Genomic DNA, 227,283 nt, shown 5'->3' with positions numbered 1-227,283 from the left:
GCGCGGTCACACTGCGTGTAAAGGTTTCAAAAGGCCCGGTGGACGCGATAGCTTGCCGCGCGGGGCCGGGAACCGGAACAATGCCGGCCGCATGACCGCCTCCGCCCCCGTCCTCGCCCTCGAACATGCCGGCCGCTCTCTCGCCGGGCGCCTGATCGTGGACGCGATCGACCTGACGATCGACAAGGGCGAGGTAGTCGGGCTGCTCGGCGTCAACGGTGCCGGCAAGTCCACGACCCTGCGCCTGATCGCCGGCGTGCTGAGCCCCGACCGCGGCCGCGTACGGATCAACGGCTGCGAGCTCGACGAGCATCCGACGCTGGCGCGCCGCGCGATCGGCTACCTGCCCGAGGATCCGCCGCTGTACGCGGAACTGAGCGTCGTCGAATACCTGCGCTTCTGCGGGCGCCTGCACGGGCTGTCCGGCGGCCGCCTGCGCGCCGCGATCGAGCGCGCGATAGAGCGCTGCGATCTCGGCGAGGTGCGCCGGCGCCTGACCGGCGCGCTGTCCAAGGGCTATCGCCAGCGCGTCGGGATCGCGCAGGCGATCGTGCACGAGCCGGATCTGATCGTGCTCGACGAACCTGCCTCGGGTCTCGACCCGGTCCAGGCGCTGAAGCTGCGCGAACTGGTCCGCAGTCTCGGCGAGCAGCATGCGGTCGTGCTGTCCACGCATCTGCTGTCGGACGTGGCCGCCTGCTGCGACCGGGTCGCGGTACTGCATCGCGGGCGGATCCGCCACCAGGGACGCATCGACGAGGCGGCGAGCGCCGGCCGGATCCGCGTGACGCTCGACCGCGCGGTGGCAGCGGCCGACTGGACCGGTCTGGCCGGCGTCGCCACCGCCGAACCGATCGATGCGCGGCGCTGGCGCCTGCAGCCGGCCGCCGCCGGCGGCGCCGCCGCGGTGGCCGTCGCGATCGTCGCGCGCGGCTGGGGCCTGACCGAACTGCGCGCCGACGACGTTCCGCTCGAAGAGACCTTCCTGCGCATCGCCAGCAGCGAAACCGCCGCGGAGGCCGAGCTGCCGTCCGAGAGCGCCGCCGCATGAGCGCCCTGCTGATCGCCGCCAACGACTGGCGCCGCCACGCCGTGCAGCCGTTCGCCTGGGCCCTGGCCGCGGTGGTGCTGGCGCTGATGGCCTGGCAGTTCCTGGTCGCGCTCGGGGCCTATCTGCAGCTCGCGCCCAAACTCGGCGCCCTGCCCAATGCGCCCGGCGTCACCGACCTGGTCGCGATTCCGCTGCTGCGCAGCTTCTCGAATCTGCTGCTGCTGGTCGTGCCGTTGCTGACGATGCGCGCATTCGCCGGCGAGCGGCAGCTGCGCACGCTGCCGCTGCTGCTGGCGGCCGGCGCCGGCGATACGCGCATCGTGCTCGGCAAGTTCTTCGGCGTCCTGCCGCTGGCGCTGCTGCTGGTCGCACTGGTCGCGGCGATGCCCCTTAGTCTCGCCTTCGGCACCTCGCTGGACCTCGGCAAGCTGGCCGCGGCGACCCTGGGCATGGCGGTATATGCAGCGGCCCTGGTCGCGATCGGCGTCGCCTGCTCGGCCTGGGTCGCCCAGCCGGCGCTCGCCGCCGGGCTCGCCGTCGCGATCGGCGGCGCGCTCAGCGTGCTCGATCTCGGCGCACGCTTCGAGGGTATCGGCAACAGCGCGATCAACTGGTTCGCATTGCCGACGCATCTGGAGCCGTTCCTGCGCGGCATCGTCGCCAGCGTCGACATCGGCTACTTCGTGCTGATCTGCGCGGTCGCGCTCGCGCTGGCGGTGCGTCGGCTGCACCATCTGCGGCAGGCACCGTGATGCGGTCGCGCCTGGGCGATCTGCTGTTCACCATCGCCGTCGGCATCGCGGCCGCGTGCCTGGCGTTCCTGAGCACGCGCTACGGCTTCGAGGCCGACTGGAGCAGCGGCCGCCGCGCCAGCCTCGGCGAAGCCTCGGTCGCGCTGCTCGGCACGCTCGATGCGCCGGTCGAAGTGGTGTCCTACGCACGTCCGCAGGGCGGGCTGCGGCCGATCATCGGCGAGTTCGTCGCGCGCTACCAGCGGCTCAAGCCCGATCTCAGCTTGCGCTTCGTCGATCCCGACGCCGATCCCGGCGCGATGCGCGCCGAGGGCATCCGGCTCGACGGCGAGATCGAGCTGCGCTATCGCGATCGCAGCGAACGCCTCAAGGTGCTCAGCGAGAGCGAGTTCTCCGGCGCGCTGCTGCGCCTGTCGCGCCAGGGCCAGCGCATCGTCGCGTTCCTCGAGGGCGCCGGCGAGCGCCAGGCGCTCGGCGAGGCCAACGCCGATCTGGGCCAGTTCGTGCGGGCGCTGCAGGAACAGGGCGTGCGTGCAGTCGGACTGCCGCTGGCCAGCAGCGGCCAGGTGCCGCGCAATACCGATCTTCTGGTCGTCGCCAATCCGCGCGTGGCCTTGCCCGAATCGGTGCTCGGCGAGCTGGTCGACTATGTCGAGCGCGGCGGCCACCTGCTGTGGCTGGCCGAGCCGGACGAGCGCGGCGGACTCGGCGCCCTGGCCGATGCGCTCTCGCTGCGGGTACTGCCGGGCACCGTCGTCGACGGGGGCGGCGCCGCATTCGGCCTGGACGACCCGACCTTCGTCGCGGTCAGCCAGTACCCGGACCATCCGGTCACGCAGGGCTTCGTGCTGACGACGCTGTTTCCGCAGGCGGCAGCACTGGCGCAGGTGACGCCGCCGCGCTGGGAGATCGCGCCGTTGCTGCGCAGCTCCGCCCAGTCGTGGAACGAGACCGGACACATCCCACGCGCCGGCGAAGCGTCGGGGACGGTGCGCCACGATGCCGACGCCGGCGAGATCGCCGGGCCGCTCGACCTCGGCCTCGCGCTGCGCCGGCGTTCGCCGGATCCGGAACGCGGCGAGCAGCGTGCGGCGGTGATCGGCGATGGCGACTTCCTGTCCAATACCTTCCTCGGCAATGCCGGCAATCGCGAATTCGGCGTGCGGCTGTTCAACTGGCTGCTCAACGACGACAGCCTGATCGAGGTACCCGATCGCGGCGCGCCCGATCGCGAGCTGGCGATGTCGCAGGCTGCGCTCAACGCGCTGGGCCTGATCTTTCTGGCCGGACTGCCGGCTGCGCTGGCCGCGGCCGGCGGCCTGATCGCCTGGCGGCGCCGGCGCCGCTGATGCGTCGGCGCACGCGCCAGCTGCTCGCCGCGGCCGCAGCCGCCGCCCTCCTGGCCGCGGCGGTCGGCCTGCAGATCCGCCACGAGCGCGCCGGACTGCCGCAGCCGCTGACGCGGATCGATACCGCCCGCGTCACCACGGTCGCCGTGCGCTGCCGCGGCTGCGTGACGCGGCGCTTCGAGAAAACCGGCGAAGGCTGGCAGATGCGCGAACCCTATGCGCTGCCGGCCGACGCTGCGGCCGTCGAGGGACTGCTGGCGATCGCCGGAATCCCCGTGCGCACCTGGTATGCCGACGATGCCCTCGACCCGTCGCGTCTGGGCCTGGAACCGCCGTTGATCGAGCTGCAGCTCGACAGCCATCTCATCCGGATCGGCACCACCGATGCGATCGACAGCGACCGCTATCTCGGCGTCGACGGCCGCATCGCACGCGCGCCCGACCGCTTCAGCCCGCGCCTGCTCACGGTGCCGGAGGCCGAGCTCGACCGCCATCTCGCGCCGCCGGGGACCGCGCTGAGCGGCGTCGACCTGATCGCCGGCACGCAGCGTCACGGTGGCGATGTCGATGCGTGGCGGCAGGCGCAGGCGCTGCGCATCGACGCGGCGCAGGCCGAGATCGACGCGTCGGCCGCGCCGCTGCGCGTGCAGCTGCACACCGCGGACGGCCAGACCATCGGCTACCGTCTGCTGCGCCGGGGCGAAACCTATCTCGCGGTGCGCGACGCCCCGGCGCTGATCTACGTCCTCGCTCCGGACACCATCGCCTCCGTGCTGCCCGACGGCGTGCCGACCACGCCGTGATACGTTTCGGCGGGCCGTTGGTCCTGGTGCTCGACCCGTCCGCCGCCCATACCGATGCCTGAACTGCCCGAAGTCGAGACCACGCGGCGAGGCCTCGCGCCACATCTGACCGGGCGGCGCGTCGTCGATCTGGACATCCGCCAGCCGCGGTTGCGCTGGCCGGTGCCGCCCGCGCTGCGCGCCGGCCTGGCCGGGCGCCGCATCGAGGCGGTGCGCCGGCGCGCCAAGTACCTGCTGGTCGACACCGAGACCGGCAGCGCGCTGCTGCACCTGGGCATGTCGGGCATGCTGCGCGTGCTGCCGGACGCGACGCCGCTCGGGCCCCACGACCACGTCGACTGGCGGCTCGATTCGGGCCAGGTCCTGCGCTACACCGATCCGCGCCGCTTCGGCAGCCAGCTCTGGCAGCCGCTCGGCGAGGTTCATCCGCTGCTGGCCGGACTGGGTCCCGAGCCGCTGTCGGACGCGTTCGACGGCGCCCTGCTGTGGCATCGCTCGCGTGGACGCCAGGCTGCCGTGAAGGTCTTCCTGATGGACCAGGCCGTGGTCGTCGGCGTCGGCAACATCTATGCCTCCGAGGCGCTGTTCGCCGCCGGCATCGATCCGCGCCAGCCGGCCGGCCGCGTCTCGCGCGCCCGCTACGACCTGCTCGCCGACGCGGTGCGCCGCATCCTGGATCATGCGATCACGCGCGGCGGCACCACGCTGCGCGACTTTCTCGCTCCGGACGGCGCGCCCGGATACTTCGAGCAGGAGCTCAACGTCTACGGCCGCGAGGGCGAGCTGTGCCGGAGCTGCGCGACGCCGATCAGGGCGGGACGGCTCGGACAGCGCAACACGTTCTACTGCCCGCTCTGCCAGCGGCGATGACGCCGCGCGGCAGTCAGCTATTGTTCAGCCAGAGACATGCGATCGTATGACCGAAGACACTAGCGAGTGCCGCGCGGATGAGGCGAGAATCCGCGCGCTCGTGCCAGCCGCAGCCATCGACGTCTGACCGGAAACGGGAAGGTTCGTCCAATTGGCGTTGCGCCCGCCCGCTGTTACTATACCGACCAGTTCATTTTTTATTGGTGCCACCGATGGCCAACCAACCCTGCCTCGCGCCCGGGATTTCTCCCGCCCTCATCACACGTCCGCTGCGTCGCGCGCTGATCGCGACCGCCCTGACTGCCGCGCTCCTCGGCGGCTGCGCGGTCGGTCCGCAGTTCCGCGCGCCGGCGGCGCCGGAAACCGGCGCCTATCTGCCCGATGCGCTGCCGGCGGCCACGGCCGAGGCCGCCGACACGCCGACCGGCGACGCCCAGCGCTTCCTGGAAGGCGCATCGGCGCCGCAGCGCTGGTGGACCCGCTTCGGCAGCGACGAGCTCGATCGCCGCGTCGAGCAGGCGCTCGCGCACAGTCCGACCGTCGCCTCGGCGCAGGCCGCCTTGCGGCAGGCCCAGGAGAACGTCGCCGCGGCGCGCGGATCGCTGTTCCCGGCGGTCGACGCGAGCGTCGGCGCCACGCGCAGCAACGGCCTGGCTGCGGGCACGCCGGGGGTGTCGCCGTTCACGGTCTACAACGCCGGCGTCGGCGTCTCCTACACGCTGGACCTGTTCGGCGGCGTGCGGCGCGGCGTGGAGGCCCAGTCGGCGATCGCCGACCTGCAGCGCTATCAGCTCGAAGGCACCTATCTCAGCCTCGCCGCGAACGTCGCCACGACCAGCATCCTGGAAGCCTCGCTGCGCGAGCAGATTCGCGCCACCGAGGAGATCCTCGACCTGTACCGCCAGCAGTACGAGCTGACGCGCGCGCAGAGCGACATCGGCGCCAAGTCGCAGGCCGACGTACTGGTCGCGCAGAGCCAGATGGCCACCGCCAGCGCGCAGCTGCCCGAACTGCGCAAGGCGCTGGCGCAGACGCAGACCCAGCTGGCCGTGTACCTCGGCCGGTTTCCGTCCGAATCGCAGCTGGCGGCGCTCGAGCTCGACGCGATCACGCTGCCGACCGATCTGCCAGTCAGCCTGCCCTCGACGCTGGTGCGCGAGCGGCCCGACATCCGCGCCGCCGAGGCGCAGCTGCACCAGGCGACCGCGCAGGTCGGCATCGCGACTGCCAACCTGTTCCCGACGATCACGCTGAGCGGTTCGTACGGCTCGCAGGCGGCCAGCGGCGGCGATCTGTTCGGCAGCGGCAGCGAAGCCTGGAGCCTGGGCCTCAATCTGCTGCAGCCGATCTTCCGCGGCGGCACGCTGCGCGCGCAGAAGCGCGCCGCCGAAGCCGGACTCGACCAGGCTGCGGCCGACTACCGCACCACCGTGCTGACCGCCTTCCAGAACGTCGCCGACGTGCTGCGCGCGCTCGAGCTCGACGCCGCCGGCCTGCGCGCGCAGGCCGAGGCCGAACAGGCCACGCGCAGCAGCCTGGATCTGGTGCGCATCCAGTACGACGACGGCGCGGCGAACTACCTGCAGGTGATCGACGCCACGCGCCTGTATCAGCAGGCGCGGATCGCGGTGATCCGGGCGCGCGCCGCGCGACTGACCAATACCGCCGCGCTCTACACCGCCCTCGGCGGCGGCTGGCGCGGCACCGACGCGTCCGCCTTCGCGGATGCGCAGACGATTTCGAACTGAGGAGAGACGCGCATGGCTACGCGCGAGCAACGCAAACCGAGCACCACCAAGCGCATGATCATCATGCTGCTGATCGTCGGCCTGCTGCTGGCCGTCCTGATCGGCTGGAACGTGGCCGGACAGGTCATGCAGGCCAAGTTCCGCGAGAACATGCCGGTGCCGCCGCAGACGGTCACGTCGACCAAGGTCGGCTACGACCAGTGGCAGCCGTCGCAGTCGACCGTCGGTTCGCTGCGCGCGGTGCGCGGCGCCGATCTGGCGTTCGACGTGTCGGGCGTCGTCACCAAGGTCAACCTCAAGTCCGGCGATGCCGTGCAGGAGGGCCAGGTTCTGGTGCAGCTGCGCGACGACGACGACGTGGCCGCGCTGCGCCAGGCCGAGGCCGCCGCCGCGCTCGCCAAGGTGACGTTCGACCGGGCCAAGCGCCAGCTCGACGTGAAGGCGGTCAGCCAGGCCGACTACGACAACGCCGCGGCCGACCTCAAGGCCAAGCAGGCCGCCGTCCAGCAGCAGCAGGCGCTGGTCGCCAAGAAGACGCTGCGCGCGCCGTTCGCGGGCCGCGCCGGCATCGTCACGCTGAGCCCGGGCGCCTACGTCAATTCCGGCACCGCCGTCGTGACCGTGCAGCAGACCGACCCGATGTTCGTCGACTTCTTCGTGCCGCAGCGCAACCTCGGCGAGGTCAAGACCGGCCAGCGCGTCGCGCTGACGCTGGACGCGTTTCCGGACCGCACGTTCGAAGCCGTGCTGACCGCAATCGATCCGAAGGTCGACGGCGACACGCGCAACGTCCGCATCGAGGCCTCGGCCGCGAACGCCGACGGCACCCTGGTGCCGGGCATGTTCGCCAACGTCAGCATCGACGTCGGCGAGCAGGCGCGGCAGCTGACGCTGCCGCAGACCGCGATCACGTTCAATCCGTACGGCGAGACCGTCTTCGTCGTCAAGCCGAGCGACAAGAAGGGCGAGGACGGCAAGCCGGCGCAGCCCGAGGCGCAGCAGGTGTTCGTCACGACCGGGTCGCGCCGCGGCGACCAGGTCGCGATCCTGTCCGGCCTCGAGGAAGGTACCGAGGTCGTCACCAGCGGGCAGCTCAAGCTCAAGAACGGCACGCCGCTGATCGTCGACAACAGCAAGTCGCCCAAGAACGACGCCGATCCCAAGCCCCAGGAACACTGACGCGCCCACTCCCGCGCGCGCACGGCGCCGCCTCTCGCGCTCGGCGACGAGAGGCCGGCCCGCCGTCCGCACCCTCCCGGAACGCACGCGCCGGGGCAGAAGGAACACGAGATGAAATTCACCGACATCTTCATCCACAAGCCGGTACTGGCGATCGTCGTCAGCCTGCTGATCCTCGTGCTCGGAATACGATCGGCCACGGACCTGACCGTGCGCCAGTACCCGAAGACCGAGAACGCCGTGGTCACCGTGACCACGACCTACTACGGCGCCGACTCGGACACCGTCGCCGGCTTCATCACGCAGCCGCTCGAGGCGGCGATCGCGCAGGCGCAGGGCATCGACTACCTGTCCTCGTCCAGCGTCACCGGCGCCTCGACGATCACCGCCACGCTGCAGCTCAACTACGACTCCAACCGCGCGCTGACCGAGATCCAGACCCAGATCAGCTCGGTCACCAACCAGCTGCCGCCACAGGCGCAGCAGCCGGTCATCACGGTGCAGGTCGGCGAGACGATCGCGTCGATGTACATGGGCTTCTACAGCGACACGCTGCCGGCCAACAACATCACCGACTACGTCGTGCGCGTCGTCAAGCCGAAGCTCGACTCGATCGACGGCGTGCAGACCGCCGAGCTGATCGGCGGCCGCCAGTTCGCGCTGCGCGCCTGGATCGACCCGGTGCGTCTGGCCGCGCACGGCGTCACCGCCTCGGACGTCTACGATGCGCTGGCGGCCAACAACTACCTGGCGGCGGTCGGTGCGACCAAGGGCCAGACCGTCACCGTGGCGCTGACCGCCGCGACCGACCTGCACACCGTACAGGAATTCCGGCGCCTCGTCGTCAAGCAGAAAGACGGCGCGCTGGTCCGCCTCGAGGACGTCGCCAACGTCGTGCTCGGCGCCGAGGAATACGACTCGGCGGTGGCCTTCGACGGCAAGCAGTCGGTGTTCCTCGGCATCAAGACCTCGCCCGATGCGAACGTGCTCGACGTGATCGAGCGCGTGCGTGACGCGTTTCCGGACATCCAGGCGCAGCTGCCGGCCGGCATCACCGGCCAGATCGCCTATGACGCGACCAACTTCATCAACACCTCGATCGAGGAGGTCGTCAAGACCCTGATCGAGGCGCTGGTCATCGTCACGCTGGTGATCTTCCTGTTCATGGGCAGCTTCCGCGCGGTCATCATCCCGATCATCGCGATGCCGCTGTCGCTGATCGGCGCGTTCTTCGTGATGCTGATACTCGGCTACACGATCAACCTGATCACCCTGCTCGCGCTGGTGCTGGCGATCGGCCTGGTCGTCGACGACGCGATCATCGTCGTCGAGAACATCGACCGCCACATCAAGGAAGAGGGCAAGACGCCGTTCCAGGCCGCGCTGGTCGCCGCACGCGAGCTGACCGGCCCGATCATCGCGATGACGATCGTACTGGTGGCGGTGTACGTGCCGATCGGCTTCCAGGGCGGCCTGACCGGCGCGCTGTTCACCGAGTTCGCGTTCACGCTCGCCGGCGCGGTCACCGTCTCGGCGGTCGTCGCGCTCGCGCTTTCGCCGATGCTGGGTTCTCGCTTCCTCAAGAGCGAGCACGGCGGCAACCGCTTCGTCAATTTCATCGACCGCCAGTTCGACCGTCTGCATCACGGCTATCAGCGGCGCCTGCACGGCACGCTCGACACCTGGACCGTGCCGGTGGTGATGGGCCTGCTGCTGCTCGGCGGCACGGCGTATCTGTTCACCAACTCCAAATCCGAGCTCGCGCCGGAGGAGGATCAGGGCATCGTGCTCGGCATGGGCATGGCCGCGCCGAACGCCTCGCCGACGCAGGTGCGCGAGTACCTGCAGCAGATGCACGAGATCACCAAGACCGTGCCGGAGGTGCAGCAGACGTTCCAGTTCACGGGCTTCTCCGGTCCCAACTCGGTCTTCACAGGCGCGCAGCTGGTGCCGTGGTCCGAGCGTACCCGCAATGCCAACGCGATCCAGCAGGATCTGCAGCAGAAGTGGGCCGGCATGGCCGGCACCAATACGGTCGCGTTCCAGTTCCCGTCGCTGCCGGGTGCGCAGGGCATGCCGGTCGAGGTCGTGATGTCGACCACCGAGCCGTTCGAGAACCTGTACGAGGTCGCGCAGACGGTGCTCGACCGCGTGCAGAAGAGCGGCATGTTCTGGTTCGCCGACATGAACCTCAAGATCGACAAGCCGCAGAGCACGGTCGAGATCGACCGCGACCTAGTCGCCTCGATGGGCATGACGCAGCAGGACGTGGGCAGTGCGCTCGGCGCGGCGCTGGGCGGCGGCTACGTCAACTACTTCTCGATCGCCGGCCGTTCCTACAAGGTGATCCCGCAGGTGCTGCAGGCCGATCGTCTCAATCCCGATCAGGTGCTCGACTACTACATCCGCACGCCGGCCGGCGCGGTGGTGCCGGCGTCCACGGTCGCGACGATCAAGAACGAAGTCGTGCCGCAGTCGCTGACGCGCTTCCAGCAGCTCAACTCGGTGACGATCCAGGGCGTACCGGCCGTCGCGCAGGGCGAGGCGATCACGTTCGTGCGCGACACGATCCGCGAGGTCGCGCCGGCCGGCTACAACGTCGACTACTCCGGACAGGCGCGCCAGTACGTCAACGAGACCGGCGGCTTCGCGCTGACGCTGCTGTTCGCGGTGATCATCGTGTATCTCGCGCTGGCGGCGCAGTTCAACAGCCTGCGCGATCCGATCGTGATCCTGATCTCGGTGCCGATGGCGCTGCTCGGCGCCCTGATCTTCATCAACCTGCTGCCGGGCTTCGTCGGCATGGGCGCGATCTCCTCGCGCTGGGCCACCTCGCTGAACATCTATACGCAGGTCGGCCTGGTCACGCTGATGGGCCTGATCTCCAAGCACGGCATCCTGATCGTCGAGTTCGCCAACGAGCTGCAGCGCGCCGGCAAGACCAAGCGCGAGGCGATCGAGCAGGCGTCGGCCACGCGTCTGCGCCCGATCCTGATGACGACGGCCGCGATGGTGCTCGGCGTGATTCCGCTGGTGATCGCCAGCGGCGCAGGCGCCGCGGGCCGCTTCAACATGGGCCTGGTCATCACGACCGGCCTGACGATCGGCACGCTGTTCACGCTGTTCGTCGTGCCGGCGTTCTACATGCTGCTCGCGCAGGACCATCACGGCGAGGCCGCCAAGCGCACGGAGGCCGGCGATCCGGCGCTGCCCGCACAGCCGGGCATGGCCTGATCCGACGGCGGCGCCGGCGAAGGCCGGCGCCGCTCCCGATCCGACATGAGCACGCCGCACGATTCCCCGCTCGGTCGCACGGTGACGTTCGGCGCCACCTATGACCCGTCGCTGCTGTTCCCGATTCCGCGCGGTCCCAAGCGTGCGGAGATCGGCATCGCCGGCGCGCTGCCGTTCGTCGGCGTCGACATCTGGAACGCCTACGAGCTGTCCTGGCTCGATCCGAACGGACGGCCGCGCGTGGCCGTCGCCACGTTCCGCGTTCCGGCCGACTCGCCGAACATCGTCGAATCCAAGTCGCTCAAGCTCTACCTCAACAGCTACAACCAGACGCGGCTGGCCGACGAGGCTGCGCTGCGCGGACGGCTCGCGGCCGACCTCGCCGGCGCGGCCGGTGCGGCGGTCGGCATCGAACTGCTGCCGCTGCCCGGCCCGGGCATCGGCAGCGCCGAGCTCGACGGCGAGTCCATCGACGAGGCGACGATCGAGATCGGCCGCTATGCGCCGCCCGAGCCCGACGCGCTGATCGCCTATCCGCGCGAGCCGCGCGTCGAGGAGACGCTGCTTTCGCGAGCGCTGCGCTCGAACTGCCCGGTGACCGGCCAGCCCGACTGGGCCGACGTGCAGATCGCCTATGCCGGCGCACCGATCGACCGCGCCGGCCTGCTGCGCTATCTGCTGTCGTACCGGCTGCACGACGACTTCCACGAGCAGTGCGTGGAGCGGATCTTCGTCGACATCGCGCGGCGCTGCGCGCCGGAGCGCCTGAGCGTCTACGCCCGCTATACGCGCCGCGGCGGCATCGACATCAACCCATGGCGCGCATCGGCCGGCTACGCGCCGCCGCCGAATCTGCGTACGGCACGCCAGTAGCGCCGGATCGCCAGCGGCGCGTGGCCCCCGGTCTGCCGCGAAGATCGCACGGTCGCCGAGAACTTCAGCCGCCGCCGCGCTGCCATGTCCGCTTCATCTTGACGCTGCACCGTATCGGGGGCGGCGCTCGGCGCCGCGCCCGTGTGAACGGTAACTGACGCGACGAGGCCATCGACACCATTTGTTGCCTGATGGGGAACCCGATTACCGTCCATTAATCCACCAGAGGTGTAACTTAACGGCCCTCGCAGCGGCGAGGAGGGAGCCACCGATGAGCAACGAACCGAAGAAACCGGATTTTTCCAACGTCAACAGCGCGGTCAACTCGACCGCAGCGGATGCGCCGGCCAAAGCCGACTTCAGCAACGTCCAGAGCGGCGTCACCTCGACTGCGCCGGACGCTCCGAGCGAAAAGCGCAGCTATACGGTCGTCAAGGGCGATACCTTGTCGAAGATCGCCAAGACGTTCTACGGCAACGCCAATCGATGGAAGGCGATCTTCGAGGCCAACCGCGATCAGCTTTCCAATCCCGATCTGATCAAACCCGGTCAGGTGCTGACCATTCCCGAAGACGCCGACAAGTCCTGACCATCCGCCCTAGGAGCTTTCCATGATCGTCAATCGCACAACCGCAACTCTCGTCCTGGCCCTCGGCGGCGCACTGGCGCTGACCGCCTGCGGCAAGAAGGAAGAACCCGCCACGGCACCCGCACCGGCTCCGGCACCCGCTCCCGCGCCGGCCCCGGTCACGCCGCCGCCGGCACCGGCCGGCCTGCTGCTGGTGTCGATCGATCTCGGCAGCGCCGTCGGCGCCGACATGAAGGTCACCGAGGCCAAGACGACGTTCGCGCCGACCGACACGATCCATGCCGCCGTCAGCACCTCCGGTTCGGCGCCGAGCGCGACGATCACCGCGAAGTGGACCTACCAGGACGGCCAGGTCGTCAACGAGGACAGCAAGACGATCGCGCCGACCGGCGCGGCCGTGACGACGTTCCAGATCAGCAAGCCGGACGGCTGGCCGGCCGGCAGCTACCAGGTCGCGGTCTCGATCGACGGCAAGCAGGCGGGCACGCAGTCGTTCCAGGTGCAGTAAAGCCGTTCCGCGCCGCGTCGATCCGCGCGGCCCGGTTCCGGGCATCGATCACGAAGGGCGCGGCCACGGTCGCGCCCTTCGTCATTTACTGACACTGACCGTTATTCACGGACCCTCACCGACATCTCGGTCGGCGAGGACGCGTTCGACGCTGCCCTGGGTCAGCGGGTGGTAGCCGGGCTTGGCCTTGGCATAGACCTGCCGCGCGAACGCCTTGCCGTCGTCCGTCTTGGCGAGCGCTTCGTACAGCGGCAGCACCAGCTTGCGCCGGCCGATCCGTTCGACGAAGGCGGCGATCGCCGGCCGGGCCTGGACGTAGCCGCTGCGGATCGTCAGCGCGTACCAGCGGAACGCGATCTCGGCATTGCCGGTGCCGGTCAGCTTCCAGGCCGTATCGAGCGCCTGCAGCGACTCGGGCGGCAGCGTGGCCGGCAGGCCGTTCAGGAAGTGCAGCCACTCGTACGTGACCCATTCTCCGGCGCCGAGTGCGTCGGCCTTGCGCTTGCCGGCCAGCCATTCGGTCCGCGCGGTATCCACCGCGTCGAAGCGCGGCGAGCGCGACACCGGCGCATCGGCCGGAATGCCCGGCTTGTGCAGCCAGGCGTCGATCTCGGCGCGGCTGACCTTGCCCGGATGCGGCTTGGCGAGGTGTTCCTCGTAGTAGGCCAGGAACTGGTCGGTATCGATGCTCTGGAACGCGAAATGGTCGAAGTATCCGCGCAGGAACGGATCGAACGCGTCGCGTCCGTAACGCAGTTCGAGGAAGCGCAGGAACCAGCGTCCCTTGTTGTACGGCACGCCGGACAGTCCCTCGTCGGGATCGACGCCCTTCAGGTCGGGCACGAGCAGCTGCTCGTTGTCGGACATCTCGGCCATTTCCTCGCGCACCTCGCCGTCGTCGACGACCAGCTGCATGACGGCCTCGTCCTTGCCGTAGACGGCCTCGACGATGCGGTTCTCCACGTATGTCGTGAAGCCCTCGTTGAGCCACATGTGCTGCCAGTTGGCGTTGGTGACGAGATTGCCCGACCACGAATGGGCCAGCTCATGCGCGATCAGGCCGACCAGGCTCTTGTCGCCGGCGATCACGGTTGGCGTCGCGAACGTGATGCGCGGATTCTCCATGCCGCCGAACGGGAAGCTCGCCGGCAGCACCAGGATGTCGTAGCGCTCCCAGCGATAGGGGCCGTAGAGCTTCTCGGCCGCCTCGATCATCGATTCGGTGTCCTCGAACTCCTTGGCCGCCCCCTCCACCACCGAGGCCTCGGCATACACGGCCGTTCGCCGGCCGGTTTGGCGCACCGCCAGATCGCCCACGGCGATCGTCAGCAGATACGAAGGAATCGGCTGCTTCATCGCGAAGCGGAACTGGCCGTTCAGCGGATGCGCGGCGTCGTTGTCGGCGCTCATCAGCACGCGATAGCCCTTGGGCGCAGCGATCTGCGCGGTGTAGGTGAAGCGCACCGACGGCGTGTCCTGCAGCGGCACCCAGCTGCGCGCGTGGATCGCCTGCGACTGCGAATACATGAACGAGCGCTTCTTGCCGGCAGTCTGCTCCGGCGTCATCCACTGCAGGCCCGAAGCGGTCGGCGCGGTGCGATAGTGGATGCGCACCGCCGGCGCCGCCTCGGGCAGATCGATGCGCAGCGCGGAGCCGAAGATCGGATCGCGCTTGTCGAGCCGGAACTGCGCGGCCTTCTCGTTGCCGGCCGCGTCGATCGCGACGACGCGCTGGATATCCAGATCGCGCGTATCGAGCACCAGTGCGTGCTGGCCCGGCTTCTTCCAGTCCAGATCCAGCCGCACGTTGCCGGCCAGCCGGCGATCGGAGAAGTCGACCTTGAGATCGAGCGCTGCCGCGCGCACGCGGACGGCTTCGGTGTTGGCATAGCTGTGCGGATCGCCGGCGAGCGCGCAGACCGGCGCCGCCAGCATCGAAACGAGGATGAAATCACGAATTGACATGGCACCCTGGCACATCACGTGCTTGGACAAGAAAGGACATGGTCATTGTCGCATTGCCACTCCTCTCGCGCCTGCGCCAGAAGTCGCGAGCGTGGAGGAATCGCCGGGAAGCGGCCGCGGCGCATCGCGGTCCGGATGAATGGATGGATAGAACGTCATGGTCAGACACCTGGACCGATTCGTAAGACTGCTGGACTGCGACACCGAGGAGAAGCTGCAGCGGCAGGTGAGCCGATGCGCACTCGCCATCGGATTCGAGTGCTGGACCTACATGGTCAGCCCGTCCAACTCGCCCGGCGCCCCCTACTTCCTGAGCGAGGAACCGCGCAGCGGCATCTCCGATCACCTGCTTTTGCTGTGCCGCAGCGACGATCCGGTCATGGCGCACTGCCGCGAACACGCCACGCCGCTGGTATGGACGTCCGAAGCGGACACGCACGATCCGCAGCAGCGGACCTGCCGGCTGTTCGCGGAGGCCGCGTCGTTCGGGCTGCAGGCCGCGATCGGCGTTCCGGTGCACGGCCTGGGCTGCCGTTGGGGCGTGATGATCCTCGCGACCTATCACCCGCTCAAGCGCTGCGACGTCGTCAACCGGCTGCCGCAGGGGCAGCTGCTGGCGACGTATCTGCACGAGGCCGGTCATCGCTGCGTGGCACGGATGACGCGCGCGGAGCAGGTCCATCTGACCGTGCGCGAGATCGAGTGCCTGCGCTGGACTTCGCTCGGCAAGACCGGCTGGGAGATCGGCCGCCTGCTCGGCATCGCCGAGCGCACCGTCGTGTTCCATCTCGAGAACGCCTCGCACAAGCTCGGCGTGTTCAGCCGGCATCATGCGGTGGCGCGCGCGACCGCGCTCGGCCTGCTGCCGGCGTCCGAACCGTTAACGGCGATCGAGCTTCCGGGGTACAATCGGCCGCTTGCGCCGGGTTAGCACAGCGGTAGTGCAGCGGTTTTGTAAACCGAAGGTCGGGGGTTCAAATCCCTCACCCGGCATGCCGCCGCGTGCGAGCGGTCCTGCCTGCCGTGACCTCCTCGTCGCTCGCCGAACGAGGGTCCGCAGGCGCGATCCAGAACGGATGCCCGGACACGATGCGCAAGCCTGCTTGCGCGGTTCGATCGAGTAGCGGGCAGGAGCCCGCCTCCCGACGCCCAGCCAGACCCGACGGATGGATGTTTCTCACCTGCTCGACGCGCTCAATCCGGCGCAGCGCGAAGCCGTCAGCACGCCGGCGCGCCATTGCCTGGTCCTGGCCGGCGCCGGATCGGGCAAGACGCGCGTACTGACCCATCGGATCGGCTGGCTGCTCGAGGTCGAGCGCGCGTCGCCGTGGTCGATCCTGGCGGTGACGTTCACGAACAAGGCGGCCGGCGAGATGCGCGCGCGCACCGAGGCACTGGTCGGCGCCGGCACACGCGGCCTGACGATCGGCACGTTCCACGGCATCGCGCATCGCCTGCTGCGCCGACACTGGCGCGAGGCCGGCCTGCCCGAGACGTTCCAGATCCTCGACAGCGACGATCAGCAGCGCCTGGTCAAGCGCACGATCCAGGGCCTGGGCCTCGACGAGGCGCGCTTTCCGCCGCGGCAGGCGGCCTGGTTCATCAACGGCGCCAAGGACGAGGGCCGCCGCCCCGACGCGATCCAGGCCGACGGCAATCCGCTCGCGCAGGCCCTGGTGTCGATCTACCGCGCCTACGAGGACGCATGCCGGCGCGGCGGCCTGGTCGACTTCGCCGAACTGCTGCTGCGCGCCCACGAACTGTGGCTCAACGACGAAGCCCTGCTCGCGCACTATCGCGAGCGCTGGCGCCATCTGCTGATCGACGAGTTCCAGGACACCAACACGCTGCAGTACGCGTGGATCCGCGTGCTCGCCGGCGACAGCGCCGAGGTGTTCGTCGTCGGCGACGACGACCAGGCGATCTACGGCTGGCGCGGCGCGCGCGTCGAGAACGTGCAGCACTTCCTGCGCGACTTCGCCGACGCCGCGACGATCCGGCTCGAGCAGAACTACCGTTCCACCTCGACGATACTCGGCGCCGCCAACGCGGTGATCGCCAACAACGCCGACCGCCTCGGCAAGCAGCTGTGGACCGCCGGCCCGGCCGGCGCCCCGATCGAGGTCTATGCCGCCTACAACGAGCAGGACGAGGCGCGCTACGTGGTCGACCGCATCCGCGAGCATCTGGACGGCGGCGGCGCGGCCTCGGACGTCGCGGTGCTGTACCGCTCCAACGCACAGTCGCGCAATTTCGAGGAACAGCTGATCCAGCACGCGATCGCGTATCGCGTCTACGGCGGACTGCGCTATTTCGAGCGCGCCGAGATCCGCGACGCGCTGGCGTATCTGCGCCTGCTCGCGAACCGACACGACGATGCCGCGTTCGAGCGCGTCGTCAACACGCCGCCGCGCGGCATCGGCGATCGCACGCTCGAGGTGCTGCGCCGCCGCGCACGCCACGACGATACCTCGCTGTGGGAGGCGGCGCTGAACGAACTGGCCGGCGGCGAGCTGGCCGGACGCGCCCGCAATGCGCTGCGTGCGTTCCTCGATCTGATCGAGGCGCTGGCACGGCAATGTCTGGCTCCGGGCGCGGACGCGCCGGCGGACCGTACCGACGGCAGCGCGGCCGACCGACGCCCGGCCGACGAGCCGCTGCCGCTGCACGAGCAGGTCGAGCACGTGCTCGCCCAGAGCGGACTGCGTGCGTTCTACGAGTCCGATTCGCGCGGCAGCGCCGAGTCGCGCGTCGAGAACCTCGACGAGCTGGTCAACGTGGCCGACCGTTTCGAACCGACGCCGGAAGATCTCGAGGCCGGCCTCTCTCGGCTCGGCGCGTTCCTGTCGCACGCGGCGCTCGAGGCCGGCGAGGGCCAGGGCGAGTCCTGGCAGGCTTGCGTACAGCTGATGACGCTGCACTCGGCCAAGGGCCTGGAGTTTCCGCTGGTCTTCCTGGTCGGCCTGGAGGATGGCCTGTTCCCGAGCCAGAAGTCGGTCGAGGAAGCCGGTCGCCTCGCCGAGGAGCGGCGGCTGGCCTATGTCGGCATCACGCGCGCTCGCGAGCGCCTCGTGCTGACCTACGCCGAGTCGCGCCGCCTGCACGGCATGGAGACCTATGCGCGCCCGTCGCGCTTCCTCGGCGAGATTCCGCGCGAGCTGCTGCACGAGGTGCGCCCGCGCGTGCAGGTCAGCCGGCCGATGTATGCCGGTCACCGGCCGGCCGTCGCGGCCGCCGAGTCCCAGACCGCCGGCCTTTCGCTCGGCCAGCGCGTCCGGCACGAGGCGTTCGGCGAAGGCGTCGTCGTCGACTTCGAAGGTTCCGGCCAGCATCTGCGCGTCCAGGTCAACTTCGAGACCAGCGGACAGAAGTGGCTGGTGCTCGCCTACGCGAAACTGGCGCCGGTCGCCTGAACCGCACTGGCGTGGCGGCGCGCAATGCTTACCATGCGCAGCTGGGCGCAGCCGTGCGCCATGCCAAGGAGACGACATGAACCATCGCACCGCCCCCATCCTCGCCGGCCTCGCGCTGGTGCTCGCCGGCAGCGCCGCCGCGCAGGCGCAGGCGCCGGGCGCCTACTTCGGCATCGGCGCCGGATCGAGCGAATACGCCGACGATCTGCGCGGACAGATCTTCGACGCCTACGCCGGCGACACGACCTACGCGGTCGAATCGGCCAAGCTCAGCGACAAGAGCGGCAGTGCGTTCAAGCTGACCGCCGGCTACCGTTTCACGCCGTGGTTCAGCGGCGAACTGGCCTATACGACGTTCGGCGACGCGCACAGCGACTTCGTGCTGAACTCGATCGTGCCGCTGACGACCGGCAGCGCGACGATCCGGGGCCAGTACAAGCTGCACGGCGTCAGCGCGGTCGCCGTCGGCGAGATTCCGCTCGGCACCGATTTCTCGGCGTCGCTGCGCGCGGGCCTGGTGTTCTCGCGTCTGGAGTATTCCGAGCGCGGCATCACCGCCACCGACACGCCGCACCGCTTCGAGGCCGACGACGAGGACAAGACGCGGCCGGTCGCGGGCCTCGGCCTCGCCTGGAACATCGATCCGCAGTGGAGCCTGCGCCTGGACTGGGATCGCTGGTTCCGGATCGGCAACCGCTTCGCGTTGACCGAGGGCGGCAACGGCCGCTTCGATCACGCCGACGCCTACACGCTGAACCTGATCTGGCGCATGCCGCGCTGACCGGCGGCGCGGACGCGGCGATGCCGGCCTTGCCGGGCATTGCCGCGATCCGCCGCGATCAGCGCGCGCGGTAGCGTTCGGCGATGCGCTCGATCAGCTGGCCGGCCAGCACGTCCTTGCCGGCGCGCGTCAGCTCTTCGCGGCCGCCGTTCTCCCACAGCAGCAGCAGCGCGTTCTCGGCGCACTCGAAGCCGACGTTGTCGGCGACGAGGTTGGCGGCGATCAGATCGAGCTTCTTGCGCTCGAGCTTGGCCCGCGCATAGGCCTCGACGTTGTCGGTCTCCGCGGCGAACCCGACCACGAACGGCCGGTCGGGCAGCGCCGCGACGTCGGCCAGGATGTCCGCGTTCTGCACCAGCGTCAGCGCGATCGCCTCGCCGGTCTTCTTGAGCTTGGACGGCGAGACGCGTTCGGGCCGATAGTCGGCGACGGCGGCAGTCGCGATGAAGATGTCGGCGCGCGGTGCCTCGGCCAGTACCGCCGCATGCATCTGCGCGGCGCTGCGCACGTCGATGCGGCGCACGCCGGCCGGCGTCGGCAGCGAGACCGGACCGGCGACGAGGGTGACCTCGGCGCCCTGCGCCGCGGCCGCAGCGGCGACGGCGAATCCCATCCGGCCCGAGCTGCGGTTGCCGATGAAGCGGACCGGATCGATCGGCTCGTGGGTCGGACCGGCGTCGACCAGCACGCGCCTGCCGCGCAGCAGATCGCCGCGCCGCGCGTCGGCGGCCAGCGCCGCGACGATGTCCTCCGGCTCGGACATGCGGCCCGCGCCGACGTCGCCGCAGGCCTGATCGCCGACGCCGGGCCCGATGATCCGCATGCCGCGGCCGCGCAGCAGCGCGACATTGGCCTGCGTGGCCGGCTGCGCCCACATCTGCTGGTTCATCGCCGGCGCGATCGCGACCGGTGCCGCGCTCGCCAGGCACAGCGTGGTCAGCAGATCGTCGGCGTGCCCATGCGCGAGCCGCGCGATCAGATCGGCCGACGCCGGCGCGATCACGATGCGGTCGGCCCAGCGCGCCAGCTCGATGTGGCCCATCGCGGCCTCGGCGGCCTCGTCCCAGAGGCCGGTGCGCACGGTGCGCCCGGACAGGGCCTGGAACGTGAGCGCGGTGACGAAACGGGCGGCATTCTCGGTCAGCACGACCTGCACCTCGGCACCGGCCTCGACGAGGCGCCGTAACAGATAGGCCGCCTTGTAGGCCGCGATGCCGCCGGACACGCCGAGCAGCACGCGCACGGACGCCAAGCTCGCAGTTGCCATGTACGAAAAATCCGACCGGATTGCCGGCGCCTAGCTTACTCAAAATCGGCCGCCGCGACGGCGGTCGGGTCCGGCAGCGCCCGCTACAGTGGCTGCAAACGGTCGGAAGGAGCAAGCGTGCGGATCATCGAACTGCCGGGCAAGGAGCGCCCCCGCGAGAAACTGCTCGCGCGCGGCGCACCGTTGCTGTCCGACGCCGAACTGCTGGCGGTCTTCCTCGGCTCCGGCCATTCGGGGCGCAATGCGGTGGAGGTCGCACGCATATGGCTGCGCGCAGCCGGCGGCGTATGCGACCTACTCGACGCGCCGCGATCGACGCGTCCGACCGGCGACGGCCCCTCGATCGGACTGGTGACCTGGTGCCGGCTGCAGGCCGGCCTCGAACTCGGCAAGCGCTATCTCGACGAGCGCATGCGCCGCTCGACGACGCTCGGCGACGCCGATGCCGCCGCGCACTACCTGCGCTCGCAGCTGTCGAGCTATCCGTTCGAGGTCTTCGCGTGCTTGTTCCTCGACAACCGGCATCGCGTGATCGGATTCGAGAAACTGTTCCAGGGCACGGTCGCGGCCGCCAACGTGCATCCGCGCGAGGTCGTGCGCCGCTGTCTGGCGCTCAACGCGGCCGCGGTGATCTTCGCGCACAACCATCCGTCCGGCGAATCGGAGCCGAGCGCCGCGGACCGCGCGATCACCTTGCGCCTGCGCGACGTGCTCGACCTGATCGACGTGCGCGTGCTCGACCACTTCGTGATCGGCCGCGGCGCGCCGGTCTCGCTGGCGCGGCGCGGCCTGATCTGAGACGCGCGTCGCCGCGCCCCCGCCTATACTGCGCGCTCCCGAGGCAGACATGGAGCGTGCGTGCTACCGGCGTTTCCGCGGTCCTTCCCACCCGATGACGTCGAAGCGCGGATCGCCAGCGTCGACGATGCGCGCCGCCTGTCGCGACCCGACGCCGCGCGACTGGAGCACCTGCTGGCGGAACGGCTCGGACCGCTGCTGCCGTTCGCCGGCCCGCAGGCCGACCGGCTGCCGCGCGTGGCCGACGCGATCGTGCTGGCACATGCCCGCACCAGCGTGCGCCACGGCCGGCTCGGCGAGGACTACCACGCCTATCACTGCGAGGACCACATCCTCGAGATCCTCGACGGCCGGATCGGGCGCCTGCTCGCCGATGGCGGACTGCACGCGCTCGGCTGGCGCGACTGGTGCGCACTGGCGCTGTTCGCCGCGATGCACGACCTGCGCCAGCGCGAGGCGCCGCAGCGCGACGAGCGAATCGGCGCCAACGAGCGCGCCAGCATCGAGGAGGCCTGGCGCATCCTCGACGTCTGCGGCTTCTCGCGGCCCGACGACCAGGATTTCTACGTCGACCTCGCGCTGATGATCGGCGGCAGCACGTTCGATGCACGGGGCTCCTCGGGCGGCCCCGTGCCCAATGCCGCCGAGATGCTGCAGACCGGTGGTGCGCTGGCGCCGAGCCTGCCAGCCTATCTGGACCTGCACGACCCGCACTGGCGCGAGCGCCCGCACTGGAGCCGAGCCGCGCAGCTGGCGCTGATCGCGGCCGACCTGGACACCGCCAACGTCGCCGAGCCGTTCATCTCGTTCCTCGCCAGCGGCGAACGGCTGTGCCGCGAGCGCGAAATGCTGTGCGGGCGGCGTCTCGATGCCGCCGACAGCGCGACGCCGGTGCTGCGCTTCCTGACCGACGCACAGGAGGCCTATTTCTTCGACCTGCACCGCTTCCACTCCCAGGCCGGACGCAACGCGTTCGCCGCCGGCAAACACGACAACGCCCCGCGCCTGAGGGCTCTGTGCGCCGGCGTACGGGCGCGCGTGGCGGCCGGCGCCGCCCCGGCGACCGGCGAGGCAGCCATCGCGCTGTACCGCTCGCTCGGTGCGGCGCTGGCCGCCCGGCCCGGCGGCTGACCGGGCCGTGTCCGGCCGCGCCCGCCGCACTTATTCACAAACCGCCCCCGCTCCGCGACTTTCGCGCGACTTCACATGCGGTTTCGCGAAGTCATCCGTATCCTTATGAAATAGATGAGTTTTATAGCTGACATCTCGATCAGCTCGCGGCCCGGCGGCCATCTTGTCCGCGAAATCGGCGCGATCGGCGACACTCACCCACAGACTTATCCACAGGATCGCGATCCGCGTCCCTGCCCTACAATAGGGCCGCTTCTTCGAACGGCTTCCATCGTGAAACAAGACCTGCGTGACTGGATCCTTCAGGCGCTGACCGCCCTGCAGGCCGGAGGCTCATTGCCTGCCGGCGACCTCCCCGATTTCGTCGTCGAGCGCACCAAGAGCCGCGATCACGGCGATTTCGCCACCAATGCCGCCCTGCTGCTGGCCAAGGCCGCCGGCAGCAAGCCGCGCGACCTGGCCGCCGCGCTCGTCGCCGCCCTGCCGGCGCGTGCCGGCATCGCGCGGGTCGACATCGCCGGCCCCGGCTTCATCAACATCGCGCTGGACGGCGCCGCGTACGCGCAGGAACTGCGCACGATCCTCGAGCGCGGCGACGCCTACGGCCGCAACGGCAGCGGCCGCGGACGCCCGGTCCAGATCGAGTTCGTATCGGCCAACCCGACCGGACCGCTGCACGTCGGTCATGGCCGCGGCGCGGCCGTCGGCGACAGCCTGGCGCGTGTGCTCGAAGCCAACGGCTGGGCGGTGACGCGCGAGTTCTACTACAACGATGCCGGCGCCCAGATCGCCAATCTGGCCCTGTCGGTGCAGGCACGCAGCCGCGGTCTGACGCCCGACCACGCCGATTGGCCGGCCGACGGCTACCGCGGCGACTACATCCTCGACGTCGCGCGCGACTACATGGCCGGCGCGACCGTCCACGCCGACGGCCAGGACGTCCGCGGCGCCGCCGACAGCGACGATCTCGACGCGATCCGGCGCTTCGCGGTGGCCTGGCTGCGGCGTGAGCAGGACCTGGACCTGCGTGCGTTCGGCGTGGTCTTCGACGTCTACTTCCTGGAGTCCTCGCTGTATGCCGACGGCAAGGTCGAGGCCACCGTGCGCGACCTGATCGCGGCCGGCCACACCTACGAGCAGGACGGCGCGCTCTGGCTGAAGACCACCGACTTCGGCGACGACAAGGATCGCGTCATGCGCAAGAGCGAGGGCGGCTACACCTATTTCGTGCCGGACGTGGCCTATCACGTCGACAAGTGGCGGCGCGGCTTCCAGCGCGTCGTCAACGAGCAGGGCGCGGACCATCACTCGACGATCACGCGCGTGCGTGCCGGCCTGCAGGCGCTCGACATCGGCATCCCGAAGGGCTGGCCCGAGTACGTGCTGCACCAGATGGTGACGGTCATGCGCGGCGGCGAGGAGGTCAAGCTGTCCAAGCGCGCCGGCAGCTACGTCACGGTGCGCGACCTGATCGACGAGGTCGGCCGCGATGCGACGCGCTACTTCCTGATCGCGCGCAAGACCGATTCGCAGCTGGTCTTCGACATCGACCTGGCGCGCGCGCAGACCAACGACAATCCGGTGTTCTACATCCAGTACGCGCACGCCCGCGTGTGCAGCGTGCGACGGCAGCTGGCCGAGCGCGGCCTGAGCTGGGACCGGCCCAACGGCCTGGCGCATCTGGACCGGCTCGCCGAGCCGCACGAACAGGCGCTGCTGCTGGAGCTGTCGCGTTTCCCCGAAGTCGTCGAGGCCGCGGCCGTGCATCTGGATCCGCAGCTCGTCGCGCAGTACCTGCGCGATCTCGCGGCCGCGTTCCACGCCTGGTACAACGCTCACCATTTCATCGTCGACGACGCCGACCTGCGCGATGCACGACTCAGCCTCGCCGAGGGCACGCGTCAGGTGCTCGCCAACGGGCTCGATCTGCTCGGCCTGTCGGCGCCGGAGGCGATGCTGCGCGATGATTCAGTCGGCCTGGCGGCCGCGGAGACCGTTTGATGGCGACTCGGCGCAAGGGAAAACAAGCCACGCGCGGCTCGTCGCGCTCGTCCTGGCCGGTCTGGGTCTGGGTCGGCCTGGGCATGCTGCTCGGCATCGGGCTGATGCTGGTCGTGCTCGGCAAGGACTGGGCCCCGCTGCTGCGCAAGCAGAGCCTGCCGCAGCCCAACCCCGAGGCGACCGCACCGCGCGCCGGCGACGCCGGCATCGCCGAGGACGGCAAGGGCAAGCCGCGCAAGACCTACGACTTCTACCAGGTGCTGCCGGAGAAGGAGGTCGTGATCCCCGACGCCGAGCTGACCGCGCGCGCGCGCGCCGAGCAGCAGGCCAAGGCCGCCCAGGCGCAGCAGCCGGCGACGCCGTCGGCCACACCGGCGGCACCGGGCACGCGCTACATGCTGCAGACCGGATCCTATCCCGACGCGCGCGCAGCCGACGAGGTCAAGGCCAAGCTGGCCCTGCTCGGCTTCGTCGCTCAGGTGCAGCCGGTCTCGATCAACGGCAAGACCTGGAACCGCGTCCGGCTCGGCCCGTATCCGAGCGCGAGCGAACTGGAGGACGCCAAGCGCGCCCTCGCCGACAACGGCATCAACGCGATCGCGCTGAAGGAAAACGCGCAGTAGGCGCCCCCGTGCTTGCGCGACGGCCGCCCCGCTCCCCGAGACGGGCGGCGGCGCTCGCCGGTGATCGGCGCACGACCATGCGCACGACTTCCTCGTCCTTCATCTCGGCGCGGAACGAGCAGCCGACGCCGCGATAGGTGCAGGGCGTGATCGTGCTGTGCTCGACTCGGCCTGGCCGAGCGCGATCGGCGATTTCAAGATCGCGTCCGAGCAGGACGCGCAGGACGCGCAAGCGCCGCAGGAGACGCATTCGGACGCCGGTCCACCTGGCGTCCACCTGGCACCGACGAGATGCCGACCGGCTTGGGTCGGGGTCGGTATCGAACCGGATCGGTATCGAGTGGCGTCACGCGCGGTGCGCGTGACGCCACCGATGATCCCGGTGGCGCCGGGACCGCTACGGCATCACTCGAAGTCGTCGGCGAAGATCACATCGGCATCGTGTTCGATGTCGATGCGCCAGACCGTGCCGTTGGAGCGGGTGATATAGACGTTGCCGGCCTCGTCCTCGCCGAAGCCGTAGACGTTGCCGCTGGCCGAGCTGGTCTGGCGGATGCCGTCGGCATCCCAGACCGGACCCGAGGCCGTCGCATACCACAGCGCGCTCGAGCACGAGTCGCCGTAGAAGTAGGTGCCGTGGAACGCGGTCGCCGGACCGCGGTAGACATAGCCGCCGCTGACCGCGCAGCCATTGGCATGGCTGTATTCGATGGCCGGCGCGATCGTGCCGGTCGTGGCCGGACAGGTCGTGCCGGAACCGGACGCGTCGAAGTAGTGCCGGCCCTCGCAGCGGCTCCAGCCGTGGTCGCCGCCGCCGACACCGGCCGGCTGCACGGTGATCTCCTCGTACTGGTTCTGGCCGACGTCGCCGATGACCAGGTCGCCGGTGCCGCGGTCGAAGCTCATGCGCCACGGATTGCGGAAGCCGTGCGCCCAGATCTCGTCGCAGGTATCGGTGGTCGAGGCGTGCGGATTGCTGGTCGGGATCGAATACTCGGCCGGTGCGATGCCGTTGGAGCCGCACATCTCCGCGTCGACCGCGCCGCCGCGGTTGTCGACGTCGATGCGCAGGATCTTGCCGAGCAGGTAGTACTGCGTACCGCCGCTGTCGCCGCAGGCGCTCGCCGAGGTCGCCGGCTTCTTCCACAGGCACTCGGCCAGGTGGTACGGATTGTTCTGCGCGCCGCTGTCGCCCGAGGAGATGTAGAGATAGCCGTCGGGGCCGAAGTGGATGTCGCCGCCGTTGTGGTTGCTCGCCAGATCCGGAATGCGCAGCACCAGGGTGCCGGTCGGGTTGGCCACGTCCGAATCGTGGGTCGGAACCGTGTAGCGCGCGACCACCTGATCGGGCGACGAGCCCAGGCGCGGATCGCCGGTCGGTCGCGTGTAGAACACGTAGAACTCGGTGTTGTGCGGCAGGTCGGGCTTGCCGAAGTTCGGATGGAAGGCCAGGCCGAGCAGGCCCGACTCGCCGGAGAAGTTGACCGGCACGGTCAGGAACGGCGTCGGCAGCATCGCGCCGTCCTTGAACACGCGGATCTCGCCGCCCTGCTTGACGATGAACAGGCGGCCGCTGCCGTCGTGAGGCGCGCGCAGCGCGACCGGAGCCGAGTAGGAGCCGGGGATCTGGGTCAGCGTGACGCCGGGGATGTCCTGGGCGGCTGCGCCCGTCACGGCACCGGCGCCGACCAGCAGCCCTGCGAGCAGTCGAATCATCTTGCGCATGAACGTACTCCGTCGATCAGAAAGGGGCCACCGTCGAGGCGGCGAGACATTCGGCGAGGCGCACGCGCCGGACCTCGACGTCGCGCCGGCTGGGGCGGCACCGCGCGTGGGTGCGATGTCCGCCGCGACGCGACCGTCCGGGCCGCGCGATGTCGCGAGGATGTTCGCATGTCCAGCCGCATGACCGCACCGAGCCGAAGACACAACGGTTTCTACCGCTTGCACCCGACCCTCGCCACCGCGCCTGCGCGCAAGTGTGACCCAGATCGCGCCGGCGGCACCGGCCGGGCGATCATACCGGCCTATTCGAAGCTGGAGCTGAAGATCGTGTCGTCGCCCTTCTCGTCGGAGCGGAAGCGGTAGATGCGGCCGTTCTGGTGGTCGACCAGATAGAGCTGGCCGTCCTCGGCCTCGCCGAACGCGGCGACGGTGCCGTAACCGGGCGCGATGCCGGACGGGAACGGCGCGTAGCTCCAGGCGCCGCCGCTGCCCTGGCTGCCGAGCAGGACCTCGCTCGAACACGAGTCGCCGAACACGTAGACGCCACGCAGGCCGACGATCGGACCGCGATAGCGGACGCCGCCGGTGATCGCGCAGCGCAGGTTCTGGCCGCCCGGATACTCGAAGACCGGCGGCGCCGTACCGGTCTGCGCCGGGCAGTTGTCATTGCCGGTCGGCGGGTAGTACTGGCTGGCCTGGCAGGTCGGATAGCCGAAGTTGCGGTTGCCGCCGGCGACGTAGCGGTCGATCTCCTCCCGGTTGACGCCGACGTCGCCGATCCACAGGTCGCCGGTCGTGCGATCGATGCTGAAGCGCCAAGGATTGCGCAGCCCGTGCAGCCAGATCTCGGCGCACTGGCCGCTGCCGGTGAACGGATTGCCGGCCGGGATCGAATACTCGGCCGGCTGGCCGGGCGTCGCCCCGCACATGGCCGCCGAGGCCGAGGCGGCCGGGGTGCGCACGTCGAGCCGCAGGAGCTTGCCGAGCAGGTTGTCGAGCGCCTGCGAATGGCCGTGCTCGTTCGGCTCGCCGCCGCCGGCGCCGGTGCTCCAGTACAGGTAGCCGTCGGCGCCGAAGTGGATGTCGCCGCCGTTGTGGTTGAAGCTGAGGTCCGGGATGCGCAGCACGCGCGCCTCGCTGCCGGAGAACACGTTGGCCGCCGGATTGCTCGCAACCAAGCGGCGCAGGATCAGGCCGCGCTGCTCGGCGGCCGGGCCGCCGTAGACGATGTACAGCGTGCCGTTGCTGGCGAACGCCGGATCGAACGCGATGCCGAGCAGGCCCTGTTCGACGTCGCCGGTGTTGACATCGCGCGTGTAGAACGGCGTCGGCAGCAGGCTGCCGCCGGCGGTCAGCACGCGGATGCGGCCCTCGCGTTCGAGGATGAACATCCGGCCGCTGCCGTCACGCGGACTGGCGATCGCAGTCGGATTGGTCAGGCCGGACGTGACGACCGGCTCGAGCGCCAGATCGGCCGGCACCTGGGCACGGGCGGCGCCCATCCCGATGATGCCGATACACGACGCCAGCGCCATGCGGACGAACGGATGCTCAAACACGGCGACGCTCCTTGGTCAAATTATGTGAATTCTGTCACACAATTTGATGGACCGGCGTCCCCCCGATCAGGCGCCGGATGGCCGCCGCTTGAGCCGGATCAGCGCCGAGATGTCCTCGTCGCCATGGCCCTGCGCCATCAGCACGGCGTAGTCGGCCAGCGCCTTCTCGATCACGCTGCGGTCGGTCCCGGCGCCGCGCGCGAGTTCGCGCACGATCTTGAGGTCCTTGTGCAGCAGGGCCAGCTTGAAGCCGACCGAGAACTCGTCGCGCAGCATCGTCGCGCCGCGCTTGTCGAGGAACCAGTTGCCGGCGGCACCGGCCGACAGCGTCGGAATCAGCGTCTGCGCATCGAGGCCGAGCGCGTCGGCCAGCGCAAGCCCCTCGCAGACCGCCGCCGCGATGCCGGCGACCAGCACCTGATTGACCGCCTTGGCGTTCTGCCCGGCGCCGACCGGGCCGAGGTGGCTGATCTTGGCCGCGTAGCACGCGAGCAGCGGGCGCACGCGCTCGACCGCCGCGGCCTCGCCGCCGACCATGATCGACAGCCGGCCGTGGATCGCGCCCTCGACGCCGCCGGACACCGGCGCGTCGACGAAATCGCCGCCGGCCGCACGCAGGCGCCGCTGCGCCTCCTGCGCGGTGACCGAGGACACCGTCGAATGGTCGACGACGACGAGGCCGGGCGCGGCATGTTGCGCGATCACGTCGACGTCGGCGAGCACGTCGGCATCGGCCGGCACGCACAGCGCGATCACGTCGCAGCGCGCGGCCAGCTCGGCGAGTCCGGCGACCGGTGCGATCGCCCAGCCGTGCGCCGCCGCCGCGGCCTTGTCGGCGCTGCGCGTCCATACCGCGCGCAGCAGACCGGCCTGCGCCAGATGACCGGCCATCGGCCGTCCCATCGCGCCGAGCCCGACGAAACCCGCGTTCAATTCGCTCATCGTGAGGTCTTCCGGTGGGCCGCGCACTCAGGCGTCTTCGGCCAGATAGGTGTAGCCGGTCAGACCGGCCTCCAGCGCCGCCTCGATCGCCTCGGCCGGCGCGCCCGCAAGTCCGGCCGCCGCGATCTTGTCGCGATAGGCCGCGCGCAGCTCGCCGAGGTCGTAGCCGACGTAGTCGAGCATCAGGTCGGTGGTGTCGCCGCGGCGCAGATGCGAGAACGCGTAACCGTCGGCGCTCAGCCGCACGTTGACCGCATCGGTATCGCCGAACAGGTTGTGGATGTCGCCGAGCGTTTCCTGATACGCGCCGACCATGAACAGGCCGAGCAGATACGGCTCGCCGTCCTCGATCGCGTGCAGCGGCAGGCTGACGTCGATGCCGTCGGCGTCGACGTAGCGGTCGATGCGGCCGTCCGAATCGCAGGTGAGATCGGCGATCACGCCGCGGCGCTCGGGACGCCGGTCCAGATGGGCGATCGGCACGATCGGGAACACCTGGTCGATCGCCCAGATGTCGGGCGCCGACTCGAACACCGAGAAATTGACGAAATACTTGTCGACCAGGGTCTCGTTGAGCTCGTCGAGCACCTGCCGGTGCGAGCGCTCGTCGGACTTGAGCTGCTCGCGCACCGCGTTGACGATCACGTAGTACAGATCGTCGAGCTGGGCGCGGTCGGCCAGCGACAGCTGGCCGAGCGCGTACAGCGACTGGCCCTCGGACAGATGGTACTGCGCCTCGTGGTAGAGCTCGGTCGCGGGCCGCCGGCCGATCTCGGCCTGCACCTCGCGCAGGCGGCGCAGCACGGCCGGCTCGTCGTCGCGCTCGGCCGGCACCGATCCGGCCGGCGCCTGCTCGACCTCGCTGACGTTGACGACCAGCACCGCATGGTGCGCGGTCAGCGCGCGTCCCGACTCGGTCAGCACGTGCGGTGGCGTCAGACCGTTGGCCGCGCAGGCCTCGGCGAGCGCGCCGACGACGCTCGAGGCGTACTGGTCCAGTCCGTAATTGATCGAGCAGTCCGACCGCGAGCGCGTGCCCTCGTAGTCGACGCCGAGTCCGCCGCCGACGTCCATGTAGCGGATCGGCAGGCCGAGCTGCGAGAGCTCGACGAAATAGCGCACCGCCTCGCGCATGCCGCGCGCGATGTCGCGCACGTTGGACATCTGCGAGCCCATGTGGAAGTGCAGCAGCTTGAGCGTGTCGGAGAGACCGGCGGTCTTGAGCTCGTCGATCAGCGTCAGCAGCTGGCGCGGCGTCAGGCCGAACTTGGCCTTGTCGCCGCCGGAGTTCTGCCACTTGCCGGCGCCCAGACTCTTCAGGCGCATGCGCACGCCGAGCAGCGGCTCGACGCCGAGCGCGGCGGCCTCCTCGATCACGTAGCGCAGCTCGGACGGCTTCTCGACGACGATGAAGATCTCCAGGCCGAGCCTGCGGCCGATCAGCGCGAGGCGGATGTATTCGCGGTCCTTGTAGCCGTTGCAGATGACGATGCTGCCGCGCCGCGCCAGCGCGAGCACCGCCATCAGCTCGGGCTTGGAACCGGCCTCCAGACCGAATCCCTCGCCGCCGTTGGCGGCGAGCTCGCCGGCGACGTTGCGCTGCTGGTTGACCTTGATCGGATAGATCGAGGTGTAGCCGCCCGGATAGTCCCATTCGTGCATCGCCCGGGCGAAGGCCGCCTGCAGCCGCGCGCGGCGGTCGTTCAGGATGTCGGCGAAGCGCACCAGCAACGGCAGACGGCTGCCGCGCGCGCGCGCCTCGCGCACCACCTCGGCCAGATCGAGCGTCGGGCCGCCCTCGCCGCGCGGGCGCACCAGCACCGTGCCGCGCGGCCCGACGTCGAAGTACCCTTCGCTCCAGTGCGGGACCGAATAGGTATGGCGGGCGTCTTCGATGCTGAAGGGCGTCGTCATGCTGAGTGTCCGATATCCGGGAGCGGCCGCGGCGGCCGGAGCCGCCTATTGTAAGGGCGCCGCTGCGGCCGCGCGTCCACTGGCAATCGCGAACCGCTACAATCGCGCGCCTTTTCCCCGCGATCTTCGTCCGTTTCCGGAAAACACATCATGTCCAGCACCGAATCGAACTGGTTCACCGAAGCCTACGAGCCGTCCGGCTCGTCGATCGGGTTCCGCGTGACCGAGCGTCTGCATGCCGAGAAGACGCCGTTCCAGACCATCGAGATCTACGACTCGACCGACTGGGGCAAGTTGATGGTCATCGACGGCTGCATGATGCTGACCGCGCGTGACAATTTCCTCTATCACGAGATGATCGCGCACCCGGCGCTGTTCACGCACGCACGGGCCAAGCGCGTGGTCATCATCGGCGGCGGCGACTGCGGCACGCTGCGCGAGGTGCTGCGCCACGAGGAGGTCGAGCACGCGGTGCAGGTGGAGATCGACGAGCGCGTCACGCGCCTGGCCGAGAAGTACTTCCCCGAGCTGTGCGAAGCCAACGGCGATCCGCGCGCCGAGCTGCGCTTCGACGACGGCATCCGCTACATGGCCGAGTGCGAGCCCGAGTCGGTCGACGTCGTCATCGTCGACTCGACCGATCCGGTCGGCCCGGCCGAGGGCCTGTTCAACGCCGCGTTCTACGCGAGCTGCTTCAAGGCGCTGCGCCCGGCCGGCCTGCTCGTGCAGCAGAGCGAATCGCCGCTGGCGCACCTGGAGCTGATCAAGTCGATGCGGATCGCGATGCGCAGCGCCGGGTTCCAGGCCGTCAAGACGCTGCCGTTCCCGCAGCCGTGCTATCCGACCGGCTGGTGGAGCTGCACGATGGCACGCAAGGGCGCGGACCTGTCGGGCTTCCGCGAACGCGGCGCAGCGACCAAGCAGTTCGCGACGCGCTACTACAACGCCGACATCCACAGGGCCGCCCTGGCCCTGCCGGAGTTCATGCGCGAGGCGCTCGGCGAGTAAGCCGCACGCTCGGAACGACAAAACGCCGCAGGCTTGCGCCTGCGGCGTTCTTGTTTCGGGCGAGCGGAGCGGCAGCGAACCGTCCGGCGCTCAGCGGCCACCCTTGCCGCGCGATGCCGGTGCCGATTCGATCCGTGCGGGCGGCGCCGAACGTACCGGCGGCGGGGCCGAGCGCATCGGCGGCGCGGACTGGAAGCGCGGCTGCGCGCGCGGCGCGGCCGTCGGCGCGATCGGCCGGGCCGACGGACCGATGCTGCGGTTGAGCCAGCCGTCGTCGGCCTGCACCGGTGCGCGGCGCACACCGCGCGCTGCCGGCGGCGCCGCGATCGTCGAGCGCTCGCGATATGCCGGCGCCATGCCGCTGCGGTTCAGTCCGCGCTCGGGCGGCACCGAGATCCAGCTCGATGCGCCCGGCGTACGGCCCTCGCCGTCGCGCGTGTAGCCGGCCATGCGCGCGCGTTCGCGCTCGACCATGTCCTCGTCGCGGCGCGGTCCGCGCGGTTCGGGCTTGTAGTAAACCCACGGATAGCCCCAGCCGTAACCCCAGCCGTAGCCATAGCCCGGATAGCCCCAGGCGCTGCCGGGGTAGCCCCAGCCGGCATAGCCGAGGCCCCAGCTGTACGGCGAGCACGCGCCGAGCACGTACGGATACGGGCAGTAGCCGTAGCTGCTCCAGCCGCCCCAGCCGTGCCCGTAGCCATAGGCGCCGAAGCCGCCGACGTAGGCGGGCGCGCTGCCGGCGTAATAGTCGCCCGAATCCGCGACCGTGCCTTCGGGTTCGTCGCCGTAGTAGTAGGTGTAGCTCGGGGTGGTCGCGCAGCCGGCCAGCAGGACGACGGCCAGGGCGAGAGCGAGTCGGATCATGATGCACCTCCGCGTATTGCCGTTCCGATCATAGTCGAAGGCCCGACAAGCCGCGCTGAAGCGCGCTAGGCCAGGCTGCGGTCGAGGATGTCGGACAGGTCCGCCGATACATGGGGGCGCGCGCGCAGCCGTTCAATCGCATGGCGCATCTGCGCGCGCCGTACCGGCTCGTAGCGGCGCCAGCCGCCGAGGCTGGTCGCCAGACGCGCCGCGACCTGCGGCGTCAATGCGTCGACGCGCGCGATCGATTCGGCGATCAGGTGATAGCCGGCGCCGTCGACGCGGTGGAAACCACGCGGATTGCGCAACGCGAACGTCAGCAGCAGGGCGTAGACCTTGTTCGGATTCTCCCAGCGGAACGCCGGATGCGCCGTCAGCGCGGCCACGCGCTCGACCGCGTCGTCGTGGGCGACCGTCGCCTGAAGGCTGAACCATTTGTCGATGACCAGCGGGCGGTCCGCATGGCGCTGCGCGAACGCGTCGAGCGCCTCGGGCGCATCGGGTGCCTGCGCCTGCAGCAGACATGCCAGCGCGGCCAGCCGGTCGGTCAGATTGGCGGCCTGCCGCCATTGCGTGCGCGCGAGCTCCAGATACCGCGGCGCCGCACGCGCGAGCAGCGTCAGACAGCGATTGCGCAGCCGGCGCCGCGCCTGGCTCGCCGGGTCGACCGCAGCGGCGGCGATCGTCTCCAGCGCGGCGTAGCGGGCCGCCAGCTGCGGCTCGAGCGCATCGGCCAGGCGCGCCTCCAGCTGCGAGCGCGCCGCGTGCACGGCCTCCGGATCGATCCGCTGCAGGCCTTCGGACAGCGTCGTCTCGTCGGGCAGGGTCAGCACCTCGGCGATCAGCGCCGGGTCGGCCGAAGCGTCGCCGAGGAGGCCGGCGAGCGCGTCGAGCCAGGCGTCGTGCACGGCGGACCGCGTGTCGCCTTGCAGTGCATCGGCGAACAGTCGCCGCACCAGGGTGTCGACCGCCAGCCAGCGGTTGAAGCCGTCGTCCTCGTGCCGCGCCAGCACGGCCAGATCCGACGGGTCGGCGGTCTGAGCGAGCCGGACCGGTGCCGAGTAGCCGCGCAGCAGCGAGACCACCGGCGCCGCGGCGCCGACCTCGAAGGTCCAGGTCGCCTCGGCGCGGTCGAGCACGATCACGCCGTCGCCGGACAGCGGCGAAGGGCCGCTCGCCTGAGCCGCCAGACGCCTGCCGCCGCGGTCGAACAGCGCCAGCGCGACCGGAATCGGCAGCGGCCGGCCCGGCCCCGCCTGCGGCAGGTGCTGGCGCAGCGTCAGCGCATAGCGCCCGCTCGCCGCGTCGTGGCGGCCCTCGGCGCTCAGCTCGGGCGTGCCGGCCTGTTCGTACCAGGCCAGCCACGGCGAAAGGTCGCGGCCATTGGCCTCGCCGAGCGCGGCGAGAAAATCCTCGATCGTCGCGGCCCGTCCGTCGTGCCGCTCGAAATACCGATCCAGGCCGCGCCGGAAGCCGTCGCGGCCGAGCGCGGTCGCCAGCATGCGCACAATCTCGGCGCCCTTCTCGTAGACCGTGGCCGTATAGAAATTGTCGATCGCGCTGTACTGCGCGGGCCGCACCGGATGCGACAAGGGACCTGCGTCCTCCGGGAACTGCGCGCGCCACAGCGTGCGTACGTCCTCGATGCGGCGCAGCGTGCGCGAGGCCACGTCGGACTCGAATTCCTGCTCGCGGTAGACCGTCAGCCCTTCCTTGAGGCTGAGCTGGAACCAGTCGCGGCAGGTCACGCGGTTGCCGCTCCAGTTGTGGAAGTACTCGTGGCCGACCACCGCCAGCACGTGCCTGAAGTCCTCGTCGGTGGCCTCGTCGACGTCGGCGAGCAGATACTTGGAATTGAAGATGTTCAGGCCCTTGTTCTCCATGGCCCCCATCGTGAAGTCGTGCGTGGCGACGACGTGGAATACGTCCAGGTCGTAGCAGCGTCCGAAACGCTGCTCGTCCCAGCGCATCGCGGTCTCGATGCAGTCCAGCGCCCAGCGGCACTGCGCGATCGCATCGGCCTGCGCGTGCACGACGATCCGCACCTGGCGTCCCTCGGCGGTCACGAACGGCTTCTCGATCCGCTCCAGCCGGCCGGCGACCAGCGCGAACAGGTAGCACGGCTTGGGATGCGGGTCGACGAAGCGCGCCCAGTGGCGGCCGCCGTCGTCCTCTCCGGCCGCGACCGCGTTGCCGTTGGCGAGCAGCACCGGATAGCGCGCGCGATCGGCGCGCAGCGTGACCGTGTAGCGGGCCAGGACGTCCGGGCGGTCCGGGAACCAGGTGATGCGCCGGAAACCCTCGGCCTCGCATTGCGTCAGCAGGAAGCCGTTCGCGGCACCGCCGCTGAGGTACAGGCCCTGCAGCGCCGTATTGGCGGCCGGGCGGATGCGTGCGCGCGTGCGGATCGACGCCACCGGCGGCAGATCGAACACGGTCAGGCTGCGCGCGTCGAGCCGATAGACATCCGCTTCCAGCGGCCGGTCGTCGACCTGCAGCGACAGCAGCTCGAGCTGCTCGCCGTCCAGATGCAGGGGCGCGGCTGCATCGCCGTCGCGCTCGACGCGCAGGCAGGCCTCTACGATCGTCTCGGCCGGATCCAGATCGAAGATCAGCTCGACGTCGGTGACGCGCCAGTCGGGCGGTCGATAGTCGCCGAGTCGGACCGGCGTGGCGGCAGTGGACATGGAAAGGACGGCGCGATCGGCGGCAGGTCGTGGCGGTGCGCGGCCGCGCGCGGCGGCGGCCGCGGCACGAGGTGCGCGGCGGTCACACTAGCACGCGAAAACCGCCGGCGTGTATCGTCGCCGGTCCGACTCCCGGCGCGATCATCATGAACGAGGCGATTCCCGACTTTGCCGCCGTCGAAGCCGCCGCGCGCCGCATCGCGCCGTTCGCGGCGTCGACGCCGATCCTGCGTTCGAGCAGCCTCGACGCGCTGGCCGGCGCCGCACTGGTCTTCAAGTGCGAGAACTTCCAGCGCGTCGGCGCCTTCAAGTTCCGCGGCGCCTGCAACGCGGTGTGGTCGCTCGAGGAGAACCGCGCGCAGCGCGGCGTGGTGACCCACTCCTCCGGCAATCACGGCGCCGCGCTGGCGCTGGCCGCGCGTACGCGCGGCATCCCCGCGCATGTCGTCGTGCCGGAGGGCGCGGTCGCGGCCAAGCTCGCCGGCATCCAGGCCTACGGCGCGATCCTGCATCGCTGCGCGCCGACGATGGCTGCGCGCGAGGCCACGGCTGCGGCGGTCGCCGCCGAGACCGGCGCGACCCTGGTGCATCCGTACACCGAGCCGCAGGTGATCGCCGGCCAGGGCACCGCCGCGCTCGAGCTGATCCGGGAGGCCGGCCCGTTCGACGCGGTCATCGCGCCGATCGGCGGCGGCGGCCTGATCGGCGGTACCGCCGTGGCGACCGCCGAGCTGCTGCCGTCGGCCCGGCTGTTCGCGGCCGAACCGGAGGGCGCCGACGACGCGCTGCGCTCGCTGCGCGCCGGCCATCGCGTGACCGACCTGACGCCGGATACGATCTGCGACGGCCTGCGCGGCCTGATCGGCGCGATCAACTTCGATCTGCTGCAGCGCTACGCGGTCCAGGTGCTGCCGGTTTCCGACGCCGAGGTGATCGCGGCGATGCGACTGATCTGGGAGCGGCTCAAGATCATCGTCGAGCCGTCCAGCGCGACGGTGCTGGCGGCGATCCTGCGCCACCGCCCGGCGTTCGCCGGACGCCGCATCGGCGTCGTGCTGAGCGGCGGCAACGTCGATCTGGACCATCTGCCATGGCTGGCATAGCGGTGCTTCGGACCGGCACCAGCCGGAGCCGCGCGATTGCCCGGACGATCGACGCTCGCGCCATGCGCTGGCCCAATTGTGCCGCCGAGCCGCAGCGCCGGCGCCTGCCGTCCCGGACCCGGAGAACCTGACGATGTGGACCGATGCCCTGCTCGCCTATGCCCATTACGCGAGCATCCTGATGCTCGCCGGCTATCTGCTCTGCGAATACCTGCTGCTGCGGCGCAAGGACATCGCGCCCGATCCGGCCTTCCTGGTCCGCATCGACATCGGTTACTGCATCGCCGCGGTGGCCGTGCTCGCCAGCGGCGCGGGACGGCTGTTGTTCGGTCTCAAGCCAGCCGCGTTCTATCTTGGCAACCCGGTGTTCCACGCCAAGATCGGGCTGTTCGTGCTGATCGGCCTGCTGTCGATCGTGCCGACCCGCACGTTCCTGCGCTGGCGGCGCCTGCGCCGCGCCGATCCGGCCTGGCCGCTGCCGGCGCCGGAGCAGCGCCGCGTCCGCCTGCTGGTGCTGCTCGAGCTGCACCTGATCGCGCTGCTGCCGCTGCTGGCCGCGCTGATGGCGCGCGGCATCGGCTATCGCGGCTGATCGCCGCCTCCGGCCGGATCGGCGCGACGGGACGCGCCCGCACGCCGGTTGATCACCAGCAGCGCGAGACAGATCAGCACGATGCCGGCGCTCTCGGCGGCATCCGGCCGCTCGCCGAGCAGCCACCACGCGAAACCGATGCCGAGCACCGGAATCACCAGACTGGTCATGCCGGCGACCTGGGTCGGCAGATGCTCGACGATATAGGACCACAGCAGCCAGGCCAGGCCCGAGGCGAGCACGGCGTTGTAGGTAAGGATCGCGACGAAGCGGCCGCTCCAGTCGAACGTGCGCTCGTCGGCCAGCAGCGCGATGAGGATCAGGCCGGCGCTGCCGAACGCCATCTGCCAGGCGGTCAGCGACAGCGCGCCGACGCCGCCGCGCGCGAACAGGCGCTTGGACAGCACGACGCCGATCGCCCAGAACAGGCCGCCGCCGACCGCGAGCCAGGCGCTGCGCACGCTGCCGACGCCGTGCCAGGGCTCGAGTACGAGGAGCAGACCCGCGGCCGCGACCGCGAGACCGGCCCAATGCCGCCCCGCCGGCCGGTCGGCGAGCAGCCACCAGGCCAGCAGCACCGCCCAGAACGGCATCGTGTACGCGAGCAGCGCGGTCTTGCCGGCGCCGCCGTCGACCAGCGCCCACTGCACCAGCGCCTGGAAGCCGGTGGTCTGGGCCACGCCGATCAGCGCGGTCTGCAGCAGCGGCGGCGGCCGCAGACTCTCGCCACGCGCGGCCAGCAGCGCGAACAGCACGCCGGTACCGAGCGTGTAGCGCAGCGCCGAGAACGAAAACGGTCCGGCGTGGACCATCGCCTGCTTCATGACGATCCAGTTGTAGCTCCAGATCAGCGCGAGCACGACGAGCGCGAACCAGGCGCGCGAAGCAGGACGGGACATGGCGATACGTCGCATGGCGTGCCGGGAGGGATCGCCTATGATACGCGCCGACCTACCGGAGGAAGACCCGTGTCCGCCACCACCGACCTGATCCGCGACTACTACGCCGCCTTCAACCGCGCCGACTGGGACGCGATGCTCGCCCATCTGACCGACGACGTCGCCCACGACATCAACCAGGGCGGCCGCGAGACCGGCAAGGACACGTTCCGCGCGTTTCTCGCGCGCATGAACCGCTGCTACCGCGAGCGCCTCGAGAACATCGTCGTATGCGCCAGCGAGGACGGCCGCAACGCCTCGGCCGAATACGTCGTGCACGGCCAGTATCTGGTCGCCGACGAGGGGCTGCCGCCGGCGCACGGCCAGACCTACGTGCTGCCCGGCGGCGCGTTCTTCGACATCCGCGACGGCCGGATCGCCCGCGTCACCAACTACTACAACCTGGAGGATTGGATCCGCCAGGTCAGCGCCTGAGCCGGCCGTGACATCCGCCGAACCGGTCCGCTGCGGCTGGGCGATGCACACCGACATCGAGCGCGACTACCACGACACCGAGTGGGGCGTTCCGCTGCACGATGACCGCACGCTGTTCGAGTTCCTGTGCCTGGAAGGCGCGCAGGCGGGCCTGTCGTGGCGCACGATCCTCGCCAAGCGCAGCCACTACCGTGCCGCGTTCGAGCAGTTCGACATCGCGCATTGCGCGAAGCTGACCGACGCGCGCCTGGAGCGGCTGCTGACCGATCCGGGCATCGTGCGCAACCGGCTCAAGGTGTATTCGGTGCGCGACAACGCGCGCGCCGCGCTCGCGGCGATCGACGAGTTCGGCAGTCTCGACGCGTTCCTGTGGTCGTTCGTCGACGGCGAGCCGGTCGTCAATGCGTGGAAGACGATGCGCGAGGCGCCGACGCACACGCCGGCCTCGGACCGGATGAGCAAGACGCTCAAGAAGCGCGGCTTCCGCTTCGTCGGCACGACGATCTGCTACGCGATGATGCAGGCCACCGGCATGGTCAACGACCATGTCACCGACTGCTTCCGCTACCGCCAGGTCGCGGCCGGCGCGTGATCGTCACCGAGCCGGCCGCGTTCCTCGCCGCGTTCGACGACGAACGCTTCCCGCCGCGCATGCCGGCGACCGCGCGCGCGGCGTTCCTCGTGGCGCCGGCCGACTTCTCGCTGGCGGCCGAATCCGCACGCGACAACCGCTACATGGACATGGCGGCAAGGCCCGATCCGCTGCGCGCGCTGGCCGAGCACGCGACGCTGGCGCGGCGCATCGGCGCGGACCTGCCGACCGTGTGCTTCCCGGGCGATCCGGACTGCCCGGACGGCCTGTTCCCGAACAACGTGTTCGCGACCGCGCCGGGCCGGCTGATCGTCGGCCGCATGCGCCATGCGGTGCGCCGGCGCGAGGCCGAGCGCGGCGACATCCGCGCATTCTTCGCCGACACGCTCGGCTATCGAACGATCGATCTCTCGCACGAGGCCTTCGTCGCCGAGTTGACCGGCTCGCTGGTGATCGACCGCGCGCGCGGCATCGGCTATTGCGGGCTGTCCGAACGCTGCGATGCCGACGGCGCGCGCGCGATGCACGAGGCGTTCGGCCTGCGCCTGACGTTCTGTTTCGCGCTCGCCGCCGGCGAGTACCACACCAATGTCGTGCTGGCGCTGCTGGGCGGCCGCACCGCGATGCTCGCGCCGGACGGCTTCGCCGACCCGGCCGTGCCGGCCGCGATCGCGCGCGCCTACGGCGACCGCGCGGTCTGGCTCACACCCGGACAGAAGCGCGCCTATGCCGGCAATGCGATCAGCCTCGGCGCGGAGCGGGTCTGGATCAGCGCACGCGGCGCCGACGCGCTGTCACCGGACCAGCACGCCGCGCTGCAGCGCTGGGGCTGGACGATCGGCAGCGTCGACCTGGAGACGATCGAAACCGCCGGCGGCAGCCTGCGCTGCTGCGTCGCGGAGATCTACTGACGCGGCGGCGCGAGCGCGGCGCCGCCGGCGCGGAACGGGGCCGGCCGGGTGCGGTGTGTTCAACGGCAGACCTGCAGCTGCGCCGTCGTGCGCACCGTCTGCGAGCCGACCGGAAACGCGCGGCTCGGCGCGGGACGCGCGCCGGGCAGCCGCCAGTCCTCCGCGCTGATCGTGTCGGCTTCGCCGTCGGCCGGATCCTCGCCGGCCGGCCGCGTCGTGAATCGAAACGGCACCGCGACCGTACCGGTGATCGGCCTGCCGTCGTAGCGCGGCAGCTCGAACGTCCAGCGCCGCAACGCCTCGCGCGCTGCCCGCGCAAGCGTCATGTTGACGCCGCCGTCGGCCAGATCGATGTCGGCGCAGCGGCCGTCCTCGCCGAGCGCGCAGCGAAACACGATGCGACCCTCGCGCACCGCCGCGAGCGCCCTGGCCGGATAGCCGGGCGCGACCATCGTGACCGGACGCGGCATCGGCTTGACCGCGGCGATCGTCGCGACCAGGCCGTCCGCGTCCGGACGCAACGCCACGTCCACGCGCGCCGGCGTATCGACCACCACGGCGCGTCCGTCGATCAGCAGCGGATCGAACGCGCGCATCGCCAGCTGCACCCGCAACCGGTCCATGAAGGCGGGCGTGTAGCACTGCGCATACGGATAGGTCACGCGCGTCGTGCGTCCTTCGGCGTCGATGCCGATCTGCACCCAGACCCGGATCGTCTCGACGCCCGGCATCTCCTGCGCGCCGGCCGCGAACGAGACCGCCAGCAATGCACCTCCGATCCAGCTCCGACGCATCGACCGCCCCCCTTGAACATGGACTGACGATGCCGTCCGTCGCCGGGACACCACTCGTCAGCGAAACAATCTAGAAGGCCGTCGGGTCACGCGCCGCACCCGATCGCTGTCGAACGATTCTCGACCCGGCGCCCAAGGCGGCGCGGGCCGGGAGGCCACCGGTCGTCACATCGTCACCGCTCTTGCTGCCGGCGCGATCCTTCCACGCGGCTCGGGCGCTGGCGGCGCCGCGATCATCGGCCGGCCATTACGGGGATCGCCCAACTGCGCAGCCGGCCCGATGCGCATAGGCACGGGCGGCTCGCGCGGCACGCTTGCGTCCCGGTCGCACCCGATCGACCTGCTCAGCGCGACGGCAGCACGATCCGCCGCGCCGGCCGCCCGACCTGATCGAGAAACGCCGTGAACACCGCATCGGCCGCCGCCTGCATCGTCTCGATACGGGCGACGGTCGCGCCACGGATCGCTTCGGCACCGTGGCCGAGGCCGGCCGCCTCCAGATCGTCGCGATAGGCCGGCAGGCCGAGCCAGCGCTCGATCAGCGCCGTGTCCATCTCGAGATGGAACTGGAATCCGTACGCCGCCGCGCCGTAGCGGAACGCCTGGTTCTCGCAGGTGGCTGTCCGCGCCAGGTGCTCGGCGCCGCTCGGCAGGTCGAACGTATAGCGATGCCACTGGAACACCGGCGCGATCTCGCCGAGCGAAGCGGTGACCGCGTCACGTCGCCCGGCCTCGGTCGTCTCCAGGTCGTACCAGCCGATTTCCGGCGGATCGTTGCGGCGCACCGCGGCGCCGAGTACATGCGCCAGCAGCTGCGCGCCGAGACAGATGCCGAGCACCGGCTTGCCCTGCGCCAGCGCGCGCTCGATCGCAGCCAGCTCGGTCCTCAGATGCGGCCGCCGCAGCTGGTCGGCCACGTTCATCGGCCCGCCGAGTACGATCAGGCCGCGATAGCGGTCGAGCGAGGGCTGCGCGTCAGGCTCGCGCTCGAAGTTGACGAACCTGATGCGATGGCCGCGGCGGCGGATCAGCCGGTCGAGCGTGCCGAGCGGCTCGGCGGCCACGTGCTGGAAGACCAGGACTCGCGACATGGATCCGGATGCTGCGATGCAGTAGAGCGCGACTCTAGCCAATCGCCTCAGACGGCGCACGCGATCGCGGCCGATGCTCGGTTTATGATCGACCGAACGTCCGGGGAGAACGTGCATGCGTCTGATCGAGCGGCTCACACGTCACAAGTCCGTCGAACAACTGCAGGCCGAGCTCGGCCAGCGCCGCGATCTGCGCCGCGTGCTCGGCGTCTGGCAGCTGACCGGCATCGGCCTCGGCGGCATCATCGGTGTGGGCATCTTCGTGCTGGCCGGTCAGCAGGCGGCCGTCAATGCCGGCCCGGCGGTGGCGATCGCATTCCTGATCGCCGGCATCGCCAGCGCCGCGGCGGCGCTGTGCTATGCCGAGTTCGCCGGCCTGATCCCGGTGACCGGCAGCGCCTACACCTACGGCTACGCGGTGCTCGGAGAAGGCGTGGCCTGGCTGATCGGCTGGGATCTGCTGCTCGAATACGCGCTGATCGTCGCCGCAGTCGCCAGCGGCTGGGCCGGCTATCTGCAGGCCCTGCTCGAGGCGGCCGGCATGCCGCTGCCGGTCTGGGCGCAGGGCGCGCTCGGCACCGGCGAGGGCCGCGTGTTCAACGTCGTCGCCGCGTTCGTGGCGCTGGCGGTAGCCGGCCTGCTGACGCTGCGCACCGAATGGGGTGCCCGGCTCAATACCGCGGTCGTCGCGATCAAGATCGTCGGCGTGGCCCTGGTCATCGGCGTCGGCGCGTTCTACATCGATCCGGCCAACTGGCAGCCGTTCGTGCCCGAGCGCGTCGTCGACGCCGGCGGCGTCGGCCATTACGGCTGGCACGGCGTGGTCGCGGCCGCGTCGGTCGTGTTCTTCGCGGTGTTCGGCTACGACACGCTGACCACCGCCGCCGAGGAAGCGAAGAATCCGCAGCGCGACCTGCCGCGCGCGATCCTGCTCTCGCTCGGCATCTCGATGGCGCTGTATCTGACGATCTCGCTGGTGCTGACCGGCGTGGCGCACTACTCCACGCTCGACAACGATGCGCCGGTCGCGCGCGCGTTCGGCGACCTCGGTCTGACCTGGGTCAGCGTGGCGATCTCGGTGACCGCGGTCACCGGCATCATCAGCGTCGTCTTCGCGTTCATGCTGGCAGCCGCGCGGATCTGGTTCTCGCTGGCGCGCGACGGTCTGCTGCCGGCCTGGTTCGCGAAGGTGCACCCGCGCTACGGCACGCCGTACCGGCCGACGCTGATGCTCGGCGTGCTGACCGCGCTCGCCGCCGGCCTGCTGCCGCTCGGCGAGCTGGCCAAGCTCGTCAACATCGGCGCGTTGAGCGCGTTCGTGGTGATCTGCGGCGCGATCCTGGTGCTGCGCTACCGGCAGCCGGAGCTGCCGCGCGCGTTCCGCACGCCGTGGGTGCCGTTCGTGCCGCTGATCGGCATCGCCTTCTCGCTGTGGCTGCTCTCGTTCCTGCCGTGGACGACCTGGGAGCGCTTCCTGATCTGGATGGGCGTGGGCCTGGTCGTCTACTTCGGCTACGGCATCCGTCACAGCCGCCTGGCGCGCGGGGACGAACGGCCGCCGCAGTCCTGATCGCGGCGGGCCCGGTCCGTCACCCGCACTGCGTCCGGCCTGCACGCGTCGCCGCGTGCGACGGCAAGCGCGGCCGGGCGACCGCGATCAGCGGCGCTGCCAGGTCCAGCTCATCGGGCGCGCGCCATCCGGTCCGGCGATCGTCGCGTGCAGACGGTCGCCGTCGCGCCGGTAGGTGATGACCGCGGGATAGTCGTGCTGCGGGTTCTCGAACGTGACGCTGTCGGCCGTAGCGGCCGTCAGCCGGAACGGCACCGGCGCCTGCCCGGCGGGCGCCGCCCAATACGTCACGACGCCGTCGGCACCGGTCTGGATGCGCAGGAACTCGAAACCGCGCGCGGCCGTGCCGGCACCGTTGCGATTGACGCCGAGCATCAGGCCGCCGCGCGGCGCAGTCCAGTGTTCCTCGGACCAGCGCCCGTCGGTCTCCGCGGCCCAGGTGCCGCCGAGCCAGGCCAGCCGGTCGATCGTGACGGCATCGCCGGCGTGCGCCGGCGGCGCGGCGGCGCCGATACAGGCCAGTGCAATCGCGATCAGGTGTTTCATGTGCGGCTCCGCCGGTCGAGGTGGGCGCAGGTTAGTCTTGACGGAGCCGGCTGGACTTGGACGAACGCGACACGCGGAGCCTACGCATGCACTACGCCGAAATCTCGCTGCCGGCACTCGACGGCCTGGTCAAGACGCTATGGACGCTGCGCTGCGACGGCACGCCTGACGCCATCGTCGAGCACGATGCGACGCCCGACGGCTGCCTCGAGGTGATCCGGCGCATCGCAGGACGTTCCGGCTGGGGCCGCGCGCAGCCGGCGGTATTCGTCGCCGGCCTGATCGATCGGCCGGCGCGCCTGCGGTTCAGCGGCGATGCCGCCTTCGTCGGCCTGCGCCTGTGGCCCTGGACCTGGCATGCATTCGGCGGCCGGCCGTGCAGCCGCTTCGTCAACGACTGGATCGCGCTCGAGGAGGCCGGCCTGCCGGCCGATCTGAGCGCGATGTTCGCGACGCTCGAGGCCGATCCGGACCCCGCGCTCCGCGAGCGTCTGGCCGCGCTGGACGACGGCACGCTCGCCGCAATGGGCCGCTCGATCCTCGGCGCGACCACGGTCTCGGCGCTGGCCGCCCACGGCGGCCTGACGATGCGCGGCCTGCAGCGCTGGTTCCGGCGCCACGTCGGCATCGCGCCGCGCACCTATCTGCGGCTGCTGCGCTTCCAGGACACGCTGGTCACGATCCAGACCGACCCCGCCATCCTGGCCGACCAGGCCGCGCTGCACGGCTATGCCGACCAGCCGCACATGGCGCGCGACTTCCGCGCGCTGGCCGGACGCGCCCCGCGCACCATGCGCAAGCGCGCGCGCGGGCCGTTCGTGTAGCAGGACGCTACGAACGGCTGCGTTGCTTCCAGGCGCGGCCGTATAGCGGCGACAGAACCACTGTTGCGATCACCCGGCAGCCCGCCGCTCACATCGCCCGATAGGCCAACCGAAGCGCCTCCCATTTCTCAGAGGGGCTGAGACAGCGCGCGCCCACACGCCACCTTGCAGATCGCATCCGGCGGCACCGCTCAGCTCGGACGTCCAGCCGTCATCGGTTCCCCACTTCGCCAAAGGGAGTACGCCATGCCGATCCTTCATCGCGCGATCCGTCTCACCGCCCTGACGACCCTGACCGTGCTCACCGGCTGTGCGGTCATGCAGCCCTACGTGAGCCACGAGGCGCTCGAGGCAGCCGAGCCGGTCTACACGGATAAAGTCCCGATCTGTCCGACCGAACAGTCGATGAAGACATCGATCGAACGCGCGCGGCGTTTGCAAGGCCTCTACGAGGAAGCTGCGCTGGACCACAACCGCTTCGCGGTCGGAACCGGTCTTGCGCTGATCCCGCTGTCAGCCGTCGTCGGCTACAAGGCCTACGTCAACAACAATCCGCACAACGTTGCGGCACTGGCGGCCGGTGGATTCGTCGGAGCGACCGGGGCGACCTACCTGTACGCACCTCGACAGAAGATCTACTTCAACGGCATCCAGGCGCTGGATTGCGCGATCGATACCATCGAACCACTGGCGTTGGCGAGCGAGACGCAGCGCGCGGAGGACAAAAAACGGCGTGACAGCCTCAGTCGGAACTGGGAAACCGTCGAACGGGCGCAGCAGGCACTGGCTGCCGTCGTCGAGAACGCGACTTGCGACAGCGGTACCGATCAGGCTGCCGCGATCACTGCCCGGCTCGACGACGTGCAGGCCCGGCAGGTCGATTCGGCTCGACGCGTCAACGAGATTCAGGATGCCCTGTACAGCCGGTCGTTTCTGCCCAAGACCGACGTGCTGGCCTGCAATCTCGATCGGGCAGTCCAGCGGATCCGCACCGAAGTCAATCTGCAGTTGTCTACCTCCACGCCCTCACCGGCCGACCTTGCTGCGCAACTCGGCAATCTGTCGCTGCCGACCGCCGGCGGCGGCAAGACCGAGAAAGCCAAGGCACCCTCCGCGCTGGCGATCCGGAAAGACGCAAATGCAAAGGCTCTGGCACGCGGCAAGACCTGCCCATCCGAGAGCTCGATCACGGACGCGCTCAGCCAACTGGAGCAGAACCTGCGGGCGCTTGACGACGCGTTGAGCGAAGCCCAGTCCTATCTGGACCGCACATCGCCGGTCGTCTACGACCCCGAGCTGCTCGCCGCCTGCTCGCTCGGCGCCACGCACCCGCCGGTGACGATCAGCACGGCGCCTGACGAGTCGCTGTCGATGAAGACAGGTCAGACCCTGCAGGTGACGATCGTCGGTGGCTATCGGCCATACGCGGCTCTCGTCCGCAATCCGCCGGCCGATGCCGCCGAGCTGGTCGTGAAGATCGCTCCGGACGGCCAGACCCTGACGATCAAGGCCGGCAGCAAGGCCGCCGGCACCTACACCCTCGTCGTCAACGACAAGAACGGAGCGGCCGCATCGGCCAAGCTCGTCGTCAGCTCCTGACCCCTCACCAACGGAGACGCCCCATGCCCGCCCACCCCGCGCCTGCCCGACTGATCGGCCCGCGCACAACCGGGCCTCGATTCAACAAGGCCACTGCCGATCCACTCGCCTCGTTCACCGCACCGCCCGCCCAGGGCACGCTCGCCTCGTCCAAGGACGTTCACGACATCGTGGCCGCGAGCCTGGCAGGGAAGTTCGCGAGCGATCCCGGCATTCGCTACGGCGATGAGCAGTTCTATCTTCCTTCTCTCCACGAGATCGCCTGGATACTCGGCGAGAGTCAGCTGGACCGGCGCACCTGGCTGCAAAACCGCTTCGACTGCGACGACTTCGCCTACGTGCTCAAGGGCGAGATGAGCAGTCACGCCTATGCGAACGCGGAGCTGACCTGTGGCTTGTGCGTCGGCATCGCCTGGGGCAATTTCGAGTGGCTCGAAGGCAATCACGCGGTCAACTGGTTCATCGACTCGACCGGCACGCTGGGCTTCATCGAGCCGCAGGACGACCGCGTCTTCCCCGCATCCAGCTGCACGGGCAATCTGTATCTGCTGCTGGCCTGACGCCTCCCGTCGGAGCATCGGGCAGCCGGCGCGATCGGTCTCGAGAAATGCCGGCCACGATGGGCCGGCTTTCGCTCGACGCGCGCGTGCAGCCGACGGGACGTCGACCGACAGCGGGCCGGCTCGTTCACACGTGAGGTCGAAGCCGGGTCATACGCACCGCCCTCTCTGACCGATTCGCTAACGTGACTGCTGCCGATGCACCAGAGATGCCCAGTAATACGGGTGACGGAATGCACGGCCGGCGCGCATCCGCAACTGCGCGGCACGCAGTGCGAAAGCCGGACCGGCTTCCCGATCGGCATTCAAGGCAGCGTAGAAGGCGGGCACCCACTGCGCCGAGGCGGCGTCGCTGATGGTCCAGCGAGCGGCGACGACATGGGCCACGCCGGCCGACACCAGAGCGGTTGCGAAATCGACGCCACCGTCCGGCAGGTCGTCGGCCTGCGCGAGCTGGCAGGCATTGAGGACGACCAGTCCGGCATGAAGCGGCGTGTCGGCCAGTGCGAGCCATCCGATGAAGCGCAGCGGCGCATCGGCTTGAACCGGCGCCAGCCACAGACCCGAATAGCCCGGCAAGCCCTCTCGATGGATCCCATGTGCGGCCACATGCACCCAGTTCGCATCAGCGGCCAACGCTTCGAGCAGCGTGGTTTCGTCCAGATCGGCTCCTGTCATCACGGTCACCGGCATGTCCGGCACGATGCCCGCGATCAGTCGCGGCTCCTGTTCGGCGCCGAACAACGGCGCCAGTTCCTCGTGACGAGCCTCGCTCAGTGATGCGACCAGCGCGGTCAGAGCCGGCGGCTCGCGCGCCCAGGCACGCGATACCGGGATACCGGATGTCGTGCTGACGGCCATACGCTCGATCAACGGACCGGCGTGGCCGGGCATACGCAGCAACGCCCAAGGAACCGATGCCAGCGCGTCGTCGGCCATGACCCACAGCTGCGTGGCGGAGGCGTCGACACCATCCGGAAACAGCCGCTCACCCAAATTTCGCGCTTCGGCTTCTATAGCAGCGACCGATCCCGTCGGCGACGACAGCGCCTCTCGCAGGGCCAGCGATGAGCGACGGATCGCCTCGGCGCTCTCGAGGCGATGCAGCGACGCCCCATCCGACGTGGCTTTCAGCGCGATCGCCCCGTGCTCTCCGAGCGCGAAGGCGATCCAGACCTGACCGGGCGCCAACGCGCGACCGACATCGACCCAGCGTTCGACCGGGGAGGCAGTCGGCGCCACGCTCAGACGCTCGGCGTAGAAGCGCATCAGCTCGCGCTGCACGCTCAAGTCGCGCTCGGCCGTCTCATCCTCCGGCGCCAGGAGCGCATCGGCCAGTGCGCGATCCACGCTGCCTCCCGCGACCGAGGCGGCGGCAGTGCCGTGGCCCAACAGCGCGGTGACCTGCGTCCGCGCCAGGACGCTCCAAGCAGCCTCGAAGCCCGGGCGCGCAGCCGGATCGGCCAGATACGCATCCACCCACGCTCGCCGCAGCAGCGCGAGCCTGCGCGCGAGCGCGTAGCGCAGACCCGGCGTTCCGGCGCGGCGCACCAAGGCGTGCAGGGCATCGATGGCGCGCTCCAGAAGACTCAAGGCTCCGGCAGCTGCACCCTCATCGATCATCAGGCGAGCGCGCAGCAGATCGCGGTCCAGCGCCGCTGCCAGCGGCAAGGACCGATCGGACAGCCTTCCCAGCTCGGCGCCGGCGGCGACTCGATCACCGCGCCGCAGGGCCGCTGCCGCGAGTGCGAGCCGCGCCTGGTCCGCGCGGCGAGCCGGCAGCGAGGCCAGCGCATCGGCCACCGCACGCTCGGCTTCCGGGGTCGCCTGCAATCTCAGTGCGGTGACGTCTGCCTCCACGATCTGCATCGGCATCTGTGCCTGGACATAGAGCGCGCGAGCACGCTGTGTCGCCCGCCATGCGGCCTCGGTGTCCCGCGCGGCGAGAATACGCGCCTGTACCAGAAGTGCGGCCGCCAGACGCGCAGGTGCCTGAGCGCCATTGAATCGCTGCACCGCCGCCTCGGCGAAGACGCGCGCCTCCGCGTCTGCGCCGAGGCCATGGTGCAATTCCGCAGCAAAGAGATACGCATTGCCTTGCCAGCGTAGATCACCGGCCGCTTCAAAAGCCGCGATTGCGCCGCCGATCGCGGCGATCGACTCGTCGATACGACCGGCTTCGAGCGCGAGTCGCGCCGACAACTGCAGCAACCTGCCGCGGACGATCGGCGTGATCGCACTCGGCGCGATCGCCAGCGCCTGTCGCGCCGCGGATTCTGCTTCGTCGACCCGACCGGCATCGGCCGCCAGCAGACCGAGGCTGTACCACGTGTTGGCGGCTTCTCCAGGTTCCCCCATCGCCATGAACGCGTCCGGCAGCGGTCCCAGACAGTCGGATGCGCGGCGCGGATCGCCCAGATAGCCGTGAATGAGACATGCCTGAGCCCGCGCTCGCGCGGCGAAGTACGGAAGGCCATCCCGCTCGCTCAGCTCACCTGCTCGCTCGGCCGCGACGAGCGCGGCTCGGTGGTCGGCCAGACGAAGGCGCTGTTCGGTCAGACCGAGCCAGCCGGCGCCCTCGCGCGATGCATCGCCGGCAGCACGCCAGCTGTCGATGGCGTCCGTATAGAGGCGTGCCGCTTCGGCGGGCGAGCCGGACCGCGACGCGAACGTCGCCAGTCCGTGCTGCAGCAAGGCGCGGCACAACGGCGTGCCGGCGAGCAGGTCGGGCGGCAGGGCGCCGCCCTTCGCGGCCAGCGCAGCGGCTGCGGCGCTGCACGCCGGCAGGCCGGCGTGTGCCGCATCGGGTGTGCAGTGCAGGGTCGCGCGCAGCGGCGCCTCCGTTCCCGGAGCACCGCTGCGCTTCACCTGGACGCTGCGCGCACCCGCCCACAGCCCGAGCCGCGGCGGACGTGTCGAGATCGCCTCGAAAGCCGCATCGGGCCCGGAGCGGATATCCAGATCGCGGCCGCGCTCCTCGATCACGAGCACGGCGCCGGCAGGCGCCTGGACATCGATGTCCAGAACGCCCTGCGCCGGAACGAAGCGGTCCCGCAGCACGCCGTCGCTGCCGCAGTCGAGCGGCCAGCGCTGGTGCAGATCCGCTGCGTCGACACGCACCGTCGTCACGGTTGCAACCGCGACCGCTGCCAGAATCCATCTCCGGCGGCTCACGCTATCCCTCGTAGGCGTCGCCCTCATCGTCCTGATCGTCGACCTCCGCGAGGAGCTTCCCCGAACTCAGGCATCCGGTACAACGCGGCATCTCGAGAGGATCGAGCACGGCACCACCGAGCTCGAGATTTCCATCGGGCGTGTCGTGAGGCGAATCGCCTTTGAACACCTCGACGTGCAGGCGCCTCTTGATTTCGTACTGAATGGTGCCGCTGCTTGATGCGACCGGCAGCAGGCCATCGCTACGGCGAAAAATATAGAACTCCACTCGATTGGAGCCTGGTTTATCGACACCATGAAGCCAAGCGTCGGGTACCTGGCCGTCACCGCCCAATTGGACCTTACACTGGTAGACAGGTACCTTGGCGTTGCACCGATAGAGTCTGAATTCCCCGTTGGCGATCTGGATTCGATCGCAGAGCCTGAGCACGGACGGGTTTCCCGAGGGCACGCTGAGATGCCACGTTCCATCAAGGCTCTTTTCGCAATCGGTCAGCGTGAGGCAGGCGTGCAAACGGCGGAGTACGAACCTGCGTGGCCTGCGAGCTGCATCCCGCGGCTCTCTCGATCCCTGTTCGACATGCCTGATCGCCCAGTCGCGTATCGGTCCCGTGATCAGGATGAACTGTGCCGTCTCGGTTTCCTGCGGCGCACCGGCAAGCCTCGACCAGTCGCGCGATGAATGTATCCCTATGACATCCAAAGTATCCGCCTTGAAAACCGGTGCGCCACTGTCGTCGTGACGGGGCATGTCTTCATCAGGGGCAACCCGTGGATCGGAGCGACACCGGCCGAATTGAGACTGAGCGGCATCCACACCCACCATCCGCGCAATAGTGGCTATCTCGTCGGCATTGTAGTTGCCCGTGCCGTCGATCCCATAACCTACGATGCGGAGTTCTTCGCCCGTCCTGTACCCGCCCCCGAGCTGCGCGTAGTTCGCCAACCCCAGATCCTCCTCCAGCTCAAGGAGGACGGGTTGATCACACTCGCCTCGCAGATGATCGACATTTCGCGGCCAGTGCGGCGGTTCTCCCACATGCGTGCGTGATGGAAACACGTAGGAAATGTCTTGCCAATGAATTGCCTTCACCGCGACATCATCGCGGCCGCACCAACTCTTGACCCGAACTCGCAAATGCGGGCCCCGAAAGAGATGGGATGCAGTCAGAATCCAGCGTGGAGCAATGGCTACTCCTGTCCCGAGAATCAGCGAGGTTCCGCCGGTAATCTTGACAGCCGGATACATCCCTTTCTCGTCCGATACACCATCTGCAACCACGCGTTTCGCATTCGTCGCACTTGGGACGTTCATATCATCTCCTAGAACACCAGTTCGAGCTCCGTTTCCTCGGTGTTTCCGAGCAGGCGAAGACCGAAGCGCAACTTCGACCTGCCCTGCCATTGAGCGGGCAGCAGATAAGTTGCGAAGCCCTCGGAGGAAACCGTCGGGATTCGCAACACGGTCGAATCTCCGCCGACCACGGCCTTCGCGGAAAGGATCTGCGCGCCGCTCGGAATGGCGATATCGACGATGATCCAGGGGGAGTCCGGATCGCCACGCTCGATCAGCGGTTCGCTGGCCTGCGCGCGCAGCGTGTCATAGACGATGCGGGTGGGATTTGAAGCCGGCACGCCGTGCGGCAGACGATCGAAACCGATCCAGGTCAAACCGACGCCGAGGACGAAGCTGGCGGCCAGCGCCAGCGCGCGTGCGAGGCTGCGTCGCGGCGATCGCGAAGGCGGAGCTCCCGGTTCAGCCGGCCTGTCCGGCGCCACCGACAGCGGCGCGGCGACATGGGCCGCATCGCGCAGCGCGTTGTCGACCTCCACCTGTTCGATCAAGTGAGCCTTGTCCAGCATGTACGCCTCGAACCAGTCGCGCTCGTCCGTGGACAATGCGCGATCGAGATAGCGGGCAAGCCATGCCTCCTCCAACCAGGACGACATGGCGGTCGTCGTCGGGGTTTCAGTCACAACGTCCTCCTGCCGACCGTTGCCGATGCCCCTTGCCAGTCAGGAGCGGCGAGTGCCTCATTTGTCTCGCCCCGCGAGCGAGACGATGCCGGCCTGCGCCAGCAAGGCCCGGAATCTGACCCGAGCCCGGTGTACCACGCGATGAAAATGATCATCGGCTATCCCCATCGAGAGGCAGATGTCTTCCTTGGAGTGCTCCTCCAGATAGAAGCGGCTCAGCAGTGCCCTGTCTCGCGCGACCGGCAGATCGGCGATGAGATTTCGCAACTGCGCAGCCATGCGCTGCGAGTCCAGGTCGGCGGGGGGATCGGAACGATCGGACAAACCGTCCGCCACGTCGATCGGCAGTGATTCGCCGCGTGCCCGCCGCTTGCGATACTCGGCGGTCGTCGCACGCACGATCATCGTCTGGAGGTAGGCAGGGAATGTCTGCGCATCCCGAATGCCGCCTTCCCGTACGCGGACCAGGACGGCGCTGAGCACGTCCTGAGCAATGTCGTCGACCACGACGTCCCCCGGACGGCAATGACGCACGACCAGTGCGCGCACACCACGCTGGAACCTAGCGAGCAACGCCGCTTCGGCCGCCCGGTCTCCTGCGGCGATCCGCTCGAGGACGCCCTGCAGGCTCTCAGTGGACGAATCATCCCTATTCTCGACGGTAGTCACCCAGCTCCCCCCAGGCAAGACTGACCCGGAGTCGATCCTACCGGTATTGCGGGACATATGAACACCGCCGCCCGGATGCCGCCGGCCCGGGCAGCGTAACGACGCCGCACCCGGGGGATTGACCGCAACGGATGCAGGCCGATACCATGACGCACTAACACGCTATTACATCAATGCAATGAAACGTCGCCCGATCACCCCCTCGCTCGACTCCGAGCACGCCGAACGCTCGCTCTGCGAGGCGCTGCTCGCGCTGCGCAGCGTCGAGGAGATGCGCGCCTTCCTGGACGATCTGTGCACGCCGGCCGAGCGCGAGGCGATGCGCGACCGCTGGTGCGTGGTCCCGCATCTGATCGCCGGCGAGCCGTATCGCGAAATCCACGAGAACACGGCGGTCAGCGTGACCACGATCGGCCGCGTCGCGCGCTGTCTCGATCAAGGCGCCGGCGGCTACCGGCTGGCGGCCAAGCGTCTGAAGCTGGACCGGCCGGCACCGCGCGCGGCCGAAGCGTCGGCGAGGAGTCCGGCATGATCGCGCCGCGTGACCGCCTGCGCGTGGCGGTGCAGAAATCCGGCCGCCTCGCCGAGGCTTCGTTGTCGCTGCTCGGGCGCGCCGGTCTGGCGTTTCGCGCCAGCCGCGACCGTCTGTTCCTCTACGGCGAGAACCTGCCGATCGACGTGCTGCTGGTCCGCGACGACGATATTCCCGGCCTGCTCGTCGAGGGCAGCTGCGAGCTCGGCATCGTCGGCCGCAACGTGCTCGAGGAGTATCGCCTCGGCGCGCCGGCCGGCGCCGCGCTGCCGGCCGAGCGCCAGGCTCTCGGCTTCGGCGGCTGCCGGCTGTCGCTGGCCGCACCCGACGGCGGCGCGATCGCCTCGATCGGCGATCTGGACGGCCTGCGCATCGCGACCTCGTATCCGGCCCTGGTCGGCGACTGGCTCGCGCGCAACGGCATCCGCGCCGACGTGGTCGTGCTGAACGGCTCGGTCGAGATCGCGCCGCGGCTCGGCAAGGCCGATGCGATCTGCGATCTGGTGTCCTCCGGCGCCACGCTGGCCGCCAACCAGCTGCACGAGATCGACACGATCCTGCGCAGCGAAGCCGTGCTCGCCGCCGGACCGCTGCCGCAGACCGGCCTGCGCGCCGAACAGATCGAGCGGCTGTGCGCACGCATCGAGGGCGCCCGCTCCAGCGACGGCGCGCGCCTGCTGATGATGCAGGCGCCGCGTACCGCGCTGGCGGCGATCACGCGCCTGCTGCCGATGCGCGAATCGCCGAGCGTGCTGAGCCTGGACGGACTGCCCGACGACATCGCCGTGCAGGCCCTGTGCAACGGCGCGCTGGACTGGCAGCACCTGGAAGACCTCAAGCGGCTCGGCGCGCGCGGTCTGATGGTGCTGAACGTGGAGCGGATGCTGGCATGAGAATCCTCGATTGGCGCGCGCTCGGACCGGCCGAGCGCGACGCGGCGCTGGCCCGTCCGCGCCAGGTGCGCGACCCGCAGCAGCTCGAGCGCGTGCGCGCGATCCTCGCCGAGGTGCGCGCGCACGGCGACGCTGCGCTGCGCACGCTCACGAAACGGCTGGATGGTTGCGACCTGGCCGACTTCGCGGTCGGCGAGGCCGAGTTCGCGGCGGCCGAGGCGGCCGTCGATGCCGGTCTGCGCGCCGCGATCGAGCGCGCGATCGAGCGTGTACGCACGTTCCACGCCGCCCAGCTGCCACGCGCATTGCGCGCCGACACTGCGCCGGGCGTGCGCTGCGAGCAGCTGATCCGTCCGATCGGCCGCGTCGGCCTGTACGTGCCGGCCGGCAGCGCGCCGCTGCCCTCGACGGTCTGGATGCTGGCGGTACCGGCGCATCTGGCCGGCTGCCCGCAGATCGTGCTGGCGACGCCGCCGCGCGCCGACGGCAGCGCCGATCCGGTGATCCTGACCGCGGCGCGCCTGTGTGGCGTCACGCAGGTGTTCAAGCTCGGCGGCGCGCAGGCGATCGCCGCGCTGGCCTACGGCACCGACAGCGTCCCGCGTTGCGACAAGCTGTTCGGTCCCGGCAACGCCTGGGTCACGCAGGCCAAGCTCGAGGTCGCCGCCGATCCCGAAGGTGCCGCGATCGACATGCCGGCCGGTCCGTCGGAAGTGCTGGTGATCGCCGACGACGGCGCCGATCCGGACTTCGTCGCCGCCGACCTGCTCGCGCAGGCCGAGCACGGGGCCGATTCGCAGGTGGTGCTGGTCAGCCCGAGCCCCGTCCTGCTGCGCGAGGTCGCCGCCGCGGTCGAGCGGCAGGCCGCGACACTGCCGCGCCGCGCGATCGCCGAGGCGGCCCTGGCGCATGCGCGGCTGATCCGGGTCGGCGACCTCGACGAGGCCATCGCCGTCTCCGAGCGCTACGCGCCCGAGCATCTGATCGTGCAGACGCGCGATCCGCGCGCGCTGCTGCCGCGGCTGTCGGCCGCCGGCAGCATCTTTCTCGGCGCCTGGTCGCCGGAAACGCTCGGCGACTACTGCGCCGGCCCCAATCACGTACTGCCGACGCTCGGCTTCGCGCGCGCGTTCAGCGGCGTCGGCGTCGACAGCTTCCTGCGCCGCGTCTACGTGCAGGAACTCAGTGCCGACGGACTCGCCGCGATCGGCGCCGACGCGGCCTTGCTGGCGCGCGCCGAACGGCTCGAGGCGCACGCCCGCGCGGTCGATCTGCGCCTGGCCGCGCTGCCGCAGCGCCAGGCGGTGACGGCATGAGCCCGCTCGCGCGCGCGCGGCCGGACCTGGCCGCCTTCGTACCGTACGCATCGGCGCGCCGCAGCGGTCTGGTCGGCGCGATCCGGCTCAATGCCAACGAATCGCCGTGGGCCGACGACGGCGATACGGCCGCGCTCAACCGCTATCCCGATCCGCAGCCGCTCGCACTGCGCAGCGACCTCGCGGCACTGTATGGCGTCGCCGAGGACCGGCTGTGGACCGGGCGCGGCAGCGACGAGGCGATCGACCTGCTGCTGCGCGGCTTCTGCCGTGCCGGCCGCGACAACGTGGTCGGCCTGGCGCCGAGTTTCGGCATGTACCGCATCGGCGCGCAGCTGCAGGGCGCCGAGTACCGCGCGCTGACGCTGAATCCAGACGACGGCTTCGCACTCGATCCGCAGCGGCTGCTGGCGCTGGTCGACGCCGATACCAAGCTGGTCGTGCTGTGCTCGCCGAACAACCCGACCGGCGAGCTGCACCACGACGTCATCGGCTTCCTCGCCGACGCGCTGGCCGACCGTGCGCTGCTGGTCGTCGACGAGGCCTACATCGAGTTCGCCGGCATCCCGAGCGCGACCGCCCTGCTCGACCGCCACGACAACCTGGTCGTGCTGCGCACGCTGTCCAAGGCGCATGCGCTGGCCGGCGCGCGTGTCGGCAGCCTGATCGCGCATCCGGACGTGGCGCGCTTCATCGGCCGCATCGCCGCGCCGTATCCGCTGCCGCTGCCGTGCGTGGCCGCGGCGATCGCCGCGCTCGAACCCGGCGCGCTCGAGCGCACGCGGGCGCGCATCGCGACCCTGGTCGGCGAACGCCGGCAGCTCGCCGACGCGCTCGCCGCACGGCCGGACGTTCGCACGGTCTGGCCGTCGGCGGCCAACTTCGTGCTGGCGCGCTTCGCCGACGGCGCCGCCGCGCTGCAGCGCGCTCTGGCCGCCGGCGTCGTGCTGCGCGACGTCTCGGCGCAACCGGGCCTCGCCGACTGCCTGCGCATCACCGTCGGCAGTCCCTACGAGAACGAGACCCTGCTGGAGGCACTGGCATGAGCGCGCCGAAGATCCTGTTCGTCGACCGCGACGGCACGCTGATCGTCGAGCCGCCGGACGAGCAGATCGACCGCTACGAGAAGTTCCGCCTGGTGCCGGGCACGATCTCGGCGCTGCGCCGCTGCGTCGAGGCCGGCTATCAGCTGGTCATGGTCAGCAACCAGGACGGCCTCGGCACGGCGAGCTTCCCGCATGCCGACTTCGCCGGGCCGCAGCTGCTGCTGCTCGACATCCTCGCCGGCGAAGGCATCACGTTCCGCGAGATCCTGATCGATCCGCATCGCCCCGAGGACGGCGCGCCGACACGCAAGCCCGGCATCGGCCTGGTCCGCCACTACCTCGGCGACGGCGCGCTCGACCGCGCGCGCAGCGCGGTGATCGGCGACCGCGAGACCGACCTGGAGTTCGCGCGCAACATCGGCATCCGCGGTCTGCGCCTGGGTGCCGACGGCGACTGGGCGGCGATCGCGCATGCGCTGCTCGACGCGCCGCGGCTCGGCCGCGTCGAGCGCACGACGCGCGAGACCCGGATCGTGGTCGAACTCGACCTGGACCACGCCGCGCGGCCCGAGATCGCCACCGGCCTCGGCTTCTTCGATCACATGATCGAGCAGCTCGGCGTGCACGGCGGTTTCGCGCTGCGCCTGAGCTGCCACGGCGACCTGCACATCGACGAGCACCACACCGTCGAGGACTGCGCGCTCGCGCTCGGCCAGGCGCTGCGCGCGGCGCTCGGCGATCGCCGCGGCATCGGCCGCTACGGTTTCACGCTGCCGATGGACGAGAGCCTCGCGGAGGTGTCGATCGACCTGTCGGGGCGTCCGTACTTCGTGTTCGACGGCGGCTTCCCGCGCGAGGCGGTCGGCGTCCTGCCGACCGAGCTGGTGCCGCACTTCTTCCGCAGCCTGTGCGATGCCCTCGGCGCGAACCTGCACCTGCGCGTGCGCGGCGAGAACACGCATCACATGATCGAAGCCTGCTTCAAGGCAGTCGGCCGCGCGCTGCGGCAGGCGATCGCGCGTGAAGCCGGCGGCGTGCCGAGCAGCAAGGGCGTGCTGGCGTGAACGTCCGTGCGGTCATCATTCCCGGCAGCGGCGCCAACTTCGGTTCGCTGCGCCAGGCCTGTGCGCGGATCGGCGTCGAGGCCGAGGTCAGCGACGATCCGTCCCGCGTCGGTGCGGCCAGCCACGTGATCCTGCCCGGTGTCGGCGCCGCCGGGCACGCGATGCGCGGACTGCGCGCGCGCGGCGTCGACCGCCTGATCCGCAGGCTCGGCCAGCCGCTGCTCGGCATCTGCCTCGGCATGCAGCTGCTGTTCGAGGGCTCCGACGAGGACGACGCCGAATGCCTCGGCGTGCTGCCGGGACGCGTGCGGCGCCTGCCAGCCGAACCGCGCTGGCCGCACATGGGCTGGAACCGCGCACGGGCCGTGCCGGGAGCGGCGCTGTTCGACGGCATCGCCGCCGACGCCTGGTTCTACTTCGTCCACGGCTATGCGGCGCCGGTCGACGCGACGCTGCAGGCGCGTACCGACTACGGCACGGCGTTCGCGTCGGCGGTGCGTGCCGGTCCCGTCCACGGCGTGCAGTTCCATCCGGAAAAATCCGCAGCGGCCGGCCGCCGCGTGCTGGCCAACTTCTTCTCGACGCCATGCTGATCGTGCCCGCCATCGACCTGCGCGACGGCCGCGTCGTGCGCCTGCGCCAGGGCGATTTCGAACGCAGCCGCCAGTTCGCGCACGATCCGGTCGAGCTCGCACGGCGCTACGTCGAGGCCGGCGCGCGCTGGCTGCATCTGGTCGACCTCGACGGCGCGCGCGCGCGCCATCCGGTGCAGACCGCGCTGCTCGCGCGCATCGCCGCACTCGGCACGCCGGTCCAGGCCGGCGGCGGCGTGCGCAGCCGCGCCGATGTCGAGTCGCTGCTCGCGGCCGGCGTCGCGCGCGTCGTCGTCGGCAGCGTCGCGATCCGCGAACCCGACACCTTCGCCGCCTGGCTCGACGCGTTCGGAACCGAGCGGCTGTGTCTGGCGCTCGATCTGCTGCGCGATGCGCAGGGGCGCTGGCTGCCGGCCGTCGACGCCTGGCAGTCCGCCGGCGACGCCGACGTCGCCGAGCTGCTGGACGCGCTGGCCGAGCGGGGCCTGCGCCACGTGCTGAGTACCGACATCGCGCACGACGGCATGGGCGAAGGGCCCAATCTGGTGCTGTACCGGATGCTGGCCGGCCGCTGGCCGGGCCTGGCCTGGATCGCATCGGGCGGCGTGCGGCACGGCGCCGACGTGGCCGCGCTGCGCACCACCGGCGTCGCCGCCTGCGTCGCCGGCACCGCCCTGCTCGACGGCAGCCTGCCGCTGGAGGAGATCGCCGCATGCTCGCGCACCGCTTGATTCCATGCCTCGACGTCGCCGACGGCGTCGTCGTCAAGGGCGTCCGCTTCCGCGACCATCGCGTGGTCGGCGACATCCTCGACCTGGCGCGCCGCTACGCCGAGGAAGGCGCCGACGAGCTGGTGTTCTACGACATCACCGCCAGCCCCGAGGGCCGGCGCGTCGATGCCGGCTGGATCGCGCGCGTCGCCGGCGAGCTCGACATCCCGTTCTGCGTCGCCGGCGGCATCCGCTCGGTCGCCGATGCCGAACAGGTGCTGGCGGCCGGCGCCGACAAGATCTCGGTCAACAGCCCGGCACTGGCCCGGCCCGACCTGATCGACCAGCTGGCCGCCCGCTTCGGCAGCCAGTGCGTGGTGATCGGCATCGACGTCGACGCGGCCGGCGAGGACCGCGGCAGCTGGCGCGTGGTCGCCGACAGCGGCCGTCCGGACCGCGCATCGGACAGCGGCCGCGACCTGCTCGGCTGGGTCCGCGAGATCGGCGAGCGCGGCGCCGGCGAGATCGTGCTCAATGCGATCCGCGCCGACGGCGTGCGCGGCGGCTATGCGCATGCGCAGCTGGCGGCCGTGCGCGCGGCGACGCGATTGCCGCTGGTCGCCTCCGGCGGCGCCGGCACGCCCGAACATTTCGCCGAGGTCTTCGAGCGCGGCGAGGCCGACGCGGCACTCGCCGCCAGCGTGTTCCACAGCGGCGAGATCCGCATCGGCGATCTGAAGCGCTATCTGGCCGCGCGCGGCATCGAGGTGCGGCTGTGAGCGGCGGGATCGTCGACCGGATCGACTGGAACAAGGGCGACGGCCTGGCGCCGCTGATCGTGCAGCACGCGCACGACGGCCGCGTGCTGATGCTCGGCTACACCGACCGCGAGGCGCTGGCCGCGACGCTCGCCAGCGGCCAGGTGCATTTCCATTCGCGCAGCCGCGGCCGGCTGTGGAAGAAGGGCGAGACCTCCGGGCACGTGCTGCAGCTGGTCTCGCTGGCGCTCGACTGCGATCGCGACACCCTGCTGTGCCAGGCAGTGCCGGCCGGCCCGACCTGCCATACCGGCGCGGCCAGCTGCTTCGACGGCGGCGGCGATGCGCATCCGTGGCTGAACCGGCTCGAGGCGCTGATCGACACGCGCCGCAGCGCCGATCCGCAGACCAGCTACGTCGCCGGCCTGTTCGCGCGCGGTCCCAAGCGGCAGGCGCAGAAGGTCGGAGAGGAAGGCGTCGAGACCGCGCTGGCCGCGGTCGGCGGCGATCGCGACGAACTGCGCGCCGAGGCAGCCGACCTGGTCTTCCATCTGCTGGTGCTGCTGCGCGGTCGCGATCTGACCCTGGCCGACGTGGTCGCCGAGCTCGCCGCGCGCCATCCTCCGCGCTGAGATGCCGCCGTCGTCACTGCTTGTGCACGACGGTGCCGGCACCACCCAGGTGACGCGAAGCCCGCTGATGCGGGTGCGGATCGCGCCGGTGCGGCGGCGGCCTGCCCACGCGGTCGCCGCAGCGCCGCAACGGCGGACCTCGCGCAAACCGGCCGGCTGCAGCGCTGGCGCGCGCGTCAGGACACGTCGGCGCGGGCGATTGTCAGGCGCGAGACGAACACGCCGAGACGGCGCATGTCCGGCCCGGCCCGCTTCGACAACGGCGACGCCGGCGCGTCGACGCGGAACGTCAGCTTGACGCGGCCGTCGCCGAGCACGGCGCGCGGCAGTCTGATCTGCTCTTCGACGTGATGGTGCCCGGGTCGCGTCTCCCAGCGCGCCAGCGGCGTGCCGTTGGCGAGCAGCTCGACGCTGACCTGCGGATGACGCCGCGCGACGAAGCTGTGCAAGGCGACCTCGACCATCAGATCGCCGTCCGCCGGCACGCAGACGATCAGCGATGCGTCTTCGTCGCGCGTCCAGATCCCGCCGGCCTCCGGCGCATGCCAGCCGCTGCCCAGCTTGGCCAGATCGGCGCCACCCTCGCGCAGGGCCAGCTGCAGCGGCAGCGACGCAGGCTGCGCACAGGCCTGGCGCGCGGCGCGCTCATCGATCTGGCGCTCGACGAAGTCCTCGCTGCGCTCGACGAAGAACGCGAACGCGGCCAGGTAGCCGCAGCCGATCGCGACCAGCAGCGCGAGCAGCAGCCAGCGCCGGTACGCCGGAACCGCGCTCAGATCGTGATCGAGTTGCCGAGTGTCCATGCGGTCATCAGGAATCCGTTGAGCAGGGCGAAGCACGCCAGCAGCACCGCGCCCGTCAGCGGCCTGCCGTCCAGATGGCGGGCCAGACCGATCGCGATCGGGAACAGCACGATGCAGTAGCGCAGCAGCGAGTTCGGAATCTGCCCGCTCCACAGCAGCAGCAGAATCGCCAGGCACAGGCCGAATTCCTCGTACATCCTGAGGCGCAGCAGCAGCAGCGAGGCGGCGAACGCGCCCAGGCTGCACAGCACCCAGAACGTGGCCAGCCCGCCGGTGCGCAGATGGTTCCACACGTTGATCCACGGCAGGTCCGATTGCCAGCCCCAGCCGTGCGCGACGCTCGAGGCCTGTGCGAACGCATCGCCGGTCAGCGCGAAGCAGTAGGCCCAGAAGCAGAACAGCCCGAGCGGCGCCAGCACGATCGGCACGAACAGCTGCGGGCGCCGCCACGGCGTCAGGAACGCCGCCACGCCGAAATGACGCACGATCCACAACAACATGAAGAACACGAAGAACACGCCGTTGGCGCGGACGCCCGACAGCACCGCGGCGAGCAGGCCGGCGATCAGGAACTGGCCGCGCCGCACGTGGTACATCGCGCCGGCCAGCAGCAGCAGGAACAGGCTCTCGGTATACGCCGCCGAGAACACGAAGCCCTGCGGCACGAAGCAGATCAGCGCGACCGCGAACAGGCCGGCCGGACGCGAGCAGCCGAGCAGCTGCGCGTAGCGGTAGACGTAGACCAGCGCGGCGACGAAGCACAGATTCGAGACCAGCAGCGCGGCCGGCAATACCTCGATGCCGAGCAGGGCCGACACCGCGCCGATCAGCAGCGGATAGACCGGGAAGAACGCCAGCGTGGTCTGCCCGGGCTGCTCGACCGGGCCGATCATCGAGTAGCCATGGCGCACGATCTCCAGGTACCAGCCGCAGTCCCAGCGGCACAGCAGCGAGCGGCCGGCCCCGATGTAGACCGCCGGATCGATCGCGACGACGGTCAGTCCGCCGATCGCCAGCAGCGCCAGTCTCGACACGGCATACAGCGCGAGGATGGCCGCGAGCGGACTGTCCGCGAGCCGCGCCAGCCCGGGCCCGATCGCCCGCACGATCGCGGACGCACCCGCGCCCGGTATCCGGACCGCGGGCGTGGCGAGGGTGCGGTCGGCGCGATCGGCCGTCATGAAGCGGTCTCGGTCACGCGCGCGGCGCGCTCCGCGCCGGACGGGGACGAAGCGCCGGCACCGCCCTCCTGGGTCCGGATCTCGCGGAACACGAACAGCGGCCGCCGCTTGAGCTCCATGAACATCCGGCCCAGGTACTCGCCGATGATGCCCAGGCACAGCAGCTGCACGCCCGAGAACAGCGCGACGATGATGATCAGACTGGTCCAGCCGCGCGCAGTATCGCCGAGCATCCACGACACCAGCGCGTAGAGCAGGATCGCCAGCGCTACGCCGAACGACAGGCCGGCGAACAGGATGCTGACGCGCAGCGGGCGCACCGAGAAGCCGGTGATCGCGTCGGCCGCGAGCTTGAGCATGCGCCGCAGCGGATACTTGGTCTCGCCGGCCGCGCGCGCATGGCGCACGTACGGCAGCGCCTCCTGGCGGAAGCCGAGCCAGGCGATCAGGCCGCGCACGAAGCGGTGCTGCTCGGGCATCGCCAGCAACGCGTCGAGCACACGGCGGTTGATCAGGCGGAAGTCGCCGACGTTCTCGGGAATCGGCAGATCGGTCAGGCGGTTGAGCGTGCGGTAGAACAGCCGCGCGCTCGACTTCTTGAACGCGGTCTCGCCCTCGCGCTCGGTGCGCAGGCCGTAGACCACGTCGGCCCCGGCGTCCATGCGCCGCATCATCACGTCGAGCAGTTCGGGCGGGTCCTGCAGATCGGCGTCGATCATCAGGATGCGCTCGCCGCGCGCGACCGACAGGCCGCCGCTCAGCGCGAGCTGGTGACCGAAGTTGCGCGACAGCGAGACCGCGACGACGTGGCCGTCGCGCGCGGCGAGCGCCTCGAGCTGCGGCCAGGTGGCGTCGCGCGAGCCGTCGTCGACGTAGACGATCTCGTAGTCTTCGCCGACCGCGGCGGCGCAGGCCGCGGTCAGCCGCTGATGGGTCTGGCCGAGTACCGCTTCCTCGTTGTAACAGGGCACCACGACGCTCAGGTGCGGCGTGCGGTGGCCCGCCGGTGTCGGAAACAGGGGCGCGCTGGAAGCCATCGATCGGGATCGCCTGGAGAGAATCCGCATTCTGCGCAAAGCCCTGTTGCTTTGCACACCGCACCGGGGCAGTCCATGCACGGTCCGCCCCGGCAAGCTGAACGACGGTCGGCCGGCCCGCGCCGTCGCGTGCCAAGGCCGGTGCGCCGCAGTAGCATGCACGGCGCCGCCGGATCGCCGGACCGACCGAATCCTCACTGCGTGAAACTGCCCTTCTCGCCGACGCGTCTGCGCAGCGTGCTCGGTGTCCTGGTGGTCGCGCTGGCGCTCTACGCGCTCGAGCACGAGTTCCGCGACACGCACTGGGATCAGCTGATGGCCGAGCTGCGCGCGGTGCCGCTGCGCGCATTGGCCGCCGGCCTGGGCCTGACGCTGGCCAGCTACGCCCTGCTGGTGCTGTTCGACCGGCAGGGCCTGGCCCTGGTCGACCGGCACGTCGCGCCGTCGCGCCTGGCGGCGACCTCGTTCGTCGCCAATGCGCTCGGCCACAGTCTCGGCCTCGCGCCGCTGACCGGCGGCACGGTGCGCCTCAAAGGCTACGGCGACGCAGGCGTCGGTCTGGCCGACGTCGGCCGGATCGCCGTGCACGTCAGTCTGGCCTTCCTGCTCGGCGCCTGGAGCCTCACCGGGCTGACGCTGGCCGCGGCACCGGCCCATCTGGCCGCGGTGCTGCCCGGCGACGCGACGTTCTGGCGCGGGCTCGGCATGGCGATTCTCGGCGCGCTGCTGGCCGGTCTGCTCGCGCTCGGCCGCCGGCCGCGCCTGCTGTCGGTCGGCCGCTTCTCGCTGCGGCTGCCCGCCCGGCACGTGGCCGCCCTGGCGCTGCTGATCAGTGCCGCCGAACTGTGCTGCGCGGCCGGCGCGCTGTACGTGATGCTGCCGGACGGCGCGCCGCCGTTCGTCGAGTTCGCCGGCAGCTACGTGATCGCGATTCTCGCCGGCGTAATCTCGACCGTGCCGGCCGGGCTCGGCGTGTTCGAGTGGACGTTGATCCGGACCCTGCCGCAGATCGACCGCAACGCCCTGCTCGCCTCGATCGTCGCCTACCGGCTGGTCTATTACGTCGTGCCGCTGCTGCTGGCGCTGACCGGCATGGTGGTCTGGAGCGTCGGCGGCACCGCGCGGCGCTTCTCGCGCCTGGCCGCGGCGGTGATCCCGGCGGTGGCGGCGGCGGCGGTATTCACGGCCGGCGCCTGGCTGCTGGTGGCCGGCGTACTGCCGGTGCCGGAGCAGACCGTGGTCTCGGCGCCGCTGCCGCTGCTGGAGATTTCGCATCTGCTCGGCAGCCTGCTCGGCGTGTTCCTGCTGGTGCTCGCGCTCGGCATCCAGCGCTGCAGCCACGGCGCCTGGCTGCTGACGCTCGGCGTGCTCGCGGCCGGCGTGCCGATCGCGCTGATCCGCGGCGATCCGCCGCTGCTGATCGCCGCGTTCGCCGTGCTGGCGGCCTTGCTGCTGGCCGGCCGCGGCCACTTCTCGCGCCCGGCGGCGGTGCTCGAGGCACGCTTCAGCCTGATCTGGTGGCGCAACGTGGCGCTGGTCGTGCTCGGCACCGGCTGGCTGATGCTGTTCGCGTATCGCAACGTGCCGTACCGCAACCGGCTGTGGTGGCAGTTCGAGCTCAGCGGCGACGCGCCGCGCGCGTTGCGCGCGCTGCTGGCCGTGGTGATCGTGCTGTCGCTGGTCGCGCTGTGGCAGCTGCTGCGCCCGGCGCCGCGCCGCGATCCGCTGCCGGACCGCGAGCGGCTCGACGCGCTCAAGCCGCTGATCGACGGCGCCACGCGCAGCCAGGCCAATCTCGCCTATCTCGGCGACAAGGCGCTGCTGACGACCGGGACCAGCGGCCTGCTGATGTTCCGCCAGGGCGGCCGTTCGCTGATCGCGATGGGCGACCCGCTCGGCTCGCCCGAGGAGCGCGCGCGGCTGCGCTGGACGTTCCGCGAGATGGCCGACCAGCGCGATCTGCGCTGCGTGTTCTATCAGGTCGAGCGCGAAGATCTGGAAGCCTATCTCGACCTCGGCCTGGCCCTGGTCAAGCTCGGCGAGGAGGCCGTGGTCGACCTGCCCACGTTCGGTCTGGAGGGCAGCGCGCGCGCCGAGCTGCGCCAGTCGCGCAACCGCGGCCAGCGCGAAGGACTGCGCGTCGTGCACCTCGCCGCCGACGAGATCCCTCCGTGGCTGCCGGCACTGCGGCGCATCTCCGATCAGTGGCTGGCGCTCAAGGCCGGCAGCGAGAAGGGCTTCTCGCTGGGCTTCTTCGACGAGGACTACCTGCGGCGCTTTCCGGCCGCGGTCGTGCTGACCGCCGACGGCACGCCGGTGGCGTTCGCGAACCTGTGGCCGGCGCCGGCCGGCGGCGAGCTGTCGATCGACCTGATGCGGCACGCCGCCGACGCGCCGCGCGGCGTCATGGACTTCCTGTTCGTCGAACTGATGCTGTGGGGCAAGGCGCAGGGCTATCGCAGTTTCAATCTCGGCATGGCGCCGCTGTCGGGCATGGCGCGCCATCGTCTGGCCGCGCGGTCGCAGCGCCTGCTCGGCTTCCTGGCCGGCCACGGTGAACGCTTCTACGGCTTCGAAGGCCTGCGCCGCTACAAGGACAAGTTCGGCCCTGCCTGGAAGCCGCGCTATCTGGCCGCGCCCGGCGGCGTGCACCTGGCCGGCGTCTTTCTCGATCTGACCCGCCTGATCAATCGCGGCCCGGCCGCGCTGCGCGGGCCGTCTCATTCCCCCCTCACGGCACGCTCCGGCTCATGACCCGACTGCGCACACTCGTCTTCCGGATCGCACTGGCGGTGCTGGCGATCGGCACTGCCGTGATGTGGCTGCGCCATGCCGACCCGCCACCTCCGGCACCGGCTGATGCGAAGCCGCCGGCCGCCGCCGGCCCGGTCCGCACCGACACCGGCTTCGCGTTCGGGCGCTTCGGCGCGCTGAGCGTGATCGAGCCGGCCGGCGTGCCCGGCGAGGTCGTGCTGTACGTGTCGGATCAGGCGGGATGGGACACGAGGATGGCCGCGCTCGCCGAGCCGCTGGCCGAGCGCGGCGCCCTGGTCGTCGGCATCGACTATGCGCGATTCGCCGCGACCGTCGAGCGCGACGGCGCGCCGTGCCTGTACCTGTCGTCGGATTTCGAGGATCTCGGGCGCGCCGTGCAGTCGCACTATCGCCTGGCGCGCTTCATGCCGCCGCTGCTCGCCGGCGTCGGCGCGGGCGCGACGATGGCCTATGCGATCCTGGTCCAGCAGCCGCCCGGCACCTTCGCCGGCGCGCTGAGCCTGGGCTTCTCGCCGACCGTCGCACTCGACAAGCCGTTGTGCGGCGCCTATGCGCTGCGCAGCCGGCCGGCCGCGACGCCGCATCGCGAAGCGCTCGAGCCGACCGCGGCGCCGGCGCCGTGGATCGTGCTGCAGTCCGCGGCCGCCAGCGACGCCGGTGACGCGGCTGCCTTCGTCGCGGCGGTGCCGGGCGCGCGCTACGTCGCCTCCAGCGGCGCCGCGGTGGATTACCGGTTGCAGCCGGCCTGGCGCGCGCAGTATCTCGCCGCGTTCGACGCGCTGGCCGACGCGGCACGACGCACCGACCGCTCCGCCGCGCCGGCCGATCTGGCCGACCTGCCGCTGGTCGAGGTGCCGGCCGGCGGCGGCACCGATGACCGCATGGCGGTGATCCTGACCGGCGACGGCGGCTGGGCCGGGCTCGATCGCGAGGTCGCCGACACGCTCGCCGGCCGCGGCATTCCGGTCGTCGGCCTGTCGACGCTGAAGTATTTCTGGTCGGCCAAGACGCCCGAGCGCACCGCGCAGGACCTGGACCGCATCCTGACCCATTATCTGCAGCGCTGGGGCAAGCGCAGCGCGATCGTCATCGGCTATTCGATGGGCGCCGACGTGCTGCCGTTCGCGCTGAACCGCCTGCCCGAGGCGACGCGGGCACGCATCGCCTACGGCGCCGCGCTGGCGCCGGGATTGAACGCGACGTTCGAATTCCACGTCAGCGACTGGATGAGCGACAGCGACGAGGGCCGGCCGGTCGCACCGGAAATCGACAGGCTGAGCGTGCCGCTGCTGTGCGTGGCCGGCGAAGGCGACGACGACAACGCCTGCACACGCCTCGACCGCCAGCGCTTCCGCGTCGTCACGCTGCCGGGCAACCATCATTTCGGCGGCGACTACGAGCGCCTGACCGCGACGATCCTCGAGGGCGCTGCCGCGCATTGATGCAGGAACGCGGGCGGCGTGACGCGCGACGCGCCGCCCGGCCGGTCTGGCTCAATTAACGCGGAAGCGCGCGTCGAAGCGCGCGCCGCCGAGCGCCGATTGCGACACGACCAGCTCGCCGCGATACGCTTTGACGATATCCTGCACGATCGACAGGCCGATGCCGTGGCCCTGCACGCGCTCGTCGCCGCGCACGCCGCGCTGCAGGATGTGCTCGATCTTGTCCTCGGGAATGCCCGGCCCGTCGTCCTCGACGAGGATCTGCAGGCCCGGCCGCGCCTTGTCGCGCGTGGCGATCTCGCGCACCGTCAGCACGACGCGATGCGCGGCCCACTTGAACGCGTTCTCGAGCAGATTGCCGAGGACTTCCATCAGGTCGCCGAGCTCGCCGTGGAAGCGCGCCTGGCTGTCGATGTCGAACTCGCACAGGATGTTCTTGGCGAGATAGATCTTCTCGAGACTGCGCACGACCTCTTCGGCGTACGGCTCGACCGGCAGCGGGGCGGCGAACGTCGAATGTCCCGAGGTCGCGGCGCGCGAGAGCTGGTAGGCGACGATCTCGTCCATGCGGCCGACCTGCTCGAGCACGGTCCAGCGCAGCTGCTCCGGATCGCTGTCGGACTCGAGCTGGTTGCGCACCACCGCCAGCGGCGTCTTGAGGCTGTGCGCGAGATCGGCCAGCGTATTGCGATAGCGCGTCAGGCGATGGCGCTCGCCGTCGATGAACGCATTGAGGCCGGTCGTGATGCCGGCGACCTCGACCGGATAGTTGCCGGTCAGGCGCTGCTGGCTGCCCTGCTCGACTCGGCGCAGATCGCGCGTGAGCGTCCGCAGCGGCGCCAGGCTCCAGTGCAGCACCGCCATCAGCAGCAGCAGCAGCAGCACGCCCAGGCCGCCGAGCCAGGCCAGCAGCGTGCGCCGGTAGATCTCGACCTGGCGGCGCAGACCGTTGACGTCCTCGGCGACGTGGAACGTCAGCTGCAGCTCGCCGCCGCCGGGCGTGTTCCAGGTGACGCCCTGCGACAGCAGGAACAGGTCGCCCTGATCGGTCCTGATCGGACCGCGAAAGCGCACCGCGCCCTGCGGCAGTTCCTCGCCGAACGGCAGGTCACGTCCCTGCGCCGACGGCGACCGCCAGACCTGATCCTTGGCGCCGCGGATCTTGGCGCCGACGATGCCGGCATAGAGGCCCGATCCGGCCGGACGGTCGAAACGCGGATCGGGCCCGTACTCCGGCGGCAGCAGCTCGCCGCCGCGCGTCGTGTCGGACCCGGCCAGATACGCGAAGACGTAGCTTTGCAGACGCTCGCGCATCGAGCCTTCCGCAGCATCGTAGAACGCCTGGTCGAGCGCGAAGAACGCCAGACCGAGGAAGGCCGTCAGCGCGATACCGGCCGCTGCCAGCGAGCGCGCCTGCAGCGACAGCGGCCGTGGCATCGATCAGTTGCCGGTTGCGGTTTCCGCTTCTTCCGGCGCGTCGGTGCGCTCGAGCGCAAACCGGTAGCCGCGACCGCGCACGGTCTCGATCGGCTTGATCGCGTTCTCCGGATCGAGCTTGCGGCGCAGGCGGCCGATGAACACCTCCAGCACGTTGGAGTCGCGGTCGAAATCCTGCTGGTAGATGTGCTCGGTGAGGTCGGCCTTGGAGACCAGCTCGCCAGCATGCAGCATCAGATACTCGAGCACCTTGTACTCGTAGCTGGTCAGATCGACCGACTGGCCGTTGACGTGCACGGTCTGTGCGGTGGTGTCGAGCACGATTGGACCGCATTCGAGCTGCGGACGCGACCAGCCGCTGGCGCGGCGGACCAGCGCGTTCATGCGCGCGAGCAGTTCTTCGACGTGGAACGGCTTGACGAGGTAGTCGTCGGCACCGTTCTTGAGGCCCTGCACCTTGTCCTGCCACGACGAGCGCGCGGTCAGGATCAGGATCGGGTAGCGCTGGCCGCCGTCACGCAGCTGCTTGACCAGGTCCATGCCCGACAGCTTGGGCAGGCCGAGGTCGATGATCGCCACGTCGAACGGAACCTCGCGGCCCAGGTAGAGACCCTCTTCGCCGTCACCCGCGGCGTCGACCGCGAAACCATCCCGCTTGAGCCGGGCCGCCAGGGTCTCGCGCAGCGGCGCTTCGTCTTCGACCAGCAGTACGCGCATGTCGGATCTCCTTAGTGTCTTATTGGTTGGCGCGGATCTGGAACACCTTCACTTGGCCGTCCCGAGTCAGCACCTTGATGTGGTAGATCTTGCGCTTGTTGCGTTCCATCGTCTGCACCGACAACACCTTGCCGTCGGTCTCGCGCTGCACCTGGTCGACCGCTTCCTGCACGCTGATTTCGCGTGCGGACGCACGATGCGCGATTGCGAGCGCAACCGGCAGGACCAGGGACAACCACCAGCGGGACAGAGGCATGGACTTCATCTTGAAGGCGCCCGCAATCAGGCGCAAGGCTGACCGCGGAGCGACAGTCTCGACAGCACGGATTGAATTGCCGCTGAACCCTGCCGCGATGTGGAAAAGCGCGATGACGGCGCATCTGCGGCGCCGGCGCAGCGATGCGGCGAAGGCGCGCGACGGTGCGAATCGAGCGCGCGGCATCGTCTCTGTGCGGCCGCCGCAAGCTTCGTGCCGCCGTACGCAACCCGCCGCAGCAGATCGGGCCGCGCTCAGCGCTGTCCGCCGAGCAGGCGCGCGCGCTCGGGCAGGTTCACCGGAATGCCGTGCCGATCGCAGCTGTCGAGCGCACACAGCGTGCGCAGGATCGGCGCGTTGGCCTGCGCCAGCAGATGGAACAGCACGTTCTGCTCGAGCGATCCGCGCACCGCTTCGGCACCGGGGCCGCTCGCGAAGACCGCCACGTCCTCTCCGCTGTGCGATTCGGACGCGAGCGGCAGCAGCGCTTCCTGCAGATAGTCCGGCGACCCGGTGTCGACGCTGCGAAGATCGGGGCGGCCGGCGGCCGGCTCGGCGCGGCCGGGTAGATGCGGAAAGCGCTTGCTGCCGGCGGCCTGGCTATCGCTGGCACCGGCGTAGCCGGGCCCGTTCGCGTAGCTCAGCGTCGTGTAAGGCTGACCGAGCAGATCGAGCGCGGGGCCCGTCTCGTCGTGATCCTCGTCGGCGACGCCGTGCACGAGGCCGAGGATCGGATTGCCGCGCACCGGATAGCCGGCGAAGCTCAGCGTGTGCGCGTGGTCGGCGGTGACCAGGATCAGCGTGTCGCGATCGTCGGTCATCTCGCGCGCGACGCGCACCGCGTCCGACAGCGCGATCGTCTCGTCGAGCGCGCGAAATGCATTGCCGGCGTGATGGGCGTGGTCGATGCGGCCCGACTCGACCATCAGGAAATAGCCGTCCGGCGCGCGCGCGAGCCGGTCGACGGCGAGCCGCGTCATCGTCGCCAGGCTCGGTTCGCCGCCGCTGTCGGCGTCGCGCTCGTGCTGGTACTGCATGTGGCCCGGCTCGAACAGGCCGAGCACCGGGCCGGTCCGCGCCCAGTCGAGCGCCGCCAGCTGCCGGGCGTTCCAGACGTAGGCGGCGCCGGGACGGCGCAACCATTCGGCGGTCAGATCGCGGCCGTCCTGGCGCAATCCGCTGCGCCCGGCGTATTCGGGATCCGGCCGGGACGCCGGCAGGAAGCGCGCGCGGCCGCCGCCGAGCACGACGTCGATCGGCGCGGCCGACTCGACCAGCTGGCGCGCCAGATCGAGGCAGCCCTGCACGCGCGCCGCCACCGGCAGCGCCGCGTCGTGCTCCCAGTGCCGGTCGGGCGAGTGGCCGTAGGTCGCGGCCGGCGTGGCATGCGTGATGCGCGCGGTGGTGACGATGCCGGTCGCCAGGCCGGCGGCCTGCGCGAGCTCGAGCAGCGTGACCGCCTCGTTGCCGCGCATCGCCGCGCAATCGCCGCGCGGCACGCGCTGGTCGACGCTGATGACGCCGGCGCGCGTCTTCACGCCGGTCATGATGGCCGACATCGTGCCGGCCGAATCGGGCGTCTGCTGATTGGTCTCGTAGGTGCGGCTGAGCGCGGTATGCGGAAACGTCTCGAAGCTCAGGCGATTCTCCTCGCCCGAGTCGCCGCGGCGCTGGCCTTCGAGGATGCGCGCGGCCGAGATCGTCGCCAGGCTCATACCGTCGCCGATGAACACGATCAGATTGCGCGCGCGTCCGGCCGTGCGGCCGCGCGCATCGGCCGCGGCCGCGGCACCGGCGCGGAACCACCATTGCGGCGTCTCGCCGCCGGGCCGGGCGATCGCCGGCACGTCGATCGCGGACGCATCGCTCGCGGTCGATGCGCGCGGCGCGGGACGCGTAGCCGTACAGCCGGCCAGGGCGGCGGCGATGACGGCGGCGGCCAGACTCAAACGCAGACGCTGATGCACCACCGATCCCCTGCCCTCTCATCGCGGCCGGCGATTATCGCCGAGCCGCCGTGACGCGCGACACCGCATCGCGCCTTGGCTTGCCGCGTCCGGCCCCGGCATCCGCGGCCGGTGCCGGACCGGTGCGATCGGGCATCGCCGATCGGGTTCACATCGGCTCGATTGGCAGCTGCCGCGCCTGCTTGACCGTGCGCAGCACGAAGCTGGAATTGATGTCGGCGACACCGGAGGCGTCGAGCAGCTTGTCGAGCAGGAAGCGCGAGAAATGCTCCAGGTCGGCGACGACGACATGCAGCAGATAGTCCATGTCGCCGGTCAGCGCGTGACAGGCGACGACCTCGTCCCAGCGCTGCACGCGCGCGACGAAGTGCTCGATCGCGCTCGGTCCATGCTGCTCCAGCTGCACGCGGACGAAGGCCTGCAGACCGAGGCCCACCGCCGTCGGGTCGATCCAGGCGCCATAGCCGGCGATCACACCGGCCGCCTCGAGCCGCTGGATCCGGCGCAGGCAGGCCGACGCGGACAGATTGACGCGCGCGGCGATGTCGCTGTTGGTGGCACGTCCCTCGCGCTGCAGCAGGGTCAGCAGGCGCAGGTCGGTGCGGTCGAGCTTGATCGCAGGTTCCGCCACAGGATTGCTCCGATTGCCGCATGCACGCAATCATCTTGCGCGAGAATCAGCTTTACTCGCAATATCGCAAGCTTATTGCGCGGCATCCACGATAGCATGGTGTGCCCCCCGTTCGACCGGAGCCCCCGATGAGCGAAGCGCCCCGCCGCGTCGAAAGCCTGCAGACCGACAAGGGCTACGTGCCGGTCTATACCACCGCGGTCGTCGAGCAGCGCTGGAGCGAGTACGCAGCGGCCGACCATCAGACCTGGGCGACGCTGTTCCGCCGCCAGCGCGCCTTGCTCAAGGGCCGCGCCTGCCGCGAGTTCATCGACAACCAGGAGCGTTTCCAGATGTCGCCGGAGGCGATTCCGCGCTTCGACGACCTCAACGAGGTGCTCGCGCGCGCGACCGGCTGGCAACTGGTCGGCGTCGAGGGCCTGCTGCCGGAACTGACCTTCTTCGATCATCTGGCCAACCGGCGCTTTCCGGTCACCTGGTGGATCCGCCGGCCCGACCAGATCGACTACATCGCCGAGCCGGACCTGTTCCACGACCTGTTCGGCCACGTGCCGCTGCTGCTCAATCCGGTGTTCGCCGACTACATGGAGGCCTACGGCAAGGGCGGCGTGAAGGCGCATGCGATCGGTGCCGAGGCGCTGGTCAACCTGACCCGGCTGTACTGGTACACGGTCGAGTTCGGCCTGATCCGCCAGGACGACGGCCTGCGCATCTACGGCGCCGGCATCGTCTCGTCGAAGGGCGAATCGATCCATTCGCTCGAATCGGCGGCGCCGAACCGGATCGGCTTCGATCTGGAGCGCATCATGCGCACGCGCTACCGCATCGACACCTACCAGAAGACCTACCACGTCATCGACAGCTTCGAGCAGCTGATGGACGCGACGCGGCCGGACTTCACGCCGATCTATGCGCGGCTGGCCGACCGGCCGTCGATCCCGGCCGGCGACGTGCTGCCGACCGATCACGTCCTGCAGCGCGGCAGCGGCGAGGGCTGGCTGCACGACGGCGACGTCTGAGGCTTGCGCCGCGCGCCGTCGCGGTGTCTGATCGGCCGAGCCGACGCGACGAGGCGAATCCGTGGACGCGACCCTGCTGGTCAACATCGACGTAGCGGACCTGGCTCGCGCCGAGGCGTTCTACACGACCGTCTTCGGCCTGCGGCCGGGGCGCCGCTTCGGCGGCGGCGGCGTGGAACTGCTCGGCGCCGGCGTGCCGCTCCATCTGCTCTATCAACCCCAGGACAGCATCGCCGCCGCCGACCATCGCCGCGACTACCGCCGGCACTGGACGCCGGTCCACCTGGACTGGGTCGTCGACGATCTGGAGGCCGCGCTCGCGCGCGCCGAGGCCGCCGGCGCGATCCGCGAGGGCGAGATCCGCTCGGCGGCCTGGGGCCGCATCGTGCGGCTGGCCGACCCGTTCGGTCACGGCATCTGCCTGATCGCGTTCAGCGCGCAGGGCTACGACGCGATCGCCGACCCGACCTGAGCGGCCGGCCGGAGGCGTTCCTCAGAGCTTGCCCTGGTACTGGTTCTTGAGCCGCACGTAGTGCTTGGCCGAGTAGTACAGGTGCTCGATCTCGCTGTCGCTGAGCTTGCGCACGAAGCGCGCCGGGTTGCCGTGCCACAGTTCGCCCTCGCCGACCACCTTGCCGGGCGTGACCACCGCACCGGCGCCGACCATGCTGTGCTTCTTGACCAGGACGCCGTCGAGGATCGTCGCGTTCATGCCGATCAGCACCGCGCTCTGGATCGTGCAGGCGTGCACCACGGCGCCATGTCCGATCGTCACGTCGGCGCCGATCGACAGCGGGAAGCCGCCGAGCGTGTACTGGCCGTCGTGGGTCACGTGCAGGACCGCGCAATCCTGGATGTTGCTGCGCGCGCCGATGCGGATCGCGTGCACGTCGCCGCGCGCCACCGCGCCCGGCCACAGGGAGGCGTCTTCCTCCATTTCGACGTTGCCGATGACGACGGCGGCCGGATCGACGTAAGCGCTGGCAGCCAGCCGCGGCGCCACGCCGAGGAACGGTCGGATGTTCATTCAAGAGTCCCTTGGGTCTGGAAAGTACGCTGAACGGAAAGCAGTCCGTGTGCCAGGCACACCGGCGCGAGTGTGCGGACCGGCACATTCGCGTGCAGGGACGTACCGCACAGCTTCGGGCCCCCGCGCCCCGGGCGGCCCGCGCGCACCGATCGTGCCGGTTCGGTGCCGAAAATTCACGTAAAGGCCGGCCCGATGCAACTGACGCCGCGGTGGACGTGTCGCAGACTCCGCGCCCCGGCGCTACCTGACGCCCCGCTGACTGACGGATCGAGCATGACGCTCGGCCGATGCGGAGCCCGGCCCGCCGCCCGGACAATCGTCGCCAACGCCACCTCGCTGCGTGAGGAGGCATCGATGTGCCTCCCCGCCACCGCCAGGAACACCAGGAACTCCCCCGCATGTCCCGCAGCAAGCTCATCATCACCGTCGTGGCGGTTCTCGTCGTCGCGGCCGTCGCCTGGCGCATCGTCGGCGCGCCGAAGAACCCGCGCGAAGGCCAGAACCGCGACGAAGGCCCGATCCCGGTCACGGCCGTCGCCGCCGTCGCCCAGGACGTGCCGCTGTTCCTGACCGCACTGGGCACCGTGCAGGCGCTCAACACGGTGACGATCAGCGCCCAGGTCAGCGGCCAGCTGACCGCGCTGCACTTCCGCGAGGGCCAGGCGGTCAAGAAGGGCGACCTGATCGCCGAGATCGATCCGCGCACGTACCAGGCCGCGCTCGACCAGGCCATCGGCCTCAAGAAGCAGCACGAGGCGCAGCTGGCCGCCTCGCGCAGCACGCTCAAGCGCTACGACGAGTTGATCGAACGGAAGTTCGTGTCGGCGCAGGATCTGGAGAACCAGCGCCAGACCGTGCGCCAGCAGGAAGCGCAGGTGGCCTCCGACGAGGCCGCGATCTCGAGCGCGCGCACCCAGCTCGGCTACACGCGCATCACCGCGCCGATCGACGGCCTGGCCGGCATTCGCCAGGTCGACGTCGGCAATCTGGTCCAGGCCAATGCGACCGCGCTCGTCGTGCTGACCCAGACCCAGCCGATCAACGTGATGTTCAATCTGCCGCAGCAGGACATGGCCAAGGTCCGCGAGGCCGACGCGACGCCGCTCAAGGTGCTCGCGCTGTCGCGGACCGACGCCACGCCGATCGCCGAAGGCGAGCTGGTGGTCATCGACAACACGATCGACACCTCCACGGCCACGTTCAGGCTCAAGTCCGAGTTCCCGAACACCGACGGCCGGCTCTGGCCGGGCGAGTTCGTCAATGTGCGCCTGCAGGTGCGGACCGTGAACGATGGCCTCGTCGTGCCGGCCACCGGCGTGCAGCAGGGACCGCAGGGCGAGTACGCGTGGATCGTGCAGGGCGACGACACCGTCAGGATGCAGCCGGTCAAGACTGCCGGCGTGGTCGACGGCGGCCTGGTGCTGATCGCCGAAGGGATCGCGCTCGGCGACCGCGTCGTGACCGAGGGCCAGTTCCGGCTCAAGGTCGGCAGCAAGGTCAAGCCGCTGGCGCCCGGCGAGGTGGCGGCACCGACGCCGCCGCCGGCCGACGCCGCCAAGACGGCGCGCCGCGGCGGCTGAGGCGCGCCGCCGCCGCCCTTCCTTCCCTCTCCCAGCCGCCGCCCGCGCGGGCGCGGCACCGCCAGGACACTGCACGCCGTGGGCTTCTCCACCCTGTTCATACGACGACCGGTCGCCACTTCGCTGTTGATGGCGGGCCTGCTGCTGCTCGGCTTCATCGGCTATCGCCAGCTGCCGGTCTCGGCCCTGCCCGACATCGACGCGCCGTCGATCCAGGTCACCACGCAGTATCCGGGCGCCAGCCCGACGACGATGGCGGCCCTGGTGACGACGCCACTGGAGCGGCAGTTCGGCCAGATCTCCGGCCTGTCGATGATGACCTCCGATTCCTCGGCAGGCCTGTCCACGATCCTGCTGACCTTCGACATGAGCCGCGACATCGACGCGGCCGCGCAGGACGTGCAGTCGGCGATCAACGCCGCGCGCGGCACCCTGCCCAACAACCTGCCGTATCCGCCGGTCTACAACAAGGTCAATCCGGCCGACGCGCCGATCCTGACCCTGGTCATGAGCTCCGACGCGCTGCCGCTGCGCGAGGTCAACAACTACGCCGACTCGATCCTCGCGCAGAAGCTGTCGCAGGTCGCCGGCGTGGGCCTGGTCAGCATCGCCGGCAACGTGCGGCCGGCCGTGCGCATCCAGGTCGACCCGGCCGCGCTGGCCAACCAGGGACTGACGATCGAGGACGTGCGCTCGGCGCTGACCCAGGCCAACGTCAACGGCCCGAAGGGCACGATCGACGGCGCCGCTCAATCGTTCACGATCGGCGCCAACGACCAGATCTCCGACGCCGACGAATACCGGCGCGTCATCATCAGCTACCGCGGCGAGGCGCCGGTGCGGCTCGGCGACGTCGCCAACGTCGTCGACGGCGTCGAGAACGACCAGCTCGCGGCCTGGGCCAACGGCAAGCCGGCCGTGCTGCTCGACATCCGCCGCCAGCCCGGCGCGAACATCGTGCAGACCGTCGACGCGATCAAGGCGATGCTGCCGGAGCTGCGCGCGGTGCTGCCGGCCAACGTGCAGCTGGACGTGTTCGCCGACCGCACGGTGACGATCCGCGCCTCGGTCGAGGACGTCGAGTTCACGCTGATGCTGACGATCTGCCTCGTCATCGCGGTCATCTTCGTGTTCCTGCGCCGACTGTGGGCGACCGTGATCCCCAGCGTCGCGGTGCCGCTGTCGATCATGGGCACGTTCGCGGTCATGGCGTTCGCGAGCTTCTCGCTCGACAACCTGTCGCTGATGGCGCTGACGGTCGCGACCGGCTTCGTCGTCGACGATGCGATCGTGATGATCGAGAACATCGTGCGCTACCTCGAAAAGGGCCGCGAGCCGAAGGAGGCCGCCGAGGAAGGCGCGCGCGAGATCGGCTTCACGGTGCTGTCGCTGACGGTCTCGCTGATCGCGGTGTTCCTGCCGCTGCTGCTGATGCCGGGCGTGACCGGACGCCTGTTCAAGGAGTTCGCGGTCGTGCTGTCGATCGCCGTGGCGCTGTCGATGCTGGTCTCGCTGACGCTGACGCCGATGATGTGCGCCTACCTGCTGCGCCGCGAGAACGCGCCGAAGGAAGAGGCCGAAGGCGATCACGCGCCGCGCGCCGGCCGCGCACGCAGCTGGTGGGACCGCCTCGTCAACGGCTACGCGCGCAGCCTGGACTGGGTGTTCGCGCATCAGCCGCTGACGATGCTGGTGCTGACCGCGACGGTCGCGCTGACCGTGCTGCTGTTCGTGATGATGCCCAAGGGTCTGCTGCCGGACCAGGACACCGGCATGATCACCGGCGTGGTGCAGGCCGACGACTCGATCGCGTTCCCGGCGATGCTCGACCGCACCCAGCGCGTCGCCGAGGCGCTGCGCGCCGACCCGGCCGTCAGCGGCGTGGCCGCGTTCATCGGTGCCGGCTCGATCAATCCCACGCTCAACCAGGGACAGCTCAGCATCGTGCTCAAGCCGCGTGCCGAGCGCGGCGGCCTGGCCGAGATCCTGCCGCGCCTGCAGGACGCGGTCGACGCGATCCCCGGCGTCGCGCTGTATCTCAAGCCGGTCCAGGACATCGCGCTCGACAACCGCATCGCGCCGACCGAGTACCAGTACGCGCTCACCGACGTCAACGCCGAGGAGCTGCACGCGTTCGCCGAGAAGATGACCACGGCACTGCAGGCGCGGCCCGAGCTCGCCGACGTCGGCAACAATCTCGCCGCGGCCGGTCTGCAGCTGCAGCTGACGATCGACCGCGACCAGACCAGCCGCCTCGGCGTGCCGATCCAGACCATCGACGACACGCTGTATTCGGCGTTCGGCCAGCGCCAGATCTCGACGATCTTCACGCAGCTCAACCAGTACCGCGTCGTGCTCGAGGTCGACCCGAAGTTCCGCACCAGTGCCGACCTGCTCAACCGCCTCGGCGTGCGCGGCAGCGGCAGCGGCGCACTGATCGGCTCCAACGCGACCACGCTCGGCCAGGTCACCTCGAGCAATTCGGCGACGCCGAGCGGCATCGGCGCGCAGGGCAACACCGGCATCGCGCTCGGCTCCGGCGGCACGATCCCGATGGCCTCGCTGGTCGACGCCCAGGTCATCAACGCGCCGCTGGTGATCAGCCACCAGAACCAGCTGCCGGCGGTGACGATCTCGTTCAACCTCGCACCCGGCCATTCGCTGTCGCAGGCGGTGCGCGCGATCGAGGAGGTGGAGGCGTCGATCCAGATGCCGCCGCAGGTGCGCGGCAACTTCATCGGCAAGGCCGCCGAGTTCTCCGCGTCGATGACCGACGAGGTGCTGCTGATCCTGGCCTCGCTGATCGTGATCTACATCGTGCTCGGCGTGCTCTACGAGAGCTACATCCACCCGATCACGATCATCTCGACGCTGCCGCCGGCCGGCGTCGGCGCGCTGCTGGCGCTGACGCTGTGCGGCTTCAGCCTGTCGATCGACGGCATCGTCGGCATCATCCTGCTGATCGGCATCGTCAAGAAGAACGCGATCATGATGATCGACTTCGCGATCGACGCGCAGCGCGCCGGCGCCGATGCGCATGCCGCGATCCGCCGCGCCGCGCTGCTGCGCTTCCGTCCGATCCTGATGACGACCGCCGCCGCGCTGTTCGGCGCGCTGCCGCTGGCGCTCGGCACCGGCATCGGCTCGGAACTGCGCCGGCCGCTCGGCGTGTCGATCGTCGGCGGCCTGCTGCTCTCGCAGCTGATCACGCTGTACACGACGCCGGTGCTGTACCTGTACATGGAACGGGTGTCGGACTGGCTCAAGGCGCGGCGCGAGCGGCGCGAGCTGGCGCGGGCGCGCCTCGTATGAGCGCTGGCGCGCTTTTTCCGGCGAATGGCGGGGGATCGTCTCCCAGGTGTGCGCGGCCCTGCGTGAGCCGGTTGCGATCGCACCTTGTCGCGCCCGCCTCTCGACGGGCCGCTCCGCTCGCCTCCGGGAGACGTGGCCCCCTCGATCCCAAGCCATCGACGGGGCCTGACTTCGTCGGTGGGCGGCATCCCTGCCTTTTTCCGCTCGCCTCCCGGCGAGCGGGTCACTTCTCTTTGCGTGCCCAAAGAGAAGTAACCAAGAGAAAGGGCACCCCGGTACCGCGGTCTCCGGGCATCCTGTCCTACGACTGCGCGAAGGTGCTCCGGGGGTCTGCTGACAGCGCATCCTGCGCTGACAGCAGACTGGGCCACGTCCTGTGGCCCACCCTTCGGGCCTTTCCTGCGCACCTTCGCCGCGGCACAGGGGCCCCGTGGGCGCGCATCCTGCGCGCTAGAGCGAGAAGCGAGAGCGAGGAGCGGAAAGCGGAAGCGAAAGTACGCGCAGCCTTACCCGCATGCGAAAGCTCGCGCACGAACGCGTGCGCAGACGCTCGCGAGCGAACCACGCCGCTTCGGCTCTGGCCTTTGCTTCGTCTTCTGCGCGCAGGAAGCGCGCTGACGGGTCCCGTGAGACGCGGTGGATCGGTGCCGGATCAGCCCGCAGGGGCGCGGGCAGGGAGGCCCGCGCGTTCGTCGTCAGCACAGGAGGTGCTGTCGACGAACCCCGGCGCCGGTCCACGCACCCGCAGGGCAGGATGCCCGGAGGGCGCGTCTCTGGGGTGGCCTTTCTTTTGGTTACTTTTCTTTGGCCACGCAAAGAAAAGTGACCCGCTCGCCTGGAGGCGAGCGGAACAAGGCAGGATGCCGCCCACCGACGAAGCGGCCCCCGCCTCGCCGGCAACACACCTCAGCTCCAACCGTCCGCGACATTCGCGCGACACCGCGCGAAACACCGGAACCCCCCCGTGAACATCGCCGCCCCCTTCATCAAACGCCCCATCGGCACGATCCTGCTCGCCCTCGGCGTCATGGTCGGCGGCCTGATCGCCTACTTCCAGCTCGGCGTCGCGGCGCTGCCGAACGTCGAGTTTCCGGTGATCTTCGTCGTCGCCAATCAGCCCGGCGCCGATGCCGAGAACATGGCCTCGACCGTCGCCGCGCCACTGGAACGCCATATGGGCCGGGTCTCCGGCGTCGACCAGATGAGCTCGACCAGCCGCCAGGGCTCGGCGGTGGTGATCCTGTTCTTCACGTTCGACAAGAACATCGACGCGGCCGCGCGCGACGTGCAGGCGGCGATCAACGCCTCGATGGCCGATCTGCCGTCCGGGTTGCGCACCGCGCCGGTCTACCGCAAGGCCAATCCGAACAACGATCCGGTGCTGCTGCTGGCGCTGACCTCCAAGACGCGCACGACGGCGGATCTGTACAACATGGCCGACTCGCTGCTGGCGCAGCGCGTGCGCCAGGTGCCCGGCGTCGCCGACGTCAACATCACCGGCGGCGCGACGCCGGCCGTGCGCGTGGACGTGGACCTGCGCAAGCTGACCTCGATGGGCCTGTCGGCCGACCAGGTCCGCAACGCGATCGCCGCGGCCAACGTGACCTCGCCGCAGGGCTTCCTCAGCGACGGCCGCACGATGATGACGATCGCCGCGAACGATGCGCTGACCACCGGCGCGCAGTTCGCCGACATCGTCGTGGCGGTGCGCAACGGCGTGCCGATCCGGCTGCGCGACATCGCCACCGTCGGCGACGGCCAGGAGAACAAGAATCAGGCGGCCTGGTTCAACGGCCAGCGCGCGATCCTGATGGTCGTCAGCAAGCAGGCCGACGCCAACGTCATCCAGACCGTCGACCACATCTACGACGAGCTGCCGCTGATGCGCAGCTGGCTGCCCGAGGGCGTGGAGCTGACGCCGTTCAACGACCGCACCGCGACGATCCGCGCATCGGTCATGGAGGTGCAGATCACGCTGCTGATCAGCCTGGCCCTGGTCATCATGACGATGCTGCTGTTCCTGCGCCGCGTCGCGCCGACCGTGATCGCCGGACTCTCGGTGCCGCTGTCGCTGGCCGGCGCGTTCATCGTGATGTACGCGCTCGGCTTCACGCTCGACAACCTCACGCTGATGGCGCTGGTGATCTCGATCGGCTTCGTCGTCGACGACGCGATCGTCGTGATCGAGAACATCGTGCGCCATCTGGACATGGGCAAGACGCGGCTCGAGGCCGCGCTCGACGGCGCCAAGGAGATCGGCTTCACGATCGTGTCGATCACCGCCTCGCTGATCGCGGTGTTCGTGCCGCTGCTGTTCATGGGCGGCTTCATCGGCATGTTCCTGCATTCCTTCGCGGTCACGATCACCGCGGCGATCGCGATGTCGGCCCTGGTCTCGCTGACGCTGACCGCCTCGCTGTGCGGTCGCTACCTGCAGCCGCACGGCGTCGAGAAGCCGTCCCGGCTCGGCCGCCGCATCGACGCGATGCACGCCGGCATGCTCGCCGGCTACCGGCGCGCGCTGGACTGGTCGCTGCGCCATCCGCGCCTGATGAGCCTGCAGCCGCTGCTGCTGGTGATCGTGACGATCTGGCTGTCGACGTTCCTGAAATTCGGCATGGTGCCGCAGCAGGACACCGGCATGATGAACGGCACCGCGGTCGCCAGCGCGTCGGTCTCCTACGAGGCGATGGTCGATCTGCAGCGCAAGGTGGCCGGCATCCTGATGGCCGATCCGGCGGTCGCCAGCGTCGGCTCGTCGGTCGGCGGCGGCGGCGGTCCCGGTGCGAGCGCCAATCGCGGCCAGTTCTTCATCAACTTGAAGCCGCTCGGCAAGGGCCGCGAGGAAACGACGTTCCAGGTCATGGACCGGCTGATCCGCAAGACCGAGAACCTGGCCGGCGTCGAGCTGCGCCTGCGCCCGGTGCAGGATCTGGGCGGCGGCGGCGGTCCGCGCGGCGGCGACTCGCAGTTCAGCTATTCGATCAAGGGCAGCAACTACGCCGAACTGCTCGAGTGGGGGCCGCGCCTGGCCGCCGAGATGAAGAAGCTGCCGCAGCTGACCAATGTCGGCACCTCGCTCGACGACGGCGGCATCGAGCAGAACCTGGTGATCGACCGCGACACCGCCTCGCGGCTCGGCGTGTCGATCGGCGCGATCTCCAGCGTGCTCTACAACGCGTTCGGCCAGCGCCAGATCTCGACGATCTACTCGGACCTCAACCAGTACCGCGTGGTGCTCAATGCGATCACCGGCGAATCGCCGGGCGTCGATACGCTCAAGCGCCTCTACGTGCGGTCGAACAGCGGCGCGATGATCCCGCTCGACGCGGTCACGCGGATCGAACCGAGCCGCGCGCCGCTGATGATCCAGCACGATTTCCAGTTCCCGGTGCTCGACCTGACGTTCAACATGGCCGAAGGCGTGACGATGGGCCAGGTGATCCCGCTGATCCAGCAGACCATGCGCAACCTGCGCATGCCCGGCAGCATCCAGGGCGAGTTCGGCGGCGAGCTGCGCCGCTTCCAGCAGCAACAGTCGAGCCAGGGCCTGCTGCTGATCGCGGCGGTGCTCGCGGTCTATCTGGTGCTCGGCATGCTCTACGAGAGCCTGATCCACCCGGTGACGATCCTCTCGACGCTGCCCTCGGCAGGCGTCGGCTGCCTGCTCGCGATGCTGGCGACCAATACCGAGCTGACGCTGATCTCGATCATCGCGATCGTGCTGCTGATCGGCATCGTCAAGAAGAACGCGATCATGATGATCGACTTCGCGCTGCACGCCGAGCGCGATCTCGGGCTGCCGCCGATCGAGGCGATCCGCGAGGCCTGCCTGGTCCGCTTCCGCCCGATCATGATGACCTCGATGGTGGCGATCCTCGGCGCCGTGCCGCTGGCGATCGGCTTCGGCGTCGGCTCGGAGCTGCGCCAGCCGCTCGGCATCGCGATGATCGGCGGCCTGCTGGTCTCGCAGACGCTGACGCTGCTGTCGACGCCGGCGATCTATCTGGTCTTCGCGCGGATGGCCGCGCGGCGCAAGCAGCGCCGCGCCGAGAAGCGCGCCCTGCGCGAAGCCCGGCGCGCGGCGCGCCGCGCGCGCGCCGACATGACGCCGACGTCGGGTACCTGACACTGCCGGGCAGTCCGTCACGGCGCCTGCGCGGTCCGGCGACGGGCCGTGCGGGCATCCGCCCGCGGGCGGTGTCATCGAATCTTCACGCGCCCGTTCGCACGTCGTTTAACCGCAACCGCGCACGATCCGCCGCGCCCAGCCGGGCGACCGAGAGCCGTACGTGATGATGCCCTGCCCTTCCCGCCTGTCGCCGCCGCCCGCTCCGCGCAGCGATCGCGCTCCGCAGCCAGTCCGGGCCCGCCGCCGATGACCGCCTTCCTGCCCGATCCGGCCGCGCTCGCGAGCGGTCCGACGACGCTGCCGATCAGTCTGGTCGTGCTGACCTACAACGAGGCGCACAACATCGCACGCTGCCTCGACAGCGTGCCGTTCGCGGCCGAGAAGCTGGTCGTGGACTGCGGCAGCACCGATGCGACCGTGGCGATCGCCGAAGAACACGGCGCCCGCGTGGTACATCAGCCATGGCTCGGCTTCGGTGCGCAACGCAACGCCGCCGCGGCGCTGGCGCGGCACGACTGGCTGCTGGTGCTCGACGCCGACGAGTTTCTGTCGCCCGAGCTGGTGGCCGAGTGCCGCGAACGCCTGCCGGCGTGGCTGGCCGGTCCGCTCGCCGCGGTCGGCCTGCGCCGGCACGGCCTGTTCATGGCCAAGCCGATGCGCCACTACCGGCCGCTGCGCGGCGAGCGCAAGCTGCGGCTCTACCATCGCGACCGCGCGCGCTGGACCGAGGCGCGCGTGCACGAATCGCTGCGCCCGCGCGGCCCGACCGCGATGCTCGACGCGCCGCTGCACCATCGCACCACGCCGAGCCTGCTACACAAGCAGATCAAGTCCACCCTCTACGCCGAACTGAAGGCCACCGATCGCCATGCCGCCGGCAAGCGGCCGTGGATCGCGCTCAGCCCGTTGATCTTCATCACGACCTTCCTCAAGGAATACCTGCTGCGGCGGGCCGTGCTGGACGGCGCGCGCGGCTACATCAGCGCGCATCTGAGCGCCCATGCCGCGGTCTACCGGCGCTTCCGGCTGTACGAGATGCAGCGCAACCCGGCCTCGATCGGGCAGGCCCGCGACTGGCTGATCGCGCACGATCTCGAACGGGACGCCTGACCGGCTGCGCGGCGCCGGCCGCGGGGTATCCTAGCGCGGCGTCCGCGGCCGATCCGCGCGCGGACCCGGAGTACGGATGGCCCACCCGGCGACACCCGCCGCCTATCGCTGCGGCGACTACATGATCGTTCCGGCCGAGCGCCGCCTGCTGCGCGATGGCCGGGCGTTGGAGCTCGAAGCGAAGGTCTTCGACCTGATCGTGCTGCTGATCGAGCATCGCGACCGCGCGCTCGACAAGCGCATGCTGGCCGAGGCGCTGTGGGGCCGGCGGCCGGTCACCGATACCGCGCTCAGCCAGCTCGTCTACAAGGCGCGGCGCGCGCTCGACGACGACGGCGAACGCCAGGCGATGATCCGTACCGTCTACGGACGCGGCCTGCAATGGGCGGCGCCGACCGAAGCGGTCGCGCCGGATCCGCCCGAGACCACGCCGGCGGCCGGTCCCGATCCGGCACCGGCGGCACGGCCGCAGCCGGCGCGCCGGCGCGCAGCGCTGGCCGCAGCCGTGCTCGCGCTGGCGGCGTCGGTGCTGGCCGCGGTGCTGCTGTGGCCGCGCGCGTCGCCGCCGCCCGCCGTGCCGCGCATCGCGTTCCTGCCGATCGAGAACGCGACCGGCGATTCCGGCCTGGACTGGGTCCGCAACGGCTTGCCGGGCCTGATCGGCAGCCTGGCCGCCGAGTCCGGCGCGATCGATGCCGGCGACGCCCTGCAGGGTGCGCGTGCCGGCAACTTCGCGCCGGTCGGCGGCGGATCCGCGCAGGATCGCCTGCGCGATGCGACCGGCGCGGATCTCGTCGTCGAGGGCCGGCTGCGCCGGATCGGCGACGGACTCTACGAGCTGACCCTGCGCATCGACGGCGGCGGCGCGCTCGCGCGCGACGGCCGCCTCGTCGTCAGCGCAGCGGATGTCGCCACGCTCGGCGTCAATGCCGCGCCGCGGATCCTGCGTCTGCTCGGTCTGCACGCACCACCGGCGCGGCCCGATGCCGGTGCGCACGGCGATGACTACTTCGCGCAGACCTTCGCGCGCGGCATGGATCTGGCGACACAAGGCGACTGGGCGCGCGCCAAGCCGTATTTCGCCTTGTGCGTGCAGAGTGCGCCGGACTTCCTGCCGGCGCGGCTGCGCCTCGGCGAGGCCGAGGCCAACACGCGCGATCTCGCCCGCAGCGACGTCACGCTGGCCGGGCTGGTCGACGCGGCCGCCGCGCGCGAACTGCCGAACCTGCAGGCGGCGGCCCTGCTCGCGCTGGCGGAGAACCAGTTCCGCCGCGGCGACCGCTCGGCGGCACTGACCCTGATCGAACGCGCCCGCGAGCCGGCCGAGCGCAGCGGCGACCCGGACTTGCGCGCGCGCGGCGATCTGATGGCCGCGCAGGCACTGGCGATCCTCGAGCGTCCGGCCGAGTCGGCGCAGCGCCTGTTCCGGGCACGCGAGCTGATCCAGGCGCACGGCCTGCGCCAGCGCCTGGCGATGCTGGCGCATACCGAGGGCCTGATCGCCGAGACGCGCCGCGACTACGCGGCACAGTACGCGGCGGCGCGCCGCGCGCTGGCGGCGGCCGAAGCGATCGGCGACGAGCGCACCGCGATCGGCCAGACCTATCTGCTCGGCCGCATGCTGAGCTGGCAGGAACGGCCGCTGGAGGCGCTGCCGCTGCTGGTGCGCGCCTGGCAGCGTGCGATCGACGCGCAGATGCTGTTCACGCAGGTGTCCAGCGGCGTCGAGCTGGCCTGGGTGCTGGTCGAGACCGGTCTCTACGCCGAGGCCTGCGCTTTGACCGGCACCCTGCTCGAGACCCTGCGCGACCAGTCCAACCGCTACTGGACGGCGATCGCGACCGCCGCCGATGCGCGCTGCCGGCGCACCGGCGGCGACGCCGCCGCAGGGCTGGCCGCCTATCGCGCGACCTGGCCGCTGGTCGACGTGCAGGAAGATCCGTCACTGGCGGCGCTGGTGCTGCAGTACGAGGCGCTGGCGGCGTTCGTCGCCGAGCCGGGCGCGCTGCCGCAGATCCACGCGCGGCTGAAGCAGATGGTCGCCGATGCGAAGTCGCCGGACACCTACCGGCATGCCGCGCGCCTGATCGAGGCGCTCGCGGCCGCGGCGGCCGGCGATCGCGAGGCCGCCGCCGCGGCGCTGCGCGCCGAACGCGACGATCCGGACCGCGACGACCCGCAGCGCAACGAACTCAGCCGCGTCGCGCTGCACATCGCCCTGGCGCACGACGACGCGGCGATCGCCGCACTGGCCTCGGACGGCGCCGATCCGCTGGCCAGCCACGATGCGGAAGTCCTGCGCCTGTACGCGCAATGGGCCGATGCGCACGGCGCCGCGGCGCTGGCCGCCCAGGCAAGGCAGCGGCGCGCCGATATCGAGCGCGGCGCGCGCGAAGCGCTTGCGGCGATCGAGTTTGCGCTGCCGGCCGGCACGACCGCCGCGACGCTGCGCTGACCGGCCGCGGACCCCGCGGCGGGCCGGTCCGCTCAGGGCGTCTCGAAATCGGCGTACAGGATGCGGTCCTCGAACAGCACCAGGCCGTCGTTGCCGGCGGCGACCACGGCACCGCCGCGCACCGACAGCGTCGCCAGCGGGCGCTCGGCGGGGTCGCAATAGCCGGTCTGCCAGGTGCGGGCCAGGTCGACCGACTCGTACAGGCAGCCGCCGTAGCTGGCCGCGTACCAGTGCGTGCCGCGGTGCCTGAGGTCGAGCAGCGGCGTATCACCCGGCGTATCGCCGATGCGGGTCCAGGTCTGGCCGCCGTCGAGCGTCTCGAACATGCCCTGGCTCTGCGTCGAGACGATGCCGTGGTCGGCGCTGAGGAAGTCGGTCGCGTTGATCTTGCCGTGCGTGAACGTCAGCAGGGTCCAGGTCGCGCCGGCATCGTCGCTGCGCAGGACCGAACCGAGCTCGCCGGAGCTGCGTATGATGCCGCCGGTCGCGTAGAGGATGTTCGCGTCCGGGGCGTGCAGCTCGTCGAAGTTGATGTTGAACTTGCCCGGGAACGCCAGCGTCCAGCTGTCGCCGCCGTCGGCGGTCACGTGGATCTGGCCGCCCTTGATCGCGACCCAGTGCTGCGCATCGGCGAAGTGCATGTCGAACACGCTGCCGCCGCCGGCCTCGCCGAGCGCGGGCAGCTCGACCCAGGTCGCGCCGCGATCGGTGCTGCGGTAGAGGCTCTGACGCGCCGCGTAGAACGTGTCGGCATCGGCCGCATGGCCGAACAGCAGACTCTGCCCCTGCTGCGGTACCACGTCGATCTCGGTCCAGGTCAGGCCGCCGTCGGAGGTGACCAGGCCGCAGTTGAACGCGCCGGCCGCGAAGCCGTGGCGGGCGTCGGAAAAGTCCACGTCGGTGACCGAGCACACGCCGGCGCCATCGGCCGGCAGCCAGCCGGCCGCGCCGGCCGTGAACGGCAGCGCCAGGAACAGTGCCAGGGTGAGCGGAGCAGCGGATGTCGCGAGCATGACGGATCGATCCTCTGGAAACGGAGCCGGCGCACGCGGGTCGCGCGGCCGGCCAGGCGGACATGGGAGTGAACATGCCGGCCGCGCCGAGTGGACGGGCCTGACCGCCGCATTCGATCACCGGCCGCGGCCCGCTGCCATCACGGAGTCATGACGAGGTGCTTATCGGCACGCAAATCAGACGTTTGGCGCGGCGGCGGCGCCTGCGCCGATGACCCGGGAACGGGCGGCGGCCGGTGCGCCGGACCGATGGACCGCCGGTGGCAGCGACCATCCGCCGGTCGCGGAGCGCAGCCGCATGACGGTGCCGGGCGGCGCTGGCGACATCGGGAACGGTCCGCACGCCGGCGCGGCGTCTCGGCGGCGGCGCGCGTCGCAGCGGACGCCCGCGAGGCTTGCGCGACTTCGCCGAAGCCGGGACCGGCGCGGCACCGCCATGAGATCCGGGGCGCCGGAGGTCGGGCATCGCGCGGGCGATGCGCGCCGGCCGGCCCCTTGACGGGCGGGCGGCTGCGGTCGCGGCGGGCGCGATCAGTCGCCGATTCGCGCCAGACCCTCGAGCAGCTCGGCCTTGCGGCCCGCGGCCGGCCAGCCGACGACCTTGTGGACGACGCGGCCGCCCTTGAAGAAGTAGAACGTCGGCGTGCCCCACTCGTCCATGCCGGGCCAGTTCCGCTGGACGTCGACGTAGGCCATCGGGTACGGCGCATGCGCGCTCTGCCAGGCGCGGACCTGCTCGACGTCGAGCGTCGCCGTCTGCGGCAGCAGCCACAGCGACCGCTGCGCGAAGCGCGGCCCGAGCTCGGGATCGGCGGCGATCTGCCGGGCCGCGTTCTGGCTGAAGCCGCACAGCGGATGCGAGACCACGACGATCCGCGGCTGCGTCAGGTCGGCCGGGCGGCGTGTCAGCGTGTCGGTGCCCTCTCCCGGCGCCCACAGCGCCGGGGCGCCGGACGGCACCGGCGTCTCGTGCAGCAGCGGCAGATGGCCGGCGTCCGCCGCGGCATCGGCGATGCGGCGCGCCGCATCGAAGCGCCGCACCATGACCCAGGCCTCGAACATCGAGCGGCGATGGCGCGGCTCGATGCGCGAGCGCGCCGCGAGCCGTTCGTAGGCCGCGCTCATCTGCTCGGCGTAGTACGGATCGAGCGTGTAGCCGACCGGAATCTCGGCCGCGCGGAAGCGCAGATCGAGCGAGGCGTCCGGCAGCGCATCCAGCTCCGCAGCGGTCAGCGTGCCGAACCGTTCGCGGTAGCTCGCCGCGATCATCGCGCCGCGCTCGGCCTCGGAGCGGTCGATCGCGCGGGTCTGCACGGCCACCAGCGCATCGTAGTCGGCCTGCAGGTCGCGTGGTGCGGGCGTCGACGCGAACGCGCCGCCGAGCGCGAGGAACGCGCCGCCGAATGCGAGCGCGAGAATCCAGCCATGGCGTGTGACGGTCATCGGCATCGTGTCGGGTCTCGGATCGTGCGGGTGCGCGCAGGCGGGTCGGGCCCCGGCCAGGCCGGGGCCCGTGCGCCGTCACTCGATGTAGGCGGCGCAGCCGGTCATGCAGATGAAGTTGCGGCTGAACTCGCAGGACGCCCGGCTCGCGCAGCGATAGTTGTAGTGGTCGGCGGCGACGTGCTCGCCGCCGTTCACGTACAGACCGAGCAGCTGCGCGTCACGGTCGGTGGTCTGGCGCAGGTGCAGGATCCGCAGCGTGTCCTGCACGCCGAACAGGCCGAGCAGCTCGAATGCCTGGCTCACGCTGAGCTCGGCCTCAACGTCGTCGTAGCGGTAGCCGGTCAGACCGCGCGCATTGAAGCTGAGGCTGGCGAGAAAGCGCTCGCGCGCATGCGGACTCAGCGCGTCCAGCGGCGATCCGCGGCCGAGCCGGTTCGCCAGATGCGCCTGCAGATCCGACGCGGACTTGATCGGCGCGAGGAACTGCTCGATGTCGCGGCGGCGCTGGACTTCGGTATCGAACGCCGGCTGCATGCTCGCGTCGATATAGGCCGGGGGCTGCTCGCGCGAATGCAGATCGGCCGCCTGGCAGGCGATCGGAAAGGCGACCAGGGCGGCGAGGATCAGATGGAATTTCATCGGTGCATATCTCCTTCGGTTGTCGGTTTCATTGCCGACCGGCCCATGCCTGCCCCAGGCAACCGGACGACGCCACACCACATCGATGAGGTATCGCGCTGGACTCAGTTCGGGTGCGCCCTCCCCCGGCCCGGCGGCCGCGATGCGGGATCGAAACGGGAGCGGCATGCGCGAGCCGGCGGCACGCGGCGCAGGCTCAAGCGCATACGGGAGCGACGCGAGCGGCACGGCCGCGGCGCGAACGGATCGCGCGGGTCGACGGTCAGGCGATGCGGCGGGCCGGCATCGGCCGCGATGCCGGCGATCAGCCGGCGCGGAGCGGCGCCTTGCCGCGTCCGTCCTCGAGCGCTGGATCGCGCTGCCGCATCAGCCCGCATGGTCTTCTCCCTGAAGTGCCGTGTCGTGATCGCAGGCTGGCACAACGGATCAGCGCATGCAAGTTTCACTTACATTTTGTATGAAATTATCACTAACATTCCGCACCGCAGCGGCGTGCGGGCCGCGCGCGACGCAGCCGCCCGCCGATCGGCGCAGAAACGGTCAGGCGGCGATCAGCGATTGATGCGCGGCGACGCCGGCCTGCATGCCGTCGGCGACCGCGAAGGCGATGCTGCCGGCCATGCGCGCCGCGTCGCCGCAGGCGTAGACGCCGGGCACCGTGGTCGCCTTCGTCTGGTCGGTGCGCAGATAGGCACCGAGCGGACCGGCCTCGGTCGCGCAGCCGAGCTGGTCGGCCAGCGTGCCGTTGACCACGGTGCGGCTCAGCGTGAACAGGCCGTCCAGGGCGATCCGCCTGCCGTCGGCCAGCACCACGGTGGCCGTGTCGACGATCCGCACGACGCCGGCGCCCTCGATCGTGACGCCGCGCGCGGTCAGCGCTGCGTGCTGCGCGGCATCGGGCGCGTAGCGGCCGTCGGTGAACAGCGTCACCTGTCCCCAGTCCGGCAGCAGCATCGCGTGATGCTGCGAGAGCTCGCTCGAGGCCAGCACGCCGATGCGGCCGTTGTCGAGTTCGTAGCCGTGGCAGTACGGGCAATGGAAGACGCTGCGGCCCCAGCGCTCGGCGAGCCCCTCAAGCGGCGGCAGCCGGTCCTCGACGCCGACCGCGAGCACGAGCCGGCGCGCCCGGATCGCGGCGCCGCCGGCCAGCTCGACGCGGAAGCCGTCGCCGTCCGGCCGGGCGGTGACGGCGGCGTCGGCATGCCAGCGCACGGTCGGGTAGGCCAGCAGATCGGCGCGGCCGGCCGCGGCGATGTCGCCGGGCGCGCGGCCGTCCTGACCGATGAAGCCGTGCGCATGCGCCGCGAAGCGGTTGCGCCGCAGGCCGGCGTCGACGACGGCGACGCGGCGGCGCGCACGCGCCAGCTGCAGCGCGGCCGACAGGCCGGCATAGCTGCCGCCGATCACGGCGACGTCGACGCGATCGGAGGTTTCAGTGTGCATGCAAGGCCGCGCCTCTCGGATGAGCGGCCAGGCGCCGCCCGAAATCGGCCGCCAGCGCGGCCAGCGTGACGCTGCCGAGGCGTCCGATCACGACCGCCTCGGCGGCCTGGAAGGCCTCCTCGAGCGCGGCGTTGACGGCCTGTTCGACCAGGCAGACCGGATCGGGCGTGCGATGCCCGATCGCCAGCAGCGGCGGCGCGCCGACCGCGGCATAGACGTCGCGCAGCGTGACCGCGGCCGGATCGCAGCGGACCACCCAGCCGCCGCCGTGTCCCTTGGCCGAGCCGACGTAGCCGAGCCGACGCAGGCCGGCCAGCGTGCGCCGCACGACGACCGGATGCGTGCCGAGATAGCCGGCGAGCGCTTCGGACGTCAGCGGGCGGTCGCTGTGGATCATGTGCAGCAGCACGTGCAGCACCGAGGAGAGGCGGCTGTCGCTTTTCATATAACTTCTTATGTTACATGAAAGCGCGCGCCGTGCAACCGCCACCGCTCACGGCACGGCCGGCACCGGGCGCGGGTCCGGACGCGAACGCGCCTTGAGACCGAACAGCGGCCGCAGCCAGCCGATCCGGCGGATCAGCTCGTAGCCGCCGAAACAGCCGGCCAGCGTCAGCACCACCAGCAGCGGCCCTTCGAGCAGCGGCGGCAGCGCCAGCGGCCGCAGTTGGTAGGCCAGGATCACGATCAGGGTCTGGTGCAGGATGTAGACCGGAAACACCGCCGGCACCAGGTAGCGCAGCAGCGGACCGTCGTGCGCGGCGAACCGCCGCGCGAAGCCGAGCACCGCGACGATCGCGCACCACTGCTGCACCGCCCAGATCGCGCGCTGCGCCTGGCGCAGCATGGCCGGCGGGTCGGTATCGGCATACGCGGCGAAGTACCAGGCGATGAAGGCCCAGGCGGCCAGAGCCAGCCCGAGCGCCGTCCAGCGCCGGCGCTCGATCGCATCCCAGACCGGACCGCTGCGCGCGATCAGGAAACCGGCGACGAACACGGCGAAGTACTGCACGTGGTTGTACCAGTCGTCGGTCAGCCCGTGCGTCGAGCCGAATCGTCCGATCAGGGCGATGCGGGCCGCGGCCAGGAACAGGATCGGCCAGACCAGCAGTCCCCAGCCTCCGAGCGCGCGCGCCAGTCCGCCGCGCAGGCGCTCGACCGCCCGTGGCGCCGCCACGGCCAGCACGCCCAGCACCATCGTGTAGACCCACAGATAGGCCACGAACCACAGGTGGTTCCAGGTCGGCAGGTGCAGGCAGCCGTCGTCGTCGCAGAAAGTGGAATCGGCTTTGAGATAGCGCAGCCAGAACGCCAAGTAGCCGTCGTGGTAGCCGCCCGGATAGCGCGAATCGAGCAGCTCGTAATAGGCCTGCGGCGGCACGATCACCAGCATGCCGAACGCCAGCGGCAGCAGCAGCCGCCACGAGCGCGGCCCGAAGAAGCGCAGACGCCCGCCGGCCGCCTGCGCGGCCTGTGCCTTGCCGAGCAGGAACGCGGTCGCCGCACCGGACACCAGGAACAGCAGCGACAGCCGCCACGGCCCGCTCAGCAGCATCAGCGGCTCCAGCGCCGGACCGGCCTGCGGACTCTTCACATGCCAGTCCCAGCTCACGTAGTACATGCCGACGTGGTACAGGACCAGCACGCCGAACGCGCATACGCGCACCCAGTCCAGATCGTAACGGCGCTCCATCGGTGCTCCTGGTCGTCAAGGGACCGGCACAGCCTGTCCCGTGGGATGCGTGCCGACCAGCCGAAAGTGACCGGCCGCGCGGCCGCTGGGACGAGACGCGGCCCCACGGGGACCGGTCGGGACGTCCGCCGCCGCCCTGCGCCTGCGCGATGCCGCATCACCGTCCGGGGCGGTCCGGCCGGGCACGACGCCGGCGTGGGCCCGGACGCGGGGTCGGCAAACCGGATCGCACGCCCTACCATGCGCGAGCCATGTCCACGCCCGCCGCCACGCCCGCTCCCGCGCCTTCCGCCTACGACCGCTACCGGCCGTGGCAGCGCCTCGTCGAGATCGGCTTCTGGGTCGTCACGATCCTCGCCAACGCGATCGGCAACAGCGTGACCGTGCTGATGGACGTGCGCCGCGTCGGGCTCGACGTCGCCGACTGGGAGCCGGCGGTCTGGGAGTTCTCCAGCGCGCTGCTGTGGCTGGCGATCGTGCCGTGCCTGGTCTGGTTCACGCGGCGCGTGCCGCTGCAGTGGGACGGCCTGCGCCGCTATCTGGGCCTGCACCTGGCCGCCAGCGTCGTGGTCTGCCTGGTCCATGTCGGCGGCATGGTGGGTCTGCGCGTGCTGGCCTACCGGATCATGGGCGATACCTACACCTTCGGCGACTGGGCGACCGAACTCGGCTACGAGTACATCAAGGACATCCGCAGCTACGCCGGCATGGTGCTGGCGATCGAGATCTACCGGCTGCTGCTGCGCCGGCTGCAGGGCGAGGTCAGCTTGCTGGCCGCGCCCGACGAAGGGCCGCCGCTGGAGCCGGTCGACCGACCCGAGCGCTTTCTGGTGCGCAAGCTCGGACGCGAGTTCCTGGTCGCCGCCGCCGACGTCGAGTGGCTGCAGGCCGCCGGCAACTACGTCAACCTGCACATGCGCGGCCACGACTATCCGCTGCGCAGCACGATCGCCGGCATCGAGACGCGCCTGGATCCGGCCCGCTTCGCGCGCGTGCACCGCAGCTACATCGTCAATCTCGACCGCATCGCCTCGATCGAGCCGCTCGACACCGGCGATGCGCGCCTGCATCTGGTCGACGGCACCGTGCTGCCATGCAGCCGCCGCCATCGCGCCGCGCTGAGGGAGCGCGTCTGAATCAGCTGCCGGGCCGCGCTTCGGGTTTCGGCTCGGTCACCTCCTCGCCCGGGCGTGCGCGGCCGGCCATCTCGGCACCCGCGTCGGGCGCGAGGCCGCGCATCATCCAGACCGAGCTGGCCGAGACCAGGCCGATCGCGACGAACGCCAGCGCATAGTTGTCGAGCGCACCGAGCGGCTGGCCGGTCAGCGCGCCGGCGGCGCTGAGCGCGTAGCCGCCGGCGGTCACACCGAGCGCCAGCGCCACCTGCTGCACCATCGCCGCCAGGCCGCTGGCCTGCCCCATCCGCGCCGGCTCGACCTCGGCATAGGTGATCGCGTTGAGGCTCGTGAACTGCAGCGAGCGGAAGCAGCCGCCGATCAGCAGCACGCCGATCATCAGCGCGATCGGCGTATCCGGGCCGAACAGGCCGTAGCTGCACAGCAGCAGCGAGGCCAGCACCGCATTGGCGACCAGCACCGGTCGGAAACCGAAGCGGCGCAGGATCCGCGTCGCGATCGTCTTCATGAACATCGCACCGGCCGCCGAGGTGAACGTGATCAGGCCCGACTGCAGCGGATCGAAGCCGAAGCCGAGCTGCAGCATCAGCGGCAGCAGGAACGGGATCGCGCCGATGCCGATCCGGAACAGCGCACCGCCGAGCACGGCGATGCGGAACGTCGGCAGCCCGAACAGCGTCAGGTCGATCAGCGGATGCGTGCGCCGCCGCGCATGCATCGCATACAGCACCAGGATCGCGACGCCCGCCGCCGCGACGGCGACCGACAGCGCGGGACTCACCAGATGCCGGCCGAGCGTCGCCAGGCCGAAGATCGTCGCCGCCAGGCCGGTGCCCGACAACGCGAAGCCGCGCCAGTCGAGCGGTCCGACCGTCTCGCGCAGCAGCGGCACGTGGCGCCAGGCCAGCACGATGCCGAGCAGGCCGATCGGCAGGTTGATCAGGAAGATGTAGCGCCAGTGGCTGTAGGTCGTGATCAGGCCGCCGAGCACCGGCCCCAGCATCGGCCCGAGCAGCGCCGGGATCGTCAGCCAGCTCAGCGCGCGCACCAGCTCGGCCTTGGGCACGCTGCGCAGCAGCACCAGGCGGCCGACCGGCACCATCATCGCGCCGCCGATGCCCTGCGCGAACCGCGCCGCGACCAGGCTCTCGAGCGACTGCGCAGCCGCGCAGCCGAGCGAGCCGAGCAGGAACACGCCGATCGCGGTCATGAAGGTCGGCCGCGCGCCGAAGCGGTCGGCGACCCAGCTGCTGATCGGAATGAACACCGCCAGTGCCAGCAGATAGCTGGTCAGCGCCAGCTTCAGCGCGACCGGCTCGACGCCCAGATCGGCCGCCATCGCCGGCAGCGAGGTCGCGATCGCGGTCGAGTCCATGTTCTCGATGAACAAGGCGGTGGCGACGATCAGCGGCAACAGGCGTTCGCGTTTCAAATGACGGCGGTCGCAGCGGTCCAGGCGCGCATTGTCGCCCACCCCGCCTCCCCGCGGATGAGCGCATCCGCACTGCCACGCCGCGGCGGGTGCGGGACGCTCCGTCCGGCAGCGTCGCCGCTCGAGAACGAGGAGCGGCGCTCAGGCGCCATGCCGTCTCTTCGCTCTTCGTGCGCCCCGCGATCGGGGCAGCGGCCGGCCGAGCGGAGGTATCGGACACGAGCGTCGCGCGTCCCTCCATCGGAAACGTGCCGGACCGGCTGGTCTACTGCTCGAACCCGTCGCGGAAGATCGTGTCGTACCACTCCACCGCACCCAGATCGCCCGGCGGTGACTCCGGATAGACATGCGCGCCACCGAAGCGCTCGCCGTGGAAGTCGCGTTCCACCGACACCGTGCAGCGGTCGATCAGGTCCGCGCCCGGCGCGAAGGTCGTGCCGTTCACCGCCAGCGCCCCGGGCGGCAGCACCTCGAACAACCCGGACGTCGGGTCCGGGATCACCGTGTGCGCGTCGAATCCGGCCGTGCTCTGGAAGAAGCCGCACCACCTGCGCGTGAACCGGCTCGGCGGCGCCGCGCCGGCCATGGCCACCGGTGCCGGTACGCCGACGGCGCCGAAGATGCTGGCCTGGGCGACGGCGGCCGCGTCGGCGACGTCCATCCGCACGAACTGGTCCAGCGGCGTGTCGGTCAGCGCCGTGGTATGCACGACCTCCAGCGTCCCGGCGCCGGCGACCGAGAACAGCGAGCGGCCGAGCGCGGGTTCGGCGCTGCTGGCGTCCACGCGGTTGCCGGTCAGCACGCTGCTTTCGATGCGCGAGCGCCGCTGTGCCGCGCGTATCAGCGACCGGCGGCTTTCGTTGCCGGTGACGAAGGCGCGGATCAGCTCCAGCGCGCCCTGGGAGGCGATCAGCTCGCCCTCGGCCACCGGTGCCGGATCGGCCGGATCGAAGCGGTTGCCCTGGAAGCTCACGCACGGCACCGGCGCGAAGAACTCGCAGCGCACGGCCGGGCCGGCCGGTTCCACGCGCACGGCCAGTTCCGGATTCATCAAGGCCAGCCCCAGCGTGCCGCGGCCGCGCTGTTCGGCGACGTGCAGGTTGCGCAGGCGGAACCGGCTCGGCCCGTTGGGCAGGCTCAGCGAGCCGAGCTGGAAGCTCGCGGCCAGGCACAGCCCCGGCGCCTGCCCTTCGTTGTGGGTCACCGCCAGCATGCCGTTCTGCCCTTCCGCGGCACCCAGGCTGCGCCAGCCGTCCGGCCCCATCGGCACGGCAGCGTCCAGGGTGGCATAGCCGGCGCCGCAGCCGCCCGCACCGGTGGATCGATTGCCGACGATCCAGGCGGCGGCCCCGGCACGCGGCCGCGGCTGGAAGCCGCCCCCGCCCTCGACGCTGCCGAAGCAGTAGAACCCGCCGCCGCGCGCCGCGCTGTTGAAGCCGATGGTGCCGTCGACCAGGACGATGCTGCCGTGGCGGATCCGGTCCGGCGAGGCGTTCGCCCAGGTGCCGCCGCAATAGATGCCGCCACCCTGGTCGGCCGCGGCGTTGTTCATGATCTGCGCCCCTTCGTCGACGTAGAGATCGGCCTTGGCGACCGGATCGGTGGTCCGGACCTCGCTGCCGATCAGCGCGACGCCGCCGCCGCGGCCGGCGCCGTTGTTGCGGATCGTGGCGCCCCGGCCCAGCAGCACCGAGGCACGCCCGCGGATCACCAGGCCGCCGCCGGCGTTGTAGAACTCGTCGGAACCGACGAACGCATCGCCGCCGGTGACGACGATGCGCCGCAGCTGCAGCGACCCGACGCGGCCGAACAGCCTCAGATCGAAGGCCGGCCGCGCGGCGCCGCCGGACGCGTCGAAGACGGCGCGCCCGGCGTCCGAAGACGGATCGCCGGTCGGCGCCGGATCGGTGCATTCGGCGTAACCGCCCTCGATGAAGACGGCGTCCTGCACGACGAAGGGCGCATAGACGAGGCCGTCGGGAATCGCATAGGTGCCGTTGCGGATGCGGATCTGGTGCGTGCCCGGCTGGGTGCTCAACGCATCCAGCGCGGCGGCCAGGGTCGCATGGTCGCAGCCGCCGCCGCTGCCGACGCGGACCGTGACGGCAGCGGCAGGGGCGACGCCGGCCAGAGACAGCAGGGCGGTCATCAGGATTCGGACGTTCATGGGCACTCTCCCGGGAAGGACGGTCCGCGCCGCCGGAGACGGCTGGAGCCAATGCCTGCTAAGCGCAGGATGGCGCCGCCGGGAGACAGCCGGGCGCAGAGACGGCCCGGCGGATTCGAACGAGGCCGCGCCCGGCAAGCCCGGGTCTCAAGCCGTGAGACGCCGCGCGGCGAGGATGCACCGGTCGCCCGCGTTGCCTCCCCTGGCCGGGCGGCGACACCACTCGCCCGCAGCCGCTCGTCGTGAGACGCCGGATCTGCGGGCTTTTTTTGCCGCGCTCCGGGCCTAGTCGGCGCGGGGTGCCTCCGGGACAGCCTCGGCATCGACATCGGGTGCGAGACGGTTGGCCGCGGTCTGTGCGGCACCGATCAGCCAGTCGTTGGCCTCGTTGGCCTCGATGAACGCGTGCAGCCCATAGCGGCGGTAGTAGCCCTCGCGCACGAACGGATCGGCTTCGACCAGGCGCTGCGCGGCGGCGGCATCGGTGGCCTCGAGCACCTGCAGCGCGCCGTCGTCGTCGGTGAACGGCCCGCACAGGATCAGATGGCCGAGCGCCGCCTGCGTACGCAGGTGACGCACGTGCGCGAGCAGCAGCGCATCGCTGAGCCGGCCGCGCTGCTTGTCGGAGAGGATCACCAGGAATCGCGCCATCGTGCCGGTCCGGCTGCCGGTCAGCGCGTCCAGACCCACTGCAGGCCGAGCATGACGCTGCGGCCGGCACCGGGCTCGTAGTAGCGGCCGTTGCCGTCGTTGACGATGACCGAGCCGACATAGTCGCGGTCGAACAGGTTGTCGACGCGCAGGAAGCTGCGCAGACGCCCGTTCGGCAGCTCGAAGCCGTAGCCGACGTCGGCCGCGTAGATCACCGACATCGGCGCCGATTCGCTGCCGACGTCGTTGACCGGAATCGAGCTGACGTAGTCGGCCTGCGCGCCGAAGCGCCAGCCGCGCTCGCCGCCCCAGGTCAGGCCGGCGTGCAGGTCGGTGCGCGGCACGCCGGGGATCCGCGTACCGGCGGCGACCGGCGTGGTCGGGTTCGTGCACGGCACGCCGGTGCAGGTCAGGAAGCCGCTGCGGAAGGTGGCTTCCAGCCAGGTCGCCGCCAGGCGCAGGCTGAGATCCTCGGCCAGACCGAGCGTGAGCCCGGCCTCGGCGCCCTGCCGCCGCGCGGCGCCGACGTTGCGATAGCTGGTGCGGCCGCCGGCATTGGTCGCCACCGCGATCTCGTCGTCGGTGTCGGCGCGGAACAGCGCGACGTCGAGCGCCGCAGCGCGGCCGAACCGCCACTTGGCGCCGAGCTCGCCGCTGCGCGTGCGCGCCGGCAGCAGGCCGAAGTTGAGGCCCGAGCCGCCGTCGTTGCGATAGCCGAGCTCGTTGAACGTCGGCGTCTCGAAGCCCTTGCCCCAGCTGGCGTAGACACTCGCGTCCGGCGAAGCCTCGAACAGCAGGCCGGCGACCGGCGAGGTGGCCGAGTAGTCGCGGTTGCCGCTGTCGTCCGGGTTGGCGCCGACGACGTAGCGGTCGGTCATGTCGAACTTGACCTTGCTGTGGCGCACCCCGGCCATCAGCGACCAGCGCTCGGCGAAGCGCCAGGTGGCCTGGGCGTACTGGTCGAAGTTGTCGACGGTGTTGATCTCGTTGCGGCGCAGCCGGCCGCGCACGCCGAGCGCCTCGCCGACGAAGTTCTCGTAGCCGCGCCGGTGCTGGTCCTGTTCGTCGTAGTTGAGGCCGACCGTCAGCTCGATCGGGTCGAGCGCATAGGTCCAGCGCGCGTCGGCGCCGGCGTAGTCGCCGTCGAGGTCGATCACGCCGCCGGCATGCAGCGGATTGGACTGGGTCGCGACCGGGATCGCCAGATACTGCTCGACCTCGCGGCGGCCGCCGTAGGCCATCAGGCGCAGCGTATGCGCGCCGCCGATCGCCTGTTCGAAGATCGCGCCGACCTGCTTCTGGTCGACGCTCTTGCGCGTATCGAACTGCTCGGCCACGGCGGCGACCTGGCGCGGGTCGGCCTCGTACTGGGCGCGCGTGAGGCCGAGCGGGTCGTCCGCATCGGGGATGTAGACGGTGTTGGCGACCACCGTCAGCGAGCTGCCGCTGCCGAAGTCCCAGCTCAGCTTGGCATTGCCCGATTCGCGACGGGCGGCGCTGTGGTCGCGATAGCCGTCGGTCTGGAAGTGGCTGAAGTCGAGGTTGTAGCCGAACGGGCCGGAACTCCCGCGCGCGTTGACGCTGGCACGGCCGACGCCGTAGCTGGCGCCGACCAGGCCGAGACGGATCTCGTCCGCGTCGCGGCCGTCGGCCGTGAAGAGCTGGATCACGCCGCCGGCGGAATTGCCGTACAGCGCCGAGAACGGGCCGCGCAGCACCTCGACGCGGTCGGCCGAGTCGAGATTGAAATGCGAGACCTGCCCCTGCCCGTCGGGCATCGATGCCGGGATGCCGTCGACGAACAGGCGCACGCCGCGCACGCCGAAGGTGGAACGCGCGCCGAAGCCGCGAATCGAGATCTGCTCGTCCTGGGCATAGTTCTGGCGGTTGCGCGCGAGCACGCCGGGCACGGCCTCGAGCACTTCGGAGACGTTGACGCCGAGCGCGGCGCGGTCGGCCGTGTCGACCGGTACCGCGTCGATCGCGGCCGGCACGTCCTCGGCCTGGCGTGCGGTGCGTGTGGCGGTCACGACGACGACCGGCAGCTTGTCGGCGTCCTCGGCCGGTGCGGCGGCGGTCTCGGCGAGAACGGGCGCGGCCAGCACCAGCGCGGAACCCAGGAAGCCGGTCAGGCCTGTACGCATCGCGGAACGCCCCTGAACATGTGGAAGGAGCGGTGTTGTGCCCAATCGCGCGCGGCGCCGCAAGGCGAATCGGCCCCGGGCGGCGCCGGGCGCCGGCATTTCATGAAAATCATGAGGTTTATGCTGCATCCGCAGCACCGGCCGCGCCGCCGGCGGCGCGCTGCGCGCCGGGCCGCGGGCGGCGGACGGGCACGGCCAAGCCGCGCCCGCCCGCGATCTCAGGGATCGGTCGGCAGGAAGTCGAGTGCGACCGAGTTCATGCAGTAGCGGTTGCCGGTCGGCGGCGGGCCGTCCGGAAACACGTGGCCGAGGTGGCCGTCGCAGCGCGCACAGCGCGTCTCGATACGGATCATGCCGTGGCTGGTGTCGCGCAGCTCACGGATGTGCGCCGGATCGTACGGCGTGAAGAAGCTCGGCCAGCCACTGCCCGATTCGAACTTGGCATCCGAGCGGAACAGCGGCAGCGCGCACAGCCGGCACACGTAGATGCCGTCCTCGTGATTGTCGAGCAGCGCGCCGCAGAACGGCCGCTCGGTGCCGTGGTCGAGCAGGATGCGCCGCTCCTCCGGATCCAGCCGCGCCGCCAGACGGTCGCGCTCGGCCGGATCGAGGCTGAGCTCGTAGCCGGAAGCGGACTTGCTCATCGCTCGCCCTCCTTCTTGAGACGATCGGCGAACTGCTTGCGGACCTTGATCACCTTCGGGATCGCCACGGCCGCGATGTACGGCTGCTCCGGATGCTGGGCCGCATAGTTCTGGTGGTACTGCTCGGCGCGGTGGAACGCATCCAGCGGCACCACCTCGGTGACGATCGGCGCCGCGAAGACGCCGGCGGCCTGCAACTGCGCGATGTAGGCCTCGGCGACCTCCTTCTGCGCGGCGTCGGCGTAGAACACCGCCGAGCGGTACTGGCGGCCGACGTCGTTGCCCTGGCGGTCCTTCTGGGTCGGATCGTGCGCGACCGAGAAGAACACCTTGAGCAGCTCGCCGTAGCTGATCTTCTCGGGATCGTAGTCGATCGAGACGACCTCGGCATGATTGGTGTCGCCGGCGCAGACGGTCTTGTAGTCGGCCGTCGCGGCGCTGTCGCCGCTGTAGCCGTTGACGACGTCGATCACGCCGTCGAGCTCGCGGAACACCGCCTCGACGCACCAGAAGCAGCCGGCCGCCAGGACCGCGTTCTGCGGACCGCTGACGCTGACCGGGTCGATGTCGCGTGCGGCATCGGGGAAGTCGCCACGCGCGACGGTGAGATTGCGTCCGGGAATGTCGCAGACCAAAGCCATGACACGCTCCAAGGAAAGCGCGCAGTGTAGACGGATCGCGCCGGCGGGGCCCGGCGCGTCCGCGCTCGCGCGGAGCCGAGGAAATGGGGGCGCGGCGCGGGCTTGCAACGGTTCGCAGACGTTGAGACGGCCGCGCGCATACTCACACCCATGCCGCGTCCACGCCCCGACGATCCCGCCGACCTGAGCCGACCTGAACGCATCAAGGGCCGCGGCGCCGCGTCCAATCCGGTCGGCCGCTTCGAGACCGTCACGCGCACCGTCGAGGACGACGGTTGGTACCGCGAGGAACAGGGCCGTCCGCGCCCGGCCACCGAAGTCCGCGAGATCCGCGCGCGCAGCATCGTCACGCACAACGAATCGCCGGACGTGCCGTTCACGCAGTCGATCAATCCGATCCTCGGCTGCGAGCACGGCTGCGTCTACTGCTATGCGCGGCCGTCGCACGCGTACCTCAATCTCTCGCCGGGCCTGGACTTCGAAACGCGGCTGTTCGCGAAGGTCAACGCCAGCGAGCGGCTGCGCGCGGAACTGGCCCGGCCCGGCTACGTCTGCTCGCCGATCAATCTGGGTTCCAACACCGACCCGTACCAGCCGGCCGAGCGGCGCTACCGCATCGCGCGCCAGGTGATCGAGGTGCTGGCCGAGTGCCGCCATCCGCTGACGATCATCACCAAGAACGCGCTGGTCGAACGCGACCTGGACCTGCTCGCGCCGATGGCGCGCGACCGGCTGGTGCAGGTGTTCGTGTCGGTGACCTCGCTCGACAACCACCTGTCCAGCGCGCTCGAGCCGCGCGCCAGCGCACCGCACCGGCGCATCGAGGCGATCGCCAACCTCAACGCGGCCGGCGTGCCGTGCGGCGTCATGGTCGCGCCGATCATTCCGGCCGTGACCGACATGTGGATCGAGCGGATTCTCGAGCAGGCCGTCGCCGCCGGCGCATGCAGCGCCGGCTATACCGTGCTGCGCCTGCCGTGGGAACTCAAGCAACTGTTTCGCGACTGGCTGGACCTCCACGCCCCCGAGCGCGCCGAACACGTCATGAGCCTGCTGCGGCAGATGCGCGGCGGCCGCGACAACGATCCGCGTTTCTCGCACCGCATGCGCGGCGAAGGCGTGTTCGCCGACTTGCTGCGCCAGCGCTTCGCGGTCGCCTGCCGCAAGGCCGGCCTCGACCGCGGCCGCGAGCGGCCGCTGGCGACCGACCTGTTCCGGCCGCCGCGGCCGGACTCGCCGCAGGGCAGCCTGTTCTGAGGAGACGCGCCTGATCGGACTTACCTGACGGCCAGCCCGATCGAGCCATCCGACCCGGCAGCCCTGACCGGGCGCACCGATCGAGCGCTCGCCGATCGAGTCGGCGCGAACCGGGCGCAGCCGATCGAGCACCTTGCATCCCGATCGCTGTCGATGTCGATCCGACGCGATTGCGCGCGCCGCGCCCGCGCGCCCGGCGCGGGATTCGGACGAATGGCCCCGGCAGACGCGGCACGCCGGCGCGAACGCCGCACGGATCCGGCGCGGCAGCGGCACGCCGCTGCGTGACACGGTGCCGCACCCTTTCCGCAGTTGACCTCGATCAACTCGCCTGCCGGGCCGCAACGGATGATGGCGGCACATCAATAAAACCCGGAGCCCCGTCATGAAGCACTCGTTGTCTCTCGCCGTCTTCGCGGCCCTCGCGCTCGGCGCGCCCGCCCTCAAGGCCGCCGATGCCGGCGACTGGCAGTTCAAGTTCGGCGCGCACGTCGTCGACCCCAAGTCGAACAACGGCACGCTGGCCGGCGGCACGTTGAAGGCCGACGTCGACAGCGACTGGAAGCCGACGTTCTCGCTGGAGTACTACTTCTCGCCGAATCTCGGCCTCGAGGTGCTGGCCGCGCTGCCGTTCAAGCACGACATCAGCCTCAACGGCACCAAGGCCGGCGAGACCAAGCACCTGCCGCCGACCGTGTCGCTGCAGTGGCATTTCCTGCCGGACGCCAAGGTCAGTCCGTTCGTCGGCCTCGGCCTCAACTACACGCGCTTCTTCTCGACCAAGGAAACCGGTCCACTGGCCGGCACCAACCTCGACCTCGACGATTCCTGGGGCCTGGCCGCCCACGTCGGCGTCGACTTCGCGCTGAAGGACCGCTGGTCGGTCACGCTCGATGCGCGCTGGATGGACATCGACACCGACGTCAAGGTCGACGGCGCCAAGGTCGGCACCGTCAACATCGATCCGATCGTCTACGGCGTCGCATTCGGCTATCGGTTCTGATCCGCGTCGCGCGGCGGCAGGACGCCGCCGGCACGAGCGGCGGTCCCGCCCGTATCGGGCCGCCGCACGAGCTCCCACGGGCTCGACGGCCGCGCAGCGCGCGCCGGCCGGGCGCGGCGGTTGCAGGACGCATGCCGTCACGCCGTTCAGGGGGAAGCTGCGGGCCGGCGCATCAGCGCCGGCTCGTCGCTTTTGTTTGCGAATGGCAGTCCGCACCACACGTAGAATCGGCTTCACCTCCCGCCGACCCGGAGCTGCCGATGAAACACCTGCCGCTACGCCCGATGCGAATCTTCGCGCTGCTCGCGCTGCTCGCGATCGGTGCTCCCGCCATCGCCGCCGACGCGCCGCAGGCCGCCGCCGGCATCAAGGAAACGCTCTCGCGCAGCGTCGAGGCCGCGATTGCCCAGCTCGGCAAGCCCGACGGCTTCCTCGCCGACAAGGCCGTGCGCATCGCCGTGCCCAAGCCGCTCGAACCGGTCGCCAAGACCGCACGCAGGCTCGGCCAGGGCCAGTACGTCGACCAGCTCGAGACCGCGATGAACCACGCCGCCGAGCAGGCCGTGCCGGCCGCTGCCGAGATCTTCGGCGAGGCGATCCGCGCGATGTCGGTGCAGGACGCGCTCGGCATCGTCGGCGGCTCCAAGGACGCCGCGACCGCCTACTTCCGCCGCAGCAGCGGCGAGGCACTGCGCGCGAAGATGCTGCCGCTGGTCGCGCAGGCGACCGATTCGGCCGGCGTCACCAAGGCCTACAAGCAGTTGACCGACAAGGGCGGCGGCAAGCTCGCCGCGCTCGGTGCCAGCAGGGAATCGCTCGACCTCGACCGCTACGTGACCGACAAGGCGCTCGACGGCCTGTTCCACACGATCGCCGAGCAGGAAGCGCAGATTCGCGACAACCCGGTCGCGACCGGCAGCGCATTGCTGCAGTCGCTGTTCGGTCCGCGCTGAGCGCGCACGCCGGACGCCGCCGGGACGTCCTCAGCGTCCGGACCGCATCGACGGCGGCGCCGCCTCGCTCGGCGGCGCCGCACCGTTCACCGCCGTCTCCCCGTCCGCTGCCGGCGGTGCCCAGGCGCGCAGTTCGCCGACCATGGCGATCACCGGCGCCGGCAGCGTGGCCGGCGGCGCACTCCCGCTCCAGGTGATCCGGTGCGTGCCGCCGCTGCCGGTCCGCGACAGCGTGCAGCTGATATTGCCGGGCTTGCGATGGCTCAGACGCTCGAAGTCGGCCGCGTCGAGCCATGCATGCCAGCGCCGCAGCGCCCCGGCATCGTCGCCGAGCGGCTGCTCGACGCGCGGCGCGCCGAGCGGCTGGCGGACCTGCCAGAGCCGTCCCGCGCCGTCGATACGGCGGCCGCCGGACGCGCCGCTGAAGCCGCCGCCACAGATCAGCTCGATGCTGCGTGCGACCCCGTCGGGCGGCGCGTTCGCCTGCGATTGCGCCCCGGCCGGCGACGCCGCGCAGACCGTCGCGGCCAGGACGAGCGCGATCGCCGCCGCGTGCCGTCTGGACATCATCGAATGCTCCGCGTCGGCACGACCCGTCTCGCTCGCCGGGTCAGCACGGACGAGCCGGTTCACGGCTGCCCGAACGGCTGCGGATCTAGGACGGTCCGCGCTCATTCGGCCAGCTCCGCCTCGACGCTCAGCCCCCAGGCCTCCAGCGCATCGAGCAGCGCCTGGCGATCGGCGTAAAGCGGATCGGCGCGCAGCGCCGCGATCGTGGCGCGATAGTCCTGCAGCGTCAGGCCGGTCAGCGGCGTCGGCCGCAGCAGCCGCTCGCGGCGGAACGCCTGCCAGCGCGCGGTCTCGTCGGCGTCGAGCGTTTCAGGCCAGTTGCGCGCGCGATAGCGAAACAGCAGCTCGGCATAGCGCGGATCGCGAAAGGCCGCCGCGTAGCGCGCGAGCTCGGCCGCCGGCGTGCGCCGCACCTCGCGCAGCAGGGCGCGGTCCGCGTCGGGCAGGAAGCCGCCGTAGAGCGCCAGCTCCGGATCCTGAGCGGTCTGCGCGTCGCGGGCCAGCGTGAACACCTGACGCACCTTGGCGGCCAGGCCGTCGGCGGCGCGCAACCGGTCCAGGTGGCGCTGCGCGCGGTCCAGATCCAGGCCGATACGCGCCAGGTCGATGCCGCGCGCGGTCGACAGCGGTGCCAGCGCCGGCGAGCGGTTGGCATGGATCGCCTTGAGGCCGATCCGCTCCACGCCCTCGGGCAGATCGGCGCGCGGCGTGAACACGCGATCGGCGATCGCCTCGGCGTCGAGCGCGATCAGGTCGGCGGGATCGGCGTCCAGATCGACGACCAGCACCGCATTGGGCAGATGCGGATGCATCGCCAGCGGCGCGATCGGCGCGAGGCAGCCGCGGCTGGCCGGATAGCGCGAGGACACGTGCAGCAGCGGCGCCATGGTGGCGACGTCGAGCAGCTCGAACACGCGCTGCTTGCGGCGCAGCGCGAACTGGTACTCGAACAGGCGCGGCTGCCGCAGGCGCACCAGCCGCGCCAGTCCGATCAGCGCCTCGACGTCCGACAGCGCCTCGTGCGCGCGGGTCTGCACGATGCGGTTGGCGGCCGCCAGGTCCTCGAGGCGGAAGCTCGCGCTGCCGTCCTCGCGCGTCGGCCAGACCAGGCCCTCGGGCCGCAGCGCATAGCAGATGCGCATCAGGTCGATCAGGTCCCAGCGCGAATTGCCGTCGCGCCACTCGCGCTCGTACGGATCGTAGAAGTTGCGGTACAGCAGCTGGCGCGTGAACTCGTCGTCGAAGCGGATCGAGTTGTAGCCGACCACGCAGCTGCCCGGCACGCTCATCGCCTCGTGCACCTGCGCGGCGAAATCGACCTCGGCCAGGCCTTCGTGCGCGAGGCGCTGCGGCGTCAGCGCGGTGATCATCACCGCCTGCGGGTGCGGCAGCACGTCGGGCGCCGGCCGGCACAGCAGATCGATCGGCTCGCCAATCGGCTCCAGGTCCGGCGTGGTGCGGATCGCCGCGAACTGGGCCGGCCGGTCGCGGCGCGGATCGGCGCCGGTCGTCTCGTAGTCGTGCCAGAGGAAGGTCGGACTCATCGGGGCGGCGATCCTTCGGTCGATGCGGTCGTCGGCGGCGCGGCTGCGGCTGCGGGTTCGGCTCTGGCTGCCGGTTCGGCCTCGCGCTCGGGCGGCGCGGGCGCCTCGGCGATCAGCGTACTGATCTGCGCGAGGTCGCGCAGCACGTCCAGATGCAGCGCGCTGCTCTGCAGCGTGTCGGCGCGCCCGCTGCGCAGCCGCTCGAAATGGCTGTCGGCCGCTTCGCTCTCGGCCCGCTCGAACGCGGCACGCTCGGCCTGCAGCGCGCCCGCGCCGCGCGCGTCCTCGGTCGTGAACAGCGCGGCGGCGACGCGCAGGGCCGGGATCAGCCGGTCGAACAGCGTCAGCAGTTCGCCGCGGCCCTCGGCCGAGAACGCCGTGCCTTCGCGCAGCCGTTTCGCGGCGTGTCCGCGCAGGCTGCGGTCGACCACGTCGCCGGCCTGCTCCAGGTGCGTGGCGAAGCGCAGGATCTCGTTGAGCCGGCGGTGGTCGGCGGCGCCGAGCTCGTCGGCATCCAGGCCGATCAGATAGGTCTTGATCGCGGCATTGAGACGGTCGAGGACGTCGTCCTGACGCTCGATCTCGCCCGCGTCGTGGCGGCCGTCGCGGGTCAGCACCGGACGGACCGCGATCAGCATGCGCTCGAGCACGTCGGCCATGCGCAGGGCCTCGCGCGCGGCATTGCCGAGCGCGACCACCGGCACCTGGCGCGCGGCCGGATCCAGATACAGCGGCCGTCCCGGATCGTCGGCGGCCGGCCGGTCCGGCAGCAGGCGCCGCAGCAGGCCGGCATAGGGGACGAGCATCGGCAGCAGCAGCGCCGCCAGCGCCAGATTGAACGCGGTGTGGAAATCGGCGACCGCGCGTGCCGGATCGGCTTGCCACGGCGCCACGCCATGCGCGAGCAGCGGCAGCGCCGGCAGCATCAGCAGCGCACCGGCCACGCGCGGCAGCAGATTGCCGACCGGCACGCGCCGGCCGGCCGGATCGGCACCGGCGGCGCCCTCGACGACCGGATTGATCGCGGTGCCGATGTTGGCGCCGAGCACGAACGCGAACGCCGCTTCCGGCGCGACCGCACCCTGGGCGGCCAGCGACATCACCAGCAGCACGACCGCGACGCTCGAATGCGCGGCCCAGGTCACCAGCGCGGCCAGCGCGACGTCGAGCAGCGGCCACGACGACAGCGTGCCGAGCGCGGCACGCAGCGCCGGTGCGTCCTCGTAGCGCGCCATCAGGCCGAGCAGCTGGTGCAGCGCCATCAGCATCAGACCCAGGCCGATGAACACGCGGCCCAGATCGTGCGCGCGCGAACCGGCGCCGCGCCGGAACAGCGTCACGCCGACCAGGATCGACGCCGGCGCCAGCGCCGCGACGTCGAACGAGAACACCTGCACGATCAGCGTGCTGCCGACGTTCGCGCCGAGCATGACCGCCAGCGCCGGCACCAGCGCGACGATGCCGCGATGGGCCAGGCCCGTCGTCATCAGGCCGGTAGCGGTACTGCTCTGCAGCAGCGCGGTCACGCAGGCGCCGGCCAGGAACGCGCGGTCGCGCCGCCGCAGCGCATCGCCGAGCAGCGCGCGCAGGCGCGGTCCGTAGGCGCGCTGCACGCCGGTCTGCACCATATGCGTGCCCCACAGCAGCAGGGCCACGGAGCCGGCGAAGTCGAGCAGGACGATCAGGAGCGACATGGGCCGGCAGTGTGCCGCAAGCGCACGCGGCGCGCCGCATGCGGCGGCAACGACCTAGCCCGATGCCGCCGCAACGGGCGCCGCCTCCTGCTGCAGCGTGCGGCGCAGCGCGTGGTAACGCACGCGCGCCGGCGCGCGGTCGACGAAGCGCTCGTTGAGCGACGGCGCGACCGCGTCGAGCAGCGGGCCTGCCTCGTCGGGCCGCTCCAGCTCGACCAGCAGGCCGGCCAGATCGACGCGAACCTCGATCACCTGCGGGCTGTCGTCGCCGAATTCGGCGCGCAGCATCGACTCGGCGCGGCGCAGGCCGGCCTCGGCCTCGGCGCGGCGGCCGAGCGCCTGCAGCGTCAGTGCGCGCGAGCGCGTCACGACGGCCGCGCGGTACTGCTGCTCCGGCGGCAGCAGCGCGACGGCCTTGTCGGCCTGCGCGAAGTAGTCCAGCGCCTCGGCGTAGCGGCCGCGCCGCCGCATCCATTCGCCGAGGTGGAACTGCTGGCGCATGCGCTCGGAGCGCAGCACGGAATCCTGATCGTCGCCGACGATCGCCGGCGCCAGCAGCGGCCAGGCCTCGTCGAGCCGGCCGGCCAGCAGCAGGCAGCGGCCGAGGTTCTGCCGGAACACCAGCAGGCGCGGCCCGACGATCGTGCCGTCGTTCCCGGCCAGCTCGAATACCTCGCGGAACATCGGCTCGGCCGCCGCGTAGTCGCCCATCGTCTCGAGCAGGCTGGCCAGGTTGTTCAGTGCGATCAGGTAGCCGGCGGCCTCCTTCTGGCCGCGCATCGCCGCGACGATCGCCTGGAATTCCGCGCTGGCCTCGCGCAGACGGCCCTGCCGGTACAGCGACCGGCCCAGCTCGTTGCGCACCGTCGTGATGCGCGCGCTTTCGGGCGGATAGCGGTCGGTACGCGCCGCCAGCATCTCGCGCAGCAGGGCCTCGTTGGCGGCGATGTCGCCCTGCTCGTAGACGATCTTGCTGAGATGGCCGAGCGCGCTGATCAGGACGTCGTCGTCGGGCTTCTTGAGGCGGCGCAGGATCGCCACCGAGCGCTCGGCGGCCGCGCGCGCCTCGTCGAGCCGGCCGCCGCCGGTCAGCGCGTCGGACAGCATCGAGGCGGCGACCGCCGCATCCTCGCTGTCCGCACCGCTCGCCAGCTCGGCCAGCGCCAGCGCACTGCGCCCGGCGGTCACGGCCTCCTCGTTGCGCCCGAGCTGGGTCAGGAAGAACGCGCGGGAGCCGAGCAGCTCGGCCATCAGCACCGGCTCGGTGCCGATCGTCTCGAGCAGGCGGCCGGCCTCCTCGACGCGCTCGGCGGCCAGGTCGAAGCGTTGCGCCAGGCCGTAGCTGCGCGCCAGTTCGTGCAGCAGCAGGGCCATGCGCCGGTCCTCCTGCGCGGTTTCGCGCTGCAGGGCGACCGCCGCCTCGAGCGTGCCGATCGCCTGATCGGTCAGGCCGAGGCGTTCGTAGATGTCGCCGAGCGCGCCGAGCAGGCGGATGCGCTGCTGCGGGCGGTCGGCCAGGCGCTTGTCGAGTTCGGTGCGGCCGCGGTCGACCAGCTCGCGCGGCGTGACCGGCCCGGCGCCGCCGTGCTCGGGCGCGGCTTCCTCGAACAGCGACACCAGATACTCGATGACCTGCTCGGCGGTCGCCGACTCGCTGCGCGCCTGCGCCTCGGCGCGCAGCGCGCGGTCGCGCTCGACCGCGAGGCGCCAGGTGAATACCGAGGCCAGCACCAGCGCGATCGCGGTCGCGCCGACCGCCCAGCGGTGGCGCCGCGCGAACTTGCCGAGCCGGTAGCGCAGGCTGTCCGGCGCGGCCTGGATCGGCTGGCCGCGCAGATAGCGCTCCAGGTCGTTGGCCAGCGCCTCGGCCGAGCCGTAGCGGCGATCGGGCTCCGGATGGGTGGCCTTGCCGACGATGATGTCCAGATCGCGATCGATGCGGGCCTGGCCGGCACCGACGCTCGGCGCCGGCAGGCTGCCGTCGGCCTGCGGCGACGGCGCTGCGTCGAGCAGCAGCTCGTACAACAGCGCGCCCAGACCGTAGACGTCGGTGGCCGTGCTGACCGGGCGCCCGGCGCGCTGCTCGGGGCTGGCGTAGGCCGGCGTGAACCACGGCACGCCGGTCTGCGTCTGCTGGCCGGAGTGCTGCGCGTCGAGCAGCTTGGCGATGCCGAAATCGAGCAGCACCGGCGTGCCGTCCTCGCGGACCAGCACGTTGGCCGGCTTGAGGTCGCGGTGGATCACCAGACGCTGATGCGCGTAGTGGACCGCGCGACACACCTGCTGGAACAGACGCAGGCGCTGCCGGCGCGGCAGGTTCGCGCTCTGGCAGTAGCGCGTGATGCTGGCGCCCTCGATGTATTCGATCACCAGATACGGCTGGCCGGCCTCGCTGGTGCCGCCGTCGAGCAGACGGGCGATGTGGGGGTGATTGAGGTCGGCCAGGATCTGCCGCTCGCGGCGCAGGCGCTGCCGCGCGTCGCTGGTGGCGATGCCGCGGATCAGCTTGATCGCGACCTGCCGGTCGAACTCGGCATCGACGCGCTCGGCCAGGAACACCGTGCCCATGCCGCCGCTGCCGATCTCGCGCAGCAGGCGGTACGGACCCAGCCGCGTGCCGCTGACCGGCTGCTCGCCGAGCTCGCCGGCCGCGTCGCGCAGGCGGTCGGTGATGCTCTCGTCGGCGCCGGCGTCGGCCGCGGCCAGCGCCAGCGCCTCGCGCCGCAGCGCCGGATCGGCCTCGTGAGCGGCGAGCCAGCCCTCGCGCTCGGCCGGATCGATCTCGATCAGTGCGTCGAACAGCGCCTGCAGGCGCTGCCAGCGCTCCTCGCCGCTCATGCCTGCATGCGCTCCTTGAGCCAGGCGCGCGCGAAGCGCAGGTCGCGGTCCACGGTCGGCACCGACAGGCCGGTGACCTCGGCGATCTCCTCGCGCTTGAGGCCGAGCAGATAGTGGAACTCGACGATCTCGTGCTTGCGCGCGTCGACCGCCTTGAGCGCCTGCAGCGCGTCGTCGAGCACCAGTGCGTCGCTGCGCTCGTCGGCAACGCCGTCGGCGGCCGACAGCGTCACGTGGATCTGCCGGCCGCCGCGCTTCTCGCTGCCGCGCGCGCGCGCGGTGTCGATCAGGATGTTGCGCAGCGCGGCGCTGACCACGCCGTAGAAATGACGGCGGTCGCGCCAGCTGACGTCGGCCTCGAGCAGGCGCATGAACATCTCGTGGGCCAGTTCGGTCGCCTGCAGCGTGACGCCGGCGTCGACCTGGCGCAGGTGCTTGCCGGCCATCGCGCGGACCTGCGCGTAGACCAGTTCGGTCAGGCGGTCGGCAGCGGCGGCGTCGCCGTCGCTCCACGCGTGCAGCAGCACGGTGACGTCGCGGCGCGTGGCGGGTGAGTCATCGGCGAGATCGGTCATGAGTACGAAGAGCTTCGGACACTGATAGGAAATTCCGCACGACTGCGTCCTGGTCGTCGAGCGCGACGTTAGGGACAGCGAGAAGTCCCGGATCGTCGCAGTCCGGACCGGAGGCCCCGAAACGCTCCGCCCTTGTACCGGACCGCCTTGGTCCGGACCAGTCCCGAATGGACCGGACTTCAAGTCCACAACGCTATTTGTAACGGAGTGTCCGCATGATACCTGCCCGATCCGTCCTGTTGACCGCCCTGCTGGCCGCCGCTCCCGCGGCGAGCGCCGCGACGTTCACGGTCTCGACCCTGGCCGACGGCGGCGCGGGCAGCCTGCGCGAGGCGGTCACGCAGGCCAACGCCAGCGCCGGCGAGCCGCATCTGATCCAGTTCCAGCCCGGGCTGACCGGCTCGATCGTGCTCGGCAGCGAGATCCGCATCGGCAGCAGCGTGCACGTGCAGGGCCCCGGCGCCGGCGTGCTCGCGATCGACGGCAACGGCGCCACGCGCCTGTTTCGCGTGCAGCGCTCCGGCGGCAATCCGCGCACCGTCACGCTCAGCGGACTGACCCTCACGCGCGGCCGCGCCGACGACGGCGGCGCGATCTGGGCCAACGACGACAATCTCAATCTGGTCGCGGTGACGCTGAACGCGAACGTCGCGACCAACCATGGCGGCGCGATCTGGATGACCGAAGCCGACCTCGGCCTCGACGGTGTCGTCGTCGCCGACAACCGCGCCTCGGAAGTGTCCGGCTACGGCGGCGGCATCTACTTCACCGCCGGCACCGCGACGATCGCGCGCAGCTTCATCGCCGGCAACCGCGCCGCGTTCGGCGGCGGCATGCGCCTGAGCTCGCCGCGCGTCCACGTGGTGATCACCGACACGCTGATCCAGGACAACTGGGCCGACCACACCGGCGGCGGCGCGGTGATCAACACCGTCACCGGCCTGCGCATCGCCAACAGCACGTTCCTCGGCAACTCGACCGGACAGCCGCACGGCGGCGGCCTGGAGCTGACCGTATCGAACAATCCCGGCGACCCGGGAGCGATCATCGAGAACACGACGTTTTCGGACAACCGCTCGCGCCACCAGTCCGGACGCGCCAGCGCGCTGTCGCTGACCGGCGGCAACACGGTGATCCGCAACAGCACGTTCGCCTACAACAAGAACGGCCCGACCTACCCCGATCCGGTCGGCGCCGGCGGCGCCTTGTGGGTGTCCAACACCGCCACGACGGTGACGATCGAGAGCACGCTGTTCAACCACAACACCAACGGCACCAGCACGACGCCGGCGACCGACCTGTCGCACGTCTCGACCTCGCCGCAGAACCCGAGCGTCGTGCACGTGCGCCACTCGCTGTTCCACACGCTGCCCGAGGCCGGCGCGATTAACGGCGAGTCGATCTCCAACCGGTTTGCGACCGACGCGCAGCTGCGACCGCTGGCGATGCACGGCGGCGGCCTCGGCTTCATCCCGGTGCACGCCCTGGCACGCACCAGTCCGGCGATCGACGCCGGCACCAACCCCGGCGGCCTGAGCACCGACCAGCGCGGTCCCGGCTTCGTCCGCGCCTGGAGCGATCCGAACCAGGCCAACACCGCTGCCGCCCGCCCCGACATCGGCGCCTACGAGTACGGCGCGGACCGGATCTTCCTCGGCGACTTCGAGTCGCGCTGAACCGCTTTCCCGGGTGCCCGCGCCACGGACGGCGCGGGTGCTCTTTCGCCACGGTTCCCCGAGCGGTCGGCGCCACGGAAGGCACCGGTCGCATTTTCTTTGCGCACCCCGCGGCTGCAGGCAGAATAGGGCTCCGTTCCGAAGGACGAAACGCGATGACGGTGACGCAGGCGCACGAGGACAATCTGGTCTGGATCGACCTGGAAATGACCGGGCTCGATACCGACCGCGACTCGATCCTCGAGATCGCTACGATCGTCACCGACAAGCACCTGAACGTGTTGGCCGAGGGGCCCGAATACGCGCTGCGCCACCCGGTCGAGCGCCTCGAGGCGATGGACGAGTGGAACCGCAACCAGCACGCCCGGTCCGGCCTGTGGCAGCGCGTCGTCGAGTCCGACATCGACATCGCGACCGCCGAGGCGCGCACGGTGGCGTTTCTCGCGCAGTGGGTGCCGGCCGGCAAGTCGCCGATGTGCGGCAATTCGATCTGCCAGGACCGCCGCTTCCTGCACCGGCTGATGCCGCGGCTCGAGCGCTACTTCCATTACCGCAACCTCGACGTCTCGACGATCAAGGAACTGGTGCGGCGCTGGTCGCCCGAGATCGGGCGCGGCTTCGTCAAGGAAGCCGCGCATACCGCGCTCAGCGACGTGCGCGACTCGATCGCCGAGCTGGCCTACTACCGGCTCCACATGGGTCCGCTGGCCGGGCGGGACTAGCGCATCCGCGGGCCGCGCGGCCGTCCGCCTGCTGCGGCGGCGGCAGCGACTGCGCGACCGGCTTCGGGCGACGAGACCGCGCGCACACGCATTGCGCGCGAGCTGCGTGCATCGCCTGCGCATGGCGGCCACCGCATCGGCCCGCCGCGAACGAACGCCCCCGCATCGTTCGTGACGGCCGCGCCCTGTCGCGACGCGCGAACGCCCTCAGCCGCTGGCCTCGGCCGCCTTGTCGCGCGCCTCGGCGATGAAGCGGCGCACCTCACGCTCGAGCACCGGCAGCGGCACCGAGCCGAGCGCGAGCACGGCGTCGTGGAACGCGCGGATGTCGAAGTGCTCGCCGAGCTCGCGCTCGGCCTCGGCGCGCAGGCCGACGATGCTGAGCTCGCCGAGCTTGTAGCTGAGCGCCTGCGCCGGCCAGGAGATGTAGCGGTCGACTTCGGTCGTAACCTCGTGCTCGCTGAGCGCGGTGCGGTCGCGCAGATAGGCCAGCGCCTGCTCGCGCGTCCAGCCCTTGTGGTGGATGCCGGTGTCGATGACCAGGCGTGCGGCGCGCCACATCGCATAGGTCAGCCGGCCGAACTCCTCGTAAGGCGTCTCGTAGATGCCCATTTCCTGGCCGAGCTTCTCGGTGTACAGCGCCCAGCCTTCGCCATAGGCCGAGATGTAGGTCTTGCGCCGGAACGCCGGCAGGCCGGTCTGCTCGCTGGCGAGCGCGCCCTGCAGCGAGTGGCCCGGCGCCGACTCGTGCAGCGTCAGCGCCGGCAGGTTGTACAGCGGCCGCGACGGCAGGTCGTAGGTGTTGACCCAGTACGTCGTCGCGCCGCCGCGGCCGGCGGTCCAGAACGGCGCGATGTCGGCCGGCACCGGCACGATCGTGAAGCGCCCGCGCGGCAGCAGGCCGAAGAAGCGCCCGAGCTGGCCGTCGACGCGCTTGGAGATCCATGCCGCGCGCATCAGCAGCTCCTCGGGCGTCTTGGCGTAGAACTGCGGATCGCTGCGCAGGAACGCGAGGAACTCGGCGAAGCTGCCTTCGAACTTCGCCTCGCGCATCGTCTCGCGCATCGCCTCCTCGATCTGCGCGACCTCGGCCAGGCCGATCGCGTGGATCGCATCGGGCTCCAGATCGAGCGTGGTGTACTCGCGGATCTGCTGGCGATACCAGGCCTTGCCGTCCGGCATCGCCTCGGCCGCGAGCGTCTTGCGCGCCTTCGGTACGTATTCGGACCGGAAGAACTTCAGCAGCTTCGCGAACGCCGGGATCACGCGCTTGCCGATCGTCTCGGCCGCCTCGCGCCTGAGCGCGGCCTGCTCGTCGGCCGCGATCGACGCCGGCAGCGTCTTGAACGGCGCGTAGAACGAGGCTTCGGCCGGATCGGCCAGATCGGCGACCGCCGCGATCGACACCTCGCGACCATCGAGCACCGCGCGCGGCACGCTGAAGCCGCGCCTGAGGCCGCGGCGCATGTTGGCGATCTGCTCGTCGAAATAGCGCGGCACGTCGTCGAGCTGCGCCAGATAGGCGCGATAGTCGGCCGCGCTGCGCATCGGTCGGCGCGTCATGAAGCCGAGGTCCGACCAGAACGAGGAATCGCTGTTGAACGGCATCTCGTAATCGCGGAAGCGCGCCGACGCGGCGAGATTCTCCACCTGCGGTCGGTAGACGGCGTAGTTGATGCGCTCCTCCTCCGACAGCGCATCGACGTCGAGCCCGTCGAGCTCGGCGAGCACGCCCTCCCAGACCTTGAGCCGCGCCTTGTGCGTGGCCGGATCGACCGACGGCAGCCGCCGCGACGGCGCAGCCTCGCCGTCCTCGTCGTCGCCGCCGGCGAACTCGGCATTGCGCCAGGTCCATTCGCGCGCGGTGATCGCACGGAACGCATCGTCGGTGTCGTTGGCGTCGGCCGGTGCGGCCAGACCGCCGCCCAAGATCAGAACCCAAACGAAGAGCGAGCGGCCAAAAGACGGACTGGGCATCGCGGACCCCTTGCAGATCAAAGCCGCGATGATCGCATCGATTCGTTTGGCATGATGCATCGCGCATCCGCGAACGCGTCGCCTCCCGAGGCGGGTGGGCTCTTGCCTCGCTAGACGCCCGCGAACGCCCCGTGGAACCCGAGCGGGAACGTATACGGCAGCCAGGCCTCGGCCAGCGGGCCGTCGTCGACGTGCTCGGCGTCGAGCACGGCCAGGCCCGAGCGGCCGCGGTCGGCGTCGAGCAGGGTACCGACCAGCCAGCCTTGGCCGGGCTTGCGGCTGCCCGGCCGCGGCACGAAGACGTGTTCCTCGGCGAGCACACGATCGCCGTAGCGGTGCAGCTGACGGCGGTCGCGCTCGGGATCGAAGCTCATGACCGCGTTGAAGTACGGCACGTCCGGGGTGACCGCGGTCGGCGCGTAGAGGCGCGCCGGCCGATCGCCGGGCGTGCGCGGATCGAACAGCGGAAACTCCATGACGTGGTCGGCATGCGTCTGCCAGCGCGCGCGGCCGCTGCGCAGGTCGAGCCGCAGCGTGCGCAGCTGGCCCGAGGTCGGTGCCGGTTCGCGCTCGCCGCGCATCGTCGCGGCCATCGGCGAGCTCGCACCGGCCGGGTCGGTATGGCGCACCGCGCGCACGTGGATTTCGCCGTCACGCTCGAACGCGTCGCCGAAGTGGTAGACCGCGGCGAAGTCGACGTCGAACCAGCGCGCGGTATCCGGCGCGGACTTCGGCACCACGGCGACGCGGCACGGCAGGTCCGGTGCGAAATGCATGCGCTCGAAGAACGCGCCCGCTTCGCTGAAGCGGAACGGCATCAGCATGAAGACCAGATGGCGGTCGGTCATCGCGAAGCTGTGCAGATAGCCGTGCTGCTCGGTCGCCAGCTGCGTGGCGCCGAGCAGGCGGCCGTCGGCGCCGAGATGCCAGACCAGCAGGCCGGCGCCGCCGAGCAGCGAGATCGAGCCGAAGTTCCACCAGCTGCCGTCGCGATCGCGCAGCGGATGCGCCGAGAACGGCGCCAGCGCCAGATCCTCGCGCCAGGTGGTAGGCCCGCGCGTGACCAGCGAATCGGGCTCCAGCTCGAACGCCGAGCCGCCTTCCCAGAGCGCGAACAGCCGCCCGCCGATCACCGCGACCGAGGTGTTGGCGACGTTGGCGTCGTCGTTGTTGCGGATCGCGCGCGCGTCGGGAACGGTCGTGCCGACGGCCGGATACAGAAAGCGTCCGGCGGCCTGTTCGCGCGTGTACTTGGGCGTGGCGACCATGCGCGCGCGGTGGCTGACGCCGCGCTCGCCGACGCGCCAGGCATGCACCATGCCGTCGCCGTCGAACCAGTGCGAATAGCGGAAGCCGTCGCGCTCGAAGCGCGCCGGCCCGTTGCGGTACAGCGTGCCGGCCAGGCCCTTCGGCCAGCGCCCGCGCAGCGTCGCCGCGGTCGGTCCGAGCGACTCGGCGTCCATGTTCTTCCAGCCGGCCATCCACGGATGGCGGCGCAGGCCCGTGGCGAAGCCAGTGGCGACGTCGTTGCCGGTCGCGGCGCGCAGCAGCGCCGGCGTGCAGGCCAGCGCGGCAGCGCCGGAGAGGAGATCGCGAAGGAATCGGCGGCGGTTCATGGCTGGTCTCGCAGATGCGGTCGGCGCGGATCAGCGCAGCTGGACGGCGACGGTCGTGCCGTAGGCGCCGAGCTCGAACCTGGCCTCGTCCCAGGTCGGCTTGCGCATCACGCGCGGGTTGTTGCTGAAGCCGTAGCCCTCGGTCGGCATGCCGACGAAGTTGGTGTCGAGCTTGCCGTTGCCGTTCTCGTCGTGCATGACCTGGACCGCGTAGGTGCCGGGCGGCAGGTCCTTGAAGCGGAACGTCGCGGTCGCGCCGGTCGGCGTCAGCGCTTCGCCGGCGACGGCCTTGGCCTTGCCGTCCCAGCCGTCGGCCGAGTCGACGACCGCGAGCTTGAGCTGTCCGGACTGCACACGGATGTCGGCGACCTCGACGGTCAGATCGGCAGCGGCGGCGGCGCCGGCGGCGGCGAACAGCACGGCGGCGAATGCGGTACGGGTGATCATGGCGGTGGCTCCGGGCGATGAGAGGGCGGTTTCGACGGAACCAGTCTGGTCGCGCGGCCGCGGTGCCGGCAGATGCCGGGCGTCACCTTCGCGACCTGCCGGAAGTCACTTTCGGTGGCGGACCGCTTGAGCGCACGGCGCCGAGCCGCGATGCTGGCGCCTCCCCGCCGCCGGTCACCCGATGCCTCTCGCCGCCTCCCGTCCCGTCCTGCGCCGCCTGCTCGAGCCGCTCTCGCTGGCCGGCCTGCTGACCTGGGCCGCGATCTTCCTCGGCATCGTCCGCCTGGCGCCGCCGGCGCTGATGCCGCTGATCGCCGGCCTGCTCGGCGGCTTCGGCCTGTGCCTGATCGCCGGCATGCTGATCGACGACGAGCGCGCGCCGCTGCGCTGGCGGCGCGTGCTGGTGGTCGTGCAGGTGCTGCTGGGTCTGGCCACCTGCTCGATCGCGCGCGAGGGCCTGGCGCCGGTGCTGCTGGTGATCGCGGTCGCGCAGCTGCCGCCGCTGCTGACGCGGCGCGGCCTCGTCGCCGCGATGGTCGCGATCAATCTCGCGCTGTATCTGATCATCAGCCGGATCTGGCACAGCTCCACGCCGGTGCTGCTGACGATGATCCATGCCGGCTTCCAGGTGTTCGCGGCGGCGATGACGATCTACGCCGAGCGCGCCGAGTCGGCGCGCGCCGAGCTGGCCCAGGTCAACGCGCACCTGCTGGCGACCCATTCGCTGCTCGAGGAGAGCGCGCGCGACCGCGAGCGGCTGCGCCTGGCGCGCGAGCTGCACGACGTCGCCGGCCATACGCTGACCGCGCTGAAGCTGCAGCTGGCGCTGCTCGCGCGCGAGCCGGGCGCCGCGCCGGCGGTGGCGACGGCGGCGGGCCTGGCCGACAGCCTGCTCGGCGACATCCGCGGCGTGGTCGGCCAGCTGCGCGAGGCCGACGGCCTGGACCTGCGTCAGGCGATCGCCCAGCTGGCCGCGCCGATTCCGCGGCCGGCCGTCCATCTGGACCTGGCCGAGGACGCGCGCGTCGACGACATCGCCCGGGCGCAGACGCTGCTGCGCGTCGCGCAGGAGGCGCTGACCAATGCGGCGCGCCATTCCGGCGCCGCCAATCTCTGGCTGCGGCTGACCCGCGAGGGCCGCGCGCTGGTGCTCCAGGTCCGCGACGACGGCCGCGGCGCGCGCGTGCTGACGATCGGCCACGGCCTGGCCGGCATGCGCGAGCGGTTGGCCGCGATCGGCGGCACGCTGATCATCGCCAGCGAGCGCGGCTTCACGATCACCGCGCGCGTGCCGCTCGGCTGACCACGATGTCGAACCCGCCTGCCACGCTGCGCATCGCCCTGGCCGACGACCAGGCCCTGGTCCGCGCCGGCCTCAAGTCACTGCTCGAGGGCGTCGGCGGCGTGACCGTCGTCGTCGAGGCCGCCGACGGCGCGGCCCTGCTCGACGCGCTGGCCGCGATGCCGGTCGACGTCGTGCTGTCGGACATCCGCATGCCGGGGCTCGGCGGTCCCGATGCCGTACGCGCGCTGCGCGCACGGGGCGACCGCACGCCGGTGATCCTGCTGACGACGTTCGACGACGGCGAGCTGCTGCTCGAGGCGGTCGAGGCCGGCGCGCAGGGTTTCCTGCTCAAGGACGCGGCACCGGAAGACCTGATCGAGGCGATCGGCATGGTCGCCCGCGGCGAGTCGCTGCTGCAGCCGGTCGCGACCGATCCTGTGCGCGCGCGCTACGCCTACCGCGAGCAGGCCGCGCCGAAGACGCATTTCACCGAACGGGAGGTGTCGATCCTGCGCCTGCTCGCCGGCGGCTACTCGAACAAGGAGATCGCGCGCTCGCTGTTCCTGGCCGAGGGCACGGTCAAGAACTACGTCTCGGACATCCTCGACAAACTCGGCACGCGCGACCGCACGCGCGCGGTGCTCAAGGCGATCACGCTGCGCGTGATCTGAGCGGCACCTCGCTCGTGGATCGCCGCCGCGTCGGCGCAGCGGCCACCGCGTCATGCGTCCTCGCACTGCACGAAGATCGAATTGCCGCTACCCGATGGCCATCGTGGAGCAGGTCGCGTACGACCGCCTCGCCGGGGGACATCGATCGCGTCCCGGCGGCGATTGGCCGCGTCGCGTACCGTGCACCGATGCGCGATGCCGCCGCCTCAGCCGCCGAAGCCGGCCGGGTCGGTGCCGGCGGCGCGCAGGTATGCGTCGATGCCGCGCTCGGGCGACTCGGCGAAGACCTCGCCGGTCGGCGCGAACGCGGCGATGCGGTCGGGGCGGAAATTGCGGAAGCTCTCGCGCAGCCGGCACCAGGTGCCGAGCGTCCAGACGCCGCCCCAGCAGGCCAGGCACAGCGGCTCGACCTCGCGCAGGCTGGGACGGCCGGACTCGTCGCGATAGTCCAGACGCAGCACCTGCTGCGCCGCGATCGCCTCGTGCAGGCGGTCGATCAGGCCGCTGCGCGCCTCGTTCCAGTCCATCGGCGCGTAGATGCGCGAGCGCTTGGCGCGCTCGCGCAGGTCCGGCGGCAGCACGGCCTCGATCTTCAGCAGCGCCGCCTGCGCGCCGGCGTTGAGGCGGCCGCCGGCGAACGCGCGCACGAAGCGCGTACCGACCACCAGGGCCTCGATCTCCTCGGCCGTGAACATCAGCGGCGGAATGTCGGCCCCCTTGCGCAGGACGTAGCCGATGCCGGCCTCGCCTTCGATCGGCACGCCCGAGGTCTGCAGATCCGCCACGTCGCGATAGACCGTGCGCAGCGAGACCTCGAGCGTCTCGGCCAGACGCCGTGCCGGCAGCGCGGTGCGGCGGCCGCGCAGGGCGTGGATGATGAGGAACAGGCGGTCGGCGCGGCGCATGCCGCGATGATCGCCGCCCGCCGCGCCGCGCGCCAGGCATCCGATCGCCGCCGCGACCGGGCCGCCCGGCCCGGCGCACCGGTCCACGGCCTGTGAATCGCGAACGGCGCGGCGCGCATCGGCGGCTACCGAGGCCGGCCGCCGGCCGCCGCGCGCACGATGCCGGCGTCGAGAGACCGCATCTAGCGCTCCACGGCCGCGACCGGCGCGGTCTCGGCGACCAGCCAGGACGGCGGATCGCCGTACTTGAACAGGCGATACCAGGCCTCGGTGTCGCGGCTGTCGTAGAGATCGAGCAGCCGGATCACTTCGCGCGCGAACTCCACGCCGCCGACCGCGCTCGCGGTGAGGATGCCGGCCTCGCCGACCGCCAGCGCGTCGGCATCGTAATGGGCCGTACCGGCATAGCCGGGCACGAAAGTCTCGATGTGGCCGGGGTGATTGGCGGTATGGCGGCGCCGCTCGAGCAGGCCGGCGCGCGCCAGCGCCAGTACGCCGCTGCACAGCGCGCCGATCGCCATGCCGTGCGCATGCCAGCGCGGCAGACGCTCGGTCACCGCGGCGTTCTCGCCGCGCTCCCAGGCGGCACCGCCCGGCAGGATCATCAGCGCGCCATGGCGGGTGTCGACCTCATCGAGCGTCAGATCGGGCACGACGCCGAGGCCGCCCATCGACTGCACCGGCGCCCGGCGCAGGCCCACGGTCCGCACCCGGTAGTCGCCGGGGCGGCGCACCTCGCACAGGGCCAGGGCGCTGCCCCAGTCGGCGAAGCCGTCGAAGACGAACAGATAGACGATGTTGCGCATGGGGGTTTTCCTCGATCCGGATGGAAGGTCATCGCCGTGTCGGGCGCCGGCACGTCCACGGCGGCAGGCCGTCGCAGGCGAACGATGGGAAACGACGATAAGGAAGGCCTGCTGACAACGCGGTGTCAGCAGGCAGACGGGGCCGGGGCACCGCCCCTGCAGACGGGCGGGGCGCGGTCTGACGGTCGGCCCGATGTTCGACAGCCTACGAGCACGACCGGTTGCCGCCAATGCCCGATCGCCTTGGCTTCTTGCCCAATCGAACGGCCGCTCGACGCAGGTTCAGCCGTCCGCGAGCAGAACGTCGACTTCGTTTCCGGCGAGGAGAGCGCAATGAGACAGCGACGTGTGTTTTCGGTGAACGATGTGGCGGCCGCCGAGACCGCCGTGGCAACGGCGCGGGCCTGCGGCGCCGCCGACGAAGACGTCTCGCTGATTGCCCGATCCGACATCGAGCTGCGTCAGATCCCCGACGACCGCATCAACGTCGAGAGCGATCTGATGCCGGCGGCGATGCGCGGCGCGGCCGGCGGCGGCGCGATGGGACTGCTGGCCGGCATTGCCGCGATCAGCGTGCCGCCGCTCGGCATCACGATCGCCGGCGTCGCCTTGCTGACGCTGGCCGGCGCGGCCGTCGGCACCTGGAGTTCGGCCCTGGTCGGCTCGACCGTGCCCAACCCGATCCGGCGCCACTTCGAGGCCGAGATCGAGAGCGGCCGCGTCCTGGTCGTGGTCGACGCCGAAGAGGAGGCGCTGCCGCGCATCGAGGCGATGCTGACCGCGGGCGGCGCCCGGCTGCTGCCGTTCGAGGCGACCTCGGTGCTGACCTGACGGCGCCAGTTCACGCTGGAGCCATCCGCGCCGCGCCACGCTGAGTATCGGTCCGTGCCGGAGATCGTCATGCCCGCATCCGCTGCTTCCGACAGCCCCGTGAAGTCCGCACCCGCCGCGCGCGGGCGTGCCGGCGATCGCGCCTCGATCGCGCGGCCGATCGGGGTGCGGCCATGAGACGGCTTGGCAAGGGCGCGATCGCGCTGATCGTCATCGTGCTGGTCCTGGTCGCCGCGCGCCTGGCGCTGCCGCCGGTGCTCAAGAACGTCATCAACGACCAGCTGGCGACGATGGGCGCCTATCACGGGCGCATCGCCGATCTGGACCTCAGCCTCTGGCGCGGCGCCTACCGCCTGGAGGGACTGCGCATCGAGAAGGACGGCGTGCCGGTGCCGCTGCTCGACGCGCCCGGCGTCGACGTGCTGGTCAGCTGGCGTGCGCTGCTGCACGGCGCGGTCGTCGCCGAAGTCGATTTCCAGCAGCCGACCGTGCATTTCGTCGACGGCAGCGACGAGGCCGACAGCCTGACCGGTGCCGGCGTCGACTGGCGCGAGCGTCTCGACGCCCTGGTGCCGATCAGCATCGACGAGATCCGCGTCCACGGCGGCACCGTGGTCTTCCACAACTTCGTCTCCGATCCGCCGGTCGATCTGCGCATGACCGATATGGAGGCGCGGATCGACAATCTGACCAACGTGCGCGACGAGGCCGGCGAGCGCGTCGCCGGGCTGACCGCGCGCGGCCGGATGTTCGGCGATGCGTCGATGGAGCTCGACGCGCACTTCGATCCGTTCGGCCGCATGGACGCGTTCGACCTGGCGCTGCGCGTGCTCGGCATCGACCTGACCCGGCTCAACGACCTGGCCCAGGCCTATGCGAATCTCGATCTCGAGTCGGGCAGCGGCGAGATCGTGCTCGAACTGGAGGCGGTCGACGGCCGTCTGGACGGCTATGCCAAGCCGCTGTTCCACGATCTGAAGATCTTCAGCTGGCGCGAGGACGTCGGCAAGGACGGCAAGAACCCGCTGCGCATCGCCTGGGAAGCGCTGGCGCAGGGCGTGGTCAGCGTCTTCAAGAACCACCCGGCCGACCAGTTCGCGACGCGCATTCCGATCAGCGGCTCGATCGACGACGCGCAGACCGGCACCTGGCAGGCCGTGCTCGGCGTGCTGCGCAACGCGTTCGTGCAGGCGTTCACGCCGTACTTCGAGGATATCCGTCCACGACCGCGCAGCGAGCGCTGACAGCAGCCCGGACGGCGCGGCGCTGCGAAGCGCGCCGGAGTCTGCCGGAGGGCGCAGCATCAAGCGATGCAGGTCTGACGCATCGCACGGCATGCGGTCGGCGGTCGGCGGTCGGCGGTCGAGCGTGCCTGCAGGACTCGGCCTCTTCGCCGTTGCGGTTCCCGGCCGATCGGAGCGTCGCTCGACGAGCATGCCGGTCGACCGGACCGGAACGATCGCGACACGGACGGACGGGCAGCCGGCCGTTCGCCGAGTCTCCGTCAGCCGACCAGCGTCTTGCGCACCACGTGCGAGATGCGCCGACCGTCCCACCAGTAGCCCAGGTGATGGGTCTGTCGGCACGGCCCGACCTGATCGGGCCAGAACACGCCGACGCATTCGCCGCCGGCGTGGCGCACGCTGTCGTAGACGACGCCGTTGGAACCTGCCTCGCGCAGCGCGCGGCCGAGTGCCTGACTGGCGCCGTAGTCAACCGGATCGTGCGCCTCGCGGTAGCCGCCGCGCAGATCGTGCAGCTCGGACCGGATGTCCATCGCATAGCAGCGCAGCGTCAGTTCGATCGGCGCTTCCTGCGTGCTCGCGAGGAAGCGTTCACGGTGGTAGCGCGTCTCCTCGATCGCGGTCTGGATCGTGCGCGCCGCGTAGAACACGCCGTAGCGACCGTCCGAGAACCGGCTGCCGGCCGGATCCAGATGCGTGAAGGCCGCCATCACCGGCGTCGTGCCGGGACCGGCGACGCGGCGCTGCGGCGGTATCAGCGCGAGCTGGCCGAGCGATTCGCGCAGGCGCGGATTGGTCAGGCCCTCGAGCGCGGCCAGCGCCTCGAAGTCGGCCGGGTCGGCGATGCGGTCCCACAGGCCGACCGGCGGAAACCGGCTCGACACGATCCGATGCGCCGGTGTCCAGACCACCTGTGCGAGCGGCACCTCGCCGCTCATCAGCCCCACCCGCCCCGCTGGCCGTCCAGATACTCGCGCACGACGTAGAGGTCGGCCACCTGGCCCGACAGCATCCGCGCCAATGCGCTGCCGCCGCCGAACGGTTCGGCGCTGTTGGGCTTGCGGATCCAGGCGTCGGCCCGGACCGGATCGGGAAACAGCAGTTGCAGCGCCTTATAGATGCCGAGCACGTAGCTGATGCGCTCGAACGTGTCGCGCGGCAGGCTGCCGTCGCGTTCTCGCTTCCATTTGAAGAACGTCGATTCGGGCGGGCTGCCGAGCAGGATGCGCTGCTCGGCGGCCTTGAGGCCCCAGGCCTCGGCGATGCGAAAGAACGCACGCAACGCGGCACCCGCCATGAGGCGGGTATCGGTTTCCGGCGCTGCCGGCTGGACGGATCGGATCGGCACCATGGCCACCTCTCGAATGGACTTCATTTATAGCATGAAATGATTTTCACTCCACACATGAAGTCAATCGCGGCGCACACAAGGCTCAAGTCATGGGCGGCGATGCGCTTGGCCGGGCCAGCTGGGCCGCCGCCTGCTCGGCAAGTCGCCGCGTCAGCGCGGCGGCCGGCAGTTCGACCGCCAGGGCGCGCGCCTGACCGGACCACAACGAGCCGAAATCACCGGTCGCATCCTGTGCCCGCAACGGCGCCAGTGCCGCGCCGGCCAGCGGAAACGGCGGTGCGGCCGGATCGACCGGGCCCTGCTCGCGCATCAGCCGGTTGACGATGCCGCGCGCCAGCCGGCCGCTGAACAGGTTGGTCAGCGCGGTATCGGCATCGCCGCCGCTACGCAGCGCGGCACGATGCGCGGCCGGAATCCTCGCCTCCGGACAGAACAGGTAGGCCGTGCCGATCTGCACCGCGCAGGCCCCAAGCGCGAACGCGGCCGCGATGCCGCGCCCGTCGGCGATGCCGCCGGCGGCGATCACCGGCACGTCGACGGCGTCGACCACCTGCGGCAGCAATGCGAACAGGCCGACCTGGGTGGCGACATCGTCGCTCAGAAACATGCCGCGATGGCCGCCGGCCTCGGCGCCTTGCGCGATGACCGCATCGACGCCGTGCGCGGCCAGCCAGCACGCCTCGCGCACCGTCGTCGCCGATCCGATCACGACTGCGCCGGTCGCCCTGACGCGCGCCAGCAGGTCGGCCGGCGGCAATCCGAAATGGAAACTGACGACCTGCGGCCGCACCGCCTCGACGAACGCGCAGGCGGCCGCGTCGAACGGCTGCCGTGTCGCGACCGGCATCGTCTGCGGCGCCGCGACCTGCCGCTCGGCGTAGTACGGCGCGAGGCGCGCCAGCCAGGCCTGCCAGCGCTGCGGATCGAGCGACGGCGGCGCATGGCAGAAAAAGTTGAGATTGAGCGGCGCGCGCGTACGCGCACGGAACGCCGCGACCTCGGCCGCGGCCTCGTCGCGCTCCAGCGCCGCGCACGGAATCGCACCGAGCCCGCCGCCCTCGGCGACGGCCGCGGCGAGCGCGGCGCCGCCGGCACCGGCCATCGGCGCCTGCAGGATCGGCCGTTCGATCCCGAACAGGTCCAGCGCGCGCGTATCGGGCCAGATCAGCTCATCGACCACATCGTCACCTCGTTCCGGCTGCACGGGCACGCAGGATAGAACCAGGACAGACGGCCGTGCGCCTCGAAGCGGAGTTGCTGCTGACGACATCCTCGCTCGATCGCCGCCGCCCGCCCCGGGCTGGCCTCGACGCCCCCGATCGGGGAACATCGCGCGATCCGTCCTTGGGGATGGACATCCAGGGGACGGCATTCGTGATCGGGGTAGGCTCGATGCATCAGGCGCGCGCGATGGCGCGTCGCGGCTTCCACATGGCGGGGCGGGCACTCTGGGCGCTCGCCGTCGCCTGGCTCGCGCAGCCGAACCCGGCTGCTGCGGCAGCGGAATACCGCGTCGGACCGGCTCCCGACTGGGCCACACGAGTCGAACGCGGCACGCCGAACGACTCGCTGCGCGCTCAGGTGAGCGGCGGCGTCTACTACCTGCTGAGCGACTCGCAGGAGAAGGCCGACCCGCGCGATCGCGTGCGCTTCCACCGCATCGCCAGCCAGGCCGTCACGTCCGAAGGCGTGCAGTCGATCGCCAACATCAGCATCGCATTCGATCCGTCGTACCAAACGCTAGAGCTGCACTGGATCGACGTGATCCGCGAGGGGGCGGCGATTCCCAAGCTCGGCCACGCCAACGTCCGCATGCTCCAGCGCGAGACCGAGCTGGAGCGGCGCATCTATGACGGCAGCAAGACCGCTTCCATCCTGCTGGAAGATGTGCGCGTCGGCGACGTCGTCGACTATGCCTACAGCGTTCGCGGCTGGAATCCGGTCTTCGGCGACCATTCGTTCGGTCGTCTGGGGCTGCGGTTCGATGTGCCGGTCGCACGCGTGCACGTCGGCATCGCCGTCCCGGAGGGCTCCGCGGTCGAACTGCAGCCGCGCGAGACCTCGCTGGAAGCGCGCATTCGCTCACGGCAGGGCCTACGCGTGCATGTCTGGCAGCACGACGACGTGCCGGCGCTGATCACCGAAGCGGACGAACCGGGCTGGTACGATCCGCGGCCGGCCGTCCAGTGGAGCGCGTTCCACGACTGGAACGCCGTGGCCCGATGGGCCTGGCCGCTGTATCGCACGCCCGGCTCGCCGAGTACGACGCTGCAACGGGAAGCGGACCGGATTGCGCAGGCCGAATCCAGCGAGGAAGGACGCCTGCTGGCTGCGCTGCGGTTCGTCCAGCGCGACATCCGCTATCTGGGTGTCATGATCGGCGCCGGCTCGCACGCGCCGAACGCGCCCGATACGGTACTGGAGCGCAGGTTCGGTGACTGCAAGGACAAGACGCTGCTGCTGTTGACGCTGCTCGATCGCCTCGGCATCGACGCGCGCGCCGCCTTCGTCAACACCGAACTGCGGCGCGGCGCCGCCGGCCGCCAGCCTTCGCCAGGCGTCTTCGACCATGTGCTGGTGCGGGCGCGCGTCGGCGACGCGCAGTACTGGCTGGATCCGACCCGCCAGCCGCAGATGGCCGATCTGGCCCATCTGACCCAGGCCGACTTCGGCCTCGCCCTGGTCGTCGATCCGCAGACGCAGGCGTTGACGCCGATGGCGCCGGACGATCGGCCGGCGCCGGCACGCGAAGTGCGACTGAGCTATGACGCCAAGGCCGGCCTGGATCAGCCGGTCGCGCTGACCGTCACCACGACGGCCTCGGGCGAGCGGGCCGACACCCTGCGCCAGGCGATCGCATCGTCCAACGGCGAAGCACTGCAGAAGTCCTATCTCAATTTCTATTCCGGCGCCTATCCGGACATCAGCGTGACCGCACCGATGCAGGTACAAGACGACGAGCGGACCAATCGCATCACGGTCACCGAGCACTATTCGATCGCCGACCTCGCCGAGTGGTCCGAAGAAGACCGACGATTCAAGGCGACCCTATCAGTGCCTGATACGCTCGAAGTCCTGCGTGTGCCGGCCGCCGCAGCCCGCACGGCGCCGATCGCCGTGGCTCATCCGAGCGATCTGACCGTGGTCACCGAGGTGAACCTGCCCGAGGAATGGACGATCAAGGCCGACCGAATCGTGGTCGAGGATCCGGCCTTCGTCTTCGAGCGCACGATCTCGCCCGGACCGAAGCGGTTTTCGATCACCGACCGCTACCGATCGCTCAAGGACGCAGTGCCTGCCGATGACGCGGTGCGCTACGCCGGCAATATCGCCAAGGCACGCGACAATACGTTCTATCAGCTCTACTGGAGCGATCCGGCACGCGTGGCTGCCGGCGGTCCGGCCGACCGCATCAACTGGCTGATTCTGATGGTCGGCGCGATGGCACTGGGATTGTGGATCTGGCTCGCGGTCCGTGCCTGGCACGGTGATCCCGCGCCGATCGGCCTACCCGCCTCGCCTTCGGCGCCGAGCGGCCTTCGCGGCTGGCTCGGGCTGGCGACGCTGGGCGTGACGGTGACGCCGTTCGTGATGATGTTCGGCCTCTATAACCTCTCATCTGCACTGACACCGGCCACGTGGTCCGTTCTGACGACCTATGGAGCCGACAACTACCATCCGCTGTGGGCACCGGCGCTATTGTTCGAGGTGATCGGCATCCTCGGCCTGATGGTGTTCTGGGGTCTGGTCTGCGTGCTCTTCTACCAGCGACGCACCAGCGCGCCGTATTGGTACATCCGCATGCTGATCGCCAGCGTCCTCTACACTGTGTTCGATTCCGGACTGATGGCCCTGTTGCCGACGGCCACATTCGAGACCAAGGACATCGCCGGTCTCGTCCGACAGGCCCTGACTGCGGCGATCTGGATCGCCTACTTCATGAAATCCGAGCGCGTTCGCGCCACCTTCGTGAAGCGGCTCGGTCCGGCGCCCGTACCGCTCGCCGCCGAACCCGCCGTCGGGTCGGCCTGAGCACCGGCCGTCTCGAGTCGCGAGGCGATGGCCCGAACCGCGCATCGCCGTCGATCGGAGCGCCGCGGCTGCCCGATGCGTCGCGCCCTGCTGTCCGGGCTGCTGATCGCGGCGAGGACGCGATCGGTGTCTATGCGATCCGGCTCGGTGACCGGCCGCTCGGGCACAAGCAGCGGGAAGGCGACGAACGCACGCCCGAAGGCGCCTACACGATCAGCGGCCGCAATCCGGACAGCCGCTTCCACCTGAGCCTGCGCGTCTCGTATCCCGATGCGCAGGACCGCCGCCGCGCACGCGAAGGCGGCCATCCGCCGGGCGGCGACATCATGATCCACGGCGGCAACGCGTGGTTCCGCCCGTTCGACTGGACCGACGGCTGCATCGCGGTCACCGACGAGGACATGGACGTCATCTATGCTCAGGTCGCCGACGGCACGCCGATCCTGATCGAGCCGTGAGGCCCGGCATGCGCCGATGCGGCGGCGCGGATCGGCGGCGGCGCGCGCGATGCGCGGACGCGCCGCGATCCGTTCGGCTCGAGCGGCTCAGCCGTCTTCGACCAGCACGCGCAGCCGGTCGAGCGCCGCGTCCCACTGCAGCGAGATCTGATCGAGGTGGCGGCGGATTTCCTCGATCCGGCGCGGTCGCAGCTGCCAGACGCGCTCGCGGCCGCTGCGCTCGCTGTGCACGAGGCCGGCGTCGGACAGTGCATAGAGATGCTTGGTGACGGCCTGGCGCGACATCCGGGCGCCCTCGGTCAGACGCACGATCGACAACGGCCCCTCGCTGCACAGGCGCGAGACCAGGGTCAGCCGCGCCGGGTCGCCGAGGGCGGCGAATACCGGCGCGGCCTCGATCAGCCGGGCCTGGGACGCGGAAGCCCTCATGCCGTCACGCGCTCTGCTCGGTCTGCTCGAGATACTTCTCGATCAGGCGCAGCTGTTCGCGCCAGCCTTCCTCGTTGGCGGCGAACGCCGCCGCACGACGCGCCAGCGGCACCTGGTCGAAGCCCGACTCGGTGATCGTCAGCCGCGTGCCCTCCGGCACTTCCTCCAGCGTGAAGACGATCAGCGTCGTCGGCTCCTTTGAATAGTCGGCGCCCGGCTCGACCGCGCACGGATGCCAGCGGAACGAGAAGTGGCGCGGCGGTTCGATGCGTTCGACGAAGAAGTCGAAGACCGTGCCCTCGTACGGCGCCTGCTTGCGGGCGAGTGCCTCGTCGACACGGGTCGGCACGAGACGCCCGCTGACGCGCTCGCCGGCGACGAACGGCCCGGCGATCTCGACGCCGAACCAGATGCCGAACCGGCGGGCGTCGCTGATGGCCTGCCAGACGCGCTCGCGCGGTGCCTTGAGCACGACCTGCTTTTCGATGCGATCGGTATTATCGGTCATATGCAACCTCCTGGTTGCGTGTACGCTACGCGCACCGGATGCGAAACGCAACCCATAGGTTGCTCTTTTCGCAACGCCAGCACATCGCTGGCCGGCCTCGTGCACGCTTCGCCCCCTGCGCAGCGCTCAGCGGCGCAGCCATTCGCCGTCGGCAGCGCGCCGGTATACGTAGGTTTCCGACGCGCGCGAACGCTTGCGCAGGAAGCCGGTCGGCGGGGCCATCGCCTTGATCGCCGCGCGGGAGACGCCGGCGGCCTCGACGGTGGCGCGCAAGGCCTGCCAGACCGCCTCGATCTCGGCCTCGAGCGCGGGCCGGTCGGCGAGTTCCAGCTCGGTCCGGTACTCGAGGATCAGCGTCCGCTCGCCAGCCTCCGGCTCGACCTCGACGAGATCGATCACGGCGATGCGGCGCCCGTCGGCCAGGGTCAGATCGGACTCGGCATGCAGGCCCGGCGCTGCGAGCGCCCAAGCGAACAACAGCATCGCGGCGAATCCGGGCGGGCGCGATGCCGCCCCCGATCGCACGGCGGCACCGCGACGCGAGTGCCGCGCCGGCAGCCGGTATCGGATCATTCCCATCGCGACCTCGCCTCCTCGCCGGCCAGTGCCTGCATGCTGTCACGGTAGCGTGCCATGAACTGTGCACGGTCGCCTTCGTAGCGCAGCGTCTCGCCGACGAACACGTCGACGAAGAACGGCACGATCAGCCACTCGCCCTTCGGCAGCGACTTGCCGAGCCCGTGCGTGAACACCGGCACGATCGGCACCTCGGGCCGGCGTTCGGCGATGCGCGCCAGGCCGGTCTTGTACTCGGCGACCTGCTCGGGCTCGCCGCGCGAGCCTTCCGGAAAGAACACCAGGATCTGCCCGCGATCGAGCGCGTCGACGACCGGCGCCAGCAGATCCTCGTCCGGATCGCGGCGCTGGCGATTCAGCGGCACGATGCCGACCACGTTCAGCGCGAACCAGGCCAGCAGGCGGTTGCGCAGGAAGTAGTCGGCCGCCGCGACCGGCCGCACGCGCGGCAGCAGGCGCAGCGGCAGCAGGCTGATCAGCGCCATCGCGTCGAGATGGCTGTTGTGGTTGGCGGCGAGGATCGCCGGGCCGCGACCGGGCAGGCGCTCGCGATGACGCACGTTGAGGCCGAGCACGAACAGCACGACGACGCGCACGATCACGCCGTAGAACAGCGCCCGCAGCACGAAGCCCATCAGTAGTAGAAATACTTCATGAAGTGGAAGAACAGCGGCGCCGTGAACAGCAGGCTGTCGATGCGATCGAGCAGTCCGCCATGACCGGGAATCAGCGTGCCGCTGTCCTTGACGCCGAGATCGCGTTTGAGCGCGGAGATCGTCACATCGCCGATGAAGCCGCCGAAGCCGATCATCAGACCCGCCGCAATGGCATGCGGCGGCGTCAGCGGCGTCAGCACCGGCGCCAGGAAGAACGCGATCGCCGTCGTCGTCAGCGCGCCGCCGAGCAGGCCCTCGACGGTCTTGTTCGGGCTGACGCTCGGAATCACTTTGTGCCGCCCGAGCAGACGCCCCCAGACGTACTGCAGCACGTCGTTGAACTGCGTCAGCAGCACGACGAACAGCAGCAGGCCGGCACCATGCGTCGGCGCGCCGGGCCGAACCGGCCCGGCATCGGGCAGCACCAGCAGATAGGCCAGATGACTGAGGCCGAACACCATCGTCATCAGGCCCCAGTGGATCGTGCCGGCCGCGCGCAGGAAGTCGCGCGTCTCGCCCGAGAGCACCATGCGCATCGCGATGAACAGGAACGCCCAGACCGGGATGAACACCAGGAACATGTGATACCAGGCCTGGTAGACCCACAGGTACTGCAGCGGAACGGCCAGGTACGCCCAGAACAGCACGCGCCGGTCGGCGCGGCGGGTCGGGATCAGCGACAGGTATTCCTTCAGCGCGAGGAACGACAGGATCGCGAAGAAGCCGATCGCCACGCCGCGGCGGAACGCGATCGCGATCGCGAACACCGCCACCATCACCCACCAGGCGTTGACGCGCGCGGCCAGCTCCGCGTGCCGGCCGGCGCCGGCGCCACGGCGCATCAGTGCGACGATCACGCTGGCGACCACCAGCACGGCGACGATCGCCGCGAACGTCCACGAGACTTCGCGCGGAATCCACGGGTCCAGCGGCATCGCGAGCCTCCCCTGGTGCACGCATCGGCCCGTCGGGCACGGCCGGCGGCCGCCATGCTATCCCGACGCCACGATGGCGCACAGCGGGCCCGCCGCCGCACGCGAGGAGGCATCGGGCGACCACGCCGCGCGACGGCCGAGGCCGGCGCACGCAGCGCCGGTCGTGGCACCGGGGCGGCGGGCAGGCCGCCGAAGGACTGCGTGCTAACCTGCCGCACCCCGACCGTGCCGCCGCCGTGAATCTCCTCGCGATCGAAACCGCCACCGAAGCCTGCTCGGCCGCCGTGCTGACCGATGCCGGCCTCGTCGAGCGCTGCGAGCTGGCGCCGCGCCGGCACGCCGAGCTGCTGCTGCCGATGTGCGAGGCGGTCCTGGCCGAGGCCGGCCTCTCGCGGCGCCAGCTCGACGCGATCGCGGTCGGGCGCGGTCCCGGCGCGTTCACCGGCGTTCGGCTGGCGATCGCGGCGGCGCAAGGCATCGCGCTCGCGCTCGACCGGCCGGTGATCACGATCTCTTCGCTGGCCGCGCTGGCGCTGCAGGCGCCGGACGTCGGCCAGGACGCGACGCTGGCGGTCATCGACGCGCGCATGGGCGAGGTCTATGCCGGCGCGTTCCGGCCGACCGCCGACGGCGGCCTCGAAGCGCTCGGTGACGAAAGCGTCGGCGCGGCGACCGCGCTGCGCCTGCCGGCGGCCGCGTGCTGGGCCGTGGTCGGCACCGGCTGGACGGCGTTTCCGGATGCGTTGCGCGCGCACCTGCCGGCCGATCCGCTGTACGCGGACGGCCAGCGCTATCCGCAGGCCGGCGCGGTCGCGCGTCTGGCCGCGCCGCTGGCGCGCGCCGGCCACGGCGTCGCCGCCGAACTCGCGCTGCCGGTCTATCTGCGCGACAAGGTCGCGCTGACGCTCGAGGAACAGCGGCGCGGCGGCTGAGCGCGCGACGCGAGAGGCCGCGCGTCATCGTGCCGCTGCCGCGGCGGCTCACCGTGTTCGCCTGTCGCCGATGCGCCGCGCTCGCACGCGACTTCGCCACGCCGCCCTGGCGACGAAACGGCCACCCGCTGGCGCGGATGGCCGTTTCGTCTCAGCGAACGTCCGCACAGTGCGGACGATCATGCTCAGAACCGTACGATGCCGGAGACGCCGAGCAGGTTCGAGTAGTTGTCGAAGACGCCGGTCAGGCGGTTGCCGGTCGCGTTGATCGTGTCGACGTGCGCATCGTTGACGAACAGATGCGTGTAGCCGGCGTTGATCTCCAGCGTCTCGCTCGGCTTGTAGCCGACGCCGACGCTGACCCAGCGCCGCGTCGCGTCCGGCACGCGCGGCGTGCGCGTATCGGCATGCGTCGGCGTGCCGTCGACCGCGAAACCGGCGCGCAGCGTCCAGACCTCGTTGAGCTTGTAGTCGCCGCCGATCGAGCCGAACCAGGTGTCGCGCCAGCCGAACGGCTCGGTCGCGGCGGGCTGCGCCGGATTGTCGAAGTCGATCGTCAGCGCCTGGAAGCTCGACCACTCGGTATAGGCGACGCTGGCGCCGAGGCTGAGCCGGTCGTTGACGGTGTGCCACCAGCTGAGCTCGGTGAACGCCGGCGTGTTCAGCGTGGCGTGGCCGCGCGTATTGGTGAACGCCGGGTCGAGCAGCGGCGCGACCGCGGCCGGCACCTGGAACGTCGCGTCGCCGGACAGCTCGTGCTTGATCTTGGAGTGGTAGTTGAGGCCGATGCGGTCGGCATCGGTCGGCTTCCAGAGCAGGCCGGCCTGCCAGCCGTAGGCCCAGTCGTGGCCGACCATGCGGATGCGGCCGTCGGCGCCCTGCGGCAGGATCGCGCCCTGGGTCGGTCCGGCCAGCACCGCGCCGAGGTCGATCGCATTGGACAGGTCGGCCTTGGCACGCTGCGCGATCGCGCTGAGGCCGATCGAGAACGCGTCGTTGAGGCGGAACGCGCCCGAGAACGTCAGCGCCGGCACCTGCAGGTCGGACTTGTAGGCCTGATAGCGGCCGACCCAGCCCGTGTTGTAGTCGGTGACGAAGCCGAACGGCACCGTCAGCGCCGCGCCGAGGCTGAGGCGGTCGTTGATCGGCGCGACGTAGTAGATCGCCGGCACCGGCTTGGTGCCGCCGCCGTCGCCGCCGTCGCCACCGCTGATCGGCCGGCCGAGCGCGTCGGTGCCGCTGCCGGAGAACTTGGCGCTGACCTGGATCGCGGTGACGTCGAACTGGAAGCCGCTGCCGGGCAGGTCGAGCATCGCCGCCGGATTGTTGACGACGACCGCGTAGTCGTCGGGGGCGGCGCCGGCGCCGGCGAACGCCCGGCCCATCGCCTTGACGCTGTTTTCCTTGAGCTGGAACGCGCTGGCATGCGCATGACCGGCGCCGAGACCGACCGCGAGCGCGAGCGGCAGCGCGGCCAGGGCCGGCAGGGTGAAGATGCGTGGGGATATTGTCATTGGTCGAACTCGATGCCTGAAAGTTGCCCTGGGTCTCCCGGGGCGTATCAGGCCCGTTCGCCCGGCAACTTTCAAGCGTTCGTTTGAATTTCGTTCAGCGCCAGCGAGCCCGCGTTCATCGGCGAGCTGCTGTCCGGTCAGGCGCTGCGCACCTCGGCCTGGGCGAGGCGCGCGACCGCCTCTGCGGCCAGCGCCGAGAGGCCGGCGCCGCCGGCCTGCCAGTGCGCGACGATCTGGCGCCGCATGCGCGGCTCCCAGAAGCGCTGGATATGGCCGAGCATGCCGTCGATGCCGGCTTCGCGGTCCGGGTCGGACACGAAGTAGGCGGCGATGTCGTTGGCCATCTGTACGAGTCTTTCGACGTCCATCGGTCAGGGCTCCGTAGCGAGGATGCGATGCGGATGAGTGTAGACGGCATGGCCGTCGCGCCGCGCGAAGCCGACCAGGGTCAGGCCGGCCGAATCGGCCAGATGGATCGCCAGCGCGGTCGGCGCCGAGATCGCGACCATCAGCGTGATGCCGACGGTGGCGGCCTTCTGCACCATCTCGTAGCTGGCGCGGCTGGTGACGACGAGAAAGCCCGTTGCGGTGTCGAGCTTCGCGCGCGCGATCGCGCCGATCAGCTTGTCGAGCGCGTTGTGGCGGCCGACGTCCTCGCGCACCAGCTGCAGCGCGCCGGCCGAATCGGCCCAGGCGGCGGCATGGGTGGCGCCGGTCAGCGCATTGACCGGCTGCGCGGCCGCCAGCGCGGCCAGGGCGCGCTGCACGGCCGCCGTGTCGACGGCTGGTCCGGCGCCGACCGGCGGCGGATGCCGCACGACGTCTTCCAGCGCCTGCGTGCCGCACAGGCCGCAGCTGCTGCGGCCGGTCAGGTTGCGCTGCCGGGCGGCCACCGCCTCGGCGCGCGCAGTCGGCACCGTCATCGCGACTTCGATGCCTTCGAGCCGCGGCTCGACCGCGACGTCCTGCAGCTCGGCCGGATCGGCGATCACCGCCTCGCTCAGCGAGAAGCCGAGCGCGAAATCCTCCAGATCGGCCGGCGTCGCCATCATCACGACGTGCGGCTGGCCGTTGTAGCGCAGCGCCACCGGAATCTCGGCCGCGATCCAGTCGTCCTCGCGCTGCGTCCGGCCGTCGCGCACGCGCACGATCGCGCGCCGCACCGCGCCGGCTTCGCCGGACGGAGCCGGCGCGGCACCGGGGGGCGCTGCATGGCGGGTGGGCGCGGACGGCATGGACGGAACGGCTTCTCGGCGGCGGCGGCGGGCACGCCGCGGCGCGCCCGCATCGACTCTACCGGATTCGCCCCGGCGTGCTAAGGCGGGCGCCGCGGCTGCGCGCGAATGTCGCGGCGGAGCGCTTCGATGATCCCTGGCCGCAGCGCACTGCGTATGTCCGGACATCGGGGGCGCCTGCCCTCCTCCAGGAGATCGACCCATGCACCGCTCCATCGCCATGCCCGCGCTCGCGCTGGCCCTCGCCGCCGGCGCCGTCCATGCCCAGGACGGCCTGCTCGATTCGAACTTCGGCATCTTCGGCACCGGCCGCAACGTCATCGCCCACGACCAGGGTGGCGGCAACGCCGACCAGTCGGCCGGTGCGCTGGTCGCGCCGGACGGATCGATCTATCTGGTCGGCACCGCGCAGACCGCCGGCGGCTCGCGCCAGGCGATCACGCGCCTGACCGCCGCGGGCATCCGCGACGAGTCGTTCGGCGTCGGCGGCACCGTCTACTCGTCCGCGGCGGACCTGACCGCGCGGCGCGCGCGCTTCGACGGCGCCGGCAACCTGCTGGTCGCGGGCTTCCGCACCGTGAGCGGCACCAATACCGATTTCCACCTGTGCCGCTACACGCCGCAGGGCCAGCCGCTGCCGTTCACCGCGATCGGCAGCGCCTGCGTGACGATCGCGTTCGATACGCAGAACGAGGAGCGTGCCGACGTCGTCAACGACCTGCTGGTCGAACCGGAAGGACGCATCCTGCTGGTCGGCACCACCCGCCTGCCCGGCGGCGTCGAGCTGGGCGCGATCGCGCGACTGCGCGGCGACGGCAGCTTCGACGCGACCTACGGCATCCAGGGCAAGCGCGCCTATCAGCTCGGGCCGACACCGGTCACCCGCTTCAATGCGATCGACCTGACCACGGACGGCAAGTACGTCGTGGTCGGCGAGTTCGGCTCGCCCGACGCGGAGAACGGCACCTCGGCGCTCATGGCGATCCTGTCGGTCAGCGGCAATCCCGACCCCGGCTTCCAGGCCGGCGCCGGTTTCGCGGGCCTGGCGATCGACGGCGGCGCGCCGTTCAACCGCGACGAGGCCGCCACCGGCGTGCGCGTCCTGCGCGACGGCACGATCCTGGTGATCGGCAATACGCAGATCGCCGATTCGAGCGTGCGCTACCGCCTGTTTGCGTACAAGATCGTGCCGGCGCCCCTGCTGACGCTCGATGCCGGCTTCGGCAGCAACGGCCGCGTGCTGATCGAGGACGGCCACTCGCTGGTGACCGACGACCTCCTCGTGCAGAGCGACGGACGGATCGCGCTGATCGGCACGCGCCGTGCCACGGAGGCCTTCGCGCTCGACATGGCGGTGCTGCGACTGAGACGCGACGGCTCACCGGATCCGGCATTCGGCAGCAACGGCCGCGTATACCTGGATTTCGTGCTGCCGGGCGAGTTCGACTACGGCACACGCATCGCCTCGCAGGCCGGCCGCCTGATCGTCGCCGGCCACTCGCTGCGTGCCTCGCCGCAGAACTACGACCTGACCGTCGCGCGGCTCGGCAACGACGGGATCTTCGCCGACGATCTGGAGTGAGCGGCCGGGCATGAACCCAGGCCGGATCACCGGCCGTGCGCCGCCGCGCATCCGGCGCGGCCGCGCACGGACAGCGCGGCGGCGAATCGCTACCATCGGGCGATGGTCGAGCCATCGCCCGCGATCACCTCCGCCCTGGCCCAGGCACACGACGCCGAAGGCCGCGACCGGCTGCTCGCCCTGGTCTACGAGGACATGCTGCGCATCGCACGCGCGCAGCTGCGGCGGCAGCGCTCGGGGCACACGCTCGACACCCGCGCCCTGGTCAACGAGGCCTATCTGAAACTGTTCGACGGCGGCGGCATGGACTATGCGAACCGCTCGCATTTCTTCGCGACCGCGGCGCGCGCGATGCGGCAGGTCGCGATCGACTACGCGCGGGCGCGCCTGGCCGACCGGCGCGGCGGCGGCGCCGAGCACGTCGACCTCGACGCGCTGGAGGGCCAGCCGTTGCCGGTCGACGCGCAGGCCGAGCAGCTGCTGGCGATCGACGCGGCCCTCGATGCGCTGGCCGCGCTCGACGAGCGGCTGGTCAAGGTCGTCGAGCTGCGCTTCTTCGCCGGCCTGGAGGTCAAGGACATCGCGGCCCTGCTCGAGGTCTCCGAACCGACGATCAAGCGCGACACGCGGGCGGCCAAGGCGTTCCTGCAACAGCGACTCGGCAGCGGCTGAGGCCGGCGGCCGCACGCCCGCGACCTGTACCAAGGGGAGAGACATCGTGGATGCGCAGAACTGGCGCCGCGTGCGCGCCCTCTTCGACGAACTGGCCGACACGCCGCCGGCGCAGTGGCACGACCGCCTGCACGCCCTGGCGCCCGGCGAGGACGCGCTGCACGCCGACGTGCTGGCGCTGCTCGCCGCCGACCGCGGCCGCCAGCTCGAAACCGATCTCGCGGCGCAGGCGCCGGACCTGCTCGACGATCTGGCCGGCCGCCCGGCGCAGGCCGATCTGACCGGGCGGCGCGTCGGTCCGTTCCGTCTGCTGCGCGAGATCGGCCGCGGCGGCATGGGCACGGTCTGGCTGGCCGAGCGCGCCGACGGCCAGTTCGCGCAGCAGGTCGCGATCAAGCTGATCCGCAGCGGCTGGGACGCCGCCGACGGCCACACTCGCTTCCGCGCCGAGCGGCAGATCCTGGCCGGCCTGACCCATCCGAACATCGCGCGGCTGATCGACGGCGGCGTCGACGGCGAGGACCGCCCGTGGCTGGCGCTCGAGTACGTCGACGGCGTCGACCTGCGCACATACTGCGACCGCGCCGGACTCGGCATCGCAGCGCGGTTGCGCCTGTTCCTGATCGTCTGTGCGGCGGTCGCGCATGCGCATGCGCGGCTGATCGTGCATCGCGACCTCAAGCCGTCGAACCTGCTGGTCACGCCGGCCGGCGAGGTCAAGCTGCTCGATTTCGGCATCGCCAAGCTGGTCGATGCCGGCGACGCCGGCGTCAGCGCCGCACGCGTGTTCACGCCCGAGTACGCCGCGCCCGAGCAGGTGCGCGGCGAGCCGGTGACCACCGCGGTCGATGTGCACGCGCTCGGCCTGCTGCTGTACGAGCTGCTGACCGGCCGGCGGCCGTACCGCCTCGAACGCAGCACGCCGGCTGCGTACGAGCGGGCGATCCTCGACCAGGAGCCGGCGCGGCCGAGCCAGGCCGTGCTGCAGGCCGACGGCGCATCCGAAGCGCCGGTGTCGCGGCGCCTGCATCGCGCGCTGCGCGGCGATCTCGACGCGATCGTGCTCAAGGCGCTGCGCAAGGATCCGGCGCACCGCTACGCATCGGTGGCCGAGTTCGCGGCCGATCTGGAGCGCTACCTGGCGGGACGGCCGGTCACCGCGCGACGCGGCGACTGGCGCTACCGCACCGGCCGCTTCCTGCGCCGGCATGCGCTGGCCGCCGGCCTCGCCGCCGCCGCCGTGCTCGCGCTGTCGGCCGGACTGGCCGTGGCACTCTGGCAGGCCGCCGAGGCGCGCGCGCAGCGCGATCTGGCGCGCAGCGAAAGCGGCAAGGCCGAACAGACGATCCAGTTCCTGCTCGACATCTTCCGCAGCGCCGATCCGGCATTGACGCGCGGCCGCAAGGTCACCGCCGAGGAGCTGCTGCAGCGCGGCGTCGAGCGCATCGACCGGCAACGCCTAGACGATGCGGCGATGCGCTACGGCCTGCTCGTCGCGATGGGCGAGGCGTATCTGGGCATCGGCGATCTCGGCCGCGCCTATCCGCTGTTCGAGCGCGCCCTGGCCGTGCAGCGCGAGGCCCTGCCCGCCGACACGCTCAAGCGCGTGCGCGCGCTGGTGCTGATGGGCCGCAGCCGCGGCGGCGGCGACGATCTGGCACTGGCCGGACGGCATCTGGACGAGGCCGCTGCCCTGCTGCCGGCCGAGGCGGCCGACGGCGAGCTGGCGGCCGACCTGCTGGTGTCGCGCGGCATCAACCGGCTCGCACTCGGCGATGCCGCCGGCGCGATCGACGACATGGCACGCGGCGTCGCGCTGTTCGGCGCCACGCGCGGACCCGGCGACAGCCAGACCGCGAGCGCGGCGATCACGCTGAGCTGGGCCTACGACGAGCAGGACCGCGTCGCCGACGCGCGCGCGGTGCTGACGCCGGTGGTCGCGGCGCTGCGCGCCGCACCCGAGGACAATCCGGCGCGGCTGGCCGATGCGCTGGACGCGCTGGCCAATACCTACACCGCCGCCAGCGAGGCCGGCGAGGCGGTCGCGCTGCGCCGCGAGGCGCTGGCGATCACGCGCCGGCTCTACGGCGACGCCCACGGCTACGTGCAGATCCGCCTCAACAACCTGGCCTTCAGCCTGCTGCGCGCGCACGACTATGCCGGCGCGAACGCGGCAATGAAGGAGTCGCTGGCCGGCGTGCAGGCCACCGAGCCGCCCGGCTCGCGCAAGCTCGGCGCGACGCTCAACAACCTGGCGACGACCGAATACGCGCTCGGTCACTGGGCCGAGGCCGAGCGGCTCTGGGACGCTGCGCTGGCGATCCGCCGCGCCGGCGGCGATCCGACCGACGTCGCGTTCAGCCTGACCGGCAGCGCCGGCGCGGCGCGCGAGCAGGGCCGGCTCGGCGATGCGAAAGCGCGCGTCGACGAGGCACTCGGCCTGCTGCGCGCGCATGCCTCGCCGAAACCCTCGCATCTGGCCAGGACGCTGACCGAACGCGCCGAGGTGGAATTCGCGCTCGGGCCGAGCGACTGCGCGCTCGCCGAGGAGGCCGTCGCCGTACTCGCGCGCGCCGAAACCGCGGCCGACGATCCGCAGCGCCTGCATGCCGAAGCGGTCGCGGCCGGCTGCCTGTGGCGGCGCGACGGCGGCGCCGCGGCACGCGACCGCGCGCAGGCGGCACAGGCGGCACTGCGGCGGACCTTTCCGGCCGACGCGGCGCGGCTGCGCCAGGCCGCGCGCTACGCAGTCACGGACACGCGCTGAGCGATCCGCCGCCGCGATGCGAAGCGCCGGCTTGGGCAGGCCGCATCGTCACGCTGCGAGCGAACGCCGGCCGGACCGGATCCGGCCGGTGACGCAGCGGCTCGGCGCCTCAGCGTGCCGGTGCGGCTTCCTTGCGCCGCTCGCGCAGCAGCGCCTGCTGCTGCTCGCTGAAGGCCCGGTAGCGCTGCTGCCACTCCGAGGGCTGGCTGACGCGCGTGACCTCGACCGCGGTGACCTTGTACTCGGGACAGTTGGTCGCCCAGTCCGAGTTCTCGGTCGTGATGACGTTGGCGCCCGAGAACGGGAAGTGGAACGTCGTGTAGACGACGCCCGGCTGCATGCGGTCGCTGATCGTCGCGCGCAGCACGGTCTCGCCGGCGCGGCTCTCGATGCCGACCCAGTCGCCCTCGGCGATGCCGCGCTGCTCGGCGTCGTGCGGATGCAGCTCGAGCCGGTCCTCGGCATGCCAGGTGTTGTTGGCGGTGCGGCGCGTCTGCGCGCCGACGTTGTACTGGCTGAGGATGCGGCCGGTGGTCAGGATCAGCGGGAACTTCGCGTTGACCTTCTCGGCGGTCGGCACGTATTCGGTCAGCATGAACTTGCCCTTGCCGCGCACGAACTGGTCGATGTGCATCGTCGGCGTGCCGTCCGGCGCGGTCTCGTTGCACGGCCACTGCACGCTGCCCTCGCGGTCGAGCTTGGCGTAGCTGACGCCGTGGAAGGTCGGCGTCAGCCGCGCGATCTCGTCCATGATCTCGGACGGGTGGCGGTAGTCCATCGGGTAGCCGAGCGCGTTGGCGAGCAGCTGGGTGATCTCCCAGTCGGCATAGCCGGCCTTGGGCCGCATGACGCGGCGCACGCGCGAGATGCGCCGCTCGGCATTGGTGAACGTGCCGTCCTTCTCGAGGAACGAGGAGCCGGGCAGGAAGACGTGCGCGAACTTGGCGGTCTCGTTGAGAAACAGATCCTGCACGACGATGCATTCCATCGCGGTCAGCGCGGCGGTGACGTGCTGCGTGTTCGGATCGCTCTGCGCGATATCCTCGCCTTCGATGTAGAGCCCCTTGAACTCGCCGTCGAGCGCGGCCTCGAACATGTTCGGGATGCGCAGGCCCGGCTCGTGGTGCAGCGTCACGCCCCAGGCCGATTCGAACAATGCGCGCGTCGAGCCGTCCGAGACGTGGCGATAGCCCGGCAGCTCGTGCGGGAACGAGCCCATGTCGCACGAACCCTGCACGTTGTTCTGGCCGCGCAGCGGATTGACGCCGACGCCGCGGCGGCCGACGTTGCCGGTCGCCATTGCGAGGTTCGCGATCGCCATGACCGAGGTCGAACCCTGCGAGTGCTCGGTGACGCCGAGGCCGTAGTAGATCGCCGCGTTGCCGCCGGTCGCGTAGAGACGCGCGGCACCGCGCACCAGGGCGGCCGGCACGCCGGTGTCGGCCTCGCTGACTTCGGGCGAGTGGCGCGGATCGGCGACGAACGCGCGCCATTTGTCGAACGCGTCGGTCTCGCAGCGCAGCGCGACGAAAGCTTCGTCGACCAGGCCTTCGGTGACGATCACGTGCGCCAGCGCGGTCAGCAGCGCGACGTTGGTGCCGGGCTTGAGCTTGAGATGGTAGTCGGCCTTGACGTGCGGCGTGCGCACCAGGTCGATGCGGCGCGGATCGACGACGATCAGCCGCGCGCCCTGGCGCAGCCGGCGCTTCATCTGCGAGCCGAACACCGGATGGCCGTCGGTCGGATTGGCGCCGACCACCATCACGACGTCGGCGTCCATGATCGAGTCGAAGTCCTGCGTGCCGGCCGACTCGCCGAGCGTCTGCTTGAGCCCGTAGCCGGTCGGCGAGTGGCACACCCGCGCGCAGGTGTCGACGTTGTTGTTGCCGAAGCCGGCGCGCACCAGCTTCTGCACCAGATAGGTCTCCTCGTTGGTGCAGCGCGAGGAGGTGATGCCGCCGACCGCGTCGCGACCGTGCGTCGCCTGGATGCGGCGGAACTCGCGCGCGGTATGCGCGATCGCCTCCTCCCAGGACACCACGCGCCACGGATCGGTGATCTTCTCGCGGATCATCGGCGTGGTGATGCGGTCAGGATGCGTGGCGTAGCCGAACGCGAAGCGGCCCTTGACGCAGGAATGGCCGTGATTGGCCTTGCCGTCGATGTCGGGGACCATGCGCACGACCTCCTCGCCCTTCATCTCGGCGCGGAACGAGCAGCCGACGCCGCAGTAGGCACAGGTCGTGACCGTGCTGTGCTCGGCCTGGCCGAGCGCGATCAGCGATTTCTCCGACAGGGTGGCGGTCGGGCAGGCCTGTACGCAGGCGCCGCAGGACACGCATTCGGACGCGAGGAACGGATCGTCCTGGCTGGCGCTGACCTTCGAATCGAAGCCGCGGCCCTGGATCGTCAGCGCGAACGTGCCCTGCTGCTCCTCGCAGGCGCGCACGCAGCGCGAGCAGACGATGCACTTGGACGGATCGAACGTAAAGTACGGATTGGTTTCGTCCTTGGCGACGTACAGCGGGTTGGCGACCAGCGCGGTCGCCGCGCCGTGACCGGCGACCGCGCCGTCCGCGGCCACGTACGGCTGCACGTGATTGGCGCCGTCGTAACCGTAGCGGACCTCGCGCAGGCCGACCACGCCGGCCATGTCCTGCAGCTCGCAGTGGCCGTTGGCCGGACAGGTCAGGCAGTCCAGCGGATGGTCGGAGATGTACAGCTCCATCACGCCGCGGCGGATCTCGCCGAGCTTCGGCGTCTGCGTCGCGACCTTCATGCCCTCGGCGACCGGTGTCGTGCACGAGGCCGGATAGCCGCGCATGCCCTCGATCTCGACCAGGCACAGCCGGCACGAGCCGAACGCATCGAGCGTGTCGGTCGCGCACAGCTTCGGGATCGCGATGCCGTTCTGCGCGGCGGCGCGCATCACCGAGGTACCCGGCGGCACGCTGACGGCGACGCCGTCGATCTCGAGCCGGACCGGCTTGAGGCTCGACAACAGCTGGATGGCGGGAGTGCCGTAATCGGCTTCGGCTATCGAACGCATGGCGTGAACCTCGCTGCTCCGCGCCCCGACCGGCCAGAACCGGCCGGGGCGCCGTTCAAGCGACCTGCGCGTGATCGCGCGGCCGGAAATCCTCGGGGAAATGGTTGAGCGCGCTGAGCACCGGATACGGCGTCAATCCGCCGAGCGCGCACAGAGAACCGTTGAGCATCGTGTCGCAGAGACTGCGCAGCAGCGCCGTGTTGCGCTCGACCTCGCGCGCGGCCTGGATCCTGGCGACCACCTCGACGCCGCGCGTCGAGCCGATCCGGCACGGCGTGCACTTGCCGCAGGATTCGATCGCGCAGAACGCCATCGCGAAGCGCGCCTGCTCGGCCATGTCGACCGTATCGTCGAAGACGACGATGCCGCCGTGGCCGAGCATCGCGCCGATCGCCGCGAACGCCTCGTAGTCGATCGCGGTGTCGAACTGCGACTCGGGCAGGTACGCGCCGAGCGGGCCACCGACCTGCACCGCGCGAATCGGCCGACCGCTGGCCGAGCCGCCGCCGTAGTCGTAGAGCAGCTCGCGCAGGGTCAGGCCGAACGCCTTCTCGATCAGGCCGCCGTAGCGGATATTGCCGCCGAGCTGCAGCGGCAGCGTGCCGCGCGAGCGGCCGACGCCATAGTCGCGGTACCACTCGGCGCCGTGCGCGAGGATGTCCGGCACCGAGGCCAGCGTGATCACGTTGTTGATGACGGTCGGCCGGCCGAACAGACCCTTGAGCGCCGGCAGCGGCGGCTTGAAGCGGACCTGACCGCGCTTGCCCTCGAGGCTCTCCAGCAGCGAGGTCTCCTCGCCGCAGACATAGGCACCGGCGCCCAGGCGCACCTCGAGCTCGAACCTGCGGCCGCTGCCGGCCACGTCGTCGCCGATCCAGCCGGTCGCGCGCGCGCGCTCGATCGCCTCGCGGAACAGCGCGAACGCGAACGGATACTCGCTGCGCAGATAGACGTAGCCCTGCGTCGCGCCGACCGCGAGGCCGGCGATCGCCATGCCCTCGATCAGACGGTACGGGTCGCCCTCGAAGATCATGCGGTCGGAGAACGTGCCCGAATCGCCCTCGTCGGCATTGCAGACGATGTACTTCTGCCCGTCTTCGGCGCCGAGCACGGTCTTCCATTTGATGCCGGCCGGGAACGCCGCGCCGCCGCGGCCGCGCAGGCCCGAGTCGAGCACCGTCTGCACGATCGCCGCGCCGTCCATCGCCAGTGCGCGCTCGAGACCGGTCCAGCCGCCGTGCGCGCGATAGTCCTCGAGGTCGAGCGGATCGATCGTGCCGATCCGCGAGAAGCACAGGCGCTCCTGATTGTGGAAATACGGCAGCTCGGCGACCGCGCCGACGCGCAGGCGATGCGCGCCGCCGGCGAGGAAGCCCGCCTCGAACAGCGCCGGCACGTCGGCGACGGCGACCGGTCCGTAACCGATCCGGCCGGCCGGGGTCTCGACCTCGACCAGCGGCTCGAGCCAGAACATCCCGCGCGAGCCATTGCGGACCACGGTCAGCGGCAGGCCGCGCCGCTCGGCCTCGGCGGCGATCGCGCGCGCCACCGCATCGGCGCCGACCGCACGCGCGCTGGTGTCGAGCGGTACGTAGACGCGGACCGGCGTCGGTGATGCGTTCATCGCGCCACCCCGCAATCGTCGAGCCACTGGTCGAGCGCCTCGGCGCCGAGCCGGCCGCGCACCTCGCCGTCGAGCATCGCCGAGGGCGCGCAGGCGCAGTTGCCGAGGCAGTAGACCGGCTCGAGCGTCACCGCACCGTCGGCCGTGGTCTCGTGGAAATCGACGTGCAGGCGCTCGCGCAGATGGCGTTCCAGCTCGCGCGCGCCCATCGCCTGGCAGGCCTCGGCGCGGCACAGCTGCAACACGTGCCGGCCCGGCGGCTGAGTCCGGAAATGGTGATAGAAGCTGATCACGCCGTGCACCTCGGCGCGGCTCAGATTGAGACCCTGCGCGATGACCGGCACCGCCGCGGCCGGCACGTGGCCGAGCGCGTCCTGGATCGCGTGCAGGATCGGCAGCAGCGCGCCGGGCAGGTCGCGCAGGCGCTCGACCGCGGCCAGCACCTCGGCCTGTGCGGCCGCGGGCAGCGGCGCGGCGGCCTCCGTATCGGCGACGGCCAGGCTCATGCGGCCCTCCGGCGAACGGCGGCGGGAACGCCGCGCTGCGCGGACGTCGCGCCGCGGCGGTGGACGATGCTGGCCATGGATCCTCCCAGCGGCTGGCGATGGCCCGAATATATGTTGTGAGCAGCTTATCGGGATGCCGCCAGAGTACCGTATCGGCGCCGCATTTCAATCGCAAGATCGTCTAGTATTAGGCTATTGATAGCCTATTTGGCCGAACTGCGGGATCCTCATGTTCGAGATCGACATCCGCCCGGACTGGTCGCTGCGCATTCGCGGCGGCCAGCCGCTGCCCGGCCATCTGATCGCCCTGCTCGGCGCGGTGCACGAGCACGGTTCGCTGGCCGCGGCGTGCCGCGCCTGCGGGCTGTCGTACCGCTACGCCTGGGGCCTGCTGCAGCAGGCCACGGCCCAGCTCGGCGCGCCGCTGCTGGTGCCCACGCGCGGCCGCGGCGCGCGCCTGACCGGCTTCGGCGAGCGTCTGGTCTGGGCCGACCGGCGCATCGCCGACCGGCTCTCGCCGATGCTCGAGAGCCTCGCCGCCGAGATCGGCATCGAACTGGAACGCACGCTGGCCGATCCGGCCGCGCCGCTGCGCATGCACGCCTCGCACGGATTCGGCGTCGAGGCGCTGCGCCGCTTCCTGGCCGAGGCCGGCACGCCGCTCGATCTCAAGTACCGCAGCCCCGACGACGCGCTGGCGGCGCTGCGCGCCGGCGCCTGCGATCTGGCCGGCCTGCACCTGCCGATCGGCCCGATGCAGCGCGAACTGCTCGACCACTACCGCGGCCGTCTCGATCCGCAGCGCGACCGCGTTGTCCATCTGGCGGTACGGCGCCAGGGCATCGTGCTCGCGCCCGGCAATCCCAAGCGTGTCGGCGGCCTGGCCGACCTGTTGCGCCAGGATCTGCGCTTCATCCACCGCCAGCCCGGTTCGGGCACGCGCCTGCTGCTCGAACGCCTGCTCGCACGCGAGGGCCTGGACATCGCGCGCATCCACGGCTGCGACGTCGAGGAACTGACGCATGCGGCGGTCGCCGCCTACGTCGCCAGCGGACTGGCCGACGCCGGCTTCGGCCTGGAACCGCCGGCGCGCCGCTACGGACTGGACTTCATCCCGATCCTGTCCGAGCACTACTTCTTTCTCTGCGACGGCGACCTGCTGTCGCGCGCGCCGCTGGCCGGCCTGGTCGAGGTCCTGCGCAGTGCCGCGTTCCGCGCCGAACTCGACCGCCTGCCCGGCTACGATGCGACCCGCTGCGGCCAGGTGCAGACGCTGGCCGAGGCATTCGTGGCCGACGCCGGCAGTGCCGGTACCTGACCCCTTGCGGCTGGCGGAGCGGGCAGGTGGCGGGTTTTTCCGGAAATCCGCCTATTGATGGGAAGGCCCGCCGCCGCGCGGGCCGCCGCCATCCACCAGAGGGGTTTGCATGAAGACGCGCGCCGTGACCTGTTCCGCCCTGCTGTCGGCCGCCCGGGCCGTCGTGACAATCGCCGCGGTGGTCTGTACGTCGCCGGCGTCGGCGCAATCGCCGGCACCGGCGGCCTGCACCGAGAACTTCGAGGACATTCCGGCGCTCTACGACGGCGGCGGCTGGACCCGCTTCAACACCAGCGAGGGCATTCCCAACGGTTTCGAACCGACCGTGCTGTGGGACGCGGTGACCGCCGAGGGAGGAGCGGCCGACTTCCTGACGTTCGGCGCGCATCGCGGCAGTCCGTACTCGCGCATCCTGGTCAACGCGATCGGCGTGGCCGGCGAGGAACACACCGCCAGTGCCTGGACGCTGACGCCGACGATCCAGTTCCGACCCGGCGCGCGGCTGTCGTTCTGGACGCGCTCGGTGTACACGCCGATGCCGCTCGGCGATCGTCTGTACGTGCGCGCCTGCAGCAGCGGTGCGTGCGACTCGGTCGGCAGCGGCCCGGACGATCTGGGCGACTTCACCGAAGAACTCCTGGCGATCAACCCGATGCTGTATCCGACCCAGGGCGGCGACGGAACGGAGCCGGCCTACGGATACCCGACCTTCTGGGCCCGCTACGAGGTCACGCTGCCGGCGGCCGGCGAGGGCCGCGTGGCGTTTCACTATCACGTCCCCAACGTCGGCTACTGGCCCGGCGTGAACAACGGCGTGCTGGTCTCGGTCGACTCGGTCGAGCTGGCCGGCGCCGGCAACTGCCCGTTCCCCGGCCCGGCGCTCGACGACGCGCTGTTCGCCGAGCCCTTCGACGCCGGCCCGGCTGCCGGCACTATCGCGATCACCCAGAACGCCGATCCCACCCTGGTCGAGCCGATTCAGGAGGACGCGGTATGCGGGGAGATGGCCGAGTCGAACTTCTACCTGCGCCGCTTCGAACTGGCCGGCGACCACGGATTGAGCGGCAGCGTCGACATCGACAGCGTCGACATCGGCATCGATCGCGCCGGTACCGTCGGCAGCCTGCCGGTCACGTTGTTCAGCATCGCGCACGGCGCGCCGCTGACCTATGCCGACATGACGCCGATCGGCAGCGGGCGGATGGCCGTGTCCGGCAACGAGCGGCAGTTCGTGCGCAACGTGCGTACGCCGGCCGTGATCGAAGACCCCGCCAGCCAGGATCTGGTCGTGCAGATCGAACTGCCCCGCGGCGTCTTCGAGTTCCTGATCGGCACCAATACCGCAGCGCAGTCGCGCCCCAGCTACGTCGCCAGCCAGTGCCCGGTGATGCCGTCCGAGCCGACCGACTGGTCGACCACCCGCTTTCACACCAGCAACGGCCTGGTCATGAGCGTGCACCTGAGCGAACGGGCACAGCGGCCCGCGGCCGGCGGCGCGGCGGGCCGATGAGCGCAATGCCCGGGCGTGACGAAGAAGACATCACGCGTCTGCTCCGGCAGGCGCGCGACGGCGAGCGCGACGCCTGGGCGCATCTGCTGCAGTGCACGTACGGGGACCTGAAGCGCCTGGCCCATCGCATGCTGGCACGCGACGCGACGGTGCCCACGCTCAATACCACCGGCCTGCTCAACGAGTGGTATCTGCGTTTCAGCGATGCCGGCGGCGTTCCAGAGAGCCGCCGGCATTTCTTCGCGCTCAGCGCCAAGATCATGCGGCAGGTCATCTGCAGCTACGCGCGCGAGCGTCTGACCGTCAAACGCGGCGGCCAGTGGCAGCGCGTGGACCTGCGCGAACTGGACACGCGTGCCGACGCCGAGAGCCTGGGCTTTATCGCGCTCGATCAGGCGCTGAACGCGCTGGCCGACGAGAACGAAGCGCTGGTGCGAGTGGTCGAGTGCCGCTTCTTCGCCGGCATGAGCGAGACCGAGACGGCCGACGCCGCCGGCGTCTCGGTACGCACGGTGCAGCGGCTGTGGTTCCAGGCGCGCGCGCAGCTGGCGAGCCTGCTGGAGTCGCGATGAGCGGCGACCCGTCCGACACGTTCCTGCGTTTCGAACCCGGCGCAGCGCTGCGCAGCAGCCTGGCCCAGCACCTGCTGCTGGAAGAGCGCCTGTCGCTGCTGCCGGGACAGCGCGTCGGCGCGTTTCGCGTGCTGCACGAAATCGGCCGTGGCGGACTCGGCGCGGTCTATCTGGCCGAGCGCAGCGACGTCGACTTCAGCCAGCGCGTCGCGCTCAAGGTGGTCGGCTCGCGCAGCGATCGCAACCGCGCCGAGATCCTGCTCGCGCGCGAGCGCAAGACCCTGGCGCGCCTGCAGCATCCGTACATCGCGCGCCTGGTGTCGGGCGGCCGCAGCGGCGAGCTGCTGTGGTTCGCGATGGAATACGTCGAGGGTGTCCGCATCGACGCGTACTGCGCGGCATGCGCCGCCGGCGGACGCGAGCGCGTCGAGCTGCTGCTGCAGGTCTGCGCCGCGGTCGGATACGCCCACGCGCAGCTGGTCGTGCACCGCGACCTCAAGCCGTCCAACGTGCTGGTGACCGAACGCGGCGAGGTCCGCCTGCTCGATTTCGGCATCGCCGGCCTGCTCGACGCCGAGCGCGACGACGATCCGGCCATGGCCGCGGCCACACCCGGCTACGCCAGTCCCGAACAGCGCGCCGGCCAGCCGGCCGGTATCGCCAGCGACATCCACCAGCTCGGCCAGCTGCTGGCGCGGCTGACCGCCGATGCGACGGTGCCGCGCCGCGAAGCCGATCTCGCGGCGATCATCGCAAAAGCCCTGGCGGCGCGTCCGGAAGACCGCTACGCCAGCGTCGACGCGCTGGCCGGCGACCTGCGCGCGCTGCTGGCGCTGCGGCCGGTCGGCGCACGCCGCGCCACTGCGGCGGCGCGGCTGCGCCTGCTGGCGCTGCGCCATCCCTGGTCGTCGCTGGCCTGCCTGCTGATGGCGGCCGCGCTGATCGCCAGCAACAGCTGGTATCTGAGCCGCGTCGAACAGGCACGCCGCGACGCCGAACGACAGGCACGCACCGCGCAGCAGATCGCCCGATTCATGGTCGAGGTGTTCGACGGCGCCACCCCGGACAGGCCGCGCACGGGCCCGCCGGACGTGGAGACCCTGATCGCCGCCGGTGCCGAGCGCGCGCTGCGCGACCTCGACGGCGCGCCGGAGCTGCAGGAACCGCTGCTGACCGCGCTGGGCGGGGTCTACCAGCTGACCCTGTCCAATCCGGGCAGGGCCGTCGCCTTGTACGAGCGCGCGGTCGCCGTCGCCGCCGAGCACGGATCGACCGTGCCGGAGAGCGAGCGCATCGGCCGCGCCCAGCTCTACGCCTCCGCACTGCGCGACCTGGGTCGCATCGCCGAGGGCCATGCGGTGATCGAGGCGGAGCTCGAGACCCTCGGCGCCGGCCTCGCGCACGCCCGGCTCCGCGCCGACCTGCTCGGCATCCAGGCCACGCTGGCATTCCACGACCGCCGGCTCGGACAGTCGATCGCGCTGTTCGACGAGGCGATCGCGCAGGCGCGGCGGCTTGGACCGGACGAGCCGACGATCCATTTCCTGCAGTTGAACCAGGTGCTGGCCCTGCGTCAGTCGGGCCGTACCGGCGATGCGCAGAAGACGCTGCGCATCGCGCTGGACGGCGCCCGGCGCATCTCGGGAGCCGATCACTCCAGCGCGATCCACGCCCAGTCCGTGCTGGCCGAGCTGCTGATCGACCTCGGCGACGCGCCGGGCCTGGACGAGGCCCAGTCGCTGCTGTCCGATGCACGCGAACGCGTGCTCCGCCGGCACGGTGCGCAGTCGCCGCGGCTGCTGTCGCTCGATGCCGCGCAGGCACGCCTGCAGGCGCGGCGCGGCGACGTGGCCGGCGCGCGCGCGGGCCTGCTCGAGGTGCTGTCCGCACTCGACGCACTGCCCGCCGGCACCCGGACCGAACGCGCCCAGGTGCTGCGCAGCCTGGGCGATCTGGACCTGGGCGGCGGCGACGCGGCGGCCGCCCTGGCGCATTACCGCGCGATGGAGGAGGCGCTGGCCGGCAACGGCGTCCTCGATTTCGGCGAGTACAGCGGGCGCACCGCCTGCGCGCTGCTGGCGCTGGAGCAGAACGGACCGGCATACGCGCTGCGCGACCATGCGCTCGCGCTGGCGGCGACCGCCGGTCCGGCCAGCGCGATCCACGATGATCTGCGCAACCTGCCGCGCCGCTGCACGCCCGCCGCGGTGCGTGCCGGGCTGGCGACGTTCGCGTTCTAGTGGCTGCCGCGGACTCTGACGCGCTCCCCGGTTCGCGCGAACACGGCGGCAGCGCACGCCTGCCCCGCGCAGCGGCCACGGCACGCCTTCGATCCCGCGCGATCGTCCCCGGCGATGCGCGGGAAGACGGCCGTTCGACCGCCGGTCCGCCGATGGCCGCCGGGCAACCGCCCGCGCGCTGTACTACGCTAGGAGCCGTCACGGTCGACCGGATCCTTGCGATGTCCGCCTCTGCCCCGCTCCAGATCGCCTGCCCGCACTGCCATGCGCTGAACCGCGTGCCGGCGGCGCGTCTCGGTGACGGACCGGTCTGCGGCCGCTGCCGCCGCGCCCTGTTCGCCGGCACGCCGTTCGCGCTGGACGCGGCCCATTTCGACGCACACGCCGCGCGCAGCGACCTGCCGCTGCTCGTCGATTTCTGGGCGCCGTGGTGCGGGCCGTGCCGGACGATGGCCCCGGCCTATGCACAGGCCGCCGCGATGCTCGAACCGCAGGTCCATCTGGCCAAGGTCGACACCGAGGCCGAGCCCGCGCTCGGCACGCGTTTCGGCATCCGCAGCATCCCGACGCTGGCGATCTTCCTGCACGGGCGCGAACTCGCGCGCCAGGCCGGGGCGATGCCGACCCAGGCGATCGTGGCCTGGGTGCGCCAGCAGCTGCCGCGCTGAGCAGGCGCTCCGATCGCACACGCTGCGGCAACGGCACCGATCGCCTCGCGCAGGCACCGCCAGCTCGCCGGGCGCCGCGCGCACGGCCGGCCCGTCGATCCGGGGCCGCGCCCGACTACCCCACGAGGGCCGCGTTCGCCTCCGCGTCGTCGCTGCCCGCTCGTCGAGCGCGCCGGCGTGCCCGCGACCGGGAGCGCCGATCCGCACGCCGCGAAGCCGATCGCGGCGGCTGAGCCCGATCGGGTCCGCGGCAGGGACTGCTGCACCGAAAACCGTCTGTGTCAGACTGCCGTGCCATCGGGCGGCGCAGGTCCAATCGCCGCCGAATCCTGGATCCGAGTCCACGAGGTAGTACGCAGATGATCGAACGAGTCGCAGCCGGCCGCCTGCAGGTCGCGCGGGAACTGCACGCCTTCATCGAGCGCGAGGCGCTGCCGGGCACCGGCATCGCGGCCGAGGCGTTCTGGGCCGGCGCCGACGCGCTGATCCACGAGCTCGCGCCGCTCAACCGCCGACTGCTGGCCGAACGCGACCGCCTGCAGGGCGAGCTCGACGCCTGGCACCGTGCGCATCCGGGGCCGGTCGCCGATGCGCCGGCCTATCGCGCGCACCTCGAGCGCATCGGCTATCTGCGGCCGGCGCCGTCGCCCGCGCCGATCACGACCGCCGACGTCGATCCGGAGATCGCCGTGCTGGCCGGGCCGCAGCTGGTCGTGCCGGCCAGCAATGCGCGTTACGCGCTGAATGCGGCCAACGCGCGCTGGGGATCGCTGTACGACGCGCTGTACGGCACCGATGCGCTCGGCAGCGCGCCGCCGGCCGGCACCGCCGGCTACGACGCCGAACGCGGCGCCGCGGTGATCGCCTATGCGCGGGCGTTCCTCGACGAGACCTTCCCGCTCGACTCGGGCTCGCACGCCGAGGCCACGGCCTACCGGGTCGAGGACGGCCGGCTGATCGTTGCGCGCGACGGCGCGACGGCCGGCCTGCGCGATCCGGCGCAGTTCGCCGGCCATCGCGGCGACGCGGCCGCGCCGGAGGCGATCGTGCTGCGCCATCACGGCCTGCACGTCGAGATCGCGATCGACCGCGACAGCGCGATCGGCCGCGACGACCGCGCCGGCGTCGCCGACGTCGTCGTCGAGGCCGCGCTGACCAGCATCGTCGACTGCGAGGACTCGGTCGCCGCGGTCGACGCGCCGGACAAGGTCGCCGTCTACCGCAACTGGCTCGGCCTGATGCGCGGGAATCTGAGCGAGACCGTGACCAAGGGCGGCCGCAGTTTCGAGCGGCGCCTGGCCGAGGATCGCCGCTACGTGGCGCCGGACGGACGGCCGCTGCTGCTGCGCGGGCGGGCGCTGCTGCTGGTCCGCAACGTCGGCCATCTGATGACGACGCCGGCGGTGCTCGACGGCGACGGCCGCGAGGTGCCCGAAGGCCTGCTCGACGCGCTGGTCACGAGCCTGGCCGCGCTGCACGACCGCACGCGCCGCGCCAACGCGCGCCACGGCAGCATCTACATCGTCAAGCCGAAGATGCACGGACCCGACGAGGTCGCGTTCGCCGACACGCTGTTCGCACGCGTGGAGGATCTGCTCGGCCTGCCGCGCGCAACGCTGAAGATGGGCATCATGGACGAGGAGCGGCGCACCTCGATCAACCTCGCCGCCTGCATCGCCGCAGCGTCGGCGCGCGTGGTCTTCATCAACACCGGCTTCCTCGACCGCACCGGCGACGAGATCCACAGCGCGATGGAAGCCGGCCCGGTCGTGCGCAAGGGCGAGATGAAGTCGGCCGCCTGGATCGGCGCCTACGAGCGCAACAACGTCGTGGTCGGCCTCGCCTGCGGCCTGCGCGGCCGCGCACAGATCGGCAAGGGCATGTGGGCGATGCCCGACCGCATGGCGGCGATGCTGGCCGAGAAGATCGCCCATCCGCGCACCGGCGCCAGCACCGCCTGGGTGCCGTCGCCGACCGCCGCGACGCTGCATGCGCTGCACTATCACCGCGTCGACGTGGCCGCGATCCAGGCCGAGGCCGAACGCGCGCTGCCCGGCGTCGACGCCGAGGCGCTGCTGGCCGGTCTGCTGACGATTCCGGTGGTTGCCGAGCCGCGCTGGTCGGCGGCCGAGATCGAGCAGGAACTCGACAACAACTGCCAGGGCATCCTCGGCTACGTCGTGCGCTGGATCGACCAGGGCGTGGGTTGCTCGAAGGTGCCGGACATCCACGACGTCGGCCTGATGGAGGATCGCGCGACGCTGCGCATCTCGAGCCAGCACATCGCCAACTGGCTGCGTCACGGCGTCGTCGACGCGAGCCAGGTCGAGGCGACGCTGCAGCGCATGGCCGGCATCGTCGATCGCCAGAATGCCGGCGATCCGGCGTATCGGCCGATGGCGAGCGACTTCGCCGCATCGGCGGCGTTCCAGGCCGCGCGCGCGCTGATCTTCGAAGGCTGCGCGCAGCCCAACGGCTATACCGAGCCGCTGCTGCACGCTTGGCGGCGGCGCGTCAAAGGCGAGCACTGAGGCCGATCGAACTCGACCAGGCCGGGGAGGTCCGCGCGGCACGGCCTCGCCCCGCGCTGCATGCAGCGTCGATGCGCAGCACCGCATCCGCGCCGCCCGCAGCGGGCCGAAGCGGAAAGTCGCAGCGGCCGGCACAGGGCCATGGCTCGACGGCGAACGCGGCAATCCGACGAGGCGCGTCACGCCGATGCGATCCGTCGGCCCGGATGCCGCGGTGCGGCCAGCTTCGGCGCCGGCCAGCAGGCGGCGGCCAGATGGAATCGCGCCGGCCCGGTAGCCGCGACGCCGGTGCCGGGCCAGCGGCCGACGCCGCGCTAGGCCGAATCGACTCGCGGCGAACGCCCGGCCCGGCCGCATACCGCCTCGGATTCCGGCACGCCGGCTGACGAGGGCGGCGTCAGCGCTCCGGCGATCGGCGCATCGATCCACGGCTGCACGGCCGCGCGCATCGCCCGGATCGCGTCCGGGGGCAGCTCGGCGCCGGTCGCGAACGCCGCGGTCGGCGGCGCGGCGCGGGTGCGGCGCAGATTGAGCGCATAGCCGCCCGAGACCGGCGCGCGCGGCGCCGCCGCGTCGAAGACGCGCGAACGCTTGGCCGGCAACGGATCGAGCCCGTCGCTGACGTTGTTGGCGAGCAGGGCCAGTCGCGGCTGCGCGGTGATCGCGGTCAACGAGGCGTAGCGCACGCCGTGGCGCGCGAGATCGCGCATCAGCTCGGCCGGCCAGCCGCGCAGGCGCGCGCGTTCGAGCGGCAGCGCGGCGCCGCCGGGATCGGCCCCGCGGTCGCAGGCGAGCCGGACGCCGGCTTCGAGACAGGCCTGCGCGAGCAGACGCGCGATCTCGGCGGCCTGGCGCCGGCCCGCCTCGGACCCGTAGCCGACGCCGAGCAGCGCCAGCGCGTCGGCCATGCCGGTCAGGCCGATGCGCAGACTGCGCGATCGCCCGCCGTCCGGCCTCGCCGCATCGGCCGCCGCGTCGAGTGCGGTCACCGCCAGACGCGCGGTCTGCGCCAGCGAGGCACGGTCGATCGCGGCATCGGCGCCGAACCGGCCGCGGACGAAGACCGGCACGTTGACCAGCGCGACCAGCCCGTCGTCGGGCCAGGACGCCTCGGGCGTGCCGGCGCTGGCCAGGATCCGCTCGTCGAGCAGCAGCCGCCACGACGCGCAGGCCTCGAGCAGCTCGGCCGGCGGCGGCGACGCCTGTGGCGAGGACGTCAGCGCCGTGACGACGCGCCGCCAGGTCGCCTCGACGTCGAGATCGCGCAGGCGGCCGCGCTCGCGCCAGCGGAACCAGCTGTCCCAGGCTTCGACCGAGGCGGGATCGATGAAAGGAGAAGTGCGATGCATAAGGCCCCGGACCTCGGGGCGCGCGGTTTCGAGAACAGCGAGTATCGGATCGCCGCGTACACCCGACTTGAGCGGGATCAAGTCCACGCGAGGCGCCATCGGTTACACGCCGGTTACACAGCGTTACCGATCGTTGCGGAGCAGTCGTCGCCGCGTGCGCGGCGCCGCCTAGTCTGGGCACCGTTCGCGCAGCAGCGCCCGCCCGGAACGATTCCGATGACCACCGCCACCGCCTCCCTCACGTCCGCCCCGCGCAGCGCCGGCCGTGCGCCCACGACCACCTTCGAGCGCCACGACGAGATCGGCCTGGCCGAGCTGCAGGCGCATGTGCCGGCGATCCGCCGCAAGATCAGCCAGGGCCAGTACCTGTATCGCGCCGGCCAGCCGTTCGCGGCGCTGTTCCTGGTCAACGTCGGCTGCTTCAAGACCTGCGAGCTGGCCGAGGACGGCCGCGAGCAGGTCACCGGCTTCCGGATGCGCGGCGACCTGATCGGCGTGGAGTCGATCGGTCTGAGCCATTTCGCCTGCGACGTGGTCGCGCTCGAGGACGGCGAGGTCTGGGAACTGCCGTACCCGCCGATGCTGACGGCCTGCCTGCGCATTCCGGCGCTGCAGGCGCGGCTGACCTCGGCGCTGGCCGAAGAGGTGCGCCGCGACCGGCTCTGGATGCTCGCGCTCGGCACGCTTGGCGCCGAACGCCGCGTCGCGGCGTTCCTGCTCGACCTGGCCGAGCGTCATGCGCGACTCGGCTTCAGCGGCCGGCACTTCATCCTGCGCATGAGCCGCGCCGACATGGCCAGCTACCTCGCGCTCAAGCACGAGACCGTCAGCCGCGCCCTGTCGCGCCTGGACGCGCTCGGCCACATCGAGGTGCAGCGCCGCGAGATCCGCATCCTCGACGCCGACGGCCTGCGTCACGGCGCCGGGGCCGTGCACTGAACCTTCAGGACGCGTCGAGCGCCTGGCGGATCGCCGCGGCGAACTCGTCGCGGCCATAGGGCTTGCGCAACAGCTTGAGGTCGCCGTCCTTGGCGTCGTCGAGCAGGGCCTGCTCGTAACCCGACACCAGCAGCACCGGCAGGCCCGGATAGAGCCGGCGCGCCTCGTGTGCGAGATCGACGCCGGTCATGCCGCTGCCGAGGATCACGTCCGAGAACAACAGATCGACCGGCTCGGCGCGCAGCCGCTCCAGCGCCTCCTCGGCACTGGCGGCGACGCGGCTGGCGTAGCCGAGCGAATGCAGGAACGCGATCGCGACCTCGCGCACGTCCGGCTCGTCCTCGACCACCAGCACGGTCTCGCCGCCGCGCGCGACGGCGGTCTGCACACGGGGCGGTGCGCTCTCGCGATTCTCCGCCGCGGCCGGCAGGTACAGCGCGACGCGCGTGCCATAGCCGAGCTGGCTGTCGACGGACATCGTGCCGCCGGACTGCTTGACGAAGCCGTAGACCATGCTGAGGCCCAGGCCGCTGCCCTTGCCGGCGGACTTGGTCGTGTAGAACGGCTCGAGCGCGCGCGCCAGCACGTCCGGCGCCATGCCGATGCCGGTGTCGGTCACGCTGATCTCGACGTAGCGGCCGGGTGCCAGTTCGGCCGCCGGCGCGTCGCCGCCCTCGTAGGCGCCGGCCGCGATCGTCAGCTCGCCGCCGCGCGGCATCGCATCGCGCGCATTGAGCGCGAGGTTGACCAGGGCCGCGTCGAGCTCGCCCGGATCGGCGAAGACCTCCGGCAGCGGCGAGGCGCATTCGATGCGGATCCGCACCGCCTCGCCGAGCGTGCGCGTCAGCAGCGCCGACAGGTCGGCGAGCCAGGCGCGCGGCGCGATCGGCCGCGGCGACAGGTGCTGGCGCCGCGCGAACGCCAGCAGCTTGCGCGTCAGCGCCGCGCCGTTGCCGACCGCGCGCAGCGCGCTCTGGATGATCGGTCCGCGCTCGAGGCCGAGCGTATCGTCCTCGAGCAGCTGCAGATTGCCCGAGATCACCGTCAGCAGATTGTTGAAGTCATGCGCGACGCCGCCGGTCAGCTGGCCGATCGCGTCGAGCCGCTGCGCATGCGCGAGCTGCTCCTCGCTGCGGTTGCGCTGCAGCGCCGCGCTCAGCAGATGGCCGATCGACTGCAGGAAGTTGAGCTTGTCGCGGTCGAACGCGCGCGCGTCGGCCGCGAACGCGAGCAAGGCGCCGGTCGGCTCGTAGCGGTCGAACAGCGGCAGCAGCGCCGCGTCGACGTAGCCGTGCGCGGCCGCCGCCGCGCGCAGGCCGCCCTCGTCCCTGACGTCGAACTCGGCCAGCGTCAGCGCGGCGCGATCGGGCGTCGCCAGCCGCGTGCTCCAGGCCATGATGCCGAGCAGGTCCGGCAGCCGGTCGAGCAGTGCCGGCGGCACCTGGGCATGCGCGCGCACGTGCAGGTCGTAGCGCTGGGTGCCGGCGATCAGCACGGCGACCGCGTCGACGCCGAGCGCCTCGGCGACGCGGTGCGGCAGGCGCCCGAGCAGGGTCTCGTAATCGTGCGATTCCAGCGCCAGCCGCCCGACCTCGCCGATCACCGCGTCGTAGCGCGCACGCGCCAGCGCCTGACGCGCGCGCTGCGTCTCGGAGATGTCGCGGATCGAGGCCGCGTACAGCGGCGTGGCGCCGCCGTGCACCGGGCTGAGGCCGATCTCGACCGGAAACTCGGTGCCGTCGCGGCGCATGCCGACCAGCTCGAAGCCGGCGCCCATCGGCCGCACGCGCGGATTGGACATGAAGCGGTCGCGGTGCGCGCTGTGGCCGCCGCGCAGGCGCTCGGGCAGCAGGCACTCCAGCCCGAGGCCGTACAGACCGCGCTCCGGATAGCCGAACAGGCGGTCGGCCTGCGTATTGGCGAGCACGATCGTGCCGTCGCGGTCGACCACGATCATCGCGTCGGGCGCCGTTTCGAACAGCGCGCGGAACAGGGCTTCGTGCTCGGCCGGCGCCGCGCTCATCCGCGTTGCGGCCGGGCCGTGAACAGATAGCCGGCGCCGCGCACCGACTTGATCAGCGCAGGCCGCGCCGGATCGGCCTCGAGCTTGCGGCGCAGGCGGCCGATCTGCACGTCGACCGCGCGATCGTACGGTCCGGCGTCGCGGCCGTGCAGGCGCGAGATCAGATGGTCGCGCGAGAGCACGGTATTGGGCCGGTCGAGGAACACCTGCAGCAGCGCGTACTCGCCGGCGGTCAGCGCCACCGGCTCGCCGCCGTCGGTGCGCAGCTCGCGCGCGGCCGGGTCGAGGCGGAAGCCCGCGAAGCACACCATGCCCTCGTCCGCCGCCGCCGGCGCCGCATCGGCGCTCGCGGCCGTGCCGGCACTGCGGCTGCGGCGCAGCACGCTGCGGATGCGCGCGAGCAGTTCGCGCAGATCGAACGGCTTGGTGACGTAGTCGTCGGCGCCGAGCTCGAGGCCGACCACGCGGTCGACCGACTCGCCGCGGCCGGTGACGATGATGACCGGGCCGCCCCAGTGCGTACGCAGATAGCGCGTCAGGTCCAGACCGTCCTCGCCGGGCAGGCCCAGATCGAGCAGCACCAGATCGACCGGCCCCTGCGCCAGCGCCGCACGCATCGACGCACCGTCGGCGACGCCGCTCACGCGGAAGCCCTGTGCGCCGAAATAGCGGCGGACCAGATCGAGGATGTCCACATCGTCGTCGACGACCAGCAGATGCTGTTCCCGGGTGGGCGACGGATCCATGATAGGCGGCGTGTCGTGGGCGCAGGCGATCGGCCGAATCCTATCATCGTTGCCGGATCGCCCGGCGACGGCGCTCGCACGCGGCGCGATGCGCGCGACGCGCCGATGCCGCGCCGCTCACCCGTTGCGCGGGCGGGTCCAGACGCCATCGCGTCAGGACCCGAGCAGACCGAGGCTGAAATCGACCTTCAGCAGGATCAGCAGGCCGAACAGCGCGAACAGCGCCGCAGCGGCGAAGCGCATCTTCGAGATCGGGAATCGCTGCGCGAGCTTCTCGCCGATCAGCACGGCCGGCACGTTGGCCGCCATCATGCCGAGCGTGGTGCCGACCGCGACCATCGCCAGACTGGCGTATTGGGCGCCGAGCGCGACCGTGGCGAGCTGGGTCTTGTCGCCCATCTCGGCCAGGAAGAACAGCACCAGCGTGGTCGCAAAGGCACCGTAGCGCGGCGGCCTGGCATCCTCGTCGAGCGTGTCGGGGATCAGCGCCCAGACCGCGAAGCCGAGAAACGCCAGACCGAGGATCCAGCGCATGAGGTCGGGACCGACGTGTCCGGCGACCCAGCCGCCGACCGCGGCCGCGAACAGATGATTGACGATCGTGGCGATGAAGATGCCGGCGATGATGCGCTCATGCTGTCCGCGGAACCGGGCGGCCAGGACGAACGACAGCAGCTGGGTCTTGTCGCCGATTTCGGCGATGGCGACCATGCCGAACGACGCGATGAGGGCTTCCACTCGAGATGATCCTGGGGCTGGCGATCGAACACCGATGACCCTGCCCTCCATCGCCGGCCCCGGCTGTGGAGTGCAAGGTCAAAGGTCTCGCCTGGCGGATGCTGCCGACGCCATGGTCGTGACGACCCAAGTGTGTTGACGTCGGCTCCTCCTGTGCGGAGGCGGCTACTCCCCAATGACGGCGCGGACTATACCGGCCGGCCGCGCCGCCGTCGATGCCCCAGGCGCCCGGAACACGGCCGTTGCGGGCCGGTCGTCGCGGACCGGGCGGCGGAAACACGGCACCTTTCGAAGCGACACGACGCCGGTCGCGGTGCGACGCCGCGCGCCTCGTACGCGCCCGTATTATCGCGCGATGGCCTATGCGGGACTGTTCATCGCCGCCTTCGTCGCGGCCACGCTGCTGCCGGCGCAGTCCGAGGCCGTGCTGGTCGGCCTGCTGCAGGCCGGTTACCGGCCGTGGCTGCTGGTGACGGTCGCCAGCATCGGCAACGTGCTCGGCTCGATCGTCAACTGGTATCTCGGGCGCGGCCTCGACCGCTACAGCGACCGGCCGTGGTTTCCGGTCAAGCCGCCGGCGCTGGCGCGCGCGACGCGCTGGTACCGCCGTTATGGCCGCTGGACGCTGCTGCTGAGCTGGCTGCCGATCGTCGGCGATCCGCTGACCCTGGTCGCCGGCGTGATGCGCGAACGCCTCGGCGTGTTCGTGACCCTGGTCGCGATCGCCAAGACCGGACGCTACGTCGCGCTGACGGCCGCGACGCTGGCGTATGCCTGATCGTGCACACTGCATGTCCGCCGGCAGGGCGCCTGCTGACGCGGCAGCACCGACCGTCGGGCGGACGCAGCGCGCATCGAGCCGCCGACACGACCGGACCACGGTCGCGACGCAGCGGCCCGATGCAGCGATGCCGCTACTCACCCCGAATCCGGAGCAGACCGCCGCGATGGCCCCGCGCAAACCGAAGCCTGCAACCGAAGCCGCGTCTTCCGTCGCGCAGTTCCTGGCCCGGTCCGATCATCCGCACCGCACCGGCATCGAGCGCCTGCGCGGCCTGATCCTCGGCCTGGACCCGCGCATCGGCGAGGAGATCAAGTGGAATGCGCCGAGCTTCAAACTCGACGACCACTTCGCGACGTTCAAGCTGCACCCGCCGCGGCAGATCCAACTGGTGCTGCACACCGGTGCCAAGGGCAGGCGCGATGCGCGCGCGTTCCGGATCGACGACCCGGCCGGCCTGCTGACCTGGCCCGCCACCGACCGCTGCGTGTTGACGCTGGCCTCGTCCGAGGCGCTGGCCGAGCACGAAGCGGCCGTGCTCGGCATCGTCCGGCAGTGGATCGCTCAGCTCTGAGTCTGGTGCCGGTGCGGCGGCCAGCGTCGCTCGTCGCCGTGTCCGCATGCCGGCGGCAGGACCACTGATCGAGCGCGGATCACGGCGACGCGTGCCGGCGGACCGGCTCGTTGCCGGCGGCCGCATCGCGGGTCCGTTGCCGGTTCGGTCGCGCCATTGGGGGACTCGCCGGGGAACTGCGTATTGGGAGGGAAGACCCCCTGCCCCGGAGCCGTTCATGAACCTCGTCGCGCTGCGCCGCCCCCTCGTTTCCGCCCTGTTCGTATCGGGCCTTTCGCTGCTGTCCGGCGCCGCCCATGCCGGCTTCCTCTACGGACGCATCACGCCCGCAGCCGGCATCGAGCCCAACGGCGAGTCCAAGAACGTCAGCCTGTCCTCGAACGGCCGCACGGTCGTGTTCTCGAGCGACGCCAGCAACTGGGGCGGCAATCCGTACAACGGCAACCGCGCCGTCGCGGTCGATCTGATGACCGGCGTCATCGACGTCGTTTCGAGCATGCCCGACGGCACGGTCTTCCGCGGCGAGGCGCCGGCCGTCTCCGGCGACGGCCGCTACGTGACGTTCCTGACCTACGGCATCGCCAACATCGGCCCGAGCTGGCAGGTCGCGCGCAAGGACCGCCTGACCGGCGGCCTCGAAGTGGCCAGCGCCAACGCCGCCGGCCAGCCGGCCGAGTCGGGCACCGGCGACGACACCGTGTCGATCTCCGCCGACGGCCGCTACGTGGCGATCGAGACGGCCGCCGCCAACTTCGGCGTGCCGGCTGCGAACGGTCAGGAGATCTTCGTCAAGGACATGATCACCGGCCAGATCGAGATGGCATCGGTCAAGGCCAACGGCAGCCCCTCCGGCGGGCGCTGCACGATCGGGCCGCACGCACTCTCCGACGACGGCCGCTACATCGCGATGCTGTGCCACGTCGAGATGCTGGCGGGTGCCGGCGACGTGCAGATCTACGTGCGCGACCTGCAGGCCAATACCACCGAGCTGATCAGCCGGGTCGGCGCCGACGGCCCCTCGTCGACCGCCTTTCCGGGCCGGCAGTCGATCTCGCCGAGCGGCCGCTTCGTGACGTTCCAGGCCCCCGGCTACGGCGGTCTGGGCTATGCCGACGGCGCCAACATCAACAGCAACAGCGGCATCTATCTGCGCGACCGCCAGACCCAAACGACGATCGCGATCCCGCGCCCGCCGCTGGTCGCCTCGAGCAACTACGACAGTTGCAACGTCTCGGCGATCTCCAGCGTCGGCTCGGTCATGATGGCCTGCCCGCTGCCCAATGGCGCGTTCTCCAACTCGCAGGTCTTCCTGTTCGTGCCCGGTGCCGGCGCACCGGAGCTGCTGAGCACCGGCGTCGGCAGCGCACCCGGCAACCGGCCGTCCGGCTACACGATGTCCGTCAACGGCTCGGGACTGTCGATGGTGTTCGAATCGACCGCCAGCGACATCGACCCCAACGACGGCAACGGCAAGAGCGACATCTTCATCCTCGCCCATCACTCGATCCTGATCGACGAGATCTTCGCGAGCGGGTTTGAGTGAGGCGCATCGCAAGCCCGCTGATGTCACCAGACCGCTTCGCTGAAGCGCTGGCCGAGCGGAACGGACTGCAGCGCTCCATCGCGTCAGCCGACCGCTGCGCGTATGGAGCGCGCGGTACCTTACGGGGTCGAAAGCCGGCGCACGACCGGCATCAGCCTGGCTTCCCCGTCGCCCGCTACCACTGGCCGAAACGGGCGTCGACTCGAAAGAAATGGCGCGCCCGGAGGGATTCGAACCCCCGACCAATGGCTTCGGAAGCCACTACTCTATCCGGCTGAGCTACGGGCGCGTTGTTGCGGGTGTCGGCGTGTCCGCGGAAGGGAACTGCCGCCGAGGAGCGGCCGGGAGGCCGCCGCGGGGTGGCGATCATAGCGTGTCGCGCGGCGTTGATCCATGCGCCTGCGACCTTGGCGCCCTTTCGTGGCCTGGGGCGGCTGGCTATACTTGCGCGTCTTTTTGGCCTGTTGGACGATCCGGGCGGGTCATCCCCGGCCGGAGCGTTCGTGCGGACCCTTTGCCGGCAGCCGCTTTAGCTACCCGCTACCGAGGTGGATTCGTGAGCAATCCCGTAAACAAGACCGACCTGGCCTTCCTCAAGCATTTCTCGATGCTGATCCTGTTCCTGGTCCTGGTCGCCATCGGCCTGTTCGCGCTGGCCATGCACATCTACGCGGGCAACCCGTCGCCCACCAACACCGATCAGACCAAGGTCGTCGACACGCGTCTGGCGCCGGTCGGCGGCGTCTACGCCGGCGATACCGGCCGCGCCGCGATGCTGGCCGCGCAGGAGGCCGCTGCCCAGGCGGCCGCCTCGCAGGTGGCCTACGGCGGCACCACCGACGGCAGCGTGATCTTCGGCAACCTCTGCCAGAGCTGCCACGGCACCGGCGCCGGCGGCGCCCCGAAGCTGACCGACAAGGCGCACTGGGGCCCGCGTCTGGCCGAGGGCGTCGATACGCTGGTCAAGCATGCGATCGAGGGCTACACCGGCAGCAGCGGCATGATGCCGCCGCGCGGCGGCAATCCGGCACTGACCGACGAACAGGTCCGCGCAACCGTCGAGTGGATGATCGAGCAGGTCAAGTAAACCGCCGGTTCCACCACTTCTTGCGATCGAAACGCCGCCGTCAGGCGGCGTTTTTCGTTGCGGCCCCGCATGAGCGCGGCCGCCCTGCGCTTGTGCAAGTCCGCTGTCGCGGCGCACCAGCCTGGTGCGCCCGGCGGCTCATCCTCGCCTGCAGCCGAGGATAAATATTTGATAAATAAGGCCTGATGCGCCGCAGCATGGATGGCATGTCGCTTGCTGAACCGGGAGGGCGTTGACCCCGATCCCACACCAGCAAGAGGCCCGTCATGAACAAGCGACTCTCGGCGTTGTGCGTGTCCGTTCCGATCGTGTGTTGTCTGGCCGTATCGGCCCATGCCCAGGACGAGGCGGCAGCGCCGTTCAGCGGCTCGTTCGCGCTGACCAGCGACTACATCTTCCGCGGTACGACGCAGACCAATCGCAAGCCGGCCCTGCAGGGCGGCGTCCAGTACGACCACGCCAGCGGCTTCTACGCCGGCGTCTGGGGCAGCAACGTCAGCTGGCTGTCCGACGCCTCCGACGAGGTGTCCAGCAGCGTCGAGCTCGACGCCTACGCGGGCTTCTCCAACAGCTTCGGCGACAGCGACTTCGGCTACGACGTCGGCGTGCTGCGCTACTTCTATCCGGGCCGCTACCCGACCGGCTTCGTCAGCCCGAACACGACCGAGGTCTACGCCGCGCTGAGCTGGACCGAGCTGACGCTCAAGTACTCCTACGCGCTGACCAATACGTTCGGCTGGGCCGATTCGAAGCACAGCGACTACGTCGAACTCAACTACAGCCTGCCGTTCGCCGAGGTCTGGACGCTGGACCTGCACGTGGGCCGGCAGACGATCGACGGCACCAGCGGCGCCGACTACACCGACTGGAAGGTCGGCATCGGTTACGACTTCGGCCAGGGCTATTCGCTGTCGGCCGCCTACGTCGACACCAACGCCGACGAGGACTACTACACCAACGCCTTCGGCAAGAACCTCGGCAAGTCCACCGGCGTCGTGACCTTGACCAAGTCGTTCTGAGGCGACGCCTCGCTCACGGAGAACCCCATGAAACTGATCACCGCCATCGTCCGACCGTTCAAGCTCGACGAGGTCCGCGAAGCGCTTTCGCAAGCGGGCGTGTCCGGCATCACCGTCACCGAGGTCAAGGGCTTCGGCCGCCAGAAGGGCCATACCGAGCTCTATCGCGGCGCCGAGTACGTCGTCGACTTCCTGCCCAAGATCAAGATCGAAACCGTCGTCACCGACGACCGCGTCGACGCCGTGCTCGAGGCGATCCAGACCGCCGCGGCCACCGGCAAGACCGGCGACGGCAAGATCTTCGTCGCCGCCATCGAACAGGTCATCCGCATCCGCACCGGCGAAGTCGGCGCGGACGCCCTTTGAACTCCCATCGCGAGGAAGCCATGAACAATCGACTCTCGACACGGTGGCAGCACCGTCCGCTGACCGGCCTGGCCCTGCTCTGGGGCGTGACGATGGCCGCCTTCCCGTCGCTCGCGTTCGCCCAGGAGGCCGCGCCGGTGGTCGTCGACAAGGGCGACGTCGCCTGGATGCTGACCTCGACCCTGCTGGTATTGCTGATGACGGTGCCGGGCCTGGCGCTGTTCTACGGCGGCATGGTGCGCGCCAAGAACGTGCTGTCGGTGCTGATGCAGGTGCTGACCGTGTTCTCGCTGCTGGTGATCCTGTGGGCGGTGTACGGCTACAGCCTGGCGTTCGCCGGCGGCGGCGCGTTCATCGGCTCGTTCGACAAGCTGTTCCTGTCCGGCGTCACGATCGACTCGCTGGCCGACACCTTCACCGACAACGTCAAGCTGCCCGAGTACGTGTTCATCGCGTTCCAGTCGACGTTCGCCGGCATCACCGGCGCACTGATCGTCGGCGCGTTCGCCGAGCGCATCAAGTTCTCGGCGGCGCTGCTGTTCTCGGTGCTGTGGTTCACGTTCGGCTACCTGCCGATGGCGCACATGGTCTGGGCGGCCGGCGGCTACCTGTTCGAGAAGGGCGCGCTGGACTTCGCCGGCGGCACCGTCGTGCACATCAATGCCGGCATCGCCGGTCTGGTCGGCGCGTACCTGGTCGGCAAGCGCACCGGCTTCGGCCGCGAGGCGATCAAGCCGCACAACGTGACCTTCACGATGGTCGGCGCCTCGCTGCTGTGGGTCGGCTGGTTCGGCTTCAACGCGGGCTCCAACCTCGAGGCGACCGCCGGCGCGGCGCTGGCCTTCATCAATACGCTGTTCGCGACGGCCGCGGCGGTGCTGGCCTGGTCGCTGGTCGAGGCGATCACCAAGGGCAAGCCCTCGGTGCTCGGCGGCGCCTCCGGCGCGGTCGCCGGCCTGGTCGGCATCACGCCGGCGGCCGGCCTGGTCGGGCCGTTCGGCGCGATCGTGATCGGCCTGGCCGCCGGCGTGATCTGCGTCTGGGGCGTGACCGGCCTCAAGCGCCTGCTCGGCGCCGACGACAGCCTGGACGTGTTCGGCGTGCACGGCATAGGCGGCATCGTCGGCGCGATCCTGACCGGCGTGTTCGCGGCGCCGTCGCTCGGCGGCACCGGCGCGGCCGATTACGCGATCGGCGCGCAGGTCGGCGTCCAGGCGCTCAGCGTCGGCATCACGATTGTCTGGATCGGCATCGTCTCGGCGGTCTCGTTCTTCGTCGCCAAGCTGGTGTTCGGCCTGCGCGTGACCGAGGAAGAGGAACGCGAGGGTCTGGACATCACCTACCACGGCGAATCCGCCTACGAGAGCTGAGACCCGGCGGCGGGTGCCCGATCGCGGGCACCCGCCGCGTTGCGCGATCAGGCGCGCCAGCGTTCGGGCCGGCGCGCGAACTCGACCAGATCCGGAAAGAACGCGGCGAAGGCCGCGTCGAGCTGCGGCTCGATCGGCGCGATCGCGTCGAGCCCTTCGGCCAGCGGATTGGACCGGCTCAGACGGCTGCCGACACCGGCCAGCACGCGGCCGATCATCGCGCGCTCGCGGTAGCGCAGCGGCAGATCGTTCGCGTGCAGATAGCGCGAGAACCGCCGCAGCCCGTCCGGCAGCACCGCGTCGTGACCGTGCAGCAGGCGCTGCACGCGCAAGCTGAAATCGGCCAGCGGCTCGCCGGACCACTGCGCGAAGTCGCGTGCGAGCAGATGGTCGAACCACACGTCGAGCACGATGCCGGCATAGCGCCGGAACGGTGGCGCGAACAGGCCGCGCGCAGCGGCCACCTGCGGATGCGCGTCGGTGTAGCGGTCGATCGCGCGGTGCTGCGCGATACCCTCGCGGCGCAGCGCCGGCAGGGCCGGGTCGACCGTGCCGCGCACGAAATCGCCCATCAGGCTGCCGAGCATCCGCTCCGGCTCGGCGCCGGCCAGCAGGGCGTGCGCGAGGTGATTCACCGGCCGGCCGCTCGGGTCGACACGGCACATGGCCGATCGGGGCATCGCATCCCTTATTATCGCTATCCGATGAATGCCTCGTCTCCTTCCCGCCCCACCGCCTTCCCCGCCGACGCGGCGGGCCTGCTGCTGCCGGGTCCCGCCGGCGCGATCGAGCTGGCCTGCGCAGTGCCGGAGCCGGGCACCGCGCGCGCCGGCACGGCGGTGATCTGCCACCCGCACCCGCTGCAGGGCGGCACGATGCACAACAAGGTCGTCACGATCATCGAGCGCGCGCTGCGCGAGCTCGGCCTGGCGACGGTGCGCTTCAACTTCCGCGGCGTCGGCGCGTCCGAAGGCCGCTACGACGAAGGCAACGGGGAGTCGGACGATCTGGCCGCGATCGTGGCCTGGGTGCGCGAGGTGCGGCCCGGCGACGCGGTCTGGCTGGCCGGCTTCTCGTTCGGCAGCTACGTTGCGCTGCGCAATGCGCAGCGTCTGGACGCGGCGGCCCTGGTCACGGTCGCGCCGCCGGTCGGACGCTGGGACTTCTCGCAGATCACGCTGCCGGACTGCCCATGGCTGGTCGTGCAGGGCGAGGAGGACGAGGTCGTCGATCCGGCGGCGGTGTTCGACTGGATCGAGACGCTGGCCGAGCCGCCGCAGCTCGTGCGCATGCCCGAGACCGGCCATTTCTTCCATCGCCGCCTGATGGACCTGCGCGGCCTGCTCAAGAACGCGCTGCAGCCGCACCTGCCGCCGGCGGCATGAGCGGCCGCTGCGTTTCGCCGAACGCGCCGCCGTGACCGAAGCCGCGCACGACCCGCCTCAGCCGCCGAGCGCGCGCTATCGCGCTGGTGCGGCGGCCGGATACTGGCAGTCCGATCCGGCCCAGGAAGCGGCCCTGCCGGCGCTGGACCGGATCTGGCACGCCGTGGTCGAGGCCGAGCGCCCGCTGCCGCTGTGGCAGCGCCTGACCGGGCGCCGCACACGCGAGGCGCCGCGCGGCCTGTATCTGTGGGGCCGGGTCGGCCGCGGCAAGACCTTCCTGACCGAGCTGTTCGTCGACAGCCTGCCGATCGCGGCCAAGCGGCGCGTGCATTTCCATCGCTTCATGCAAGAGGTCCATCACGACCTCAAGGCGCTGGCCGGTCGCGCCGACCCGCTGGTCGAAGTCGCGCGGCGCACCGCGGCGCAGGCGCGCCTGCTGTGCCTGGACGAGTTCCTGGTCAGCGACATCGGCGACGCGATGATCCTCGGCAACCTGCTCAAGGCCCTGTTCGCCGAGGGCGTGGTGCTGGTCACCACGTCGAACACGCCGCCGTCCGAGCTCTACCGCGACGGGCTGCAGCGCGACCGCTTCCTGCCGGCGATCGCGGCCATCCAGACGCATTGCGAGACGGTCGAACTGGCCTCGCCGCACGACTGGCGGCTGCGCGCGCTCAAGCAGGCGCCGGTCTACCACACGCCGCCCGGACCGGAGGCCGAGCGACGCATGCTGGCGACGTTCCGCCGCGTCGCGCACGGCGCCGAGCAGGTCGATTTCACGCTGACGCTGAACGAGCGGCCGGTGCCGGTGCGACGCGCCGCGGCCGGCGTGATCTGGTTCGATTTCGCCGCGCTGTGCGAGGGGCCGCGCGGCGTGGCCGACTACATCGAGCTGGCGCGCAGCTACCACACCCTGCTGGTGTCCAACGTCCCGCAGTTCACGCCTCAGACCGAGGACGCGGCCCTGCGCTTCGTCGAGCTGGTCGACGAGCTCTACGACCGCGGCGTCAAGCTGGTGCTGTCGGCGGCGACGCCGATCATCGATCTGTACGACGGCAACCGGCTGCGCGCGGCGTTCGCGCGGACCGAGTCGCGCCTGATCGAGATGCAGAGCGAGGACTACCTCGCGCGCGAACACCGCGGCTGAGCGCAAGCGCCGGCCGCGGGTTCCGGGCCGGATCGCGATACGACGATCGCGCCGCCCCACCCTTGCACGCACCGCGGGTGCAACGATGCATGAGGGAACCGGCGGATCTCGCGTCCGCCGGTTCCGCGACGCTCAGCGCCGGGCCGGCTCGAACAGGCCGCGGTAGACGATGCCGCCGATCGCACCGCCGATCAGCGGCGCGACCCAGAACGCCCAGAGCTGGGCCAGGTGCGCGCCGCCGGCGAATACCGCCACGCCGGTGCTGCGCGCCGGATTGACCGAGGTATTGGTCACCGGAATGCTGATCAGGTGGATCAGCGTCAGCGCCAGGCCGATCGCCAGCGGCGCGAAGCCGGCCGGCGCGCGGCCGTCGGTCGCACCCATGATGATCAGCACGAAGAACGCGGTCAGCACGATCTCGGCGACCAGCGCGGCCGTCAGCGAATAGCCGCCCGGCGACAGCGCGCCGTAGCCGTTCGACGCGAAGCCGGCCGAGACGTCGAAGCCGCTCTTGCCGCTGGCGATCAGATACAGCACGCCGCCGGCGGCGATCGCGCCGAGCACCTGGGCGATCACGTACGGAATGAAATCGCGCGCCGGAAAGCGGCCGCCGGCGAGCAGGCCGATCGAGACCGCCGGATTGAAATGCCCGCCGGAGATGTGGCCGACCGCATAGGCCATCGTCACCACGGTGAGGCCGAACGCGAGTGCGACACCGGCGAACCCGATGCCGAGCTGCGGAAATGCCGCGGCGAGCACTGCGCTGCCGCAGCCGCCGAATACCAACCAGAACGTGCCGAGAAACTCGGCCGCCGTACGCTTGCCCAAGGACATGGCTGACTCCCTCTCAAGTGAACCTGCGTTCCGCGACGTGCGGAGCGCCCCTCGTCCCGCATCGGCGGGCACGGCGGCATCCTACGCGTGTGCATCGGCGTCATTTGAAAACTTCGATGGCGGGCAAAAAAACGGCGCCCCTCGGGGCGCCGTCGAGCCGATCGTGATGGGGGAGGCCTACTTGACGCGGCTGATCGTGAACGCGCCGACGCTGACGCCGAGACCCACGCCCTCGCCGGTGCCGGCAAGCGCCAGCGAGACGGTGCCCTTGGTCAGCACCTGCGCGGAGCCGGACTTGACCGCGCCGGCCTGCGCTTCGCCCTCGGCGTAGGTGCCGAGCACGTCGTTGATCGTACGCACGTCCGAGAACGTGCCGCGGCCGTCGTCGATCCGATACTTGCCGACGGTCAGGCCGCCGCCCTTGGCTTCGATCTTGACCTGCATCGACTGGCCGTTCTCGCAGGTGACCGTGCCGGTCCCCTCCGCGTGCTTGACCACCGCGGCCCAGCCGCTCAGCGTGAAGCGCAGCTTGCAATCCAGATCGGCCGCGCGCGCCGGCGTCGCGCTCATCGCACCGATCATCAGCGCGGCCGCGGCCACGCCTGCCAACCCTGCACGTGTTGCCATGGTGTCGTCCTCCTCTGAAGGGCGTTCAGTTTTGGGCGACGAGCCTGAACGGGGCGAAACTTGTCGGCAGCGCGGTTCAGCCGGCCGATGGCATCGCCTGTTCGCGCTTCAAGCGGTCCAGGTCGGCGAGCACGTCCTTGACGTTCTGCTCCGGATCGACGTCGACGTAGCGCCGCGCCACGCGGCCCTGCGAATCGATCAGGAAGGTCTCGCGCCGCGCGTAGGACATGCCCATGCGCTCGGCGAGCACGCCGTAGCGGCGCGCCGTGGACTTGTCGATATCGGCCAGCAGCGGGAACGGCACCTGATGCTTCTCGGCGAACTCGGCATGCGAGGCGACGTCGTCGAGACTGACGCCGAGCACGTCGGCACCGGCCTTGCGCAGCTGCGCGATGTCGTCGCGGAACGCGCAGACCTGGGTCGTGCAGCCGGGCGTGAAGTCCTTCGGATAGAAGTACACCACGACCCAGTGGCCGCGGTACTGGTCGAGCGTGTGCCAGCGGCTCTTCTGGTCTTGCAGACGGAAATCGGGCGCGGCCTGGCCGGCTTGCGGGCCGGCGGTCGCCATCTCGGCCGCGCCGGCCTGCGGCGCGGTGACGCCGTACCCGACGAAGGCCAGCAGCGCGGCCGACAGGATCAGGGATCGCATTGGGGGTGACTCCTCGGGGCGAAGAAAACCCCGACAGCTTACTCCGCCGCCGTGCGCGCGGCGGGGTCGACGTAATCGAGCAGCACGCGCCAGCGCTCGCGCTTGACCGCGACCGGCATCGACGCATTGGCCGGGCTCGTCGACGGCAGCGCGAGCACGGTCAGGCTTTCCTCGAACCCGGCCGGCAGCGTCGGCCGGACCAGACGGCGAAACGCCTCCTGCGCCTTGCCGCCGTTGAGCGCGATCGTGCGCAGGCGCGGCTGGGTCCGCAGCAGGCCGGCGATGTCGTTGGGCACCTCGCTGGCGCGTACGATCGAGGCGTCGAGACTGCCGGGCCGCTCGCAGTCGCGCAGCACGTCCCAGATGCCGATGCCGAGCGCATGCAGACGGCCGATCCGTTCGGCATAGGGGAGGTCCGGTCCGGCGTCGAACATCTCGCCCATGAAGCGCCAGAACAGGTTGTGCGGATGCCCGTAGGACTGACGCAGCTCCAGCGAACGCACGCTCGGCACGCTGCCGAGCAGCAGCAGCCGGCAATCCGGACCGACCTGCGGCGGAAAGCTGCTGACGCGATGGTCCGCGGCCATCAGGCCTTCTTCGCGCGCGCGGCCGCGGCGCGGGCCGCTTCGTGCTCGGCCACGAAAGTCTCGACCGGCGTCGAGGCGATCAGCGCGGCGAGCGCTTCGAGCGGCAGATCCTGCAGTCGCTTGAAGCGCACGCAGGACTTGCCGAAGTCGAGCTTCTTGCCGGCCTCGCGGAACGCGTCGCGCAGGGTCTGCTCGCGTGCGGAACCCTCGCACAGACTCATCAGATACAGCGAGTAAGCGTTCTTCTGCGCGGCCAGGGCGGCGTAGCCGAGCGGCTGTCCGTTGGACGTGCCGGCGTAGCGTTCGAGCGGGACTTCATAGCAGATCATGCCCCAGTTCATCGTCTCGACGTAGCCCGGCGGCAGATGCCGCACGATCAGATCGCGCAGCGGCGCGATCACCGCCCGGCGCTCCTCGGGCAATTCGGCCAGATAGGCGCTCACGCTGACGGCGGTGCTCTTGACCATGATCGTGCTCCTGCGCGTTCGCGCTGGCTTCGTGGGTGCTCTACTTCTTCTTGGCCAGTTCCGGGAACTTGGCCGCGTCGTAGCCGCCGACCTCGAACTCGAAGCGGCGCTTGCCGCCGTCCTTGAGCGTGGCCTCCAGCGTGATCGTGCCGGTCTTGCTCATGCGCGCGATGAAGCCCTTCTCGTCCTTGATGAAGAGCGCCGGCTCGCCGGTCTCGGGCAGATAGGCCTCGATCGCGGCGGCCTGGCCGTCGAACGTCGCCGGCAGCTTGCAGACGTCGCGGCAGACGAAGCCCTTGCCGCTGCCGAACAGGTAGACGCTGAGGCCCCACTCGCTGTGCCGGCGCAGCACCAGCCGGATGCGCTCCTCGGCCGCGCCGCCGCTGCTGTAGATCGACGCGGTGTTCTGCGTGCCGCCCGATTCGGACGTGCCGGTCTGGTATGACCACAGCCGTTCCAGCCGCCGCCGCGTCGTCGTCGCCTCGGCCTTGGCCTGCACGTCGGCCAGCGTCTGCTTGACCTTGGCCGCCTCCGGGCTGTCCGGAAAGCGCTGCACGATGTCCTGGCCGATCGGCGCGGCCAGCTCGTAGCTCTGCGTCTTCAGGAGGTCCTCGTACATCGCGATCTCCTTGGCCAGCTGCGTATTGACGGCGGGTGCCGCCGGCGCGGCCGGTGCCGGCGTGCGGTCGGAGCCCGAACAGGCGGCGAGCAGGCCGGCCAGCAGCAGCGGCGCCCAGGTGGATGCGTGGCGGAACGGAACGATGGACATGCGCGAGACCCGGATCGATGGAAAGACGTCGGAGGCGACACTAGCAGGCTGCCGGTAAACGAGGGCCTGCCCGTGCCGAGTGGAGACTGCACGAGCCCGTGCCGCGCTCGGCAACGACGCGGCCCGGGCGGCACTGGCCGGACGCACGAACGGCGCTGCGGCCTGCCCGCCGCGGCCGCGTCCGGCCGCCGGCTATTCGATGACCTGGCGGCGCAAGGTCTGGCGCACGCTCGGGATCGCGCGCCGGTTGACGCCGAGCTCGGCGGCCAGATCGGCATAGCCGAGCAGCGCGGCGACCTCGCCGGGCGAGCGCCCCATGCGGTCGGGCAGATCAAGCGGCGCGCCGCGCGTCTTGAGCAGGCGCGCGCAGCCGAGCAGACCATGCATCGCGCAGGCATGCAGCGGACTGACGCCGCGCTGGTCCTGCCGATCCAGCGGCGCGCCGCGCTCGACCAGCAGGCCGGCGACCAGCGCCAGATGCCGTGCATCGCAGGGCGTGCCGGGGTCGGCACGCGCGCCGAGCAGCAGCAGCAGGGTGTCGTAGCCGGCCTCGTCGCGCTGTTCGAGCAGGGCGCGATGGCGCAGCAGCGTGTCGAACAAGGCATGCGCGGTCGCCGTGTCGCGGCTGCTGAACGCGAACTGCGCCGCCGCGTGCAGCGCGACGATGCCGGTATCGTCGGCGGCATTGGCGTCGGCGCCGGCCTGCAGCAACAGCTCGGCGATGCGCGGCAGACCGAGCGCCGCGGCGACCATCAGCGCGGTGCCGCCGCCGGGCAGCGGCAGATCCGCCGGCACGCCGCGCTCGAGCAGGGTCGCGACGACCGACTCGCGCCGCGCGCTGACCGCCGCCGACAGCGCGTGCGCGCCGGACTGCGTGAGGTGGTGCCGGTCGGCGCCGGCATCGAGCAGCAGCGCGACCAGACCGGCGTAGCCGGCGCCGCTGGCGCGCACCAGCGCGGTCGCGCCCTGCGCGTCGGTGCCGTCGAGCGCGACACCCATCGCCAGCATGCGCTCGACGGCGTCGAGGTCGCCGAGCGCGGCGGCGGCCGGCAGATCCTCGCCGCGCAGGCGGCGGCGCGGCAGATGCCAGCGCGTCCAGTTGAGCCAGTAGGCCAAGTCGCGCTCGGGCCGCGCCAGCGCGAGGCCGAGCGCGGTTTCGCCGTGCGCCGAGGCGATCTCCGGGTCGGCACCGGCAGCGACCAGGCTGCGCAGCAGCGGCACCGCGGCTGCGGCTTCGAGCTTCATCGCCGCATGCAGCGGCGTGCGGCCGACCACGTCGCGCGCGTTCGGGTCGGCGCCGCGCGCGAGCAGCGCATCGAGCAGGTTGGCGTCGCCGAGCGCAGCGGCCAGATGCAGCGCGGTGCGCTCGCCGGCGGCGCGTCCGGCGGCATCGGCACCGCGCTCGAGCAGGTCGCGCGCCAGACGGCGCAGCGGCAGGCCGGGCTTGTCGGCCGGGGTGACCGCCAGGACGCGCGCGAGCACGCCGGCTCCGCCGACGGCGACACCGCGCGCGACCAGTTCGGCGAGCGCTTCGTGGGCGTCGGGCAGCTCGGCGAGCAGCGCCTCGAACAGGCTGCGCCCGTCGGCCATCCGCGCATCGACGTCCAGAGCGCGATTGAGCAGCCAGTCGCGCGCCGCGCGATGCTCCGCGTCGCGCAGCGCCAGGAAGATGCTGGCCAGCACGTTCTGCGGCCAGTCGCGGACCATGCCGGCGAATTCCTGCACCACCGGCCAGTGGCCGAAGCGCAGCGCATCGAGCAGATGCTCGGCGCTGGCCGCCTCCATCGGCAGCGTGGTGCCGACCAGGCTGCTCGGCAGCGGATAGGCCGGATCGAGCAGCGCGACGATGTGCCAGCGCCCGGCGGCGACCGCGTAGTCGAGCGCGCGGCGGCCGTCGCCGGCACGGCGTTCGCGATCGGCGCCCTGCGCCAGCAGCGCGCGCACGCAGTCCTCGCTGGCATGGCGCGAGGCGCAGGCGACGATCAGCGCGGTGCGGCCGTTGACGTCGACGCGGTCCGGATCGACCTTGCGCCGGCCGAGCGCATGGACGACCTGCACTGCGCCGACTTGGGCGGCGGCCATCAGCGCGGTGGTGCCGTGCTGGTCGGCAAGATTCGGATCGGCGCCGGCCGCGAGCAGGGCCTCGACGATCGCGGCGTGCCCGGCCAGCGCCGCGGCGAGCAGCGCGGTGCGATCGAGCGTGCCGCGCACGTCGACCGCAGCCTTGCGCTTGAGCAGCAGGCGCACGCCGGCCGGATCGTCCTCGGCGACCGTGGCGGCCTGGATCAGGGCCGGCTGCGCGCCGGCGACGTCGCTGCGCGCGCCGCGGTCGAGCAGGAAGCCGGCGATCGTCCAGTTGGCGTTGGCGCAGGCGATGCCGAGCGTGGTCAGGCCTTCGTGATTGATCGCGTCGACGTCGGCGCCGGCATCGACCAGCAGCGCGGCGACCGCCGGCTCCACGCACAGGCCGGCATGATGCAAGGGGGTGTTGCCGGCCGCGTCGGCCAGCCGCGGATCGGCGCCGTTGGCGAGCAGCATCATCACCGCGTCGGGGCGGCCCTGGTAGCTGTCGCGCGTCGCGGCGATCAGCGGCGTCAGTCCGGCCTGGGCGCGGTTGACGTCGGCGCCGCGGCCGATCAGCGTGCGCAGCAGCCGCAGATCCGGCTGCGTCACGGCGACCATCAGCACGCTGCGCTGGTCGCGGTCGTGGCCTTCCGGCGCGGTATCCGGATGGGCGCCGTGCTCGATCGCGGCCAGCGCCAGATCGACCTGGCCGGCGCGCGCGGCATTGAGCGCGATCGCATTGAGCTCGGCGCGCGCCATGCCGGGCGGCAGCAGCGGCGAGGACGCCGCCTCCACGGCCGGTGCGGCCCGGTCCGGCTGGCTGCGCCGGCGGCCGCGCCGCGTCAGCAGCAGCCGGATGCAGCCGCCGGCGATGCCGAGACAGGCCAGCGGCACCACGACGAGCAGGTACAGCAGCGCCGCGACCAGGCGCGTCCCGTCGGCGATGCGGTCGCCGGCCGTCGGCATGACCAGCGCGCCGCCGACGATCAGCAGCACGCCGACCGCGGCCGGCAGGCCCTGGAACAGGTTGTTGCGGAAATCGCGGGTCAGATGCCAAGCGAACGCGACGCTGCGCTGCAGGGCCGCGAACAGCCAGGAACGCCCCTCGTCGCGCGTGTAGGCGTCGTCCCATTCGAACGGCAGCGCCAGCGCCGGCCACGAGCGCCAGAACACGTACAGCGCGGCCAGCAGCGCCAGCGAGGAACCGAGCGCGGTCGCCGCCGACGGGGCATGCAGCAGCCACCACGCCGGCACCGCCATGATCGCGGTCAGTACCGCGGCGAAGCCGATCAGCAGCACCAGCGCGACCAGACCCGAGCGGGCCAGATCGCGCCAGACGCCGCGCTCGCGGCCGAAGCCGATCGCGCGACAGACCAGGGTCATGACGACCGCGTCCAGGGCCAGCAGCACGACCAGCGTCGCGGGATGGCGGATCAGGCCGGACAGCAGGGTCAGTACGGAATCGGGCATGCCGGCCTCGTCGGCGGTCTGCCGGGCGCGCCGAGCGCGCCCGACGTCATGACGGACCCATCATGAAGGACTCGTCGGGCAGCGGCAACTGCAGATGGAAGCCCTGCTCGCGCAGGTTGCGCATGACCGCGTTGACGTCCTCGCGCGCCAGCTTGCGCTCCGGCGAGAGCTGCAGCGAGATCACGAACGCCAGCTCGCCGAGCTGCTCGGCCAGGGCGTCGGGCAGGACGTCGAAGCCCTCTTCCTCGCGCAGGAAGATATAGGTATCGGTCTTGCGCACGCTCTTGTAGACGAAACAATCCATCCGCTCCCCGCCTCGTGGTGGCTTGCGGCAAGCATAACGCGATCGTCCGCGGCTGCCAGCACGCGATGCCGGCGCCGGTCAGGCCGGCGGTCTTCGGCGCGCGTGCCGGGCAGCCCCGCGACCGCTGCATCGGCGCGCCGCCAGCGCCCGCCACGCGTCGTCGCGGCACCGTCGATCGCCCGGCTTCGACGCCCCCTGCCGGACGCGCATCGGGACTCGTGACGACCGGGAGGTGTGCGAGGGCCCATCCATGCTGCCCGGCCCGGCCGGCGACGCGCACGGCTCGCCTGCGCCGCCTCGCCGCGCGAGGCATCCGTGCGCCCCGGGGGCGACGCCGCATGCGACGGTCCGGTCGCGGCTGGCATGCGCGAGGACCGTCTGTGTATAACGGCCGCTCCGTATCGCCGCTTCGATGGCTCGGTCCGAATGAGCGAATCCCGCGCTGCACCCACTGCCTGGTACCGGCTGCGCCGCTGGCTGGCGTCGGCGCCGATCGGCGATCCGGTCGACCGCCGCAATGCGCCGATGCTGCAGATCGTGCTGATCGTGATCGGCTGCGTGCCGCCGCTGATGTGGCTGTACCGGATCACGGCCAGCGCGCTTCCGTGGCGGCCCGGCGAGACCGCCAGCATGCTGATGAGCCTGTCGCTGAGCACGATGGCCTGGATCGGGCTGGCGATGATCCGGCGCGGTCGGTTCCGCGCGGCCGCGAGTCTGGTGCTCGGCGTGGTCGCGCTGCTGATGGTGCTGTCGTACGCCACCAGCGGCCTGGGCGCACAGACCTACGAACAGCCGATCCAGGTCGTGTGGATCGCAATCGCCGGTCTGGTGCTCGGGCGCCGCGCGCTGTGGTGGATGTACGGCTGGATGATCGTCGCATTCGCGATCGGCTTCGCGGTGGACGTGCGTGCCGGCAAGATCACGGCCGCGTCGCTCGCTGACGAAGCGATCGGCGTGATGATCACCGCGACGCTGTTCCTGCTGATCGCGATCGTCATCGACCGCGCGGTGGCGGCGCTGCGCGAGAGCCTCGGCGAGGCGAACCGGCGCGGCAACGAGCTGGTGCGCATCAACCGGCGGCTCGAGGCCGAGATCGCCGAGCACGCGCGCGTGCGCGAACAGTTGTTCCATGCGCAGAAGGTGGAGGCGGTCGGGCGGCTCGCCAGCGGTATCGCCCACGATTTCAACAACCTGCTCGGGCTGATGCTCGGCTACGCGCAGCGCAGCCGCAACAGCCGCGAACCCGACGAGCTGCGCCGCAGCCTGGACGGCATGGAATCGGCGGCGCGGCGCGCCGCCTCGATCACCCAGAACCTGCTGAACTTCAGCCGCAGCGACGCGACCCGGATCGAGATCCTCGACGCCGGACCCGCCGTCCGCGAGATGGAGCCGATGCTGGTGCAGCTGCTCGATCCGTCGATCCGCATGCGCGTCACGGTGGCCGGCAGCGGCCCGTTGCCGGTGCGTTTCGATCCGGCGCAGTTCGCGCTGGTCGCGCTCAACATCGCCGCCAACGCCAACCATGCGATGCCGGACGGCGGCCGCTTCGAGATCGACGTGCGGCCGAACGGGCCGGACGTGGACATCGTGTTCACCGACAGCGGTCCGGGCATCGCCTCGGATCTGCACGAGCGGATCTTCGAGCCGTTCTTCACGACCAAGCCGAGCGGCCAGGGGACCGGGCTGGGCCTGGCCGTCGCGGCCAATCTGGTCCGCAACGCCGGCGGCACGCTCAGCGTCGAGAACGCGCCGGATGCCGGCGCTCGCTTTCGGATGCGCCTGCCCCGCGTGGACTCGGCCGCGGCGCGTGCGGCGAACCGGCCGGCGCCCGGCTAGGCGCGTGGCGGCGCGGACGATGCCGCGCGGTTGACCGCCAACACGTAGCCCTTGCCGCGCACCGCCCGCAGCGGCAGCGGATGGCGGCAGCCGCCGGCGACCTTGCGGCGCAAGCGATGGACGAGCATCTCGAGCCGGTGCGGATCGAAATCGTAGACGTCGGCGGTCAGGCCGGCGATCAGCGCATCGCGCATGACCGGCTGCCCGCGCGCGTCGAACAGCAGACGCAGGATGCTGCGCTCGGAGGCGGTCAGATCGATGCGGGCATCGTCCGGCGTCAGCAGGTTCCAGTCGCCGTCGCCGAGCCGCCACGAACCCTCGACGGCACGCTCGACCTTTTCGGATACGAGCCGGCGCGACAGGCTGTCCAGGGTCGCCATCAGCACGTCCAGATCGATCGGCTTGGTCAGGTACGCGTCGGCGCCGTCGCGAAGGCCGCGTACGAAATCGGGACTGGTGGCGCGTCCGGTCAGCATGACGATGCCGATCGACGACAGCGAGCGCAGATAGCGGGCCACGTCGAAACCGTCTTCGTCGGGCAGGCCGACGTCGAGCACCACGACGTCGAAGCTGCGGTGCAGCAGCGAGCGATACAGACCCGCCGCACTGCCGAACGCGGCGACGTCGAAGCCCGACTCGACCAGCGCCGGCATCAGGATCGCGTCACGCAGTTCGGCGTCGTCCTCGACCAGGGCCACTCGCAATGTCTTCGTATCCGCTCGAGCTTCGATACCGCCGCTGATCACCTCGCCCCCGTCGTCGATGTGCGGTGACCGACTCGACATACCTCGCCGCGAGGCGCGCCACGGCTGCTGCGCGCCCCGGACGCATCGCGTCGATCGCCGGGTCGGCTGCATTGTAGCCCTGTGGAAGACCGGAAATCAGCCCATTGTCTCGCCCGCGCGATCCGGCACCGCTCGTGCCCACCGGGGCCCGCCGCGCGACGCGCGCCGGCCGCTCATTCGAAACCCGAATCGAAGATGCGGTCGGCGGCGCTGCCGACGCCGTCGATGCCGCCGGTCAGATCCCAGACGTAGCGCAGGTTGCCATGGGTGAACGCGTACTCGTCGTCGACGAAAAGGTCGAAGCGGTCGCCGGCCATCGACAGCGTGCCGTCGTACGGCAGCCAGCCCATCGAGGGGATGTAGTTCGCGTCGAGCTCGAAACGGATCGCCGCTTCCAGCCGGATGTCGGTGACCACGCCGCCGCTGACGGTGACCGTGCCGACCGGCTGGCTGACCGTGGTCCGGTAGTCGGTGCCGAGCACGCCGTATTCGGCCGTCACGTGCGGCGACACGTCGAGCGTAACCGCCGTGATCGGGAACGTGCCGTCGCCCGAGCCGTCGTAGCTGATCGTGCCGATGTCGGCGAACGCGCGCTCGTGCGGGAACACGTCGGCCCCGTCGCCGGCTTCCTCGAACACGCTCGGCGCGAACGGATCGGCTTCGGCGCCGATGCGGAAGTAGCCGTCGAGCGCCGGATCGCCGCCGTAGCCCTTGTCGAGCTGCGCGAACGAATCGGTATAGAACTCGTACCAGCGGCTGGCGCCATCGGCCGTGAACGACAGCGGAAAATCCGCCGCCACGGCCGGAGCGGCGGCCAGGACGAGCGCGAAGGCGAGCGGGTGGCGGATGGTCATGTCGATCTCCTCGGACGGTCCGCCGCGCCGTGGCGACGGTGCGGCGGAAGGGACGAACGGCGGCCTCGGTCGGACGTTTCCGACCGAGGCCGCCGGCGCGCGGATCAGAAGCGGAACTTCGCGGTCAGCGACACGGTGCGACCGCGTCCGGTGTCGATCTCGCTGCCGCCGGCCGGCGTGCTCAGCACCGGCGTATAGGCCTCGTCGAGCAGGTTCGAGACGTTCGCGCGCAGCTCGGTACCGTTGCGGAACACGTAGTTCGCGAACAGGTCGACCAGGTGATACCCCGGATCCCAGGGATCGCCGTCGTAGGCATTGATGTCGCCGATGAAGCTGCGCGAGACCTTGTAGTAGCGCGTACCGAGCGTGAGCCTGCGCTCGAGCATGCGCGCGCCGATCGTCGCGCTGAGCACGTCGTCGGGCACGTAGCTCTGCGCGCCGAAACCGTTGACCTGCGAGGGCAGGTCCGAGTCGGTGTGGGTGTAGCTCAGGTTCGCGAACACGAACCCGGCGTCGTAGCCGCCCTCGAGCTCGACGCCCTTGACGGTGGAGGTGCCGGGATTGTTGCCGAAGTAGACGCCCTGCCCCATCACCGCGGTGATGTAGTCGTCGACGCGGTTGTGGAAGTAGCCGAGCTTGACGCGCAGGCTGTCGTCGGCGGTCAGCGCCGGACCGGCGACGAAGTTGGCGCCGGCTTCCCAGCCGCGCGAGGTCTCCGGCTTCAGGAACGGATTCGGAAAGAACGACTGCGGCGGGCCGCCGGAGGCCGGATGGCTGCCGCCGGTCATCGTCTCGGAGATCGTCGGCGGGCGGAAGGTCTTGCTCCAGCTGACATAGGGCTGCACCCAGTCGGCCGGGCTGAGCGCCAGCGTCAGCTTCGGATTGAAGCGGCCGTCGGAGCGGTCGACCGTGTACGGGCCTTCGGGCATGCCGAGCGGATTGCCGGCGGTGACCGAGCCGTGTCCCTTGACCGTGAAGCGGTCGTAGCGCAGGCCGACGATGAGGTCGGCGAGGCCGACGCTCCACCGCGTATCGGCGAAGACGCCGCCGATCGAGCTTTCGCCGCTGGGGTTGACGCCGCGATCGGGCACCGCGGCGCTGTTGACGACGTCGACGTCGTCGTGGAAGTACTCCACGCCGTAGGTCGTCGTCACGTTGGCGCCGAGGCGCGAGGTGTTGCTGAGGTCGAAGCCGGTGCCGACGTCCTCGATCACGCGCCCCATCGCGGTGCCGCCGGTCGGGATGCCGGGCGCATCGTCGTAGGTCATCGTGACGTCGCTGCGGTAGGCGTTGATGCGCAGGTTCACCCAGTCGGTGCCGGGCGTGTAGGCGTAGCCGGCCGTGTACTGGCGCGAGTCGATGTTCTGGTTGTACGAGTTGGCGAGGAAGTCGTTGTCGTAATAGACGCCGCCGAGGTTCAGCCGGTGCGTCTCGCTGGGGCGGTACTCGAACTTGACCAGGCCCGAGGTGAGATCCTGCGCGGTGCCGGGGACTTCCACGCCGTCGCCGTTGTCGTAGTCGTCCGGCGAGCGCCGGCTGACCGCCGCGGCCAGCGAGACCGCGCCCCAGCGCGCCGCACCGGCGGCGACCGGCGCGAAGCCCGAGCCGTTGTCGCCCCAGTTCAGTGCCGCGAAGCCGCCGGCGTCGCGCCCGCCGCTGAGGATGTCGTCCGCGCCGAGCGTGCGGAAGTTGACCGAGCCGGCCAGCGCGCCGGCGCCGCCGACGCCGGACACCGCGCCACGGCTGACGTCGATGCCGGCCAGCAGCGCGGGATCGACGTAGGTGAAGCCCTGTGCCTCGTGGCCGGTGAAGCGGAAGCTCTGACGAACGCCGTCGACCGTCATGTTGACGCGGCCGGAGCCTTCCAGACCGCGAATGTTGACGGCGACGCCCGGGTTCTGCGGGTTGTCGCGCGTGAACGTGCCGGCGGTCGAGCGCAGCACGTCGTCGAGGTTCTGTCCGCCGAACAGATCGATCGCATCGGCGCTGATCGTGCTTTCGGCGGCGGGCTCGGCATAGGGATCGGACGCATCGGCCTGCGTCACCAGCGGCGACAGATAGACCGTGCCGTCCTGCGCATCGGCGGGCGGCGGCGGCGGCAGCGGCTGCGCCTGGGCGCCGGCGGCGAGCGCCGCAGCGAGCGCGCCGCACAGTGCGAGGCGCGCCGGCAGGCGGCGCGGGAGCCGGTTGGCAATGAGGGGGGCGCTGGTCATATCATGGTCCCGTTTGATTGCATATACGAGTGAGAATGGTTCTCATTTTAGTTCAGGATCGTGTGCAGGGAAAGCGCCTCGCTGCGCGCGCGGCGCCGCACCCTCTGACCGCCGATGCCATGACCTGCCCCCGAGCGACCGCGTGCCCGTGCTGCGGTACCGATCCCGCGTTGGCCGCTCTTGCCGCGGCGAGGCCGTGCTGACGATGGCCGACCCGCTACTCGCCGCCACCGCCATCGACCCCCTGCCGCGCGATCTGTCGCCGTGGGGCATGTTCCTGGCCGCCGACGCGGTCGTGCAGGCGGTGATGATCGGCCTGGCGCTGGCCTCGCTGCTGACCTGGACGATCCTGATCGCCAAGGCCTGGGAGCTGCGCGACGTCGCGCGCCGTCAGCGCGCGCTCGGCGAACGCCTGGCCGCGGCCGCGTCGCTGGCCGCGATCGAGCGCGACGGCGCGCTGGCCGAAGGCATTGCCGGCCGCTTCGTCGAGGCCGCCGAGCGCGAACTCGCGCTGTCGCGCGACCTGCCGGCCGAGGGCGTCAAGGCGCGGATCGCCTCGCAGTTCGAACGGCTCGAAGCGGCACAGGCGCGTCTGCTCCGCCGCGGCACCGGCCTGCTCGCGACGATCGGCGCGACGGCCCCGTTCGTCGGCCTGTTCGGCACCGTCTGGGGCATCATGAACAGCTTCATCGGCATCGCCCGTTCGCACACCACCCAGCTCGCCGTGGTCGCGCCAGGGATCGCCGAGGCGCTGCTGGCGACCGCGCTCGGCCTGGTCGCCGCGATTCCGGCGGTGGTGATCTACAACCATTTCGCGCGCAGCGTCGCCGCGTTGCGGATGCAGACGGCGGACCTCTCGGCCGCGGTGCAGCGGATCGTCTCGCGCGATCTGGATCGGCGCGCCGCCGCGCACGGATCCGGCGCCGGCCGGATCGCCGCCGCCTGATCGCGAGGGGCCTCGATGGGCATGCGCACCGGTCGCGACGACGAGGACGATCTCGACGAGTCGCACGAAATCAACGTGACGCCGTTCATCGACGTCATGCTGGTGCTGCTGATCGTCTTCATGATCGCGGCGCCGCTGGCGACCGTCGATACCGACGTCGACCTGCCCGAGTCGAACGCCGCGGCACACCCGCGCGACGCGCAGGCGCTGTTTCTGAGCCTGGCGCCGGACCGCTCGCTGCAGCTGGACGAGACACCGGTCGCGCCGGAGCAGCTCGCCGCCGCGCTCGACGCGGCCAGCGGCGGCGATCGCGAACGGCGCGTGTTCCTGCGCGCCGATCGCGCGATCGACTACGGCAGCGTCATGGCCGTCATGAACCGCCTGCGCGACGCCGGCTATCGGCACGTCGCCCTGGTCGGCCTGGAGGCCGCACCCGCACCGTGAGCGCGGCGGCCCGGCCGACGAAGCGCTGGGGCGTGGCGCTGGCGGCGGCACTGGCCGCGCACGGCCTGATCGCGGCCTGGCTGTGGCCGCGCGCGGCGCGGCCCGACGCGGCCGCTGCGGCGCCGGCGGCGATCCTGGTCGAACTGCAGGCGGCGAGTCCGCCGCCATCGTCGGCGGCGGCCGCGACGCCGCCGCAGCCGCCGGCAGCAGCACTCACGAGTCCGCCCGAGCCCGCGCAGCCCCGCCGACCCGAGCCCGCGCCGCAACCGCTCCGGGCCGACGCGCCGCGCCCGCTCGAGCGTCCCCTGCCCCAGCGCGCCGCCGTCGAAACGGCGACACCGCCGCCCGCTCGCGAGGCGGCGCCGGCGGCCCCGACGCCCGAACACACCGATGCCGCCGCGACGTCGTCGCAAGCGGCATCGAGCCCAGAACCGGACTCGGAATCCGCGGCCGCCATAACCGCGACGGCGAACCCCGCAGCCACGCCGCAACGCGGCAGCACGCAGGGCCGGCCCGCAGCCGAGGTCGCCTGGCAGAGCCGCCTGCTCGGCCATCTCGAAGGTTTTCGCCGCTACCCGACGCGCGCATTGCGCCAGCGTCACGAGGGCGTGGCCTATCTGCGCTTCGGCGTCGATCGCCGCGGCGGCGTCCACGCGGTCCGGCTCGAGCGCAGCAGCGGCTCGGACCTGCTCGATGCCGAGGCGCTCGACGTCGTGCGCCGCGCCCAGCCGCTGCCGGCGCCGCCGCCCGAGATCGAGGGCGATCCGGTCGAGGTCGTGGTGCCGGTGCAGTTCCGGCTGCGCCGGCGCTGAGCGGGGGCGCCGTCCGGCCCGGCAATCCGATGCCGACGCGCGGTTGGCCCAACACTTTCATCTGGCGCGCGCCTGCCCGATCGCCGATCGAGGAGGACTCCCGATGCGCTCGGCTCGCACGATCACCCCACGGGATCTCTGCCGGCCACCACGTGCCGGGGTCCGCCCGCCAGCGCAGGCGCTGTGCAGATGTCGGCCGAGATGCGAAAGTGCCGCACCGCCGGCCCGTCGGCGACATCGGGGAGACTGCGTGATGCGACTTCGCCTTGTGATCGGCGCGCTTTCGTTGACGATGAGCGGCGTGCAGGCGGCGCCGCCGGACCGCAGCGCGGCCGAGGTGCAGCGCCTGCTGCCGCAGATCACGGCCTGGCGGCGCGACCTGCACCAGCATCCGGAACTGAGCAACCGCGAGGTCCGCACCGCGAAGATCGTCGCCGACGAACTGCGCAAGCTCGGCTACGAGGTGCGCACCGGCATCGCCCACACCGGCGTGACCGGCGTGCTGCGCTCGGGCCGGGCCGGTCCGAAGCTCGCGATCCGTGCCGACATGGACGCGCTGCCGGTCACCGAGGAGGTCGATCTGCCGTTCGCATCGCGCGCCCGCGGCGAGTATCTGGGCCGCGAGGTCGGCGTCATGCATGCCTGCGGCCACGACACGCACACCGCGATGACGCTCGGCGTCGCCGCTGCGCTGGCCGCGGCGCGCGCGGACTGGTCCGGCGAGGTCATGCTGATCTTCCAGCCGGCCGAGGAAGGCGCGCCGCCCGGCGAGGCCGGCGGCGCACCGCTGATGGTCGAGGAAGGCGTGTTCGCCGGCTTCCGTCCCGACGCGATCTTCGGCATGCACGTGGTCAGCACGCTCAACGCCGGCACGGTCGCGCTGCGCGAAGGCCCGATGATGGCCAGCTCCGATACGTTCCGCCTCACCGTGCACGGCCGCCAGAGCCACGGCGCGACGCCGTGGAAAGGCATCGACCCGATCGTGATCGGCGCGCAGATCGTCAGCGCCGCGCAGACGATCGTCAGCCGCCAGCTCGACATCAACGCCGAGCCGGCCGTCGTCACGTTCGGCATCTTCAACGGCGGCCAGCGCTTCAACATCGTGCCCGACCGCGCCGAGCTGCACGGCACGGTACGCGCGTTCGACGAGGCGATGCGCGAGCAGGCGCTGAGCAGCCTGCGCCGGCTGGCCGAGCACACCGCCGCGGCCAGCGGCGCGACGATCGAAGCCGAAATTCCAGTCGTACCCGGCAGCAACCCGGTCAACGTCAACGATCCGGCGCTGACGCGGCGCGTCCGCGCGAGCCTGGAGCGCGCGCTCGGCGCCGATCGCGTCCTGGAAGCCAAGCGCTGGACCGCCTCGGAGGATTTTCCGCATCTGGCGATCGCGGCCAAGGCGCCGAGCGTCTACTTCAACGTCGGCGCGACGCCGCCCGGCCAGGATCCGGCGACTGCGCCGAGCAACCACTCGCCGCGCTTCTTCGTCGACGAAGCCGCGCTCCAGACCGGGACACGCGCGATGCTGCAGGCGAGCCTGGACTATCTGAGCGCCGTACGACCATGAGTGCTCGCGCGCATGGCGTTTTCGGTCCGGTATGGGTCCGGGGAGGATCTTTCGACGTGTCGAGGGGGCGCGGACACTGACGCTCCCGATCCGCCAGGAGCCTGCCATGCACACCGCCGATACCGCTCTGATCGTCATCGACGTCCAGGAATCGTTCCGCCACCGTCCGTACTGGGACGAGGCGCCGATTCCGTATTTTCTGGACCGGCTGCAGGCGCTGATCGACGGCGCACGCGCGGCCGGCCTGCCGATCGCGCAGGTCTTCCACGTCGACGCCCAGGGACCGTTCGCGATGGAATCGGGCCACGTGCGTACGCTGGACGGACTGCGCATCGAGGCCGACGCGGTCTTCCACAAGTCGCGTCACAGCGCGCTGGTCGGCAGCGGTCTCGGCACCTGGCTGGTCGAGCGGCGCATCGGCCGGGTGATCGTCGCCGGCATCCGCACCGAACAGTGCTGCGAGACCACGGCCCGGCACGCCTCGGACCTCGGCTATGCGGTCGACTTCGTGACCGAGGCGACGCTGACGTTCGCGATGACCGACCGGCACGGCCGGCGCTGGGAAGCCGGCGAGATCGCCGCCCGGACGGAGCTGGTGCTGGCCGGCCGCTTCGCGCGGATCGTCGAGGTGTCCGAAGCGCTGACCGGATCGATCGCACGCGCCGCATGAGCGTCCGCACGATCCCGGTCCTGGTCGTGCTGCCGCCGCGCTGTCTGCTGCTCGACGTCGCCGGTCCGCTGGAGGTGCTGCGCCGGGCCCATCTCGAACAGCGCGAGCTGCGCTTCGACGTGCGCTACGTCGCGGCGACGCGCGCGCTGACCTGCTCGATCGGACTGCGCATGGACCGTCTCGGACCGTTGCCGCGCCGCGTGCCGGCCGACGCGATCGTCGTGATCGCCGGCAGTGTCGATGAGGTCGCGTTCGCCGGCGCGGATCGGCAGCCGAGCTGCGACGCGGCCGACGAACAGGCCATCGTGGACTGGCTGCGCCAGTCGGTCGGCCGTACGCGCACCCTGGTCTCGATCTGTTCCGGCGCGCTGCTCGCGGCCCGCGCCGGCCTGCTCGACGGGCGCCTCTGCACGACGCATTTCGACTGCTGCGCCGAACTGGCCGCGCTGGCGCCGGCCGCACGCGTCGTCGAGGATCGTCTCTACGTCGAGGACGAGGACTGCTGGACCAGCGCCGGCGTCACGGCCGGCATCGATCTGATGCTGCACCTGGTCGCGCACTGGACCGGCCCGGCCTGCGCGGCCGCGATCGCGCGCCAGCTGGTGGTCTATCTGCGTCGCGGCGGCGGCGATCCGCAGCTTTCGCCCTGGCTCGACGGGCGCAACCACCTCCATCCGGCAGTCCATCGCGCGCAGGATCTGATCGCCGCCGATCCGGCCGCCGCCTGGCCGCTCGCCCGAGTGGCTGCCGCGGTCGGCACCAGTCCGCGCCAACTGTCCAGACTGTTCAACCAGCATGCCGGCATGAGCCTGCCCGACTACGTCAACGGCCTGCGCATCGCCCTGGCCGCCGAGCTGCTCGGCCATACGCGTCTGGACATGGACCGCGTCGCCGAACGCTGCGGCTTCGGCTCGGCGCGCCAGTTGCGACGCGCCTGGCGCCGGCTGCACGCGACGCCGCCGCGGCAGGCCCGCTCCGGGCCGTGAGCGGCCCGCTTATACTGGCCCGATGCGCAGCAAGAACGAGATCGTCGACAACTGGCTTCCCCGCTACACCGGCACGCCGCTGGAGCGGTTCGGCGAGCAGGTCCTGCTGACCAATTTCGGCCACTACGTCGAGATCTTCGCGCAGTGGCACGACGTGCCGGTCGAGGGCCGCGACCGCCCGATGCCGAACGCGACGGCCGACGGCATCACGCTGATCAACTTCGGCATGGGCAGCCCGAACGCGGCGACCGTGATGGACCTGCTCAGCGCAATATCGCCGAAGGCCTGCCTGTTCCTCGGCAAATGCGGCGGCCTCAAGAAGAAGAACCAGCTCGGCGATCTGGTGCTGCCGATCGCCGCGATCCGCGGCGAGGGCACGTCCAACGACTACCTGCTGCCGGAGGTGCCGGCGCTGCCGGCGTTCCAGCTGCAGCGCGCGGTGTCGACGACGATCCGCGACCTCGGCCACGACTACTGGACCGGCACGGTCTACACGACCAACCGGCGCGTCTGGGAGCACGACGAGGACTTCAAGTCGTATCTGCGGCGCACGCGCTGCATGGCGATCGACATGGAGACCGCGACCATATTCGCGGCCGGTTTCGCGAACCACATCCCGTGCGGCGCGCTGCTGCTGGTCTCCGACCAGCCGATGATCCCCGAGGGCGTCAAGACCGAGCAGAGCGACCGCAGCATCACCTCGCGCTTCGTCGAGGCGCACATCCGCATCGGCATCGAGTCGCTCAAGCTGGTGCGGCGTCGCGGCCGCAGCGTCAAGCATCTGCGCTTCGAGGATCAGGACTGACCGGCGCGTCGCATCGAGTCCGGGCAGCGGCGCCGGCCCTGTGGAGAGCCGTCGCACAGATCGATCGCGTGATCCGTCGAGCCCTATGAAGCGGGCCGCCGTGCCGTTGACGACGACGCCACGCGGAATTCGTCGCCGCTGCGCCGGCTGACGTCCCGTCGCGCGACCGTTACAAACCGAAGAACGTCTTCGCGTTGCGCGTGGTGAGCTCGGCGACCGCCTCGGGCGATTCGCCGCGCGCTGCCGCGACCGCAGCGCAGACATGGCTCAGATACATCGGCTCGTTGCGCCGGTGCGAGGGTTTGGGGACCAGATCGCGCGGCAGCAGGTACGGTGCGTCGGTCTCGATCAGCAGGCGCTCGGCCGGTATCGAGGCGACCAGTTCGCGCAGGTGCGTGCCGCGCCGTTCGTCGCAGATCCAGCCGGTGATGCCGATGTAGCAGTCGCGGTCGAGATAATCGAAAAGTTCCGCGCGCTCGCCGGTGAAACAGTGCACGACGGCGCGGCCGATGCGGTCGCGCACGCGATCGAGCGAGGCGAGGAAATCGCCGTGCGCGTCGCGCTGATGCAGGAACAGCGGCTTGCCGCAGTCGACCGCGATCGCCAGCTGGCGATCGAAGGCGTCGATCTGCGCGGCCGCCGGCGAGTAGTTGCGGTGATAGTCCAGGCCAGTCTCGCCGACGGCCTTGACGCGGTCGTCGCCGAGCAGCTCGCGCAGCAGCGCGTCGGTCGCGTCGTCGTAGTCGATCGCGTGATGCGGATGGACGCCGGCCGTCGCATCGAGGAAGTCCGGATGCGCCCTGGCGAGCGCGTGCGCGGCGCGGCTGCCGGCGGCGCTCGCGCCGGTGACGACGATGCGCTCGACGCCGGCTGCTCGCGCGCGCGCGAGCACGGCGTCGAAATCCGGGCGGAACGATTCGTGCGTGAGATTGGCGCCGATGTCGATCAGGGTCATGGCAGCGGAAGCGGACGTGAGCGCGCGGGCCGACGCCGCGGACGCGATCCGGCCGCCGGGCCGCATGGGCGTTCGATGGGATACCTGCCCGTGCGATCGCCAAGGGTCGCCGCGACGGGGCGGCGAGGTTAGCATCGGCGCGTACGGGCGGCCAGCGCGACGGTGTCGATCCGAGCGCCGTCTGTTCGGTTCACTGCGCGTTCACGGCCCGGGGCTAGGGTCCGATCGCGCTTCGCCCCTGAAGGAGATGTCCATGTCCCGCTTGTTGCGTCTTTCCACCCTGCTCGCCGGCAGCCTCGCCGCGGTCGCCGCGTTCGCGGCCGATGCCCCGGATGCCGACGGCCGCGCCGCGCGCGTCACCGCCGAGCAGGCCGCGCGCGCCGACCTGCTGCGCCGTCCGACGGCGGCCACGACTCAGGACGAGTCGATCGCCAGCCAGTATTCGGGCCTGCCGCAGGCCAACCCGCTGCGCGTCTATCCGCCGAGCTGCCTGGCCGATCCGCTGGCCGACGAGCCGAGCGGCATCGTGTTCGACAAGCAGGTCACGCTGTATCAGGTCCGCGTCAACCAGAATCCGTCGACCGAGAACGTCTCGATCCGCATCTGGCGCGTGGCCTGCAGCAGCGACACCACGTTCAATTCGGCGACGCTGATGCGCGTCCAGCGGCTCGGCGGCAACGAAGGCCGGCGCGACGCCTATCCGCTGTTTCCGGCGATCCAGGTCGCGCAGAACAACAGCGTCAACAACGTCGGCTTCGACTCGCCGAAGAGCTTCGTGCGCGTCGCGACCGAGCCGAACACGATCATCGCCGACACGCTGGTCGACTCGCCGGTCATCAACAGCACGACCTACGTGCTCGAGAACTACCCGTACAGCGGTGCCGGCTACTTCGACTTCAACCTGCCGTTCTCGATCCGCTTCGACAACCTGATCAACGGCGGCGGCATCACGCGCTTCTTCGTCACCGACGTCAGCCTCTACAACCCGACCCAGCAGACCTACCCGGACGCGTTCCGCAGCCTGCCGATCACCGGCTACCAGACCGCGGCGTACTTCGATCCCGCGCACGGCGGCGAGGGCATGTACGTCGACATCTTCGAGGTGCCGGCGTCGGGCAGCACCCCGCGGCGCATGGTGCTGCAGTGGGCGTGGTTCACGTTCGATGACCTGGGCCTGCCGTACTGGATCAACGGCAACGTCGACTTCCAGCCCGGCGCGCGCGAGGTGACCTCGCCGGCGATCTGGGTCGAGGGTGGCCGCTTCGCCGGCGGCGCCGGCTTCGACGCGCAGACCAGGCCCTGGGGTTCGGTCACGTTCGAGTTCCCGAGCTGCGGCACGTTCGTGTTCCGCTACGCGTCCAATCCCGGCCTGCCGACGGGCGTGCCGGCCGGCAGCGGCGAGCGCGAGTGGATCCGCCTGGCCGACGTCAACGGCCTGACCTGCGAGTGAGCCCGACGGCGTCGACGGCCGGCCCGGCCGGTCGTCGACGCCGTTGCCAGAACCATCCGCACCGGTCGTCACGACCGCTTCCGCGCGGCGAGCGCCCCGCCCGTCTCGCCCGATCCGCGTGTTCTCCCCGCATCCCGCCCGGCATCGCGCCGATCCGGTGCGGCACCGCCACGCCAGGACGCCGAAGCCGGCATCGCGCGCGCAGCGCACGAGGGCCGGCCACGAAGACATCCGGCCCCCGCTCGGTCGCGCACGTGGCGCGAGCACGCGCCCGCAGAACCGAAGCGTAGCCTGCCGCCGTGCACGGCCGTGCTGTCTGCGGCGGCGCGACATCGGCAGCCGCGCTGGATTTGGCAATGCCGCCGCGCCGGCACATCGGGATCCCGTCGGGCCGGGCCTGCTCGAAACCGGGACAGTTGCATCAGAATGGGGAATCAGCACTAGAATGGTGCGATGCCGGCACAACACGCCAAATCGGTGCGTTCAATCCCCGAGGATCCCATCGGCATTCTCGATGCCGTCGTCACCGGCATGGCGCTCATCGACGACGGACTCGAGGTGCTCTGGCTGAACCCGGCCATGGCCGAACGCTTCGGCGCGCTGCTGCGCCGCCGCGCCGGAGCCGAGCGCGCGACGCTCGACCTCGACAACGACAGCCTGGCCGAGGCGGCGCAGCGCGCGCGGCTCGAAGGCCGTACCGTGCTGCTGCGCCAGGCCCGCCTCGGCGACGGCAGCGGCGGCGAGCTGACCGGCGATGCAGCGTTCACGCCGTTCGGCGATGCGCTGCTGTTCGAATGGCACGGGCTGCCGGCCGCGGCCGACGCGGCCGCGCCGGCGCTGTCGGCCTCGCTGCGCGGCTTCGCCCACGAGGTCAAGAATCCGCTGGCCGGCCTGCGCGGCGCGGCGCAGCTGCTCAAGCGCTATCTCGGCGATCCGGACCAGGCCGAGCTGGCCGAGCTGATCATCGACGAGGCCGACCGCCTGGCCGCGCTGGCCGACCGCCTGCTGCGCGCCGGCGGCAAGCCGCGGCTGGCGCGGATCAATCCGCACGAACTGCTCGAGCGCGTCGCCGCGCTGATCGGCGCCGAGACCGGCGCGCCGCAGATCCGGCGCGACTACGACCCGAGCGTGCCGCCGATCCACGGCGACCGCGACCGCCTGCACCAGCTGTTGCTGAACCTCGCGCGCAATGCGGTGGAAGCCGGCGCGACGCAGCTGACCCTGCGCTCGCGTGTCGAGCACGGCGTGCGCCTGGCCGAGCGGCGGCGCCGCCTGGCATTGCGCATCGATCTGATCGACGACGGCCGCGGCGTGCCGGCCGAGCTGGCCGACACGCTGTTCCAGCCGCTGGTGTCGGGGCGCCCGGACGGCACCGGCCTCGGCCTGGCGCTGGCGCAGGAGATCGCGCGCGAACACGGCGGCGACCTGCGCCATCTGGGCCGTCCCGGTGCGACCACCTTCACGCTGCTGCTGCCGGTGAACGACGATGACTGAGCCCGCCACGATCTGGATCGTCGACGACGACCGCGGCGTGCGCCGCGTGCTCGGCGCGGCGCTGCGCGACGCCGGCTTCGAGCTGCGCGAGTTCCTCGATGCCGAGAGCGCGATCGACGCGCTCGCCGAGCAGCGGCCGGCCGCGCTGTTCACCGACGTGCGCATGCCGGGCATCAGCGGGCTGGATCTGCTCGAGCGTCTGCAGCCGCTGCAGCCTTCGTTTCCGGTCATCGTGATGAGCGCGTTCACCGACGTGGCCTCGACCGCGGCGGCCTACCGCCACGGCGCGTTCGACTATCTGGCCAAGCCGTTCGATCTGGACGAAGCCGTCGCGGTCGCGCGGCGCGCGCTGGCGCAGTCGCCGGTGCTCGCCGTGCCGGCCGCCTCGCCCGCAGCGCAGCCGGAGGCCGAGCTGATCGGCCGCGGACCGGCGATGCGCGACCTGTTCCGGTCGATCGGCCGCGCCGCCGCGAGCGGCCTGACCGTGCTGATCACCGGCGAGACCGGCACCGGCAAGGAGCTGGTCGCGCGCGCCCTGCATCGCGAGAGCGCGCGCGCGCGGCAGCCGTTCGTCGCGCTCAACACGGCGGCGATTCCGGCCGAGCTGCTGGAGTCGGAACTGTTCGGCCACGAAGCCGGCGCGTTCACCGGCGCGCTGCGCCGTCATGCCGGCCGCTTCGAGCAGGCCTCGGGCGGCACGCTGTTCCTCGACGAGATCGGCGACATGCCGTCCGCGCTGCAGACGCGGCTGCTGCGCGTGCTGGCCGGCGGCGAGTTCTACCGCGTCGGCGGTCGCGAGCTGCTGCATGCCGATGTGCGCGTGATCGCCGCCACGCACCAGGATCTGGACGCCAAGGTGCTGCGCGGCGAGTTCCGCGCCGACCTGCTGCATCGCCTCGACGTGGTGCGGATCCGTCTGCCGCCACTGCGCGAGCGGCGCGAGGACGTCGCCGCGCTGGCCGAGCACTTCATCGCCGCGGTCGCCGCGGAAGCCGGCACCGAGCGCAAGCACTTCACGCCGGCGGCGCTCGCGCTGCTCGCCGAGCACGAATGGCCCGGCAACGTGCGTCAGCTCGAGAACCTGTGCCGCCGGCTCGGCGTGCTGGCCAGCGGCCGCGAGATCGACGCCGCCGACCTGCCGGCCGACTGGCGCCGCAATGCCGGCACCGACGGTGCAGTCTGGATCGAGCCGCTGCGCGACTGGGCACGGCGCATGCTCGAAACCGGCACCGAGGACCTGCATGCGCATGCACGTGCCGAGCTGGACCGGGTGCTGCTCGAGGTCGCACTGGCCGCGCACGGCGGCCATCGCAGCCAGGCCGCCGAAGCGCTCGGCATCGGCCGCAACACAGTGACCCGCAAGCTCGGCAGTTCGCGCCGCCGCAACCGGCGCAGCTGAGCGGCGCGCGCCCTCAGGCGGTGCGAAGCTCCAGACCGTGCGCGCCGAGGATCGCCGCGCACTGCGCGAGCCGGCGCGGATCGTGCACCGCCTCGGCCTCGACATGCCCTCCGCGCCAGTGCAGGCGGCCGCCGTCGGCAAGATCGACCGTCTGCTCGCGTTCCGGCGCCAGCAGCGCGGTCTCGACGATCTGCCAGAGCGCGCCGAGTCCGGCATGCTCGTACTGCGCGCAGGCCAGCGCGCACAGATCGAACGCGGTCAGATGCCGCACGTGGCGGATCGGGACGCCGAGCAGCTCGCGCAGCGTCAGCGCGAAATCGGCGCCGGCCATGCCGCGATCGAGCAGCTCGCGTTCGAGCAGCGCACCGGTGGCCGCGATGCGTTCGGCTTCGCCACGCAGCAGCCATGGCATCACCAGCATCGCGCTGCCGTACAGACGCCGGTCCGGATCGAGCGCGGCATCGGGGAAGCGTCCTTCGTGCGCGCCGATCGCGAGCACGCGCGCGGACCGCTCGCGCGAGCCGAAGCGCGCGTCGAGGCCGGCCAGCGCCGCGTGCAGCGGCCAACCGGGACGCAGCAGCTGGGCCTGATCGTAGAGCGCTCCGGCGCAGACCAGGTCGAGCTCGGCGACGGCCGGAAACAGGCGCAGCAGATCGGCGGCGAGCGCGTCGCCGTAGCGCTCGGCACGGGCGCGATCGAGCGTGGCCTGCGGCGGCGCGCCGGCCAGCTCGCATTCGATCGCGAGCGCGGCGGTGCAGTGCAACGGGGCGGTATCGGACATCGGAGTCGGGCGTGGGCCGAGGCGGCGGCAGCCGCCGGCGCGGGGCCGCGGAGTGTACCATCGGCGATCTGGCCGGCCGCCCGCGAGCGGCCGCCGGTGCGATCACATGGACCGATCGCGGCGCAGACCGGCGGCCTGACCGTCGATGATGCGAGGGGTGGCGCGGCGCGGCCGCGACCATGCGAGTCGAACCGGACGGGCGTCCGGTGGCGACGTCCGTTGGATCGCCGATAGCCACGTGAAGCTGTCAAACCGCGTTCGCCGCGCCGCCGCCGATCTGCTGTTCCTGTTCGTGCTGCCGGGCCTGGTCGCGCTGCTGCCGTGGCCGCTCGGCTTCGCGGTGCTCAGGCGCTGCGCGCGCATCGATCTGCTCTACCGCAGCGGCGTCGCGCCGGCCTGGTCGGTCGCAAGACGCTACCTGCCCGATGCCGACGAAACGGCCTGGAAGCGCCGGCACCGGCTGCTGCGGCTGGTCGAGCCGGTCGATTCGTATCTAACCCTGCTGCGCAGCCGGACCTGGTGGCGCCGCCGCATCGTCCGCGACGGAGAATGGCCCGCTCCGGGCACGCCGGCGCTGCTGCTGACGTTCCATTGGGGCGCCGGGCACTGGGTCTGGAGCCAGCTGCGGATGCACGGCATCGACGCGCACTTCCTGGCGCGGCGGCCGGCGCCGGGCGACCTCGGCGTCGGCCGGCTCTCGGTCCTGTACGGGCGGTTCCGCGGCTGGGCGCTGCGCCGGATCGGATCGGCCGGGCCGCTGTACCTCGGCGGCAGCGTGCCGCAGATCGAGGCGGCGTTCGCCGCCGGACGCAGCATCGTCGGCATGCTCGACCTGCCGCCGCGTGCGGACCGGTCCAGGTTCCGCGCGTCGGTGCTCGACCGTGCGGTGCAGCTGCCGTGCGGCCTGGCCGAGCTCGCCGTGCGCAGCGGCGTGCCGGTGGTGATCTTCAGCTGCGGGCTCGATCCGGACAGCGGCACGCGGACGCTGCGCATCGAGACGCTGCCGCGAGAGGCCGACGTCGGCCAGATCATGACCCGCTACGCCGCGCACCTGGATCGGTGCCTGCGCGAGCAGCCGGCCTACTGGCAGATGTGGAGCGCCGCTGACGCGATGTTCGAGTCCGCACCGCCGCAGGCGTGAGCGGCGAGGCCGTCGTCCGGCGCGGCTGATCCGGATGGCGACGACCGCCGTGGCCCGCCGGTGCCGATTCGATGCCGCGATCAGCGCTGCGCGCGCGCCCGGCCCGGATTCCAGCGCGACGGACTCGAACGGCCGTGGCGTCGCGCCTCGGATGCCGGGGGCGCTTCGATGCTCGGGCGCACCGGCGCCGCGCTCGATGCCGGCGATCGGGCCGGAGCGGGCCGCGGCCGCCTCAGTCGAAGTGGTAGCCCTTGTAGAGCGTGTTGTGCGGCGCCCGCAGCTCCTCCTCGGGACGCGCGCTGGTGTAGTAGTAGAGCGCGATCGAGCGCCGCTCGACGCCCGGCGGCGCCGACCACGGCGTGGGATGGCCGTGGAAGCTGTCCGAACGCGTCGTGAACAGCACGGCCCGGTTGAACAGCGGCTCGATCGTGTGCACACGCGCCTTGGCGGCGGTGTCCCACAGCTCGAGTTCGCCGCCGTAGCCGGGCTGCCAGTCGCGGCCGAGATAGATCAGCAGATTGAGTCGCCGATGCGCCTGCAGGCGCTCGTGCCAGTTGAAGTCGGCATGGACGCCGAGCAGGCCGCCGGCGCGCGTGAGGTGCAGGCCGCCACCGGCCAGATGCGGATCGGGCAGCAGGTGATCGATGCCGCTGAGCCGCTCGACGAAGCGGACGAACGGACCGGCGTTGAGCTGGTGGATCGCCGCGCGCAGCGGCTCGGGAAAGCGCGCCTCGTGCGAGGTGCCCATCTTCACTTCCAGACCGGCCGCCGCGTACTGATCCCAGCCGACGTCGTCGCTCGCCGCCGGAAACGCGTCGGCCAGCCGCTGCGCCGCCTCGGGCTTCAGGAACCGGTCGATCACGATGTGCGGATAGGGCTGGGCGGCGCGGAACCGCGGCCCGTCTTCCGACGCGATGCGATCGAGTCGGTTAAGATCGAAAACGTAGGGCATACACTGGAAGAAGGTGTTTCGGCGCATCATATCAACGCTTTGACCACCGCTTCTGACCTGGGTCAAACGGCGACGGGAATCATCGTGACTGCAAGCAATCGGGTGGGCGTCATCGGCGGGGTGCGGATCCCGTTCTGCCGCAACAACACGGCCTATGCCGACGTCGGCAATTTCGGCATGTCGGTCAAGACACTCGGCAGCCTGGTCGAACGCTACGGCCTGCACGGCCAGGAGCTCGGCGAGGTGGCGTTCGGCTCGGTCATCAAGCATGCCTCGGACTGGAATCTGGCGCGCGAGGCCGTGCTCTCGTCCGGGCTGGCGCCGACCACGCCGGGCATCACGACGGCCCGTGCCTGCGGCACCTCGCTCGACAACGCGATCCTGATCGCCAACAAGATCGCCACCGGCCAGATCGAGGCCGGCATCGCCGGCGGCAGCGACACCACCAGCGACGTGCCGATCGTCTACAGCCGCGCGCTGCAGCAGCGCCTGCTCGCGGTCAATCGCGCCAAGACGCTCAAGGACAAGCTCCGGACCGCGCTGTCGGGCTTCTCGTTCGGCGAGCTCAAGCCCTCGTTTCCGGGTGTCGCCGAGCCGCGCACCGGCAAGTCGATGGGCGAGCACTGCGAGATGATGGCGCGCGAATGGGGCATCGCGCGCGCCGACCAGGACCAGCTGGCGCTGGACAGTCACCGCAAGGCCGCCGCCGCCTACGAGCGCGGCTTCTTCGACGATCTGGTGGTGCCGTTCCGCGCGGTGCGCCGCGACAACATCCTGCGGCCCGATACCACGCTCGAGAAGCTCGCCGCACTCAAGCCCGCGTTCGACCGCAGCGCCGGCACGCTGACCGCCGGCAACTCGAGCGCGCTGTCCGACGGCGCCTCGGCGGTGCTGCTGGCCAGCGAGGACTGGGCGGCCCGGCGCGGCCTGCCGATCCAGGCCTACCTGACGCATGCGCAGGTGGCCGCGGTCGACTTCGTGCACGGCGAAGGCCTGCTGATGGCGCCGACGATCGCGGTGCCGCGCATGCTGGCGGCGGCCGGCCTGACGCTGCAGGACTTCGATTTCTACGAGATCCACGAGGCCTTCGCCGCGCAGGTGCTGTGCACGCTGCGCGCCTGGGAATCGGCCGACTACTGCAGAAACCGGCTCGGTCTGGACGCGCCGCTCGGCGCGATCGATCCTGCCCGGATCAACGTCAACGGCTCGAGTCTCGCGCTCGGCCATCCGTTCGCGGCGACCGGCGCGCGCATCGTCGCCTCGCTGGCCAAGCTGCTGCACGAGAAGGGCTCGGGCCGCGGCCTGATCTCGATCTGCACGGCCGGCGGCATGGGCGTGACCGCGATCCTGCAACGCGACTAGCCACACCCGGCGTCCGCTCGCGACGCACACGGAACACACGGCGGGCGCACGGCCCGCCTCTTGGGGAGAGGGGAGATGACAGAGAAATACGCATTGGTGCTGACCGGGGAGCTGTTCCCGGGCTACGAGCCGGCCACGGTCTGGCCGGCGCTGGCGGCCTACTTCCGCATGGAGCCGGACAAGCTGACCGGCCAGCTGCTGGCGCGGGCGCCGGTCACGATCAAGGAAAGCGAGGACCTGGCCAAGCTGCAGGGCCTGCAGAGCGGCATCAACGCGGCGGGGGCCGAAGCCGAGCTGCACGCGGCCGACGGCGGCGCGTACTTCGCGCTGATCGCCAACCAGCCGCGCGGACCGATGCCGCTGGCGTTCGTCGCCGACCGCGTCGAGCGCGGCCTGTGGCCGGCCGACGTCTCGATCGCTGCGGTCGGCTCGACCACCTGGAATGCCTACTCGGCGACGCGTCCGGCCGCGGCGGCGGCGGCAGCGGTCCCGCCGATGGCGCCGGCCGCGCCGCAGCCGGGGGCGGCCCCGGCGCCGGCCGCGTTCGCCGCGACACCCGATGCCGCGCCGGCCGCCGCCGGCCCGGTGCTGTCGGAGTCGGGCATGCTGCCGGCGGGCCTGACGATCCACGGCGGCTTCTGGCGGCGCACCGCGGCCTATCTGATGGACGGCTTCATCATCGGCGTCGTCAACTGGGTCATCACGATGATCCTCATGGTCGCGATGGTCGGTTCGCTGGCCGCCGGCAGCGTCAACGCCGCGTTCGGCACGGTCGCGCTGCAGGCGCTGGTCGGCATCGTGCTGTCCTGGCTGTACTTCGCGCTGCAGGAGAGTTCGGCGACCCAGGCCACGCTCGGCAAGCGCGCGATGGGCCTGAAGGTCACCGACGACTATGCGCGGCGGATCGGCTTCGGCCGCGCGACGGGCCGCTTCTTCGGCAAGATCCTGTCCAGCGTGATCTTCAACATCGGCTTCATGCTGGCCGGCTGGACCGGCCGCCGCCAGGCGCTGCACGACATGATCTGCGGCACCGTCGTGGTGTTCCGCGAGGTCGAACCGGGCCGGCCGCTGCCGGCCACGCGTCCGCCGATGCCGTGGTACGGCTGGGTCGTCAACATCCTGATGACCGCCCTGTTCGTCCTGGCCTTCTTCGCGGCCTGGGCCAGCTTCAGCGCGCTGGTCAATCTCTGAGGCCGGGCCGACCCCGCACCGCCGCGCGAGCGCGGCACCCGACGAAAAAAGGCCCGGCGATGCCGGGCCTTTCGTTTCGATCCGTGGCGATGGAGCGGTTCAGCCGACGCGGAACAGTACCGGCGACCAGCCGCCGACGTTCGCGTAGCCGTCGCGGCGGCGGCGGCGCATGCGGTCGATCAGCTCGACGCGGCGCGCCTCGGCCCAGTCCACGCGCTGCGTCTTGAGCGTGGCCGGATCGACGCCGAGGCGGTGCGCCTCGTGGTTGCGGAAATCGACGAAGTCGGCGTAGGCCTCGATCTCGTGCTTGAGCTCGCGCTGGCACAGCTCGATCATGATCGCGTCGTCGAGGAAGCCGAGCACCGGCACGCTGTCGTGGATCAGATCGTCGGCGTCGGCGAAATAGGCCAGGCAGGCCAGCACGCGCTGGCGGTCCTCGTCGGGCAGCGCGAAACCCTGGTCGCCGACCATGTCGATCAGGTTGCGCAGCGCGTCGAGCCGCTCGCGGATGAAGCCCGGAACGCCCTCGACCGTGGCGAGCGCGAGCAGCTTGGACGCGGCGGCGACGATGTCCTCGGTCGGACGGCCGCGCACGTTCTTCTCGGCACGCTGCATCGTTTCGGCGAAGCGCTGGACGTCGGCATCGCCGAGTTCGATCGTGATGGCCAGGGACATGGACGGGCATTCCTCGAAAAAGGCTCGACGAGACTAACCAGCCGCGCATTTTGCGTCAATCGGCGGCGGCGCCGGCCCTGCGCCGCTACAGGACGCCCTCGAGGGCGACGCCGAAGGCGGTGATGATGCGCGTGTAGATCGTCTTGAGCGGCAGGTCGACCTCCGGAAAATCCCCGACCGAGGTGTAGCAGTCGTAGAAGCCCGGATCGTTCGGCCACAGCGGCTCGCAGCCGGGATTGAGCTCGTAGCTGGTCGCGTAGCGGAACGGCCACAGATCGAACACCGGCAGCGCCGCGGAGATCGTGCTCATCGCGTTGTTGATCCGCGCCACCGGGCCGTCCAGCGGACGCCGCGCGATGGTCCAGCTGTTCTGCGGCTCGATGTCGCGCTCGATCTGCGCGGCGACCGCGTCGGCGACGGCGCGGTCGTGGATGATGAAGCCCGACTCGGTGTTGTAGTACTCCGAGCGCGGATCGAAATTGTGCGAGCCGATCATCGTCACGCGGCGGTCGATCACGATCGACTTGGCGTGCAGGCCCACGCGCAGGCCGTGCGCCTGCTTGAGCGGCGTCTGGCCCTGGCGGCTGACCCGGGCGGTCTGGCCGCCGCCGGACAGCTCGTGGTAGTGGGCGATCATCAGCGCGGCGTCGCCCGGAAACGGCTTGAACTCGAACACCCGCAGGCCGAGCCGCTTGAGGTATCTCTTCTTGTGCTTGTAGGAGATCGCGTAGACGTAGAACGCGTCGGTCGCGGCCAGCGAGTTGGTCGAGACCACCGCGCGCAGCGGCGGATCGCGCTCGCGCAGCTCGCGCAGCAGGTTCTGCGCGGCGCGGCTGAACACCAGATACGGCGTCTGCACCAGGACCTCGGCATGCGCGTTGCGCAGCAGCGCGGCGATGCGTCCGCTGAGCTGGGCGGCCTGCTCGGAATCGGCGTTCTTGCCGGGCGGATCGGAGAAGTACTCGGCGCGGCCCACGCGCAGCGCGCGCGCGGCGAACGCGGCGCGGACGTAGCCGGCGTCGCTGGCGCGATCGCGCATCGATCCGATCCGCGCCCAGCGGATCGACGCCGGCGGCGGCAGCGGCCCTTCGCCGCCGACGGCGACCAGCCGGCGGTTGACGTCGTTCAGGCGCGTCAGCGGCACCGACAGCGGATGCTGCCAGAACTGCTCGAACGAGCTCGTCATCTCCTGGCCGGCCTGCGGCCCGAGCACGAGCACGTCGCGATCGCGGTAGTCGAACGTCTGATCCCAGTCGAAGTAGCGGTCCTGGTAGTTGCGGCCGCCGGTGATGCCGATCTGGCCGTCGACCAGCAGCAGCTTGTTGTGCATGCGCTGGTTCAGCCGCGAGAAGCAGCACGCGACGCTCAGCGCCAGATCCAGCCCGCCGGCGCGCGCCTTGTGGAACGTGGTGTTGTAGAGGCGGAACTCGAAGTTGGCGTGCGCGGTCGCCAGCCGCGCGAACCAGTCCACGTCGCTGATCGAGAACAGCTGGTCGGCCAGTACGCGCACGCGCACGCCGCGGCGCGCCGCGGCGATCAGCTCCTCGAGCACGAGCCAGCCCGAATCGTCGTCGGCCCAGATGAAGGTCTGCACGTCGATCGTGCTGCGCGCCGCGCGGATCAGGTGGATGCGCAGCAGCAGCGCGTCCTCGCCGCGTTCGAGCAGGTTGACGTAGTGCACCGGCGCGCCCGGCCGGCTCGACGTGCGCGCCTCCTCGGCCAGCGCCTGGTACGGCGAGGCGATCGCGCAGCGGTCGGCACGGTCGCAGTCGAGCGCGCTGGGCCGGTCGAGCGCGACGCGCGCGTCGGCCTCGCGCGCGAGCTGGCGGTTCAGTGCGCAGCCCGATCCGGCCAGCATCAGCAGGGCCAGCGCCACGAGGTGCAGCAGGCGGCGCATGAAGGCCGCGCGTGCAGGCGGCACGCGGGCCGGGAGACGTCGGACGGCGGGACGCGTGACGGCGGGGCTCACGGCGGCGCGGTACTCATGAGGGCGCGAATCCCGCTTCGTTCGGCAGCGCGTAGATCGACAGCTCCAGGATCACCTTGTCCGACAGCGTGCCACGGCGCGTGCGCATGCCGAACATGCTGCGGCGGATCACGCCCTTGGCGCGGACCGGACAATCGCGCGCCGGATGCGCGCAGTCGGCCGGCAGCAATTCGAAAGTCGCATTGCGGGTGACGCCGCGCAGGGTCAGGCGGCCGTCCAGCGGCCCGCCGGTGCTCAGGCGCGCCAGCGGGAACACCTCGGAACGGAAACGGATTTCCGGATAGCGCTCGGCGTCGAAGAACTCCGCCGACCGCGCCCAGTCCTCGCGGCTGCCGCCGTCGATGCGCACCGAGTCGGCGGCGATTCGCGCGTCGACGACGGCTTCCTGCCGCGCGCGGTCGACCTCGACGACGCCGTCGACCCTGATGAAGCGGCCGACGACGTCGAACAGCAGCAGCACGCCGATGCCGAAACCGGCCTGGGACCGCGCCGGATCGAGCCGGACGCGTTCGACGCCGTGCACCGGCGCGGCAAGCGCCAGAGCGGCCAGGAACGCGGCGACGGCACGCACGAGGCCGGCGGATCTAGGGCCACCAGAAATACAGCACTTCGGCCGAGTCGGGTTCGAGGCGGCCCGCCTCGCGCAGGCGCAGCCAGACCACGGCGCCCGGCGGCAGGCCGCGCCCGGCATCGGAGGCGCCGTCGGCGAGCAGGGCGACCAGATCCTCCAGGCCCGGATTGTGGCCGACCAGCAGCACGCGCTCGGCGTCGGCGTGGTCGTCGAGCACGCGGATCAGCGTGACCGGGCTGGCCTCGTAGATCCGCGGCTCGACGCGCAGGTCCGAGTAGCCGGTGATCGCCAGGACCTGCTGCAGCGTTTCGCGCGTGCGCTCGGCCGGCGAGCACAGCACCCGGTCCGGCTCGGCGCGATGCGCCTTGAGCCAGGCACCGACGGCTTCGGCCTCGGCGATGCCGCGGGCGCTCAGCGAACGGGCCCGATCCTCCTGGCCGGGCGCCGCCGGATCGGCATGGGCATGGCGCAGCAGGATGACTTCGCGGATAGCCATGGGACCTCTCCCGTCGATGGTCAGCCGATCATGCCGGAAGCGGCGGCGCGGTCAAACACGCCGCATCATTTTTCGCCGCCGGTGCCGGCAGCGCGTCGCCCGGCCGCGGCGGCATGCCAGCGCGCCAGCGCGCCGCCGACCGGCACCGCGATCGCCGCCAGCGCCAGGCTGAACGCCAGATGCGCGTGCTTGCCGAGCTCGACGTAGCCGTCGCCGAGCAATGCGATGCCGGCGACGGCGGCCGAGCCGGCCGCGAACACCGCCGCGAACGCACGCGCGAGCGGCGGCGCGCGCAGCAGCCAGCTCCCGGCCAGCACCAGCCACGGCAGCCCGAACAGGCCGAGCAGCGCGAGCGGCCGCCGGTCCAGCCAGCGATCGAGCGTCACGTAGCCGTCCGGCAGGCGCTGCTGCTGGGCGCCTTCGACCAGGCCCAGGTAGTCCGGAATCCACGGCATGTACGGCGGCGCGCGCGCGGCGGCGCGCAGCCACGCCGCCGGCTCGGCCGCCAGCGCGGTCCAGGCGCGCAGCGCCGGCAGCTCGCGCAGGCCGGGGCACAGCGTCTCGACCGGCTCGGCGAGCACGTAGATGCTCTTGCCCGACAGTGCCGCGCAGCCCGCCGGCAGGCCGAGCGCAGCGACGGTGGCGGCCGGATCGGCCACGTTCGGCAGCAGCGCGGTCAGCACGAAGTTGACACGATTGGTCGATGCGATCGCCTCGGTCAGCGGCGTCGTGCGAGCGGCCTGCTGGAGCTGCAGGGCACCACCGGCCAGGCCGCCGAGCGCCAGTGCCAGCGCGGCCTGGCGCAGCCGCCGCTCGCCGGCGCTGGCCAGCGCGAGCGCCAGCAGGCACGGCAGCGCGAAGTGCTGGTACTTGCTGCCGCCGAGCAGAAAGCCGCCGATCGCAGCTACGACCCAGGCCGAGCGGCCGCCGGCGACCGCGGCGACCAGCGCGCCGGCCAGCGCGACGTAGAGACCGAACAGCGCCCCGGCTTCCGCATAGAAGGTGCTGAGGTAGAGCGTGTTGGCCGGGTCCGCGACGATCAGCGCCAGCACTGCCAGCTGCGTGATCGCCAGATCGTCGCGTCCGGCGCGCTGCAGCCGGCGCGTGACCCAGGCGGCGGCCAGCAGCCAGCCGGCCAGGCGCAGCAGACCCAGGGCGCGGATCGAATGCTCGGGCGCGTCGCCGAGCGATTCGGCAGCGCGCCAGGCGGCGGCGACCGCTGCGCCGGCCAGCCAGTCGGTCGTCCAGTAGCAGTTGCCCTCGGGAATCGGCTGGCGCGCGTAGACGCGCAGCGGCGCCTGCGGATTGCTGTGCCAGGCCGGCACGTCCGGCCGCAGCGGGCCGACGTCGTAGCAGCCGGTGTAGCGGATCTGGTCGTAGTTGTTGGCGAGCGCGAGCAGCGGATCGTGCAGCAGCAGACCGAGCACGCGGTACAGCGCGAGCGCCGCCAGCGCGAACAGGACGATGCGGACGGACGGTGGAGACGGCACGCGCGAGGGACCGGACACGAAAGTCGCGCAGTGTAGTGCACGCCCGGCGGACCGATGCGAGGCCTCAGTCGAAGCCGGATGCGAACAATCGGTCGAGGTAGGGGCGCAGCCAGGCCATCTGCGGCCGGTCGACGCTGAAGTTTCCGGTCGGCTCGAGCGTGAACATGTACTCGCCCCAGACCGGACCGGCCGCCCACCAGGTCCAGCCGAGCCAGACGTCGGCGTTCGCGTCGAGGTGGTCCAGCGCACTGCGGACCGCGCGCTGGCAGGTCTCGTTGTCGGCGCCGGCGAATTCGCCGAGCATGCCACGCCGGCCGTGCGCGCGCAGCCAGCCGGTGACCGCGGCGAGCTGTGCGGCGCCGGCGTCTTCGCGGCAGGTCGGCGAGGTCCCCGAGTAGTCGCCGTCGAAGTACTGGTGGAGCTCGAACGCGTAGTGGTCGAGCGGGTCGACGACGCCGAGCATGACCGTGCCGTTCGGTGTGCCGTACCAGTCCGACAGCCAGCTGTGGGCGCCGGTCCAGGCATTGCCCGGCACGAGAATCCACTGCGTCGCCCCGGCCGCGCGGATGCCGGCGATGCCGGCATTGGCCGCGTCGAGCCAGGCCTCGGTCGGCATCGAATGCGGCTCGTTCATCAGGCCGAAGATCACCTGCGGGCGGTTGCCGAACTGCGTCGCCAGGCGCCGCCAGAAGTCGGTGAACGCGTCGAGCGGCAGCGCCGCGCTGCCGATGACCTGGCCGTCGTAGCGGGCATAGTTGTGCGGATCGAGGATCACCTGGTGGCCGGCCGCGATCGCATCGTCGACGACCGCGGTCAGCGCGGCGAGCTGGGCCGTGTCGAGCGGACCGGACAGCGTCGGCTGCATGCGCTCCCAGCGAAACGGGATGCGCACCACGTTCATGCCGGCAGCACGGAAATAGTCGGCCTCGGCCGGCACCGGCCAGAACGACTGGCCGTCGAACTCGGCGCCGGCGAGGTTGACGCCCATCCATTGCACGGCGCGCGCCGGCGTCGACACCACGGCCAGCACCGCCAGCAGCACGATGAGCCGGCCGGCGAGGCGGCCCGGTCCCCGCAGGTTCATCGCCGCTCCCCTCATTCGGCCGCCGATCGCGGCAGCGCTACGCTAAGACACGGCTGCGACGGCTGCCGAGACGCCGGTCGAGACTCCGCAACGCGGACCGCCGGGCCTGAGACACCCGCGCGCGCGGCTCAGGCGGACGGCGCAGCCTCGGAGAGCAGATCGTTGATCTCCTCGATGATCCGGTCGAGCGTCTGCTCGCCGTAGCCGGCGTGCGTATAGGCGACACGGCCGTCGCGACCGACGATGACCAGGAACGGCAGGCCACGCAGCCCGTATCCGTCGCCGATCGCACCGGTCCGGTCGTGCGTGAAGGTCATCTGCGCGTCCTTGAGCTTGTGCAGCAGGCGGCGATACAGCGCCGGCTCCTCCTTGAAGTTGACCGCGACGACCTGGAGCTGCCCGCTGCCGGCAGCGTTCTGAATCCCTTCCAGGGCCGGCAGCTCCTTGAGGCAGTAGGTGCACCACGAGGCCCAGAAACTGATCACCACGACCTTGCCGCGGTGGTCGCTGACCCGCACCTGGGTGCCGTCGCGATCCTTGCCGAGCAGGTCGGGCGGCGGCTCGCCGACGACGACCCCGGCCTGGGCCGCGGCGGCGGCGGCGATCAGCAGCGCGGCGAGAAAACCCCTGAGTCCGCCGCTTTGCGGCCGGGGCATGGACGGTGCGGCCTGTCGCAGCATGTCGATGTCGATCCTTTCGGTCTCCGACGGAATGGCCACGCCGACGGCGTCCGCGCACAGGGCCTGCCCATCGGCAGGCTGCGCGAAGCCGGCTACTGGCGCTTGATCCAGCGCAGCAGCTTGCCCCAGTCGTCCTGGTGCGAGCGGACCTGCTCGGAGTGGTAGTCGAAGATGCTCTTGCCGAGACCGGCCAGCAGCACGTAGGCCTGGGTGTCGCGGATCTGCGCGACCAGCGGGAACGGCAGGCCCTTGATCTCCTCCAGTGCCTGCTGCGAAGCCGAGGTCCACGGCTTGAGCCGGTTGGCGACCAGACCGACCGGGAGCTTGCCGCGCTTGATGCGCGGCAGCGCGGCGAGGTCGGCGAGAAAGGCCGCGCTGGCCTCCAGGTCGATCGTCGAGGGCAGCACCGGCACCACGATCACGTCGACGTCGTCGATCCAGTCGGCGATCTCCGCGGCGCGCACGCCGGCCGGCGTATCGATCACGACGCGCTGCGCGTCTGCGGGAATGCGCTGCTGCCAGCCGCGCCGGGTGCCGTCGACCGGCAGCACGATGCCGCCGAGCAGGACGCGTTTCTCGCACCAGCGCTGGCTCGATCCCTGGCGGTCGGCGTCGACGATGACCGTGCGCTTGCCGTCGGCGGCGTAATAGGCCGCGAGATTGGTAGCCAGGGTCGTCTTGCCGCAGCCGCCTTTTGAACTGGCAACCAGAACTTTCAGCATCGAAGCCTCCCGTCGGTACGCAGCGCGTGCAAGCGTACTACAAGGCTCGCGGCGCCTCGCACGGCCCGAAGCGACGCTCGCCGAACGGGATCGTTTCTTTTTTTGCACGAAACAGTTGACAGCTCGCCACGAGTGCCGGTACGGTCGCTGCCCATGACGCATCGCAACACCGCCCGCCTCGTTCTCCCGATCGCCCGGCTCGCCCCGGTCGGCAGCCTCGCGGGCGCCGTCGTCGCGATTCTCGTGCTCGTACGCCTTATTACCGCCGGGGGTGCGGGTTAGGGGTACGCGTCCGACAGAACGCCAAGACACCTCGAACCCCGCCTCCGGCAACGGACGTGGGGTTTTTTATTGCCCGGATCCCGCCCATCGGAACAGCCATGACCGATCAAGACCCTTCCAGCGACGTAACCGCCACGCCCTCGGCCGGAGCCGAACGCGTGCGCATCTTCGATACCAGCCTGCGCGACGGCGAGCAGGCGCCCGGTTTCTCGATGGGGCGCGCGGCCAAGCTCCGGCTCGCCCGCGCGCTCGAGGAACTGGGCGTGGACGTGATCGAGGCCGGCTTTCCGAGCGCCTCGGACGGCGACTTCGAGGCGGTCCAGGCGATCGCGCGGGAGCTGCGCAAGCCGATCGTCTGCGGCCTGGCGCGCTGCGTCGCCGGCGACATCGAGGCCTGCGCGCGCGCGCTCGAGCCGGCCGCGCACCGGCGCATCCACCTGTTCCTCGCGACCAGTCCGCTGCACCGCCAGTTCAAGCTCGACATGAGCCGCGAGCAGGTGATCGAGGCGGCGGTCCGCGCGATCGAGACCGCGCGCCGCCACTTCGACGACGTCGAATTCTCGGCCGAGGACGCGATCCGCACCGAGCCGGACTACCTCGCCGAGGTGTTCTCGGCGGCGATCGCGGCCGGCGCCGGCACCGTCAACGTGCCCGACACGGTCGGCTACACGACGCCGACCGAGATGGCCGAGCGGATCGCCTATCTGCGCCGGCACGTGCGCGGCATCGACCGCGCGGTGATCTCGACGCACTGCCACGACGACCTCGGCCTCGCCGTCGCCAACAGCCTGGCCGCGGTCGCCGCCGGCGCGCGCCAGGTCGAGTGCACGATCGGCGGCATCGGCGAGCGTGCCGGCAACGCCTCGCTGGAAGAAGTCGTGATGGCGCTGGCGACGCGCGCCGAGCGCTTCGGCGTCGCCACCGGCCTGGACACGCGCAAGCTCTACCCGACCGCACGCCTGCTGAGCCAGCTGACCGGCCAGCCGATCGCGCGCAACAAGGCGGTGATCGGCGAGAACGCGTTCGCGCACGAGTCGGGCATCCACCAGCACGGCATGCTCAAGCATCGCGGCACCTACGAGATCATGAAGCCTGAGGACGTGGGCTTCAGCCGCTCGCAGCTCGTGCTCGGCAAGCACAGCGGCCGCCATGCGCTGCGCGAGCGCCTGGCCGGGCTCGGCTTCACGCCGGACGACGCCCAGCTCGATGCGATCTTCACGCGCTTCAAGACGCTGGCCGACCGCAAGCGCGAGGTCTTCGACAGCGATCTGGAGGCGCTCGCGGTCGGCCGCGATCCGGAGGCGGTCGGCCCCTGGCATCTGGAGCACCTGCACGCGTCGAGCCATCTCGGCGGCAACGGCTCGGCCTCGGTGCGCCTGGTCCACGAGGACGGGCGCCGCGCCAGCGAGGCGGCGATCGGCGACGGCCCGATCGATGCGGTGCTGCGCGCGATCGGCCGCGCGATCGGACGGGAGCTCGAACTGACCGATTTCCAGATCCGCGCGCTGACTCAAGGCGGCGACGCGCAGGGCCAGGCCACGCTCGGCGTGCGCCACCAGGACCGCGTGCTGCAGGGCCGCGGCGTATCGACCGACATCGTCGAGGCGGCCGCGCTGGCCGCGCTCGAGGTCGCCAACCGGATCGAGCGCGCGGCGCCGGCGGCGCCGCTGCGCACGCTCGCCCAGGCGATCTGACCCCCATGCACACGCGAGGACTGCAGCGATGAGCCCCCCTTCCCTGATCTGGCACAACGGACGCCTCAAACCCTGGCACGAGGCGACCGTGCACGTCGGCGCGCACGCGCTGCACTACGGCTCGTCGGTGTTCGAGGGCGAGCGCGTCTATGCCACGCCGCAGGGCCCGGCCTACTTCCGGCTGGCCGATCACACCCGGCGCCTGTTCGAGTCGGCGCGCATCTACGAGATCGACATCGGCTACAGCGAGGCGGCGATCAACGCCGCCTGCATCGAGCTGATCGCCGCCAACGCGATGCCGTCGGCCTACGTGCGGCCGATCGTGTTCCGCGGCGCCGGCGGCCTCGGCGTGCTGGCGCAGCCGGGCGCGCCGGTCGAGGTCGCGATCATCGCGCTGGACTGGGGCGCCTACCTCGGCGAGGCGATCGAGCACGGCGCCGACGTGTGCGTGTCCTCGTGGCAGCGGCCGGCGCCCAATACGTTCCCGAGCTGGGCCAAGGCCGGCGGCAATTACCTGTCGAGCCAGCTGATCGGCCTGGAGGCGCGCCGCGGCGGCTACGACGAGGGCATCGCGCTCGGCTGCAACGGCCTGCTCAGCGAGGGCGCCGGCGAGAACCTGTTCCTGGTCCGTCGCGGCGTGCTGTACACGCCGCCGAGCAGCGCCGGCATCCTCGCCGGCATCACGCGCGACACGGTGATGACGCTGGCGCGCGAGCTCGGCTACGCGGTCGAGGAGCGCGACCTGCCGCGCGAGGCGCTCTATACCAGCGACGAGATCTTCATGACCGGCACCGCCGCGGAGATCACGCCGGTGCGTTCGGTCGATCGCAAGGCGGTCGGCAGCGGCACGCCCGGCCCGGTCACGCGCGCGCTGCAGCAGGCGTTCTTCGGCCTGTTCGACGGCCGCACCGCCGATCGCTGGGGCTGGCTGACGCCGGTGCACGCGGCCACCGCCGATCGTGCGCCCGCCGCGCAGGAGACGATCGCGGCATGAGCGCACGCACGATCATCGACAAGATCTGGGACGCGCATCAGGTGCGCGCCGAGACCGACGCCACGCCGGGCATCCTCTACGTCGACCTGCATCTGATCCACGAGGTCACCACGCCGCAGGCGTTCGCCGAGCTGCGCGCGCGCGGCCTCGGCGTGCGCCGTCCGGAGCGCGTGCTGGCGACGCTGGATCATTCCACGCCGACGCTGCCGGCGGCCGCCGACGGCACGCGGCCGTATGCCACGCCCGAGGCCGCGCACCAGGTCGCCCAGCTCGAGGCCAACTGCGCCGAGTTCGGTATCGCGCTGAACGGCTGGGACAGCCCGCATCGCGGCATCGTCCACGTGATCGGACCGGAGCTCGGCGCGACCCGGCCCGGCATGACGATCGTCTGCGGCGACAGCCATACCGCCACCCATGGCGCGTTCGGCGCGCTCGCGTTCGGCATCGGCACCACCGAGGTCGGCCACGTGCTGGCCACGCAGTGCCTGCTGCAGCGCAAGCCCAAGACGTTCGCGATCCACCTCGAGGGCCGCCTGCGGCCCGGCGTCGGCGCCAAGGATCTGATCCTGCACGTGATCGGCGTGATCGGCGTCGGCGGCGGCACCGGCCACGTGATCGAGTACCGCGGCAGCGCGATCGAGGCGCTGTCGATGGAGCAGCGCATGACCGTCTGCAACATGTCGATCGAGGCCGGCGCGCGCGCAGGCCTGATCGCGCCGGACGACACCACGTTCGCGTATCTGCAGGGCCGCCCGCGCGCGCCGCGCGGCGCGGCCTGGACGCGCGCGGTCGCCGCCTGGCGCGAACTGGCCAGCGATCCGGGCGCACGCTACGACCGCGAGATCCGCATCGACGCCGCGGCGATCGGACCGACGATCAGCTACGGCACGCATCCGGGCATGGTCACGCCGATCGGCGCGCCGATTCCGGCCGCGCGCGATGCGCAGGAGGCCAAGGCGCTGGACTACATGCGCTTCGCCGGCGGCCGCGCGCTGACCGGCGAGCCGGTCGACGTGGTCTTCGTCGGCAGCTGCACCAACTCGCGGCTGACGGACCTGCGCGAGGCGGCCGCGGTGCTGCGCGGCCGCCGCGTCGCCGCCGGCGTGCGCATGCTGGTCGTGCCGGGCTCGGTCGCGATCAAACACGCCGCCGAGGCCGAAGGGCTCGACGCGGTGTTCCATGCGGCCGGCGCCGAATGGCGCGACGCCGGCTGCTCGATGTGCATCGGCATGAACGGCGACATCGCCCGGCCCGGCCAGCTGGTGGTCTCGACCAGCAACCGCAACTTCGAAGGCCGCCAGGGCCCCGGTGCGCGCACCGTGCTGGCCAGCCCGCGCGTCGCCGCCGCGGCCGCGGTCGCCGGCCGCATCGCCGATCCGGACAGCCTGCTGGAGGACGCCGCATGAAGCCGCTGACCCGGGTGCGCTCGCGCACCGCCGTGCTGCCGTTCGAGAACATCGACACCGACCGCATCATCCCGGCGCGCTTCCTGACCACGACTGAACGCGCCGGCCTCGGCCGCCATGCGTTCAACGACTGGCGCTATGCCGCCGACGGCGCGCCCGATCCGCGCTTTCCGCTCAATGCGCCGGAGGCCGCCGACTGCGCGATCCTGGTCGCCGGACGCAACTTCGGCTGCGGCTCCTCGCGCGAGCACGCGCCGTGGGCCCTGCTCGACTACGGCATCGGCGCGGTGATCTCCTCGGAGATCGCCGACATCTTCCGCAGCAATGCGCTCAAGAACGGCCTGCTCGCGATCGTGCTGCCGCCCGAGCAGCACGCCGAGCTGCTGGCGCGGCCGGGCCTCGACCTCGACATCGACGTCGCGGCCAGCACGATCGCCCTGCCCGACGGCCGCGTGTTCGCGTTCGCGCTCGACGGCTTCGCACGCCACTGCCTGATCAACGGCATCGACCAGCTCGGCTTCCTGCTCGACGCCGAGGCCGACATCGCCGCGTTCGAGCGGCGCGCCGATTCGCATCGTCCTTCCCTGGAGAATCCCGCATGAAGATCACGCTCGCCGTCCTGCCCGGCGACGGCATCGGCCCGGAAGTCACCGCCGCCGCGCTCGAGGTGCTGCGCGCGGTCGCCGGCGCCGCCGGCCACACGATCGAGGCCGCCGAGCATGCGATCGGCGGCGTCGCGATCGACACCAGCGGCGAGCCATTGCCGCAGGCGACGCTGGAGGCCTGCCTCGCCGCCGATGCCGTGCTGCTCGGCGCGGTCGGCGGTCCGAAGTGGTCCGACCCGAACGCGCGCGTCCGGCCCGAGCAGGGCCTGCTCGCGCTGCGCGCCGCGCTCGGCGTCTACGCGAACCTGCGGCCGCTGCGCGTGCATCCGCGCCTGGCCGCGCTGTCGCCGCTGAAGACCGAACGGCTGCACGGCGTCGATCTGCTGTTCGTGCGCGAGCTGACCGGCGGCGCGTACTTCGGCCGCAAGACGCGCGAGGGCGAGACCGCCATCGACGAGTGCCGCTACACCAGCGCCGAGATCGAACGCGTGGTCCACCGCGCCTGCGCGCTCGCGCGCTCGCGGCGCGGCCGGCTGACCTCGGTCGACAAGGCCAACGTGCTGGAGACCTCGCGGCTGTGGCGCTCGACCGCCGAGCGCGTCGCCGCCGGGTATCCGGACGTCGCGCTCGAGCATCAGCTGGTCGATTCGATGGCGATGCTGCTGCTGACGCGCCCGGCCAGCTACGACGTCATCGTCACCGAGAACCTGTTCGGCGACATCCTGACCGACGAGGCGGCGGCCCTGGCCGGCTCGCTCGGCGTCTCGCCGTCGGCCTCGCTCGGCGACGGCCGGCGCGGCCTGTACGAGCCGATCCACGGCTCGGCGCCCGACATCGCCGGGCGCGGCATCGCCAATCCGATCGGCGCGATCCTGAGCGCCGCGCTGCTGCTGCGTCATTCCGCCGGTCTCGACGCCGAGGCGGCCGCGATCGAGGCCGCCGTCGACGCGGTGCTCGACACCGACGAACTGACCGCCGATCTCGGCGGCACCGCGACGACCGCCGAGGTCACCGCGGCGGTGATCGCGCGGCTGGCCGGCCACCGCAGGGCCGCGGCATGAGCGGCGCCGACGAGACGCGCGCCAAGCCGCCGCTGTCGGCCGTGGTGCTGCGCAGCGACGCGATCAAGTCCGGCCCGGACCGTGCGCCGGCGCGCGCGATGCTGTACGCGACCGGCCTGGACCGCGCGGCGATCGCCAGGCCGCTGGTCGCGGTCGTGCACACCTGGTCGAACATCTCGCCGTGCAATCTCAATCTGCGCGAGCTGGCCGCCGACGTCGCCGACGGCATCCGCGCCGCCGGCGGCACGCCGGTCGAGTTCAACACGATCGCGGTCACCGACGGCATCGCGATGGGCACGCCGGGCATGCGCGCCTCGCTGATCAGCCGCGAGCTGATCGCCGACTCGATCGAGCTGGCGGTCGACGGCCACTGCCTCGACGCGATGGTCGTGCTGTGCGGCTGCGACAAGACGATCCCGGCCGCGGCGATGGCGCTGGCGCGCCTGGACATCCCCGGTGTCGCGCTGTACGGCGGCAGCATCGCGCACGGTACGCTCGACGGCACGCCGATCACGCTGCAGCAGGTGTTCGAGGCGGTCGGCGCGCACGGCGCCGGGCGCATCGACGACGGCCGCCTGTGCGCGGTCGAGCAGCGCGCCTGTCCGGGCGCCGGCGCCTGCGGCGGCCAGTTCACGGCCAATACGATGGCGATGGTGCTGACCGCGCTCGGCCTGACCCCGCTCGGCCTCAACGACATCGCCGCGACCGACCCGGCGAAGCGCGATGCGGCGCGCCGCTGCGGCGAGCTGGTGCTGGACTGCCTGCGCAGCGACCGCCGTCCGCGCCAGCTGCTGTCGCCGGCCGCGTTCCGCAATGCGATGCGCATCGTCGCGGCGACCGCCGGTTCGACCAATGCCGTGCTGCATCTGCTGGCGATCGCGCACGAGGCCGGCGTGACGCTGACGATCGAGGACTTCGAGGACGCCGCGGCGCGCACGCCGGTGATCGCCGATCTGATGCCGGGCGGTCGCTACACCGCGATCGAGATGACCGCTGCCGGCGGCATGGCCGCGGTCGCGCGCGAGCTGCGCGCAGCCGGTCTGATCGAGGACGCGCCGACCGTCAGCGGGCGCAGCCTGTTCGAGGAGATCGACGCGGCAGCGCCGACCCCGGCCGGCCAGCCGGTGGTCCATCCGGTCGCGCGCGCGCTCAAGCCGCGCGGCGGCTATTCGATCCTCTACGGCAACCTGTCGCCGGAGGGCTGCATCCTCAAGCTGGCCGGGCTCGACTCCGGTCATTTCGAAGGCACTGCGCGCGTCTTCGAGAGCGAGGAGGACTGCTTCGCCGCCGTGCAGGCCGGCCGCATCGTGCCCGGCGACGTTGTCGTGATCCGCAACGAAGGCCCGGCCGGCGGGCCGGGCATGCGCGAGATGCTCGCGGTCACTGCGGCCCTGGTCGGCCGCGGCCTCGGCCACCAGGTCGCGCTGATGACCGACGGCCGCTTCAGCGGCGCCAGCTACGGCTTCGTCGTCGGCCACGTCGCGCCGGAGGCTGCGCGCGGCGGACCGATCGCCCTGCTCCGCGACGGCGACCGCATCGTGATCGATGCGGCGCGCCGCGTGATCGAGACCGACGCCGATCTCGAAGCGCGCCGCCGCGACTGGACGCCGCCGGCGCCGAAGGTCACGCGCGGCGCGCTCGCCAAATACGCGCGTCTGGTCGGCTCGGCCGCGCTCGGCGCGGTCACCAGTGCCTGACGCATCGATTCTTTCTTCCTCACCCGCACCGCCACGCCCTTCACCCCCGGAGAACTCCATGAGCAGCGAGACGATCACCGCCACCACCGACGCCCTGCAGCAGGCCCGCATCGCCGTGCTCGGCTACGGCAGCCAGGGCCGCGCGCATGCCCTCAACCTGCGCGACTCGGGCCTCGACGTCGTGATCGGCCTGCGTCCGGGCGGTCCGACCTCGGCCAAGGCCGCCGCCGACGGCTTCGCCGTGCTGACGCCGGCCGAAGCCGTGCAGGGCGCCGACCTGATCGCGGTGCTGACGCCGGACATGGTCCAGGCCACGCTGTACCGCGACGTCATCGCGCCGAACGTCAAGCCCGGTGCCGCGCTGCTGTTCGCGCACGGCTTCAACGTGCACTTCAAGACGATCGAGCCGCGCTACGACATCGACGTCGTGCTGGTCGCACCGAAGGGCCCGGGCGCGCTGGTGCGCCGCGAGTACGAGATCGGCCGCGGCGTGCCGTGCCTGTTCGCGGTCCATCAGGACGCCAGCGGCCAGGCCCGCGACAAGGCGCTGGCGTATGCGGCCGGCCTCGGCGGCGCGCGCGCGCTGCTGATCGAGACCGACTTCAAGGAAGAGACCGAGACCGACCTGTTCGGCGAGCAGGCCGTGCTCTGCGGCGGCGCCAGCGAGCTGGTCATCAACGGCTTCGAGACCCTGGTCGAGGCCGGCTACAAGCCGGAGATCGCGTATTACGAGGTCATGCACGAGCTCAAGCTGATCGTCGACCTGCTCTACGAGGGCGGTCTGGCCAAGATGCTGAGCTTCATCTCCGAGACCGCGCAGTACGGCGACTACACGCGCGGCCCGCGCGTCGTCGACGCCGGCACCAAGGACCGCATGCGCGAGGTGCTCAAGGACATCCAGGAAGGCCGCTTCGCGCGCGAATGGACCGCCGAGCACGCCGCCGGCCTGCCCAACTACACCGCCTACAAGCAGAAGGACCTGGACCATCCGATCGAGCAGGTCGGCAGCCGCCTGCGCGCGCGCATGCCGTGGCTGAGCGGCAGTGCCTGACCGAACGCGCGGCCGCGCGCCGCGCCGACGCCACCCGAGGACGATGACGATGAATGCAGTGCTCGAAGACCCGCCCGAGACCACCGGGCACCCGCTGGCCGGATCCGCGATGAGCGGTGCCGACGTCGTCGTGCAGGTGCTCGCCGACGAAGGCGTGGAGGTCGTGTTCGGCTATTCCGGCGGCGCGATCCTGCCGGTCTACGATGCGGTATTCCGCTACAACCGCGAGCACGCCACCGCCGACGGCGCCGAGCCGCTGCCGCTGATCGTGCCGGCCAACGAACAGGGGGCCGGCTTCATGGCGCAGGGCTACGCGCGCGCGTCGGGCCGCGTCGGCGTCGCCCTGGTGACCTCCGGCCCGGGCGCGACCAATACGGTCACGCCGGTCCGCGATGCGATGGCCGACTCGATTCCGATCGTCGTGCTGTGCGGCCAGGTGCCGACCGGCGCGATCGGCACCGATGCGTTCCAGGAGGCGCCGATCAGCAACATCATGGCCGCCTGCGCCAAGCACGTGTTCCTGGTCACCGACGCCGAGCGGCTCGAGGCGACGCTGCGCACCGCGTTCGAGATCGCGCGGACCGGCCGGCCCGGACCGGTCGTCGTCGACATCCCCAAGGACATCCAGAACGCCGAGCTGAGGTTTCGCGGCAGCGGCACGCTGCCGCTGCCGGGCTATCGCGCGCGGCTGCGCGCGATCGACACCGCCACGCTCGACGCGGCACGCTGCGCGGCGTTCTTCGACGCGCTCGGCCGCGCGCGGCGGCCGCTGATCTACGCCGGCGGCGGCGTGATCGCAGCCGACGCGACCGGCGCGCTGCGCGACTTCGCGCGCGCGTTCGCGATGCCGGTGACCACGACGCTGATGGGCCTGGGCGCGGTCGACACCACCGAGGCGCTGTCGCTGCAGATGCTCGGTATGCACGGCACCGCGTTCGCCAACTACGCGGTCGAGGACTGCGACTTCCTGATCGCGGTCGGCGCGCGCTTCGACGACCGCGTCGCCGGCGTGCCGCAGGCGTTCGCCGGCGGCGCGCGCTACATCGCGCATTTCGACGTGGATCCGGCCGAGATCGACAAGGTCAAGCGCGCCGACTGGCATCACCTGGGCAACCTCGCGCGCGCGCTCGACACCTTGCGCATCTACGGCCTGCAGCATGGCTTCCGGCCGCGCGAGCAGGATCTGTACGCACCCTGGCACGCGCATCTGGCCGCGCTCAAGCGCACCCACGCGATGAACTACGACCGTGCCAGCGCGCTGATCCAGCCCTATGCGGTGATCGAGGCGATCAACGCGATCACGCGCGGCCGCGCGATCATCAGCACCGGCGTCGGCCAGCACCAGATGTGGGCCGCGCAGTACTTCGACTTCCGCGAGCCGCGGCTGTGGCTGACCTCCGGATCGATGGGCACGATGGGCTTCGGCCTGCCGGCGGCGATCGGCGCGCAGTTCGCGCGGCGCGACCTGCCGGTCATCGACATCGACGGCGACGCCAGCATCCGCATGAACCTCGGCGAGCTGGAGACCGTGACCACCTATGGGCTGCCGATCAAGGTCGTGGTGCTCAACAACGCCGGCGACGGCATGGTCCGGCAGTGGCAGAAGCTGTTCTTCAAGGGCCGCTACTCGGCGACCGACAAGAGCCTGCACAAGAAGGACTTCGTGCGCGCCGCGCAGGCCGACGGCTTCGAATGGGCGCGCCGGCTGGCCGATCCGGCCGAGCTGCCGGCGGTGATCGCCGAGTTCGTCGCGTTCGACGGCCCGGCGTTTCTCGAGGTCGTGATCGATCCGGACGCCGGCGTCTATCCGATGGTCGGGCCCGGCATGACCTATGCGCAGATGATCACCGGCGACTTCATCGTCTCGCGCCAGGCGCAGCCGGCCGCGCTCGAGGCCGGCCCGTCGGAGATGTTCTGATGCGAAGGATCATCGCCATCCTGCTGCAGAACGAAGCCGGCGCGCTGGTACGCGTCGCCGGCCTGTTCTCGGCACGCGGCTACAACATCGATTCGCTGACGGTGGCCGCGACGCACGACCCGGCGATCTCGCGGCTGACCCTGGTCACCAGCGGCGACGACGCGGTGATCGACCAGATCGTCAAGCAGTCGCGCAAGCTGATCGACGTGCTCGAGATCGCCGACCTCAGCCGCAGCGATCATCTCGAATCGGAGCTGCTGATCGTCAAGATCGGCCTGACCGGCCTGGCCGCCGCGGAGTTCGATGCCTGCATGCAGCGCCATCCGGCCGCGCGCGTGGTCGACCAGGGCGCAGGCAGCCGCGTCGTGCAGTTCAGCGGCACCGGCCGCGACGTCAACGCGTTCTTCGCGGAACTCTCGAACCTCGCGCCGGTGCTCGAACTGGCGCGCAGCGGCACGGCCGCGGTCGGCTGCGGCGATGCCGTCCTGACGCCGCGGGCCTGACCGGCGCCCGCGGACGGCCGCCCGAATGTGACGTCGTCGCGGTTGCGGACGACACGCGGCCGCGCGCGGTTGCCGCCGTCACCGGCCGCTCGCATAATCGATCGCGCCTCGGCGTCCGGCCGGGCGCACGGATGCATCGTCGCACGGCGCCGGGATCGCCAGCGTCCACATCGATGCCGCGCCAGGCGGCCGCAGGGGAGAAACGAAGATGGCCGATTCGACCGCGGATCCGGGTGCGCTCGACGATGCCGACCTCGGCGTGGTCGACGCGTTGCGCGAGCTCAAGCACGACGTGGACCTGCTGCGCGGGCGGCTGAATGCCCTGGACGGCATGCGGGCCAATCTCAGCGACGCGGTCTACCGCCGCGTGCACGAGGACTACGCCCGGCGCCTCGCCGAACTGGAAACGCGCAGCGCGCCGCTGCGCGCACAGGCGCGCCTGGCCTATGCCGGGCTGCGTGACCGCATCGAGGCGATCCGGCACGCCTACGAATCGATCCAGCTCGACCGCCAGGAGGTCGAGCTGCGCCATCAGCTCGGCGAGTATGACGCGGCCACCCGCGCCGAACGCCTCGGCACGATCGACGGCGCCCTGCGCGAACGCAGCATCGCCCAGGACCGGGCCGAAGCGCTGCGCACGCGCTTCTTCGAGGTCTTCGAAAGCGAGGCGGACCTCGAAGCCGAAGTGCCGGCGTCCGGCCCGCCCGCCGCGGCCAACGACGCGGTGCGCGAGCCCCAGGCGCGGTCGGCGCCGGCACGCATCGAGGAGCCGGCGCTCGACGACGAACTGGCCGCGCTCGCACTCGATGCCTCGATGCTCGCGCAGATTCCCGAGCCGGCTGCCGCGAGCGCAGCGGCCGAACCCGCACCGGTGCCGCGCGAGGACAGCGCCCCGGCCCGTATCGATGCGGCCGTGACGCAGATCCTGCAGGTGCTCGACATGCCGGAGCTGCCGGACATCCCGCCGGCTCCGCCGGCGCCGGCCGCCCGGCCGGCCGCCGCGGGGCCGCGCAGCACCGAGCCGCGATCGGGTGCCGCTCCGGCACCGGCCGCCGCGGTCGCGACGCCCCCGCCGCCGGCCGCACCGGCCCAGACCGTCGTGCCGCCAGGGCCGGCTGCCGTGTCGGGTTCGACGATGTTCCTGCGCACCGCGCGGCTGGTGCCGCAGAACGTCGAGGCCGGCCGCGCGGCGATCCCGCTGCCGCCCAAGCCGGTCACGCTCGGCGGCGATCCGGGCAGCGACATCCGCGTCGGCGGGCCCGGCGTCGAGGCGCAGCACGCGCGCATCGAGGCCAACAGTCAGGGCTACGTGCTGACCGACCTCGACAGCCGGCACGGTACGCGCGTCAACGCCGAGCCGATCCGCGAGCGTCTGCTGCGCCACGAGGACGTGATCCAGATCGGCGCGGCGCGCTACGTGTTCCGCGAAGGCTGAGCGATCCGGAGGCTGGCGCGTTCCCGGGCGTTGCGATCCGGCCGCGACAGCCGGCGAGGGCGCGCGGGATCGAGGGCTGCGCGAGGGCGCTTCAGCGCGTCGGCGATTGGCCGCCGTCAGCCGCGCGGTCGAGCTCGGCGGCGTGGCGGTCGGCCTGCGCCTGTAGCGCCTTGGCCTTCTCCAGCGCTGCCTGCTGCGCGTCGAGCAGCGCCGGCTGGAGCGCCTCCACCGGCGGCGGTGACGGCGACGGCGAGCACGCCGCGAGCGGCAGGGCGAGTGCGGCGGCGGACGAGAGCAGGCGCAGGCGATTCATCGGTGCTCCGCGGCGGCGGGATCGGCTACAGTCTGCGCGTGGACGCGAGGGCCGACAAGCGGGTGGAGCGGTGATCGATCCGGCGCGCTGGCGGCTGGACGGACGGGTCGCGCTGGTCACCGGCGCCAGCCGCGGCATCGGCCTGGCCTGCGTGCGCGAGCTGGCCGGCCTCGGCGCCGACGTGCTGCTGGTTGCGCGCGACGAGCCGTATCTGGAGACGATCGCCGGCGAGCTCGCCGAGGAATTTCCGGCATGCCGTCTGCTCGCGTTCGCGGCCGACATCGCCGATGCCGAGCAGCGCCTGGAAGTGTTCGACTGGATCGCCGACCTCGACCTGCCGCTGTCGCTGCTCGTCAACAACGCCGGCGCCAATACCAGCCGCGCGGCACTCGACTACACGCTCGAGGACGTGCGCGAGCTGGTCGAGATCAATCTGCTCGGCGCGTTCGAGATGTGCCGCCTGGCCCATCCGCATCTGGCCGAGCACGGCGGCGCCGCGATCGTCAACGTCGGCTCGGTGTCCGGCCTGACCGCGGTGCGCACCGGCGCGCCGTACGGCATGACCAAGGCCGCGCTGCATCAGCTGACGCGCAATCTCGCCTGCGAATGGGCCGAGGACGGCATCCGCGTCAACGCGGTCGCACCCTGGTACATCCGGACGCGCCGCACCGAGGAACCGCTGGCCGATCCGGACTATCTGGAAGAGGTGCTCGAGCGCACGCCGATGCGCCGCATCGGCGAGGTCGAGGAAGTCGCCGCCGCGGTCGCGTTCCTGTGCCTGCCGGCGGCCAGCTACATCACCGGCGAGTGCATCGCGGTCGACGGCGGCTTCCTGCGCTACGGCTTCTGAGCGGGCGGCGGCGATGCGAGCCGGCGCTCGGCCGCGGCCCGGGCGGCACCAGGCGGCAGCATGGAGCGGAGGGCCGCCGTATCACAGCCGAAAACGGCGAGTCCGACGCGCCCAAGCCTGCTACGGTGTCGCTCATGGACCGACCCGCCACCCCGCCGATGCCGAATGCCGCCGCCTGCGAGCGGGCGCGGCTGACGCGCGACCGGCGCTTCGACGGCCTGTTCTTCACGGCCGTGACCTCGACCGGCATCTACTGCCGGCCGGTCTGCCCGGCACCGGCACCGCGCCGCGACAATGTGCGCTATTACCCGAGCGCGGCCGCGGCCGCCGCCGCCGGTTTCCGGCCGTGCCTGCGCTGCCGGCCCGAAGCGGCGCCCGGCTCGCCGCTGCACCGCGCCCGCAGCGAGCTGGTCGCCGGCGCGCTGCGGCTGATCGAGCAGGGCGCGCTGGATGCCGGTTCGCTGCCGCAGCTGGCGCGCCGTGTCGGCGTCGGCGAGCGCCATCTGCGCCGCGTATTCGCCGAGGAGATCGGCGCCAGCCCGCTCGACGTCGCGGCGACGCGGCGCCTGCTGTTCGCCAAGCAGCTGGTCGGTGAAACCGCCTTGCCGATGACCGAGGTCGCGCAGGCGGCCGGCTACGCGAGCCTGCGCCGCTTCAATGCCGCGTTCAGCGCGGCCTACGGCAAGGCGCCGCGCGAGATCCGGCGCAGCCGCGATGCGCTCGCGAACGGCGGCAGCGGCGAATGGACGCTGCGCCTGCCGTACCGCGCGCCGTACGATTTCGCCCAGCTCGCCGCGTTCTATGCGCGGCGCGCTATTCCCGGCGTCGAGGCGGTCGATGCGACCGCATACCGGCGCAGCTTCGTCGCCGACGGCGTGCCCGGCTGGTTCGCGGTCGAGCCGCTGCCGGGCGAGCAGGCGCTCGCCTTGCGCGTGCATCATCCGCGCAGCGGCGTGCTCGGCCCGCTCGCCGCCCGCGTCAAGCGCATGTTCGACGTCGACGCCGATCCACGCGCGATCGCCATGGTGTTCCGGCGCAGTCCCGTGCTGGCGCCACTGATCCGGCGCTGGCCGGGCCAGCGCCTGCCGGGCGCCTGGGACGGCTTCGAGCTGGCGGTGCGCGCCGTGCTCGGCCAGCAGGTCAGCGTGGCCGCCGCGCGCACGCTGGCGGCGCGGGTCGCCGCGCAGTACGGCACGCCCTATGCGGACGGCGCCGCGGCCGGCGTCGGTGTGCTGTTCCCGACGCCGGAGCGCCTCGCCGATGCGCCGCTCGAGACACTCGGCATCACGCGTGCCCGCGCACAGACGATCCGCACGCTGGCGGCCGCCGTGCACGATGGCCGCATCGCCTTCCGCCCGGAGCAGCCGCTGGCCGAGTTCGAACGCGACTGGGTCGCCCTGCCCGGCATCGGCGCCTGGACCGCCCATTACGTCGCGATGCGTGCGCTCGCGCAGCCCGATGCGTTTCCGGCGGCGGATCTGATCCTGCGCCGTGCGGCCGGCCAGGGCCGGACGCTGACGACGCGCGAACTCGAAGCGCTCGGCGAGAGCTGGCGCCCGTGGCGCGCCTATGCGGTGATGCTGCTGTGGCGCGCCAGTTGAACGGTGGCGCCGGCGACCGGCGCGATCGGACAGCGCCGGCACGAGGTGCGGCGACCGCGCCGCGGCTCGCGACACGGCGCGGCGACCGGACGGAAACGATCGGCGCATCCGGCTTGTGCGGCACACGGCCGGACGGCGAGATGCGGCGCCCTGTCGACGCAAGTCTTCAAGCCACGACAGGACGGACGCCGTCCTGTCCCGGCGACTGACCAGGAACCTGCGATGGACTACGAACTGCTCCAAACCCCGATCGGTACCCTGCTGCTGGCCGGCGACGAGGCCGGCCTGCACTACGTCGAATTTCCGGGCGAATCGCAGGGGCGGCGCATCGAGCCGCACTGGCGACGCGACCGGCGCCGCCTCGGCGAGGCGATCGCCCAGCTCGAGGCCTACTTCGGCGGCGAGCTGACCGCGTTCGATCTGCCGCTGGCCGCGCACGGCACGGCATTCCGGCGCGGCGTCTGGAACGCGCTGACCCGCATTCCGTACGGCACCACGATCAGCTACGGCGAGCTGGCGCGGCGCATCGGCCAGCCGTCGGCGAGCCGCGCAGTCGGCGCCGCCAATGGCGCCAACCCGATTCCGATCATCGTGCCGTGTCACCGCGTGATCGGCAGCAGCGGCGCGCTGACCGGCTTCGCCGGGGGCCTGCCGATCAAGCAATGGCTGCTCGCGCACGAGCGCCGCCACGCACCGGCTTCGACCTTCGCACTGCAATGAACCGGTGACGCCGCAGGATCAGCAGCCGCGCATGCGCCACGCCCGCTGTTGCCGCTCCAGGTCGGCCCGGGTGTCGCTGAAGGCACGGTCCAGCTTGCCGCGCACCTCGTCGATCTGCTCGCGCATGTAAGCGCACGCCTCCTGCGGCGTGGCGCGATGGCATGCGTCCTCCACCTGCACATGGGCCGCGGCGAACGGCGCCTCGCCCGCCGGCAGGGCCGGAATCGCATGCAGGCCGGGGGCCGACACGCCGATACCGTCACGGCCGCCGTAACGGTGCGCCAGACCGCCTCCCGAATCGCCGAGCACGCCGTAGGGCACTGCGTAGCGATCGCCGATACCGGTGTCGCTGAGATAGCGGCTGCCGTCGTAGCGCACGCACAGGAACACATCCGGACCGAGCACGCTCGGCGCGACCGGCGCCGCCCCCATGGCCGGTTGCGCCGGCGGCGGCACAGCGACGGCAGCGGGAGCACTCTCGGGCGGTGGCGGCGGATCATCAGGCAGTTGCAGACGCTGCTGGTGCGCATGCGCCGCGCAGGGGCGATCCTGGAAGCTGATCGAACCATCCGCCGCGGTGCACTTGTACGCCTGGGCGGCCGAGGCGCTCGGCGGCATCGCGAGCAGTCCGCCGGCGACCAGTGCGAACAGGATCGTCAGGCCGTCGGCAAACTCGCGGCCGGCGCGCACGGAGGCCGATCGCCGGTGCAGCAACGACACTGCCGGCCGATCTGCTCCCTCGAGGCGGTGCTGCTGCCGCGCCTCCGCGAATCGAGCGGCTGCGGACCGGATCCGAACCGGCCGGCGCCTGCTCGACGAGCTTCCAGGACATCGATGGCGGCGCATGCGTCCAGTCTACGCCGCCGATCGCCGCCCCGAATCACCAGGGCAGGGTCTGGCCCAGATGCGTGAAGCTGCCGGTCGGGCCATCGGCGCCGATCAGCGCGAGTTCGACGCTCGACTTGGCGCCGTCGGCGATTTCGAGCTCGCCCTCGCCGGCATTCATGTCGGTCTTCACATAGCCCGGATGGATCGCGTTGACCTTGATCGGCGTGTCGCGCAGCTCGTAGGCCAGCTGCACGGTCCACGCGTTCAGCGCAGACTTGGAGACGTTGTAGGCCGGCACCTTGAACGCGTAGATGCCCGAGGTCGGATCGCTGTGCAGCGTCAGCGAGCCGAGAATGCTCGACACGTTGACGATGCGCGCC

At 71.2% G+C, this 227,283-nt stretch carries 195 protein-coding genes, 2 tRNA genes, 1 pseudogene and 1 riboswitch; of the genes and pseudogenes, 106 read left to right on the top strand and 92 right to left on the bottom strand.

The window, feature by feature from the left end; translation table 11 throughout:
- Positions 1-91: 91 nt before the first annotated feature.
- The 11 genes from VMR06_RS05130 to VMR06_RS05080 all read left to right on the top strand — a co-directional run bounded on the left by VMR06_RS05130 (position 92) and on the right by VMR06_RS05080 (position 12,956).
- Entirely contained in the window at positions 92-1,051 is a 960-nt protein-coding gene (locus VMR06_RS05130; RefSeq protein WP_325373701.1) for an ABC transporter ATP-binding protein, read from the top strand.
- Positions 1,048-1,803 carry an ABC transporter permease gene (locus tag VMR06_RS05125; protein WP_325373699.1) on the top strand — a complete coding sequence of 252 codons (756 nt, stop codon included), beginning with the start codon at positions 1,048-1,050 and terminating at the stop codon, positions 1,801-1,803. The genes VMR06_RS05130 and VMR06_RS05125 overlap by 4 nt, the downstream gene beginning before the upstream one ends.
- Complete coding sequence (locus VMR06_RS05120) at positions 1,803-3,152, top strand: GldG family protein (protein ID WP_325373698.1); 1,350 nt, start codon at positions 1,803-1,805, stop codon at positions 3,150-3,152. The genes VMR06_RS05125 and VMR06_RS05120 overlap by 1 nt, the downstream gene beginning before the upstream one ends.
- On the top strand, positions 3,152-3,955 hold the full coding sequence (locus VMR06_RS05115) for a hypothetical protein (protein ID WP_325373696.1): 804 nt from the start codon (positions 3,152-3,154) through the stop codon (positions 3,953-3,955). The genes VMR06_RS05120 and VMR06_RS05115 overlap by 1 nt, the downstream gene beginning before the upstream one ends.
- A 54-nt stretch (positions 3,956-4,009) precedes the next feature.
- Positions 4,010-4,825: a bifunctional DNA-formamidopyrimidine glycosylase/DNA-(apurinic or apyrimidinic site) lyase gene (gene mutM / locus VMR06_RS05110; protein ID WP_325373694.1), complete on the top strand. Its 816-nt coding sequence runs from the start codon at positions 4,010-4,012 to the stop codon at positions 4,823-4,825.
- A 212-nt stretch (positions 4,826-5,037) separates the two neighbouring features.
- Positions 5,038-6,573, top strand: a complete 1,536-nt coding sequence (locus tag VMR06_RS05105; RefSeq protein WP_325373693.1) for an efflux transporter outer membrane subunit — start codon at positions 5,038-5,040, stop codon at positions 6,571-6,573.
- 12 nt (positions 6,574-6,585) lie between these two features.
- Positions 6,586-7,752, top strand: coding sequence for an efflux RND transporter periplasmic adaptor subunit (locus VMR06_RS05100; protein ID WP_325373692.1), 1,167 nt, complete (start codon positions 6,586-6,588; stop codon positions 7,750-7,752).
- 111 nt (positions 7,753-7,863) lie between these two features.
- A complete protein-coding gene (locus VMR06_RS05095) occupies positions 7,864-10,986 on the top strand; it encodes an efflux RND transporter permease subunit (protein ID WP_325373690.1) in 3,123 nt (1,040 codons plus the stop codon).
- A 45-nt stretch (positions 10,987-11,031) separates the two neighbouring features.
- Positions 11,032-11,859: an NADPH-dependent 7-cyano-7-deazaguanine reductase QueF gene (queF, locus tag VMR06_RS05090; RefSeq protein WP_325373688.1), complete on the top strand. Its 828-nt coding sequence runs from the start codon at positions 11,032-11,034 to the stop codon at positions 11,857-11,859.
- A 271-nt stretch (positions 11,860-12,130) separates the two neighbouring features.
- The gene (locus tag VMR06_RS05085) at positions 12,131-12,448 is read left to right on the top strand and encodes a LysM peptidoglycan-binding domain-containing protein (RefSeq protein WP_325373686.1); all 318 of its coding nucleotides are present in this window, start codon (positions 12,131-12,133) and stop codon (positions 12,446-12,448) included.
- A 22-nt stretch (positions 12,449-12,470) separates the two neighbouring features.
- Complete coding sequence (locus VMR06_RS05080) at positions 12,471-12,956, top strand: hypothetical protein (protein ID WP_325373684.1); 486 nt, start codon at positions 12,471-12,473, stop codon at positions 12,954-12,956.
- A gap of 105 nt (positions 12,957-13,061) precedes the next feature.
- Here the strand turns inward: VMR06_RS05080 and VMR06_RS05075 are convergent, their stop codons facing one another.
- Entirely contained in the window at positions 13,062-14,921 is a 1,860-nt protein-coding gene (locus tag VMR06_RS05075; RefSeq protein ID WP_325373682.1) for a M1 family metallopeptidase, read from the bottom strand.
- A gap of 157 nt (positions 14,922-15,078) precedes the next feature.
- Here VMR06_RS05075 and VMR06_RS05070 point away from each other — a divergent pair, with 157 nt between their 5' ends.
- The 4 genes from VMR06_RS05070 to VMR06_RS05055 all read left to right on the top strand — a co-directional run bounded on the left by VMR06_RS05070 (position 15,079) and on the right by VMR06_RS05055 (position 19,115).
- Positions 15,079-15,852: a helix-turn-helix transcriptional regulator gene (locus tag VMR06_RS05070; protein ID WP_325373680.1), complete on the top strand. Its 774-nt coding sequence runs from the start codon at positions 15,079-15,081 to the stop codon at positions 15,850-15,852.
- Positions 15,843-15,914, top strand: a tRNA-Thr gene (locus VMR06_RS05065). Before VMR06_RS05070 ends, VMR06_RS05065 begins: the two co-directional genes overlap by 10 nt.
- A gap of 173 nt (positions 15,915-16,087) precedes the next feature.
- On the top strand, positions 16,088-18,334 hold the full coding sequence (locus VMR06_RS05060; RefSeq protein ID WP_325373678.1) for a UvrD-helicase domain-containing protein: 2,247 nt from the start codon (positions 16,088-16,090) through the stop codon (positions 18,332-18,334).
- Positions 18,335-18,410: 76 nt separating this feature from the next.
- Positions 18,411-19,115, top strand: a complete 705-nt coding sequence (locus tag VMR06_RS05055; RefSeq protein ID WP_325373676.1) for an outer membrane beta-barrel protein — start codon at positions 18,411-18,413, stop codon at positions 19,113-19,115.
- 58 nt (positions 19,116-19,173) lie between these two features.
- Here the strand turns inward: VMR06_RS05055 and coaBC are convergent, their stop codons facing one another.
- Positions 19,174-20,382: a bifunctional phosphopantothenoylcysteine decarboxylase/phosphopantothenate--cysteine ligase CoaBC gene (gene coaBC, locus VMR06_RS05050; protein ID WP_325373674.1), complete on the bottom strand. Its 1,209-nt coding sequence runs from the start codon at positions 20,380-20,382 to the stop codon at positions 19,174-19,176.
- 117 nt (positions 20,383-20,499) lie between these two features.
- Here coaBC and radC point away from each other — a divergent pair, with 117 nt between their 5' ends.
- The 4 genes from radC (at position 20,500) to VMR06_RS05030 (ending at position 24,935) form a co-directional block, all read left to right on the top strand.
- The gene (radC, locus tag VMR06_RS05045) at positions 20,500-21,180 is read left to right on the top strand and encodes a RadC family protein (protein WP_325373672.1); all 681 of its coding nucleotides are present in this window, start codon (positions 20,500-20,502) and stop codon (positions 21,178-21,180) included.
- 60 nt (positions 21,181-21,240) lie between these two features.
- Entirely contained in the window at positions 21,241-22,311 is a 1,071-nt protein-coding gene (locus VMR06_RS05040; protein WP_325373671.1) for a hypothetical protein, read from the top strand.
- Between the two features lie 273 nt (positions 22,312-22,584).
- Positions 22,585-24,312, top strand: coding sequence for an arginine--tRNA ligase (gene argS, locus VMR06_RS05035; protein ID WP_325373669.1), 1,728 nt, complete (start codon positions 22,585-22,587; stop codon positions 24,310-24,312).
- Entirely contained in the window at positions 24,312-24,935 is a 624-nt protein-coding gene (locus VMR06_RS05030) for an SPOR domain-containing protein (protein WP_325373667.1), read from the top strand. The genes argS and VMR06_RS05030 overlap by 1 nt, the downstream gene beginning before the upstream one ends.
- 405 nt (positions 24,936-25,340) lie before the next feature.
- Here the strand turns inward: VMR06_RS05030 and VMR06_RS05025 are convergent, their stop codons facing one another.
- The 4 genes from VMR06_RS05025 to speA all read right to left on the bottom strand — a co-directional run bounded on the left by VMR06_RS05025 (position 25,341) and on the right by speA (position 31,075).
- On the bottom strand, positions 25,341-26,660 hold the full coding sequence (locus VMR06_RS05025; RefSeq protein WP_325373665.1) for a PQQ-dependent sugar dehydrogenase: 1,320 nt from the start codon (positions 26,658-26,660) through the stop codon (positions 25,341-25,343).
- 302 nt (positions 26,661-26,962) lie between these two features.
- Entirely contained in the window at positions 26,963-28,219 is a 1,257-nt protein-coding gene (locus VMR06_RS05020; protein ID WP_325373663.1) for a PQQ-dependent sugar dehydrogenase, read from the bottom strand.
- Positions 28,220-28,285: 66 nt separating this feature from the next.
- The gene (locus VMR06_RS05015) at positions 28,286-29,161 is read right to left on the bottom strand and encodes an NAD(P)-dependent oxidoreductase (RefSeq protein WP_325373661.1); all 876 of its coding nucleotides are present in this window, start codon (positions 29,159-29,161) and stop codon (positions 28,286-28,288) included.
- Positions 29,162-29,188: 27 nt separating this feature from the next.
- On the bottom strand, positions 29,189-31,075 hold the full coding sequence (speA, locus tag VMR06_RS05010; RefSeq protein ID WP_325373659.1) for a biosynthetic arginine decarboxylase: 1,887 nt from the start codon (positions 31,073-31,075) through the stop codon (positions 29,189-29,191).
- A 150-nt stretch (positions 31,076-31,225) separates the two neighbouring features.
- Here speA and speE point away from each other — a divergent pair, with 150 nt between their 5' ends.
- Positions 31,226-32,083: a polyamine aminopropyltransferase gene (speE, locus tag VMR06_RS05005; protein ID WP_325373657.1), complete on the top strand. Its 858-nt coding sequence runs from the start codon at positions 31,226-31,228 to the stop codon at positions 32,081-32,083.
- A 90-nt stretch (positions 32,084-32,173) separates the two neighbouring features.
- Here speE and VMR06_RS05000 read toward each other — a convergent pair whose 3' ends face one another.
- Together VMR06_RS05000 and pepN are read right to left on the bottom strand one after the other, a co-directional pair.
- Positions 32,174-32,947 (bottom strand): hypothetical protein, encoded by a 774-nt coding sequence (locus VMR06_RS05000; protein ID WP_325373654.1) that lies wholly within the window; start codon positions 32,945-32,947, stop codon positions 32,174-32,176.
- A 65-nt stretch (positions 32,948-33,012) separates the two neighbouring features.
- Positions 33,013-35,634, bottom strand: a complete 2,622-nt coding sequence (pepN, locus tag VMR06_RS04995; protein WP_325373652.1) for an aminopeptidase N — start codon at positions 35,632-35,634, stop codon at positions 33,013-33,015.
- Between the two features lie 146 nt (positions 35,635-35,780).
- Here pepN and VMR06_RS04990 point away from each other — a divergent pair, with 146 nt between their 5' ends.
- On the top strand, positions 35,781-36,737 hold the full coding sequence (locus tag VMR06_RS04990; RefSeq protein WP_325373650.1) for a pyridoxal-phosphate dependent enzyme: 957 nt from the start codon (positions 35,781-35,783) through the stop codon (positions 36,735-36,737).
- A 133-nt stretch (positions 36,738-36,870) separates the two neighbouring features.
- A complete protein-coding gene (locus VMR06_RS04985; RefSeq protein WP_325373648.1) occupies positions 36,871-37,329 on the top strand; it encodes a DUF2214 family protein in 459 nt (152 codons plus the stop codon).
- Here the strand turns inward: VMR06_RS04985 and VMR06_RS04980 are convergent.
- Complete coding sequence (locus tag VMR06_RS04980; RefSeq protein WP_325373646.1) at positions 37,317-38,228, bottom strand: DMT family transporter; 912 nt, start codon at positions 38,226-38,228, stop codon at positions 37,317-37,319. The genes VMR06_RS04985 and VMR06_RS04980 overlap by 13 nt on opposite strands.
- A 69-nt stretch (positions 38,229-38,297) precedes the next feature.
- On the opposite strand from VMR06_RS04980, the gene VMR06_RS04975 reads away from it, so the two are divergent.
- From VMR06_RS04975 to VMR06_RS04965, 3 genes are read left to right on the top strand one after another with little or no spacing between them, the layout of a single operon-like run.
- A complete protein-coding gene (locus VMR06_RS04975) occupies positions 38,298-38,702 on the top strand; it encodes a nuclear transport factor 2 family protein (protein ID WP_325373643.1) in 405 nt (134 codons plus the stop codon).
- A gap of 7 nt (positions 38,703-38,709) precedes the next feature.
- Entirely contained in the window at positions 38,710-39,294 is a 585-nt protein-coding gene (locus VMR06_RS04970; RefSeq protein ID WP_325373641.1) for a DNA-3-methyladenine glycosylase I, read from the top strand.
- Entirely contained in the window at positions 39,291-40,205 is a 915-nt protein-coding gene (locus VMR06_RS04965; protein ID WP_325373639.1) for an arginine deiminase-related protein, read from the top strand. Before VMR06_RS04970 ends, VMR06_RS04965 begins: the two co-directional genes overlap by 4 nt.
- 59 nt (positions 40,206-40,264) lie before the next feature.
- Here the strand turns inward: VMR06_RS04965 and VMR06_RS04960 are convergent, their stop codons facing one another.
- Together VMR06_RS04960 and VMR06_RS04955 are read right to left on the bottom strand one after the other, a co-directional pair.
- Positions 40,265-40,999 (bottom strand): TonB family protein, encoded by a 735-nt coding sequence (locus tag VMR06_RS04960; protein WP_325373636.1) that lies wholly within the window; start codon positions 40,997-40,999, stop codon positions 40,265-40,267.
- Positions 41,000-41,343: 344 nt separating this feature from the next.
- Complete coding sequence (locus VMR06_RS04955; RefSeq protein WP_325373634.1) at positions 41,344-42,090, bottom strand: type 1 glutamine amidotransferase; 747 nt, start codon at positions 42,088-42,090, stop codon at positions 41,344-41,346.
- 115 nt (positions 42,091-42,205) lie between these two features.
- Between VMR06_RS04955 and VMR06_RS04950 the strand changes: the two genes are divergently transcribed.
- Positions 42,206-43,660 (top strand): amino acid permease, encoded by a 1,455-nt coding sequence (locus tag VMR06_RS04950; RefSeq protein WP_325373631.1) that lies wholly within the window; start codon positions 42,206-42,208, stop codon positions 43,658-43,660.
- An 87-nt stretch (positions 43,661-43,747) separates the two neighbouring features.
- Here VMR06_RS04950 and VMR06_RS04945 read toward each other — a convergent pair whose 3' ends face one another.
- The gene (locus tag VMR06_RS04945) at positions 43,748-44,206 is read right to left on the bottom strand and encodes a DUF6265 family protein (RefSeq protein WP_325373629.1); all 459 of its coding nucleotides are present in this window, start codon (positions 44,204-44,206) and stop codon (positions 43,748-43,750) included.
- A gap of 86 nt (positions 44,207-44,292) precedes the next feature.
- On the opposite strand from VMR06_RS04945, the gene VMR06_RS04940 reads away from it, so the two are divergent.
- The 3 genes from VMR06_RS04940 to VMR06_RS04930 all read left to right on the top strand — a co-directional run bounded on the left by VMR06_RS04940 (position 44,293) and on the right by VMR06_RS04930 (position 47,189).
- Complete coding sequence (locus VMR06_RS04940; RefSeq protein WP_325373627.1) at positions 44,293-45,030, top strand: helix-turn-helix domain-containing protein; 738 nt, start codon at positions 44,293-44,295, stop codon at positions 45,028-45,030.
- A gap of 246 nt (positions 45,031-45,276) precedes the next feature.
- Complete coding sequence (locus tag VMR06_RS04935; RefSeq protein WP_325373625.1) at positions 45,277-46,629, top strand: hypothetical protein; 1,353 nt, start codon at positions 45,277-45,279, stop codon at positions 46,627-46,629.
- 23 nt (positions 46,630-46,652) lie between these two features.
- Positions 46,653-47,189, top strand: coding sequence for a lectin MOA-related protein (locus tag VMR06_RS04930; RefSeq protein WP_325373623.1), 537 nt, complete (start codon positions 46,653-46,655; stop codon positions 47,187-47,189).
- Positions 47,190-47,369: 180 nt separating this feature from the next.
- On the opposite strand, the gene VMR06_RS04925 is transcribed toward VMR06_RS04930, so the two are convergent.
- From VMR06_RS04925 to VMR06_RS04910, 4 genes are read right to left on the bottom strand one after another with little or no spacing between them, the layout of a single operon-like run.
- Entirely contained in the window at positions 47,370-50,318 is a 2,949-nt protein-coding gene (locus tag VMR06_RS04925; protein ID WP_325373621.1) for a CHAT domain-containing protein, read from the bottom strand.
- 46 nt (positions 50,319-50,364) lie between these two features.
- The gene (locus VMR06_RS04920) at positions 50,365-51,678 is read right to left on the bottom strand and encodes a hypothetical protein (protein WP_325373619.1); all 1,314 of its coding nucleotides are present in this window, start codon (positions 51,676-51,678) and stop codon (positions 50,365-50,367) included.
- A gap of 8 nt (positions 51,679-51,686) precedes the next feature.
- Entirely contained in the window at positions 51,687-52,340 is a 654-nt protein-coding gene (locus tag VMR06_RS04915; protein WP_325373617.1) for a hypothetical protein, read from the bottom strand.
- Positions 52,341-52,397: 57 nt separating this feature from the next.
- Positions 52,398-53,009, bottom strand: a complete 612-nt coding sequence (locus tag VMR06_RS04910; RefSeq protein ID WP_325373615.1) for a sigma-70 family RNA polymerase sigma factor — start codon at positions 53,007-53,009, stop codon at positions 52,398-52,400.
- Positions 53,010-53,187: 178 nt separating this feature from the next.
- Here VMR06_RS04910 and VMR06_RS04905 point away from each other — a divergent pair, with 178 nt between their 5' ends.
- The 9 genes from VMR06_RS04905 to hisIE are packed head-to-tail and all read left to right on the top strand — an operon-like array spanning position 53,188 to position 60,553.
- Complete coding sequence (locus VMR06_RS04905) at positions 53,188-53,541, top strand: YerC/YecD family TrpR-related protein (protein ID WP_325373613.1); 354 nt, start codon at positions 53,188-53,190, stop codon at positions 53,539-53,541.
- The gene (gene hisG / locus VMR06_RS04900; protein ID WP_325373611.1) at positions 53,538-54,434 is read left to right on the top strand and encodes an ATP phosphoribosyltransferase; all 897 of its coding nucleotides are present in this window, start codon (positions 53,538-53,540) and stop codon (positions 54,432-54,434) included. The genes VMR06_RS04905 and hisG overlap by 4 nt, the downstream gene beginning before the upstream one ends.
- Complete coding sequence (hisD, locus tag VMR06_RS04895) at positions 54,431-55,750, top strand: histidinol dehydrogenase (RefSeq protein ID WP_325373609.1); 1,320 nt, start codon at positions 54,431-54,433, stop codon at positions 55,748-55,750. Before hisG ends, hisD begins: the two co-directional genes overlap by 4 nt.
- Positions 55,747-56,796 carry a histidinol-phosphate transaminase gene (gene hisC / locus VMR06_RS04890; protein WP_325373607.1) on the top strand — a complete coding sequence of 350 codons (1,050 nt, stop codon included), beginning with the start codon at positions 55,747-55,749 and terminating at the stop codon, positions 56,794-56,796. The genes hisD and hisC overlap by 4 nt, the downstream gene beginning before the upstream one ends.
- Positions 56,793-57,860: a bifunctional histidinol-phosphatase/imidazoleglycerol-phosphate dehydratase HisB gene (gene hisB, locus VMR06_RS04885; protein ID WP_325373605.1), complete on the top strand. Its 1,068-nt coding sequence runs from the start codon at positions 56,793-56,795 to the stop codon at positions 57,858-57,860. Before hisC ends, hisB begins: the two co-directional genes overlap by 4 nt.
- Positions 57,857-58,453 (top strand): imidazole glycerol phosphate synthase subunit HisH, encoded by a 597-nt coding sequence (gene hisH / locus VMR06_RS04880; RefSeq protein ID WP_325373603.1) that lies wholly within the window; start codon positions 57,857-57,859, stop codon positions 58,451-58,453. The genes hisB and hisH overlap by 4 nt, the downstream gene beginning before the upstream one ends.
- Positions 58,447-59,184, top strand: a complete 738-nt coding sequence (locus VMR06_RS04875) for a HisA/HisF-related TIM barrel protein (RefSeq protein ID WP_325373601.1) — start codon at positions 58,447-58,449, stop codon at positions 59,182-59,184. The genes hisH and VMR06_RS04875 overlap by 7 nt, the downstream gene beginning before the upstream one ends.
- Positions 59,166-59,942: an imidazole glycerol phosphate synthase subunit HisF gene (gene hisF, locus VMR06_RS04870; protein WP_325373599.1), complete on the top strand. Its 777-nt coding sequence runs from the start codon at positions 59,166-59,168 to the stop codon at positions 59,940-59,942. The genes VMR06_RS04875 and hisF overlap by 19 nt, the downstream gene beginning before the upstream one ends.
- Positions 59,939-60,553: a bifunctional phosphoribosyl-AMP cyclohydrolase/phosphoribosyl-ATP diphosphatase HisIE gene (gene hisIE / locus VMR06_RS04865; protein WP_325373597.1), complete on the top strand. Its 615-nt coding sequence runs from the start codon at positions 59,939-59,941 to the stop codon at positions 60,551-60,553. The genes hisF and hisIE overlap by 4 nt, the downstream gene beginning before the upstream one ends.
- A 176-nt stretch (positions 60,554-60,729) precedes the next feature.
- On the opposite strand, the gene VMR06_RS04860 is transcribed toward hisIE, so the two are convergent.
- The 3 genes from VMR06_RS04860 to VMR06_RS04850 are packed head-to-tail and all read right to left on the bottom strand — an operon-like array spanning position 60,730 to position 63,574.
- The gene (locus VMR06_RS04860; RefSeq protein WP_325373595.1) at positions 60,730-61,356 is read right to left on the bottom strand and encodes a hypothetical protein; all 627 of its coding nucleotides are present in this window, start codon (positions 61,354-61,356) and stop codon (positions 60,730-60,732) included.
- A complete protein-coding gene (locus tag VMR06_RS04855) occupies positions 61,326-62,537 on the bottom strand; it encodes a mannosyltransferase family protein (RefSeq protein WP_325373593.1) in 1,212 nt (403 codons plus the stop codon). Before VMR06_RS04855 ends, VMR06_RS04860 begins: the two co-directional genes overlap by 31 nt.
- On the bottom strand, positions 62,534-63,574 hold the full coding sequence (locus VMR06_RS04850; RefSeq protein ID WP_325373591.1) for a glycosyltransferase family 2 protein: 1,041 nt from the start codon (positions 63,572-63,574) through the stop codon (positions 62,534-62,536). Before VMR06_RS04850 ends, VMR06_RS04855 begins: the two co-directional genes overlap by 4 nt.
- A 201-nt stretch (positions 63,575-63,775) precedes the next feature.
- On the opposite strand from VMR06_RS04850, the gene mprF reads away from it, so the two are divergent.
- Together mprF and VMR06_RS04840 are read left to right on the top strand one after the other, a co-directional pair.
- A complete protein-coding gene (gene mprF / locus VMR06_RS04845) occupies positions 63,776-66,328 on the top strand; it encodes a bifunctional lysylphosphatidylglycerol flippase/synthetase MprF (protein WP_325373589.1) in 2,553 nt (850 codons plus the stop codon).
- A complete protein-coding gene (locus VMR06_RS04840) occupies positions 66,325-67,791 on the top strand; it encodes a virulence factor family protein (protein WP_325373587.1) in 1,467 nt (488 codons plus the stop codon). Before mprF ends, VMR06_RS04840 begins: the two co-directional genes overlap by 4 nt.
- A 51-nt stretch (positions 67,792-67,842) precedes the next feature.
- Here the strand turns inward: VMR06_RS04840 and VMR06_RS04835 are convergent, their stop codons facing one another.
- The 5 genes from VMR06_RS04835 to VMR06_RS04815 all read right to left on the bottom strand — a co-directional run bounded on the left by VMR06_RS04835 (position 67,843) and on the right by VMR06_RS04815 (position 72,799).
- On the bottom strand, positions 67,843-69,228 hold the full coding sequence (locus VMR06_RS04835) for an ATP-binding protein (protein WP_325373585.1): 1,386 nt from the start codon (positions 69,226-69,228) through the stop codon (positions 67,843-67,845).
- A gap of 3 nt (positions 69,229-69,231) precedes the next feature.
- Positions 69,232-69,945 carry a response regulator transcription factor gene (locus VMR06_RS04830; protein WP_325373583.1) on the bottom strand — a complete coding sequence of 238 codons (714 nt, stop codon included), beginning with the start codon at positions 69,943-69,945 and terminating at the stop codon, positions 69,232-69,234.
- 19 nt (positions 69,946-69,964) lie between these two features.
- Entirely contained in the window at positions 69,965-70,387 is a 423-nt protein-coding gene (locus VMR06_RS04825; RefSeq protein ID WP_325373581.1) for a hypothetical protein, read from the bottom strand.
- A 68-nt stretch (positions 70,388-70,455) separates the two neighbouring features.
- The gene (locus VMR06_RS04820) at positions 70,456-72,168 is read right to left on the bottom strand and encodes an alkaline phosphatase (protein ID WP_325373580.1); all 1,713 of its coding nucleotides are present in this window, start codon (positions 72,166-72,168) and stop codon (positions 70,456-70,458) included.
- 148 nt (positions 72,169-72,316) lie between these two features.
- Positions 72,317-72,799, bottom strand: a complete 483-nt coding sequence (locus VMR06_RS04815; protein WP_325373578.1) for an Lrp/AsnC family transcriptional regulator — start codon at positions 72,797-72,799, stop codon at positions 72,317-72,319.
- A gap of 128 nt (positions 72,800-72,927) precedes the next feature.
- On the opposite strand from VMR06_RS04815, the gene phhA reads away from it, so the two are divergent.
- Together phhA and VMR06_RS04805 are read left to right on the top strand one after the other, a co-directional pair.
- Entirely contained in the window at positions 72,928-73,818 is an 891-nt protein-coding gene (gene phhA, locus VMR06_RS04810; RefSeq protein ID WP_325373575.1) for a phenylalanine 4-monooxygenase, read from the top strand.
- A gap of 61 nt (positions 73,819-73,879) precedes the next feature.
- Complete coding sequence (locus VMR06_RS04805) at positions 73,880-74,290, top strand: VOC family protein (protein WP_325373573.1); 411 nt, start codon at positions 73,880-73,882, stop codon at positions 74,288-74,290.
- A gap of 21 nt (positions 74,291-74,311) precedes the next feature.
- Here VMR06_RS04805 and VMR06_RS04800 read toward each other — a convergent pair whose 3' ends face one another.
- On the bottom strand, positions 74,312-74,845 hold the full coding sequence (locus tag VMR06_RS04800) for a gamma carbonic anhydrase family protein (protein WP_325373571.1): 534 nt from the start codon (positions 74,843-74,845) through the stop codon (positions 74,312-74,314).
- Between the two features lie 401 nt (positions 74,846-75,246).
- Here VMR06_RS04800 and VMR06_RS04795 point away from each other — a divergent pair, with 401 nt between their 5' ends.
- The 5 genes from VMR06_RS04795 (at position 75,247) to VMR06_RS04775 (ending at position 87,437) form a co-directional block, all read left to right on the top strand.
- Positions 75,247-76,428, top strand: coding sequence for an efflux RND transporter periplasmic adaptor subunit (locus tag VMR06_RS04795; protein ID WP_325373569.1), 1,182 nt, complete (start codon positions 75,247-75,249; stop codon positions 76,426-76,428).
- A 78-nt stretch (positions 76,429-76,506) separates the two neighbouring features.
- Positions 76,507-79,740, top strand: a complete 3,234-nt coding sequence (locus VMR06_RS04790) for an efflux RND transporter permease subunit (protein WP_325373567.1) — start codon at positions 76,507-76,509, stop codon at positions 79,738-79,740.
- Positions 79,741-80,704: 964 nt separating this feature from the next.
- Entirely contained in the window at positions 80,705-83,869 is a 3,165-nt protein-coding gene (locus VMR06_RS04785) for an efflux RND transporter permease subunit (protein ID WP_325373565.1), read from the top strand.
- Positions 83,870-84,118: 249 nt separating this feature from the next.
- Complete coding sequence (locus VMR06_RS04780) at positions 84,119-84,982, top strand: glycosyltransferase family 2 protein (RefSeq protein ID WP_325373563.1); 864 nt, start codon at positions 84,119-84,121, stop codon at positions 84,980-84,982.
- Positions 84,983-85,058: 76 nt separating this feature from the next.
- Positions 85,059-87,437, top strand: a complete 2,379-nt coding sequence (locus VMR06_RS04775) for a winged helix-turn-helix domain-containing protein (protein ID WP_325373561.1) — start codon at positions 85,059-85,061, stop codon at positions 87,435-87,437.
- Positions 87,438-87,469: 32 nt separating this feature from the next.
- Here the strand turns inward: VMR06_RS04775 and VMR06_RS04770 are convergent, their stop codons facing one another.
- The 6 genes from VMR06_RS04770 to VMR06_RS04745 form a co-directional block, all read right to left on the bottom strand.
- Positions 87,470-88,450: a hypothetical protein gene (locus VMR06_RS04770; protein WP_325373559.1), complete on the bottom strand. Its 981-nt coding sequence runs from the start codon at positions 88,448-88,450 to the stop codon at positions 87,470-87,472.
- 531 nt (positions 88,451-88,981) lie between these two features.
- A complete protein-coding gene (locus tag VMR06_RS04765; RefSeq protein ID WP_325373557.1) occupies positions 88,982-89,893 on the bottom strand; it encodes a hypothetical protein in 912 nt (303 codons plus the stop codon).
- Positions 89,894-89,971: 78 nt separating this feature from the next.
- Entirely contained in the window at positions 89,972-90,535 is a 564-nt protein-coding gene (locus tag VMR06_RS04760; protein ID WP_325373555.1) for a hypothetical protein, read from the bottom strand.
- Between the two features lie 540 nt (positions 90,536-91,075).
- Positions 91,076-91,978, bottom strand: a complete 903-nt coding sequence (locus VMR06_RS04755) for an NAD(P)/FAD-dependent oxidoreductase (RefSeq protein ID WP_325373553.1) — start codon at positions 91,976-91,978, stop codon at positions 91,076-91,078.
- Positions 91,968-92,423, bottom strand: coding sequence for an Rrf2 family transcriptional regulator (locus tag VMR06_RS04750; protein ID WP_325373551.1), 456 nt, complete (start codon positions 92,421-92,423; stop codon positions 91,968-91,970). The genes VMR06_RS04755 and VMR06_RS04750 overlap by 11 nt, the downstream gene beginning before the upstream one ends.
- Positions 92,424-92,471: 48 nt before the next feature.
- Positions 92,472-93,671, bottom strand: a complete 1,200-nt coding sequence (locus tag VMR06_RS04745; RefSeq protein WP_325373549.1) for an acyltransferase family protein — start codon at positions 93,669-93,671, stop codon at positions 92,472-92,474.
- A gap of 251 nt (positions 93,672-93,922) precedes the next feature.
- Here VMR06_RS04745 and VMR06_RS04740 point away from each other — a divergent pair, with 251 nt between their 5' ends.
- A complete protein-coding gene (locus VMR06_RS04740; RefSeq protein ID WP_325373547.1) occupies positions 93,923-94,807 on the top strand; it encodes a LytTR family DNA-binding domain-containing protein in 885 nt (294 codons plus the stop codon).
- A 1-nt stretch (position 94,808) separates the two neighbouring features.
- Here the strand turns inward: VMR06_RS04740 and VMR06_RS04735 are convergent, their stop codons facing one another.
- The 6 genes and pseudogenes from VMR06_RS04735 to msrA all read right to left on the bottom strand — a co-directional run bounded on the left by VMR06_RS04735 (position 94,809) and on the right by msrA (position 102,486).
- Positions 94,809-96,239, bottom strand: a complete 1,431-nt coding sequence (locus VMR06_RS04735) for an MFS transporter (protein WP_325373545.1) — start codon at positions 96,237-96,239, stop codon at positions 94,809-94,811.
- Between the two features lie 265 nt (positions 96,240-96,504).
- Positions 96,505-98,406, bottom strand: coding sequence for a hypothetical protein (locus VMR06_RS04730; RefSeq protein ID WP_325373543.1), 1,902 nt, complete (start codon positions 98,404-98,406; stop codon positions 96,505-96,507).
- 285 nt (positions 98,407-98,691) lie between these two features.
- Positions 98,692-99,057, bottom strand: a complete 366-nt coding sequence (locus VMR06_RS04725) for a YciI family protein (protein ID WP_325373541.1) — start codon at positions 99,055-99,057, stop codon at positions 98,692-98,694.
- Between the two features lie 20 nt (positions 99,058-99,077).
- Positions 99,078-101,201, bottom strand: a complete 2,124-nt coding sequence (locus tag VMR06_RS04720; RefSeq protein ID WP_325373539.1) for a TonB-dependent receptor — start codon at positions 101,199-101,201, stop codon at positions 99,078-99,080.
- A 236-nt stretch (positions 101,202-101,437) separates the two neighbouring features.
- A pseudogene (gene msrB, locus VMR06_RS04715) lies at positions 101,438-101,845 on the bottom strand (peptide-methionine (R)-S-oxide reductase MsrB); the annotation flags it as partial.
- On the bottom strand, positions 101,842-102,486 hold the full coding sequence (msrA, locus tag VMR06_RS04710) for a peptide-methionine (S)-S-oxide reductase MsrA (RefSeq protein ID WP_325373535.1): 645 nt from the start codon (positions 102,484-102,486) through the stop codon (positions 101,842-101,844). The gene msrA and the pseudogene msrB, both read right to left, overlap by 4 nt.
- Positions 102,487-102,636: 150 nt before the next feature.
- Between msrA and VMR06_RS04705 the strand changes: the two genes are divergently transcribed.
- The 3 genes from VMR06_RS04705 (at position 102,637) to VMR06_RS04695 (ending at position 105,699) form a co-directional block, all read left to right on the top strand.
- A complete protein-coding gene (locus VMR06_RS04705) occupies positions 102,637-103,743 on the top strand; it encodes a PA0069 family radical SAM protein (protein ID WP_325373533.1) in 1,107 nt (368 codons plus the stop codon).
- A gap of 385 nt (positions 103,744-104,128) precedes the next feature.
- The gene (locus VMR06_RS04700) at positions 104,129-104,746 is read left to right on the top strand and encodes an OmpW/AlkL family protein (protein ID WP_325373531.1); all 618 of its coding nucleotides are present in this window, start codon (positions 104,129-104,131) and stop codon (positions 104,744-104,746) included.
- A 260-nt stretch (positions 104,747-105,006) separates the two neighbouring features.
- Positions 105,007-105,699, top strand: a complete 693-nt coding sequence (locus VMR06_RS04695) for a DUF4197 domain-containing protein (RefSeq protein WP_325373529.1) — start codon at positions 105,007-105,009, stop codon at positions 105,697-105,699.
- Between the two features lie 30 nt (positions 105,700-105,729).
- Here the strand turns inward: VMR06_RS04695 and VMR06_RS04690 are convergent, their stop codons facing one another.
- From VMR06_RS04690 to VMR06_RS04670, 5 genes are all read right to left on the bottom strand, one after another.
- On the bottom strand, positions 105,730-106,266 hold the full coding sequence (locus tag VMR06_RS04690) for a hypothetical protein (RefSeq protein ID WP_325373527.1): 537 nt from the start codon (positions 106,264-106,266) through the stop codon (positions 105,730-105,732).
- 104 nt (positions 106,267-106,370) lie between these two features.
- On the bottom strand, positions 106,371-107,813 hold the full coding sequence (gene sbcB, locus VMR06_RS04685; protein ID WP_325373525.1) for an exodeoxyribonuclease I: 1,443 nt from the start codon (positions 107,811-107,813) through the stop codon (positions 106,371-106,373).
- Positions 107,810-109,507: a Na/Pi cotransporter family protein gene (locus tag VMR06_RS04680; protein WP_325373523.1), complete on the bottom strand. Its 1,698-nt coding sequence runs from the start codon at positions 109,505-109,507 to the stop codon at positions 107,810-107,812. Before VMR06_RS04680 ends, sbcB begins: the two co-directional genes overlap by 4 nt.
- 54 nt (positions 109,508-109,561) lie before the next feature.
- Positions 109,562-112,345 carry a serine/threonine-protein kinase gene (locus VMR06_RS04675; RefSeq protein WP_325373521.1) on the bottom strand — a complete coding sequence of 928 codons (2,784 nt, stop codon included), beginning with the start codon at positions 112,343-112,345 and terminating at the stop codon, positions 109,562-109,564.
- Positions 112,342-112,920, bottom strand: coding sequence for an ECF-type sigma factor (locus VMR06_RS04670; protein ID WP_325373519.1), 579 nt, complete (start codon positions 112,918-112,920; stop codon positions 112,342-112,344). The genes VMR06_RS04675 and VMR06_RS04670 overlap by 4 nt, the downstream gene beginning before the upstream one ends.
- A gap of 215 nt (positions 112,921-113,135) precedes the next feature.
- Between VMR06_RS04670 and VMR06_RS04665 the strand changes: the two genes are divergently transcribed.
- Entirely contained in the window at positions 113,136-114,596 is a 1,461-nt protein-coding gene (locus tag VMR06_RS04665; RefSeq protein WP_325373517.1) for a choice-of-anchor Q domain-containing protein, read from the top strand.
- A 155-nt stretch (positions 114,597-114,751) separates the two neighbouring features.
- Positions 114,752-115,318: an oligoribonuclease gene (gene orn, locus VMR06_RS04660; RefSeq protein ID WP_325373515.1), complete on the top strand. Its 567-nt coding sequence runs from the start codon at positions 114,752-114,754 to the stop codon at positions 115,316-115,318.
- 207 nt (positions 115,319-115,525) lie between these two features.
- Here the strand turns inward: orn and VMR06_RS04655 are convergent, their stop codons facing one another.
- The 3 genes from VMR06_RS04655 to VMR06_RS04645 all read right to left on the bottom strand — a co-directional run bounded on the left by VMR06_RS04655 (position 115,526) and on the right by VMR06_RS04645 (position 119,358).
- On the bottom strand, positions 115,526-117,295 hold the full coding sequence (locus VMR06_RS04655; protein WP_325373513.1) for a DUF885 domain-containing protein: 1,770 nt from the start codon (positions 117,293-117,295) through the stop codon (positions 115,526-115,528).
- A 110-nt stretch (positions 117,296-117,405) separates the two neighbouring features.
- Positions 117,406-118,911: a carotenoid oxygenase family protein gene (locus VMR06_RS04650; RefSeq protein WP_325373511.1), complete on the bottom strand. Its 1,506-nt coding sequence runs from the start codon at positions 118,909-118,911 to the stop codon at positions 117,406-117,408.
- Between the two features lie 30 nt (positions 118,912-118,941).
- Positions 118,942-119,358 (bottom strand): DUF2141 domain-containing protein, encoded by a 417-nt coding sequence (locus VMR06_RS04645; protein ID WP_325373510.1) that lies wholly within the window; start codon positions 119,356-119,358, stop codon positions 118,942-118,944.
- Between the two features lie 181 nt (positions 119,359-119,539).
- On the opposite strand from VMR06_RS04645, the gene VMR06_RS04640 reads away from it, so the two are divergent.
- Entirely contained in the window at positions 119,540-120,661 is a 1,122-nt protein-coding gene (locus tag VMR06_RS04640) for a sensor histidine kinase (protein ID WP_325373507.1), read from the top strand.
- Between the two features lie 5 nt (positions 120,662-120,666).
- Positions 120,667-121,314, top strand: a complete 648-nt coding sequence (locus VMR06_RS04635) for a response regulator transcription factor (protein WP_325373505.1) — start codon at positions 120,667-120,669, stop codon at positions 121,312-121,314.
- Between the two features lie 206 nt (positions 121,315-121,520).
- Here VMR06_RS04635 and VMR06_RS04630 read toward each other — a convergent pair whose 3' ends face one another.
- Both VMR06_RS04630 and VMR06_RS04625 read right to left on the bottom strand, forming a co-directional pair.
- Positions 121,521-122,219 (bottom strand): YafY family protein, encoded by a 699-nt coding sequence (locus tag VMR06_RS04630; protein WP_325373503.1) that lies wholly within the window; start codon positions 122,217-122,219, stop codon positions 121,521-121,523.
- Positions 122,220-122,401: 182 nt separating this feature from the next.
- Positions 122,402-123,025 carry a DJ-1/PfpI family protein gene (locus VMR06_RS04625; RefSeq protein ID WP_325373501.1) on the bottom strand — a complete coding sequence of 208 codons (624 nt, stop codon included), beginning with the start codon at positions 123,023-123,025 and terminating at the stop codon, positions 122,402-122,404.
- A gap of 333 nt (positions 123,026-123,358) precedes the next feature.
- On the opposite strand from VMR06_RS04625, the gene VMR06_RS04620 reads away from it, so the two are divergent.
- Positions 123,359-123,856: a hypothetical protein gene (locus VMR06_RS04620; RefSeq protein WP_325373499.1), complete on the top strand. Its 498-nt coding sequence runs from the start codon at positions 123,359-123,361 to the stop codon at positions 123,854-123,856.
- 173 nt (positions 123,857-124,029) lie between these two features.
- Complete coding sequence (locus tag VMR06_RS04615; protein WP_325373497.1) at positions 124,030-125,100, top strand: DUF748 domain-containing protein; 1,071 nt, start codon at positions 124,030-124,032, stop codon at positions 125,098-125,100.
- A 260-nt stretch (positions 125,101-125,360) separates the two neighbouring features.
- Here VMR06_RS04615 and VMR06_RS04610 read toward each other — a convergent pair whose 3' ends face one another.
- The 3 genes from VMR06_RS04610 to VMR06_RS04600 all read right to left on the bottom strand — a co-directional run bounded on the left by VMR06_RS04610 (position 125,361) and on the right by VMR06_RS04600 (position 127,631).
- Positions 125,361-126,038 carry an RES family NAD+ phosphorylase gene (locus tag VMR06_RS04610; protein ID WP_325373495.1) on the bottom strand — a complete coding sequence of 226 codons (678 nt, stop codon included), beginning with the start codon at positions 126,036-126,038 and terminating at the stop codon, positions 125,361-125,363.
- A complete protein-coding gene (locus tag VMR06_RS04605) occupies positions 126,038-126,451 on the bottom strand; it encodes an MbcA/ParS/Xre antitoxin family protein (protein ID WP_325373493.1) in 414 nt (137 codons plus the stop codon). The genes VMR06_RS04610 and VMR06_RS04605 overlap by 1 nt, the downstream gene beginning before the upstream one ends.
- A gap of 82 nt (positions 126,452-126,533) precedes the next feature.
- Positions 126,534-127,631 carry a nitronate monooxygenase family protein gene (locus VMR06_RS04600; protein WP_325373491.1) on the bottom strand — a complete coding sequence of 366 codons (1,098 nt, stop codon included), beginning with the start codon at positions 127,629-127,631 and terminating at the stop codon, positions 126,534-126,536.
- Between the two features lie 194 nt (positions 127,632-127,825).
- Here VMR06_RS04600 and VMR06_RS04595 point away from each other — a divergent pair, with 194 nt between their 5' ends.
- A complete protein-coding gene (locus VMR06_RS04595) occupies positions 127,826-130,483 on the top strand; it encodes a DUF3857 domain-containing protein (RefSeq protein ID WP_325373489.1) in 2,658 nt (885 codons plus the stop codon).
- Positions 130,375-130,941, top strand: coding sequence for a L,D-transpeptidase family protein (locus VMR06_RS04590; protein ID WP_325373948.1), 567 nt, complete (start codon positions 130,375-130,377; stop codon positions 130,939-130,941). The genes VMR06_RS04595 and VMR06_RS04590 overlap by 109 nt, the downstream gene beginning before the upstream one ends.
- Before the next feature lie 87 nt (positions 130,942-131,028).
- Here the strand turns inward: VMR06_RS04590 and VMR06_RS04585 are convergent, their stop codons facing one another.
- The 5 genes from VMR06_RS04585 to VMR06_RS04565 form a co-directional block, all read right to left on the bottom strand.
- Positions 131,029-131,370, bottom strand: coding sequence for a metalloregulator ArsR/SmtB family transcription factor (locus VMR06_RS04585; RefSeq protein ID WP_325373487.1), 342 nt, complete (start codon positions 131,368-131,370; stop codon positions 131,029-131,031).
- 4 nt (positions 131,371-131,374) lie between these two features.
- Complete coding sequence (locus VMR06_RS04580; RefSeq protein WP_325373485.1) at positions 131,375-131,878, bottom strand: SRPBCC family protein; 504 nt, start codon at positions 131,876-131,878, stop codon at positions 131,375-131,377.
- A 126-nt stretch (positions 131,879-132,004) separates the two neighbouring features.
- Complete coding sequence (locus VMR06_RS04575; RefSeq protein WP_325373483.1) at positions 132,005-132,361, bottom strand: hypothetical protein; 357 nt, start codon at positions 132,359-132,361, stop codon at positions 132,005-132,007.
- Between the two features lie 86 nt (positions 132,362-132,447).
- A complete protein-coding gene (locus tag VMR06_RS04570) occupies positions 132,448-133,089 on the bottom strand; it encodes a lysophospholipid acyltransferase family protein (protein ID WP_325373481.1) in 642 nt (213 codons plus the stop codon).
- A complete protein-coding gene (locus VMR06_RS04565) occupies positions 133,089-134,045 on the bottom strand; it encodes a phosphatidate cytidylyltransferase (RefSeq protein ID WP_325373479.1) in 957 nt (318 codons plus the stop codon). The genes VMR06_RS04570 and VMR06_RS04565 overlap by 1 nt, the downstream gene beginning before the upstream one ends.
- Positions 134,046-134,281: 236 nt before the next feature.
- Here VMR06_RS04565 and tsaB point away from each other — a divergent pair, with 236 nt between their 5' ends.
- Positions 134,282-134,977: a tRNA (adenosine(37)-N6)-threonylcarbamoyltransferase complex dimerization subunit type 1 TsaB gene (gene tsaB / locus VMR06_RS04560; RefSeq protein ID WP_325373477.1), complete on the top strand. Its 696-nt coding sequence runs from the start codon at positions 134,282-134,284 to the stop codon at positions 134,975-134,977.
- 185 nt (positions 134,978-135,162) lie between these two features.
- Here the strand turns inward: tsaB and VMR06_RS04555 are convergent, their stop codons facing one another.
- The 3 genes from VMR06_RS04555 to fdhD all read right to left on the bottom strand — a co-directional run bounded on the left by VMR06_RS04555 (position 135,163) and on the right by fdhD (position 137,726).
- Positions 135,163-136,491 carry an OmpP1/FadL family transporter gene (locus VMR06_RS04555; protein ID WP_325373476.1) on the bottom strand — a complete coding sequence of 443 codons (1,329 nt, stop codon included), beginning with the start codon at positions 136,489-136,491 and terminating at the stop codon, positions 135,163-135,165.
- A gap of 137 nt (positions 136,492-136,628) precedes the next feature.
- Positions 136,629-136,859 carry a formate dehydrogenase subunit delta gene (locus tag VMR06_RS04550; protein ID WP_325373474.1) on the bottom strand — a complete coding sequence of 77 codons (231 nt, stop codon included), beginning with the start codon at positions 136,857-136,859 and terminating at the stop codon, positions 136,629-136,631.
- A 3-nt stretch (positions 136,860-136,862) separates the two neighbouring features.
- Complete coding sequence (gene fdhD / locus VMR06_RS04545; RefSeq protein WP_325373472.1) at positions 136,863-137,726, bottom strand: formate dehydrogenase accessory sulfurtransferase FdhD; 864 nt, start codon at positions 137,724-137,726, stop codon at positions 136,863-136,865.
- Positions 137,727-137,928: 202 nt separating this feature from the next.
- Between fdhD and VMR06_RS04540 the strand changes: the two genes are divergently transcribed.
- The 3 genes from VMR06_RS04540 (at position 137,929) to VMR06_RS04530 (ending at position 142,747) form a co-directional block, all read left to right on the top strand.
- Positions 137,929-139,308, top strand: coding sequence for a hypothetical protein (locus VMR06_RS04540; protein WP_325373470.1), 1,380 nt, complete (start codon positions 137,929-137,931; stop codon positions 139,306-139,308).
- A gap of 102 nt (positions 139,309-139,410) precedes the next feature.
- Positions 139,411-139,980 carry an ECF-type sigma factor gene (locus tag VMR06_RS04535; RefSeq protein ID WP_325373468.1) on the top strand — a complete coding sequence of 190 codons (570 nt, stop codon included), beginning with the start codon at positions 139,411-139,413 and terminating at the stop codon, positions 139,978-139,980.
- A 46-nt stretch (positions 139,981-140,026) separates the two neighbouring features.
- The gene (locus VMR06_RS04530) at positions 140,027-142,747 is read left to right on the top strand and encodes a serine/threonine-protein kinase (protein WP_325373466.1); all 2,721 of its coding nucleotides are present in this window, start codon (positions 140,027-140,029) and stop codon (positions 142,745-142,747) included.
- A 109-nt stretch (positions 142,748-142,856) separates the two neighbouring features.
- Here VMR06_RS04530 and fdhF read toward each other — a convergent pair whose 3' ends face one another.
- From fdhF to VMR06_RS04515, 3 genes are read right to left on the bottom strand one after another with little or no spacing between them, the layout of a single operon-like run.
- A complete protein-coding gene (gene fdhF, locus VMR06_RS04525; RefSeq protein WP_325373464.1) occupies positions 142,857-145,796 on the bottom strand; it encodes a formate dehydrogenase subunit alpha in 2,940 nt (979 codons plus the stop codon).
- A 55-nt stretch (positions 145,797-145,851) separates the two neighbouring features.
- Positions 145,852-147,420 carry an NADH-quinone oxidoreductase subunit NuoF gene (locus VMR06_RS04520; protein WP_325373462.1) on the bottom strand — a complete coding sequence of 523 codons (1,569 nt, stop codon included), beginning with the start codon at positions 147,418-147,420 and terminating at the stop codon, positions 145,852-145,854.
- Positions 147,417-147,926: a formate dehydrogenase subunit gamma gene (locus VMR06_RS04515; protein WP_325373460.1), complete on the bottom strand. Its 510-nt coding sequence runs from the start codon at positions 147,924-147,926 to the stop codon at positions 147,417-147,419. The genes VMR06_RS04520 and VMR06_RS04515 overlap by 4 nt, the downstream gene beginning before the upstream one ends.
- Before the next feature lie 229 nt (positions 147,927-148,155).
- Between VMR06_RS04515 and VMR06_RS04510 the strand changes: the two genes are divergently transcribed.
- From VMR06_RS04510 to VMR06_RS04485, 6 genes are all read left to right on the top strand, one after another.
- On the top strand, positions 148,156-149,244 hold the full coding sequence (locus tag VMR06_RS04510; protein WP_325373458.1) for a substrate-binding domain-containing protein: 1,089 nt from the start codon (positions 148,156-148,158) through the stop codon (positions 149,242-149,244).
- Positions 149,245-149,353: 109 nt separating this feature from the next.
- Positions 149,354-150,754 (top strand): choice-of-anchor J domain-containing protein, encoded by a 1,401-nt coding sequence (locus VMR06_RS04505; RefSeq protein ID WP_325373456.1) that lies wholly within the window; start codon positions 149,354-149,356, stop codon positions 150,752-150,754.
- A complete protein-coding gene (locus tag VMR06_RS04500; protein WP_325373454.1) occupies positions 150,751-151,326 on the top strand; it encodes an ECF-type sigma factor in 576 nt (191 codons plus the stop codon). Before VMR06_RS04505 ends, VMR06_RS04500 begins: the two co-directional genes overlap by 4 nt.
- Positions 151,323-153,566, top strand: a complete 2,244-nt coding sequence (locus tag VMR06_RS04495; protein ID WP_325373452.1) for a serine/threonine-protein kinase — start codon at positions 151,323-151,325, stop codon at positions 153,564-153,566. Before VMR06_RS04500 ends, VMR06_RS04495 begins: the two co-directional genes overlap by 4 nt.
- A 221-nt stretch (positions 153,567-153,787) precedes the next feature.
- Positions 153,788-154,234, top strand: a complete 447-nt coding sequence (trxC, locus tag VMR06_RS04490; protein WP_325373450.1) for a thioredoxin TrxC — start codon at positions 153,788-153,790, stop codon at positions 154,232-154,234.
- 359 nt (positions 154,235-154,593) lie between these two features.
- The gene (locus tag VMR06_RS04485; RefSeq protein WP_325373448.1) at positions 154,594-156,765 is read left to right on the top strand and encodes a malate synthase G; all 2,172 of its coding nucleotides are present in this window, start codon (positions 154,594-154,596) and stop codon (positions 156,763-156,765) included.
- Positions 156,766-157,079: 314 nt separating this feature from the next.
- On the opposite strand, the gene VMR06_RS04480 is transcribed toward VMR06_RS04485, so the two are convergent.
- Entirely contained in the window at positions 157,080-158,114 is a 1,035-nt protein-coding gene (locus VMR06_RS04480; protein ID WP_325373446.1) for a hypothetical protein, read from the bottom strand.
- A gap of 216 nt (positions 158,115-158,330) precedes the next feature.
- Here VMR06_RS04480 and VMR06_RS04475 point away from each other — a divergent pair, with 216 nt between their 5' ends.
- A complete protein-coding gene (locus VMR06_RS04475; RefSeq protein ID WP_325373444.1) occupies positions 158,331-159,053 on the top strand; it encodes a Crp/Fnr family transcriptional regulator in 723 nt (240 codons plus the stop codon).
- A 4-nt stretch (positions 159,054-159,057) separates the two neighbouring features.
- On the opposite strand, the gene VMR06_RS04470 is transcribed toward VMR06_RS04475, so the two are convergent.
- From VMR06_RS04470 to VMR06_RS04460, 3 genes are all read right to left on the bottom strand, one after another.
- Positions 159,058-161,076, bottom strand: a complete 2,019-nt coding sequence (locus VMR06_RS04470) for a PAS domain S-box protein (protein ID WP_325373442.1) — start codon at positions 161,074-161,076, stop codon at positions 159,058-159,060.
- Positions 161,073-161,822, bottom strand: coding sequence for a response regulator transcription factor (locus VMR06_RS04465; RefSeq protein WP_325373439.1), 750 nt, complete (start codon positions 161,820-161,822; stop codon positions 161,073-161,075). Before VMR06_RS04465 ends, VMR06_RS04470 begins: the two co-directional genes overlap by 4 nt.
- 153 nt (positions 161,823-161,975) lie before the next feature.
- Complete coding sequence (locus tag VMR06_RS04460; protein WP_325373436.1) at positions 161,976-162,560, bottom strand: TMEM165/GDT1 family protein; 585 nt, start codon at positions 162,558-162,560, stop codon at positions 161,976-161,978.
- A gap of 4 nt (positions 162,561-162,564) precedes the next feature.
- A riboswitch (yybP-ykoY riboswitch) is annotated at positions 162,565-162,746 on the bottom strand.
- Positions 162,747-162,915: 169 nt separating this feature from the next.
- Here VMR06_RS04460 and VMR06_RS04455 point away from each other — a divergent pair.
- The 3 genes from VMR06_RS04455 (at position 162,916) to VMR06_RS04445 (ending at position 165,458) form a co-directional block, all read left to right on the top strand.
- Positions 162,916-163,338, top strand: a complete 423-nt coding sequence (locus VMR06_RS04455) for a YqaA family protein (protein WP_325373433.1) — start codon at positions 162,916-162,918, stop codon at positions 163,336-163,338.
- Between the two features lie 130 nt (positions 163,339-163,468).
- Entirely contained in the window at positions 163,469-163,915 is a 447-nt protein-coding gene (locus tag VMR06_RS04450) for a DUF1801 domain-containing protein (RefSeq protein ID WP_325373429.1), read from the top strand.
- Between the two features lie 217 nt (positions 163,916-164,132).
- Complete coding sequence (locus tag VMR06_RS04445) at positions 164,133-165,458, top strand: hypothetical protein (RefSeq protein ID WP_325373426.1); 1,326 nt, start codon at positions 164,133-164,135, stop codon at positions 165,456-165,458.
- 212 nt (positions 165,459-165,670) lie between these two features.
- Here the strand turns inward: VMR06_RS04445 and VMR06_RS04440 are convergent.
- Positions 165,671-165,747, bottom strand: a tRNA-Arg gene (locus VMR06_RS04440).
- 318 nt (positions 165,748-166,065) lie between these two features.
- Here VMR06_RS04440 and VMR06_RS04435 point away from each other — a divergent pair.
- From VMR06_RS04435 to VMR06_RS04420, 4 genes are all read left to right on the top strand, one after another.
- Complete coding sequence (locus VMR06_RS04435) at positions 166,066-166,545, top strand: c-type cytochrome (protein WP_325373946.1); 480 nt, start codon at positions 166,066-166,068, stop codon at positions 166,543-166,545.
- 266 nt (positions 166,546-166,811) lie between these two features.
- On the top strand, positions 166,812-167,564 hold the full coding sequence (locus VMR06_RS04430) for a TorF family putative porin (protein ID WP_325373424.1): 753 nt from the start codon (positions 166,812-166,814) through the stop codon (positions 167,562-167,564).
- Between the two features lie 27 nt (positions 167,565-167,591).
- Positions 167,592-167,930 (top strand): P-II family nitrogen regulator, encoded by a 339-nt coding sequence (locus tag VMR06_RS04425; protein WP_325373422.1) that lies wholly within the window; start codon positions 167,592-167,594, stop codon positions 167,928-167,930.
- Positions 167,931-168,022: 92 nt separating this feature from the next.
- A complete protein-coding gene (locus VMR06_RS04420; RefSeq protein WP_414648069.1) occupies positions 168,023-169,300 on the top strand; it encodes an ammonium transporter in 1,278 nt (425 codons plus the stop codon).
- Between the two features lie 47 nt (positions 169,301-169,347).
- Here VMR06_RS04420 and VMR06_RS04415 read toward each other — a convergent pair whose 3' ends face one another.
- The gene (locus VMR06_RS04415) at positions 169,348-169,935 is read right to left on the bottom strand and encodes an ACP phosphodiesterase (RefSeq protein WP_325373418.1); all 588 of its coding nucleotides are present in this window, start codon (positions 169,933-169,935) and stop codon (positions 169,348-169,350) included.
- 69 nt (positions 169,936-170,004) lie between these two features.
- Here VMR06_RS04415 and VMR06_RS04410 point away from each other — a divergent pair, with 69 nt between their 5' ends.
- Both VMR06_RS04410 and zapE read left to right on the top strand, forming a co-directional pair.
- On the top strand, positions 170,005-170,685 hold the full coding sequence (locus VMR06_RS04410) for an alpha/beta hydrolase (RefSeq protein WP_325373417.1): 681 nt from the start codon (positions 170,005-170,007) through the stop codon (positions 170,683-170,685).
- A gap of 31 nt (positions 170,686-170,716) precedes the next feature.
- Positions 170,717-171,829, top strand: coding sequence for a cell division protein ZapE (gene zapE, locus VMR06_RS04405; protein ID WP_325373415.1), 1,113 nt, complete (start codon positions 170,717-170,719; stop codon positions 171,827-171,829).
- 132 nt (positions 171,830-171,961) lie between these two features.
- On the opposite strand, the gene aqpZ is transcribed toward zapE, so the two are convergent.
- From aqpZ to VMR06_RS04365, 8 genes are all read right to left on the bottom strand, one after another.
- Positions 171,962-172,663: an aquaporin Z gene (aqpZ, locus tag VMR06_RS04400; RefSeq protein WP_325373413.1), complete on the bottom strand. Its 702-nt coding sequence runs from the start codon at positions 172,661-172,663 to the stop codon at positions 171,962-171,964.
- A 177-nt stretch (positions 172,664-172,840) separates the two neighbouring features.
- Positions 172,841-173,290, bottom strand: coding sequence for a hypothetical protein (locus VMR06_RS04395; RefSeq protein ID WP_325373411.1), 450 nt, complete (start codon positions 173,288-173,290; stop codon positions 172,841-172,843).
- Between the two features lie 76 nt (positions 173,291-173,366).
- On the bottom strand, positions 173,367-173,939 hold the full coding sequence (locus VMR06_RS04390; RefSeq protein WP_325373409.1) for a peroxiredoxin: 573 nt from the start codon (positions 173,937-173,939) through the stop codon (positions 173,367-173,369).
- Between the two features lie 38 nt (positions 173,940-173,977).
- Positions 173,978-174,526 carry a DNA-deoxyinosine glycosylase gene (locus tag VMR06_RS04385; RefSeq protein ID WP_325373407.1) on the bottom strand — a complete coding sequence of 183 codons (549 nt, stop codon included), beginning with the start codon at positions 174,524-174,526 and terminating at the stop codon, positions 173,978-173,980.
- Positions 174,526-174,993, bottom strand: coding sequence for a DUF1801 domain-containing protein (locus VMR06_RS04380; protein ID WP_325373405.1), 468 nt, complete (start codon positions 174,991-174,993; stop codon positions 174,526-174,528). Before VMR06_RS04380 ends, VMR06_RS04385 begins: the two co-directional genes overlap by 1 nt.
- Positions 174,994-175,033: 40 nt before the next feature.
- On the bottom strand, positions 175,034-175,762 hold the full coding sequence (locus tag VMR06_RS04375) for a hypothetical protein (protein ID WP_325373403.1): 729 nt from the start codon (positions 175,760-175,762) through the stop codon (positions 175,034-175,036).
- Positions 175,763-175,954: 192 nt separating this feature from the next.
- Positions 175,955-179,296, bottom strand: a complete 3,342-nt coding sequence (locus VMR06_RS04370) for an ankyrin repeat domain-containing protein (protein ID WP_325373401.1) — start codon at positions 179,294-179,296, stop codon at positions 175,955-175,957.
- 46 nt (positions 179,297-179,342) lie between these two features.
- Positions 179,343-179,600: a YcgL domain-containing protein gene (locus tag VMR06_RS04365; protein ID WP_325373399.1), complete on the bottom strand. Its 258-nt coding sequence runs from the start codon at positions 179,598-179,600 to the stop codon at positions 179,343-179,345.
- 426 nt (positions 179,601-180,026) lie between these two features.
- Here VMR06_RS04365 and VMR06_RS04360 point away from each other — a divergent pair, with 426 nt between their 5' ends.
- Entirely contained in the window at positions 180,027-181,436 is a 1,410-nt protein-coding gene (locus tag VMR06_RS04360) for a sensor histidine kinase (protein ID WP_325373396.1), read from the top strand.
- On the opposite strand, the gene VMR06_RS04355 is transcribed toward VMR06_RS04360, so the two are convergent.
- The 3 genes from VMR06_RS04355 to VMR06_RS04345 form a co-directional block, all read right to left on the bottom strand.
- Entirely contained in the window at positions 181,433-182,134 is a 702-nt protein-coding gene (locus tag VMR06_RS04355) for a response regulator transcription factor (RefSeq protein ID WP_325373394.1), read from the bottom strand. The genes VMR06_RS04360 and VMR06_RS04355 overlap by 4 nt on opposite strands.
- A gap of 260 nt (positions 182,135-182,394) precedes the next feature.
- Complete coding sequence (locus VMR06_RS04350; protein WP_325373393.1) at positions 182,395-183,075, bottom strand: hypothetical protein; 681 nt, start codon at positions 183,073-183,075, stop codon at positions 182,395-182,397.
- 104 nt (positions 183,076-183,179) lie between these two features.
- Positions 183,180-185,288, bottom strand: coding sequence for a TonB-dependent receptor domain-containing protein (locus VMR06_RS04345; protein WP_325373391.1), 2,109 nt, complete (start codon positions 185,286-185,288; stop codon positions 183,180-183,182).
- A 205-nt stretch (positions 185,289-185,493) separates the two neighbouring features.
- Between VMR06_RS04345 and exbB the strand changes: the two genes are divergently transcribed.
- The 7 genes from exbB to VMR06_RS04310 all read left to right on the top strand — a co-directional run bounded on the left by exbB (position 185,494) and on the right by VMR06_RS04310 (position 191,515).
- The gene (gene exbB / locus VMR06_RS04340; RefSeq protein WP_325373389.1) at positions 185,494-186,234 is read left to right on the top strand and encodes a tonB-system energizer ExbB; all 741 of its coding nucleotides are present in this window, start codon (positions 185,494-185,496) and stop codon (positions 186,232-186,234) included.
- A 15-nt stretch (positions 186,235-186,249) separates the two neighbouring features.
- On the top strand, positions 186,250-186,678 hold the full coding sequence (gene exbD / locus VMR06_RS04335; protein WP_325373387.1) for a TonB system transport protein ExbD: 429 nt from the start codon (positions 186,250-186,252) through the stop codon (positions 186,676-186,678).
- Positions 186,675-187,490: an energy transducer TonB gene (locus tag VMR06_RS04330; protein WP_325373385.1), complete on the top strand. Its 816-nt coding sequence runs from the start codon at positions 186,675-186,677 to the stop codon at positions 187,488-187,490. The genes exbD and VMR06_RS04330 overlap by 4 nt, the downstream gene beginning before the upstream one ends.
- Before the next feature lie 253 nt (positions 187,491-187,743).
- Complete coding sequence (locus VMR06_RS04325; RefSeq protein ID WP_325373383.1) at positions 187,744-189,054, top strand: amidohydrolase; 1,311 nt, start codon at positions 187,744-187,746, stop codon at positions 189,052-189,054.
- Positions 189,055-189,160: 106 nt separating this feature from the next.
- Positions 189,161-189,724 (top strand): isochorismatase family protein, encoded by a 564-nt coding sequence (locus tag VMR06_RS04320; protein WP_325373381.1) that lies wholly within the window; start codon positions 189,161-189,163, stop codon positions 189,722-189,724.
- Complete coding sequence (locus VMR06_RS04315; RefSeq protein WP_325373379.1) at positions 189,721-190,710, top strand: GlxA family transcriptional regulator; 990 nt, start codon at positions 189,721-189,723, stop codon at positions 190,708-190,710. Before VMR06_RS04320 ends, VMR06_RS04315 begins: the two co-directional genes overlap by 4 nt.
- A 22-nt stretch (positions 190,711-190,732) precedes the next feature.
- Entirely contained in the window at positions 190,733-191,515 is a 783-nt protein-coding gene (locus tag VMR06_RS04310) for an AMP nucleosidase (RefSeq protein WP_325373377.1), read from the top strand.
- Between the two features lie 169 nt (positions 191,516-191,684).
- Here VMR06_RS04310 and VMR06_RS04305 read toward each other — a convergent pair whose 3' ends face one another.
- Entirely contained in the window at positions 191,685-192,470 is a 786-nt protein-coding gene (locus VMR06_RS04305) for a TatD family hydrolase (RefSeq protein ID WP_325373374.1), read from the bottom strand.
- Positions 192,471-192,723: 253 nt separating this feature from the next.
- Here VMR06_RS04305 and VMR06_RS04300 point away from each other — a divergent pair, with 253 nt between their 5' ends.
- From VMR06_RS04300 to ntrC, 3 genes are all read left to right on the top strand, one after another.
- Complete coding sequence (locus VMR06_RS04300) at positions 192,724-193,920, top strand: hypothetical protein (RefSeq protein ID WP_325373372.1); 1,197 nt, start codon at positions 192,724-192,726, stop codon at positions 193,918-193,920.
- Positions 193,921-194,397: 477 nt separating this feature from the next.
- On the top strand, positions 194,398-195,414 hold the full coding sequence (locus VMR06_RS04295) for a two-component system sensor histidine kinase NtrB (RefSeq protein ID WP_325373370.1): 1,017 nt from the start codon (positions 194,398-194,400) through the stop codon (positions 195,412-195,414).
- A complete protein-coding gene (gene ntrC, locus VMR06_RS04290) occupies positions 195,407-196,813 on the top strand; it encodes a nitrogen regulation protein NR(I) (protein ID WP_325373368.1) in 1,407 nt (468 codons plus the stop codon). Before VMR06_RS04295 ends, ntrC begins: the two co-directional genes overlap by 8 nt.
- Before the next feature lie 13 nt (positions 196,814-196,826).
- Here ntrC and VMR06_RS04285 read toward each other — a convergent pair whose 3' ends face one another.
- Positions 196,827-197,594, bottom strand: a complete 768-nt coding sequence (locus VMR06_RS04285; RefSeq protein WP_325373367.1) for a hypothetical protein — start codon at positions 197,592-197,594, stop codon at positions 196,827-196,829.
- Positions 197,595-197,832: 238 nt separating this feature from the next.
- Here VMR06_RS04285 and VMR06_RS04280 point away from each other — a divergent pair, with 238 nt between their 5' ends.
- Positions 197,833-198,735, top strand: a complete 903-nt coding sequence (locus VMR06_RS04280; RefSeq protein ID WP_325373366.1) for a hypothetical protein — start codon at positions 197,833-197,835, stop codon at positions 198,733-198,735.
- A gap of 232 nt (positions 198,736-198,967) precedes the next feature.
- On the opposite strand, the gene VMR06_RS04275 is transcribed toward VMR06_RS04280, so the two are convergent.
- Complete coding sequence (locus tag VMR06_RS04275; protein ID WP_325373365.1) at positions 198,968-199,597, bottom strand: 2OG-Fe(II) oxygenase; 630 nt, start codon at positions 199,595-199,597, stop codon at positions 198,968-198,970.
- Positions 199,598-199,771: 174 nt separating this feature from the next.
- On the opposite strand from VMR06_RS04275, the gene VMR06_RS04270 reads away from it, so the two are divergent.
- Both VMR06_RS04270 and VMR06_RS04265 read left to right on the top strand, forming a co-directional pair.
- A complete protein-coding gene (locus VMR06_RS04270; protein ID WP_325373363.1) occupies positions 199,772-201,049 on the top strand; it encodes an acetyl-CoA C-acetyltransferase in 1,278 nt (425 codons plus the stop codon).
- Positions 201,050-201,124: 75 nt separating this feature from the next.
- Positions 201,125-202,240, top strand: a complete 1,116-nt coding sequence (locus tag VMR06_RS04265) for an RDD family protein (RefSeq protein WP_325373361.1) — start codon at positions 201,125-201,127, stop codon at positions 202,238-202,240.
- 99 nt (positions 202,241-202,339) lie between these two features.
- Here the strand turns inward: VMR06_RS04265 and VMR06_RS04260 are convergent, their stop codons facing one another.
- From VMR06_RS04260 to VMR06_RS04225, 8 genes are all read right to left on the bottom strand, one after another.
- Entirely contained in the window at positions 202,340-202,915 is a 576-nt protein-coding gene (locus VMR06_RS04260) for a YkvA family protein (RefSeq protein WP_325373359.1), read from the bottom strand.
- An 85-nt stretch (positions 202,916-203,000) separates the two neighbouring features.
- Positions 203,001-204,836 carry a phospholipase D family protein gene (locus VMR06_RS04255; protein WP_325373357.1) on the bottom strand — a complete coding sequence of 612 codons (1,836 nt, stop codon included), beginning with the start codon at positions 204,834-204,836 and terminating at the stop codon, positions 203,001-203,003.
- A 61-nt stretch (positions 204,837-204,897) separates the two neighbouring features.
- Entirely contained in the window at positions 204,898-205,473 is a 576-nt protein-coding gene (locus VMR06_RS04250) for a YceI family protein (RefSeq protein ID WP_325373355.1), read from the bottom strand.
- Positions 205,474-205,486: 13 nt separating this feature from the next.
- Positions 205,487-205,963 (bottom strand): histidine phosphatase family protein, encoded by a 477-nt coding sequence (locus tag VMR06_RS04245; protein ID WP_325373944.1) that lies wholly within the window; start codon positions 205,961-205,963, stop codon positions 205,487-205,489.
- 71 nt (positions 205,964-206,034) lie between these two features.
- A complete protein-coding gene (locus VMR06_RS04240) occupies positions 206,035-207,477 on the bottom strand; it encodes a hypothetical protein (RefSeq protein ID WP_325373353.1) in 1,443 nt (480 codons plus the stop codon).
- Between the two features lie 46 nt (positions 207,478-207,523).
- Positions 207,524-208,543: a glycoside hydrolase family 5 protein gene (locus VMR06_RS04235; protein ID WP_325373351.1), complete on the bottom strand. Its 1,020-nt coding sequence runs from the start codon at positions 208,541-208,543 to the stop codon at positions 207,524-207,526.
- Between the two features lie 128 nt (positions 208,544-208,671).
- Positions 208,672-209,199, bottom strand: a complete 528-nt coding sequence (locus tag VMR06_RS04230; RefSeq protein WP_325373349.1) for a TlpA disulfide reductase family protein — start codon at positions 209,197-209,199, stop codon at positions 208,672-208,674.
- Between the two features lie 116 nt (positions 209,200-209,315).
- Positions 209,316-209,945 (bottom strand): ParA family protein, encoded by a 630-nt coding sequence (locus VMR06_RS04225; RefSeq protein WP_325373347.1) that lies wholly within the window; start codon positions 209,943-209,945, stop codon positions 209,316-209,318.
- A 380-nt stretch (positions 209,946-210,325) separates the two neighbouring features.
- On the opposite strand from VMR06_RS04225, the gene VMR06_RS04220 reads away from it, so the two are divergent.
- The 10 genes from VMR06_RS04220 (at position 210,326) to VMR06_RS04175 (ending at position 222,591) form a co-directional block, all read left to right on the top strand.
- A complete protein-coding gene (locus tag VMR06_RS04220; protein ID WP_325373345.1) occupies positions 210,326-211,921 on the top strand; it encodes a 2-isopropylmalate synthase in 1,596 nt (531 codons plus the stop codon).
- Between the two features lie 28 nt (positions 211,922-211,949).
- Positions 211,950-212,915, top strand: a complete 966-nt coding sequence (locus VMR06_RS04215; protein WP_325373343.1) for a branched-chain amino acid transaminase — start codon at positions 211,950-211,952, stop codon at positions 212,913-212,915.
- The gene (gene leuC / locus VMR06_RS04210; RefSeq protein WP_325373341.1) at positions 212,912-214,321 is read left to right on the top strand and encodes a 3-isopropylmalate dehydratase large subunit; all 1,410 of its coding nucleotides are present in this window, start codon (positions 212,912-212,914) and stop codon (positions 214,319-214,321) included. The genes VMR06_RS04215 and leuC overlap by 4 nt, the downstream gene beginning before the upstream one ends.
- Positions 214,318-214,923: a 3-isopropylmalate dehydratase small subunit gene (gene leuD, locus VMR06_RS04205; protein ID WP_325373339.1), complete on the top strand. Its 606-nt coding sequence runs from the start codon at positions 214,318-214,320 to the stop codon at positions 214,921-214,923. Before leuC ends, leuD begins: the two co-directional genes overlap by 4 nt.
- On the top strand, positions 214,920-215,987 hold the full coding sequence (leuB, locus tag VMR06_RS04200; protein WP_325373337.1) for a 3-isopropylmalate dehydrogenase: 1,068 nt from the start codon (positions 214,920-214,922) through the stop codon (positions 215,985-215,987). Before leuD ends, leuB begins: the two co-directional genes overlap by 4 nt.
- Before the next feature lie 47 nt (positions 215,988-216,034).
- Positions 216,035-217,684, top strand: a complete 1,650-nt coding sequence (gene ilvD / locus VMR06_RS04195; protein ID WP_414648068.1) for a dihydroxy-acid dehydratase — start codon at positions 216,035-216,037, stop codon at positions 217,682-217,684.
- 58 nt (positions 217,685-217,742) lie between these two features.
- Complete coding sequence (gene ilvC / locus VMR06_RS04190; protein ID WP_325373333.1) at positions 217,743-218,735, top strand: ketol-acid reductoisomerase; 993 nt, start codon at positions 217,743-217,745, stop codon at positions 218,733-218,735.
- Between the two features lie 49 nt (positions 218,736-218,784).
- Positions 218,785-220,653: a biosynthetic-type acetolactate synthase large subunit gene (ilvB, locus tag VMR06_RS04185; RefSeq protein ID WP_325373331.1), complete on the top strand. Its 1,869-nt coding sequence runs from the start codon at positions 218,785-218,787 to the stop codon at positions 220,651-220,653.
- Complete coding sequence (gene ilvN / locus VMR06_RS04180; RefSeq protein ID WP_325373329.1) at positions 220,653-221,156, top strand: acetolactate synthase small subunit; 504 nt, start codon at positions 220,653-220,655, stop codon at positions 221,154-221,156. The genes ilvB and ilvN overlap by 1 nt, the downstream gene beginning before the upstream one ends.
- 208 nt (positions 221,157-221,364) lie before the next feature.
- On the top strand, positions 221,365-222,591 hold the full coding sequence (locus VMR06_RS04175; protein ID WP_325373327.1) for an FHA domain-containing protein: 1,227 nt from the start codon (positions 221,365-221,367) through the stop codon (positions 222,589-222,591).
- A gap of 91 nt (positions 222,592-222,682) precedes the next feature.
- On the opposite strand, the gene VMR06_RS04170 is transcribed toward VMR06_RS04175, so the two are convergent.
- Positions 222,683-222,904 carry a hypothetical protein gene (locus VMR06_RS04170; protein WP_325373324.1) on the bottom strand — a complete coding sequence of 74 codons (222 nt, stop codon included), beginning with the start codon at positions 222,902-222,904 and terminating at the stop codon, positions 222,683-222,685.
- 73 nt (positions 222,905-222,977) lie between these two features.
- On the opposite strand from VMR06_RS04170, the gene VMR06_RS04165 reads away from it, so the two are divergent.
- The 3 genes from VMR06_RS04165 to VMR06_RS04155 all read left to right on the top strand — a co-directional run bounded on the left by VMR06_RS04165 (position 222,978) and on the right by VMR06_RS04155 (position 226,075).
- Entirely contained in the window at positions 222,978-223,754 is a 777-nt protein-coding gene (locus VMR06_RS04165; RefSeq protein ID WP_325373942.1) for an SDR family oxidoreductase, read from the top strand.
- A gap of 158 nt (positions 223,755-223,912) precedes the next feature.
- On the top strand, positions 223,913-225,355 hold the full coding sequence (locus VMR06_RS04160; protein ID WP_325373322.1) for an AlkA N-terminal domain-containing protein: 1,443 nt from the start codon (positions 223,913-223,915) through the stop codon (positions 225,353-225,355).
- Positions 225,356-225,577: 222 nt separating this feature from the next.
- Positions 225,578-226,075, top strand: a complete 498-nt coding sequence (locus VMR06_RS04155; RefSeq protein WP_325373319.1) for a methylated-DNA--[protein]-cysteine S-methyltransferase — start codon at positions 225,578-225,580, stop codon at positions 226,073-226,075.
- A gap of 18 nt (positions 226,076-226,093) precedes the next feature.
- On the opposite strand, the gene VMR06_RS04150 is transcribed toward VMR06_RS04155, so the two are convergent.
- Positions 226,094-226,795 (bottom strand): DUF4124 domain-containing protein, encoded by a 702-nt coding sequence (locus VMR06_RS04150; protein WP_325373313.1) that lies wholly within the window; start codon positions 226,793-226,795, stop codon positions 226,094-226,096.
- Positions 226,796-226,955: 160 nt separating this feature from the next.
- The coding region (locus VMR06_RS04145; RefSeq protein ID WP_325373309.1) for an SDR family NAD(P)-dependent oxidoreductase at positions 226,956-227,283 on the bottom strand (328 nt) is incomplete at its 5' end.

Origin of the sequence: Dokdonella sp., from assembly GCF_035511235.1 — a bacterium.
Lineage (GTDB): Bacteria > Pseudomonadota > Gammaproteobacteria > Xanthomonadales > Rhodanobacteraceae > Dokdonella.
This window is presented reverse-complemented; position numbering and strand designations above follow the sequence as displayed.

What these genes read in the sequence shown, in the direction of transcription:
- fdhF (WP_325373464.1), bottom strand. Translation starts at nt 145,796, where the DNA reads ATGCGTTCGATAGCCGAAGCCGATTACGGCACTCCCGCCATCCAGCTG.
- VMR06_RS04705 (WP_325373533.1), top strand. Translation starts at nt 102,637, where the DNA reads ATGCCGCGTCCACGCCCCGACGATCCCGCCGACCTGAGCCGACCTGAA.
- VMR06_RS04435 (WP_325373946.1), top strand. Translation starts at nt 166,066, where the DNA reads ATGCTGATCCTGTTCCTGGTCCTGGTCGCCATCGGCCTGTTCGCGCTG.
- ilvB (WP_325373331.1), top strand. Translation starts at nt 218,785, where the DNA reads ATGAATGCAGTGCTCGAAGACCCGCCCGAGACCACCGGGCACCCGCTG.
- VMR06_RS04655 (WP_325373513.1), bottom strand. Translation starts at nt 117,295, where the DNA reads ATGCCCAGTCCGTCTTTTGGCCGCTCGCTCTTCGTTTGGGTTCTGATC.
- VMR06_RS04570 (WP_325373481.1), bottom strand. Translation starts at nt 133,089, where the DNA reads ATGGGCTTCGTGCTGCGGGCGCTGTTCTACGGCGTGATCGTGCGCGTC.
- VMR06_RS04230 (WP_325373349.1), bottom strand. Translation starts at nt 209,199, where the DNA reads ATGCCCCGGCCGCAAAGCGGCGGACTCAGGGGTTTTCTCGCCGCGCTG.
- VMR06_RS04795 (WP_325373569.1), top strand. Translation starts at nt 75,247, where the DNA reads ATGTCCCGCAGCAAGCTCATCATCACCGTCGTGGCGGTTCTCGTCGTC.
- VMR06_RS04310 (WP_325373377.1), top strand. Translation starts at nt 190,733, where the DNA reads ATGCGCAGCAAGAACGAGATCGTCGACAACTGGCTTCCCCGCTACACC.
- VMR06_RS04930 (WP_325373623.1), top strand. Translation starts at nt 46,653, where the DNA reads ATGCCCGCCCACCCCGCGCCTGCCCGACTGATCGGCCCGCGCACAACC.
- VMR06_RS04585 (WP_325373487.1), bottom strand. Translation starts at nt 131,370, where the DNA reads ATGAGGGCTTCCGCGTCCCAGGCCCGGCTGATCGAGGCCGCGCCGGTA.
- VMR06_RS05100 (WP_325373692.1), top strand. Translation starts at nt 6,586, where the DNA reads ATGGCTACGCGCGAGCAACGCAAACCGAGCACCACCAAGCGCATGATC.
- VMR06_RS04830 (WP_325373583.1), bottom strand. Translation starts at nt 69,945, where the DNA reads ATGCGCGTACTGCTGGTCGAAGACGAAGCGCCGCTGCGCGAGACCCTG.
- VMR06_RS04675 (WP_325373521.1), bottom strand. Translation starts at nt 112,345, where the DNA reads ATGAGCGGCGAGGAGCGCTGGCAGCGCCTGCAGGCGCTGTTCGACGCA.
- VMR06_RS05095 (WP_325373690.1), top strand. Translation starts at nt 7,864, where the DNA reads ATGAAATTCACCGACATCTTCATCCACAAGCCGGTACTGGCGATCGTC.
- VMR06_RS04370 (WP_325373401.1), bottom strand. Translation starts at nt 179,296, where the DNA reads ATGCCCGATTCCGTACTGACCCTGCTGTCCGGCCTGATCCGCCATCCC.
- VMR06_RS04855 (WP_325373593.1), bottom strand. Translation starts at nt 62,537, where the DNA reads ATGACGGCCGATCGCGCCGACCGCACCCTCGCCACGCCCGCGGTCCGG.
- VMR06_RS04305 (WP_325373374.1), bottom strand. Translation starts at nt 192,470, where the DNA reads ATGACCCTGATCGACATCGGCGCCAATCTCACGCACGAATCGTTCCGC.
- VMR06_RS04665 (WP_325373517.1), top strand. Translation starts at nt 113,136, where the DNA reads ATGATACCTGCCCGATCCGTCCTGTTGACCGCCCTGCTGGCCGCCGCT.
- VMR06_RS04960 (WP_325373636.1), bottom strand. Translation starts at nt 40,999, where the DNA reads ATGCGTCGGAGCTGGATCGGAGGTGCATTGCTGGCGGTCTCGTTCGCG.
- VMR06_RS04225 (WP_325373347.1), bottom strand. Translation starts at nt 209,945, where the DNA reads ATGCTGAAAGTTCTGGTTGCCAGTTCAAAAGGCGGCTGCGGCAAGACG.
- VMR06_RS04375 (WP_325373403.1), bottom strand. Translation starts at nt 175,762, where the DNA reads ATGTCCATCGTTCCGTTCCGCCACGCATCCACCTGGGCGCCGCTGCTG.
- VMR06_RS04835 (WP_325373585.1), bottom strand. Translation starts at nt 69,228, where the DNA reads ATGCCACGGCCGCTGTCGCTGCAGGCGCGCTCGCTGGCAGCGGCCGGT.
- ntrC (WP_325373368.1), top strand. Translation starts at nt 195,407, where the DNA reads ATGACTGAGCCCGCCACGATCTGGATCGTCGACGACGACCGCGGCGTG.
- VMR06_RS04850 (WP_325373591.1), bottom strand. Translation starts at nt 63,574, where the DNA reads ATGGCTTCCAGCGCGCCCCTGTTTCCGACACCGGCGGGCCACCGCACG.
- speA (WP_325373659.1), bottom strand. Translation starts at nt 31,075, where the DNA reads ATGACGACGCCCTTCAGCATCGAAGACGCCCGCCATACCTATTCGGTC.
- VMR06_RS04935 (WP_325373625.1), top strand. Translation starts at nt 45,277, where the DNA reads ATGCCGATCCTTCATCGCGCGATCCGTCTCACCGCCCTGACGACCCTG.
- VMR06_RS05060 (WP_325373678.1), top strand. Translation starts at nt 16,088, where the DNA reads ATGGATGTTTCTCACCTGCTCGACGCGCTCAATCCGGCGCAGCGCGAA.
- ilvC (WP_325373333.1), top strand. Translation starts at nt 217,743, where the DNA reads ATGAGCAGCGAGACGATCACCGCCACCACCGACGCCCTGCAGCAGGCC.
- VMR06_RS04155 (WP_325373319.1), top strand. Translation starts at nt 225,578, where the DNA reads ATGGACTACGAACTGCTCCAAACCCCGATCGGTACCCTGCTGCTGGCC.
- VMR06_RS04575 (WP_325373483.1), bottom strand. Translation starts at nt 132,361, where the DNA reads ATGCTGTTGTTCGCTTGGGCGCTCGCAGCGCCGGGCCTGCATGCCGAG.
- VMR06_RS05120 (WP_325373698.1), top strand. Translation starts at nt 1,803, where the DNA reads ATGCGGTCGCGCCTGGGCGATCTGCTGTTCACCATCGCCGTCGGCATC.
- ilvN (WP_325373329.1), top strand. Translation starts at nt 220,653, where the DNA reads ATGCGAAGGATCATCGCCATCCTGCTGCAGAACGAAGCCGGCGCGCTG.
- VMR06_RS04700 (WP_325373531.1), top strand. Translation starts at nt 104,129, where the DNA reads ATGAAGCACTCGTTGTCTCTCGCCGTCTTCGCGGCCCTCGCGCTCGGC.
- VMR06_RS04480 (WP_325373446.1), bottom strand. Translation starts at nt 158,114, where the DNA reads ATGCATCGCACTTCTCCTTTCATCGATCCCGCCTCGGTCGAAGCCTGG.
- fdhD (WP_325373472.1), bottom strand. Translation starts at nt 137,726, where the DNA reads ATGCCGTCCGCGCCCACCCGCCATGCAGCGCCCCCCGGTGCCGCGCCG.
- VMR06_RS04765 (WP_325373557.1), bottom strand. Translation starts at nt 89,893, where the DNA reads ATGACCGTCACACGCCATGGCTGGATTCTCGCGCTCGCATTCGGCGGC.
- VMR06_RS04875 (WP_325373601.1), top strand. Translation starts at nt 58,447, where the DNA reads ATGCTGATCGTGCCCGCCATCGACCTGCGCGACGGCCGCGTCGTGCGC.
- VMR06_RS04945 (WP_325373629.1), bottom strand. Translation starts at nt 44,206, where the DNA reads ATGAAACACCTGATCGCGATTGCACTGGCCTGTATCGGCGCCGCCGCG.
- leuD (WP_325373339.1), top strand. Translation starts at nt 214,318, where the DNA reads ATGAAGCCGCTGACCCGGGTGCGCTCGCGCACCGCCGTGCTGCCGTTC.
- VMR06_RS04640 (WP_325373507.1), top strand. Translation starts at nt 119,540, where the DNA reads ATGCCTCTCGCCGCCTCCCGTCCCGTCCTGCGCCGCCTGCTCGAGCCG.
- VMR06_RS04565 (WP_325373479.1), bottom strand. Translation starts at nt 134,045, where the DNA reads ATGCCGCTGGACCCGTGGATTCCGCGCGAAGTCTCGTGGACGTTCGCG.
- VMR06_RS04325 (WP_325373383.1), top strand. Translation starts at nt 187,744, where the DNA reads ATGCGACTTCGCCTTGTGATCGGCGCGCTTTCGTTGACGATGAGCGGC.
- VMR06_RS04720 (WP_325373539.1), bottom strand. Translation starts at nt 101,201, where the DNA reads ATGCGTACAGGCCTGACCGGCTTCCTGGGTTCCGCGCTGGTGCTGGCC.
- VMR06_RS05115 (WP_325373696.1), top strand. Translation starts at nt 3,152, where the DNA reads ATGCGTCGGCGCACGCGCCAGCTGCTCGCCGCGGCCGCAGCCGCCGCC.
- VMR06_RS05085 (WP_325373686.1), top strand. Translation starts at nt 12,131, where the DNA reads ATGAGCAACGAACCGAAGAAACCGGATTTTTCCAACGTCAACAGCGCG.
- coaBC (WP_325373674.1), bottom strand. Translation starts at nt 20,382, where the DNA reads ATGGCAACTGCGAGCTTGGCGTCCGTGCGCGTGCTGCTCGGCGTGTCC.
- hisF (WP_325373599.1), top strand. Translation starts at nt 59,166, where the DNA reads ATGCTCGCGCACCGCTTGATTCCATGCCTCGACGTCGCCGACGGCGTC.
- VMR06_RS05105 (WP_325373693.1), top strand. Translation starts at nt 5,038, where the DNA reads ATGGCCAACCAACCCTGCCTCGCGCCCGGGATTTCTCCCGCCCTCATC.
- VMR06_RS05055 (WP_325373676.1), top strand. Translation starts at nt 18,411, where the DNA reads ATGAACCATCGCACCGCCCCCATCCTCGCCGGCCTCGCGCTGGTGCTC.
- VMR06_RS04740 (WP_325373547.1), top strand. Translation starts at nt 93,923, where the DNA reads ATGTCCACGCCCGCCGCCACGCCCGCTCCCGCGCCTTCCGCCTACGAC.
- VMR06_RS04235 (WP_325373351.1), bottom strand. Translation starts at nt 208,543, where the DNA reads ATGAACCTGCGGGGACCGGGCCGCCTCGCCGGCCGGCTCATCGTGCTG.
- VMR06_RS04500 (WP_325373454.1), top strand. Translation starts at nt 150,751, where the DNA reads ATGAGCGCAATGCCCGGGCGTGACGAAGAAGACATCACGCGTCTGCTC.
- VMR06_RS04385 (WP_325373407.1), bottom strand. Translation starts at nt 174,526, where the DNA reads ATGGCCGCGGACCATCGCGTCAGCAGCTTTCCGCCGCAGGTCGGTCCG.
- VMR06_RS04610 (WP_325373495.1), bottom strand. Translation starts at nt 126,038, where the DNA reads ATGAGCGGCGAGGTGCCGCTCGCACAGGTGGTCTGGACACCGGCGCAT.
- VMR06_RS05000 (WP_325373654.1), bottom strand. Translation starts at nt 32,947, where the DNA reads ATGATCCGACTCGCTCTCGCCCTGGCCGTCGTCCTGCTGGCCGGCTGC.
- VMR06_RS04985 (WP_325373648.1), top strand. Translation starts at nt 36,871, where the DNA reads ATGTGGACCGATGCCCTGCTCGCCTATGCCCATTACGCGAGCATCCTG.
- VMR06_RS05015 (WP_325373661.1), bottom strand. Translation starts at nt 29,161, where the DNA reads ATGAGCGAATTGAACGCGGGTTTCGTCGGGCTCGGCGCGATGGGACGG.
- VMR06_RS04905 (WP_325373613.1), top strand. Translation starts at nt 53,188, where the DNA reads ATGAAACGTCGCCCGATCACCCCCTCGCTCGACTCCGAGCACGCCGAA.
- VMR06_RS04615 (WP_325373497.1), top strand. Translation starts at nt 124,030, where the DNA reads ATGAGACGGCTTGGCAAGGGCGCGATCGCGCTGATCGTCATCGTGCTG.
- VMR06_RS04860 (WP_325373595.1), bottom strand. Translation starts at nt 61,356, where the DNA reads ATGGACACTCGGCAACTCGATCACGATCTGAGCGCGGTTCCGGCGTAC.
- msrA (WP_325373535.1), bottom strand. Translation starts at nt 102,486, where the DNA reads ATGGCTTTGGTCTGCGACATTCCCGGACGCAATCTCACCGTCGCGCGT.
- orn (WP_325373515.1), top strand. Translation starts at nt 114,752, where the DNA reads ATGACGGTGACGCAGGCGCACGAGGACAATCTGGTCTGGATCGACCTG.
- VMR06_RS04645 (WP_325373510.1), bottom strand. Translation starts at nt 119,358, where the DNA reads ATGATCACCCGTACCGCATTCGCCGCCGTGCTGTTCGCCGCCGCCGGC.
- VMR06_RS04605 (WP_325373493.1), bottom strand. Translation starts at nt 126,451, where the DNA reads ATGGTGCCGATCCGATCCGTCCAGCCGGCAGCGCCGGAAACCGATACC.
- VMR06_RS04825 (WP_325373581.1), bottom strand. Translation starts at nt 70,387, where the DNA reads ATGCCGCGCGCTCGATTCGCACCGTCGCGCGCCTTCGCCGCATCGCTG.
- VMR06_RS04520 (WP_325373462.1), bottom strand. Translation starts at nt 147,420, where the DNA reads ATGAACGCATCACCGACGCCGGTCCGCGTCTACGTACCGCTCGACACC.
- VMR06_RS04690 (WP_325373527.1), bottom strand. Translation starts at nt 106,266, where the DNA reads ATGTCCAGACGGCACGCGGCGGCGATCGCGCTCGTCCTGGCCGCGACG.
- VMR06_RS04940 (WP_325373627.1), top strand. Translation starts at nt 44,293, where the DNA reads ATGCACTACGCCGAAATCTCGCTGCCGGCACTCGACGGCCTGGTCAAG.
- VMR06_RS04365 (WP_325373399.1), bottom strand. Translation starts at nt 179,600, where the DNA reads ATGGATTGTTTCGTCTACAAGAGCGTGCGCAAGACCGATACCTATATC.
- VMR06_RS04840 (WP_325373587.1), top strand. Translation starts at nt 66,325, where the DNA reads ATGACCCGACTGCGCACACTCGTCTTCCGGATCGCACTGGCGGTGCTG.
- VMR06_RS04955 (WP_325373634.1), bottom strand. Translation starts at nt 42,090, where the DNA reads ATGTCGCGAGTCCTGGTCTTCCAGCACGTGGCCGCCGAGCCGCTCGGC.
- VMR06_RS04470 (WP_325373442.1), bottom strand. Translation starts at nt 161,076, where the DNA reads ATGAGCGCGGCGCCGGCCGAGCACGAAGCCCTGTTCCGCGCGCTGTTC.
- VMR06_RS04750 (WP_325373551.1), bottom strand. Translation starts at nt 92,423, where the DNA reads ATGAAAAGCGACAGCCGCCTCTCCTCGGTGCTGCACGTGCTGCTGCAC.
- VMR06_RS04695 (WP_325373529.1), top strand. Translation starts at nt 105,007, where the DNA reads ATGAAACACCTGCCGCTACGCCCGATGCGAATCTTCGCGCTGCTCGCG.
- mutM (WP_325373694.1), top strand. Translation starts at nt 4,010, where the DNA reads ATGCCTGAACTGCCCGAAGTCGAGACCACGCGGCGAGGCCTCGCGCCA.
- VMR06_RS04485 (WP_325373448.1), top strand. Translation starts at nt 154,594, where the DNA reads ATGATCGAACGAGTCGCAGCCGGCCGCCTGCAGGTCGCGCGGGAACTG.
- VMR06_RS04160 (WP_325373322.1), top strand. Translation starts at nt 223,913, where the DNA reads ATGCCGAATGCCGCCGCCTGCGAGCGGGCGCGGCTGACGCGCGACCGG.
- hisC (WP_325373607.1), top strand. Translation starts at nt 55,747, where the DNA reads ATGAGCCCGCTCGCGCGCGCGCGGCCGGACCTGGCCGCCTTCGTACCG.
- VMR06_RS04650 (WP_325373511.1), bottom strand. Translation starts at nt 118,911, where the DNA reads ATGAACCGCCGCCGATTCCTTCGCGATCTCCTCTCCGGCGCTGCCGCG.
- VMR06_RS04770 (WP_325373559.1), bottom strand. Translation starts at nt 88,450, where the DNA reads ATGCTCGCGACATCCGCTGCTCCGCTCACCCTGGCACTGTTCCTGGCG.
- VMR06_RS04555 (WP_325373476.1), bottom strand. Translation starts at nt 136,491, where the DNA reads ATGACAATATCCCCACGCATCTTCACCCTGCCGGCCCTGGCCGCGCTG.
- leuC (WP_325373341.1), top strand. Translation starts at nt 212,912, where the DNA reads ATGAGCGCACGCACGATCATCGACAAGATCTGGGACGCGCATCAGGTG.
- leuB (WP_325373337.1), top strand. Translation starts at nt 214,920, where the DNA reads ATGAAGATCACGCTCGCCGTCCTGCCCGGCGACGGCATCGGCCCGGAA.
- VMR06_RS04300 (WP_325373372.1), top strand. Translation starts at nt 192,724, where the DNA reads ATGTCCCGCTTGTTGCGTCTTTCCACCCTGCTCGCCGGCAGCCTCGCC.
- VMR06_RS05125 (WP_325373699.1), top strand. Translation starts at nt 1,048, where the DNA reads ATGAGCGCCCTGCTGATCGCCGCCAACGACTGGCGCCGCCACGCCGTG.
- sbcB (WP_325373525.1), bottom strand. Translation starts at nt 107,813, where the DNA reads ATGAGTCCGACCTTCCTCTGGCACGACTACGAGACGACCGGCGCCGAT.
- VMR06_RS04390 (WP_325373409.1), bottom strand. Translation starts at nt 173,939, where the DNA reads ATGCGATCCCTGATCCTGTCGGCCGCGCTGCTGGCCTTCGTCGGGTAC.
- VMR06_RS04920 (WP_325373619.1), bottom strand. Translation starts at nt 51,678, where the DNA reads ATGAACGTCCCAAGTGCGACGAATGCGAAACGCGTGGTTGCAGATGGT.
- VMR06_RS04410 (WP_325373417.1), top strand. Translation starts at nt 170,005, where the DNA reads ATGAATGCCTCGTCTCCTTCCCGCCCCACCGCCTTCCCCGCCGACGCG.
- VMR06_RS04780 (WP_325373563.1), top strand. Translation starts at nt 84,119, where the DNA reads ATGACCGCCTTCCTGCCCGATCCGGCCGCGCTCGCGAGCGGTCCGACG.
- queF (WP_325373688.1), top strand. Translation starts at nt 11,032, where the DNA reads ATGAGCACGCCGCACGATTCCCCGCTCGGTCGCACGGTGACGTTCGGC.
- VMR06_RS04980 (WP_325373646.1), bottom strand. Translation starts at nt 38,228, where the DNA reads ATGTCCCGTCCTGCTTCGCGCGCCTGGTTCGCGCTCGTCGTGCTCGCG.
- VMR06_RS04625 (WP_325373501.1), bottom strand. Translation starts at nt 123,025, where the DNA reads ATGCGCAACATCGTCTATCTGTTCGTCTTCGACGGCTTCGCCGACTGG.
- VMR06_RS04420 (WP_414648069.1), top strand. Translation starts at nt 168,023, where the DNA reads ATGGCCGCCTTCCCGTCGCTCGCGTTCGCCCAGGAGGCCGCGCCGGTG.
- VMR06_RS04465 (WP_325373439.1), bottom strand. Translation starts at nt 161,822, where the DNA reads ATGGATCCGTCGCCCACCCGGGAACAGCATCTGCTGGTCGTCGACGAC.
- VMR06_RS05025 (WP_325373665.1), bottom strand. Translation starts at nt 26,660, where the DNA reads ATGCGCAAGATGATTCGACTGCTCGCAGGGCTGCTGGTCGGCGCCGGT.
- VMR06_RS04215 (WP_325373343.1), top strand. Translation starts at nt 211,950, where the DNA reads ATGAGCCCCCCTTCCCTGATCTGGCACAACGGACGCCTCAAACCCTGG.
- VMR06_RS05075 (WP_325373682.1), bottom strand. Translation starts at nt 14,921, where the DNA reads ATGTCAATTCGTGATTTCATCCTCGTTTCGATGCTGGCGGCGCCGGTC.
- speE (WP_325373657.1), top strand. Translation starts at nt 31,226, where the DNA reads ATGTCCAGCACCGAATCGAACTGGTTCACCGAAGCCTACGAGCCGTCC.
- VMR06_RS04345 (WP_325373391.1), bottom strand. Translation starts at nt 185,288, where the DNA reads ATGACCAGCGCCCCCCTCATTGCCAACCGGCTCCCGCGCCGCCTGCCG.
- VMR06_RS04540 (WP_325373470.1), top strand. Translation starts at nt 137,929, where the DNA reads ATGCACCGCTCCATCGCCATGCCCGCGCTCGCGCTGGCCCTCGCCGCC.
- VMR06_RS04505 (WP_325373456.1), top strand. Translation starts at nt 149,354, where the DNA reads ATGAAGACGCGCGCCGTGACCTGTTCCGCCCTGCTGTCGGCCGCCCGG.
- VMR06_RS04360 (WP_325373396.1), top strand. Translation starts at nt 180,027, where the DNA reads ATGAGCGAATCCCGCGCTGCACCCACTGCCTGGTACCGGCTGCGCCGC.
- VMR06_RS04475 (WP_325373444.1), top strand. Translation starts at nt 158,331, where the DNA reads ATGACCACCGCCACCGCCTCCCTCACGTCCGCCCCGCGCAGCGCCGGC.
- exbD (WP_325373387.1), top strand. Translation starts at nt 186,250, where the DNA reads ATGGGCATGCGCACCGGTCGCGACGACGAGGACGATCTCGACGAGTCG.
- VMR06_RS05070 (WP_325373680.1), top strand. Translation starts at nt 15,079, where the DNA reads ATGGTCAGACACCTGGACCGATTCGTAAGACTGCTGGACTGCGACACC.
- VMR06_RS04220 (WP_325373345.1), top strand. Translation starts at nt 210,326, where the DNA reads ATGACCGATCAAGACCCTTCCAGCGACGTAACCGCCACGCCCTCGGCC.
- VMR06_RS04775 (WP_325373561.1), top strand. Translation starts at nt 85,059, where the DNA reads ATGGCCCACCCGGCGACACCCGCCGCCTATCGCTGCGGCGACTACATG.
- VMR06_RS04495 (WP_325373452.1), top strand. Translation starts at nt 151,323, where the DNA reads ATGAGCGGCGACCCGTCCGACACGTTCCTGCGTTTCGAACCCGGCGCA.
- VMR06_RS04755 (WP_325373553.1), bottom strand. Translation starts at nt 91,978, where the DNA reads ATGCACACTGAAACCTCCGATCGCGTCGACGTCGCCGTGATCGGCGGC.
- VMR06_RS04285 (WP_325373367.1), bottom strand. Translation starts at nt 197,594, where the DNA reads ATGTCCGATACCGCCCCGTTGCACTGCACCGCCGCGCTCGCGATCGAA.
- VMR06_RS04515 (WP_325373460.1), bottom strand. Translation starts at nt 147,926, where the DNA reads ATGAGCCTGGCCGTCGCCGATACGGAGGCCGCCGCGCCGCTGCCCGCG.
- VMR06_RS04635 (WP_325373505.1), top strand. Translation starts at nt 120,667, where the DNA reads ATGTCGAACCCGCCTGCCACGCTGCGCATCGCCCTGGCCGACGACCAG.
- VMR06_RS04730 (WP_325373543.1), bottom strand. Translation starts at nt 98,406, where the DNA reads ATGAACGTCCGAATCCTGATGACCGCCCTGCTGTCTCTGGCCGGCGTC.
- VMR06_RS04550 (WP_325373474.1), bottom strand. Translation starts at nt 136,859, where the DNA reads ATGGACGTCGAAAGACTCGTACAGATGGCCAACGACATCGCCGCCTAC.
- VMR06_RS05030 (WP_325373667.1), top strand. Translation starts at nt 24,312, where the DNA reads ATGGCGACTCGGCGCAAGGGAAAACAAGCCACGCGCGGCTCGTCGCGC.
- hisB (WP_325373605.1), top strand. Translation starts at nt 56,793, where the DNA reads ATGAGCGCGCCGAAGATCCTGTTCGTCGACCGCGACGGCACGCTGATC.
- VMR06_RS04620 (WP_325373499.1), top strand. Translation starts at nt 123,359, where the DNA reads ATGAGACAGCGACGTGTGTTTTCGGTGAACGATGTGGCGGCCGCCGAG.
- trxC (WP_325373450.1), top strand. Translation starts at nt 153,788, where the DNA reads ATGTCCGCCTCTGCCCCGCTCCAGATCGCCTGCCCGCACTGCCATGCG.
- VMR06_RS04800 (WP_325373571.1), bottom strand. Translation starts at nt 74,845, where the DNA reads ATGAACATCCGACCGTTCCTCGGCGTGGCGCCGCGGCTGGCTGCCAGC.
- VMR06_RS04260 (WP_325373359.1), bottom strand. Translation starts at nt 202,915, where the DNA reads ATGTCCCTGGCCATCACGATCGAACTCGGCGATGCCGACGTCCAGCGC.
- exbB (WP_325373389.1), top strand. Translation starts at nt 185,494, where the DNA reads ATGGCCGACCCGCTACTCGCCGCCACCGCCATCGACCCCCTGCCGCGC.
- VMR06_RS05130 (WP_325373701.1), top strand. Translation starts at nt 92, where the DNA reads ATGACCGCCTCCGCCCCCGTCCTCGCCCTCGAACATGCCGGCCGCTCT.
- VMR06_RS04535 (WP_325373468.1), top strand. Translation starts at nt 139,411, where the DNA reads ATGGTCGAGCCATCGCCCGCGATCACCTCCGCCCTGGCCCAGGCACAC.
- VMR06_RS04510 (WP_325373458.1), top strand. Translation starts at nt 148,156, where the DNA reads ATGTTCGAGATCGACATCCGCCCGGACTGGTCGCTGCGCATTCGCGGC.
- VMR06_RS04430 (WP_325373424.1), top strand. Translation starts at nt 166,812, where the DNA reads ATGAACAAGCGACTCTCGGCGTTGTGCGTGTCCGTTCCGATCGTGTGT.
- VMR06_RS04630 (WP_325373503.1), bottom strand. Translation starts at nt 122,219, where the DNA reads ATGCGCCGCGCCGACCGCCTGTTCCTCATCATCCACGCCCTGCGCGGC.
- VMR06_RS04395 (WP_325373411.1), bottom strand. Translation starts at nt 173,290, where the DNA reads ATGGCAACACGTGCAGGGTTGGCAGGCGTGGCCGCGGCCGCGCTGATG.
- VMR06_RS04990 (WP_325373650.1), top strand. Translation starts at nt 35,781, where the DNA reads ATGAACGAGGCGATTCCCGACTTTGCCGCCGTCGAAGCCGCCGCGCGC.
- VMR06_RS04725 (WP_325373541.1), bottom strand. Translation starts at nt 99,057, where the DNA reads ATGGCGCGATTCCTGGTGATCCTCTCCGACAAGCAGCGCGGCCGGCTC.
- VMR06_RS04265 (WP_325373361.1), top strand. Translation starts at nt 201,125, where the DNA reads ATGACAGAGAAATACGCATTGGTGCTGACCGGGGAGCTGTTCCCGGGC.
- VMR06_RS04680 (WP_325373523.1), bottom strand. Translation starts at nt 109,507, where the DNA reads ATGTCGCTCCTGATCGTCCTGCTCGACTTCGCCGGCTCCGTGGCCCTG.
- VMR06_RS04320 (WP_325373381.1), top strand. Translation starts at nt 189,161, where the DNA reads ATGCACACCGCCGATACCGCTCTGATCGTCATCGACGTCCAGGAATCG.
- VMR06_RS05080 (WP_325373684.1), top strand. Translation starts at nt 12,471, where the DNA reads ATGATCGTCAATCGCACAACCGCAACTCTCGTCCTGGCCCTCGGCGGC.
- aqpZ (WP_325373413.1), bottom strand. Translation starts at nt 172,663, where the DNA reads ATGTCCTTGGGCAAGCGTACGGCGGCCGAGTTTCTCGGCACGTTCTGG.
- VMR06_RS04760 (WP_325373555.1), bottom strand. Translation starts at nt 90,535, where the DNA reads ATGAAATTCCATCTGATCCTCGCCGCCCTGGTCGCCTTTCCGATCGCC.
- VMR06_RS04950 (WP_325373631.1), top strand. Translation starts at nt 42,206, where the DNA reads ATGCGTCTGATCGAGCGGCTCACACGTCACAAGTCCGTCGAACAACTG.
- VMR06_RS04380 (WP_325373405.1), bottom strand. Translation starts at nt 174,993, where the DNA reads ATGGTCAAGAGCACCGCCGTCAGCGTGAGCGCCTATCTGGCCGAATTG.
- VMR06_RS04580 (WP_325373485.1), bottom strand. Translation starts at nt 131,878, where the DNA reads ATGACCGATAATACCGATCGCATCGAAAAGCAGGTCGTGCTCAAGGCA.
- hisD (WP_325373609.1), top strand. Translation starts at nt 54,431, where the DNA reads ATGAGAATCCTCGATTGGCGCGCGCTCGGACCGGCCGAGCGCGACGCG.
- VMR06_RS04745 (WP_325373549.1), bottom strand. Translation starts at nt 93,671, where the DNA reads ATGGAGCGCCGTTACGATCTGGACTGGGTGCGCGTATGCGCGTTCGGC.
- VMR06_RS04170 (WP_325373324.1), bottom strand. Translation starts at nt 222,904, where the DNA reads ATGAATCGCCTGCGCCTGCTCTCGTCCGCCGCCGCACTCGCCCTGCCG.
- phhA (WP_325373575.1), top strand. Translation starts at nt 72,928, where the DNA reads ATGAGCGAAGCGCCCCGCCGCGTCGAAAGCCTGCAGACCGACAAGGGC.
- pepN (WP_325373652.1), bottom strand. Translation starts at nt 35,634, where the DNA reads ATGTCCACTGCCGCCACGCCGGTCCGACTCGGCGACTATCGACCGCCC.
- VMR06_RS04450 (WP_325373429.1), top strand. Translation starts at nt 163,469, where the DNA reads ATGCCGCTACTCACCCCGAATCCGGAGCAGACCGCCGCGATGGCCCCG.
- VMR06_RS04445 (WP_325373426.1), top strand. Translation starts at nt 164,133, where the DNA reads ATGAACCTCGTCGCGCTGCGCCGCCCCCTCGTTTCCGCCCTGTTCGTA.
- hisG (WP_325373611.1), top strand. Translation starts at nt 53,538, where the DNA reads ATGATCGCGCCGCGTGACCGCCTGCGCGTGGCGGTGCAGAAATCCGGC.
- VMR06_RS04455 (WP_325373433.1), top strand. Translation starts at nt 162,916, where the DNA reads ATGGCCTATGCGGGACTGTTCATCGCCGCCTTCGTCGCGGCCACGCTG.
- VMR06_RS04670 (WP_325373519.1), bottom strand. Translation starts at nt 112,920, where the DNA reads ATGACCGATCTCGCCGATGACTCACCCGCCACGCGCCGCGACGTCACC.
- VMR06_RS04350 (WP_325373393.1), bottom strand. Translation starts at nt 183,075, where the DNA reads ATGACCATCCGCCACCCGCTCGCCTTCGCGCTCGTCCTGGCCGCCGCT.
- VMR06_RS04425 (WP_325373422.1), top strand. Translation starts at nt 167,592, where the DNA reads ATGAAACTGATCACCGCCATCGTCCGACCGTTCAAGCTCGACGAGGTC.
- VMR06_RS04315 (WP_325373379.1), top strand. Translation starts at nt 189,721, where the DNA reads ATGAGCGTCCGCACGATCCCGGTCCTGGTCGTGCTGCCGCCGCGCTGT.
- VMR06_RS04175 (WP_325373327.1), top strand. Translation starts at nt 221,365, where the DNA reads ATGGCCGATTCGACCGCGGATCCGGGTGCGCTCGACGATGCCGACCTC.